At 60.0% G+C, this 223823-nt stretch carries 213 protein-coding genes and 1 pseudogene (2 of these 214 running past the window's edge); 152 read left to right on the forward strand and 62 right to left on the reverse strand.

Translation table 11 applies throughout. The annotated features are described in order from the left end of the window. The 9 genes from AC13Q5_RS19575 to AC13Q5_RS19615 all read left to right on the forward strand — a co-directional run. Positions 1-1355, forward strand: partial view of a hydantoinase B/oxoprolinase family protein gene (locus AC13Q5_RS19575; protein ID WP_488502843.1) — the 3' portion only. It extends 325 nt beyond the left edge of the window; the window shows 1355 of its 1680 coding nt (coding positions 326-1680); its start codon lies off the left edge, out of view; it ends in the stop codon at positions 1353-1355. Further along, the gene (locus AC13Q5_RS19580) at positions 1352-3415 is read left to right on the forward strand and encodes a hydantoinase/oxoprolinase family protein (RefSeq protein ID WP_488502844.1); all 2064 of its coding nucleotides are present in this window, start codon (positions 1352-1354) and stop codon (positions 3413-3415) included. The genes AC13Q5_RS19575 and AC13Q5_RS19580 overlap by 4 nt, the downstream gene beginning before the upstream one ends. Before the next feature lies 1 nt (position 3416). Then, positions 3417-4514: an ABC transporter ATP-binding protein gene (locus AC13Q5_RS19585; RefSeq protein WP_488502845.1), complete on the forward strand. Its 1098-nt coding sequence runs from the start codon at positions 3417-3419 to the stop codon at positions 4512-4514. A gap of 48 nt (positions 4515-4562) precedes the next feature. Beyond that, positions 4563-5735 carry an ABC transporter substrate-binding protein gene (locus AC13Q5_RS19590; RefSeq protein ID WP_457877614.1) on the forward strand — a complete coding sequence of 391 codons (1173 nt, stop codon included), beginning with the start codon at positions 4563-4565 and terminating at the stop codon, positions 5733-5735. 92 nt (positions 5736-5827) lie between these two features. Beyond that, positions 5828-6682 carry an ABC transporter permease gene (locus AC13Q5_RS19595; protein ID WP_488502846.1) on the forward strand — a complete coding sequence of 285 codons (855 nt, stop codon included), beginning with the start codon at positions 5828-5830 and terminating at the stop codon, positions 6680-6682. Next, a complete protein-coding gene (locus AC13Q5_RS19600) occupies positions 6679-7479 on the forward strand; it encodes an ABC transporter permease (protein ID WP_488502847.1) in 801 nt (266 codons plus the stop codon). The genes AC13Q5_RS19595 and AC13Q5_RS19600 overlap by 4 nt, the downstream gene beginning before the upstream one ends. Before the next feature lie 73 nt (positions 7480-7552). After that, positions 7553-7762, forward strand: coding sequence for a hypothetical protein (locus tag AC13Q5_RS19605; protein ID WP_075852875.1), 210 nt, complete (start codon positions 7553-7555; stop codon positions 7760-7762). A gap of 329 nt (positions 7763-8091) precedes the next feature. Next, entirely contained in the window at positions 8092-8514 is a 423-nt protein-coding gene (locus tag AC13Q5_RS19610; RefSeq protein ID WP_075852876.1) for a TadE/TadG family type IV pilus assembly protein, read from the forward strand. Then, positions 8514-10250, forward strand: a complete 1737-nt coding sequence (locus tag AC13Q5_RS19615; RefSeq protein WP_457877512.1) for a pilus assembly protein TadG-related protein — start codon at positions 8514-8516, stop codon at positions 10248-10250. Before AC13Q5_RS19610 ends, AC13Q5_RS19615 begins: the two co-directional genes overlap by 1 nt. 58 nt (positions 10251-10308) lie before the next feature. Here the strand turns inward: AC13Q5_RS19615 and AC13Q5_RS19620 are convergent, their stop codons facing one another. After that, a complete protein-coding gene (locus AC13Q5_RS19620) occupies positions 10309-11217 on the reverse strand; it encodes a LysR family transcriptional regulator (RefSeq protein WP_457877511.1) in 909 nt (302 codons plus the stop codon). Positions 11218-11475: 258 nt separating this feature from the next. Between AC13Q5_RS19620 and AC13Q5_RS19625 the strand changes: the two genes are divergently transcribed. Genes AC13Q5_RS19625 through AC13Q5_RS19645 form a run of 5 tightly spaced genes read left to right on the forward strand, consistent with a single transcriptional unit; the run spans position 11476 to position 15729 of the window. Next, a complete protein-coding gene (locus tag AC13Q5_RS19625) occupies positions 11476-12282 on the forward strand; it encodes a 5-oxoprolinase subunit PxpA (protein ID WP_488502848.1) in 807 nt (268 codons plus the stop codon). Next, positions 12269-12511, forward strand: a complete 243-nt coding sequence (locus AC13Q5_RS19630; RefSeq protein ID WP_047635610.1) for an acetyl-CoA carboxylase — start codon at positions 12269-12271, stop codon at positions 12509-12511. The genes AC13Q5_RS19625 and AC13Q5_RS19630 overlap by 14 nt, the downstream gene beginning before the upstream one ends. Further along, positions 12508-13893: an acetyl-CoA carboxylase biotin carboxylase subunit gene (locus AC13Q5_RS19635; protein ID WP_047635609.1), complete on the forward strand. Its 1386-nt coding sequence runs from the start codon at positions 12508-12510 to the stop codon at positions 13891-13893. Before AC13Q5_RS19630 ends, AC13Q5_RS19635 begins: the two co-directional genes overlap by 4 nt. After that, positions 13893-14768, forward strand: a complete 876-nt coding sequence (locus AC13Q5_RS19640; RefSeq protein WP_488502849.1) for a 5-oxoprolinase subunit B family protein — start codon at positions 13893-13895, stop codon at positions 14766-14768. Before AC13Q5_RS19635 ends, AC13Q5_RS19640 begins: the two co-directional genes overlap by 1 nt. After that, a complete protein-coding gene (locus AC13Q5_RS19645; RefSeq protein ID WP_488502850.1) occupies positions 14758-15729 on the forward strand; it encodes a 5-oxoprolinase subunit C family protein in 972 nt (323 codons plus the stop codon). The genes AC13Q5_RS19640 and AC13Q5_RS19645 overlap by 11 nt, the downstream gene beginning before the upstream one ends. Positions 15730-15804: 75 nt before the next feature. Here the strand turns inward: AC13Q5_RS19645 and AC13Q5_RS19650 are convergent, their stop codons facing one another. After that, positions 15805-16815, reverse strand: a complete 1011-nt coding sequence (locus AC13Q5_RS19650; protein ID WP_075852883.1) for a GntR family transcriptional regulator — start codon at positions 16813-16815, stop codon at positions 15805-15807. A 539-nt stretch (positions 16816-17354) separates the two neighbouring features. Between AC13Q5_RS19650 and AC13Q5_RS19655 the strand changes: the two genes are divergently transcribed. From AC13Q5_RS19655 to AC13Q5_RS19710, 12 genes are all read left to right on the forward strand, one after another. After that, on the forward strand, positions 17355-18428 hold the full coding sequence (locus AC13Q5_RS19655) for an ABC transporter ATP-binding protein (protein ID WP_488502851.1): 1074 nt from the start codon (positions 17355-17357) through the stop codon (positions 18426-18428). Between the two features lie 45 nt (positions 18429-18473). Further along, positions 18474-19373, forward strand: a complete 900-nt coding sequence (locus AC13Q5_RS19660) for an ABC transporter permease (protein ID WP_075852885.1) — start codon at positions 18474-18476, stop codon at positions 19371-19373. Between the two features lie 2 nt (positions 19374-19375). Further along, positions 19376-20221, forward strand: a complete 846-nt coding sequence (locus AC13Q5_RS19665) for an ABC transporter permease (protein ID WP_488502852.1) — start codon at positions 19376-19378, stop codon at positions 20219-20221. Further along, a complete protein-coding gene (locus AC13Q5_RS19670; protein WP_488502853.1) occupies positions 20221-20964 on the forward strand; it encodes an SDR family NAD(P)-dependent oxidoreductase in 744 nt (247 codons plus the stop codon). The genes AC13Q5_RS19665 and AC13Q5_RS19670 overlap by 1 nt, the downstream gene beginning before the upstream one ends. A 13-nt stretch (positions 20965-20977) precedes the next feature. Then, positions 20978-21745, forward strand: a complete 768-nt coding sequence (locus AC13Q5_RS19675) for an SDR family NAD(P)-dependent oxidoreductase (protein ID WP_075852888.1) — start codon at positions 20978-20980, stop codon at positions 21743-21745. 97 nt (positions 21746-21842) lie between these two features. Continuing rightward, a complete protein-coding gene (locus AC13Q5_RS19680; RefSeq protein WP_457879405.1) occupies positions 21843-23075 on the forward strand; it encodes an ABC transporter substrate-binding protein in 1233 nt (410 codons plus the stop codon). Positions 23076-23153: 78 nt separating this feature from the next. After that, complete coding sequence (locus AC13Q5_RS19685; protein WP_488502854.1) at positions 23154-24257, forward strand: ABC transporter ATP-binding protein; 1104 nt, start codon at positions 23154-23156, stop codon at positions 24255-24257. 32 nt (positions 24258-24289) lie between these two features. After that, positions 24290-25171, forward strand: coding sequence for a polysaccharide deacetylase family protein (locus AC13Q5_RS19690; RefSeq protein ID WP_075852891.1), 882 nt, complete (start codon positions 24290-24292; stop codon positions 25169-25171). Between the two features lie 45 nt (positions 25172-25216). Then, positions 25217-25549 carry a hypothetical protein gene (locus tag AC13Q5_RS19695; RefSeq protein ID WP_488502855.1) on the forward strand — a complete coding sequence of 111 codons (333 nt, stop codon included), beginning with the start codon at positions 25217-25219 and terminating at the stop codon, positions 25547-25549. Beyond that, on the forward strand, positions 25539-26603 hold the full coding sequence (locus AC13Q5_RS19700) for a CobW family GTP-binding protein (RefSeq protein ID WP_488502856.1): 1065 nt from the start codon (positions 25539-25541) through the stop codon (positions 26601-26603). The genes AC13Q5_RS19695 and AC13Q5_RS19700 overlap by 11 nt, the downstream gene beginning before the upstream one ends. A 16-nt stretch (positions 26604-26619) precedes the next feature. Beyond that, complete coding sequence (locus tag AC13Q5_RS19705; RefSeq protein WP_075852894.1) at positions 26620-27837, forward strand: ABC transporter substrate-binding protein; 1218 nt, start codon at positions 26620-26622, stop codon at positions 27835-27837. 17 nt (positions 27838-27854) lie between these two features. Next, positions 27855-29219 carry an amidase gene (locus AC13Q5_RS19710; protein WP_488502857.1) on the forward strand — a complete coding sequence of 455 codons (1365 nt, stop codon included), beginning with the start codon at positions 27855-27857 and terminating at the stop codon, positions 29217-29219. 79 nt (positions 29220-29298) lie between these two features. Here AC13Q5_RS19710 and AC13Q5_RS19715 read toward each other — a convergent pair whose 3' ends face one another. From AC13Q5_RS19715 to AC13Q5_RS19730, 4 genes are all read right to left on the reverse strand, one after another. Next, positions 29299-30624: an MFS transporter gene (locus AC13Q5_RS19715; protein WP_488502858.1), complete on the reverse strand. Its 1326-nt coding sequence runs from the start codon at positions 30622-30624 to the stop codon at positions 29299-29301. 339 nt (positions 30625-30963) lie between these two features. Next, complete coding sequence (locus tag AC13Q5_RS19720) at positions 30964-32154, reverse strand: aromatic amino acid transaminase (RefSeq protein WP_488502859.1); 1191 nt, start codon at positions 32152-32154, stop codon at positions 30964-30966. Positions 32155-32171: 17 nt separating this feature from the next. Continuing rightward, positions 32172-33389 (reverse strand): dihydrolipoamide acetyltransferase family protein, encoded by a 1218-nt coding sequence (locus tag AC13Q5_RS19725; RefSeq protein WP_488502860.1) that lies wholly within the window; start codon positions 33387-33389, stop codon positions 32172-32174. 2 nt (positions 33390-33391) lie between these two features. Next, positions 33392-35470 carry an alpha-ketoacid dehydrogenase subunit alpha/beta gene (locus AC13Q5_RS19730; RefSeq protein WP_488502861.1) on the reverse strand — a complete coding sequence of 693 codons (2079 nt, stop codon included), beginning with the start codon at positions 35468-35470 and terminating at the stop codon, positions 33392-33394. A 119-nt stretch (positions 35471-35589) separates the two neighbouring features. On the opposite strand from AC13Q5_RS19730, the gene AC13Q5_RS19735 reads away from it, so the two are divergent. The 11 genes from AC13Q5_RS19735 (at position 35590) to AC13Q5_RS19785 (ending at position 45126) form a co-directional block, all read left to right on the forward strand. Beyond that, positions 35590-36069: an Lrp/AsnC family transcriptional regulator gene (locus AC13Q5_RS19735; protein WP_488502862.1), complete on the forward strand. Its 480-nt coding sequence runs from the start codon at positions 35590-35592 to the stop codon at positions 36067-36069. A gap of 85 nt (positions 36070-36154) precedes the next feature. Continuing rightward, a complete protein-coding gene (locus tag AC13Q5_RS19740; RefSeq protein WP_488502863.1) occupies positions 36155-37045 on the forward strand; it encodes a PaaX family transcriptional regulator C-terminal domain-containing protein in 891 nt (296 codons plus the stop codon). A 299-nt stretch (positions 37046-37344) separates the two neighbouring features. Beyond that, positions 37345-38349 (forward strand): 1,2-phenylacetyl-CoA epoxidase subunit PaaA, encoded by a 1005-nt coding sequence (paaA, locus tag AC13Q5_RS19745; RefSeq protein ID WP_488502864.1) that lies wholly within the window; start codon positions 37345-37347, stop codon positions 38347-38349. 30 nt (positions 38350-38379) lie between these two features. Next, positions 38380-38664 carry a 1,2-phenylacetyl-CoA epoxidase subunit PaaB gene (paaB, locus tag AC13Q5_RS19750; protein WP_069061017.1) on the forward strand — a complete coding sequence of 95 codons (285 nt, stop codon included), beginning with the start codon at positions 38380-38382 and terminating at the stop codon, positions 38662-38664. Continuing rightward, positions 38664-39446, forward strand: a complete 783-nt coding sequence (gene paaC / locus AC13Q5_RS19755; RefSeq protein WP_488502865.1) for a 1,2-phenylacetyl-CoA epoxidase subunit PaaC — start codon at positions 38664-38666, stop codon at positions 39444-39446. The genes paaB and paaC overlap by 1 nt, the downstream gene beginning before the upstream one ends. Before the next feature lie 9 nt (positions 39447-39455). Continuing rightward, positions 39456-39980 (forward strand): 1,2-phenylacetyl-CoA epoxidase subunit PaaD, encoded by a 525-nt coding sequence (paaD, locus tag AC13Q5_RS19760; RefSeq protein ID WP_488502866.1) that lies wholly within the window; start codon positions 39456-39458, stop codon positions 39978-39980. 19 nt (positions 39981-39999) lie between these two features. After that, the gene (paaE, locus tag AC13Q5_RS19765; protein WP_488502867.1) at positions 40000-41076 is read left to right on the forward strand and encodes a 1,2-phenylacetyl-CoA epoxidase subunit PaaE; all 1077 of its coding nucleotides are present in this window, start codon (positions 40000-40002) and stop codon (positions 41074-41076) included. Positions 41077-41104: 28 nt separating this feature from the next. Further along, on the forward strand, positions 41105-41860 hold the full coding sequence (locus AC13Q5_RS19770) for a Phenylacetic acid catabolic protein (RefSeq protein ID WP_488502868.1): 756 nt from the start codon (positions 41105-41107) through the stop codon (positions 41858-41860). Between the two features lie 70 nt (positions 41861-41930). Next, positions 41931-43988, forward strand: coding sequence for a phenylacetic acid degradation bifunctional protein PaaZ (gene paaZ / locus AC13Q5_RS19775; RefSeq protein WP_488502869.1), 2058 nt, complete (start codon positions 41931-41933; stop codon positions 43986-43988). Positions 43989-43992: 4 nt separating this feature from the next. Then, positions 43993-44511, forward strand: coding sequence for an acyl-CoA thioesterase (locus AC13Q5_RS19780; RefSeq protein ID WP_075852908.1), 519 nt, complete (start codon positions 43993-43995; stop codon positions 44509-44511). Further along, positions 44512-45126, forward strand: a complete 615-nt coding sequence (locus tag AC13Q5_RS19785) for a phenylacetic acid degradation protein PaaY (RefSeq protein WP_488502870.1) — start codon at positions 44512-44514, stop codon at positions 45124-45126. A gap of 9 nt (positions 45127-45135) precedes the next feature. Here AC13Q5_RS19785 and AC13Q5_RS19790 read toward each other — a convergent pair whose 3' ends face one another. The 4 genes from AC13Q5_RS19790 to paaG form a co-directional block, all read right to left on the reverse strand. Further along, complete coding sequence (locus tag AC13Q5_RS19790) at positions 45136-45732, reverse strand: TetR/AcrR family transcriptional regulator (protein ID WP_075852910.1); 597 nt, start codon at positions 45730-45732, stop codon at positions 45136-45138. A gap of 104 nt (positions 45733-45836) precedes the next feature. Then, a complete protein-coding gene (gene paaK / locus AC13Q5_RS19795; protein WP_488502871.1) occupies positions 45837-47147 on the reverse strand; it encodes a phenylacetate--CoA ligase PaaK in 1311 nt (436 codons plus the stop codon). A 42-nt stretch (positions 47148-47189) separates the two neighbouring features. After that, a complete protein-coding gene (paaI, locus tag AC13Q5_RS19800) occupies positions 47190-47633 on the reverse strand; it encodes a hydroxyphenylacetyl-CoA thioesterase PaaI (RefSeq protein ID WP_075852912.1) in 444 nt (147 codons plus the stop codon). Then, positions 47630-48418 (reverse strand): 2-(1,2-epoxy-1,2-dihydrophenyl)acetyl-CoA isomerase PaaG, encoded by a 789-nt coding sequence (gene paaG, locus AC13Q5_RS19805; protein ID WP_488502872.1) that lies wholly within the window; start codon positions 48416-48418, stop codon positions 47630-47632. The genes paaI and paaG overlap by 4 nt, the downstream gene beginning before the upstream one ends. A gap of 95 nt (positions 48419-48513) precedes the next feature. Here paaG and AC13Q5_RS19810 point away from each other — a divergent pair, with 95 nt between their 5' ends. Together AC13Q5_RS19810 and AC13Q5_RS19815 are read left to right on the forward strand one after the other, a co-directional pair. Beyond that, positions 48514-50577, forward strand: a complete 2064-nt coding sequence (locus AC13Q5_RS19810) for a 3-hydroxyacyl-CoA dehydrogenase NAD-binding domain-containing protein (protein ID WP_488502873.1) — start codon at positions 48514-48516, stop codon at positions 50575-50577. 181 nt (positions 50578-50758) lie between these two features. Next, the gene (locus AC13Q5_RS19815; protein WP_075852915.1) at positions 50759-51418 is read left to right on the forward strand and encodes an acyl-homoserine-lactone synthase; all 660 of its coding nucleotides are present in this window, start codon (positions 50759-50761) and stop codon (positions 51416-51418) included. Here AC13Q5_RS19815 and AC13Q5_RS19820 read toward each other — a convergent pair. Further along, complete coding sequence (locus AC13Q5_RS19820) at positions 51408-52139, reverse strand: helix-turn-helix transcriptional regulator (protein WP_075852916.1); 732 nt, start codon at positions 52137-52139, stop codon at positions 51408-51410. The genes AC13Q5_RS19815 and AC13Q5_RS19820 overlap by 11 nt on opposite strands. Positions 52140-52763: 624 nt before the next feature. On the opposite strand from AC13Q5_RS19820, the gene AC13Q5_RS19825 reads away from it, so the two are divergent. The 11 genes from AC13Q5_RS19825 (at position 52764) to AC13Q5_RS19875 (ending at position 62082) form a co-directional block, all read left to right on the forward strand. Continuing rightward, positions 52764-53207, forward strand: coding sequence for a hypothetical protein (locus AC13Q5_RS19825; protein ID WP_075852917.1), 444 nt, complete (start codon positions 52764-52766; stop codon positions 53205-53207). Continuing rightward, the gene (locus AC13Q5_RS19830) at positions 53204-53632 is read left to right on the forward strand and encodes a hypothetical protein (RefSeq protein ID WP_488502874.1); all 429 of its coding nucleotides are present in this window, start codon (positions 53204-53206) and stop codon (positions 53630-53632) included. The genes AC13Q5_RS19825 and AC13Q5_RS19830 overlap by 4 nt, the downstream gene beginning before the upstream one ends. A 16-nt stretch (positions 53633-53648) precedes the next feature. Beyond that, complete coding sequence (locus AC13Q5_RS19835) at positions 53649-54248, forward strand: TetR/AcrR family transcriptional regulator (RefSeq protein ID WP_488502875.1); 600 nt, start codon at positions 53649-53651, stop codon at positions 54246-54248. A gap of 280 nt (positions 54249-54528) precedes the next feature. Continuing rightward, positions 54529-55560, forward strand: coding sequence for a 2-aminoethylphosphonate ABC transporter substrate-binding protein (locus tag AC13Q5_RS19840; RefSeq protein ID WP_488502876.1), 1032 nt, complete (start codon positions 54529-54531; stop codon positions 55558-55560). Next, on the forward strand, positions 55560-56702 hold the full coding sequence (locus AC13Q5_RS19845; RefSeq protein WP_488502877.1) for an ABC transporter ATP-binding protein: 1143 nt from the start codon (positions 55560-55562) through the stop codon (positions 56700-56702). The genes AC13Q5_RS19840 and AC13Q5_RS19845 overlap by 1 nt, the downstream gene beginning before the upstream one ends. Then, the gene (locus AC13Q5_RS19850) at positions 56695-57564 is read left to right on the forward strand and encodes a 2-aminoethylphosphonate ABC transporter permease subunit (protein ID WP_488502878.1); all 870 of its coding nucleotides are present in this window, start codon (positions 56695-56697) and stop codon (positions 57562-57564) included. The genes AC13Q5_RS19845 and AC13Q5_RS19850 overlap by 8 nt, the downstream gene beginning before the upstream one ends. Continuing rightward, positions 57548-58345, forward strand: coding sequence for an ABC transporter permease subunit (locus tag AC13Q5_RS19855; RefSeq protein ID WP_488502879.1), 798 nt, complete (start codon positions 57548-57550; stop codon positions 58343-58345). The genes AC13Q5_RS19850 and AC13Q5_RS19855 overlap by 17 nt, the downstream gene beginning before the upstream one ends. Before the next feature lie 105 nt (positions 58346-58450). Next, positions 58451-59353, forward strand: coding sequence for a LysR family transcriptional regulator (locus AC13Q5_RS19860; protein ID WP_457879372.1), 903 nt, complete (start codon positions 58451-58453; stop codon positions 59351-59353). Between the two features lie 123 nt (positions 59354-59476). Beyond that, entirely contained in the window at positions 59477-60622 is a 1146-nt protein-coding gene (locus AC13Q5_RS19865) for a TIGR03364 family FAD-dependent oxidoreductase (protein ID WP_488502880.1), read from the forward strand. Between the two features lie 5 nt (positions 60623-60627). Further along, positions 60628-61431: a phosphonoacetaldehyde hydrolase gene (phnX, locus tag AC13Q5_RS19870; RefSeq protein WP_488502881.1), complete on the forward strand. Its 804-nt coding sequence runs from the start codon at positions 60628-60630 to the stop codon at positions 61429-61431. 168 nt (positions 61432-61599) lie between these two features. Continuing rightward, on the forward strand, positions 61600-62082 hold the full coding sequence (locus AC13Q5_RS19875; protein WP_488502882.1) for an MEKHLA domain-containing protein: 483 nt from the start codon (positions 61600-61602) through the stop codon (positions 62080-62082). 22 nt (positions 62083-62104) lie between these two features. On the opposite strand, the gene AC13Q5_RS19880 is transcribed toward AC13Q5_RS19875, so the two are convergent. Next, complete coding sequence (locus AC13Q5_RS19880) at positions 62105-62920, reverse strand: IclR family transcriptional regulator (protein WP_075852926.1); 816 nt, start codon at positions 62918-62920, stop codon at positions 62105-62107. Positions 62921-63186: 266 nt separating this feature from the next. On the opposite strand from AC13Q5_RS19880, the gene AC13Q5_RS19885 reads away from it, so the two are divergent. The 14 genes from AC13Q5_RS19885 (at position 63187) to AC13Q5_RS19950 (ending at position 76980) form a co-directional block, all read left to right on the forward strand. Continuing rightward, complete coding sequence (locus AC13Q5_RS19885; RefSeq protein ID WP_075852927.1) at positions 63187-64254, forward strand: ABC transporter substrate-binding protein; 1068 nt, start codon at positions 63187-63189, stop codon at positions 64252-64254. 30 nt (positions 64255-64284) lie between these two features. After that, a complete protein-coding gene (locus AC13Q5_RS19890; RefSeq protein ID WP_488502883.1) occupies positions 64285-65793 on the forward strand; it encodes a sugar ABC transporter ATP-binding protein in 1509 nt (502 codons plus the stop codon). Continuing rightward, positions 65790-66755, forward strand: coding sequence for an ABC transporter permease (locus tag AC13Q5_RS19895; RefSeq protein WP_488502884.1), 966 nt, complete (start codon positions 65790-65792; stop codon positions 66753-66755). The genes AC13Q5_RS19890 and AC13Q5_RS19895 overlap by 4 nt, the downstream gene beginning before the upstream one ends. After that, the gene (locus AC13Q5_RS19900) at positions 66752-67705 is read left to right on the forward strand and encodes an ABC transporter permease (protein ID WP_488502885.1); all 954 of its coding nucleotides are present in this window, start codon (positions 66752-66754) and stop codon (positions 67703-67705) included. Before AC13Q5_RS19895 ends, AC13Q5_RS19900 begins: the two co-directional genes overlap by 4 nt. Next, the gene (locus tag AC13Q5_RS19905) at positions 67702-68646 is read left to right on the forward strand and encodes an amidohydrolase family protein (RefSeq protein WP_488502886.1); all 945 of its coding nucleotides are present in this window, start codon (positions 67702-67704) and stop codon (positions 68644-68646) included. Before AC13Q5_RS19900 ends, AC13Q5_RS19905 begins: the two co-directional genes overlap by 4 nt. 1 nt (position 68647) lies before the next feature. Next, positions 68648-69853, forward strand: a complete 1206-nt coding sequence (locus AC13Q5_RS19910) for a hypothetical protein (protein WP_488502887.1) — start codon at positions 68648-68650, stop codon at positions 69851-69853. Positions 69854-70123: 270 nt separating this feature from the next. Next, positions 70124-71383, forward strand: coding sequence for an alanine racemase (locus AC13Q5_RS19915; protein ID WP_488503032.1), 1260 nt, complete (start codon positions 70124-70126; stop codon positions 71381-71383). Between the two features lie 111 nt (positions 71384-71494). Next, the gene (locus AC13Q5_RS19920; RefSeq protein ID WP_457879363.1) at positions 71495-72163 is read left to right on the forward strand and encodes an amino acid ABC transporter permease; all 669 of its coding nucleotides are present in this window, start codon (positions 71495-71497) and stop codon (positions 72161-72163) included. A gap of 9 nt (positions 72164-72172) precedes the next feature. Further along, positions 72173-72823 carry an amino acid ABC transporter permease gene (locus tag AC13Q5_RS19925; protein ID WP_488502888.1) on the forward strand — a complete coding sequence of 217 codons (651 nt, stop codon included), beginning with the start codon at positions 72173-72175 and terminating at the stop codon, positions 72821-72823. Then, positions 72810-73541 (forward strand): amino acid ABC transporter ATP-binding protein, encoded by a 732-nt coding sequence (locus tag AC13Q5_RS19930; protein WP_488502889.1) that lies wholly within the window; start codon positions 72810-72812, stop codon positions 73539-73541. The genes AC13Q5_RS19925 and AC13Q5_RS19930 overlap by 14 nt, the downstream gene beginning before the upstream one ends. 37 nt (positions 73542-73578) lie before the next feature. Then, a complete protein-coding gene (locus AC13Q5_RS19935) occupies positions 73579-74358 on the forward strand; it encodes a transporter substrate-binding domain-containing protein (protein ID WP_488502890.1) in 780 nt (259 codons plus the stop codon). A gap of 99 nt (positions 74359-74457) precedes the next feature. After that, positions 74458-75465: a M14 family metallopeptidase gene (locus AC13Q5_RS19940; RefSeq protein ID WP_488502891.1), complete on the forward strand. Its 1008-nt coding sequence runs from the start codon at positions 74458-74460 to the stop codon at positions 75463-75465. Positions 75466-75490: 25 nt separating this feature from the next. After that, a complete protein-coding gene (locus tag AC13Q5_RS19945; RefSeq protein ID WP_075852936.1) occupies positions 75491-76594 on the forward strand; it encodes a LacI family DNA-binding transcriptional regulator in 1104 nt (367 codons plus the stop codon). A 239-nt stretch (positions 76595-76833) separates the two neighbouring features. After that, complete coding sequence (locus AC13Q5_RS19950; RefSeq protein ID WP_075852937.1) at positions 76834-76980, forward strand: DUF1127 domain-containing protein; 147 nt, start codon at positions 76834-76836, stop codon at positions 76978-76980. Between the two features lie 251 nt (positions 76981-77231). Here AC13Q5_RS19950 and AC13Q5_RS19955 read toward each other — a convergent pair whose 3' ends face one another. Further along, positions 77232-77555, reverse strand: a complete 324-nt coding sequence (locus AC13Q5_RS19955) for a hypothetical protein (RefSeq protein WP_075852938.1) — start codon at positions 77553-77555, stop codon at positions 77232-77234. 393 nt (positions 77556-77948) lie between these two features. On the opposite strand from AC13Q5_RS19955, the gene AC13Q5_RS19960 reads away from it, so the two are divergent. Next, the gene (locus AC13Q5_RS19960) at positions 77949-78449 is read left to right on the forward strand and encodes a hypothetical protein (RefSeq protein WP_457880453.1); all 501 of its coding nucleotides are present in this window, start codon (positions 77949-77951) and stop codon (positions 78447-78449) included. Here AC13Q5_RS19960 and AC13Q5_RS19965 read toward each other — a convergent pair. Together AC13Q5_RS19965 and AC13Q5_RS19970 are read right to left on the reverse strand one after the other, a co-directional pair. Then, positions 78443-79087, reverse strand: coding sequence for a response regulator (locus AC13Q5_RS19965; protein WP_075852940.1), 645 nt, complete (start codon positions 79085-79087; stop codon positions 78443-78445). The genes AC13Q5_RS19960 and AC13Q5_RS19965 overlap by 7 nt on opposite strands. After that, positions 79084-80517 carry a sensor histidine kinase gene (locus tag AC13Q5_RS19970; RefSeq protein ID WP_143525420.1) on the reverse strand — a complete coding sequence of 478 codons (1434 nt, stop codon included), beginning with the start codon at positions 80515-80517 and terminating at the stop codon, positions 79084-79086. Before AC13Q5_RS19970 ends, AC13Q5_RS19965 begins: the two co-directional genes overlap by 4 nt. A 230-nt stretch (positions 80518-80747) precedes the next feature. Here AC13Q5_RS19970 and AC13Q5_RS19975 point away from each other — a divergent pair, with 230 nt between their 5' ends. After that, positions 80748-81461 (forward strand): hypothetical protein, encoded by a 714-nt coding sequence (locus tag AC13Q5_RS19975; RefSeq protein ID WP_457880454.1) that lies wholly within the window; start codon positions 80748-80750, stop codon positions 81459-81461. 389 nt (positions 81462-81850) lie between these two features. Here the strand turns inward: AC13Q5_RS19975 and AC13Q5_RS19980 are convergent, their stop codons facing one another. Further along, positions 81851-82249, reverse strand: coding sequence for a DUF1236 domain-containing protein (locus AC13Q5_RS19980; RefSeq protein WP_075852941.1), 399 nt, complete (start codon positions 82247-82249; stop codon positions 81851-81853). Positions 82250-83352: 1103 nt separating this feature from the next. After that, positions 83353-83862 carry a hypothetical protein gene (locus AC13Q5_RS19985; protein ID WP_488502892.1) on the reverse strand — a complete coding sequence of 170 codons (510 nt, stop codon included), beginning with the start codon at positions 83860-83862 and terminating at the stop codon, positions 83353-83355. Between the two features lie 104 nt (positions 83863-83966). Between AC13Q5_RS19985 and AC13Q5_RS19990 the strand changes: the two genes are divergently transcribed. Genes AC13Q5_RS19990 through AC13Q5_RS20010 form a run of 5 tightly spaced genes read left to right on the forward strand, consistent with a single transcriptional unit; the run spans position 83967 to position 89008 of the window. Continuing rightward, the gene (locus AC13Q5_RS19990) at positions 83967-85553 is read left to right on the forward strand and encodes an ABC transporter substrate-binding protein (protein WP_488502893.1); all 1587 of its coding nucleotides are present in this window, start codon (positions 83967-83969) and stop codon (positions 85551-85553) included. A 33-nt stretch (positions 85554-85586) separates the two neighbouring features. Next, positions 85587-86636, forward strand: coding sequence for an ABC transporter permease (locus AC13Q5_RS19995; RefSeq protein WP_488502894.1), 1050 nt, complete (start codon positions 85587-85589; stop codon positions 86634-86636). Continuing rightward, entirely contained in the window at positions 86633-87490 is an 858-nt protein-coding gene (locus AC13Q5_RS20000) for an ABC transporter permease (protein ID WP_488502895.1), read from the forward strand. The genes AC13Q5_RS19995 and AC13Q5_RS20000 overlap by 4 nt, the downstream gene beginning before the upstream one ends. Continuing rightward, positions 87483-88307, forward strand: coding sequence for an ATP-binding cassette domain-containing protein (locus AC13Q5_RS20005; RefSeq protein ID WP_488502896.1), 825 nt, complete (start codon positions 87483-87485; stop codon positions 88305-88307). The genes AC13Q5_RS20000 and AC13Q5_RS20005 overlap by 8 nt, the downstream gene beginning before the upstream one ends. Continuing rightward, the gene (locus AC13Q5_RS20010) at positions 88304-89008 is read left to right on the forward strand and encodes an ABC transporter ATP-binding protein (protein ID WP_075852946.1); all 705 of its coding nucleotides are present in this window, start codon (positions 88304-88306) and stop codon (positions 89006-89008) included. The genes AC13Q5_RS20005 and AC13Q5_RS20010 overlap by 4 nt, the downstream gene beginning before the upstream one ends. Before the next feature lie 63 nt (positions 89009-89071). Here AC13Q5_RS20010 and AC13Q5_RS20015 read toward each other — a convergent pair whose 3' ends face one another. The 3 genes from AC13Q5_RS20015 to AC13Q5_RS20025 all read right to left on the reverse strand — a co-directional run bounded on the left by AC13Q5_RS20015 (position 89072) and on the right by AC13Q5_RS20025 (position 91704). After that, positions 89072-89437 carry a chemotaxis protein CheW gene (locus AC13Q5_RS20015; protein WP_075852947.1) on the reverse strand — a complete coding sequence of 122 codons (366 nt, stop codon included), beginning with the start codon at positions 89435-89437 and terminating at the stop codon, positions 89072-89074. A gap of 245 nt (positions 89438-89682) precedes the next feature. After that, entirely contained in the window at positions 89683-90504 is an 822-nt protein-coding gene (locus tag AC13Q5_RS20020) for a sterol desaturase family protein (RefSeq protein ID WP_488502897.1), read from the reverse strand. A gap of 156 nt (positions 90505-90660) precedes the next feature. Continuing rightward, positions 90661-91704, reverse strand: coding sequence for a helix-turn-helix domain-containing protein (locus tag AC13Q5_RS20025; RefSeq protein ID WP_488502898.1), 1044 nt, complete (start codon positions 91702-91704; stop codon positions 90661-90663). Between the two features lie 900 nt (positions 91705-92604). Here AC13Q5_RS20025 and AC13Q5_RS20030 point away from each other — a divergent pair. The 3 genes from AC13Q5_RS20030 (at position 92605) to AC13Q5_RS20040 (ending at position 94826) form a co-directional block, all read left to right on the forward strand. Next, entirely contained in the window at positions 92605-93375 is a 771-nt protein-coding gene (locus AC13Q5_RS20030) for a 2-keto-4-pentenoate hydratase (RefSeq protein WP_457880463.1), read from the forward strand. Between the two features lie 186 nt (positions 93376-93561). Next, positions 93562-93801 carry a hypothetical protein gene (locus AC13Q5_RS20035; protein WP_075852950.1) on the forward strand — a complete coding sequence of 80 codons (240 nt, stop codon included), beginning with the start codon at positions 93562-93564 and terminating at the stop codon, positions 93799-93801. A gap of 128 nt (positions 93802-93929) precedes the next feature. Then, the gene (locus tag AC13Q5_RS20040) at positions 93930-94826 is read left to right on the forward strand and encodes a glyoxalase (protein ID WP_488502899.1); all 897 of its coding nucleotides are present in this window, start codon (positions 93930-93932) and stop codon (positions 94824-94826) included. Positions 94827-94862: 36 nt separating this feature from the next. Here the strand turns inward: AC13Q5_RS20040 and AC13Q5_RS20045 are convergent, their stop codons facing one another. After that, positions 94863-95588 (reverse strand): SDR family oxidoreductase, encoded by a 726-nt coding sequence (locus tag AC13Q5_RS20045; RefSeq protein WP_488502900.1) that lies wholly within the window; start codon positions 95586-95588, stop codon positions 94863-94865. Between the two features lie 407 nt (positions 95589-95995). Here AC13Q5_RS20045 and AC13Q5_RS20050 point away from each other — a divergent pair, with 407 nt between their 5' ends. The 5 genes from AC13Q5_RS20050 (at position 95996) to AC13Q5_RS20070 (ending at position 101457) form a co-directional block, all read left to right on the forward strand. Further along, positions 95996-96973, forward strand: coding sequence for a tagatose kinase (locus AC13Q5_RS20050; RefSeq protein WP_488502901.1), 978 nt, complete (start codon positions 95996-95998; stop codon positions 96971-96973). 184 nt (positions 96974-97157) lie between these two features. Continuing rightward, entirely contained in the window at positions 97158-97883 is a 726-nt protein-coding gene (locus AC13Q5_RS20055; RefSeq protein ID WP_488502902.1) for an SDR family oxidoreductase, read from the forward strand. Between the two features lie 11 nt (positions 97884-97894). Further along, on the forward strand, positions 97895-98668 hold the full coding sequence (locus AC13Q5_RS20060; RefSeq protein ID WP_488502903.1) for an SDR family NAD(P)-dependent oxidoreductase: 774 nt from the start codon (positions 97895-97897) through the stop codon (positions 98666-98668). A 315-nt stretch (positions 98669-98983) separates the two neighbouring features. Next, the gene (locus tag AC13Q5_RS20065) at positions 98984-100324 is read left to right on the forward strand and encodes a class I SAM-dependent methyltransferase (RefSeq protein ID WP_488502904.1); all 1341 of its coding nucleotides are present in this window, start codon (positions 98984-98986) and stop codon (positions 100322-100324) included. Between the two features lie 410 nt (positions 100325-100734). Further along, entirely contained in the window at positions 100735-101457 is a 723-nt protein-coding gene (locus tag AC13Q5_RS20070) for a L,D-transpeptidase (protein ID WP_488502905.1), read from the forward strand. A 79-nt stretch (positions 101458-101536) separates the two neighbouring features. On the opposite strand, the gene AC13Q5_RS20075 is transcribed toward AC13Q5_RS20070, so the two are convergent. Then, positions 101537-102433 carry a sugar phosphate isomerase/epimerase family protein gene (locus AC13Q5_RS20075; RefSeq protein ID WP_075852958.1) on the reverse strand — a complete coding sequence of 299 codons (897 nt, stop codon included), beginning with the start codon at positions 102431-102433 and terminating at the stop codon, positions 101537-101539. A 176-nt stretch (positions 102434-102609) separates the two neighbouring features. Between AC13Q5_RS20075 and AC13Q5_RS20080 the strand changes: the two genes are divergently transcribed. The 13 genes from AC13Q5_RS20080 to AC13Q5_RS20140 all read left to right on the forward strand — a co-directional run bounded on the left by AC13Q5_RS20080 (position 102610) and on the right by AC13Q5_RS20140 (position 115208). After that, positions 102610-103680, forward strand: coding sequence for a LacI family DNA-binding transcriptional regulator (locus tag AC13Q5_RS20080; RefSeq protein WP_488502906.1), 1071 nt, complete (start codon positions 102610-102612; stop codon positions 103678-103680). Next, a complete protein-coding gene (locus AC13Q5_RS20085; protein ID WP_075852960.1) occupies positions 103644-104651 on the forward strand; it encodes a substrate-binding domain-containing protein in 1008 nt (335 codons plus the stop codon). Before AC13Q5_RS20080 ends, AC13Q5_RS20085 begins: the two co-directional genes overlap by 37 nt. Positions 104652-104827: 176 nt before the next feature. Beyond that, positions 104828-106321, forward strand: a complete 1494-nt coding sequence (locus AC13Q5_RS20090; protein ID WP_488502907.1) for a sugar ABC transporter ATP-binding protein — start codon at positions 104828-104830, stop codon at positions 106319-106321. Beyond that, the gene (locus AC13Q5_RS20095) at positions 106314-107348 is read left to right on the forward strand and encodes an ABC transporter permease (protein ID WP_488502908.1); all 1035 of its coding nucleotides are present in this window, start codon (positions 106314-106316) and stop codon (positions 107346-107348) included. The genes AC13Q5_RS20090 and AC13Q5_RS20095 overlap by 8 nt, the downstream gene beginning before the upstream one ends. Continuing rightward, complete coding sequence (locus tag AC13Q5_RS20100) at positions 107341-108399, forward strand: ABC transporter permease (RefSeq protein WP_075852962.1); 1059 nt, start codon at positions 107341-107343, stop codon at positions 108397-108399. Before AC13Q5_RS20095 ends, AC13Q5_RS20100 begins: the two co-directional genes overlap by 8 nt. Then, a complete protein-coding gene (locus AC13Q5_RS20105) occupies positions 108396-109775 on the forward strand; it encodes an FGGY-family carbohydrate kinase (protein WP_488502909.1) in 1380 nt (459 codons plus the stop codon). The genes AC13Q5_RS20100 and AC13Q5_RS20105 overlap by 4 nt, the downstream gene beginning before the upstream one ends. Before the next feature lie 40 nt (positions 109776-109815). After that, the gene (locus AC13Q5_RS20110; RefSeq protein WP_075853259.1) at positions 109816-110472 is read left to right on the forward strand and encodes a class II aldolase/adducin family protein; all 657 of its coding nucleotides are present in this window, start codon (positions 109816-109818) and stop codon (positions 110470-110472) included. A gap of 86 nt (positions 110473-110558) precedes the next feature. Then, positions 110559-110834, forward strand: a complete 276-nt coding sequence (locus AC13Q5_RS20115) for a ribbon-helix-helix domain-containing protein (RefSeq protein ID WP_075852964.1) — start codon at positions 110559-110561, stop codon at positions 110832-110834. Next, on the forward strand, positions 110821-111165 hold the full coding sequence (locus AC13Q5_RS20120) for a type II toxin-antitoxin system RelE/ParE family toxin (RefSeq protein WP_075852965.1): 345 nt from the start codon (positions 110821-110823) through the stop codon (positions 111163-111165). The genes AC13Q5_RS20115 and AC13Q5_RS20120 overlap by 14 nt, the downstream gene beginning before the upstream one ends. A 181-nt stretch (positions 111166-111346) precedes the next feature. Further along, on the forward strand, positions 111347-112021 hold the full coding sequence (locus AC13Q5_RS20125; RefSeq protein WP_488502910.1) for a response regulator transcription factor: 675 nt from the start codon (positions 111347-111349) through the stop codon (positions 112019-112021). Further along, positions 112018-113469, forward strand: coding sequence for a sensor histidine kinase (locus AC13Q5_RS20130; RefSeq protein WP_488502911.1), 1452 nt, complete (start codon positions 112018-112020; stop codon positions 113467-113469). The genes AC13Q5_RS20125 and AC13Q5_RS20130 overlap by 4 nt, the downstream gene beginning before the upstream one ends. A 147-nt stretch (positions 113470-113616) precedes the next feature. After that, entirely contained in the window at positions 113617-114282 is a 666-nt protein-coding gene (locus AC13Q5_RS20135) for an ankyrin repeat domain-containing protein (RefSeq protein WP_488502912.1), read from the forward strand. An 89-nt stretch (positions 114283-114371) separates the two neighbouring features. Further along, entirely contained in the window at positions 114372-115208 is an 837-nt protein-coding gene (locus AC13Q5_RS20140) for a bifunctional allantoicase/(S)-ureidoglycine aminohydrolase (protein ID WP_488502913.1), read from the forward strand. Positions 115209-115293: 85 nt separating this feature from the next. On the opposite strand, the gene AC13Q5_RS20145 is transcribed toward AC13Q5_RS20140, so the two are convergent. Continuing rightward, positions 115294-116250, reverse strand: coding sequence for a TadE/TadG family type IV pilus assembly protein (locus tag AC13Q5_RS20145; protein WP_488502914.1), 957 nt, complete (start codon positions 116248-116250; stop codon positions 115294-115296). Positions 116251-116473: 223 nt separating this feature from the next. Next, positions 116474-118207: a tetratricopeptide repeat protein gene (locus AC13Q5_RS20150; protein ID WP_488502915.1), complete on the reverse strand. Its 1734-nt coding sequence runs from the start codon at positions 118205-118207 to the stop codon at positions 116474-116476. Between the two features lie 452 nt (positions 118208-118659). Here AC13Q5_RS20150 and AC13Q5_RS20155 point away from each other — a divergent pair, with 452 nt between their 5' ends. After that, positions 118660-119646, forward strand: a complete 987-nt coding sequence (locus AC13Q5_RS20155) for a hypothetical protein (RefSeq protein WP_488502916.1) — start codon at positions 118660-118662, stop codon at positions 119644-119646. Between the two features lie 65 nt (positions 119647-119711). Here AC13Q5_RS20155 and AC13Q5_RS20160 read toward each other — a convergent pair whose 3' ends face one another. Then, on the reverse strand, positions 119712-120662 hold the full coding sequence (locus AC13Q5_RS20160; protein ID WP_457880482.1) for a LysR family transcriptional regulator: 951 nt from the start codon (positions 120660-120662) through the stop codon (positions 119712-119714). A 97-nt stretch (positions 120663-120759) separates the two neighbouring features. On the opposite strand from AC13Q5_RS20160, the gene AC13Q5_RS20165 reads away from it, so the two are divergent. The 10 genes from AC13Q5_RS20165 (at position 120760) to AC13Q5_RS20210 (ending at position 131851) form a co-directional block, all read left to right on the forward strand. Further along, positions 120760-121632 (forward strand): dioxygenase family protein, encoded by an 873-nt coding sequence (locus AC13Q5_RS20165; protein WP_488502917.1) that lies wholly within the window; start codon positions 120760-120762, stop codon positions 121630-121632. Then, complete coding sequence (locus AC13Q5_RS20170; protein ID WP_488502918.1) at positions 121632-122693, forward strand: maleylacetate reductase; 1062 nt, start codon at positions 121632-121634, stop codon at positions 122691-122693. Before AC13Q5_RS20165 ends, AC13Q5_RS20170 begins: the two co-directional genes overlap by 1 nt. A 56-nt stretch (positions 122694-122749) precedes the next feature. Further along, the gene (locus AC13Q5_RS20175; protein ID WP_488502919.1) at positions 122750-124030 is read left to right on the forward strand and encodes an ABC transporter substrate-binding protein; all 1281 of its coding nucleotides are present in this window, start codon (positions 122750-122752) and stop codon (positions 124028-124030) included. Between the two features lie 51 nt (positions 124031-124081). Further along, positions 124082-124801, forward strand: a complete 720-nt coding sequence (locus AC13Q5_RS20180; RefSeq protein WP_488502920.1) for an ABC transporter ATP-binding protein — start codon at positions 124082-124084, stop codon at positions 124799-124801. After that, complete coding sequence (locus AC13Q5_RS20185; protein ID WP_488502921.1) at positions 124801-125523, forward strand: ABC transporter ATP-binding protein; 723 nt, start codon at positions 124801-124803, stop codon at positions 125521-125523. The genes AC13Q5_RS20180 and AC13Q5_RS20185 overlap by 1 nt, the downstream gene beginning before the upstream one ends. Continuing rightward, entirely contained in the window at positions 125510-126373 is an 864-nt protein-coding gene (locus tag AC13Q5_RS20190) for a branched-chain amino acid ABC transporter permease (protein ID WP_488502922.1), read from the forward strand. The genes AC13Q5_RS20185 and AC13Q5_RS20190 overlap by 14 nt, the downstream gene beginning before the upstream one ends. Positions 126374-126380: 7 nt before the next feature. After that, positions 126381-127496 (forward strand): branched-chain amino acid ABC transporter permease, encoded by a 1116-nt coding sequence (locus AC13Q5_RS20195; RefSeq protein ID WP_488502923.1) that lies wholly within the window; start codon positions 126381-126383, stop codon positions 127494-127496. Next, the gene (locus tag AC13Q5_RS20200; RefSeq protein WP_488502924.1) at positions 127489-129243 is read left to right on the forward strand and encodes an FAD-dependent monooxygenase; all 1755 of its coding nucleotides are present in this window, start codon (positions 127489-127491) and stop codon (positions 129241-129243) included. Before AC13Q5_RS20195 ends, AC13Q5_RS20200 begins: the two co-directional genes overlap by 8 nt. A 7-nt stretch (positions 129244-129250) precedes the next feature. Next, positions 129251-130141, forward strand: a complete 891-nt coding sequence (locus AC13Q5_RS20205) for an intradiol ring-cleavage dioxygenase (protein WP_075852981.1) — start codon at positions 129251-129253, stop codon at positions 130139-130141. Between the two features lie 243 nt (positions 130142-130384). Next, a complete protein-coding gene (locus AC13Q5_RS20210; RefSeq protein ID WP_488502925.1) occupies positions 130385-131851 on the forward strand; it encodes a glucosamine inositolphosphorylceramide transferase family protein in 1467 nt (488 codons plus the stop codon). Here AC13Q5_RS20210 and AC13Q5_RS20215 read toward each other — a convergent pair. Both AC13Q5_RS20215 and AC13Q5_RS20220 read right to left on the reverse strand, forming a co-directional pair. Continuing rightward, on the reverse strand, positions 131804-132946 hold the full coding sequence (locus AC13Q5_RS20215; protein ID WP_488502926.1) for a glycosyltransferase family 4 protein: 1143 nt from the start codon (positions 132944-132946) through the stop codon (positions 131804-131806). The two genes, AC13Q5_RS20210 and AC13Q5_RS20215, sit on opposite strands and share 48 nt — an antisense overlap. Next, positions 132943-134355 carry a lipopolysaccharide biosynthesis protein gene (locus tag AC13Q5_RS20220; protein ID WP_488502927.1) on the reverse strand — a complete coding sequence of 471 codons (1413 nt, stop codon included), beginning with the start codon at positions 134353-134355 and terminating at the stop codon, positions 132943-132945. Before AC13Q5_RS20220 ends, AC13Q5_RS20215 begins: the two co-directional genes overlap by 4 nt. Positions 134356-134598: 243 nt before the next feature. Between AC13Q5_RS20220 and AC13Q5_RS20225 the strand changes: the two genes are divergently transcribed. Genes AC13Q5_RS20225 through AC13Q5_RS20235 form a run of 3 tightly spaced genes read left to right on the forward strand, consistent with a single transcriptional unit; the run spans position 134599 to position 139504 of the window. Further along, positions 134599-136761 (forward strand): GumC family protein, encoded by a 2163-nt coding sequence (locus tag AC13Q5_RS20225; RefSeq protein ID WP_488502928.1) that lies wholly within the window; start codon positions 134599-134601, stop codon positions 136759-136761. Then, entirely contained in the window at positions 136758-137891 is a 1134-nt protein-coding gene (locus AC13Q5_RS20230) for a glycoside hydrolase family 5 protein (RefSeq protein ID WP_488502929.1), read from the forward strand. Before AC13Q5_RS20225 ends, AC13Q5_RS20230 begins: the two co-directional genes overlap by 4 nt. 59 nt (positions 137892-137950) lie before the next feature. Further along, entirely contained in the window at positions 137951-139504 is a 1554-nt protein-coding gene (locus AC13Q5_RS20235; protein ID WP_488502930.1) for a hypothetical protein, read from the forward strand. A gap of 121 nt (positions 139505-139625) precedes the next feature. Here the strand turns inward: AC13Q5_RS20235 and AC13Q5_RS20240 are convergent, their stop codons facing one another. The 3 genes from AC13Q5_RS20240 to AC13Q5_RS20250 all read right to left on the reverse strand — a co-directional run bounded on the left by AC13Q5_RS20240 (position 139626) and on the right by AC13Q5_RS20250 (position 142682). After that, positions 139626-140510, reverse strand: a complete 885-nt coding sequence (locus tag AC13Q5_RS20240; protein ID WP_075852987.1) for a hypothetical protein — start codon at positions 140508-140510, stop codon at positions 139626-139628. A 112-nt stretch (positions 140511-140622) separates the two neighbouring features. Further along, positions 140623-141876, reverse strand: coding sequence for an FAD-dependent oxidoreductase (locus AC13Q5_RS20245; protein WP_488502931.1), 1254 nt, complete (start codon positions 141874-141876; stop codon positions 140623-140625). Beyond that, positions 141873-142682, reverse strand: coding sequence for a WecB/TagA/CpsF family glycosyltransferase (locus AC13Q5_RS20250; protein ID WP_488502932.1), 810 nt, complete (start codon positions 142680-142682; stop codon positions 141873-141875). Before AC13Q5_RS20250 ends, AC13Q5_RS20245 begins: the two co-directional genes overlap by 4 nt. A 639-nt stretch (positions 142683-143321) precedes the next feature. On the opposite strand from AC13Q5_RS20250, the gene AC13Q5_RS20255 reads away from it, so the two are divergent. Both AC13Q5_RS20255 and AC13Q5_RS20260 read left to right on the forward strand, forming a co-directional pair. Further along, positions 143322-143816 carry a MarR family winged helix-turn-helix transcriptional regulator gene (locus tag AC13Q5_RS20255; protein WP_075853263.1) on the forward strand — a complete coding sequence of 165 codons (495 nt, stop codon included), beginning with the start codon at positions 143322-143324 and terminating at the stop codon, positions 143814-143816. Continuing rightward, positions 143813-144496: a GNAT family N-acetyltransferase gene (locus tag AC13Q5_RS20260; RefSeq protein ID WP_075852989.1), complete on the forward strand. Its 684-nt coding sequence runs from the start codon at positions 143813-143815 to the stop codon at positions 144494-144496. The genes AC13Q5_RS20255 and AC13Q5_RS20260 overlap by 4 nt, the downstream gene beginning before the upstream one ends. A 27-nt stretch (positions 144497-144523) precedes the next feature. Here AC13Q5_RS20260 and AC13Q5_RS20265 read toward each other — a convergent pair whose 3' ends face one another. Both AC13Q5_RS20265 and AC13Q5_RS20270 read right to left on the reverse strand, forming a co-directional pair. After that, positions 144524-145150 carry a LysE family translocator gene (locus AC13Q5_RS20265; RefSeq protein ID WP_075852990.1) on the reverse strand — a complete coding sequence of 209 codons (627 nt, stop codon included), beginning with the start codon at positions 145148-145150 and terminating at the stop codon, positions 144524-144526. 205 nt (positions 145151-145355) lie between these two features. Beyond that, positions 145356-147008: an alpha/beta hydrolase gene (locus AC13Q5_RS20270; protein ID WP_488502933.1), complete on the reverse strand. Its 1653-nt coding sequence runs from the start codon at positions 147006-147008 to the stop codon at positions 145356-145358. A gap of 212 nt (positions 147009-147220) precedes the next feature. Here AC13Q5_RS20270 and greA point away from each other — a divergent pair, with 212 nt between their 5' ends. Then, a complete protein-coding gene (gene greA, locus AC13Q5_RS20275) occupies positions 147221-147703 on the forward strand; it encodes a transcription elongation factor GreA (protein ID WP_488502934.1) in 483 nt (160 codons plus the stop codon). A 34-nt stretch (positions 147704-147737) separates the two neighbouring features. Here the strand turns inward: greA and AC13Q5_RS20280 are convergent, their stop codons facing one another. After that, complete coding sequence (locus tag AC13Q5_RS20280) at positions 147738-148757, reverse strand: LacI family DNA-binding transcriptional regulator (RefSeq protein WP_075852992.1); 1020 nt, start codon at positions 148755-148757, stop codon at positions 147738-147740. A gap of 107 nt (positions 148758-148864) precedes the next feature. On the opposite strand from AC13Q5_RS20280, the gene AC13Q5_RS20285 reads away from it, so the two are divergent. Both AC13Q5_RS20285 and AC13Q5_RS20290 read left to right on the forward strand, forming a co-directional pair. Beyond that, positions 148865-150058 carry a phytanoyl-CoA dioxygenase family protein gene (locus AC13Q5_RS20285; RefSeq protein WP_488502935.1) on the forward strand — a complete coding sequence of 398 codons (1194 nt, stop codon included), beginning with the start codon at positions 148865-148867 and terminating at the stop codon, positions 150056-150058. Positions 150059-150064: 6 nt separating this feature from the next. After that, complete coding sequence (locus tag AC13Q5_RS20290; RefSeq protein WP_075852994.1) at positions 150065-150874, forward strand: SDR family oxidoreductase; 810 nt, start codon at positions 150065-150067, stop codon at positions 150872-150874. 92 nt (positions 150875-150966) lie between these two features. On the opposite strand, the gene AC13Q5_RS20295 is transcribed toward AC13Q5_RS20290, so the two are convergent. The 11 genes from AC13Q5_RS20295 to AC13Q5_RS20345 all read right to left on the reverse strand — a co-directional run bounded on the left by AC13Q5_RS20295 (position 150967) and on the right by AC13Q5_RS20345 (position 160635). Next, the gene (locus AC13Q5_RS20295; RefSeq protein WP_488502936.1) at positions 150967-152121 is read right to left on the reverse strand and encodes an alpha-D-ribose 1-methylphosphonate 5-triphosphate diphosphatase; all 1155 of its coding nucleotides are present in this window, start codon (positions 152119-152121) and stop codon (positions 150967-150969) included. Further along, positions 152108-152854, reverse strand: coding sequence for a phosphonate C-P lyase system protein PhnL (locus tag AC13Q5_RS20300; RefSeq protein ID WP_075852996.1), 747 nt, complete (start codon positions 152852-152854; stop codon positions 152108-152110). The genes AC13Q5_RS20295 and AC13Q5_RS20300 overlap by 14 nt, the downstream gene beginning before the upstream one ends. Positions 152855-152868: 14 nt before the next feature. Then, a complete protein-coding gene (locus AC13Q5_RS20305; protein WP_075852997.1) occupies positions 152869-153696 on the reverse strand; it encodes an ATP-binding cassette domain-containing protein in 828 nt (275 codons plus the stop codon). Next, complete coding sequence (locus AC13Q5_RS20310; RefSeq protein WP_075852998.1) at positions 153696-154607, reverse strand: alpha-D-ribose 1-methylphosphonate 5-phosphate C-P-lyase PhnJ; 912 nt, start codon at positions 154605-154607, stop codon at positions 153696-153698. The genes AC13Q5_RS20305 and AC13Q5_RS20310 overlap by 1 nt, the downstream gene beginning before the upstream one ends. Next, a complete protein-coding gene (locus tag AC13Q5_RS20315) occupies positions 154604-155698 on the reverse strand; it encodes a carbon-phosphorus lyase complex subunit PhnI (RefSeq protein ID WP_075852999.1) in 1095 nt (364 codons plus the stop codon). The genes AC13Q5_RS20310 and AC13Q5_RS20315 overlap by 4 nt, the downstream gene beginning before the upstream one ends. After that, the gene (phnH, locus tag AC13Q5_RS20320; RefSeq protein WP_075853000.1) at positions 155698-156243 is read right to left on the reverse strand and encodes a phosphonate C-P lyase system protein PhnH; all 546 of its coding nucleotides are present in this window, start codon (positions 156241-156243) and stop codon (positions 155698-155700) included. The genes AC13Q5_RS20315 and phnH overlap by 1 nt, the downstream gene beginning before the upstream one ends. Before the next feature lie 2 nt (positions 156244-156245). Further along, on the reverse strand, positions 156246-156704 hold the full coding sequence (phnG, locus tag AC13Q5_RS20325) for a phosphonate C-P lyase system protein PhnG (RefSeq protein WP_075853001.1): 459 nt from the start codon (positions 156702-156704) through the stop codon (positions 156246-156248). A 144-nt stretch (positions 156705-156848) separates the two neighbouring features. Beyond that, complete coding sequence (locus tag AC13Q5_RS20330) at positions 156849-157649, reverse strand: PfkB family carbohydrate kinase (RefSeq protein ID WP_488502937.1); 801 nt, start codon at positions 157647-157649, stop codon at positions 156849-156851. A 7-nt stretch (positions 157650-157656) separates the two neighbouring features. Beyond that, positions 157657-158496: a carbohydrate ABC transporter permease gene (locus tag AC13Q5_RS20335; protein WP_457881298.1), complete on the reverse strand. Its 840-nt coding sequence runs from the start codon at positions 158494-158496 to the stop codon at positions 157657-157659. Further along, on the reverse strand, positions 158493-159377 hold the full coding sequence (locus tag AC13Q5_RS20340) for a carbohydrate ABC transporter permease (RefSeq protein WP_488502938.1): 885 nt from the start codon (positions 159375-159377) through the stop codon (positions 158493-158495). Before AC13Q5_RS20340 ends, AC13Q5_RS20335 begins: the two co-directional genes overlap by 4 nt. Positions 159378-159387: 10 nt before the next feature. Next, complete coding sequence (locus tag AC13Q5_RS20345) at positions 159388-160635, reverse strand: extracellular solute-binding protein (protein ID WP_488502939.1); 1248 nt, start codon at positions 160633-160635, stop codon at positions 159388-159390. 222 nt (positions 160636-160857) lie between these two features. On the opposite strand from AC13Q5_RS20345, the gene phnF reads away from it, so the two are divergent. Together phnF and AC13Q5_RS20355 are read left to right on the forward strand one after the other, a co-directional pair. Then, positions 160858-161616 (forward strand): phosphonate metabolism transcriptional regulator PhnF, encoded by a 759-nt coding sequence (gene phnF, locus AC13Q5_RS20350; protein WP_075853006.1) that lies wholly within the window; start codon positions 160858-160860, stop codon positions 161614-161616. A gap of 101 nt (positions 161617-161717) precedes the next feature. Continuing rightward, on the forward strand, positions 161718-162539 hold the full coding sequence (locus AC13Q5_RS20355; RefSeq protein WP_488502940.1) for a class I SAM-dependent methyltransferase: 822 nt from the start codon (positions 161718-161720) through the stop codon (positions 162537-162539). A 17-nt stretch (positions 162540-162556) separates the two neighbouring features. On the opposite strand, the gene AC13Q5_RS20360 is transcribed toward AC13Q5_RS20355, so the two are convergent. Further along, a protein-coding gene (locus tag AC13Q5_RS20360; RefSeq protein WP_488502941.1) for an IS5 family transposase occupies positions 162557-163311 on the reverse strand; the annotation gives its coding sequence in 2 pieces (ribosomal slippage) (positions 162557-162978 and positions 162978-163311; 756 coding nt in all). Positions 163312-163506: 195 nt separating this feature from the next. Here AC13Q5_RS20360 and AC13Q5_RS20365 point away from each other — a divergent pair. Beyond that, positions 163507-164673: an acyltransferase family protein gene (locus tag AC13Q5_RS20365; RefSeq protein ID WP_488502942.1), complete on the forward strand. Its 1167-nt coding sequence runs from the start codon at positions 163507-163509 to the stop codon at positions 164671-164673. A gap of 5 nt (positions 164674-164678) precedes the next feature. On the opposite strand, the gene AC13Q5_RS20370 is transcribed toward AC13Q5_RS20365, so the two are convergent. Next, the gene (locus AC13Q5_RS20370) at positions 164679-166628 is read right to left on the reverse strand and encodes an FUSC family protein (RefSeq protein ID WP_488502943.1); all 1950 of its coding nucleotides are present in this window, start codon (positions 166626-166628) and stop codon (positions 164679-164681) included. A gap of 171 nt (positions 166629-166799) precedes the next feature. Between AC13Q5_RS20370 and AC13Q5_RS20375 the strand changes: the two genes are divergently transcribed. Next, entirely contained in the window at positions 166800-167696 is an 897-nt protein-coding gene (locus AC13Q5_RS20375) for a LysR family transcriptional regulator (RefSeq protein WP_075853267.1), read from the forward strand. Positions 167697-167703: 7 nt separating this feature from the next. On the opposite strand, the gene AC13Q5_RS20380 is transcribed toward AC13Q5_RS20375, so the two are convergent. Together AC13Q5_RS20380 and AC13Q5_RS20385 are read right to left on the reverse strand one after the other, a co-directional pair. Beyond that, positions 167704-168630, reverse strand: a complete 927-nt coding sequence (locus AC13Q5_RS20380; RefSeq protein WP_488502944.1) for a cation diffusion facilitator family transporter — start codon at positions 168628-168630, stop codon at positions 167704-167706. A 141-nt stretch (positions 168631-168771) separates the two neighbouring features. Further along, positions 168772-169653 carry a helix-turn-helix domain-containing protein gene (locus AC13Q5_RS20385; RefSeq protein WP_488502945.1) on the reverse strand — a complete coding sequence of 294 codons (882 nt, stop codon included), beginning with the start codon at positions 169651-169653 and terminating at the stop codon, positions 168772-168774. A gap of 123 nt (positions 169654-169776) precedes the next feature. On the opposite strand from AC13Q5_RS20385, the gene AC13Q5_RS20390 reads away from it, so the two are divergent. The 3 genes from AC13Q5_RS20390 (at position 169777) to AC13Q5_RS20400 (ending at position 173426) form a co-directional block, all read left to right on the forward strand. Next, on the forward strand, positions 169777-171009 hold the full coding sequence (locus tag AC13Q5_RS20390) for a cytochrome P450 (RefSeq protein ID WP_488502946.1): 1233 nt from the start codon (positions 169777-169779) through the stop codon (positions 171007-171009). A gap of 29 nt (positions 171010-171038) precedes the next feature. Beyond that, on the forward strand, positions 171039-171359 hold the full coding sequence (locus AC13Q5_RS20395) for a 2Fe-2S iron-sulfur cluster-binding protein (RefSeq protein ID WP_075853010.1): 321 nt from the start codon (positions 171039-171041) through the stop codon (positions 171357-171359). Positions 171360-171761: 402 nt separating this feature from the next. After that, positions 171762-173426, forward strand: coding sequence for an ABC transporter ATP-binding protein (locus tag AC13Q5_RS20400; protein ID WP_488502947.1), 1665 nt, complete (start codon positions 171762-171764; stop codon positions 173424-173426). 18 nt (positions 173427-173444) lie between these two features. On the opposite strand, the gene AC13Q5_RS20405 is transcribed toward AC13Q5_RS20400, so the two are convergent. From AC13Q5_RS20405 to AC13Q5_RS20415, 3 genes are all read right to left on the reverse strand, one after another. Beyond that, complete coding sequence (locus tag AC13Q5_RS20405; protein ID WP_488502948.1) at positions 173445-174482, reverse strand: isopenicillin N synthase family dioxygenase; 1038 nt, start codon at positions 174480-174482, stop codon at positions 173445-173447. Positions 174483-174710: 228 nt separating this feature from the next. Next, entirely contained in the window at positions 174711-175226 is a 516-nt protein-coding gene (locus tag AC13Q5_RS20410) for a P-loop NTPase family protein (RefSeq protein ID WP_488502949.1), read from the reverse strand. Positions 175227-175331: 105 nt separating this feature from the next. Further along, positions 175332-175835, reverse strand: coding sequence for an NUDIX hydrolase (locus AC13Q5_RS20415; protein ID WP_488502950.1), 504 nt, complete (start codon positions 175833-175835; stop codon positions 175332-175334). Positions 175836-175967: 132 nt separating this feature from the next. Here AC13Q5_RS20415 and AC13Q5_RS20420 point away from each other — a divergent pair, with 132 nt between their 5' ends. Beyond that, the gene (locus tag AC13Q5_RS20420) at positions 175968-176354 is read left to right on the forward strand and encodes a VOC family protein (protein ID WP_075853014.1); all 387 of its coding nucleotides are present in this window, start codon (positions 175968-175970) and stop codon (positions 176352-176354) included. A 57-nt stretch (positions 176355-176411) separates the two neighbouring features. Here the strand turns inward: AC13Q5_RS20420 and AC13Q5_RS20425 are convergent, their stop codons facing one another. After that, positions 176412-177041: a TetR/AcrR family transcriptional regulator gene (locus AC13Q5_RS20425; protein ID WP_075853015.1), complete on the reverse strand. Its 630-nt coding sequence runs from the start codon at positions 177039-177041 to the stop codon at positions 176412-176414. 181 nt (positions 177042-177222) lie between these two features. Between AC13Q5_RS20425 and gap the strand changes: the two genes are divergently transcribed. After that, positions 177223-178230 carry a type I glyceraldehyde-3-phosphate dehydrogenase gene (gene gap / locus AC13Q5_RS20430; RefSeq protein ID WP_488502951.1) on the forward strand — a complete coding sequence of 336 codons (1008 nt, stop codon included), beginning with the start codon at positions 177223-177225 and terminating at the stop codon, positions 178228-178230. Between the two features lie 210 nt (positions 178231-178440). Then, positions 178441-178818: a phosphoheptose isomerase family protein gene (locus AC13Q5_RS20435; protein WP_075853017.1), complete on the forward strand. Its 378-nt coding sequence runs from the start codon at positions 178441-178443 to the stop codon at positions 178816-178818. A gap of 236 nt (positions 178819-179054) precedes the next feature. Here AC13Q5_RS20435 and AC13Q5_RS20440 read toward each other — a convergent pair whose 3' ends face one another. From AC13Q5_RS20440 to AC13Q5_RS20455, 4 genes are all read right to left on the reverse strand, one after another. Further along, the gene (locus AC13Q5_RS20440; protein ID WP_488502952.1) at positions 179055-179711 is read right to left on the reverse strand and encodes a DUF3313 domain-containing protein; all 657 of its coding nucleotides are present in this window, start codon (positions 179709-179711) and stop codon (positions 179055-179057) included. A 68-nt stretch (positions 179712-179779) separates the two neighbouring features. After that, positions 179780-181114, reverse strand: a complete 1335-nt coding sequence (locus AC13Q5_RS20445) for an ATP-binding protein (RefSeq protein WP_488502953.1) — start codon at positions 181112-181114, stop codon at positions 179780-179782. Then, on the reverse strand, positions 181111-181854 hold the full coding sequence (locus AC13Q5_RS20450) for a response regulator (protein WP_075853020.1): 744 nt from the start codon (positions 181852-181854) through the stop codon (positions 181111-181113). Before AC13Q5_RS20450 ends, AC13Q5_RS20445 begins: the two co-directional genes overlap by 4 nt. Before the next feature lie 359 nt (positions 181855-182213). Further along, positions 182214-182735, reverse strand: coding sequence for an SRPBCC family protein (locus AC13Q5_RS20455; protein ID WP_488502954.1), 522 nt, complete (start codon positions 182733-182735; stop codon positions 182214-182216). 116 nt (positions 182736-182851) lie between these two features. Between AC13Q5_RS20455 and AC13Q5_RS20460 the strand changes: the two genes are divergently transcribed. After that, positions 182852-183769 (forward strand): LysR family transcriptional regulator, encoded by a 918-nt coding sequence (locus AC13Q5_RS20460; protein ID WP_488502955.1) that lies wholly within the window; start codon positions 182852-182854, stop codon positions 183767-183769. Between the two features lie 48 nt (positions 183770-183817). Here the strand turns inward: AC13Q5_RS20460 and AC13Q5_RS20465 are convergent, their stop codons facing one another. Together AC13Q5_RS20465 and AC13Q5_RS20470 are read right to left on the reverse strand one after the other, a co-directional pair. Continuing rightward, positions 183818-184378, reverse strand: coding sequence for a cytochrome b (locus AC13Q5_RS20465; protein ID WP_488502956.1), 561 nt, complete (start codon positions 184376-184378; stop codon positions 183818-183820). Positions 184379-184696: 318 nt separating this feature from the next. Further along, positions 184697-184981, reverse strand: a pseudogene (locus tag AC13Q5_RS20470) (helix-turn-helix transcriptional regulator); the annotation flags it as partial. Positions 184982-185058: 77 nt separating this feature from the next. Between AC13Q5_RS20470 and AC13Q5_RS20475 the strand changes: the two are divergent. From AC13Q5_RS20475 to AC13Q5_RS20505, 7 genes are all read left to right on the forward strand, one after another. Beyond that, a complete protein-coding gene (locus tag AC13Q5_RS20475; protein ID WP_488503033.1) occupies positions 185059-187980 on the forward strand; it encodes a monovalent cation/H+ antiporter subunit A in 2922 nt (973 codons plus the stop codon). After that, positions 187980-188318, forward strand: a complete 339-nt coding sequence (locus AC13Q5_RS20480; protein WP_075853026.1) for a Na+/H+ antiporter subunit C — start codon at positions 187980-187982, stop codon at positions 188316-188318. The genes AC13Q5_RS20475 and AC13Q5_RS20480 overlap by 1 nt, the downstream gene beginning before the upstream one ends. Then, on the forward strand, positions 188315-189925 hold the full coding sequence (locus AC13Q5_RS20485; protein ID WP_488502957.1) for a monovalent cation/H+ antiporter subunit D: 1611 nt from the start codon (positions 188315-188317) through the stop codon (positions 189923-189925). The genes AC13Q5_RS20480 and AC13Q5_RS20485 overlap by 4 nt, the downstream gene beginning before the upstream one ends. Then, positions 189925-190401, forward strand: a complete 477-nt coding sequence (locus AC13Q5_RS20490; RefSeq protein WP_488502958.1) for a Na+/H+ antiporter subunit E — start codon at positions 189925-189927, stop codon at positions 190399-190401. The genes AC13Q5_RS20485 and AC13Q5_RS20490 overlap by 1 nt, the downstream gene beginning before the upstream one ends. Continuing rightward, positions 190398-190679 (forward strand): K+/H+ antiporter subunit F, encoded by a 282-nt coding sequence (locus AC13Q5_RS20495; protein ID WP_075853029.1) that lies wholly within the window; start codon positions 190398-190400, stop codon positions 190677-190679. The genes AC13Q5_RS20490 and AC13Q5_RS20495 overlap by 4 nt, the downstream gene beginning before the upstream one ends. After that, positions 190676-191059, forward strand: a complete 384-nt coding sequence (gene mnhG / locus AC13Q5_RS20500) for a monovalent cation/H(+) antiporter subunit G (protein ID WP_457881257.1) — start codon at positions 190676-190678, stop codon at positions 191057-191059. The genes AC13Q5_RS20495 and mnhG overlap by 4 nt, the downstream gene beginning before the upstream one ends. A gap of 568 nt (positions 191060-191627) precedes the next feature. Beyond that, a complete protein-coding gene (locus tag AC13Q5_RS20505) occupies positions 191628-193292 on the forward strand; it encodes a Na/Pi cotransporter family protein (RefSeq protein ID WP_488502959.1) in 1665 nt (554 codons plus the stop codon). Between the two features lie 17 nt (positions 193293-193309). On the opposite strand, the gene AC13Q5_RS20510 is transcribed toward AC13Q5_RS20505, so the two are convergent. Next, on the reverse strand, positions 193310-195664 hold the full coding sequence (locus AC13Q5_RS20510; RefSeq protein WP_488502960.1) for a helix-turn-helix transcriptional regulator: 2355 nt from the start codon (positions 195662-195664) through the stop codon (positions 193310-193312). A 136-nt stretch (positions 195665-195800) separates the two neighbouring features. Between AC13Q5_RS20510 and AC13Q5_RS20515 the strand changes: the two genes are divergently transcribed. The 9 genes from AC13Q5_RS20515 to AC13Q5_RS20555 all read left to right on the forward strand — a co-directional run bounded on the left by AC13Q5_RS20515 (position 195801) and on the right by AC13Q5_RS20555 (position 207411). Further along, positions 195801-196829 carry an ABC transporter permease gene (locus AC13Q5_RS20515; protein WP_075853033.1) on the forward strand — a complete coding sequence of 343 codons (1029 nt, stop codon included), beginning with the start codon at positions 195801-195803 and terminating at the stop codon, positions 196827-196829. Then, positions 196829-197710 carry an ABC transporter permease gene (locus AC13Q5_RS20520; RefSeq protein WP_488502961.1) on the forward strand — a complete coding sequence of 294 codons (882 nt, stop codon included), beginning with the start codon at positions 196829-196831 and terminating at the stop codon, positions 197708-197710. Before AC13Q5_RS20515 ends, AC13Q5_RS20520 begins: the two co-directional genes overlap by 1 nt. 3 nt (positions 197711-197713) lie before the next feature. Further along, positions 197714-199360 carry an ATP-binding cassette domain-containing protein gene (locus AC13Q5_RS20525; protein ID WP_488502962.1) on the forward strand — a complete coding sequence of 549 codons (1647 nt, stop codon included), beginning with the start codon at positions 197714-197716 and terminating at the stop codon, positions 199358-199360. 17 nt (positions 199361-199377) lie between these two features. Then, positions 199378-200934, forward strand: coding sequence for a hydantoinase/oxoprolinase N-terminal domain-containing protein (locus tag AC13Q5_RS20530; protein WP_488502963.1), 1557 nt, complete (start codon positions 199378-199380; stop codon positions 200932-200934). Next, complete coding sequence (locus AC13Q5_RS20535; RefSeq protein WP_075853037.1) at positions 200927-202060, forward strand: S-methyl thiohydantoin desulfurase family protein; 1134 nt, start codon at positions 200927-200929, stop codon at positions 202058-202060. The genes AC13Q5_RS20530 and AC13Q5_RS20535 overlap by 8 nt, the downstream gene beginning before the upstream one ends. Positions 202061-202101: 41 nt before the next feature. Continuing rightward, entirely contained in the window at positions 202102-203697 is a 1596-nt protein-coding gene (locus tag AC13Q5_RS20540) for an ABC transporter substrate-binding protein (RefSeq protein WP_488502964.1), read from the forward strand. A gap of 68 nt (positions 203698-203765) precedes the next feature. Continuing rightward, positions 203766-204842 carry an S-methyl thiohydantoin desulfurase family protein gene (locus AC13Q5_RS20545; RefSeq protein ID WP_457881243.1) on the forward strand — a complete coding sequence of 359 codons (1077 nt, stop codon included), beginning with the start codon at positions 203766-203768 and terminating at the stop codon, positions 204840-204842. Beyond that, on the forward strand, positions 204839-206377 hold the full coding sequence (locus AC13Q5_RS20550) for a hydantoinase/oxoprolinase N-terminal domain-containing protein (protein WP_488502965.1): 1539 nt from the start codon (positions 204839-204841) through the stop codon (positions 206375-206377). Before AC13Q5_RS20545 ends, AC13Q5_RS20550 begins: the two co-directional genes overlap by 4 nt. Positions 206378-206466: 89 nt before the next feature. Then, positions 206467-207411 (forward strand): isoaspartyl peptidase/L-asparaginase family protein, encoded by a 945-nt coding sequence (locus tag AC13Q5_RS20555; protein ID WP_488502966.1) that lies wholly within the window; start codon positions 206467-206469, stop codon positions 207409-207411. Positions 207412-207457: 46 nt separating this feature from the next. Here the strand turns inward: AC13Q5_RS20555 and AC13Q5_RS20560 are convergent, their stop codons facing one another. Together AC13Q5_RS20560 and AC13Q5_RS20565 are read right to left on the reverse strand one after the other, a co-directional pair. Further along, a complete protein-coding gene (locus AC13Q5_RS20560; RefSeq protein ID WP_488502967.1) occupies positions 207458-208003 on the reverse strand; it encodes a GNAT family N-acetyltransferase in 546 nt (181 codons plus the stop codon). A 313-nt stretch (positions 208004-208316) separates the two neighbouring features. Further along, on the reverse strand, positions 208317-209018 hold the full coding sequence (locus AC13Q5_RS20565) for a FadR/GntR family transcriptional regulator (protein WP_488502968.1): 702 nt from the start codon (positions 209016-209018) through the stop codon (positions 208317-208319). Between the two features lie 137 nt (positions 209019-209155). Between AC13Q5_RS20565 and AC13Q5_RS20570 the strand changes: the two genes are divergently transcribed. Both AC13Q5_RS20570 and AC13Q5_RS20575 read left to right on the forward strand, forming a co-directional pair. Continuing rightward, entirely contained in the window at positions 209156-210451 is a 1296-nt protein-coding gene (locus tag AC13Q5_RS20570) for an MFS transporter (protein ID WP_488502969.1), read from the forward strand. A 10-nt stretch (positions 210452-210461) separates the two neighbouring features. Then, entirely contained in the window at positions 210462-211364 is a 903-nt protein-coding gene (locus AC13Q5_RS20575) for a dihydrodipicolinate synthase family protein (protein WP_488502970.1), read from the forward strand. Between the two features lie 7 nt (positions 211365-211371). Here AC13Q5_RS20575 and AC13Q5_RS20580 read toward each other — a convergent pair whose 3' ends face one another. Next, positions 211372-212118 carry a FadR/GntR family transcriptional regulator gene (locus AC13Q5_RS20580; protein ID WP_488502971.1) on the reverse strand — a complete coding sequence of 249 codons (747 nt, stop codon included), beginning with the start codon at positions 212116-212118 and terminating at the stop codon, positions 211372-211374. A gap of 125 nt (positions 212119-212243) precedes the next feature. Here AC13Q5_RS20580 and AC13Q5_RS20585 point away from each other — a divergent pair, with 125 nt between their 5' ends. The 12 genes from AC13Q5_RS20585 to AC13Q5_RS20640 form a co-directional block, all read left to right on the forward strand. Continuing rightward, positions 212244-213965, forward strand: a complete 1722-nt coding sequence (locus AC13Q5_RS20585) for an IlvD/Edd family dehydratase (protein ID WP_488502972.1) — start codon at positions 212244-212246, stop codon at positions 213963-213965. A 355-nt stretch (positions 213966-214320) separates the two neighbouring features. Further along, positions 214321-214509 carry a hypothetical protein gene (locus AC13Q5_RS20590; RefSeq protein ID WP_488502973.1) on the forward strand — a complete coding sequence of 63 codons (189 nt, stop codon included), beginning with the start codon at positions 214321-214323 and terminating at the stop codon, positions 214507-214509. Between the two features lie 11 nt (positions 214510-214520). After that, on the forward strand, positions 214521-214757 hold the full coding sequence (locus AC13Q5_RS20595; RefSeq protein WP_488502974.1) for a hypothetical protein: 237 nt from the start codon (positions 214521-214523) through the stop codon (positions 214755-214757). 204 nt (positions 214758-214961) lie between these two features. Beyond that, the gene (locus tag AC13Q5_RS20600) at positions 214962-215588 is read left to right on the forward strand and encodes a DUF2147 domain-containing protein (protein WP_488502975.1); all 627 of its coding nucleotides are present in this window, start codon (positions 214962-214964) and stop codon (positions 215586-215588) included. 334 nt (positions 215589-215922) lie between these two features. Next, the gene (locus tag AC13Q5_RS20605; RefSeq protein WP_488502976.1) at positions 215923-216753 is read left to right on the forward strand and encodes an oxidoreductase; all 831 of its coding nucleotides are present in this window, start codon (positions 215923-215925) and stop codon (positions 216751-216753) included. 56 nt (positions 216754-216809) lie between these two features. Continuing rightward, positions 216810-217844 (forward strand): AraC family transcriptional regulator, encoded by a 1035-nt coding sequence (locus AC13Q5_RS20610; protein ID WP_488502977.1) that lies wholly within the window; start codon positions 216810-216812, stop codon positions 217842-217844. A 180-nt stretch (positions 217845-218024) separates the two neighbouring features. Beyond that, entirely contained in the window at positions 218025-218471 is a 447-nt protein-coding gene (locus AC13Q5_RS20615; protein ID WP_488502978.1) for an SDR family NAD(P)-dependent oxidoreductase, read from the forward strand. A gap of 946 nt (positions 218472-219417) precedes the next feature. Further along, positions 219418-220230 (forward strand): DUF2189 domain-containing protein, encoded by an 813-nt coding sequence (locus AC13Q5_RS20620; RefSeq protein WP_075857218.1) that lies wholly within the window; start codon positions 219418-219420, stop codon positions 220228-220230. A 104-nt stretch (positions 220231-220334) separates the two neighbouring features. Continuing rightward, a complete protein-coding gene (locus tag AC13Q5_RS20625) occupies positions 220335-220721 on the forward strand; it encodes a c-type cytochrome (RefSeq protein ID WP_075857219.1) in 387 nt (128 codons plus the stop codon). A gap of 235 nt (positions 220722-220956) precedes the next feature. Then, complete coding sequence (locus tag AC13Q5_RS20630; RefSeq protein ID WP_075857220.1) at positions 220957-221760, forward strand: cytochrome c oxidase subunit II; 804 nt, start codon at positions 220957-220959, stop codon at positions 221758-221760. Between the two features lie 56 nt (positions 221761-221816). Then, complete coding sequence (locus AC13Q5_RS20635; protein WP_488502979.1) at positions 221817-223595, forward strand: cytochrome c oxidase subunit I; 1779 nt, start codon at positions 221817-221819, stop codon at positions 223593-223595. Next, positions 223592-223823, forward strand: partial view of a cytochrome c oxidase subunit 3 gene (locus AC13Q5_RS20640; protein WP_075857222.1) — the 5' end (the start) only. The gene runs 473 nt beyond the window's last position; the window shows 232 of its 705 coding nt (coding positions 1-232); its start codon is at positions 223592-223594; its stop codon lies beyond the right edge, outside the window. Before AC13Q5_RS20635 ends, AC13Q5_RS20640 begins: the two co-directional genes overlap by 4 nt.

The following is a 223823-nucleotide window of genomic DNA, read 5'->3' on the forward strand; positions in this document are numbered from 1 at the left end:
TCTTCTTCGATGGCCGGATACTGGCCTATGCCATCAATGTCGCCCACTATCTCGATGTCGGTGGCTCGGTTCCGGGCTCGCTTGCTCCCAACGCCACCTCCGTCTTCCAGGAAGGGTTGAGGTTGCCGGGCGTCAAAGTGGTCCGCAGCGATCGTTTTTCGGGCGAGGTCTTGCGCATCATCCGCGAGAACGTCCGTCTGCCCGAAGTCGCGATCGGCGACCTCACGGCGCAGGTTGCGACCGTGCGCGTTGCTGCTCGCCGCATGGGCGAACTCGCGCGCAAATACGGCACCGATGTCGTCGAGGCCGCATTCGATCACCTCTTGTCGGTCAGCGAGAAGCAGGCCCGCGCCGCCATCGCCGCACTGCCCGACGGAACCTACGAGGCGCAAGATATTATCGACGGGGATGGCGTCACCACCGATCCCATCTCGGTCAAGGTAATTGTCACGATCGCTGGAGATCGCCTGACGGCAGATTTCACCGGTTGCCCGCCGGCTGTTGCAGGCCCGATCAACTGCGCGGCGGGTGCGCTGCAGTCGGCCGTGCGCACCATCTTCAAGGCGCTGGTCGCGCCGCAGGCGCCGTCCAATGAGGGCTGGTTCCGGCCGCTCTCCGTCATCGCGCCAAAGGGATCGGTTTTCACTGCCGAGAAGCCGTCGCCGACAGGCTGGTATTATGAGGGCTCGGTGCATGCTTCCGAACTCGTCTGGAAGGCGCTTGCCAAGCTTATGCCTGAGCGCTTTTCCGCCGGTTCCTATACGAGCCTCTGCGTCGTCTATGTCGCCGGCAAGGATGAGGCTGGACAGCCATTCATCCACATCGAGCCGCAACATGGCGGCTGGGGCGCGAGCAGGGACGGCGATGGCGCCAATGCGCTGATCGCACTTACCGATGGCGATACCTACAATTACTCGGTCGAAGTGATCGAGGCGCGCTTTCCGTTGCTCGTGCGCCGCTATGCGCTGAACGTCGAAGGAGGATCGGGCGCCGGCCGCCGCCGTGGCGGTTTCGGTGTCATCCGTGACTACGAAGTTTTGGGCGACGGCGCGTCGGCCTATTGCAGCTTCGGACGAACGGACACGCCTCCCTGGGGGATCGAAGGCGGTAAATCCGGCAGTATCAATCTTCTGCAGGTGGAAGAGAACGGCGGAAAAGTTCTTAATTTTGGCCGCGAGCCGCATATAGGTCTGAACCGCGGCGATCTCGTGCGGATCATCACCGGCGGCGGCGGTGGCTGGGGCGATCCGCGTGCTCGCGAGCCGGAACAGGTCCGTCGCGATGTTGAAGATGGCTACATCACCAGCGAGGTGGCGCGCAGCCTGTATGGATATGAAGAGGGTATGGCGTCATGATCAGACTGGCGACGGATGTAGGCGGTACCTTTACCGACCTCGTCGGTTATGATGAGCGCACGGGCGAGATCTTTACCGCCAAGAGCCTGACGACCGTCCACGACCAATCCGAAGGCGTGCTAACGGCGATCGAACTTGCCGAAAAGAAGGACGGGCTTTCGACCCGCGATGTGATTTTCTTCGCCCATGGCGGAACGACTGTCATCAATGCGATCACCGAGCGCAAGGGCGTCAAGACGGCGCTGGTGACCACCTTCGGCTTTCGCGACGTGTTGGAAATCGGTCGCGGCAATCGCCCCGATCTCTACAATCTCCAGTTCAAGAGCCCGGAAGCTTTCGTGCCGCGCAGCCTGCGCTTCGAGGTGCGCGAACGTCTGGACGCCAAGGGTCGGGTGCTGACGCCTATCGAGCTTGGCGATCTCGAACCGATCATCCGCGAATGCCGCTCCCGCAAGGTCGAAGCGGTCGCCGTCATCTTCCTCCACAGTTACGCCAATCCCGAACATGAAATCGCCTGCGCCAAGGCGATCGCCGAGGCGCTGCCGGATGTCACGGTCTGCGCCAGCCACGAGGTCTCCCGTCAATGGCGGGAATATGAGCGCTCCAACACGGCGGTGCTCAATGCCTATGTGCAGCCGATCATCAAGCGCTACTTCGCGCGGCTTGAAAGCGCGCTGACCGAGCGCGATCTCACCTGCCCCTACTATGCCATGCAGTCGAACGGCGGAATCTCCACCTTTGATCAGGCGCAGATGAGCCCGCTGACGCTGGTCGAATCCGGACCGGCTGGTGGCGTGGCGGGTGCCGCGCGCATCGGCACCGTGCTTGGCGAATCCGAAGTGCTGTCGCTCGATGTCGGGGGCACGACGGCCAAATGCTCGTTGATCCACGACAGCCGCCCAACGCTCGACAGCGAGTACAAGCTCGAACATACGCGTATCGCCCCCGGCTATCCGGTGCAGGTGCCGGTGGTCGATATCGTGGAAATCGGCGCCGGCGGCGGGTCGATTGCCCGTATCGACGAGCGCGGCGCGCTCTGCGTCGGCCCGGAAAGCGCTGGTTCCACGCCGGGGCCTGCCTGCTATGGTCGTGGTGGTGAGAAGCCTACCCTTTCCGATGCACTGCTGACACTCGGCATCTTCGATCCGGCAAGCTTTGCCGGCGGCCAGATGCAGCTCGACAAGTCCAAGGCGGCCACGGCAATCGCGACGGTTGCCAAGCCGATGGGGTTGTCGGTCGAGGATGCGGCGCTCGCCATCGTCGAGATCGCCCATGCCTCAATGATCAATGCGCTGAAGCTGGTAACCGTCCAGCGCGGGCACGATCCACGCGATGCCGCTTTCGTCATTTCAGGGGGAGCAGGACCCGCTCTTGCTGCGCGCCTTGGGCGCGATCTCGGTGTGAAGATGACGGTCGTGCCGCCGCATCCCGGCATATTTTCGGCCTGGGGAATGCTCGCGGCAGAGCCGCGGGCCGATTTCCGCAGCACGTGGTTCTCTCCTCTCGGTCCGGAAGCCGTCAGCAATCTGAAGCGCCGTTTCGATGAATTGAAGCGTGAGGCGGTCAAATATTTCTCCAAAGGCGATGCCGCCGAGATTCGCTATGTCTGCCGCGTCGAAGCCCGATATCGCGGACAGGAGCACGGCGTCTTTGCCCTCTTCGAAATGGACGACGACGCTGGAAGCTTTGCGAAACGTTTCCATGCCGCTCATGAGCGCGCTTATACCTTCCACCTGCCCAGTTCGCCGGTTGAGATCACGATGATCCATCTGGAGGCCGTGCTTCACGGCACGGTCATCGCCATTCCGAAACTCGATGGCGCCGGCCGTTCGCTGGAGACGGCCTTCAAAGGGCATCGCGAGGTCTATTTTGGTGGGATGATCGGTTGGGAGTCTTGCCCCGTCTACGAGCGCACGCGGCTGCCGTCTTCCGAGAAGATTGCTGGCCCCCTCGTCATCGAGGAGGCGACGGCGACATCGCTGGTTCTTGCCGGACAGGAGCTGGAAGTGAGCGAGGAGGGCTTGTTGCTCATCCGCGAATGTGATGGGGGACGCGTCTAGTATGGCGATAGCGATCGGTCTCGACCATATCGTCAGAAATTACGGGCCGACGCACGCCGTCGATGATGTGACGCTCGACATCAGGGCAGGGGAGTTCTTTACGCTGCTCGGCTCGTCCGGTTGCGGCAAGAGTTCTCTGCTGAAGCTGATCGGCGGTTTCGACAAACCCACCTCGGGCCGTGTGCTTTTTGATGGAAAGGACATGGCTGATGTTCCGGCCAATCGCCGGCCGGTGAATACCGTTTTCCAGTCGCTCGGGCTCTTTCCGCATATGAATGTCGCTCAGAATATCGGCTACGGCCTGAAGTTGCGCGGACTGTCCGGTGCCGCCCTTAAGACCAAGGTCGATGGTGCACTGGACCTCGTCGAACTTTCGGGCTTTGCGGATCGCGACGTCAATCTTCTCTCAGGCGGTCAGCGGCAACGCGTGGCGCTTGCGCGCGCGCTCGTCATGGAACCGGGCATCCTTCTGCTTGACGAACCTTTGACCGGGCTTGATGAGCGGCTGCGTCAGCAGATGCGTGACGAGTTCGGGCGGCTTCACAAACGGACTGGAGCGACCTTCATTCTCGTCACTCACAATCAGGACGAGGCACTCAGCCTTTCGGATCGCATGGCGGTCATGCACAAGGGGCGGATCGAACAGACCGATGCGCCGTCGCGCTTCTTCGAAGCGCCGGCCAATGCCTTCGTTGCCCGTTTCGTCGGCATCGACACGCTCCTGACGCCCGAAAGCATTGTGATTTCAGGCAACAAGGCTGTCGTTACGATTGCTGGACAGCGCATCAGTGCGAGCTTCTCCGGATCGGCGCCGCCGTCCGATGTGCTCGTCGCAATCCGCCCAGACCGCATTGAGCTGGCCCCAGCTGCCGAAGAGGTTGCTGAAATAATTGAACTTAAGGTTGTCGAAAGCATCTATCGCGGACTCAGCCATGACGTTACGCTCGCGTTCGCCGACAGCCAGCGCGTGGTGTTAACGACTAGCGCGGACGCAACTCCGCCCTCGCCGGGCGAAAGCGTGCGCGTCTGTCTGAAGCCAGGCGCTGCGCTCCTGATCGATCGTTCCGGAATACCGGCTCTGGCTGGAGGCGATGAGTAGAACCCGAATAGCTGACACAAGCGAAAAATGAGGGAAGGGAATGACACGATGAATAAGAGCAATAATCTCGTCTCCTCCGCCTTGAGGAGTAATATGCAGCGCCGTGACATGCTCAAGCTGATGGGGGCGGGTGCGGCCGCACTCTCCGTCGGTGGGCTATCTGCAACGCGTGCCATGGCTGATGACGCAACGGTTGCGTTCTGGGGCACTGCGACGCTCGATATCGGCGACAAATGGCAGGAATTTACCCGCCAGAGTGGTGTTTCGCCCGAATTCACCGATAACGGCAACGATGTCGGTCCGGTGGTCGCGCGCCTTGCCGCCGGCAATGCCAATGATCTCTTCGATGTCGGCGGCTTTCAGGGCGGCGCCGAGCGTGAACTCGCCAAGCAGGGCCTGATTGCGCCCTGGGACGTTTCAAAGATCTCGAATTTCGCCGGCATCTGGCAATGGGCCAAGGATATCCCGACCTTGACCTATGAGGGCAAGCAGTACGGCATTCCCACCGTCGTCAACGCCGACTCCATCATCTATCGCCCCGACAAGCTCGGCAAGGTCGACAGCTACGGCGTCATCTTCGATCCCAAGCTCAAGGGCAGGGTTGCGATGGAAGATGCGTGGATCAACAGCGCCATCTTTACCGCCATCTATCTCAAGGAAGCGGAGAACAAGCCGATCAAGGAGCCGGGCAATCTGACGGAATCCGAACTCGGCCTCGTCATGGAGTTCCTGATCAAGCACAAGAAGGACGGCCAGTTCCGCACCTTCTGGAATGGCTGGGAACAGGGCGTCCAACTTGTGGCGAATGAAGAAGTTGACGCCATGACCGGCTGGGAGCCGATCGTCTATGAAGGCCGCAAGCGCGGTCTGCAGGTCGAATATGCTGCTCCCGTCGAAGGCTACGAAGGCTGGGGCAACAACACGGTGCTGCTCAAGGGTGCCACGGAGCGCGGCAAGGCTGACGTCGCCCACAAATTCGTCGATGGACTGCTGGCCGGCCTTTATGGTTGCGAACTCGGCAAGGCACGCGGCTATCTCGTGCCGACCGACAACAACCTCGCCTACGCCAAGGCCCATCCGGACGAATACAAGCCCGACGATGTAGCCAAGCTTGCCGACCATGTGAAGGCCAAGTTCTCCGGAAAGGTCTACTGGCAAAATTGCCGCCCGGACAATTTCCAACTCTACGAAGAGTGGTGGCAGAAGCTGCGCAACGCCTGATTTAACACAATGGACCGGGGCTGGTGCATCTGTCGAAGGACAGGCCGGCCCCGAGCCGATGGGATCAACGCCGAGAGAAGGAGGATTAGATTATGAAGACATCAGTTCTATTGCTGACCGCTCCGCTTGCGGCGATCCTCGCGTTTGGCCTTGCGCCGCTCGTTCTTGTCGTGGTCTGGAGCTTTTGTGCCTGGGACTCTGCCACCTACTGGATCAAGCCGGAATTCAGCCTCGCCGCCTATGGCGCCATTCTGGAAGCCGGGCGCTGGAGCGTGTTTCTATCCACGCTTGGCAAGGCGTTCCTGACATCCGCTATATGCCTCGTCATCGCCTATCCCACTGCCTATGCAATGTATTTTCTGGCTGGTCGCACTCTGTCCGTCGTGCTCGCGGCCCTTCTTACGATCCCGTTTTTCACGTCCTATCTCATTCGCTCCTTCTCCTGGCGGCTGCTGCTTGGCCGCACTGGCGTCATCAACATGCTTCTTCAGCAAGCCGGCATCACGGATGCGCCGCTCGACTGGTTGCTGTTCAGCGATTTTGCCGTCATCGTCGGGCTTGTCGCCTCCTACCTGCCGTTCGCAACCTTCCCTGTCCTGCTCTCCATGCGCCGCGTAGACCCGATCGCGCTGGCGGCATCGCGCGATCTTGGCGCCGGGTTCTGGACGATGGTCCGCACCGTGTTGTTGCCGCTGACCTACTCCGGCGTCTTTGCCGGTTTCCTCTTCGTCTTCGTCATGGTTGCCGGCTCCTCGACCGAGGTGCAGATGCTTGGAGGCGCTGGCGCATCGATCGTCTCGGTGATGATCAATGACGTCATGCGTGTCGCCAATTTTCCGCTCGCCTTTGCAATCTCGACGCTGATGCTCGTCATCGTCTTTGGGCTGGTGCTGATCGGCAATGCCCTGTTCGGCCTTTCTTCGCTATTCGAGGAGCGCGGCCAATGACAGTCAGGGAAGGAACGACCCCGCGCATCGTCATCTGGGCTCTGACCATCTTCGGCCTCATCGTGATCTATGCGCCACCGCTTTATCTGCTTGGTGTCTCGTTCAATCCGGCGCTGCAGCCGGGGTTGCCGCACTTCTCCGACATTACCTTGAAATGGTACCTCGCACTCGGCTCGGAAAGCGCGCTTGTCGCCGCGCTCGGGCAATCGATCATCATTGCGCTTGCAACGGCTGTCATCGCGACGCTGCTGTCGCTCGGCGCGGCGCTGGCCCATCGCGAGCTTCACCGCGGGCGCAGCCTGTGGTTTCTGACCGTGTTGTTGCCGATGTTCATACCTGGAGTCATCCAGGGGCTGGCGCTTTCGACGGTCATCAGTCGCGCTGGCGTTAAGGCATCGGCCTTGACCGTCATTGCCGGCCATCTGCTATGGGCGATGCCCTTCGCCTTCGTCGTCATCCTAACGAGCTTTGCTGCGGTCAAGCGAACCTATCTGATGGCGGCGGACGATCTCGGTGCCGGCCGGTTTCGGCAGTTCTGGGATATTACCCTGCCATTGATCCGGCCGGGCCTCGTCAGCGCCTTCATTTTTTCGTTCCTGCTGTCCCTCAACGAGTTTACGCGCGCCTTTTATCTGGCCGGTCGCCAAAACACGTTGCCGGTAGTGCTGTTCGGCAAAATGAATTCCGGCGCCTCGCCGACGATCTATGCGATGTCGGGCGCAATCTTCCTTGTATCAAGCGTTTGCGTGGTGGCCGTCGCACTGCGTTCGCTGCTCATGCAACGCCGAGTGGGGTGATTCATATGCAAATTGGACTGACGAGTCGCAAGTTCTGCCCGCCCTTAGACCTCCATCAACGGGAGTATAGAGGATGAAACAAGAGTCGAAACTGATGGCGCTGATCCGCGCTGGTAAGAGGCAGGAGGCGCTTGACATGGTCGAGCGGCTGAAGGCGGCGACGCAATCGCTGCCGACGTCTATCAAGGTGGATCGAACGGGCGCCGTCACCTACTACAAAGGGAACCGCCGTTTCGTGAGAAACATCCAGGGCGGCTGGGATCTGGTGCCGAAGAAAAAGTAGATGTCCGTTGTTGATCTGGGCATCGAGCAGACCGGCGCTGTCGAATGCGCGGCGCGGGCGAGAAGCAGCGGTTGGAAAGGAAAGATTTCGATCGACTGCAAATAGAAGGTCGCGGTGCCAATATTCGATGTGGCAAGCTTCTCATGCTCGGGATTTTGCCATGACAGATATTCCCTAGTGGAACGGTGATTTCGTCAAGTATTCGATATCTTTAAGATATAAATAATATTAGAAAATATCTTATTTAGAAATATAAAATTAACGTCCAAAGCCTAAGGTCTCCTCGACCGTCATCGCGCAGATGAAGGTCGATTGAAGGAGACAGGACCATGTATCGTGTTTCTCATTTCAACAGGGAGAAAGAGGGCGCCGCAGCCGTCGAATTCGCTCTCATCGCGCCGCTTTTTTTCCTTCTGCTTCTCACGCTGGTCGCCTTTGCCATCTATCTTACTGCCGCTCATTCGCTGCAGCAATTGACGGCCGATGCCGCCCGCACGGCGATTGCAGGGTTGTCGGCGGACGAACGAAGCCAGCTGGTTCAGAGCTTCGTCACCAGCTCGACGATCAACGACGCTTTCATCGACAAGAGCAAGTTGACGATAACCGTCGCTACCGACCCGACCAATGTCAATCAGTTCACCGTCAGCGCCGCCTATGACGCGTCGAATCTTCCGATCTGGAACCTCTATACATTCGCGATGCCGGATCAAACCATCCGCCGCTATTCGACCATTCGTCTCGGAGGTCTCTGATGGAGTGGCTTCTCGGTCGGCTCGCCTCTCTGCGAGACAGGCGAGGGAACGTTGCCGTCACGACTGCGCTTGTCTCGCCTCTGATCCTTTATTGCCTTGGCCTCGGCATCGATTATGGCATGATGACGCTACAGCAACGGCGCCTCCAGCAACTGAGCGACATCGGCGCGATATCGGCTGCCTCCGATATCGCAAATGCGCAGACTGCGCTTTTGAACAATCTCCAGAGCAATGGCACCACGGCGGCGGTTGCCTCCGGCAGCAGCTATATGACGAGCAACGGGCTCGTCAACACAGCTACCGCCAACTCCGGTCAATATGAGACCGTGGGCAATCTGGTGCTCGGCACCTACACGGCGGACGCGTCGATCCCGCTTGCAAACCGCTTCTCCTCTACAGGAACCTCACCGTATGACTCCGTCAAGGTGACATTGACCCAAAAGGCGGTGATGCCTTTCGCTTCCGCCTTTGCTACGCCGCCGACGCTCAGCGCGACGGGCACCGCATCCAGCGAGCGTCTGGCCGCCTTCTCGGTCGGATCGCGGCTTGCCAGCCTCAACGGCGGTATCCTGAACCAGCTCCTTGGCACGTTGCTGGGAACGCAGATCTCCCTAAAGGTCGCGGACTATCAGTCGCTCATAAGCGCGAATGTCAATCTTCTGAGTTTTCTCAATCTCCTGGCGACGGATCTCAAGCTTACAGGGGTAAGCTATGACCAGCTTCTCGCGACCGATGTCACCTATGACAAGATTCTCGGTGCGCTCGGCAAATCGACCAATCTTTCGAGCGGCGTCGTCACCCTCATCAACAATCTTGGCAAGACGCTCGGCACGACGAAACTGACCGTCAAGCTGCAGGATATCGTGAACCTCGGTCCTTTGGGGAGCAATATCGTCGGCACTTCCCCCAATCTGACGGCCAATATGAATGTGCTGGACCTAATCTCGATGACGGCAATGGCTGCCAACCAGCAAAAGCAGATCGCGCTTGATCTTGGGGCCGCTTTGCCAGGCGTTGCGACAGCAAAGCTGACGCTGGCGATCGGAGAAATGTCTCAGCAGACGCCGGCCCTTGCCGTGGGCGCGCCGGGCACGATTGTTCGCACGCCACAGGTCCGTGCTGCGCTCGAAGTCGCCGTTACCGGTCTGTCCCTGATCGCCGGGCTGAAGCTCAGGGTGCCGCTCTATATCGAGCTTGCTCCCGCGGAAGCCAAGCTTGCCTCGATTACCTGTGTCGGCGGCTCCATGCCGAACGCGGTCGTCGGCATAGATGCCGTGCCCGGTGTTGCCGAGGTAGATCTGGGCGACGTCAACACGTCTGCCTTCGTAAACTTCGGCTCCGAACCGCGGGTGACGCCGGCTGCGATCATCGATTCCCTTCTTCTGAAGGTGATCGCGAGTGCGCAGGTCGATATCGCCAACATGAGCCCGACACGATTGAACTTTCAGCCTTCGGAGATTTCGGCAGGTACGATCAAGACGGTTTCAACGAGTACCGTCCTGACCTCCACGGTCTCGTCGCTCCTGAAAAACGCGACCATCACCATCCAATTGCTCATCTTGACCATTGGAACGCCGTCGGGAGTGCTTTCGGCCGTTGCCGATACGCTATCGGTCGTGACCGCACCACTCGATCAGGTTCTGTACGGCCTGCTCGGCCTGCTCGGTCTCGGTATCGGACAAGCCGACGTGAGCGTTACCGATGCAAGGTGCACGCAGCCTGTGCTGGTACAGTAATGGCCTCCTTGAGATCCCATGTAGTCGAGCGAGAAAGCCGGGTTGCCGACCAATCGGATCAGGAGTTCGTACCCGGCAGGCTGTAGGCCTGCTGGAAATAACGCCTGAAGGCGAGCATGGGCTGACTGAATTCGACATTGGCGCGCCAGGCCAGCCCCACATCCATGGGCGGAACCGGATCCTGAATGTTCACGGTCTCGATGCGCCGCCCCTCGAGTGACCAGGGACGGTGCACCATGTCCGACAAGATTGCGACGCCGAGGCCGTTGGCCACCATCGATCGCACTGCTTCGATCGAACTGGTCCGTAACAGAACTTTCGGCTGATAGGGGCTTCGGCTCCAGTATCGCAGCGAAGAATGGGCTGCTTCATCCACCGTCAACATGATGTAGGGCTCTTCGGCGATTTCGCGCAGGCCTATGCCGTCGCGCCGCTGCAGGTCGTGGCCGGCCGGAAGCCAGAGGCGCCTCACCGAGCTCAGAAGCGTTTCGGTCGTCAGCATCGGATTGAGAATGTTCGATGTCAGCAGCACCGAGATATCATAGCGATTGGTCAGGAGCCCTTCCTCGATCGACTCGCGATTGACCTCGTAAAGCTGGATTCTCAGTTTCGGATAGAGGCGGCGGATGCGCTCTATATGCAGCGGCAGGAAATAGCCGATGACGGTATAGGTGGCGGCAACGACGAGCTCTCCCTCGATATCGCTGCTGACCAGATTGAGATGAGTCGCTTCATCGACCTTTGCCAGGATCTCATAGGCATGCGACAGGAATTGCCGCCCGGCCGTGGTCAGCTCCATGCCCTGCGGCGTGCGGTTGAACAGTGACACGCCGACCGTCAGTTCTAGATCCTTGATTGCCGCGGTGACGGCGGACTGCGAGATCGACAGGTTCACTGCAGCATGTGAGATCTGCCCGTACTCCGCCGTTGCAACGAAATAGCGGAGTTGCCTTAGGCTCAGGCTCATGAGAATTCTCCCATCTATTTATCTGAAAACAGCCGCGATTAATCAGATTTCATGGATCAAAAACGAGCTGACTTCGATAAATCCTTGCGCAATTTTTATATAATACTGATATTATTGAATATTTTCTGGTGCAATTTTGAGCGCCTGTATCAGTTTATCAGATAATCAAACTTTGAAAATTGTATTTTTCAAAGGCCATCTTTGTCTCTAGCGTTTTCGTATCGGTCCTGAGCGGGACGAAAGTGCGAGGGAAGGCATTTGAAGGAAGCGGTCGATATCAATTGCGACATGGGGGAGGCTTTCGGCCGTTGGCGGATCGGCGACGCGCATGACGAGGAACTTATCTCGCTTATCAGCTCGGCCAATATCGCCACCGGCTTTCACGCCGGCGATCCCAATCTCATGGACGAGACCGTGCGGATGGCGGCCGCTCATGGCGTCGGTGTCGGTGCCCATCCCGGCTACAACGATCTCCAGGGTTTCGGGCGGCGCAAGATCAACGGCACCAGTCGGGAGCTGGTCAACGATCTGGTCTACCAGGTCGGCGCGCTGCGGGAATTCGCCAGGCGCTACGGCGTGCCGGTACAGCACGTGAAGCCGCATGGCGCCCTCTACATGGAACTGGCGGCAAACCCGGATCTGTCGCAGATCTTCATACAATACATGCGCACCGCAGCGCCGAACATGTTCGTCTTCTGCATGGATGGTTCCGCCACCTGCCTTGCGGCCGAAGAGGCCGGCCAACCCGTCGTCCGCGAATTCTATGCTGACCGCGATTATGGCGATACCGGCTGGATCGTCTTTACCAGGGATGCCGGTCGTCCCGATCCCAAGGCGATCGCCCGCAAGGTCGTGAGAGCCTGCACGGAAGGTATTGTCCGCACCGTCAACGGCGCGGATATTCCGATCGCGTTCGATTCCATCTGTTTTCATTCCGATACTTTGGGTGCGCTCGATATCGTGCGCCACATGCGCGAGGCCCTCATTGCCGAGGGTATAAGAATTGCACCCGTTTCACAGATTTTGAACAGCGACGCAGCACGGAGGTCCCATGAGCAAGCTTGAGATCAGATCACCCCTTCCGGGAACTTTCTACAGGGCTTCCTCTCCGGACACGCCGCCCTTCAAGGCTGACGGCGATGCGGTTGCCGCAGGCGATACGATCGGCCTGATCGAAGTCATGAAGACCTTTCAGCAGATACCGGCTGGGCTTGATGGCAAGAACATCACCTTCCTTGTCGACAATGAAGAGCCTGTCATGGCCGGCCAGATCATCGCGGAGGTGGACCCATGACCATCCGCTCCGTTCTGGTTGCCAATCGCGGCGAGATCGCCGTCAGGATCATAAAAGCTGCCAAGGCGCTCGGTATTCGCACCGTGCAGGTCCATAGCGCTGCAGACGCCGATATGCTCGCGGTGAAACTGGCAGACGAGGCGATCGATATCGGTTCGCCAGCGCCGAAGAAATCCTATCTGAACATAGAGGCCATTGTTTCGGCCGCGCGAACAGCCGGCGTGGATGCCGTTCACCCTGGATACGGGTTTCTGTCTGAAAACGGCGATTTTGCCGATGCCGTCGAGGCAGCCGGGATGATCTTCATCGGACCGAGCGGCGAGGCCATACGATTGCTCGGTGACAAGGTGGCGGCGCGCGCGATTGCCGCGCGCGCCGGCGTACCGACGGTGCCGGGAAGTGATGGTCGCGTCGCCGACATCGGCGCCGCGGAGGCGATTGCCGAACGGACTGGCTTTCCTGTGATGATCAAGGCGGCCGCTGGTGGTGGCGGCCGCGGCATTCGCATCGTCCAGTCGCTTACCGAACTCAGGGAACAGTTTCCGCTTGCTTCGGCGGAGGCCGCCGCTGCTTTCGGCGATGGTGGCCTCTACATGGAAAAGGTCGTCACCCGCGCCCGGCATGTCGAGGTGCAGATCTTTGGTGACGGACGCAACTTCGTGCATTGCTTCGAGCGCGAATGCTCGTTGCAGCGTCGTCGCCAGAAGGTGTGGGAGGAGGCGCAAGCCTTCCTGCTGCCCGAAGATGTCCGGCAGCGCCTTTGCGCCAGTGCCGTGGCCCTTGCGGCGGAGGTCGGCTATCGCGGCGCGGGGACGGTCGAATATCTCTACGACGAGGATAGTAGGCAGTTCTACTTCATCGAGGTGAACACGCGCATCCAGGTCGAGCATCCGGTGACCGAGATGATTACCGGCATCGATCTGGTGCAGGAGATGTTCAAGGTGGCGGGTGGGGCACCCTTGTCGCTGTCGCAGTCCGATATTCGCGTTCGTGGCCATGCCATCGAGTGCCGGATCAATGCCGAGGACCCGGCCAAGGGCTTTCTTCCGGCGCCGGGCACCGTGACAAGACTGTCCGTTCCGGAAGGCGAGGGCATCCGTTTCGATACGATGCTTTATGCGGGCTATACCGTGCCGCCCTTCTACGATTCACTCCTCGGCAAGCTGATCGTCTGGGCTGAGGATCGCAACGCCTGCCTCGAGAGATTGGCTGGCGCCCTTTCCAATCTTATGATCGAGGGATTGCCGACGACGATCCCTCTGCACCTGGCGCTTGCCCGCGACCCGTCGGTACGCAAGGGGACGTTCCACACCCGTTTTCTCGAATCCTGGCTGGAGACCGATTTTACCGCGGTTAACGGCATATCGGCGGAGGTTGCCTGATGCCCGCTCGCTTTACGTTCGGAGGTGACGAGCATCTCTTCGTCGAATGCAGCGACGAGATGTCCCTCGAAGCGTTCTTCAAGAGCCTGTCGATGGCCAAGGGCGTGCGCGAAAGCGCCATCAGGGGCGTCACCGAAATCTGCCCCGCCAATGCGTCCTTCCAGATCAAGTTCGATCCGGACCTGATCAAGCCGGACGATCTCTTGAAAGAGGTCAGGGCGATCGAGGGCGCCGCCGAGAAGGCAGAGCCCGCGATCACGACCCGCATCGTCGAAATCCCGGTTTTCTACAACGATCCCTGGACGCATGAGACGCTGATGCGCTTCCGCGAGCGGCATCAGGAGCCGACGGGCACGGATCTCGACTATGCCGCCAGGATCAATGGTTATGGAGCTGTCGAGGACTTTATCTCGGCCCATGCCGGCTCGCCGTGGTTCGTCTCCATGGTCGGCTTCGTCGCCGGGCTGCCGTTCATGTATCAGATGGTCGAGCGGCAGCGGCAGATAGAAGTGCCGAAATATCTGCGCCCGCGAACCGATACGCCGCGGTTGACTGTGGGACATGGCGGCTGCTTCGGCTGCATCTATTCGGTGCGCGGGGCAGGCGGCTATCAGATGTTCGGCATCACGCCGATGCCGATCTTCGATCCCACGCAATCGACGAGCTACCTGCGTGATTTCATGGTGTTCTTCCGTCCCGGCGACATCGTGAAATTTCGACCGATCGATCGTGATGGCTATGACCAGGCCGTCGAGGATGTCGACAAGGGACGCTTTGCGCCGCCGATCCGCGAGGTTCGCTTCGACCTTCGGCAGTACCAGGCCGATATCGACGGATACAACGCCAAGCTGGAGGGCGCGCTTCATGGCCATTAAGGTTCTTCATCACGGCCTTTCCACCACCATTCAGGATCTCGGACGGCCCGGTTACTTTCATCTCGGCATTCCCGTCGGCGGCGCCATGGATCGTTACGCCATGCGGGCAGCTAATCTTCTTGTCGGCAATGACGAGGGCGCCGCCGGGCTCGAGGCCGTCTTCATGGGGCCTAAGCTCGAATTTCAGGACGATGCGCTGATTGCCGTCACCGGCGCCGACATGCCGGTCAGGATCGATGGCGAGCTGCAGCCGGGATGGACCGCCCTCAAGATCAAGGCAGGGCAGATCGTAAGCTTCGACTTTCTGAAGTCCGGCGCGCGGGTCTGCATTGCGGTGTCGGGTGGCATCGACGTTCCCGAAGCTTTGGGCAGTCGATCGACTTACGCGATCGGCGCCCTCGGTGGCCTTAACGGCAAGGCCATCGCTGCCGGTGATGAGCTTCCCGTCGGCTCCGGCTCGATGGCAGGTGTTGGTCGTTCGGTTGCAGAAGAGCTGCGCCGCAAGCCCGGTACGCCGGCCGAACTCAGGGTCTTGCCGGGGCTCTATTGGGATCGACTGACGGAAGAGACAAAGAGCAACTTCTTTGCCGATCAGTGGAAGGTGGCGCCGGAGGCCGATCGCATGGGCTATCGCTTCCGCGGCGGCCGCAAGCTCGAATTCGTCGAACGCAAGCAGCCATTCGGCGCGGGCTCCGACCCCTCCGATATCGTCGACAGCTGCTACCCCTATGGTTCGATCCAGGTGCCGGGCGGAACGGAGCCGATCATCCTGCACCGCGACGCCGTTTCCGGCGGCGGCTATTTCATGCTGGGAACGGTGATCTCCGCCGATATGGATCTGATCGGGCAATTGCAGCCACATACGCCGACGCAGTTCGTAGAAGTTACCATGGATCAGGCGCTGGCGGCGCGGGCGGATCGGCAGGCGTTGCTTGCGCGCCTTCGTGCGGCTCTGGCTTAGAGGGTCAAACGCATGGCCGCTTTCATGATCCGACATTTCCCGAACAGATGGAACACGGCCGGGATCGACCGTGCCTCACTCGAGAACGCGGGTCAGATAGGCGGCCGTTACACCGGGGCCGGGGATGATGGCGACGATCTTCATTTGTGCGATCGTCCGGTTAACGGAAGCCTCGAGATGGCTCTCCATCATCGCCGCCGCCGCCTTCACGGCGCCTCGCAGCAGCAGTTCCACGATCAGGCGAAGCTCCGTGATGATGGCGGGGTCGCCGGGCAGGCCAAGCCGCCGCAGCAGTCGTTCCGTCGCCGTGACAGGCAGCAGGTTGTTGCGGATGGATTCTTTCAGCCGCTCGTTCGGCGTCGCGAGGATGCAGATATCGATGAAGTCGGCATGGATGGTTTCCTGCGCTGCCAGATGATCGGCCGCCTCGCGCCGCTCGAGATCGCTAAGGCGCAGAAACAGGTCGTTCAGCCGTTCTCGGTCGACCCGACCGGCGCCGGCGATCAGGGCCTGCGGTTCCAGCATGCCGCGCAGACCGTAATGATCCTTGATCATCTGCGCCGTCAGCGGGCCGGCGATCCAGTGGGACGACTGGTTCTTGCGCACGAGACCGCGTTCGCGCAGACGGGTCAGCACGTCACGCACGACGGTACGGCTGACGTTGAAGTGGTCGGCAAGCTCGATCTCGATGATGCGATACTGGCCGAAGACGACACAGCCGGCGACATCAGCCTCGACGGTATTGTAGATGCGCTCCCAGGAGGAGCGGCTCTGCAAGGCCTCGTCGGCATGGCGCGGGATGGTCAGGCCAAGCGTCTTGATATCGGTGCGGTTCGGCTCGATGCCCCGACCGGCGGGGCCGACGAGATAGCCGCGCCCGTCGAAGCGATGCACCAGGCCTTCGCTTTCCAGCGTCTGCAGTGCCCGCTGCACGGGCGCGCGCGAGATCTGCAGGATATCGGCGATCGGACCTTCGAGCAGCACCACGCCTTGTGGCAGCGTATGGTCTTCGATGTTGCTGCGCAGAACATCCTCGGCGATCTCGTAGCGCTTTTGCGCATTGGGGCGCGCACGGTCTTCGGTCATCTGATGCAATGGACTCACGTCGTTCTGATGCCTCACTCTTACGCGTTTTGTTGCGCTAACATAGCGCAAAAATAAATGAATATTGAATACAAAATATGTTTTTAAATCGCGATTTTGATTGACGCGTTGCGACATCAGTCAGTGCTCGTGGTCGCGAGACGTGCTTTTTGCTGAATGACTATTGAGCGTAAGTGCCGCGATCGGTACTTGCCGTAGGCGTTTTTCTGTCGAATTTACGCAATGGTTGCAGCCTTTATGTCTTTCACCTTTCTTCGGACGCAATTTATCAATTTTAAGATCTGGCTTTTAGAAAAAAGTCTATTGAATACAAAAATCATTTATGCAATGCTCTCAACATCAAGGCGCTCGTCAGAAGCGCCGCAGGTGGAACTCTTTGAAACGCCAAGGAACATCTCTTTGACGCGCATGTGATCATGCGCGAGTGCAGACCAGCGTCTGGTGTCCGGATCGATGCGATCCCGGCGATGGCGATGCTTTGCCTAAAGGATGGTCCTTGCCTGGAAACTGGTGGGAAATCGGTGTCGACCGTTCTTCAACTCAGCCAAGTCACCAAATCCTATGGCGCGTCAGCCGCACTGGACAGGGTGGATTTTTCTTTGCCCGACAACGCCTACATCTCGCTGCTCGGCCCGAGCGGCTCCGGTAAGACGACGCTGCTGCGCGTCATCGCCGGCTTCGAGGAGCCGGATGCCGGCTCGATCCTCTTTCACGGTAAGCGGCTTGATGGCGTGGAGCCACATGACCGCGGCATCGGCTTCGTCTTTCAGAACTTCGCTCTGTTTCCGCATCTTTCCGTCGCCGAAAACGTCGCTTTCGGCTTGCGCAACCGCAAGGTCGATCCTGTGACCGATCCGCGCGTTCTGGCGAACCGGGTTCAGGACATGCTGTCGCTTGTCGGCCTCAAGGGGTTTGACGATCGTGCGGTCACGCAGATTTCCGGCGGCCAGCGCCAGCGCGTCGCCCTGGCACGTACGCTGGTGACGGAGCCGAAGATGGTGCTGCTGGACGAGCCGCTGGGCGCGCTCGATGCCAATCTGCGCGGCCGCATGCGCAATGAGCTCAAGACCATCCGCGAGCGCTGCGGTGTGACCTTCCTCCATGTGACAGGCAGCGAGAGCGAAGCCCTGGCGATGGGGGATCTGGTGCTTGTGCTTGATCGCGGCCGCATCGCCCAGGCCGCCGCTTCCGATGTCGTCTACAATCGTCCAGCGACCGCAGCGGTCGCCCGCTTCCTCAACTGCTACAACCTCTTTGCCGGCGATGTCGTCGAGGATGCTTTCGTCGGACCGGCCGGCCGCTTTCCTTTGAATGGATCGCGCAGGAAGGCGCCGCAGCCGGCATACGCGATCCGCTACGATCGCGTTTCGATCCGTCTTCGCGGCGCAACACTCTCGGATGACCAGGTAGGTATCGAGGCCGATTTCATCGCCAGCGAATATTCAGGCGCGGCGGTCAATTCCTTCTTTGCGCTCGATGGCGGCCACGTCTTCGAAGTCGAATCCCATCTGAGCCACGCCCGTCCGCCGGTCTTTGTCGAGAAGGACCGCTATGCGCTCGTCTGGAAGAAGGAGGACGCCCTTGTCTTCGGTTGATGTGAGCCCTTCGAAACCTTCCGGACCCTCCAAGGAGAGCGAGATATGACCATGGTCGCGACAAGCGAGGAAGCCGCGCAGGAAAGCCCAACCGTGCGCCGGAAATCGAACAAGACGCTCTGGCTCCTGGCCCCGGGCATGATCTGGATGGTCGCTTTCCTCGTCCTGCCCATCCTGATGATGGTCTATGTTTCCTTCTGGACGCAGACGACCTTCAAGATCGAGCCGACGCTGACCTTGCAGAGCTGGATCACCTTCCTGACAAGCGCCACCTATCTCGGGGCGCTCTGGACAACCATCCGCATCTGGCTGCTGGTGCTGGTATCGACGCTCGTCGTCGGCTATCCGGCGGCGCTCTTCGTCGGCCTCCTCATCAAGAACAAGACGCTGCAGACGGTGCTTCTCGTGCTCTGCGTCATCCCATTCTGGACCTCCTTCCTTATCCGCGTGCTTGCCTGGCGGCCGATGCTCGGCACCGAGGGCGCGATCAACATGATCCTGATGAATCTGGGCGTCATTCGGCAGCCGATCGAGGTGCTGTTGTTTTCGGAACTGTCCGTCATCATCGGCATGACGCAGATCTACTGCGTCTTCATGGTGGGGCCGATCGCGTTCATGATGGGTCGCATCGATGGCTCGGTGATCGAGGCGGCCCAGGATCTCGGCGCGAGCTTCTGGCGCATCTTCCGTACGATCATTCTGCCTCTTTCCATGCCGGGCGTGGTGGTCGGCGCGATCTTCGTTTCCGTCATGGTTCTTGGCGAATTCGCAACGTCTGCCGCCCTCTCCGGCCGCAAGGTCAATCTGCTTGGCAATATTATCGTCACCCAGGTCGGCTCGCTGAAATGGGCCTTTGCCGCCGTCGCCGGCGTCGTCCTGACAATCATCATGGGTGCGGTTGTCGCAGCCCTGCTCAAGGTCGTCGACCTCAGAAAGGAGCTTTGATCATGAATGCTGGCGGCATCAAGCCCGGCCTGGGCGTCTATACGACCCTCTTTCTGATCTTCCTCTACGGACCTCTCGTGGTTCTGGCGATCCTGTCGTTTCAGACCGGTCCGGAGGGCGGTCCGCAATTCCCGATCATCGAATGGTCGACCTATTGGTACCGGCATCTCTTCGGTCTGACGCCGCCATCGCGCATCGCGCCCTTGCCGATCGACCAGGCGCTGATCCGCTCGCTTTTACTGGCGCTGATGACGATGATCGTTTCGACCGTGCTCGGCGTCATGTCCGCCCAGGCTTTTCGTCGCAAGTTCCGCGGCTCGGGCGTGGCCTTCTATCTGATCGTTCTTGGCATGATGGTGCCGGGCGTGCTCGTTGGCCTCGGCATGGCTCTCGTCGCCAATGCTTTCGGCATCGATCGTCACTGGTGGAGCACGGCTTTCGTGCTACATGTCGTCTATACCTTCCCCTTCGCCTTCCTGGTGATGCTCGCGATCTTCAACCGGTTCGATCCGAGCATGGAGGAAGCATCCTGGTCGCTCGGCGTCACGCCGGCGCGCACCTTCCGCAAAGTCACGTTCCCGCTCGTCTTCCCGGGCGTGCTCTCGGCCATGCTGTTTGCCTTTACGCTCTCCTATGACGAGTTTTCGCGCACCCTGTTCGCCTCCGGCCGCGAGCTGACGCTGCCGCTCGCCATCTACGGCACCTTTTCTGTCGAGGTGCATCCGAACGTCTTTGCCTTCGGCGTCCTGACCACGCTGTTTTCCTTCGCGCTGCTCGGCACCTACGCGATCCTGATGGGCCTGTCGGTCCGACGCGCCAAGCGCGTCCGCATCCAGGAGGACGCGTGATGGTGCAGGGGGGGTCCGCGATCGTTACAGGTGCTGGCTCCGGTATCGGCCGCGCCATTGCGCTGCGCCTCGGCGCCGATGGCTATGCGGTTCTGGTCAATGACCTCTCGGGCGAGCGTGCCGAGGCTGTCGCCTCGGAGATCCAAAGGGCGGGCGGTGCGGCGACCGCGATCGCCGGCGACGTCGCCCGATCCGAGGACGTGGCGGCTATTCATGTCGCCGCCAAGACCTCGCACGGCGGCGACGTCGCCCTTCTCGTCAACAATGCCGGCATCGCGCATCAGGCGGCATTCGAAAACCTCGAACTTGCGGATTTCGACCGGATGTTTGCGGTGCATGTGCGCGGCACCTTCCTGATGACCAAGGCCGTTCTGCCGTCGATGCTGGCGCGTGGCGAGGGCGTCATCGTCAATGTCGCCTCGCAGCTCGGGCAGATCGGCGGCATCGAGCTGGTTCATTACTCCGGCGCCAAGGCCGCGATCATCGGCATGACCAAAGCGCTGGCCCGCGAGGTTTCCAGCCGCGGGGTCCGCGTCAATGCCGTGGCGCCGGGGCCGATCAACACGCCGCTGGTGCTCGGCCTTTCCGAAGAGTGGCGCGAACGCAAGAAGCGCGAATTGCCGCTCGGCCGCTTCGGCGAGCCAGAAGAGGTGGCCGCGACCGTAGCGTTCCTGGCGTCGCCGGCAGCAAGCCTCTTCGTCGGCCAGACGCTCGGGCCGAATTCCGGCGACGTGATGCTCTGAAGGAGAAAAGCAGATGGATAGTTTAGAGAAGCGGGTTGTCATCGTCACGGGCGCGGGCATCGGCATCGGCCAAGCGGCAGCCAAGGCGTTTGCCGCGCTCGGCGACCATGTCGTCGTCACCGACATCCTCGAGAAGGAAGGCGAACAGACGGTTCGCGATATTCTCGCCGCCGGTGGCTCGGCCGAGTTTCATCTTTACGACGTGCGCTCGACGGAAGCGGCGAACCAATTGGTGGCCCATGTCGAGGCGCGCTTCGGCAAGATCGACATTATCGTCGCCAATGCCGGCATCGCGCATCGCACCCCCCTCGAAAAACTCACCGACGACAAGTGGGACCTGACCATGGATGTCGATCTGAAGGGCATCTTCAAGCTGGTGCGTGCTGCCGTACCCGGTATGCGCGCCCGCAGATCGGGGAGCATCGTCGCCCTCTCTTCGATCATGGGCGTGGCCTATGGCTGGGACGAGCATGTCCATTATTCGGCGGCGAAATCCGGCGTCGTCGGGCTGGTGCGCGGGCTTGCCGTGGAACTGGCAAAGGACGGCATCAGGGTCAACGGTATCGCTCCCGGCTACATCCGCACGGCACAGCTTCTTTCGGAAGAGAATTCGCTCGGCCCCGCCGGCGCGGAAAAGGCGGCGGAGTTCATTCCGATGGGCCGGCTCGGCGAACCGCAAGATATCGCCGACGTGATCGCATTCCTCGCCTCGAACGGCGCGAGATACATGACCGGCCAGGTTCTGGTCGTGGATGGTGGCCTCCTCGTGGGGCGGTACTGATCGCCCCCGGTCCGGCAACAGCCGGGCAACAGGCGATATGGCAATGAAATAGGCCCGCAAAGGGTTCAGGGAACAGCAATCAGCACTGGAGAACAAAATGTCCAAAATGGAAATGAACAGACGCTCTCTATTGAAGCATTCCGCCGGCGTCATGGCGCTCGCGATCGGGGGCGGCACGCCCTTCCTGTCGTCGCGGGCGGCCTACGCACAGGCTGCCAACCTTGCCAAGGAGCAGCTGCGCACCATCGGCCTTTCGGTGACGGTTCAGGAGCGTATCCTCGACGATTTCCGCAAGGTGAGCGGCGTCGGGCAGACTTCTGGCACTGCGGCGACCTTTCCGGACGCGCAGACCAAGATCCTTTCCGGCTCCAAGGATTACGATTGCTGGGAGATCATCGGCGAGCGCCTGCCGTCGATCGTCATGACCAACAATGTCGAGCCGGTGCCGGCAGCCTCCTTGAAGAACTGGGCCAATATCCGCGATACCTTCACCACGCCTTCCGACAAGTGGCAGCCGAAGCAGCAGATCGTCGGCCAGATCTGGGCCGATGATGCGAAGACCACGCTGAACATGGTGCCCGCCGTCTATAACTATGACTCTATCGGCTACAATCCGGACGTTCTCTCGGCTGAAGAAGCCAACACCTGGTCGGCGATCTTCGATCCGAAGTGGAAGGGCAAGTCCGGCCTCAATACCGATCCGCTGATCGCCTTCGGTCAGGCCATCATGGCCATGAACACGCTTGGCCTTCTGAGTGTCAAGAATCCCGGCAATCCGAGCACGGCCGAAATCGACGAAGCAGCGAAATTCCTCGTGTCCAAGAAGAAGGACGGGCAGTTCCGCGCTCTCTGGGGCGATTTCGGCGAGCTGGTCAACCTGATGGCATCCGGCGAAATGGTCGTCTGCGACGCCTGGCAGCCGGCGGTCATGGCGGTCAAGGCCCAGGGCAAGGCGTGCAAATATGCCGTTCCGAAGGAAGGCTATCGTGGCTGGGCGATCGGCCCGTCGATGATTGCAGGCACGCCGAACAAGGACGCCGTGATCGCCTATGCCGATTACTGGCTCTCGGGCGAGCCCGGCATCACGGTTTCCGAGCAGGGCTACTATTCGCCATCGACCAATATCGAGAAGGTCATGGCGCCGGACAAATATGCCTTCTGGTACGAGGGCAAGCCCTGGGTCGGCGCCGCCGAGCGCGGCATCAAGGAAGGCGACCTGCGCGATGGCGGCTCGCTGGCCGAGCGCGCCAAGAACGTCGCCTACTGGCACCAGTGGCCGGATGAATACGACCATCTCGTCCAGAAGTGGGATGAATTCCTCAATGCGTGATGCGGTGGCGTCCGCCATCCATTCTCAGCTCTGCGAGGAGGCGATGTCCGCCTTCTCGTCCACGCCCGGAGATCTCTCGTGATGTATGATTTGGAACTCATCAATGTCGGCAAGGTCTATGACAATGGCACGCCAGCCGTCATCGACTTTAATCTCTCGATCAAGAAGGGTGAATTCATCGCCTTCCTCGGCCCGTCGGGCTGCGGCAAGACGACGACGCTTCGCATGATCGCCGGCTTCGAGAGTATTTCCTCCGGCGACATGATGATCAAGGGCGAGCGCATGAACGATGTCAGGCCGCAGAAGCGCCCGACATCGATGATATTCCAGAACTATGCGCTGTTTCCGCATATGACCGTGCGCCGGAATGTCGGATATGGCCTGGAAGTCAAGGGCATGGCGAAGGCCGAACGGGATGCGCGGGTCGACCGTATCCTCGCCACCCTCGGGCTGGAGGATATTGCCGAGCGGAAGCCGGATAAGCTTTCCGGCGGCCAGCGCCAGCGTATCGCGCTTGCGCGCGGTCTTGTGGTCGAGCCGGACGTGCTGCTTCTCGACGAGCCGCTGGGCGCACTCGATGCCAATCTGCGCAAGGCGATCCAGAATGAACTCAAATTGCTGCAGAAGAAGCTTGGCGTAACCTTCGTATTCGTCACTCATGCGCAGTCGGAGGCGCTGGCGCTGTCCGATCGCATCGTCGTGATGAACCGGGGCAGGGTCGAGCAGATCAGCCCGCCGCATCAACTCTATACGCGGCCGGACACGCCGTTCGTGGCTCAGTTCATCGGCCGCAACACGATCTTCGAGGGTGAGGTCGCCGGCTCGCAGGCCGACAGCACATTCGTCTCGACCTGTTTCGGCACGCTGTCAGGCTGCGCCAATGGCGGCCTCTCCAGCAAGGTCAACATCGTCATCCCTTCGGAGGCGATCGAGGTTCACGCGGCAGGTGGCTCGGCGTTCGAAGATCTCGCCCGGACCTTCGGCGGCAATGTGGTCGGCGCACGCGTCGAGCGTTTCGACGTTGTCGGCCATATCTCGCAGATCGGCATCAGCCTGCCCGACGGCCGTGGCCTCGCGCTCGAGGCGCATGTCGACAAATACCGGCCCAGCGCTTTTCCCGTCGGCGCGGAGGTCATGCTTACCTGGGATCCGGCCGACGCGACCGTCATTCCCGCTCACTGATTAAAGAAAACCCGATCAAAGGAGGTCATCCCATGGCAAAGGAAATCTTGTGCAGTTTTGGTGTCGACGTCGATGCCGTGGCCGGCTGGCTCGGCTCTTATGGCGGCGAGGATTCGCCTGACGATATTTCGCGCGGCCTCTTTGCCGGAGAAGTCGGCAGCCTGCGGCTGGTGAAGCTCTTCGAGCGCTTCGGCATCAAGACGACATGGTTCATTCCCGGCCACTCCATCGAGACCTTCCCGGAGCAGATGCAGGCGGTGGCCGACGCCGGCCATGAAATCGGCATCCATGGCTACAGCCACGAAAATCCGATCGCCATGACGCGCGAGCAGGAGACAGAGATCCTCGACAAGTGCATCGAGCTGGTCACCAAGCTTTCGGGCAAGCGCCCGACCGGCTATGTCGCACCCTGGTGGGAGTTCTCCAATGTAACCAATGAGCTGCTTTTGGAGCGCGGCATCAAGTACGATCACTCGTTGATGCATAACGATTTCACACCCTATTATGTGCGCGTCGGCGACAGCTGGACGAAGATCGACTATTCGCGCAAGCCGTCGGACTGGATGGTGCCGCTGAAGCGCGGTCAGGAAACCGACCTGATCGAAATCCCGGCATCCTGGTATCTCGACGATCTGCCGCCGATGATGTTCATCAAGAAATCCCCGAACAGCCACGGCTTCGTCAATCCGCATCATATCGAGCAGATGTGGCGCGACCAGTTCGACTGGGTCTATCGCGAGATGGATTACGCCGTCTTTCCGATCACCATCCATCCCGATGTCGCCGGGCGGCCACAGGTGCTGATGATGCTGGAGCGGCTCTACGCACACATGATAAAACATCCCGGCGTGAAGTTCGTGACGATGAACGAGATCGCCGACGATTTCGCCGCCCGCTTTCCGCGCAAGAAATAGCCGGTTAGGCTGAAGTACTGAGTGCATCTCAAGGAGGTGATTGCCATGTGTTCACTGTGCGGCGTGCTCGGCGGCAATGAGCACTGGACGGATGCTGCGGCACGGCCAGGAGTGTTCACGCGCAATCACGCCAGCCCCGACCGGCGGCGTGTGCGCGCCGAGCGGGTGCGGGCCGCCAATGCGATGCTCTCGGGTTTCGGTCTCGTCCTCACCGACTGGCAGGGTGCATCCTTCGTCTTGTCGACGCGAACGGGCAGGAGCGAGATCATCGAGGATCTCGGTCACCTCTGGCCGGCGGCCGAAAGGCTTGTCGGCCGGCCCTGCGATCCGCTCGACGATGCCTTCATCGCCAGGATGGAGGCGCGGCATGTCGATTGAGGCGAGCGGCTTTCTGCCGATCAATCTTTTGACGGGGTTCCTTGGTTCCGGCAAGACGACACTGCTCAAGCGCATCCTGGCGGACCCCGCGTTTGCCGATACGGCGGTGCTCATCAACGAATTCGGCGAGATCGGGCTTGACCACGACCTCGTCGAAAGCGTCGATGGAGAAATGGTGCTGCTACGCTCCGGCTGCGTCTGCTGCACGGTGCGGGGCGAGCTCGCAGCCGCGCTCAAGGAGCTTTATTCCCGCCGCGAGCGCGGGTTGCTGCCGTCGTTCCGGCGCGTCGTCATCGAAAGCACGGGTCTTGCTGATCCATTCCCGGTTCTGTCGACCATCAAGGCAGACCCCGTTCTCCGGCATCACTTCTGCGCCGGCAACGTGATCACGACGGTCGATGCCGTGAACGGGGTGCGCCAGTTCGACACCTATATCGAATCCAACCGGCAGGCCGCGGTCGCTGATCGGTTGATCCTCACCAAGACCGATCTCGACACTGGCCACGATAGACAGTCTCTCCAGACTCGTCTTCGCACACTCAATCCCGATGCCCCGATCCTGATCGCGGCCGATCCGGATCTCGATCTCTCCTCGCTGGTCGCCGTACAGAGCAACGTTTCATCCAGTAGCAGCCTGTCGCAAAGCGGTTTTTACTGCGAGGAGCCGGTGCAGCTCGTCTCGTCGGACGGCGTGGCGCATCAGGCGGCCATTTCCTCGATTTCGCTCAGCATCGACAGACCGGTCGACTGGACGGCCTTCGGGCTCTGGCTGACAATGCTGCTCAATCGGCACGGCGAGCGCGTGCTGCGGGTGAAGGGCATACTCAACCTCAGCGGCGAGGAGCGCCCCGTTGCCGTTCACGGCGTCCAGCATCTGGTTCATACACCGGTTCATATGGATCGCTGGCCTTCGGAGGATCGCACCTCGCGGCTGGTCTTCATTCTGGATGGGCTTGACGGCGCTCTCTTGAAACGCTCTTTCGAAGCCTTCACACTGGCGCGCATGTCGCAGACGCCACCCGCTGCATCTGGCCCGATCGCCGCGGCGCGATGAGACAACCGGTATCCACATGAACAAGCATCAATCCGTCGCAAAAAATCTGGCTGCTCCCGCCTTGCATCTGGCCGGCCGGCCGCGTTTGCGTGTTCTCGGCACCGCGATCTCGCTGCTGGAGGAGCTGCGTCTGCAGGCCGAGGACGATCTCGGCATCGACGTGACGTTCGACAACAACGACTTCCTGACGACGCAGTTCAAGGCCGCGCGAGAGCCGGAAACCTACGACATCTACGACCAGTGCTTTCACAATCTCGATATCGTCTGGCACTGGCGCGCGATCCAGCCCATCGACACCCAACGCATCGTGCTTTGGGATGAGGTCAATGATCTCACCAAGACCGGCCATATCGGCCCCAATCCCAGAATGGGGCTGGGCGACGTGCCGGCGCGCAAGCTGTTCGTTCAGCCCAATCTTGCGCTCGGCGACACGCCGTCACGCTTTATCTCCATGCTGCCGACCACGCATAATTTCGACAGCTTTGCCTATCGGACGGATCTGGCGACGAACGGCGTCGGCATGCATTCCTGGGGCGCGCTCTTTGACGAGCGCTGGGCGGGCAGGGTGGCGCTGGTGGACGAACCTGCCATCGGCATCTTCGATGCGGCGCTGGCGGCACAGGCGGCCGGTCTCATGTCGTTCGACGATATCGGCAATATGTCGGTCCAGGAAATCGACCAGCTGATCGATCTGCTGGAGGAGCGCAAGAAGGCCGGATTCTTCCGCGATTTCTGGAAAACCGCCGAGGATGCGGCGCGGCTGATGATCGCCGGCGAGACCAGCGTTCAGAGCATGTGGTCGCCTGGTATCGGCATCCTGAATTCCAAGGGCTCTCCCGTCGAACAGGCCGTGCCGGCGGAAGGTTACCGCGCCTGGCACGGCGGCCTGTGTCTTTCGAAGCATCTGAGCGGCCGCCTGCTCGATGTCGCCTATGACTATCTGAACTGGTGGATCTCGGGCTGGCCGGGCGCGGTGGTCGCACGGCAGGGCTATTATATCTCGACGCCGCAGCGCTCGCGCCAGTTCATGACACAGGCCGAATGGGATTACTGGTACGAAGGTGCCGCGGCAAGCGAGGACCTGCCCGGCCCGGATGGGCAGCTGCGGATCAGAAAGGGTTCGGTGCGCAGCGGCGGATCCTATTGGCAGCGCGCCAATTGCATTGCCGTCTGGAATACGACAATGGATGAGCACAATTATCTCGTGCGCCGCTGGATGCAGCTAGTCGGCTGAAGAGGAGAGCAGGGCCTATGACACAGACACATCTCGGCAAATCGATCGCGCAGCTCTCGGTCCTGATCCAGTCCGGCAGTCTCGATCCGGTCGCGCTGGCCGAAGAGACCCTCGATGCGATCCGGACTTATAAGGATCAGGCGATCTTCACGCGGCTCTTGGAGGCGCGCGCGATGGAAGAGGCGGCGGCTTCGTCCAGGCGGCTGCGCGACGGACGTTCGCGCGGGCTGCTGGATGGTATCCCCGTCGCCTGGAAGGATCTTTTCGCCATCGCCGGTCTGCCGACGACGGCCGGGTCAATCGTGCTTGCCGATGCCGAGCCCGCACAGGATGATGCTGATGTCGTAAAAGCGCTGAAGGCTACAGGCATGATCGCCGTCGGCCGGGTCAATATGAGCGAGTTCGCCTTCTCCGGCCTCGGTCTCAACCCGCACTACGGCACGCCGCTCAATCCGCTTGCAACGGATGTCGCGCGCATTCCTGGCGGTTCGTCTTCCGGTTCTGCAGCTGTCGTCGCCGCGGGTCTCGTGCCGGTGTCGATCGGCACCGATACAGGCGGCTCCGTACGCATACCCTCGTCCTTCAATGGCCTTGTCGGCTATAAGGCAAGTCATGGCCGCTACAGCATGGCCGGGGTCTTTCCGCTGTCGACAAGCCTCGATTCTCTTGGCCCCCTGTGCCGCAGTGTCCAGGATGCCATATGGGTCGATGCCGCAATGCGCGGACGCTTTGTCCCCGAGGTGGAGCGTGCCGAACCCGCCGGGCTTTCCCTCGTCGTGCCGACGAACGTGGTCATGGACGATGCCGAGGATGGTGTCGTTGCCGCGTTCCAGGCGGCGCTTGCGAAGCTTAGCGCCGCAGGCGTCAAGATCCGACGGGCTGCGTTTCCGGCCTTCGAAAGGCTCTTTGAGCTGATGGCCGAGTATGGACCGCTGGTCACCGCTGAGGCCTTCGTGCTGCATCATCGCCGTCTGGCAGGACCGGAAGCCGATGCCATGGACCGGCGCGTCGTTGCCCGGACGCGGATGGGCGAGAAGACGACCCTGGTTGGTTATCTGGAAACGCTTAAGGTGCGCGAACAACTGATCAAGGAGGTTGCCGCAACGCTCGGGCCGAACGAGTTCATCGCCTATCCGACGGTTGCCCATGTCGCGCCGGCGCTTGCACCGCTGGAAGCCGACGACGAACTGTTCGTGAAGATCAATGGCAGGACGCTGCGTAACACCGCGATCGGCAATTTTCTCGATTGGTGCGGCGTGTCGCTGCCTTGTGGCGTGGGGGATGCCGGGATGCCGGTCGGTTTCCTGTTGTCGGCGCCGAAGAACCATGACGAGCGGCTGCTGGGAGCAGCACTAGCGCTCGAAGGGATCGTTGCCGGCTAGAGCAATTCCAGGCGCATCTTGTTGCCGGTTTGATCCCCACCCGCGTCCAGGCGAGTGGGGATCGAATGTTTTTGCTTGTTCAATGTGTGCGGCCGCTACCGGCTGCCGGTTCGGCATCGGCGATCCAATGGCGATGCGAGCCGAGCGCGATCAACAACACGACAGACAGGAAGCAGCAGCCGGCGAGGATATAGAAGCCGATATCGCCATTGCCTGTGGCTGCATCGACATAGGCCTTGATCTGCGGCGAGGCGAAGCTGCCGAGGTTTCCGAGCGAAACGATGAAGGCAATGCCGCTCGCCGCACCGACGCCGCCGAGATAGCGGGTCGGCAGGCTCCAGAAGACCGGCTGGGATGAGGCGAGGCCTGGGACTGCGATGCAGGCGGCAATCACCATCACCCAGGGGTTCATCGTCAGGCCGATTGTTCCAAGCGCAATGGTGCCTGCCGTCAGCATGGCGATGCAGACGATGCGATGATTGTCATGCTTGTCGGCATAGACGGTGAAGAAACGCGTCGCGAAGAGCGCGCAAAGCCAGGGCAGGCCGAGCAGCACGCCGACCCAGGTGTTGACACCGCCGCCAAGAGCTTGAGCCAGCCGCGCCGGCAGATAGAAGGTGATCGGGCCGACACCGACCTGGATGAACAGATAGATGCCGATGAAAGCAAGGACGCGCCAGTCCTTCAGTACGCTGAAGACGGAGTGTTTGACTTCGGAAAGCTTGCTGCGCTCTTCCGCCTCGATCACGGCGTTCAGCGCGTTCTTCTCCTCTGCCGTTAGCCATTTTGCTTCATTGGGGCGGCTTGTCAGGAAGAATAAGGCCAGGATGCCGACAATCGTGGCTGCTATCCCTTCGACTGCGAACATCCATTGCCAGTTGGTGAGGCCAAGGACATCGTGATGGGTGAGCAGCCAGCCGGAAAGCGGGGCGCCGATCACCAGCGACAGGGGAACGCCGAGATAGAAGAGGCCGGTGGCTCGGGCACGCTGCTTGGCCGGGAACCAGTAGGTCAGGTACAGCAAGACGCCCGGATAGAAGCCTGCCTCGCAGACGCCGAGCAGGAAGCGAACGATGTAATAGCTCGTTGGTGTGTGGGCAAAGACCATGCAGGCCGAGACGATACCCCAGGTGATCATGATGCGGCTGAGCCACAGGCGGGCGCCGACGCGCTGCATGATCAGGTTGCTTGGCACTTCGAAGGTGGCGTAGCCCAGATAGAGAATGCCGGCGCCGAAAGCGTAGGCCGCGTCCGAAATGCCGGTATCGGCCTGATAGGCCGTCTTGGCGAAGCCGACATTGGATCGATCGAGAAAGTTCAGAATCAGCATTAAGCCCAGAAAGGGCAGAAGGCGAATGGTTGCCTTGCGCACGGCGCTTTGCAGCGCCGGATTGTCGTTTGTCATATTCACTCCTCCCAAAGGCAGAATGCCACGTAGCGAGACCATCGCGGGCAAGGCTGCCTTCATGCTTGAACCGGATCTTGATCCGGCCATCGTCGTGATGGCTGCCAAAAAGCGTCCACCTGCATGCATATACGCAGATTATATTTATCTATGAAAAGGTCAATAGGCGCAAAGCCGCACATGCTCGCTCCACTTGCGGGGCGAGTGGAGCGAGCACGTGCGGCTGTGTATGAGGGCGGTTTGCCGAGCTGCATGCACCGCATAAGCTTCGGCCGGCAAGCCGATCAGCGTGTTCCGATCAGGCCCTTGCGCGAAACGTCGGGCTATTTTGGCGTATATTCAGGCCAGATATGGACCGATGCGCTGAGCCACCGATGCAACATCCTCGATCCGCATTCCAGCCACGTTGATCCTGCCGGAATCCGGCATGTAGATGCCGTGTTCGGCTTGAAGCTGCCCGACATTTTCCGGAGAGATCGGCAGAAGGGAGAACATGCCTTCCTGCGAAGCAATATTAGCAAGCTCAGGACGGAATTGTGCAAAGGCTTCTGCAACAGCCCGGCGGATTTCGGCTATGCGGTTGCGCATTTCGCTGAGCTCATCGACCCAGGCGTGGCGTCGTGACGGCTCCTGCAGGATCGCCGCAACGATAGCAGCCCCATGCGCTGGCGGCATGGAATAGCTGGCGCGGGCATGGCTCGCCAGATTGCCGATGCCCTTGTTCAACTGTGCGTGCTGATCCCCGAAAAGATAGACTGCACCGGTGCGTTCCCGATAGAGCGAGAAGGACTTGGAGCAGGAGACGGCAACCATCGCTTCGCCGACGGTTTCGATGACGGTCATCATGCCGGCTGCGTCTTCGATCCGGCCGTGACCGAGGCCCTGATAGGCATTGTCGAAGAGCGGCAGCAGTCTCCTGGCAGCGATGATGTCGGCGATGTCTAGCCAGTTCTGCGGTGACAGTCCCGCACCCGTTGGGTTATGGCAGCTCGTCTGCAGCAACACCGCATCGCCGGGTGTGGCGTTCTGCAGGGTCGCCAGCATCTCGTCATCGAGAACGGCCTGCTTGCCGATATCGAAGAAGCGATAGGTTCCGACCTGAAGGCCGACAGCGGCAAAGATTGCCTGATGATTGACCCAGGTCGGCGTGCCAATCCAGATCTTCCGTCGTTTGTCGAGGGCGAGGAGCTCCGCCGCCAGACGCAGGGCGCCTGTGCCGCCAGGGGTCTGAATTCCGGCGAGCAGCCTGCCGCCATGGTGTTCACCGAAGGTTTCGAGCGCCAGCGCGCGCAGGAAGGCAGGATCGCCCTCGGGGCCGATATAGGATTTGGACTCTTGAGTTTCCCAGAGATGGCGCTCGGCCGCCTTGACGGCTCTCATGACAGGGGTGCGGCCGGTCTCATCGCGATAGACGCCGACGCCGAGGTCGATCTTTCCGGATCGCGGATCGGCCGCGAACTTGGCAATCAGTTCAAGCAGCGGATCCGGCTTCTGTTCCGTAAGGCTATCGAAAAACGATGTCTTGTTCATTTGTTCCTCCCTTGCACTCACTGAGGCCAGTTCTGCAGAACCCTTACGAATTCGGTCAGCCAAGCATTCGTTTGATGCCCGTCCAGGGAGCGATGGTCAATCGTCAACGATACATAGGCCATCGGACGGATCTGGATCGTATCGGCACCATCGATCTCCCGCACCGCGACACGCTTCTCCAGCTTGCCGATGCCGAGAATGGCGGATTGTGGCTGGTTGATGATGATGGGGGATGCCACCAGGGAGCCGGAAACCCCATGATTGGAGATGGTGAAGGTTCCGCCCTTCAACTCCTCGCCCTTGAGGGCATTGGAGCGAGCCCTGTTCGTCAGATCCTGGAGCCGGGCGGCGATCGTCTCAAGCGAAAGATCCTGCGCCCGCCGGATGACCGGCGCGACCAGGCCCTTGTCGCCCAAGGCGATCCCGACGCCGATATTGAAGTCTTCGAATATTTCCAGGCTGTCATCGTGCCACCGGCTGTTGACCTCAGGCACGAGCTTCATGGCTGAAACGGATGCCGCCACGAAATAGGCGGTGTAGGAGAGGTTTACGCCTTCGGCCTTCAGACGGTCCTTGTGGCTTTCGCGATGGCGCATGATCGCCGTGAAATCCGCCTCGAAAATGGCCGTGACCTGTGGCGCTGCCGCCAGGGATTGGGCCATGTGCCTTGCGATCGAAAGCCGCATGGCCGAATGCGGGACGTGCCGCGATCTGCCGTCAGCCGAGGCTGATGGAGAGGGCAGCTCGGTTGCCGCCTGCTGTGATACCGGCGCCAATGGACGTGTCTTGCCGGCTTCCAGCGCATGATCCATGTCGGCGCGCGTGATCCGCCCGTCCCTGCCGCTGCCTTTCAAGCTGGCAGGATCGATCCCATATTCCTCGGCAGCCTTGCGAACGGCCGGCGAATAGTAAGCGGCGGCGGAGGCGGTCGCAGGTGAGGCCGGCTCTATCTGCAATGCAGCCTCGGCCGCTTGCGCTGCAACGCCGTTCATAGTCTCGATGCTCATTCGTCCGAGGATCGCGCCGGGCACGGCATCATCGCCATCCGACATGGCGATTTCGCTCAAGATACCGTCGCACGGCGCCGCTATCTCCTGAGTGACCTTGTCGGTTTCCAGCTCGACCAGAGCGTCGCCTTCCCGAACGTGATCGCCGATCTGCTTCAGCCAGTTGCGGACGACCGCCTTGGTGCCTTCCTGTTCGATCGGGGCCGTAATCTCGATGGTATCAGTCATTCCTAGAACTCCAGGATTTCGGCAATGCGCTTGGCGATCCGTTCGGTAGACGGCACGGCCCAGTCGAGAAGCACGGGATTATGCGGGCTCGGAATATCTGGCATGGTCAGACGCGAGACCGGCGCATCGAGGTCCGTGAATGCCTTGTCCGCTATGACAGCGGCAATCTCGGCACCAAACCCCGCGACTTCAAGGTCTTCGTGGACGATGAGGCAGCGATGCGTCTTGGCGACGGAAGCTAGTACGGCCTCCTGATCCCAGGGCATCAACGTGCGGAGATCGATGATATCGGCGGAGATGCCTTCGGCTGCTTCCTCGCAGCGCTGCACCATGGCGCCCCAGGTGACGATGGTGATGTCGCTGCCGGTCCGCGTCAGCTTTGCCTTGCCGAACTGAAGTGCGAAATCATCGCCCGGGTAGGGGCGCCGCGCCCATGCGTGGTCGAGCATGGCCCGGTGTTCGAAGAAGATAACGGGGTCGTTGCCGCGGATCGAGGTGCGCAGCAGGCCGACGGCATCCTCCGCATTCGAGGGAACGGCGACCTTCCAGCCGGGTTGATGGACGAAGGCCACTTCGTTGGTCTGGCTGTGCCAGGGATCGCCGCATTTGAAGAATCCGCCGGGCATGCGCACCACGACCGGGGCGGCAAAGCGGTTGTTGGTGCGCCAGCGAATGGTGCCGCAGTCGTTCAGCTGTTCGGTCGCCGGCTCGGCATATTTCCGGAACTGGATTTCGGGAATGGGGACGAGTCCGGCCAGCGCCATGCCGACCGCACGGCCGATAATGCCCTCTTCGGACAGGGAGGTATCGAAAACGCGCTCGCTGCCGAATTTTTCTTGCAGACCGAGGGTCACGGCATGCACGCCCCCCTTGGGGCCGATATCCTCGCCGAACATGACGACGCGTTCGTTGATCGACATCTCGTGTTCGAGTGTGCGACGGATCGCCGTGACCATGTTGATGCGCGGGCCGGCGGTTTCGGGCACGGCCGTTGTCGCCGGCGTTGCATATCCAAGAGGATGCTGGCCACCCATCGTCTGCATGTCGCCGTCGAAGAACACATGGCGGGTCACGGTAGAGGGATCGGCGACCGGCCTGTCTTCGGCTGCCACGCGGGCGCTTTCGGCCATCTCGCGCGCTTCGCTTTCGCAGGCATCCCATTCTTGGGCCGTCATCACGGCGGGAACGAGAAACTCCTTCAGGCGCGGCAGGGGATCTCGCTCCCACTCGCGCCTCACGGTTTCCTCGCTCTTGTAGGTCTGTGTGTCCTGGAAGCTGTGGCCCTCAAGGCGCGGCACCGTCAGCCGCAGGAGAGCGGGCTTGCGCTCGTCGCGAACAAAGGAGACCGCATCCTGGATCAAATGCGCTGCTTCGGCCGGGTCGCAGCCGTCGCCATCGAAGATTGCGAGATTTCTCCAGCTGGCGAGGTTGGCTGCGATATTGCCTCCGGGCGTCTGCACCGTCGAGGGCACCGAAATGCCAAAGCCGTTGTCCTCGATGTAGAACAGCATCGGCAGTGCTTGCGTCGTTGCGGCGCTCAGAGCTGCCCAGAAGCCATTCGAGGCAACGGAGCCGTCGCCACCAAGCACGACGCCGATATCCCGAGCGTATTCAGCGCGTCCAAGCGTGTTCGCATAGTATTTCATCGCCTGTGCCCAGCCGGCCGTGGGTGTGTACTGTGTTCCGACACCGCCGCACATGGGTAGAGCGGAGGCACCCGAACGGTTCGGATAGTTGAAGACGACGCCAATGTCTCGACCGTCCGAATAGCCGCCGGCGCGGCCCATGGCGGAGCCTAACGCATCGGCCGGGTCGACGCCGAGCGAGAGCAGCAGCGGCCGCGAGCGATAATAGCCGCAGGTGGCGTCATGCAGACCCGTCAGCTGCATTCCGAGGAGGATTTGGGCCATGTCGTGGCCGCGTGCCGAAAACTGATAGAGAACCTTCTTTTCCGGAACGAGACGTTTCTCCTCCATCTCGTCGAGGCTTCTGGAAAGGTGGACGAGATAGGCCACTCGGCGCCAGTCGATACGATCGTCGGGCGAATTTCGCTCATGATTCTTGAAGGCTAAATGGGCCATGTGATTCTCCTCCATATGGCCCAAAGATTCTAATTCAGAATACTCGCGCTATTCCTTTCAATTTTCCAGTTTTCGGAATAGGATTTGAAACATGCGTTTCACAAATGGCGAATTTCTGAATGGAAGTTTTCGATCTTGATCACGTCGACCGAGCGATCCTTCGGGTGCTGCAGGAAGAGGGCGATATCAGCCAGGCAGCGCTCGCCGAAAAGGTCGGCGCGTCGCCCGCGTCCTGCTGGCGCAGGATCAAGGTGCTAGAAAGTGCCGGCGTGCTGGGCAGGACGGTTCGCCTCGTCGATGCCGACAAGATCGGCAAGGGTCTCAACGTCTTCTGCCAGGTCAAGATGAAGACCCATGATCCCGCGACGCGACGCGATTTCGAGCAATTCATCGCCAGCTATCGCGAAGTGCTTGAATGCTATTCCATGTCGGGCGAGTGGGACTATCTCATCCGCGCCGTCGTCGCCGATGTCCGGGAGTATGAAGGGCTTTTGATGCGCGGTATCCTGACGCACGAGGCGGTGCTGAGCTCGTCGTCGCATTTCTCACTGAAATGCGTGAAATACACGACGGCGTTGCCGACGAATGTCACGCGATAAAAGCTTCCGGCTGTGCTCGCCTTGAACATTGCGAGCATCTCACGCTAATAGATTTTCACAATTACAGATGCGGAGCAGAGTTCGATTGTCGGCTGATAACGTCAAACTCGGAGATGATTTGAACGAGGCGGTCACAGCGCTGCTTGTTGATCTGCCCATCAAGGCCGCGAGCTTCATTGTGACGATTTACGGCGACGTCATCGAGCCGCGCGGCGGCGTTGTCTGGATCGGCAACCTCATCGAGACATGCAAAAGTGTCGGGATCACCGAGACGCTGGTGCGGACCGCAGTGTCGCGACTGGTCGCAGCAGGCCAGCTTGCGGGCGAGCGGGAGGGGCGGCGCAGTTTCTATCGGCTGACGGACGCCGCTCAGACCGAATTCGCGGAGGCCGCCAGCTTGTTCTATGGGCCGCAGCCCGCCGTCCGCTGGCAGTTCGTCCTGATCAACGGACCAGCTCCGGAAGAGATCATGCAGGGCCTTGAGCGGGAAGGTTTTGCCAGGCTGAACCCGCGCCTGGCGATGGGGACGCATCCCGCACCGCCTTTGCCTGGGCGCGTCGTCGTCTTCGACGCGCAGCTGGCGACCGAGAACGGTGCCTTGCGGGAATTTGCGGAAGAGGCCTGGAATCTGCCGCGTTTCGCGGAGGCCTATGGCGAATTCACTGCCCGCTTCGGCGCATTTTCCCAAAAGGCTGGAGATTGTGCCGCGCTATCGGCCTTCGATTGCCTGATCGCACGGCTGCTGCTTGTTCATCAGTATCGCCTGATCATGCTGCGCGAGCCGCATCTTCCCAAGTCCGCACTGCCGGATAATTGGCCAGGCGAGGAGGCGTGCCGTCTGTTTGCCGACCTCTATTTGCGCTTGTCAAAAAAGGCAGACGGCTATGTGGGGCGCCGGTTCGTCAACGAGGCTGGCAAGCTTCAAGAGACGACGCCGGCAAGCCAGCACCGTCTCGAGCGTCTCAGGTCCCGCTGAAAACTCAATCCGCTCAATGATATAGCGAAATGCTTGTCGCGTAGTGTTTCTGCGCATTTTCAAATGTCACAAAAAACTCGCAAAATTCATTTGTATTGTGACATATCGCATGTTAATACAATGACCGATCGGTCGGTTAATGCGTTTGCTGTCGGATCGCTGTTTCGTGGAGGAGAGCGAGAAACAGGCTTATACTGGTGGTGTCGTGAAGTGACGGCCTTGCTGATGCGCTTCAAGACAACTGCAGGCCTGAGATCATTCTCGAGCGCGTCGGACGCGCGAAGACGGAGGAAAGATCAATGTATGCACAGATGGTGAAAACCGACGGCGCGCGCATCCGTTCCCTCGACGAGATGGACCCTGAGGAGCGCGCCTTTCAGGAGCGCGTCGATGCCGGCCAGAAGATCGAGCCGAAAGAGTGGATGCCGGAAGGCTATCGCAAGACGCTGATCCGCCAGATCAGCCAGCACGCCCATTCCGAAATCGTCGGCCAGCTTCCGGAGGGTAACTGGATCACCCGCGCCCCGACCCTGGAGCGCAAGGCGATCCTGCTGGCCAAGGTGCAGGACGAAGCCGGTCACGGCCTCTATCTCTACTGCGCCGCCGAGACGCTCGGCATCAGCCGTGACGAGATGTACGAGCAGCTGCATTCCGGCAAGGCCAAGTACTCCTCGATCTTCAACTATCCGACGCTGACCTGGGCTGATATCGGCGCGATCGGCTGGCTGGTCGATGGTGCGGCCATCATGAACCAGGTTCCGTTGCAGCGCTGTTCCTACGGCCCCTATTCGCGGGCCATGGTCCGTATCTGCAAGGAGGAAAGCTTCCATCAGCGCCAGGGTTTCGATGTCCTGATGAAGATGGTGAAGGGCACGCCAGCGCAGAAGGCCATGGTGCAGGACGCGCTGAACCGCTGGTGGTGGCCGTCGCTAATGATGTTCGGTCCGTCTGACGACGCCTCCGTGCATTCGGCTCAGTCGATGGCCTGGAAGATCAAGCAGAACTCCAATGACGAGCTGCGCCAGAAATTCGTCGACCAGACCGTGCCCCAGGCCGAGTATCTCGGCCTGACCGTCCCCGATCCCGACCTGAAGTGGAACGAGGAAAAGGGCGGCTATGATTTCGGCGAGCCGGACTGGGAAGAATTCTTCAATGTGATCGCCGGCAACGGCCCCTGCAATGCGGAGCGGCTGAATGCCCGCAAGCAGGCCTGGGCCGATGGCGCCTGGTTCCGCGACGGCCTGACGGCACATGCCGAGAAGGCGGCCGAGCGCCGCGCCGCCGCAAAGATCGCCGCCGAATAAGACGGCCGGAATAGTCAGGGAGTGAGAAACATGTCCAGCGAATGGCCGCTTTGGGAAGTCTTCATCCGTGGGCAGCACGGTCTCAACCATCGCCATGTCGGCAGCCTGCATGCGCCCGATGCCGAAATGGCGATCAATAATGCGCGCGACGTCTACACGCGCCGCAACGAAGGCGTCAGCATCTGGGTGGTGCGGTCTTCCGAGATCACCGCCAGCGCGCCTTCCGAAAAAGGTCCGCTCTTCGACCCGTCCAATTCAAAGGTCTATCGTCACCCGACCTTCTTCGACATTCCGGATGAAGTGGGGCACATGTGATGGCGGCCGCGACCCTTGAGCCGGCGGTCGATCAGGCCGCTCTCTTCGAATTCCTGGTTCGCATTGGCGACAACACGCTGGTCCTCGGCCATCGTGTCTCCGAATGGTGCGGCCGTGGGCCGGCACTGGAAGAGGATATCGCGCTTGCCAACACGGCGCTTGACCTCATCGGCCAGACACAGCTCTGGCTCGGTCTGGCGGGTGAGGTGGAAGGAAAGGGTCGCTCGGCGGATGATCTCGCCTATCTGCGAGACGGTTTCGAGTTCCGCAACATCCTGCTCGTCGAGCGCCCCAACGGCGATTTCGGCAAGACGCTGATGCGGCAATTTCTCTTTGACGCCTGGCATTATCTGACGCTGAAGGCATTGAAGAACTCGACCGACCGGCGGGTCGCCGAGATCGCGGAAAAGGCCTTCAAGGAAGTCTCCTATCATCTCGATCGCAGCCGCGACCTGATCATCCGCCTCGGCGACGGTACGGCCGAAAGCCATCGCCGCATGCAGGAGGCGCTCGACGAACTCTGGGCCTTTACGGGCGAAATGTTCGTCGGCGATGTGTCCGATGCGGCGCTGGTGCAGGCCGGCGTGATCCCGGAACCGCAAAGCCTGAAAGCCGGCTGGGATGAGATCGTTTCCGACGCGCTCGTGGAAGCGACGCTGAAGCGACCCACGGATGGCTACATGCAGAAGGGAGGCCGGCGCGGCGTTCATACAGAGCATCTCGGCTACATGCTGGCCGAACTGCAATTCCTGCAGCGCGCCTATCCGGGCGCGACCTGGTAGGAGGCGGAGATGACGACCGCGCTCCATCCTTCGGTCGACGACGTCTGGCACTGGCTGTCCGAAGTGCCGGACCCGGAGATACCGGTGATCTCGCTGACCGATCTCGGCATCATCCGCGATGTCGGCTGGCAGGAGGATACGCTTGTCGTCACAGTGACGCCGACCTATTCGGGCTGTCCCGCCACGACGGTGATCAACCTCGATATCGAGCGCGCGCTGGCCGAAAAAGGTCTCGACCGGGTGCGTCTCGAGCGCCGGCTGTCACCCGCCTGGACGACGGACTGGATCAGCGACGAGGGACGCGAAAAGCTGCGCGCTTACGGTATCGCGCCGCCGATCGATGGCACGGCTGCAGACGGCGTTTTGGTGAAACGCATCGATCGGCTTACCGGCCGTTCCAATCTCACCATTGCCTGTCCGCGCTGCGGATCGGCAGCTACGGAAAAGATCAGTCAGTTCGGTTCGACGCCCTGCAAGGCGAGCTATCGCTGTACCGACTGTCTGGAGCCCTTCGATTACTTCAAGTGCATTTGACCCAACGAGGCCCACATCCATGGCACGTTTCCATCCCCTGACCGTCACCGATGTTCGCCGCGAGACGCGCGATGCTGTTGTCGTCACGCTTGCACCATCCGAAGAGGATCGGGCCGCTTTCGATTTCACGCAGGGCCAGTACCTGACCTTTCGCCGCCAGTTCGATGACGAGGAACTGCGCCGCTCCTATTCGATCTGTGCCGGCAAGGATGAAGGCGTCTTGAAGGTTGGCATTAAGCGCGTCGATGGCGGCTGTTTCTCGACCTGGATCAACGAAAACCTGAAGGCAGGCGACACGCTGGAAGCCATGCCGCCGATGGGCGCCTTTTTCACGGCGATCGAGCCTGATATGGCCAGACACTATCTCGGTTTTGCCGGCGGCAGCGGGATCACGCCGGTCTTGTCGATCATCAAGACCGTGTTGGCGCGCGAACCGCGCTCGGTCTTTACGCTCGTCTACGCCAACAGGCAGATCAGCTCGATCATGTTCCGCGAAGAGCTTGACGATCTGAAGAACCTCTATCTCGGCCGCTTGTCGGTGCTGCACGTGCTTGAAAGCGAGGCGCAGGAGATCGACCTTTTCACCGGTCGGATCGATGCGGAAAAATGCAAGGCGCTCTTCAAGAGCTGGATCGACCTGACGTCGGTCGCGACAGCTTTCATCTGCGGTCCCGAGCCAATGATGCTGGCGATCGCTGCGGCTTTGCGCGAGCACGGCATGCGCGATGACCAGATCAAGTTCGAACTCTTCGCCTCGTCGCAGCCTGGCCGTGCCCGCCGCAAGGTGGAGAGCGCGGCCGCAGCCGATCATGGAACGAGCTGCGAGGCGACCGTCACGCTTGATGGCGCAACGCGCGTCTTCAAATTTCCCAAGCAGGGCCAGTGCCTGCTCGATGCCGCGCTCGAAAACGCGATGGATGTGCCCTACGCCTGCAAGGCCGGCGTGTGCTCCACGTGTCGGGCCAAGGTTCTTGAAGGCGAGGTCGAGATGGAGGTCAACCATGCGCTCGAGGATTACGAGGTGCGCCAGGGCTATGTGCTGACCTGTCAGTGCTACCCGCTCACAGACCGCATCGTCGTCAGTTACGACCAATAGGCCGGGCCGCATCGAAGGGAGGAACGACATGTCCGAGACGATGCCGATCGAGCAATATCTGCAGGAGGGCGGTGTGCTGTCCTCGCCGGATAACGTACCTCCGCGCTATCGCGGCGAATTGCTGCGGCTGATGGCGAGCTTCGTCGATAGCGAACTGGCCGGTTCCGCCGGTTTTGCCGATATCATCAACGATGCGCCCGGCATTCAGGAGCGCATTTCCGCAGCGCGGATCGTGCTGGAAAAGACCGACCATGCCGGCCAGGTGCTGAAGATCATGGAGACCTTCGGGGTCGATGGCGGCCGCCATGCCGTCCATCATCCCTGGGCCGTACGGCTCTCCCGCGAGGCCGATATCGGCGCCGTCAGGCAGGGCGGCGACATGCGGCTTGCCGTCTTCCATTATCCGCTTGAAGGCTGGGTGGATGCCGTCGTCATGAACGTGCTGATGGGCGCTGCCAGCGTCGTGCAGCTGAAGGAGCTCGCGCGTGTCTCCTACCAGCCGCTCGCCGAAGTCTTCCGAGCCATCCTGCCGCGTGAAAAGCGGCACGCGGAACTGGGCGTCGCGGGCCTTGCCCACATCGTCGCCGAGAACGAGGGGCGGGCGAAGGCGCGTGTTTCGGTCGCCTATTGGTATCCCCGCGTTGCCGTAAGTTTCGGCCATGCCGGCTCCGCCCGCTTCGAGACATTGTCGCGCTTCGGCCTGCGCCATGCGCCCAACGAAACCCTGCTTGCCGAATGGCAGGCCGATGTCGACGCGCAGCTGTCTGCGCTTGGATTGATTTAAGCAGCCGAGGAAAAGTGCTTGACGGTTTTCCGTTCGGGATTGCTGGAAAAGATGAAGGAAGGAAATTCGGATGAACATCATGGCAAACCAGCCGCGTCGGCTTGAAAGCTATGTCGGCGGCGCGTGGGTCGCCGGTGCCAAGGAGGGCGTGTCGCTGCTCGATGCGTCGACCGGCGCACCCGTCGCATCAATCGATTCCTCCGGCATCGATTTCAAGCAGACACTGGCGCATGGCCGCGACAAGGGTGGCCCGGCGCTGAGAAGCATGTCCTTCCATGAGCGCGCCGCGATGCTGAAGGCGCTTGGCCAGGCGCTGCTCGAGAGGAAGGAAGAATTCTACGCGCTGTCGACGGCGACCGGCGCCACGCGCGCCGATAGCTGGGTCGATATCGAAGGTGGCATCGGAACCTTGCTGTCCTATGCCTCCAAGGGACGGCGCGAGCTGCCGAACGCGCGCGTACTGCTCGATGGCGATGTGGAGCAGTTGTCGAAGGATCAGAGCTTTTCCGCGCAACATATATTGAGCCCGCTGCAGGGCGTCGCCGTTCATATCAACGCTTTTAACTTTCCTTGCTGGGGCATGCTAGAAAAGGTCGCGCCGACCTTGCTGGCCGGCGTTCCCGCCATCGTCAAGCCGGCGAGCCAGACGGCTTATCTCACCGAACTCATGGTCCGCCGTATCATTGAAACCGGCCTCTTGCCGGAGGGGGCGCTGCAGCTCGTCTGCGGCTCGGTCGGCGATCTCCTCGATCATGTCGAAGGTCAGGATGTTGTGACGTTCACCGGCTCTGCCGCAACTGGCCAGCGTCTGAAGACACACAAGGCGATCATCGAAAACTCCGTGCGCTTCACCATGGAGGCCGACAGCCTCAATGCAGCCGTTCTCGGCCTCGATGCTGCGCCCGGCACGGAGGAATTCGACCTCTTCGTCAAGGAAGTCGCCCGCGAGATGACCGTCAAAGCCGGCCAGAAATGCACGGCCATCCGCCGCGTCATCGCGCCCCGAGCCTACAGCGAAGCGCTGATCGGCGCCTTGAAGGATCGCCTCGGCAAGACGGCAATCGGCAATCCGTCTGATGAGACTGTTCGGATGGGGCCGCTCGCAAGCCTTGATCAGCGCGAGGAAGTGCGCGCGCGCATCCGCGATCTCTCTGCGGACGCCGAGATCGTCGGCGGCGATCCCGATAATCCGAGCATCATGTCCGGCGATGCGAGCGCCGGCGCCTTTCTCAATCCGGTTCTGCTTTATTGCGACAAGCCCGGATCGGCACGCGCAGTTCACGATGTCGAGGCCTTTGGCCCGGTCAGCACGGTCATGCCCTACGATACGGCGGAAGAAGCGGTCGATCTGGCACGTCGCGGCAAGGGCAGCCTCGTGGCCTCCGTCTTCACTAACGATTCGCAATTCGCCGAGGAGGTCGTTCTCGGTCTTGCGCCGTTCCATGGCCGCGTGATGATCGGCAACCGCGCCAGCGCCAAGAGCTCCACCGGCCATGGCTCGCCTCTGCCAGGCTTGGTTCATGGCGGTCCTGGCCGTGCCGGCGGCGGCGAGGAGCTGGGCGGCATTCGAGGCGTGAAGCACTATATGCAGCGCACCGCCGTGCAGGGCACTCCACGCCTTCTCTCAGCAATGACGGGTCGCTGGATGGACGGCGCGGATGCCCGTACCGACAGCGAGCATCCCTTCCGCAAATCGCTCGCCGAGCTGAGGATTGGCGACCAGCTCATCACCGCCACCCGCACTGTTACACTGGACGATATCGAGCATTTTGCGAGCTTCACCGGCGATACGTTCTATGCCCATATGGACGAAGAGGCTGCCAAGGCTAACCCGTTCTTCGAGGGCCGCGTTGCGCACGGCTATCTTATCGTCTCGTTCGCGGCCGGTCTCTTCGTCGATCCGGCTCCAGGCCCGGTTCTTGCAAATTACGGTGTGGACAATCTGCGCTTCCTGACACCGGTTAATCCGGGTGATACGCTTGAGGTGCAATTGACCTGCAAGGAGATCAATCCCCGCATCAATGCCGAGCATGGCGAGGTGCGCTGGGATTGCAAGGTAACGAACCAGCTGGATGCCGTCGTCGCGCAGTATGATGTTCTGACGATGGTGGCGAAAACGAGAGAGTGAGCGCATGACGACGATCGAGCAAGACCCGCATCGCCTGGAAATGACCGTGCTGATGACGCCCGACATGGCGAATTTCAGCGGCAAGGTGCACGGCGGCGCTCTTCTGAATCTGCTTGATCGCGTCGCCTTCTCCTGTGCTTCGCGCTATTCCAAGCAATATGCGGTGACGCTGTCGGTCGACCAGGTGCTGTTCAAGGAGCCGATCAATGTCGGCGAGCTCGTCACCTTCCGCGCCTCGATCAACGATACCGGGCGCACGTCCATGGAAGTCGGCATCCGGGTCGAGGCGGAAAACATCCGTTCCGGCCAGCGCCGCCACACCAATTCCTGTTATTTTACCATGGTCGCGGTGGATGAGGCCGGCCGCCCGGTTCGCGTGCCCGAGCTGGTTCCGGTGACGGCAGCCGACATCCGGCGGCACAAGGCCGCCCAGCTTCGCCGGACATTGCGTCGCGAATTCGCGCAGCGGCTTGATGCGGTGGCCGAAACCGGTCGCGATGTCGAAGGTTTGGGAGCCGATTAGATGCCGCAGATCTATTCCTATGACGGTGTGATCCCGGTCATCGATCCCGCGGCCTTCGTGCATCCGGCCGCAACCGTCATCGGCGATGTCATCATCGGGCCGGCTTGCTATGTCGGGCCGGGCGCCGTGCTGCGAGGCGATTTCGGCCGCATTGTGCTGGAGCGCGGCTCGAATGTGCAGGAGACCTGCGTCGTGCATAGTTTCCCGAATCTCGAGGTCGTTATCGGGGAGGCAGGGCATATCGGCCATGGCGCGGTGCTGCATGGCTGCCGGATCGGCGCCAATGCCATGGTCGGCATGAACGCCGTCATCATGGACGAAGCCGTTATCGGCGAGAATGCCATCGTCGCCGCCCTAGCCTTCGTCAAGGCCGGCGCCGAAATCCCGGCCAACAGCCTCGCCGTTGGTTCGCCGGCGCGCGTCGTGCGCGCATTGACGCAAGAAGAGATTGCCTGGAAGCGCCAGGGCACTGCCATCTACCAGCGCCTGGCGCTGGAAGCGAAGGAAAAGCTGGTCGCCGTCGAGCCGCTGACCGCGCCGGAACCGGATCGCCGCCGCATCCGTGCGCCGGAATATGATCCTCTTATTCTCGAACGGATGAAGCTCGGCGGCTGACGTGCGGCATCAGCGGACGGCCTTGACACCTTCGAGGATGAGCGTGGTGGCAATATCGGCATATTCGTCGCGGGTGATCGGCCCGTTGGGGCGGAACCACATGTAGACCCAGTTCATCATGCCGAAGAGCGACATGGTGACCGGCATCAGCAATGGCCTGTTCTTGTTGAGGTCTGGATTGAGGTCTTCGATGATGGCAGAGAAGTGCTTGACGATGCGCCGCTCGATCGTCCGCAGTTCCGATAGCTGCTCCGGCGATAAGGCATGTGTGCCGTTGAGCTGCACCTTGTGCTCGTTGTCGGCACCTTCGTAGTTCTTCAACACGGCTTTTACGAGCAGACGCAACCGCTCCTGCGGCGTTACGTCGGTGCGGTCTGCCGCTTCGATGGCGCTTTCAAGTTCCGTCAGGTGCGTCTGCACGATGTCGAAGATCAGTGCATCCTTGCCTGGATAGTAGTGATAGAGCAGGGCTTTCGAGACATTGCCGTGCGAGGCGATCATCGACATGGAGGCTTTCTCCATGCCTACCTCGGCAAAGACCGCCGCAGCGCTTGCCAGGATACCACGCTGTTTTTCTTCGAAATCAACTGCGCGTGTGCGTGCCATGTGATCCTGCTCTGCTCATTCCCTGTCGATCATGGCCGCTTGGTGCGGCCAGTCTTTTCTATATACAGTCAAATCCTTGCCAGGCTATCCCGCTGGATTCCCAATCATTCCCTTGGGCGGTTGTCGATCACGCGCTTTGCCTTGCCTTCGGAGCGCGCCACGCCGCCCGGAGAATGCACGGTGATCTTCGTCGTCACACCGACGACGCTCTTGATGTGATGGGTAAGTTCCCTTGCCGAAACACCGCGTGCGGTTTCGTCCGCCGCCTCCAGCGTGCACTCCACATGAACGGTCATGTTGTCCATGCGGCCGGAGCGCGTCAGCTCGATCTGGAAGTGCGGCGCAAGCCCGCGGCATTTCAGGATCTGCTCCTCGATCTGCGTTGGAAAGACGTTGACGCCGCGCAGGATCATCATGTCGTCGGAGCGGCCCGTCACCTTCTCCATGCGGCGCATGGAACGTGCGGTGCCGGGCAGCAGCCGCGTCAGGTCGCGCGTGCGATAGCGGACGATCGGCAGGCCTTCCTTGGTCAGTGTGGTGAAGACCAGCTCGCCGATCTCGCCGTCAGGCAAAACTTCGCCGCTAACCGGATCGATGATCTCAGGATAGAAATGATCCTCCCAGATATGCAGCCCGTCTTTGCTCTCGACGCACTCATTGGCGACGCCCGGCCCCATAACCTCGGACAGTCCGTAAATGTCGACGGCATGCATGTCGAAGGCATGCTCGATTTCCTCGCGCATGGCATTGGTCCATGGTTCGGCGCCGAAGATGCCGACGGCGAGCGAGCTTTCGCGCGGGTCGAGGCCCTGGCGGCGGAATTCGTCGAGGATCGAAAGCATGTAGGAAGGCGTGACCATGATGATGCGTGGCTTGAAATCCTGCATCAGTGTGACCTGCCGTTCCGTCATGCCGCCGGAGATCGGCACGACCGTACAGCCGAGCTTTTCCGCGCCGTAATGCGCACCGAGGCCGCCGGTGAACAAGCCGTAACCATAGGCAATATGCACCAGATCACCCGCACGGCCACCGGCGGCGCGGATCGAACGGGCAACGACGGTCGCCCAGGTATCGATGTCCTTGGCGGTATAACCGACGACGGTCGGCTTGCCCGTCGTGCCGGAGGAAGCGTGAATACGGGCGAGCTTCTCGCGCGGCACGGCGAACATGCCGAAGGGATAGGTGTCGCGAAGATCCTTCTTCGTGGTGAAGGGAAACTTGGCGAGATCCGCCAGGGTCTTGAGATCGGAGGGGTGCACGCCGGCTTCATCGAAGCGCTTGGTATAGAAGGGTGAATTCTCATAGGCGTGGGTGAGCGACCATCTCATGCGTTCGAGCTGCAGCGCGGAAATCTCGTCGCGCGAGGCTGTCTCGATCGTCTCAAGCTCGCCGGCCCGCGGGGAAAGGTGTTCCATGAATGTCTCCTCCAGAAATGCTAGACGCTGCCGGTATCAACCCTATCCCGGCAGAAGCGTGCCCTTGACCGTTCGCGAGTGGCCGCGGAATTCCGCGATCTGCTCGCCCTCCTGGTTAGTGATCGCGATATCGTAGATGCCGCCTCGTCCGCGACGGGATACCTCGCGCGCCGTCGCCGTCAGGCGGTCACCCTTGAAAGCCGGCGCGATGTAGGTCACCGAACAGTGCTGGGCGACCGTGCGCTGGTTGTAGCTGTTGCAGGCGAATGCGAAGGCGGAATCGGCGAGCGTGAAGATATAGCCGCCGTGGCAGGTGCCATGACCGTTCGTCATGACCTCGGTGACTGCCATCGAAAGCGTCGCCTCACCCGGTGCTACGGCAAGCAGCTCCATGCCGAGGCGCTGGGTGGCGTTGTCTTCATCCCACATGGCTCTGGCGCAGGCTTCCGCGAGCGCCTGCGGCGAAAGATTTTCTACCAGGCTCATCGTCCCTTGAACTCCGGCTTGCGCTTTTCGAGGAAGGCGGTGACGCCTTCGGCATAGTCGACGCTATGGCCGGCTTCGCGCTGCAGGTCGCGCTCGAGATCGAGCTGCTCGTCGAGTGAGTTGGTCGCTGCCGCCTGAATAGCGCGCTTTGTCAGGCCCAGCCCCTTGGTCGGGCCGGCCGCGAGCCTTGCGGCGAGCGCCGTTGCCTCTTCCATCAGCTTGTCGTCGTCCACGGCGCGCCAGATCAGGCCCCAGCTGGCTGCCGTTTCCGCGTCGAGCGGTTCGGCCGTCAGCGCCAGCGCCTTGGCGCGGGCTTCGCCGACAAGCCGCGGCAGGTTCCACGTGCCGCCGGAATCCGGCACGAGGCCGATTTTCGCGAAGGCTTGGATGAAACGGGCGGAGCGGGCGGCAAGGGTAATGTCGCAGGCAAAGGCGATATTGGCGCCGGCGCCGGCAGCCACGCCGTTGACCGCGCAGATGACAGGCTTTTCCAGGCTACGGATGAGGCGGAGCAACGGATTGTAGAAGGTCTCGATCGTATGGCCGAGATCTGGCGTGCCCTTGCGCGGATCGCGATCGCCAAGATCCTGGCCGGCCGAGAAGCCGCGGCCCGCTCCCGTCAGGAGAACCGCGCGCACGTCGGTGTCCTTATGCGCGCGCTCGAAGCCGGCACGCAGCGCAAGATGCATTTCCTCGTTGAAGGAATTGAGTTTGTCGGGTCGATTGAGCGTGAGGCTCAAGACGCCATCGGCAAGCGCCGACAGAATGGTGTCGGATTCGGACATGTTTCCTCCCCGTCGCCCTTCCAGCAGCGACGACAAAACTCTTGCATAAACCGACCGGTCAGTCAATTATAAAAGCAACGATCGGGAGGAAGATCATGACCGTCACCATCACGCACGAAGGCGTAATCGCCGTCATCACCATCGACAACCCGCCCGTCAACGCACTGTCGCAGGCGTTGCGCCAGGCGTTGGTCGATGCGGTTTCCACCATCGATGCGGATGCGAGCGTGAGTGCTGCCGTCCTTCGCTGTGCCGGCCGGACCTTCATCGCTGGCGCTGACGTCAGTGAGTTCGGCAAGCCGCCGATCTCGCCGCATCTTCCCGATGTTGTCGCGGCCGTTGAAAGTGCGAGAAAGCCCTGGGTGGCGGCGATCCATGGCAGTGCGCTTGGCGGCGGCCTCGAAGTAGCGCTCGGCTGCGCCTATCGCGTTGCGGTCGCCTCGGCAAGTCTCGGCCTGCCGGAGGTGAAGCTCGGCATCATCCCGGGTGCCGGCGGCACGGTTCGCCTGCCAAGGCTGATCGGTGCCGCAGCCGCCGTTGATCTGGTGACAAGCGGCAATCCCCTCGATGCACGAAAGGCGCTGGCATTCGGTCTCGTCGACGCCATCGTCGAAGGTGAACTCCTGTCGGCTGCTATCGCGTTTGCGCGGGGGATTGCCGACAAATCGAGACCGCAGCGGATATCAGAGCGCGCCGTTCCTGCAGTCGAGGATGGTTTCTGGGAGAATGTGGAAAAGGCCGTTGCGGCCAAGGCGAGGCGGGAGGTTGCTCCATGCCGTGCGCTTGCTTGTATCCGCAAGGCGAGCGAGGCGGATTTTTCGGCCGCAATGGCCTTCGAGCGCGAGACGTTTCTGGAGCTACGCGGCTCCGCGCAAGCGGCGGCCTTGCGTCATGTCTTCTTCGCCGAACGGGCCGCATCCCGCCCGCCGGGACTTGCCGGTGCAGTGCCGCGTGACATCCGCTCTGCTGCCGTCGTTGGAGGTGGCACCATGGGTGCCGGCATCGCCGCGGCCCTGAGGGATGCCGGTCTGCCGGTCGTTCTGGTCGAACGCGATCGAGCCGCCGTCGAGCGAGGCGTCGCCAATATCAAGCAGATCTTCGAGGCCTCCGTAAAACGGGGCCGCATTTCGCCTGAGACCTCAGCAGAGCGAATGGCCGGTGTCGTCGGCACGGACGATTATGGCCTGCTCGCCGACACCGATCTTGTCATCGAGGCGGTTTTCGAGGATCTCGCCGTGAAGCGCGCCGTCTTCACCCGCCTGGCTAAGGTTTGCCGTGCCGATGCTGTGCTGGCAACGAACACGTCCTATCTTGATCCGGAGGAGATCAGCGAAGGGCTTGCGCAGCCGGAGCGCTTTCTGGGTCTTCATTTCTTCAGCCCCGCCCATGTCATGAAGCTTCTGGAGATCGTGCCGACTGATAAGACAGCGCCGGCCACGCTGGCGACAGGTTTTGCGCTCGCCCGCCTGCTCGGGAAAATTCCGGTCCGCGCCGGGATCTGCGACGGCTTCATCGGCAACCGCATACTGAAGGTGACGCGTGTGCAGGCGGAGCGTCTTCTGCTTTCAGGTGCTACGCCTACCGCCGTCGATGCCGCCATGCGCGCCTTCGGCCTGCCGATGGGGCCATTCGAGGCGCAGGATCTCGGCGGTCTCGACATTGCAGCCTTCCAGCGCAAGGCCGCGCGCGAACGCGGCGAAGCGCCCTTCGCCCCTGTTGCCGACCGGCTCTGCACCATCAGGCGCTTTGGCCAGAAATCAAGCGGCGGTTGGTACGATTACCCGCCCGGTGAGCGCGCACCGCAGCCGTCGGATGTGGTTGCCGCCGTCATTGAGGAGGAGGCCTCGGGATGGTCGCAGAAGATATGGGACGAGGTGTCGATAGCCGATGCCATCATCCTGCCGATGGTGAACGAGGCGGCACTGATGCTTGACGAGGGTGTTGCCATGCGTACCGTCGACATCGATCTCGTCAAGATCCATGGTTATGGCTTCCCGCGCTGGCGCGGCGGCCCGATGCATTATGCGCAAACTCGCGGTCTCGCCGAAATCGTTGCCGCGCTGGATCGGCTTTCCATATCCCGTCTTGCCGAACCGCCATGCGAGGCCCTGCGTCGGGCGGCGGAAGATGGTAGCTTCAGGCCGCTTGAAAGGCCTTAGCGCACGGAATTGCCCGCAAGCCCCTGCATGCCGACAAGAGAGGCCGCAGGAGTGATTGAATCGTTGCCTTGCTCCGTACCCTTCGATTCTAAAGGGTACTCGCGGCCATGCAATCTGGCGGAATCGATATATTGAAGCCTGGCTCCAAGATGTTTTGTTAAGGCAAAATTTGGAGAGGCTAATGCTACAGATACTGACACGACGAGACCGCAACGCGGCGTCCTCGTATTTCACTCAGATGTTCCGCGCTCGAGCGCTCGTCTTCCGTGATCGAATGGGGTGGGATGTCAACGTCGAAGGTGGTTTGGAAATCGACCGCTTTGACGACGAACACGATCCCATTTACCTAGCCGTGAAGGAAGAAGACGATGAGCTCACAGGCTCGCTGCGGCTGTTGCCGACAACGAGCGAGACCATGCTTTCGAGCGAGTTCCAGCATTTTTTCAACGAGGATCTCGATATCTGCAGCCCGTCTATCTGGGAATGCACGCGATTTTGCGTGCATCCTCCGATCGAGGCCGGGCGCGCATCGTCGCAAACAGCTGCTGTCGAGCTGCTATCCGGTCTTTGCCGCCTGAGCTTGAAGTCGGGTATCGAGCACATCATGGGCGTCTATGATGCGTCTATGATCGGGGTTTATCGGAAGATCGGCTGGTCGCCGACGCCGCTTGCCCGCTCGCGGCCGGAGATCGGCAACCTTTATGTTGGTCTTTGGGAGGTAAACGAGGAGTCCGATCAGCGGCTCGAGCAGCGGCTGAAGGCGATGCGAGGCAAGGATGACAGGACCCCCACCTTGCAATTTGCATCTTCTTTGCCTGGCAATATTCAGTTCAGCTTTTAATGAGCTCGAGCGAGATCGCTTTCGCAATGGCCTGATTTGTGGTGCTGACATGAAGTTTGCGGCGGCCGGAGCTGAGATACAGGCGCACGGCGCTCTCGGAAATTCCAAGAATAGATGTGATCTGCTTCGGAAGCAGGCCGTGCGCCAGCAGTTCGAGGCACTCGGTCTCCCGCTTCGAAAGTTTGCGTCCGATGCTTTGCTCCCGCAGGCCGGACACGATCAATGACTGCTCATGCAGATAATAGGCGATCACTTGCAGATCGCCTATTATGCTGTTTCGCAATTGCTCCCAGTCGCCACTCTTCTGATTTGAGGTAACCGTAAAAAGCGATCGCTCGCCGTGAGGTCCTCGAACGACCAGCGTCAAGCCGTAGCGTCCGACATCAAAGGCTTCAGCTTCGCGAAAAAAGGAGATGCTTTTCGGCGACTTCAGATCGAGGGTCGACCAGTCGAAGGGCAGAAATCCGTTGCGTCCAGCTTGAACCACGGGATCGATCGCAAAGTAATCGTGAGCGATATATGTCTCTACCCATTCCGGCGGGTAGGTCAGCAGGAGAAGTGGGTTCTGCTGCGACAGGGCAGCGATTTGCGTCACGTGAAAGACTGCGTTTGCCAGACCGTATAGGGAGCAGAACTTGAATAAGAACTGGCGCAATTCATCGATATCATTTGCCTGAGCTATCTCAGACAAGCAATGAGATTGGCGTGATCCTGTCAACATAGTCTCACCATAGAATCCGAAGTGAAAGTGGTGCCTGAGCCATGAGCAGCGCGTCTGGGATGTCTTTCAAGGTTTGAAGACCGTCCTGACGCTCCGGCCGCACTCACAACTATTCAAAAGCCAACTTTTCAAGGGCATGATCGGACTCTTAAAATTGTCGAAAACATAGTCACTGCCAATCATATGAGGGTTGTGTTGACGCGTCTTGGGATACACGCGGAGGATATGGGCCGCCGACCCTTTGCTGTGTGTCTATATGCGCCATATAGCATTCCGCCATGCCCTGCTGCTCCTTTCGAGGACACGCCGACGCCGGCATGCCGTATGCGAAATCCGCATTCAAATAGATGGTTGATCCGGCCAGGCAACCGAAACCTCCACCGCGTCAGACAAATCCACATGGGGTGCGATCAAACAGGCCTTAAGGCCGAGCGGAGTGCAGGCCCCATAATGCCGGCTTCAAAAGCCTACTCCCTCTTTACAAATGACCGACGGTCAGTCATATATGTGACTGTCATTGTCAGGTTTTGGGGGCATCCGAATGGTCGTCCGTATTGAGAGGTTGAGAGCTTCACCACAGAGCGACGCCTGCTTCCGACTTGTCGCATCGGGGTATATCCAGTCATGATCCGTCACGATCTCAGCCATTGGCCACTCGTGCTTTCCGCCGCTCACGGCGCGATCTCGCTCGATGAGCAGCTCGCCTTCTTCTCGGACTGGAACGCCTGGCTCGATCGCGGCGAATCCTTTTCGACATTGCGTGTCTTCACGGATGCCGAGGCGCTCACGCGGCCGGAGGGTGGCGCGAAAGATGCAAAGATCTGGTTTCAGGCCAATGGCGAGCGCATCAGGCAGTTCGTCATCGGCATGGCGACCGTTGTGCCGTCGGATGCTCTTGAGGAGATGAGCCGCATGAATGCCGAAAAGCTGTTCGGAATTCCTGCGCAGATGTTCGATGATGTCAATGAAGCCGCGATGTGGCTTGCTTCCCTTTCGGCAATGCAAGGAAGACCCCTGGACGTCGGAAGGGCGTTGCGAGGCCTGGCAGCTTTGCGCGGGCTGTCATGAGCGGGCATATGTCGATGGTGCCTGAGGGTGATGAGACGCATTGGCCGCTCGCGATACTGGTCGCGGAAACGCCACTTGATGCGGACGGCGTGCGCGCGAGCCTCGATATGGTCGAGGCCTGGCTAAGACGCGAACAATCTTTTGCTCTCCTCCTGGTCGCGGCTTGCGGATTCGCGTTTCAAAGCGATGTAGCTGTGCTGCCCATGCTGGCGCAGCGGCTGGACCTTGTTCGCGAGACGCTTTGCCAATCCCTTCTCGGGGTCGCAGTCGTCGCCCCTGCATCGACGGTCGATGGCGTTCGGCGAAGTCTTGCTCGTCTTCCGCTCGATATGCCGTTAGAAGTCTTTGAAAAGGGCTCGCTTGCGGTGCGGTGGTTGTGCGCATCCGCTCTCTCTCCGGCGGGTATCGTCATCGACAGCCTATGAACAGCGAGGAGACCCCGTGACCGTTACAGATCGTCCGCGTCCGCGCACCAAGCCCCCGGAAATTCGCCGTGAGGAATTGATGGATGCCGCGCAGCGCCTGTTTCTGGAGAAGGGGTTTGCCGCGACCAGTGTTGCGGAGATCGTTGATGCCGCAGATGTCGCCAAGGGTACTTTCTATCTTTATTTTCAGACCAAGGACGATGTCCTTAAAGCCCTGCAAGCGCGTTTCATCGAGCTCTTTTGCGAAAGGGTCGATGCAGTCGCCAGAGCGTCTGCCTCTGACAGTTGGGTGCGGCGACTCGACGTTTTGATGGAGACCTGCGTGCTTGGCTATCTAGACGAGGTTGCGCTTCACGATCTGGTATTTCACGAGTTTCAGCCGACGAAGCGGGACATGAAGCGTGCCAATCCCCTTGTCAGCCGCCTGACGTCCTTCCTCATCGAAGGTCATGCCGCCGGCGCGTTCGCCTTTGTCGATGCCCGGCTGACGGCCGTCATGCTGTTCAATTCCATGCACAGCGCGGTGGATGACTGTCTGGCCGATGGGCCTGATGTCGATCGGCGCAAACTCGTTGCAGCTGTGACCGATTTCTGTCGAAGATCCATAGGCGGCTAGGCCGCCGTCGTCCGTACTACTGGCCTTTACGTTCCCGTGAGCTCCCGCATTTTCTCGGAGCCGGGGTGCCATGATCATTGGCCGGTTCACATCAATAAATCATCCAAAGCCGGTCTTGATTGCATTGATCAAGAAAGTTCTGTTCCCTTATCAAAATTATAGACAAAAACTATTGTCATATAAATGAAATAGTTTTTGACTATGAATTTGCTCGCGCCGTCTAACGTTAGCCCATCTCCGAATGCTGGCTGGGGTCAAGTCATTGAGCAAAGGAAAGATCATGAAAACGAAATCCATTTTTGCGCTTGCGGGCCTGCTGGCCGCCGTCGCCCTGCCGGCCATGGCCGCCGACAATGTCGTCACCATCTACAGCGCCGACGGCCTGCATGACGGCACGCCGAGCTGGTATGGAAACGAATTCGACGCCTTCACCAAGGCGACCGGTATCAAGGTTCAGTATGTCGAGGCGGGTTCGAGCGGCGTCGTTGACCGACTGTCGAAGGAAAAGTCCAACACGCAAGCCGACGTTCTCGTCACCCTGCCGCCCTTCGTGCAGAAGGCTGCAAGCGAAGGCCTGCTGGAAGCCTACGCCCCCAAAGCCGCCGACAAGATCGAAGCGCGCGACAAGGACCCGAAGGGCTTCTACGTCGCCATGATCAACAACTATCCGAACTTCATCTACAACAGTTCGGTTCTGAAGACGGCGCCGTCGACCTACCAGGACCTGCTCGACGCCAAGTTCAAGCAGAAGATCCAGTATTCCACGCCCGGCCAGGCTGGTGACGGCACCGCCCTGATGCTGCAGGCATTCCATGCCTTCGGCGGCAAGGATGCCGGCCTCGATTACCTGAAGAAGCTGCAGGTCAACAATCTCGGCCCGTCCGCTTCCACCGGCAAGCTCACCGCGCTCGTCAACAAGGGCGAACTCTATGTCGCCAACGGCGACCTGCAGATGAACCTCGCGCAGCAGGCCGACAATCCGAACATCAAGATCTTCTTCCCCGCCGGCCCGGATGGCAAGAAGACCGCCTTCTCGCTGCCCTATTACGTCGCTCTCGTATCTGCTGCGCCGCATTCGGAAAACGGCAAGAAGCTCATAGACTTCCTTCTGAGCGAGGAGGCCCAGAAGGATGTCAGCGCCGTCGCGCAGGGTCTGCCTGTCCGCACCGACATCCATCCGATGGATGAAAACTTCAAGAAGCTGCATGCCATCATGGAAGGCATCGAAATCTGGACGCCGGACTGGAACAAGGTGCTCGCCGACCTCAAGCAGGACGTCGACGCCTACGGCAAGGCGATCGCGAGCAACTGATGGCGATGGCGAACACCAAGCCATCCGAGAGCGGGCGGCCGACGGAAACGTCGGCCGCATCAGCCAAACGGATCGCCTTCGAGAATGTCTCCGTTGCCTATAACGGCCTCACCGTTCTCGACTCGCTGAACCTGACCGTCAATCCGGGCGAGATCGTCGCCCTGATCGGCCCGTCCGGATCGGGCAAGACGACGGCGCTGCGTGCCGCGGCCGGCTTCGTTCGCCCGTCGAAGGGTCGCATCATGATCGGCGACCGCGATGTTACCAATCTCGCACCCTATGACCGCGATATCGGCATGGTGGTGCAGAATTATGCCCTCTTTCCACACATGCGCGTTGAGGAAAACGTCGCCTTCGGGCTGCGGGCGCGCCACACGCCGGAAGAGGTCATCCGCACTCGCGTCCCGGAAGCGCTCGCCATGGTCGGCATGGCGGCCTATGCGAAGCGTTATCCGCGCGAGCTTTCCGGCGGCCAGCAGCAGCGTGTCGCGATTGCCCGCGCCATCGCCATCCGCCCGCAGGTGCTTTTGCTTGACGAGCCGCTGTCGGCGCTCGACGCACAGATCCGCCGTTCGATGGTCGATGAGCTCGCAAGGCTGCACCGCGAGCTGCCGTCGCTGACCGTGCTCTATGTCACGCACGACCAGTCGGAAGCGCTGACGCTTGCCAACCATATCGGTATCATGCGCGATGGAAAGCTCCGTGCCTTCGGCGATGCCCAGTCGCTGTTTCGTTATCCGCCGAACCGCTTCTCCGCGGAATTTCTCGGCCGCGCCAACCTTCTCGAGGTCAAGGGCGTGCAGCCGCTCGACGATCAGCGGGCGCAGGTCACCTTCGGAGATCAGGTGCTTGTCGCGCGCAACCATCATCAGCTGACGGCGGGAAGCGATTGCCTGCTTTGCGCCCGGCCGCATGATTTTCGCCTCGATGCACCACAGGGCGATAGCAATCGTCTGACTGGCGTCGTGCGCAGCGTGCAATGGCAGGGCGATACCCACAATGTCACCCTCGATATTGCCGGGCAGGAAATCCGCATGTCCTCGGCGCCGATGAGCACGCCGCCCGTTCCCGGCGCGATGCTGACGGTTCATTTCAATCCCACCGACGTCACCCTCGTACCGGAGGATGGCCGTCATGGCTGATGTTGCCGTTGGGATGATCGAATGGAAACCGCGGTGGGATCGCCTCTGGAGCGTGCCGCCGCTGCTTGTTCTGGCGATCCTGTTCTTCTATCCGCTGGGCCTGATTATCAGGCAGTCGCTCGGCGATCCCGGCACGCTCTCGTTTTCCGCATTTGCCGAAGTGCTGTCGTCTCGCGAATTCCATGACGGGCTTCTGCACACCATCGTCATCGCGTTGGGAGCGACAGCAGGGTGCCTCGTGCTCGGCTTCGTCTTCTCACTTGTGATTGCGTTCGTGCCCTTTCCTGGGGCGAAGTTCTGCGGGCGCTTGATCGATACTTTCATCGCGCTGCCGACTTTTCTCGTCACGCTCGCCTTCACCTTCATCTATGGCTCGGCCGGCCTTCTCAATGAGGGCCTGATGCGACTGATGCAGGTGGACCTCCCGCCGGTCGACTTTCTCTATTCGCAGTGGGGCGTCATCCTGGCAGAAACGACCGTCTATACGCCCTTCGTCATGCGGCCGCTGCTCGCCACCTTCTCACAGATCGACCAGGCGCAGATCGAGGTTGCCAGCAGCCTTGGTGCCAAGCCTTGGCGCATCGTCCGGCAGGTCATCCTTCCGGCGGCCATGCCGGCCCTGATCGCCGGCGGCAGCCTGTGTCTGCTGCTGACCGTCAACGAGTTCGGCATCGTTCTCTTCATCGGCGCCAAGGGCGTCATCACGCTGCCCGTGCTCATCTATGCCAAGGCGATCCAGGAATTCGACTATACGACCGCCTGTGTCATCGCTGTCGTCAATGTCGTCCTGTCGCTCGGTCTCTACAGTATCTACCGGGCTGTCGTCGCTCATTTCGGAGGCAATCGTGCTGATATGGTCTAAGTCCGGCCGGCTTCTGGTCTGGGCATTCGTCGTGCCGTTGTTTGCGATCGTCTATGGCCTGCCGATCGCTGTGATCGCACTGGCAAGCATCAGCGGGCAATGGAACGACATTCTGCCCAGCAAACTGACATTGGTTCACTATGCCAACGCCTTCCGCAGCGACTCCTTCGACAGTCTCAAGGCAAGCATCATCACCGGAGCGATCGCAAGCATTGCCGCCCTCATCAGCGGCACCTGGGCGGCCTTGGCTCTTCGCAAGATGAAGCCATTGCGCAAGCGTGCGCTCGATCTGATCTTCTTCGTTCCGAGCGCCGTCCCATCCGTCTCCATCGGCTTGGGCCTGCTGGTTGCCTTCAGCCAGCCGCCGCTGCTTTTGAACGGCACGCGAATGATTGTGTTGATCGCGCATTTCGTGCTGATCTCCGCCTTCACCTACGGCAATGTTTCGGCTGGTCTTGCGCGTCTGCCGATCGAATGCGAGCAAATCGCCGAAAGCCTGGGCGCGCGTCCGTTCTACCGGCTGCGGCGCGTCACGCTGCCGCTGCTGATGCCTTATCTGGTTGCGGCCTTCAGCCTCAGCTTTGCGATGTCCATGGGTGAGCTGGGAGCGACCGTCATGGTCTATCCGCCGGGTTGGGTCACGCTGCCAGTCAATATCTTCGCGCTCTCCGACCGCGGCGCCATCTTCGATGCGGCGACGCTGACGATGATCCTGGGTGCGGCGACATTGATCGTGCTCTGGGGCCTGTCGCGGCTTTCCAACCGGTCCGTGCTGCGTTGATGCCATGTCTCGGAGAGCATCCGGCCGAAAGCCGGTTGCGTCACCAGGATACGCGACTTATTGAAACGGGTAGCTGTGCGATTTCTGAAGGTGGGGCTGTCCGGGATGCCGTCTGTTACGCTTGCGCAAATGAAAGCCGTCGAAGCATTGGCGCGCACGGGAAAATTCTCGCGCGCGGCCGAGGATCTGGGCATCAGCCAGCCCTCGGTTTCGACGCAGATCCAGTCGTTCGAGGAGCTTTGCCGCACCCGCGTCTTCATCCGTGATGGTCACAATGTCAGCATCGCGCCATCGGCCGTCGATCTGATCGCCAAGATCCGGATCACGCTGAAATGCCTGGGCGAGGTCGACCGCGCGATCACCGATACGACATCGTTGAACACCGGCACGATTTCGATCGGCTTTAGCGCGCACCGCCTGATCATGCCGATCCTGACGGCCTTCGTCCGCGAATATCCATCCCTGCGGCTGACGACGCGGGGCGGTCCTTCCCTCGATCTTGCCGATGCGGTCCTGCGCGGCGAACTCGATGTTGCAGCCGTCTCGCAGGTCGCGCCCGACAGCCGCTTTGCATCGCTGCGGCTGCATGAATCCCGTGTGGCGATCTATGGCCGCAAGGGCGATCCGATGCTTGCCAAAGGCCGGCTGACGCTATCCGATCTCGACGGGCGTGACATGGTGCTCTGGAACAAGGCGTCCGGCACCCGCACGCTGCTCGAGGACGCTGCCTCGAAGCAGGGCGTGCGGCTGAAGCCGGTGCTTGAGGTGGCGACCCTCGATGTCGCCTACGCGGCAGCGGCCGCCGGCATAGGGTTGGCAATTTCCATCGAGGGTGAAGTGCCACCCGACGATCATATCGAGGTGGTACCCTTGGTCGAGCCGGAGCTTGCCATAGGCCATTATCTCGTGACCTTGCCGGAATGCCGCGACCACGCTGCCATCCAGGCCTTTTTCGATGTGGCGAAGGAACATGCGCGCGAAGTCGACGGTGGGCTGCCTTCGACATGAATCCAAATTATAGGTAAATCATATAATTTATGAGAATTTATAATTCTGTCATATCGTTTTGCTAGTCTTTGCCCTATAGACTGACGGCCACGGTTCGATGCTGGCCGAGGAAAGGGTGAAGTGATGGCGAATAGGTACGATCTTGCGGTTGTCGGTGCGGGCATTGTCGGCATCGGCGTTGCACTGGCAGCTGCGCGCCAAGGCAAGAAGGTCGTCGTCATCGAGCGCAATGCCAAGGCGGTCGGCGCATCCATCCGCAATTTCGGCTTCGTCACCATCAGCGGACAAAAGGCGGGCGCCCATTGGGAACGGGCCATGCGCACCCGCGATATCTGGGCAGAAGTCGTCGACGAGGCTGGTATTCCCGTCATTCATCGCGGTTTGGTCATGCCCGCGCGTCGCCCGGAGGCCGCCGTCGTGGTCGATGCGTTTTTGAAGATGTCGATGGGCGAAAAATGCCGCCTGATGACGAAGGCTGAAGCGCGCGATCTGGTGCCAAGCCTGCGTCTCGGTGGCGTCGAGACGATCCTTTACAGCCCGCACGAACTGCGCGTCGAATCTTCCGAGGCGCTGCCGAAGCTTGCGGTCTGGCTCGAGGCGCGACACAAGGTCGACTTTCGTTGGAGTACGGCTGTTCGCGCCATCGACGGCACGCGGATCGAAACCAGCCATGGCACGATCGAGGCGGAAGCCGTCGTCGTCTGCCCCGGCGACGATTTCTCGACGCTCTTCCCCGAGGTCATCGCCAAACATCCTCTCACGATCTGCACGCTGCAGATGCTGCGCGTCGCACCTGCCCAGCCGAGCCGGTTCGGAGCTGCGGTGATGTCTGATATGAGTCTTGCCCGTTATGAAGGCTTTGCCGATCTGCCGGAGGCGGAGGCGCTTGGAAGGCGGCTTGATCTCGAAGAGGCCGAAAGCCGAGCCGCCGGCATTCATCTCATCGCCGTCCAGTCGGCCGACGGCTCGCTCGTCGTCGGCGATAGCCACGTCTATGGCAATGCGCAGCAGCCATTTGCCAGCGAGCGCTTCGACCGGCTGATCCTCGACGAATTCGACCGCGTTTTCGACCTTCCAGGTCGTGCCGTCGCCAATCGCTGGATCGGCACCTACGCCTCCTCGAAGGAGCGGACGGTGCTGGTGGAGAGTCCCACCGATCATATCCGCCTCGTCATGGTGACGGGCGGAACGGGCGCATCGACCGGTTTCGCTCTGGGCGAGCAGGTCATCGACGATCTCTATGCTTCAACATCTCGGTCTTGGGAGTAAAACCAGTGAACCAGTTAAAAGCCGTTGTCTTCGATTGGGCCGGGACGGTTATCGATTTCGGGTCCTTCGCGCCCATGGGCGTTTTCGTCGAAGCTTTCAGCCGCTTTGGCATCGAGGTCACCATTGCCGAGGCACGGGAGCCGATGGGCCGGCCGAAGTGGGATCATATCGACGCCATGCTGAAGCAGCCGCGCATCCGCGGGCTTTGGACTGTGCGTCATGGCAAGGCCCCGACATCAGCCGATGTCGACGCGGTCTACGAGGTTTTCGTGCCGATGAACGAAGAGGTCGTTCACAAGTTCGCCGATCTCGTACCCGGTACGGCCGAAGTCGTGGGAGCGCTGCGCCAGCGCGGAATGAAAATCGGTTCCACGACGGGCTACACCCGCTCGATCATGGAGCGCGTCTTGCCGCTTGCGAAAGAGCAGGGCTATGAGGTCGACAACCTTGTCTGTGCCGGCGACCTGCCGCAAGGCCGCCCGACGCCGATGAACATGTATAAATGCTTCCTCGATCTCGACGTCTGGCCGGCGCAGGCGGTGGTCAAGGTTGACGATACCGGTGTCGGCATCGACGAAGGTATTGCTGCGGGTTGCTGGACGGTTGGCGTCGCGCTCAGCGGCAACGAGGCAGGGCTCACCCCGCAGGAGATCGCCGCCATGGCTCCGGAGGCGCTTGCCAAGGTTCGCGAGCGCGCGGCCGGCGTGCTGACGGCGCAGGGTGCGCACTACATCATCGACACGGTTGCCGACCTGGTGTCTGTCATCGACGACATCGAGCGGCGTCTCGCGGCCGGCGAGCGGCCGTAATTTGGTTGATGTTTGTCGCTGCTATCAGTTGTTTGCCTCAGGGGCCGTGGCTTCGCGGCAAGGTTGAGGGTGGATATTCGCGTCTTCCCGCTTGCCCTGCTTTTGATCTTTGCCGCAATTTGATAGGTATCGCTCCCGTCGATGCCCAGAACGGCAGGAAGAGCACAGATGACTGACAGGCCTGAAAGCAACGCCGTCAATTTGTCGGTTGACGGAGCCTTTTTCGAACTTCTGACCGACAGTTTTCAACGCATTGTCGGTATTCCGCTCGCCAATTCGGAAGCAGGGCCTGATTGGCTCTATAATGAGGCGCCTTTCGTGGTCCTTGCTCACAACAGGGATGCCGATCCGCGTTTCGTCTACGCCAACAAAGCCGCCCAGAATTGCTTCGAATATCCTTGGGACGAATTTGTAACGCTGCCCTCGCGGCTTTCGGCCGAGCTCCCCAATCGCGCCGAGCGCCAGCAGTTGCTGGATGCGGTGACACGCAACGGTTTCATCTCCAACTATCGCGGCCTGAGGATTGCGAAATCCGGACGGCGTTTCTGGATCGAGGACGGCATCGTCTGGCAGCTCGTGGACCGAGACGGCAATTTACGCGGGCAGGCTGCAACATTTTCCAAATGGAAAGATGTACAGGCCGCGGGATAGAGACACGCGGCCCTTGCTGCTACTATGAGCCAGGTCTCGGATGGTGGTTTCCGGCGGAGCGACGGCTTGACAATTGCAGCGCGCCGAGGGCTTCGGCATGTTCTTTCAGAACAGCGAGATAATGTGCGCGGTTGCGTATTCCGTCTTCCCTTGGTGCGACAAGGCAGATCGTCGCGGAATGGCGGCCGGTGTCATCCTTGATTGGCACGGCAAAACAGTGTGTGAAGCTGTCGACGATGCTGTTGAAGGTGAATTCACCAGCTGCTTGCGCTTCTCGTACTTCGCGAATGAAAGCCGCCGGCTCCAGCCATTGACCATTCGGCAGCAGGAAATCCTCTTTCGGAATGAAATCGATAATTTCATCATCGCTCATGTGGGCGACGAGCAAGCGCCCGGATGCGGTCCACGGTATCGGAACGCGGTGCCCGACATCCGACGAAATACGGAACGGCCGGGCGCCCTCGCGCATCCGCACGACGGTATATTTATTACCGTCGAGCATGCAGAATTGCGCCGTTTCACGAGTTTCGGTCGCAATCTTCTCAAGAACCTTGTCGCACTCGGCCATGAAATCGAACTGATCCTCGTAAGCTGCGCCCAGAAGATACAGCTTGCGTCCGAGATAGACGCGTTTCTCGTTGTCGGCATATTCCAGAATGCCATTGCGCAGCAGCACATTGACCAACTCGTAGACCGATGATCGCGGCGCGCCGATATGAGTGGCAATCTCATTCGGTTTCATGGGCGCGCGATGCACGCGAAGGAAATCGAGGATCTCGAAGGCCCGGTCAAGACCTCGCGCCCGCCTGGCGATCGCATCATCGTTTATGGCATCCATCCTTGTTCTCCAGTTCTTTCCGCGGGCGGCTGCGGACAGGCGCATGCAATCCATTGTCGAGACCGGCCAAGCGTCGTCAACCGTAAGGTAGGAACGCGCCGGTGCCATGGCGTTACCATCCTGCAAAATGCTTGTCGTCGCTCTTGTCAACTCAACAAAATATCCTAAGCTGTGGCTTGTCCAGTATTATAGCTTAATGTCCGCTATTTTGGACAAAATATAAAGACCTTTAGTGCAAGACCGAACTGCCAAAAAAGGGGAACACAATGAATTTGAATGTCCTGGAAAATTCGAAACCGCATGTGTCGCTTCTCAGCGGTATCGCCGTCGCCGCGCTGCTGCTCGCAACGACCTCGAGCACGGCATTGGCCGCCTCAAACTGCATCAAGGGTGATCGCAAGGCACCCTATACGATCGGCTGGGCCAACATCTACTCCGTCCCGACCTGGATGAAGCAGACCGAAGGCACCATTACCGACGAGGTCGCCGCTCTGAAGAAAGAGGGCCTGGTCAAGGATCTGAAAATTACCGACGCGCAAGGCAATGCCCAAACCCAGATCCAGCAGATCCAGTCGATGATCGACGCCAACGTCGATGCGATCATCGTTGAGGCGGGCTCTTCGACCGCGCTCGATCGTGTCATTTCCGATGCATGCTCGAAGGGGATCGCCGTCGTCAATTTCGACAGTCTCGTCGATACCGATAATCTGACGGCCAAGATCAACACCGATTCCAACGAATGGGGCCAGAAGGCTGCGCAATGGATGGTCGATCAGCTGCACGGCAAGGGCAAGATCATCATCATGAACGGACCTGCCGGCGTTTCCGTCAGCGATGATCGCCGCAAAGGCGCGCAGCCCGTGCTCGATGCCAACAAGGGCCTCCAGGTCATCACAGAGACGAACACCGAATATAACGTCGCACCTGCCCAGGAGGCCATGACCAGCCTTCTGTTTGCCAATCCGGAAATCGACGGTGTGCTTTCCCTGGGCGGCGCTCTTTCCGCTGGCGCCGTGCTTGCCTTCGATCGGCAAGGCCGCGATCCGGTGCCGACGACCGGTGAAAACGCCCGGCAATTCCTGGAGCTGTGGAAACAGAAGGGATTGAAGGGTTGGGCGACGATGCAGCCGAATTGGCTCGGTGCCCTTTCCGTGTACACGGCCGTCCAGGCTCTGCAAGGCAAGACGGTCCCGCACTTCGTCAAGGTGCCGCTGCCGGTCATCGACGATAGCAATATCGGGGGCTATCTTGCTCGGGCGGACAAGTTTCCGGCCGACGGCTATATCTACTCCGACTATGATCAAGCTCTCTTCGACAAGCTGCTGGCGCAGTAAGATCGCCGGCATACATCGAAGGTTCAAAACATGATCGATCGTCCGCCCCTGCTTCAGGCAAAGCAGGTCTTCAAGGGCTTTTTCGGCAATCCCGTGCTCAAGGGCGTGAATATCGCGCTGCAGCCGGGGCGCATCCACGCCTTGCTTGGTGAAAACGGGGCGGGCAAGTCGACGCTGATCAATCTTCTGTCCGGCACGCTGGTGCCGGACAGCGGCCAAGTATTACTGAACGGCCGGGAAGTATCCCGGTTCTCCCCGGCAGACGCGCGCAAGGCCGGAATTGCTGTTGTCCAGCAGGAGCTCAGCCTCATGCAGGAATTGTCGATCGCCGAGAACATAGGGCTGGGTGCCTATCCCCGGCGCTTCGGCTTTGTCGATTATCGCGCGCTTCACGAGCAGGCGCGCGGTGTTTGCGAGCTCGTCGGGTTGGAGGAGGATCTCGACACGCCGGTCGGTGATCTCTCGCTCGGCCGTCGGCAGCTGGTGGAGATCGCCAAGGCGCTGTTTCGCAAGCCGAAGGTGCTGATCCTCGATGAGCCCACATCGTCGCTGTCGGCGCACGAGGCCGGCATCCTGTCATCACTGATGATGCGACTGCGCGATGAAGGCGTCGCTCTTCTGTTCATATCCCATCGCTTGAATGAGGTGCGCGCGCTCTGCTCTCACGTGACGATCCTGAAGGATGGGGTTGTGACCGCAGACCAGCCGCTTGCGGATGTCGATGCGGAGGGCCTCGTGCGGTTGATGGTCGGGCGGGATGCCGGCGATCTTTTTCCGGCATGGGTGCCTGCGCCATCCGGCCGGGAACTCGTCAATGTCAGCGGCTTTTCGGCAGGAATGGTCCGTGGCGTGAATTTCTCCGCGCGGGCCGGGGAGGTTGTCGGCATCGGTGGCCTCGTGGGCCAGGGCCAGGAAGATTTCCTGCTGGGATTATATGGCGCGCTGCCGGCTTCGGCGGGGGAGGCAAGCATTTGCGCGCATCACGGCCTGTTTGCCGACGTCGGATCCGCCAATGCGGCGGGGCTCGCCTATGTTCCGGCGGATCGAAAGCGAGAAGGATTGATCCTGCCGCATTCGATCGCATCGAACCTGGTTTTGCCGAATATAGGTGATCTAGCCCGCAAGTTCCTGCGTGACCGCTCGGCCGAACGCAGTCTTGTTGCCGATCTTGCCGCGCGGTTGACCATTCGCGGCGATACGCAGCGCCCCGTCCAGGCATTGTCGGGCGGAAACCAGCAAAAGGTCGCCCTTGCCAAATGGCTGCCGCGATCGCCGTCCGTCCTGTTGCTGAACGACCCCACCCGCGGCGTCGATATCGAGACGAAGCGGGAAATCTATCTCATGCTGCGTGCCTTCGCGGCCGAGGGAAGGCTGGTCGTCCTGCTCTCCTCGGACACGCCCGAGCTGGTCCATCTCTGTGACCGGGTCCTCGTTTTCAATGAAGGCCGGAATGTCGCCTTGCTGGAGCGGGAGGCGATTTCCGAGGAAGCGATCGTCGGCGCGGCCATGGGCGTTTCTGAAAGAGGAGTTGCCGCATGACGGCTGGATCCATATCTTCGCGGCTCTATTGGGGCATCCAGCGGCAGCGCAACCGCGGTATCGGCGGCCTCTATATCGTCGTTGCGGCCTTCCTGCTCCTGTATGCTTGGCTGTTTCCAGGCATTTTCGGCCTTGGCGGATTTTCGAAATTCACCCAGAACTGGTTTCCGCTCGCTCTCGTCACGATGGCGCAGACGCTTCTGATGCTGAATGGCGGCATCACCCTGGCGATCGGCCCACTAGTCAGCCTGGGGGCGGTCATAGCGGCAACGATGATGGGCGGCGACGCCATCGGTGCGGTCGGCGGCATTGCGATTGTCGCGGCAGCAGGGCTGCTGATCGGTGCGCTGATCGGCATTATCGTCGCCTATCTTAGGCTTCCGGCGATCATCGTCACCTTGGCGGGCTCCTTCATCATCGGCGGCATCGCCCTGTTGATCCTGCCGCGTCCGGGCGGGTTTATCCCGGATTGGTTTTCGGACCTGCTGGCCGGCGACCGGCCCGTTGCGTTCAGCCTGCTCGTCGCCACGCTGATCGGATGGAAGCTTCTTTTGGCGACGCCGGTCGGGCTCGGCATTTATGCGGCAGGCGAAAATCCGGTCGGCGCCTTTCGATCCGGCGTGCCCGTCGAAGTGATGAAAGTGACGGCTTTTGCGATCTCCGGCCTGTTGGCCACGCTCGCCGGCCTGTTTGTCGCAGCTCAGACAGGTTCGGGAGATCCGGTCATCGGCAATCCCTTCACCCTCAATTCGATCGCCGGTGCCGTCCTGGGCGGTGTCGGCTTTCTCGGCGGCAAAGGCACAATGCGCGGAGCGATCTGCGGTAGCCTGCTCTTGTCCGTCATGATCAACGTGATGTTCTTCCTCGGCTTCCCGCCGGTTGCGCAATATGTGGCGCAGGGGCTGATCATCGTCGGAGCCGTCGCCATTCCCGAACTGTCACAGCGCTGGAGGACGAAATGAGCGCTCTCTCCTCCCATCTGAAGTCGCTGCTGCGCCATCCGCCGCTGCTGACTCTGATCCTGGTCGCTATCGTCTGGGTGATCGCGAGCCTTACGCTGCGCGGCTTTGGTGCCTATGGGCACCTGCGATATATTCTCGAACTTTCCGCCGTCATCGGCATTGTCGCCGCCGGCCAAACGCTGGTGATCGTCATGAGCGGCATCGACCTGTCGGTCGGTGCGGTCATTACCGTGACGGCGATCATGCTGCCGTTGATTTCGCCGGGCTGGGATCCGACGGGCCTTGTCGGCATCGTCCTGTCGCTGATGCTTGCGACGGCGATCGGCGTGCTCAACGGCGCCGGTGCTGCCTTCCTGCGCGTGCCGCCGATCATCATGACCCTGGCGATGGCAACCTTTCTGCAGGGGCTTCTGGTGATCGTCGCTGGCGGCAGCGCGGTTTCCGTAACGAACGCCGCCGTCATCTTGCTCGGCTCGGCACGCCCCTTCGGCATTCCGGCGGGCATCATCCTCTGGGTGCTCGTCTCTGCCGCCGTTCTGGTGCTTTTGCATCGAACGCCCATGGGTGCGCGCTTTCTGGCGCTCGGCGCCAATGTGGTTGCGGCACGATTGTCCGGTGTCAGTGTGATCCGCAATACCCTCATCCTCTATGGGCTATCGGGGTTCTTTGCAGGTCTTGCCGGCATGCTGGTCCTGGGGATGAACAGGCAGGGTTACGTCGGGATCGGCGATCCCTATCTCCTGACGTCCATCGCCGCCGTCGTTCTTGGAGGCACTTCCATTCTTGGCGGACGCGGCACCTATGCCGGCACCATTCCAGGCGCAATCCTGCTGGTGACGACGACGGCCCTCATCACAGTCGTCAATGCATCGGCCGGGTGGCGCTCGATCATGTTCGGATCGCTTATCCTGGCGCTGCTGCTGATTTCAGGCCGGGAGGCGCGGCGATGAGCCCGCGTTACGCAGGCCCGGTGATCGACCCTCATCATCACCTCTGGGATTTGTCCCTCGATCGTCATCCCTGGCTCCGCCGAAAAAGCGGTGCCGATGAGGAGATGGTCTTCGGCAGCATCGAACCCATCCGCCGCAACTATGGTACGACGGATTATTTAGCCGATGCCAGGGGGCAGAATATTGTCGCCACCGTTCATGTCGAAGCCGGCTGGTCGCAGGCACATCTGGCTGAGGAAACGGCATGGCTCGATACGCTCGACAAGGCAGGTGGAGTTGCCCGCCGCTACATCGCCCGCGTTCCGCTGGATAGCCCCGACGCCGCATCCCGGATCGAGGCCGAGGCGGCAAATGCTCGCGTCGTCGGATTGCGCGACATCGTGAGTTGGCATGTGGAGCCGGCCAAGAGCTTTGCCAAGACGAAGGGGCTGATGCAGGACGATCGCTGGCGCTTGGGGCTGCGACATGCCGAGCGGCTTGGGCTCGTCTTCGATTTGATGTTGTTTCCCTGGCAGTTCGATGAGGCCGTCCGGCTGGTCGCGGATTTTCCCAACATGATGTTCGTCGTCAATCATTGCGGCAGCCCGGCCGATCGCAGTCTCGAGGGGATGACGGCCTGGCGGGACGGGTTGCGAGAGCTGTCGCGGGCGGACAATGTCCGGATCAAGGTTTCCGATCTTGCCGCCTATGATCCGCAATGGACACTGGAAAGCCTGCGGCCGGTCATCGTGCACTGCCTCGAATGCTTCGGTACCAAGCGGGCGATGTTTGCCAGCGATTTTCCCGTTGCCGGGCTGCATGCCTCCTTTGACGAGGTCTATGATGTTTTCCGAACCGTGGCGGCAGCGTTGAGCAACGAAGAACAAGGTGACCTTTTCTTCACGACGGCCAATCTTACCTACCGTCTCGGGTTAGAGCCGGACGGCACAAGCGGGGACTAAAATGCAGGATATGACGCTTGAGCCCAGACATCTCTCCATGTGGACCTATCCCTGGGATGTTCAGGAACAAGGTATCGCGGGCCTGGTTGCTGATCTGCGCGATCGCGCCGGCCTCAATACGATCAGCCTTGCGACGTCCTACCACGCCGGCCGTTTCCTCCAACCACGCAGCCCTATGAGGAAAGCCTATTTCCCGGAGGATGGCACGGTCTATTTTCGACTGAATGAGGCGCTGTGGCAGGACAAGGAGATCCGTCCGCTGATGGCACAGCATGTCGTCGAACACGGCGACATGCTGCAGGCCCTCATCGACGAGCGATCGAGGGGCGACCTTAGGGTGTCCTGTTGGACCGTCTGCCTGCACAATACACGGCTCGGCATGCTGCATCCCAACCATGTCACCCGTAACGCTTTCGGCAATCCGAACTACTACAATCTTTGCCCTTCGAGCCCGGCGGCGCGCGACTATGTCGTCACCCTCGTCAAGAATGTCACGACGCACTACAAGCCGGATATGCTGGAGCTGGAAAGCCCGAATTTCATGGGCTTTGCACATGAGTTCCATCACGAAAAGGATGGCGTCGGGCTGAATGCCGAGGATGATTTCCTCTTGTCGCTTTGCTTCTGTGATCATTGCATGGCACGCGCAGCAAAGGCAGGGGTGAACGCCGATGCGGCGCGCCGGACGGTTTCCAGTTTTATCGCTGCGATGTGCGAGCGCGAGACCCCCGAAAAGCAGTTTCCGGATTTCCCTTCCGGCGGCATCGATGTCTTCAAGGCCTGGCCCGATCTTCACGCCTATCTGCAATGGCGGACGGAGCCGGTTACCAGTCTCGTCAAGGAAATACGTGACGAGGCCGATCCCGCAACCAAGATCGTGCTTATCGATCTGAAGGATGGCTGGCTCGGCGGCGTCGACCTTGAGGCAGTCGGCGATATCTGCGACGGAGCCATCCTTTGCTGCTACGACATGCAGCCCGATACCGTGGCGGCCGTTATCGACAGCGGGCGCAAGGCATTGGGACCAGAGAAATATCTTGGCTTCGGCTGCCGCCTTTTCTATCCCGAGATCACCTCGGGTGCCGATCTCGCCGCCCGCAGCAGGGCGGCGATCGACGCAGGCGCCGACGGCATCAATTTCTACAATTATGGTCTGGTTCCGGCCAAGCGACTGGACTGGGTCCGGATGGCAGTAGACGGTCTCTAAACGGCGATCGGCATTACATTGGCCCCGATCAGAATGGAGCGTGGCCGACGAGATCGTCATGGCTTGGGTGCCGCTCGCATACGCGGGCGTCGCTTCGCAACCCCTCGGCATGAGGCCTCCGATAGGATGACGAAGCGGGCCTCCTTTGCCCCGCAGGAAAACTCTGCAGAAAAATATCGAGGCATCGCAGATTCAAAATGACAACGTTACCATCGGGTGTTACACGATCATAAATGATAACGTTACCAAATGGGGATCGAGTTGAAATTCATGTCTCAGGAAGTGCGGGGTTCAACGGCCGTCGTCGAGGGAGAGGCAGCACTCTACAAAGACTTGCGCCCAGCCGGCGGCCAGCTTGCCTTGCCGGCGCTGACGGTCGACGAGGATATCTACCGTCACAATCGCGATACGTTTTTTGCTCTCCTCGGTGCCTATGGCGCAAGGATCGCGCCGCATGCCAAGACGCCGATGTGTCCGGAGATCGCGCATGATCTCATCGCAGCCGGTGCTTGGGGCGCGACGGTTGCGAACCTGCAGCAGGCCGAAATCATGTTGGCCGCCGGCGTCAAAACCATATTGATCGCCAACCAGATCGGCGGAACTGCATCGGCTCAGCGGTTGCGTCGCTTGGCGGATACCTTTTCCGGGGCGGAGATCTTCTGCTTTGTCGACTCGACGGAAGCCGCAGGCGCATTGGCCGAGGCATTCCACGGATGGGATAAAACGCCTCTCCCGGTTCTTGTGGAGGTCGGAGCCGGTCGTACCGGCGCGCGCACCACTTCGCAGGCAAGGGAGATCATCGATGTCATCACGTCCGCCCCATCCCTCACGCTTGCCGGGGTCGGTACCTATGAAGGCGCGGTCACCGGCGAGACGCCGGAACGGCTGGATGCCAACATGGCTGCCCTGTTCGCTTTGACGGCGGAGACCTTTGTTCTCGCCCGTCAGGCCAACCCGGATAAAACCCTATTGCTGTCTGCAGGTGGCTCCGCTCATTTCGACCGCGTCATCGACGCCTTGATGCCGGTCGCAAAGGCTGATGGCAACGCGACCTTGCTGCTGCGTTCCGGCGCGATCTTCTTTTCCGATCACGGTATATACAGGCGCGGTTTCGAGGCATTGGATCGTCGTGCCCTGTTGATGCTCGACGGTAAGCCCTTCGTCGCCAATGAGAGGTTCAAGCCTGCCATGCGCCTTTGGGCCGAGGTCATTTCCGTGCCGGAGCCGGGGCTTGCCATCGTCGGCATGGGAATGCGCGACGTCTCCTTCGACCAGGACCAGCCTGTGCCGCTTGTGCTTCACAGGGACGGCGCCGCCTTGGACGGCGATTTGTCATCAAAGGCGAAGGTGACGAAGCTGAACGATCAGCATGCGTTCCTGGCAGTCGCGGGTGATTGCGCCGTGAGGATCGGCGATATCGTCGAGTTCGGCATTTCGCATCCCTGCACCTGTTTCGACCGCTGGCGCTTTTTCTATGTCACCGATGCCGCCGGTCGGATTGCGCATCGCTACCGCACCTATTTTCACTAGAGCAATTCCAGGAAAAGTGCGTAGCGGTTTTCCGTCCGGAATTACGTAGAAACAAAAGGATAGAGCGTTTTCGCTTTTCAAAGAAAAGCGGAAAAGCTCTGGGAGCGGGACATGCCGCAACTGAATTTCAGACCCATCTGGCGCTACGAGGCGCAGCTATATGACGGGGTCATGACGACCTTGCTGCTGACCTTCGTTGCCGCTGCTGCCGGCATCGTCATCGGCATTGCCGGGGCAGTGCTTCTGCGCGGCGGACCGAAGCCTGTCCGATATGCGATCAGGACCTATATCGAGGTCATTCGCAACACACCCGTGCTGCTGCAAATCTTCATCATCTTCTTCGTTCTGCCCGGCCTTGGCCTGAAGTTCTCGCCAATACAGGCGGCAATCGTCGCGCTCTCCACTTATTTCGGTGCCTATGCGATCGAGATCATTCGATCGGGGTTGGACTCCATTCCCCGCAGCCAGGTCGAAGCCGGATTATGTCTAGGCCTCACGCGCTGGCAGGTGCTGTCGCGTATCGTGCTGCCACCCGCCCTGCGCAATATCTATCCTTCCGTAACGGCGCAGTTCGTGCTTCTGTTGCTCGGCACGTCGATCGCCTCGCAGGTATCCGCCGACGAGCTCTTTCATGTCGCTGGCTTCATCGATAGCCGCACCTATCGCAGCTTCGAGGTCTATACGCTCATTTGCGCGATCTATTTCGCGCTCGTCATTCTCTTCAAGATCGCCTTTGCCGTCATCGGCCGGATGGTCTTCCGTTGGCCGACGCGCCGATAGGGTCAGACGATGCGTTCGTTCACATTCTCCGATTTCCTCTTCCTTCTGACGGCGCTGGAATGGACCTTCCTGATGGCGGCCATGGCCTTGGCATTCGGCGCGCCGTTGGCCGTGCTGCTGGCCATTGCCCGCAGCGGCAAAGCCATCCTGCCGCGTTTCACCGCGAGCGCCTTCATCGATCTCGTCCAGGGTATCCCGCTGCTCGGGCTGCTGATGTTCTTCTATTTCGGTGTGCCGGTCTTGCTTGGGACCGACGTGCCGGCGCTTGTGGCGGTCGGTGCCGCCTACACCATCTACACGGCCGCCTTTCTCGGCGACGTGTGGCGTGGCGGCATCCAGGCGGTCAAACAGGCTCAGTGGGAAGCTGGCGCCTGTCTCGGCCTTTCCTGGCGGCAGCAATTCCTCCACATCATCGGTCCACAGGCATTCCGCGTCGCGCTCCCGGCAACCGTCGGCTTTCTGGTGCAGCTCGTCAAGAACACGTCGCTCGCTTCAGTCGTCGGCATTGTCGAGCTGGCGCGTGCGGGGCAGGTGGTCAGCGCCGGAACCTTCCAGCCGCTTTTCGTCTACCTGCTGATCGCCGGCATCTATTTTGCCATTTGTTTTCCCTTGACCACCTGGTCCCGCAAGCTGGAGGCGCAGCTCAATGGCGCTCGTTGAAATCAAGAACGTCCACAAGAACTACGGCCACCTCGAGGTCCTCAAGGGCGTCTCGCTCGACATCGAGAAGGGGGAGATCGTCACCATCATCGGACGCAGCGGCTCCGGCAAAAGCACATTGCTTCGCTGCATCAATGCGCTTGAAACCATCCAGGCGGGCGAGATCCTGCTCGAAGGCCAAGCGGTATCGGCGGATATGCGCGATCTGGGCGCCATGCGCCAGAAGGTCGGCATCGTCTTTCAGGCCTTCAACCTTTTCCCGCACATGACCATCGAGCGCAATGTCACGCTGGCGCCCGTGCTGACGGGCAAGGTTGAAAAACCGGCCGCTCGCGCGCTTGCGCTCTCGGTGCTGGAGCGCGTCGGCCTGGCCGACAAGCTCCGCGCCTATCCCGAGCAGCTTTCGGGCGGGCAACAACAGCGTGTTGCCATTGCCCGCTGCCTCGCCATGTCGCCGCACCTCATGCTGTTCGATGAGGTCACTTCCGCGTTGGACCCCGAACTGGTCGGGGAGGTGCTGAAAGTGATGGAGGAGATGGCCCGACAGGGCATGACGATGGTGCTCGTCACCCATGAAATGAACTTCGCGCGTAACGTCGCGACCAAGCTCGTGTTCATGCATCAAGGCCGCGTTTGGGAGCAGGGAGACCCGAAGAGCCTCTTTGCCAATCCGCAAACGCCCGAGCTGAAAAGTTTCATCGGTCATCACAGTCATTGACCGGCGGAAGGAAGCCATTCGACAAAAGGGGAATGATATGAAATTTCTGAGCAGCATCTTCGCGGCGGTCTTCGCGCTTGCGAGCCTTACCTTGCCAGCCAGTGCCGATACGCTGGCCGACGTCATCTCGAACGGCAAACTGCGCGTCGGCGTGCTCCTCGATGCCGCACCCTGGGGGTACAAGGGTGCGGATGGCAAGGACACCGGTCTTGATGTCGAGCTTGCCCGCATGATGGCGAAGGACCTGAATGCCGAGCTCGAAATCGTGCCGTTGACCGGCCCGAGCCGTATTCCGAGCCTGCTTGCCGACAAGATCGATGTGCTGATCGCCGCAGCCGGCGCCACGCCGGAGCGGGCGCAGCAGGTGATGTTTTCCCAGCCCTATGCCGCGGTCAGCCTGGGCGTCTTCGGTGCCCCCGGTGCTCCGATCACGGATGTCGCCGGCCTCGCCGGCAAGCAGATTGCCGTCGCCAAGGGCTCGACGCTCGACACATGGCTGACGGACAATGCACCGGATGCCAAGCTGATCCGGTTCGAGGATACACCCTCGGCAATCTCGGCATTCCTGGCAGGGCAGGCGCAGTATTTTGCTGAAAACAGCGCGATTGCGGCGAAGGTGACGGAAGACAACCCCGGCAAGCCGGTCTCGCTTGCCTTCCTCATCCGCCAATCGCCGGCTCATGTCGCGGTGAAGCAGGGGGAACAGAATTTCCTCAACTGGATCAATACATTCCTATTCTATCACAGCATGAACGGTGATCTGGCGAAATTGCAGAAGACCTTCTTCAAGGAAGAGCAGACCCTTCCGCACATGTAAGATCAGCGGCAATTCCAGGCCCGCCTTCCGGCGGGCCTTCAAGCCCTTAGACCAATACCGCTCATGCAAATGCCGGGCATCCGGCGCGGAAGGCACCTCATGCATACCGGACTATTCCATTCGATCGACTTCAACGCGGACGGCAAGCATTCCGCCTGGCTTTCGGCCCCGTTCTCCGTCGACCGATCGCCCTATTTCCATGTTCGCACGCCGATATGCGTCGTTCGCAACGGCGAAGGCCCTTCGGTCCTGCTGATGGCCGGCAATCACGGCGACGAATATGAGGGTGAGATCAATCTCGTGCGCCTCATCCGCATTGTGACGGCGCAGGACATTCGCGGCACATTGACGATCCTGCCCTTCGCCAACATGCCGGCAGTGATGAATGCGCGCCGCTGCTCGCCGCTCGACGGCGGCAATCTGAACCGCGCCTTTCCGGGTAGCCTCGAGGGTACGCCGACAAGCCGCATGGCCCATTTCCTCGAGCATGATCTCTTCCCTCGCCACGATATCGTTTTCGATCTGCATTCCGGCGGAACGTCGATGGCTCACCTGCTGACCGGACTGATCGAAGAGAGCGACGATCCAGAGCGCCACAAGCGGGCGACCGAGCTTTTGAAAGCTCTCGGCATGCCCTATGCCTTTATCGCCCGAAACGGCGTGGACGCGCCGACATCGATGGCCGCGGCCGCTCGCGCCGGCGCAATCGGCATCAGTGGCGAATTCGGCGGCGGCGGCACGGTGACGCCTGAAACCATGTCGATTTCGGCGCTCGCCATTAACAGCCTTTTGATCGCAGCCGGCATCACCGACAAATCGCTGCTGCGGACGCGCTCCGCACCCCAGACAACCCGTTTGCTGAAGCTCGACTCGCACGATCAGGCGATCTACGCCAGCCGCACAGGCTGGTTCGAGCCGGCCGTCGATATCGGCGCAGAGGTGAAAGAGGGCGATGTCGCAGGCTGGTACCATGATTTCGAGCGTCTTGGAGAGCTCGAGGAAGAGCTGCACTTCGCCGCAGCCGGCATCGTCATTTCCCGCCGCCTGCACACGCAGTGCCAAGCCGGCGATTGCCTCATTCAGGTCGGACGGATAATCAAGGACTGAGACGGTAGCGTGGGGCCGAATATTCATGGTTGATCATCAAAGGGATGCACATGATGAGACCGTCATTTATGACGATGTCGTCCGCATTCCGGCCTCCGCCGCCGAAGGCACGATGCAGATCGGCGGACAGGTGCCGGATGGGGCCTCCGCCAGTATCGGAGACGTTGCGCGGCTGGCGGATGTCGCGCCGATCACCGTATCGCGCGCCTTGCGCAATCCCGAGCAGGTGAGCGCAGAAAAACGCGAGCGCATTTTTCAGGCGGTGAAGCAGACCGGCTATCGCGTCAATCCCTTTGCCCGCGCGCTGAAAAGCGGGCGATCCAATGTCGTCCTCGCCTTTGCATCGAACATGTTCAGCGAGCAGTTCGCGCTTGCCCTGCATGCCTGCGCGGAGGTTCTGGAGGCCGCCGGTTACCTGTTTCTGGTCGGCCAGACATCCTACTCCTACGAACGCGAAACGGCCGCCATCCGCTCGTTGCAAGCGCTGAAGCCCGCTGCCGTGATGTTCACCGGGGTCATCGAGCTCGAAGCGAACCGCGAGGTCTTGCGGGGCCTCGACATCCCGATCATGGAGACATGGGCGCTGCCCCGTGACCCGATCGACATGCTGGTCGGCTTCTCGAATACCGAGGCTGGCAGGCTTGCAGCATCGAGCCTTGCCAGGCAGGGACACAAGAAGGTCGCCTATATCGGCCGCAAGGGCGGCCGTGGCGCTTTGCGCCTGAAGGGCTTCCGTGAAGGTTGCCATGAGGCGGGGCTCGATTTGGTCGGCGAGTTGCTCGTCGACGATGTGGTTGGCCCCTCCGACGGGCGCCGATGCCTGTCGGACCTTCTGGAAAGGAAGACCGGCGCTCAAGCCCTGTTCTGCGGGAACGATCTGCTTGCGCTTGGCTGCATCATGGAAGCTCGCCGTCGCCGCATTTCGGTTCCCGAGGACCTTGCGGTCGTCGGTTTCGGCGATAGCGATATCGCCGCCGAAATTCCACCCGGTTTGACCACCATCGGCGTCGATAGTGCCGCGCTTGGGCGTTCCGCCGGCGAGATGCTGCTGGCCCGGCTTTCAGGGCGGAAAACAGAAGAGCGCATACGACGTCTCCCCCTTGCTTTGATCCTTCGTGGCAGCCTTTGATGCAGCCAGGTTAATTTGAGCCGCATGACGCTACCTCATCTACAATCGGCTGATTTGACGATCCGGACCTCACGCCAGCGCACTCGGTCAATAGGGCTTCGGAGCCGATGGTAAAGTTCAGCACCCAATCTCGCCGTCATGAGCCCTGCAAAAGTGGCATGGCTATCTTGCAGGCATGTGCATTTTATTTAGGCGGATAAATGCCTATCTCCAGTGCGTCAGCAAAGGAGACCGTAAAAATGAGAGTAATTGAGAAGATTAAGCGCTTTAGCGAACAGCGCAGAGCCATACGCGAGCTTTCCGCCCTCGACGACCATGTTCTTCGTGATCTCGGCATCGCCCGCTCGCATATCCCCTACGCTGTCAGCGGCGCTCGCGGCAACTAAGCCTTGTTTTCGAGCGCATACCCTTAAGGTATGCGCCGCCGCAGGAGGCCTCCGGGGCCAACAGCATCGCCGCGTTTCTTGGACAACCAACAGCCGCTAGAAGCCGCACATCGTACCGTGATGTCTGGTATCGTTGAAGGCGATCGCCCGAGTTCCGACCGGCCTACATTTCTTCTTGATATGCCATTGGCAAATCATACCCATCGCCAACGCTTTTCGCTTTTATCGCGGCGGGTAACATGGCGAAGATTTCAGGCGGCTTGTTCGCAGCTGCCTTTCATGTTCTGTTTTGCGCAATATTCAAGTTCGATCGCGAGCAGCCTTGTTGCACTGGCAAGTGCATCTTCTGCCTCTGCGAATAGCTGTGGCTTGTGACCCATTCTTGCCTCGCCATAGTTTCTGGCTCGCAGCAAAACGAGGTCAGCCAAATCGATACATTCCGGTGTTGGTCGTACTAGGTTCAGGCAATACCGCAAATTGATCGCGACCTCGAGAGCGAACTCGGCTGCCGAGAAATCCAATATTGCACCCGGCGGCGCGGAACGGGCTAGAAATATCCTCCAGTGCTGGGTCATTGCAGTTCCCCTCGTGTCGGATCGATTGCGCAGGCATCGATATATTGAGTGCGATCTTTTGCAGAGGCACTATTGGATTCCCGGCCATAGTATTTTGCATTGGCAAGGCGTCGGTGTGTCCGCAGACATATCGACCCGACGAAGTCGTTTTCAATAACGCAATCATGCAATTGGGCTTCGGTCCAGTTCCTTCTTGGACGTTAGTCTGATGACAGGTTGGCGAAAGGTCTTTGCCATGGTTGCTGAAGTCCAAGTGGAGGTCCATCCGATCGATAAGACTTGACCCATCGCAGTGTTGCGGCGATTTGATATGGATCGGAGATCCTTGCCAATCGGCGCTAGATGATGATGTGTTCGGGCGACGGAGCCAATCGGAGCCTCAGGAGGCTGTAGGTGTTGTTGCGTCGAAAGCTTATTGCTGCTTTGCCGTGCCTGTTGCTGACCATGGTCAGCACAGCACTCCCTTACACTATTAAAATTCACGGTGCTTCCGCGATATTTACGCAGCAAATAGTCGAGGCCAAAGGGGGTAACGGCAATGGCGGCGGCAATGGTAACGGCGGCGGAAACGGCAATGGGGGAGGCAACGGGAATGGCGGTGGCAACAGCGGCAATGGAGGTGGGAACGGCAACAATGGGAACGGAAATGGCAACAATGGCAACGGCAACGCCAATGGCCAATCGTCCGGCACCAAGAGCGCAACGCAAAGCCAGGTCGATTCCGATCAATCCACTGATGATGGCGGCGGCTCGATCACCGTTCATCACAAGGATGGCATGAGCGAAAATATACGGAGCGGACGCTATGTGATGAAGGATTCAAAGGGCCGCACCATCGTCAATCGCAATGCGACGATCGCCGACGAGCAGCGGCTCAAATCATTCCTTCACTGACGGCGCCTTTCGAGTTCATCCCGGAATGCCATCGCAGCTTCCGTTCTATTGCTCACTTCCAGCTTGGCAAAGATCTGCGTCATGTGATGCTTGATGGTTTTTTCGTGCAGATCAAGCTTCAGTCCGATATGTTTGTTGCTCAATCCAGCAGAAGCCAGCTCCAGCACTTCCCGTTCGCGATCCGTCAATGCGCTGAAGGGATTGATCTGCGTACCAGATCCGTTTTCCGAAATCAGACGAGCCGATAGTGTCGGTGCGACATAGCTGTCACCGGCGGCAATGCTGCGAATGATATCGGCGAGGGTCCGTGATCCAACGCCTTTCAGAACATAACCTTTTGCGCCGCTCTTGAGCGCCGCCATCACGTCGTCGCTTGCCTCGGAGACCGTCAGCATCACGATCTTCTGATCGGGTATCTGCGCGAGAATGAGAGAGATGGCATCCAGTCCTCCTCCCGGCATGGAAATGTCGAGCAACAGGATGTCCGGACGGTGTTCTGCTGCTATGCGCAACGCATCCTCCTTGCTGCTGCCCTCGCCAACGATGCTAAACCCATCCATTTCGGTCAGGCTCCGGATAACGCCCTCCCTGAAGAGAGGGTGGTCGTCTACGACCGCCAAACTGATTGAGGCTCTCATGCCTGCTCCATTTCCTCGATGTTCAGGGACATGCGAACGATGGTTCCCCGGTTCGACGATAAAAGTTGAAAGGTACCGCCGAGGCTTTCGACCCGATCCCTGAGGCCGGCAAGGCCAAGCTTCTGCGGGCCGACCTCTTTCGGATCGAATCCCGGCCCTTCATCGGTAACCTCGATCACGATCTGGCCGTCTTCCAAGGCCTGCACGACCTTTTGTCCGATGCCGCCTGCATGACGATAGCCATTGTTCAAGGCTTCCTGGACAAAGCGATAGACGCATATCTTCGCGGAGGTCGAAAGGTCTGTCGGCGTTGTACCGACCAGAAGCGCGACGGCGACGCCAGTGCGCAGTTCGTGGGCACGGATTGCGCGCCTCAGGAGATCGGTCAGGTTGTCCGTCTCGATGTGAGGCAGCATCAGTCCGCTGCAAACACTCCTGATTTCGGTCATGGCGTCGTCGAGACTGGACTTGATAGTGCGTAGCGAGGCCTCGCGCTCGTCCGGCGAGGCCGTGGGGCTGACGAGGGTTTGGCTGTCCAGCCGCAAAGAGGCATAAGCGACCAATTGGGCGGGGCCGTCATGCAGGTCGGCGCCAATACGGCGCAAATAGCTTTCGTTAAGCGCTGCTGCGCGCTGGGTCGCGCGTTGAACACGGGCTCGCAACGCCTCATTCTGTCGAAGAAGCGTCGACAGTTCGCCGATACGGCCATTGAGCGCCTTGCGTTGATTGTCGATGGTGCGGCTGCCTCGCAGGACGATGATCGACAGGAGAGCGAAAAATGTCAGTGTGAACAAGGCAACGACAAGCCAGCTCAACAGGCGGGCCTGAGTGAGGCTCCATTCGAAATCGTTGGCAACCTCGTAAAATTCGGAGACGGCGACGACCTTGCCCGACCAGGGCTGAAGCACGGGATTGTAGATTTCCAGGAGCGGTTTGCCGCTATTGCGTTCGGCAACGCTTTCCACATCGTCAATCCGGTTGAATTTGGCGACCATTCGGCCGGAAAAAGCCGTCTTGAGACTGTCTGAGAGCGGAAATCGCTTGCCGGAAAGATCCTTGTTGTTGGAATAGAGGATCGTCCCGTCGGTACGCCACAATCGGAACGAAAACAGCCGCGTACCAAGCGCGCCCTGACCGAGTGTTTCGTCAAGAGCGCGGGTGACCGTATCATCGAGAGCCTGAGTGGTCTGCATATCTGGCAGAAGCGGGGCGATGACGCTGTCAACATAGAGGGCCGTCGTCGCGGCGGAATTCCGCGTCACTGCATTTTCGATCAGGCTGGCAACGAAAGAGCCGACAACGAGCATCGCACAGAGCGCCACCAAGCCGCCGGCGAGCAGGAACTGTCTGGCCAAGGATTGGGAGTTCCAGCGTTCGATGAGACCTGCCAGAGATAGCTTGTATTTATGGTTTGCTCGCAGAACTGGCATAATCAGCACTGATCTCCCAACCTCGTATAGCTATCCCAGTGGGATGGAGTGTCAACTGTTGCAATGTCGGCACTGGTCGCCTTGTCCCGTGAAGAGAGTATTGCCGTTCGGCGCACACAATCTAAGAGACCATCGGATGAGATCAATCAGACTATGGTCCTAATGCTCAAGGCATAGGTCGGACCCATATAGAAACCTGGGATTTCGGCAATATTCTAGTGCGCATTGATTTGCCGGATGTCGCCGCTGCCGCAGGCAGTGGACGTTTTATGAAGGAACTGCGCATGAAAATCCATTCCATTATTGGTGCAACAAGCCTCGGCCTAGTGCTCGCCCTTGCTCCCCTGGGAGGAGCTAGTGTCGGTTTCATGCATACGGCGTTCGCCAAGGGCGGAAACGGTGGCGGCAATGGCAATGGCAATGGTGGCGGCCATGGCGAAGGAAACTCCGGTCATGAAAAGTCCGGCAGCGACGATGCAAGCAGCACTTCGACGAATACGACGACAGCACAGGGGGCTTCATCGTCATTGCTGGGGCATCATGCGGACAAACACTCCAAAGGCCATAGTGCAAGTTCGAAGACGCACGTCTCAAAGCCCGGTGAAGGTCGTCTTAGCTCGCTCAAGCGAGACTATCATGCCTATTTGAACTCGAAAGATCCTAAGATGGCGGCGCTTTCCGCCTATGTGAAGGCATATGCGGAATTCGAAATGCAATATGGAACGACGGCTGTGCCGACGGATCCGGCCCTCAGCGACAATGCCTTGCGTTCAGCGCTGGAGCAGCTGTCGAACAAGCCGGTGACGAACCAGACGCTTGCGGAAGCAAAGAGCATTCTCGGCGTCGGAACAAATAGCGGAAAAATCGCCGAAGTCCGTGACGCACTGGAAGATAAATCTGAAACTGCGGCGCCGTCCGAGAGCAATACGGCGACTGCCAATTGAAGGCCCTGCATTAGCAGCGCTTGCGATGAACATGCCGATCGTGCGGCGCCTGTGACGGCACGGTTTGCGCAGTCATCGTTCGCGAGTTTGACTTTACGAGTTTGGCGTCAAAGCACGCCAATCCCTAGCCGGTCCGCCCACCGGCTCTATCGCCGGGTCGGGCCTTCCGCCCCAGACGCTGCTTGATCCGGCGATAGGCAATTTGCTTGGTGACGCAGGCGACCACGTATAAAATGCAGTGCGATAACTGCCTGTGGAGGCCATTGCGAGGAAGCACCGGATTTTAAGGGAAGTCGCAGATCGGACGCCTTCTCGTTTCGATCGGAATGGATGCAGCCATGCCGAGTCCGGGAGGGGGATGGAGAGCGGCTTCCCGCTCCCCACAATGGTTAGTTAAGAATCTGGATAACCTTGCGCGAGGAAGGCTCGACAATCACGCGTTCGTGGTTGACGATCGCATAGGCATATCGCGGATTTTCCGGAACGGCTCGTACAACGATCGTATCCGGCAGCGACCGGCCGACGATCACTCGCTCGCGGACAACCGTTCCTTCTTCAGGCAGGGGCTGTTCGCGGACATAGGTGACAACCTTCTGGGGCGGCGGATCGATGGCGGTGCCGACGATGGCGCCAGCTACGCCGCCCACGGCAGCCCCGATCGGGCCACCGACAACGGCTCCGGTAACAGCACCACCTGCGGCGCCGGTGACGGTCGACGATTGGGCAAAGGCACATCCGGCGGTCAGGCCAAGCGCGAGTGCCGCAACGCTAAGTATTTTCGTTTTCATCAGAATCTCCTTTCACCTTCTATTCGTCCGTCATTGACGGATCTGTCGGTAAAACAGAGCGTCGTCCCAGTCTGTTCCTCTTCTTGGGCTTCAGTCGAGTGAGTTGGGGCGTGGGTCTCACGATGCTTTGGACCAAAGCCTCACGCGAATGGCCTTCATCGGGAATATGGGGAATTCGTCGCGCAGAGGACCGATTCCGGCGATGGAACACAGGCCTTAATGCAGCTCTCGCGTTCGCAACTGTCGAATTCGGCTAGTCGATGTAGGCGCACACAAGAGGTCGATCCGACAAGGATTTCCGATCGCTTCGCATCAGCAGCGGAGCGATTTCAATCCGTCAATGTCCGGCGCGGTTCGAAGAAGCCACAGATACGTTTCGCTCCGTGGTCCATGTGCTAGGCAGGTTTGCACATATGATCCCGACCAGCAGGATTACAGAGACCAGGCCAATCAATGTCTCCCATGATTGCCGACGAAACGGCAGCGGCCAGCGCGATCGGGACATGTTTGGATCATACAGCATTCATCAGCTCCATATCCAAGAGAAAGCCGTCAGCATCGACGTGGCCGTTCCGGTTGAGATCAAGACTGTGATCGCTTTCTTGCTCTGGCGCGCGTTCATCTACCAAGTGTATGTCCGTCGAATCCCGATTGTCTAGTACCTTGATCGACAATATCTGGTAACGAAGCCGCTGGCGATTGCCGGGTTTGCCAATTTCGGCGAGTTATGGAGAAAATATTTCCGAGATTGGTTGATGTTGATGCCATATGAGGGCTGTGATGCTTCAATTGTGTTTCATTCTGAAATGAAGTTCCAGAATCGAAGCTTGGCTGGTCATGGCGTACAATAAGGTGAGACGGGTGGTAGCTGTGAAGAGCTGACTTTCGAGCACCGATCGACCTTGCCATATCGATGAATCGAGAGGGCTGGCGATCGTCAGAAAGCTCCGGATCCCGGAAGAAGGCAACGAACAGGCAATCAGTGGAAGGATGACGTCTTCCAAGGCTTGTGGAAGCACATTCTCGGCCGCATTTCCCGATGCACTCGGCGCGGGATTGAAGAGGAATAAGCGGCCGCCAGATCGGCGCTTGCCAATTTTGCGTTAAATTGTCTGGAGCGAAGGAGTGGACGCCGTTGGCTGCGTGGAAGGCCCATGCAGTTTGGCCGAGGCGGCTTCGGGCTGGATAAGCCATGCTCCCAGGGCCGCCAGGGCGGTGCAAACAAAGATGGTCAGAAGCGCCTTTCTGGCATAGCGCTGCCGTTCAAATTTCGAATCTTCATCATGTTCCATCATTATCTCCTTCGTCAGAGCCGCGCCTGACGAATGAAAGGCTGATCTATCGTGGGTGTCGGCCTTTCGTGCGGATCGCTGAGCTGTGTGTTGCCAGCCTATCCATTTCACATGAATGGAATCCGAACGAACCGGTTGGATGGACGTTAGAAAATGGAGATTTTGCCGGAGATATTCTAGGTGCGGGCTGAAATAGAAGATGCCAGATAGCTGGCGGCGGGCGCCTTTAAGCGAATTGATTGATATCGCTCTGGATGCCGAAAGATCTCGGGGAAAACTTTTTGCAAAAATCGCAAAAAGCTGGATCGTTTTTGCCTGCATGCTTCGGAGGAGATTGTTAAATGCTTGCCTGTAGTTGGACCCCGGCGGGGCACGGCGAATAAATAGAACGCTATATGACAAAAGCATTTAAGGGAGTTCACCCCATGTCAATTATTGCTTCTCGTGCGCGGTTGCTCGGCACGGCCTTCAGTCTGGCACTCCTGTTGGGCACATCGGCCGCCCAGGCTGAAACGCCGCCGAACGTGCTCGTGGTCGCGCAGTCGATCGACGATGCCGTCAGCTTCGATCCGGCCGAAGGCTTCGAGCTGACGACGGTCCAGTCCTTCAACAATCTCTATCAGCGTCTCGTTCAATCGAACCGGCAAGACGGCACGAAGATCGAACCGGCGCTCGCTGCGTCTTGGACAGCCGGCAGCGATGGCCGCAGCCTGACGTTCGAGCTCGCTGACAGCAAGTTTTCCTCCGGCAATCCGGTCCGTCCCGAAGACGTGATCTTCTCGCTGACGCGTGCCGTCAAGCTGAACAAATCGCCGGCTTTCATTCTCAATGAGCTCGGTTGGAAAGCTGACAACGTTGATGCCGGCATCATCAAGGTGGACGACAAGCATGTAAAGCTTAGCTGGTCTGCCGATGTCGGTTCGGGCTTTGCGCTTTCGTTGCTGACCGCGCCGATCGCCTCGATCGTTGACGAAAAGACCGTCGAGCCGCAGGCAAAGGACGGCGATTTCGGCAATGCCTGGCTGAAGACGAACTCGGCCGGCAGCGGTGCCTACACGATCGCGACCTATACGCCGCATGAGGCGCTGGTGTTGCAGGCCAACGCCAATTCCGCCGACAAGCCGAAGCTCGATAGCGTCATCATCCGAAATGTTCCCGATGTCGGCGCCCGCCGCCTGCTTGTCGAACAGGGCGATGCCGATATCGCGCGCGGCCTCTCAGCCGACCAGATCGAAGCGCTGAAGACCAAGAGCGGCCTCAAGGTTCTCGCAGTACCCTCTGCGCGCACCGACTATATCCTCCTCAACACCAAGGCCAATCCGACCCTCGGCAATCCGGCCTTCTGGGAAGCCGCCCGCTACCTCGTCGATTATGACGGCATCGCCAAGAACCTGCTTCGAGGCCAGAGCACGGTGCATCAGGCCTTCCTGCCTGTCGGCTTCCCCGGTGCACTGACGGATACGCCCTTCAAGCTCGATGTCGAGAAGGCAAAGAAGACCCTGGCCGATGCCGGCATCAAGACGCCGTTCAAGGTCGAATTCATCGTGTTCAACGACCAGCCGTTCTTGTCGATCGCGCAGTCGCTGCAGTCGACCTTCGCGCAGGCCGGCATCACGCTGGACATCCAGCCAGGTGTTGCAAGCGACATCTATGCCCGCGGCCGTTCCGGCAAGTTCGAGATGACGCTGCGCTACTGGATCCCGGATTATTTCGACCCGCATTCCAACGCCAGTGCCTTTGCCATCAACAAGGACAATTCCTCCAACACGGCTGCAAAATATGCCGGCTGGGTGATCCCCGAGCTGACGGACGAGACGCTGTCCGCCGTCAAGGAGCAGGATGCGGCCAAGCGCGTGGCGCTCTATCAGGATCTGCAGAAGAAGATCCAGGCAAGCTCCCCCTTCATCTTTATGCTTCAGGGCAACGATCAGGTCGTGCTAAGCGACAAGGTGAAGAACTATGCTCAGGGCCTGAATGCAGACCAGGTCTACTATGACAAGGTGGAGAAGTAAGTGCCGCAAGCGGCAAACCAATCCGATGCTGACATGACCAACTCCCGCCAGATGAAAGCCTGGCGGGAGTTGTCTTTCGTGCGGCCCTTTCTTTCGTGGGGATGGTCTTTTGCGCTGACGCTCTTCGGGCTGGCGCTGGTGACTTTTGCCTTGACGCGCCTGTCACCGATCGATCCCGCCTTACAGATGGTCGGTGATCACGCCAGCCAGTCGAGTTATGAGCAGGCGCGCACCGAACTCGGGCTCGATCAGCCGCTGCCGGTTCAGTTCCTTCGCTATATCGAGACGGCCGCCTCGGGGAATTTCGGTCAGTCGGCCTCCACCGGCCAGCCGGTCGCCAAGGATATCGCGCGGACATTTCCGGCGACGATCGAGCTCGCGACCGCGGCGATCGTCATGGGTTCGGTGATCGGCCTCGCGCTCGGCATCACCGCCGCCATGCGGCAGGGAACATGGCTCGACGGCGCGGCGCGGATAATCTCGCTTTTCGGCTATTCGGTGCCGATCTTCTGGCTTGGCCTGCTGATGCTGCTCTTCTTCTATGCGCGGCTGCACTGGGCGCCGGGGCCGGGACGCGCGGATGTCGTCTTTCAATATACGGTCAAATCCGTCACCGGGTTTGCTTTGATCGATACGTGGCTTTCCGGCAAGCAGGGCGCTTTCCGCGACGCGCTGGCGCATCTGGCGCTGCCGGCAACCGTGCTTGCCTTTCATGCACTTGCCGCGATTTCGCGGCTGACGCGCGCGTCGATCCTGACCGAACTCGGCCAGGAATATGTGACGACCGCGCGCGCCAAGGGCGCAAGCCTTTCCCGTATCGTCTTCAGGCATGTCATGCCGAACATCTCAGGGACGCTTCTGATCGTGATTGCCCTTTCCTATGCCAGCCTTCTGGAAGGCGCGGTGCTGACCGAAACTGTCTTTGCCTGGCCCGGCATCGGCCGTTACCTGACGACGGCGATGTTTGCCGGCGACATGCCGGCGATCCTCGGGGCGACACTTGTGATCGGCGCATCCTTCGTGCTCCTGAACGCCTTGACCGATCTCGGCGTTGCGCGGCTTGAAGCGGGGAAGAAGCGGTGAGTGCGATCATACAGCGTCCGCTCGACGGACCATCTTTCCTCAAGCGCCTCCTGCGGTCGCCGTCCGCCGCCGCAGGTAGCATGGTCGTAGTGTTCATTCTGGCCATCGCGCTCCTTGCGCCGCTGATTGCGCCATACGATCCCAATCTGCAGGAGACCGCCAACCGGCTGATGCCGCCGAGTGCGGCACACTGGCTCGGCACGGACGGGTTCGGGCGCGATCTCCTGTCGCGCATGATCTATGGCGCGCGGCCGACCTTGCTGCTCCTGCTGTTCGTCGTGCTTCTCATGGCGCCTCTTGGCATTGTCGTCGGCATCCTCGCCGGCTTCTTCGGCGGTATCACGGAGCGCATCCTGATGCGCGTCACCGATGTCGTCATGTCCTTTCCGCGCCTGCTGCTTGCTTTCGCCTTTGTCGCGATCATGGGGCCGGGTCTGGTCAACGGCGCGCTGGCGCTATCGCTGACGAGCTGGCCCGCCTATGCCCGCCAGGCGCGTGTGGAAACGGCGGCGTTGCGCCGCAGCGACTATCTTGCCGCCGCCGAAATGGTCGGCATCCGGGGTATCAGGCTGCTTTACGGCCATGTGTTGCCCCTAGTCCTGCCCTCGGCGATCATTCGTCTGGCGCTTGATCTCTCCGGCATCATTCTCGCTGCGGCGGGATTGGGCTTCCTGGGTCTCGGCGTTCGTCCGCCGACTGCGGAATGGGGCGCGATGGTTTCGGAAGGCACGCAGGTCATTTTCGATCAATGGTGGGTGGCGGCCGTGCCCGGCTTTGCCATTCTTGTCACCTCGCTCGCCTTCAACCTTCTGGCCGACGGCTTACGTGACATACTGGATCCGCGTCATGGCTGAGCCGCTGCTATCCGCTCAGAACCTTTCGGTCTCCTTTCCCTCCGAAGCTGGCCCGCTGCCCGTAGTCGACGGCATCAGCTTTGCGGTGGATCGCGAAATCGTCGCGCTCGTGGGCGAATCCGGTTCAGGCAAGTCGATGACGGGGCGGGCGATCATGGGTTTGTTGCCGCGCCAGGCGCAGGTGCGGGCGACGCGCCTCTCGTTCGAAGGGCAGGATCTTCTTTCCCTGCCGCCGTCCGGATGGAACGCGCTTCGCGGTAATAGTATCGGCCTCGTCCTTCAGGATCCGAAATATTCGCTCAATCCCGCCCATAAGGTCGGACGGCAGGTCGAGGAGGCTTTGCTCTTGCACACGCGCCTTTCGGCGGCAGAGCGGCGCGAACGGGCGCTCGACATGCTTCACACGGTCGGTCTTCCCGATCCGAAACGGGTTTATGCGAGCTATCCTGCGGCATTGTCAGGCGGCATGGGCCAGCGTGTGATGATCGCGGCGATGCTGATCAACCGACCGAAGCTCTTGATCGCCGACGAGCCGACCTCCGCGCTCGATCGTGAGCTGCAGGGCCAGATCCTGACGCTGCTGCGCTCCCTGACCGAAGAATTCGGCATGGGGCTGCTGCTCATCAGCCACGATCTGCAGCAGGTCTCGCAATTTGCCGATCGGGCAATCGTCATGCGCGGCGGCCGGATCGAGGAGGAGTTAGCCTCAGGCAATCTCGCCAGCGCCCGATCCGCCTATACGCGTGCGCTATGGGCGGCCCGACCATCGGCCGAAACCTACGGCACGCGTCTGCCAGTCTACGGAGCGGGTGCATGAACGCGCTGTCCGTCTCCGATCTATCCATCACCTTTTCCGGTGCCAGCAAGGCGTTCACCGCCGTGCGCGGCGTCGGCTTTGAAGTCGCAAGCGGCGAGACCTTCGGTCTCATCGGCCCGTCCGGCTGCGGCAAAACGACGGTCCTGCGCGCCATCGCCGGGCTGAATATCCATTGGCAGGGATCGATTTCCGTTTTCGATGAGCCGCTCAAGTCGGGGAGAAAGATTTCCGGCTCGTTGCGGGACAACATTCAGATGGTGTTCCAGGATCCTTATTCGTCGCTGCATCCGCGTCACACGATTGCGCGCATTCTCGGCGAGCCCTTGTCCTTGCGGGGCGCCAAGGACGTCGAGACACAGGTACGCACGGCTCTGGATCAGGTCGGCTTGCCGGCGGTGACCAGCCGGCGTTATCCGCATCAACTGTCTGGCGGCCAGCGACAACGCGTGGCGATTGCGCGGGCGCTGTTGCTGCGCCCGAAGCTATTGTTGCTCGACGAGCCGACGTCGGCTCTCGACGTCTCGGTGCAGGCGGGAATCCTCAATCTTCTCAACGATCTGAAGGCGGCACATGGGATGACCTTCATGCTCGTCAGCCACGATCCGGGCGTGGTTGGCCATATGTGCGACCGCGCCGCCGTCATGGGGGGCGGTGTTATCACTGAGATCATGGATCGCGCCGGCCTATCCAAGGCCAGCTAGGTTCGGGTTCAAGGCGATGGTCCGCTGAAGGAGGCTGCCTTCTTTGGCATCGGGAAGGCGATGCTACACGGCTACGCGGTCGCGGCCGAAAATGTCGAGTTGCGAAAGGCGGATGGTTTCGCTCGCCGCCGACGTGCTGCCGATGAATTCGTCGATCAGAAACGCCACGTAGCCGCCAGCCATCTTGATGATGGCGATTTCACAGCTCTTTGAGGGCTTGTTGCCCATCTTCGTCGCCAGATCATAAACCGGCACCAATTCGCCACGATATGAGGTGTGACCGAGCGCTCGGCGCGTATCGTCGCTATTGCAGAGTGGGCGCCAATTATCCGCCCGAGCGACAATCGTCCCGTCAATGAACGTGCACAAGGTGTCGTGCACGCGGACCGCGATCGCTGCGCGGCGGCGAAGAAATGCTGAAAGAGGCATTGAGCACTTTGTCCCTTCAGGGACTCCCCTATCCAAAAGTGCAGCCGTCTGAGGCAAAACCCGGCTTGAGGACGCCTTGGCACCGTCATGGTGCCGCCGAACCTTGTTCGGCCAGACACGCCCATGGTAGAGGCGTGGTCTTGATGACCGCTTTTAGGTTTATCTAAAATTCTAACGAAGGCCTTTTTAGGTCGGCTAGGGGCTGAAAACCTGATGAAAATCTGGGAGTTGAAACGATCGGCGTTCTAGCTATGCCTGCCGCGTCGAAAGGGCCGAACGAGGAACTCGGTGAAGCTCTGCGGCTCCCGGATATTGGATAGGCCAACATCGGGCCACTCTTTGGCCTTCGGATAATAGGCGGTCCCGAACAGAATGTCCCAAATCGCCGAGCCGCTGCCGAAATTCTTGTTGAAGTGTTGTCGTTCGACCGAATGGTGAATGCGGTGAAAGCGGTTGTCAGGAAAGACGTAACGGACCCAACCCAAGTTCAGGCGTGTCGAGCTATGCTCGAAATAACCTTGCCAGCGAACGAAGAACACCCAGATCCAGGGAACATAGTCCTGCTTGAAATCGAAGAGCAGCGAGACGGGAATGATCAAGAACGGAATTCTGAAGATCTCTTCGCTGAAATGGTGGTTGCTGTTGAAGGCGCTCATCTCCTCGAGCGAATGATGCTCGGCATGGAAGCGCCAGAAGAAGCTATTGCTATGCTGCAGCCTGTGGAACCAGTAGTAGAAGAACTCGCTGACCTGTAGAACGAGAAAGGAAGCGGCTATGGCACCTAACAGATGCAGCGGCCATGCATCCGAAAACTTCGAGAGGAACGTCAGGTCTATCGCAAACAGCGGCTTTATACCGATGCCTGCCCAAAGCCAGTAGAAGAGTGTCAGGCTTGCTTTGGTTATGAGGATGTTCGTCATGCAGAAGATGGCACCACGAAGTTTCGATACATAGGTATAGCGAGACTTCGGAAAGATGATTTCCGCGGCGAGCAACAGGAATGCGACCGGAAGAATGCGATCGGTATATTCCTCCACGAAATCAAGCAATTGAAGCAAATTTTCCATTGTCAATTTGCTATCCACGGAACGACGGAGGGGGCGATCTCCCTGCTTTAGCCGAGGATGATTGTCGCTTCAACTTGATGATTAAAAGTTGGTTAAAGGCATGCCGGCCGGATCGGAGAGACCTGAAACACGTTCCGGATCATGCTCGATCGCGACTCAGTCAGCCTTTGGTACTGGTGTGGACTTGGAGGGCCTGCGCGACCTGTCGCGCCATTCGAGCGGCGTCGTATCAGTGACGCGCCGGAATTCACGATTGAAGTTCGACTTGGTCTGAAAGCCGACTTCGAACATGATTTCCGTCACCGGGTCGTCGGTTTCGGCCAGCAGCGTGCAAGCCTCCGCGATCCGGTACTCGTTGACATATTGCGAGACATTCTTGCCGGTCGCGCGGTTGATGGCTGCGGAAATCTGTCGAGCCGGAATCGCGAGCTTGCGCGCCAGCCGGTCGAGATTGAGATCGACATCACGATAGGCGTGCCTGTCTTTCATCAACGCCTGCACGGCAGCGAGCGTCTGGCTGTCCTGAAGGATTTCCGGTGGCCGGACAGCCTCCACGCGATCGAAGGGCGCGTGGCTGCGGCTGGCGGCGGCAGCGGCGGCGGCGAGGACGGCGAGCGCTGCGAGATTTCCGAAAGTAATAACCTTCAAGGCATATTCGCCGCCGGCCCAGGCAAGGTCCAGCCAGATGAAGGTATCCACTGCCGCCGACAAGAGGAGAGCGCTAGCGGCAAAGAGAATGGCCCTATAGGTGGGGCCGGCGTTTTCGAACGGCGCGAGACGAAGCGCGTCGGTGCCTGACCGCATGAGAAGCAGGATTGCCGCGGCATAGCCGACATCGGTAAGGACGATGGCGATATCGATCGCGTCGCGCCACAACGCGATCAGCACGACAATAAGCCCGGCCGGCAGCCCATGCAGGCAGATCTGCTGAATTGGCGAAAGGGAACTCTTGCGTGCTAGCCGGGAGACGCCGAGATAGGCAAGCGGAGGTACCATCGCAGCCGCGACCGGCATGACGTACATGACAGGCTGAACTGCATAGCCCCATCGCAACCCGGAAAGCGTGGACTGAAATGCACCGAGAAGGATCAGCGCCTGGAACGGCAAATTGGGTGGGGCCTCATCGTCGCGGGTTCTGACGACCGCAAGGAGAACGATGAGCAAAATGGCAATGACGAACGGAAATGGAATGAAGAGCATTGATCGGATCATAAGGGATTGGCGGAGATATGTGTCGCCGATCATGCCGAAAGACGTCTCGCTCCGCGACCTCAATCATGTTTTAGGTCGTCAAAATGCGGGGGAGGGACACCGGTCGGAACCGGCTCCATCAATTTTCGCCGATCCGTTCAATCTCGTCAGTACGAGCTAAGACCTTGCTGCGTTGGGCAACACGCCTGGACTGACGATGTTGATCGGATATCCCGCCGCCGCTTCGCGGGAGCATTTCTATCCTCTTCTCCTATTCGCTCCAAATCCCCATGACCTCCTTTCTCGGGCGCACCGAGCAGAGGGGCAAGGCAACTTAGATGCGTTCAAAAATGGACGCAGACACGAGGGCCGGTTCTCTCTAGCGTCAGACTCAATCGTGTATTCGGGGCACTGCCGGCATAGGCTGGTCCCTGGAGCGCGATCCGGCAGAAGCCGCCTGCGCATGTCCGGTTGAGGCAAGCGCAAATGGATTGCCTTCAGGCTGCGCGCAAGAAATCCTGAGCGGACCCTGGTGTCATAGCCAGCAGGATGGTCTGAAACGCGGCGACTGATCAGCTATTCAATACGGCTGTGTCGGCATTGAAGCCATGGCGACTGCAGCTCGATACTCTCGGGCCGCGAACCCATTATGCTGCTCGATTCCATGGCATTCGCGTGCTTGCGGCAGTCCCGTGGCCGGTACGGGATTCCTCTCCGGAGATAGCTTCGTCGTCCGGCGCGTCTCAGCCAAAGCGGTTGCGGCAGGGCACGACCCTGTCCTTCTACCATTCAACGAGAAAAGCGATCACTATGAGATTTTAATTTCTTCGTGCATTGCGCCGAATGGAACGGCTATGCATGTCGGGCCATCTTTGCGTGACAGCCAGTTGTCAAAATTGGAGCGCGAGGATGTATTTCGAATTGAAGGATACCACAGCGGATCTTCTGGCGAAGTGTCGCCGTCATGAAGAGCTTTGTGATCTTCCGCTCGATCTGATTGCCTCTGAACATGAGGCCTATGACATCCAGGCCGCGGCACAGGATGCACTCGGCTTTGAGCGCAAGGGCTATGCGATTGTCGGCACGAGCGATCTGTCGCGTCGCGCGCTCGGTCTCAAGGGGCCGATCTATTCCGAAATCCCGTCCGCCGCGCTGCAAAAGAGGGCGCAAATTTTCCGCCTGCCGCCGGGAACCATCGGAATACAATGCGAGCTCGTTTTCACGATGCTGAGGCCATTTCCGGACGAAGGCGAGCAAATCACTCTCGATAGTGTAGCCGATGCGGTCATGAGCTGCCGCCCTGCAATTGGGGTCATAGGCCGTCGGACGCGGCAGGCGTTTGCCGGTGCGAATGCTGCGATCGCGGATTTCGGCCTGCACGTCGCGACGCTTTGCGGCGACCATGCCGGAAACGTGGACATTGGCGATCTCTCGGAAATCGAGGTCACGGCTTTTCTGTTCCGGCAGACCATGCTTTCCGGCAACTCGTCGGCGATCATGGGCAATCCGCTGAATGCGGTTGCATGGCTTGCCACGGCGCTTGCGGCAAACGGTCGGCGCCTAGAGCCGAGCGATATCGTGGCGACTGGCTCCTGCACTGCAGTCCTCCAGGTTTGTGCCGGCCAACATCTGGCCGTCGACTTCGGGCCGCTCGGCCAGGTCGAATGCGTCTTCAATTAAAATGATTAAAGAGTCGAAAGGACGGATAATGCGGCCGCAGCGGAAGCCATTCGTGGTCGAGATCAAGAAGAACAGACGCCCCCACTCAAAGTCCTCTCCTGCACAAGCGAACCGTGAGAGCCCGAGCGCGCAGAAAGCTGCTGGGGCGAATGTGGGCCTGACCCCTCAGAATAGGGATCGAGGCTGATGGTCAGTCGCAACATTCCTCACGAATATTTCCTGCTCTCAGCAACAAGGCAGGAAGGTCCGGTTGTCGGCTATGTCAACGGTAAACCGATTTCGGCTGCCGTCGTCGACAGCAATGGCAGCCGTTATCGTTTCGCCGGCATTGCCTCCCGGGATCGCCAGGGCAGGCTCGACGTCCTGTCGCTCAGGCAGGGAGAATGGATCGTTGCGCCAGATCTGGTCTATGAGGCGGCAGCCTAGCGCCGAGCCTCCCAAGCGCCCTCCAGCATCGGCTCCATGTCGAATATCTCAGCCTCTTTGGCGACTTCCGTCTGGTGGTCGGGCGTGATCTCGATCAGGATGCGTCGAGAAGAATGGAGGCCCAATACATGTCATCTCGCTACGCTTACGCGATCGGACTGCTGACTGCTCTTGCCCTGGTACCCGCCGGCACCGCGCTTGCTCGCGCCACTCAACTGCAGGTCGGCGTCGGCGCGCAATACGACACCTCCCATGTCTATATCGATGCCGACAAGGTGGATGCTTTCGCCAGCAGCTTCCTGGGGACGTTCGGTGGCACCAGCACGAAGCAGGCGGTCGCCACGGTGACGCCGACGCCGAGCAGCACCACATCGCAACTGCTGCAAACTCCGGTCGGCACCATCTCGCTTTTCGGCTTCAAGACGCCGATTCCCTATCCGTTCGGTGCGGAGCGAACGGGTTACCTCGTCACCGATATGGATCAGGCGCTTGCCGCGGCGCGAGCCGCAGGCGCAGCCCTCATCGTCGGCGTCTTCCCTGATCCGATCGGCCGTGACGCAGTCATTCAATGGCCAGGCGGCGTCAACATGCAGCTCTACTGGCATACGACCAAGCCGAATTACGCGGCTTTGGAAACCATCCCGGAGAACCGTGTCTACGTGTCCCCGGATACTGCGGACAAGTTCGCCAAGTCCTTCCTGGCTTTCTCGAAGGGCAAGGTCGTCTCCGACGACAAGAAGGCTTCTGGTGTCGAAATCGGCCGTCCCAACGACACGTTTCGACGGATCCGTATCGAGTCCATTTACGGCAAGATGACCGTACTTGTTACGGACGGGCATCTGCCATTCCCATACGGCCATGAAACGACCGGCTATGAGGTTATGGATCTCGCCGCGACGCTTGATAAGGCCAAAGCCAATGGTGCAACTGTGCTTGCCGACCCCTACATTTCGGACAGGCGCTTGGCGGCGATGGTTGAATTTCCCGGCGGCTATGTCGCGGAGATCCATGCAGCAGCGAAATAAGCGCTACTGCCTTCCAGCATCGTCTATGGCGCGATCTCAAGCGATCATATAGCCGCCATCGATCGGCATGGAGATGCCGTTCACCATGGCCGCAGCGTCGGAAAGCAGGAATAGGATCACCTCCGCAACCTCTGCCGGTTCGACAAAGCGGCCAGCCGGAATGCGATCGCGCATGGGTGCTGCCTTTGCGGGGTCGCTCCATGCCTTGACGGCCATCGGCGTCAGCGTCACGGTTGGATGCACGCCGTTGACGCGAATGCCCTTGGGCGCCAATTCCCTGGCCATCACGCGCGTCAGACCGTCGAGCCCTCCTTTCGATGCGCAATAGGACGCATGGTCCGGTATGCCGATGAAGGCGGCAATGGAAGAGACATTGACGATTGCGCCGGGAAGGCCTCTGCCGATCAGTGAGCGTGCGAATTCCTGGGCCACGATCATCGGGGCGCGGGTGTTGACCGCATGCAGGTGATCGAAGGCTTCGACCGTGGTCTCGAGGAATGACTGCAGCTCGGTCGTGCCTGCGCAGTTGACAAGATAATCTGCCGGAAGCGCAGCGATTGCTGCCTGCCGGGTTCCATTGGCGTCGGCAAGATCGACCTGAATAGCTTCGCAGCCCAACTCATCACGCAAGGAAGCGACGTCCGCTGCGCTTCTGGTCAGCGCCACGACATGCGCGCCGCGTTTTATCAGCATCTCCGCCGTCACGCGCCCGATGCCCTTGCCTGCGCCGGTGACGATCACTCTCTTGCCTTCGAAACTCATTGGAACTTCCCTTTTCGATCTCCTGCCTGTTCCCCGATCGAAAATGCGAATGCGTCGAGGGTCAACATGAAAATGCGACATTCTATCCGAAGTGAACCGAATTTCTCCACGGGTGAAGGCATCCGCCAGCAGCGCAACTCGCTGAATTTCAAGGTGTTCGTGCTGGCGGTCCATAGTTGCCGCGTCGAAGGGTCGCGCGCGGAAGCCGCTGGAATCATGCTTGAATTCATTGCGACTTGCTGAAATCGCCATGAAGAAAAGAATGCTTCTGGTCGGACGTTCAAGGCAGCATATATGTTTCGCCAGCACTTCTTTTCGCTGGAAAACAATCAGTCTTGCGATGAGGATGGAGCGTAGCGACACGCTGCCGCGGGTTGAGGACAACAGGTATCGAAAGCAGGATTGCAATGAGTTCAGTATTGGCGCCCGATCAGCTTGGCCCGACGGTCTGCGTCGGGGAAATCCTCGTGGAAATCGTCGCCACGACGGTCGGCAATGGCTTCATGGAGGCCCAGCCGCTCATCGGTCCCTTTGCCAGCGGTGCGCCGGCGATCTTCATTTCCCAATGCGGGCGGCTTGGCGGCAGCGCGGCGATGATCGGCGCCGTTGGCGAGGATGATTTCGGCCGTGTGAATCTCGAAAGGCTCAAGGGCGACGGCGTCGATATCTCGGCCATATCCGTCGATCCCGATTATCCGACGGGTAGCGCCTTCGTGCGCTATCGCGAGGATGGTTCCCGTGACTTCGTCTATAATATCGCGACGTCCGCAGCCGCTCGCTTTGGCTGGAGCGAAGACGTCAGCAATCTCATCGGCCGGGCTGGGCACCTGCATGTGATGGGCTCTGCGCTATCGGTTCCAAGCGCATGTGGGGTGATCGACAAGGCAGTTGATATCGTCAAGGCTCGCGGCGGCACACTTTCCGTTGATCCGAACATTCGCAAGGAACTCAAGCTCGACGAGGTGACTGAACGGCGATTTGCCCGGCTTGTCGCCAAGGCCGATCTGTTGCTGCCCTCAGGAGAGGAGCTCGAGCGTGCGGCCGGCGTCGAGGGCGAAGCCAACGCGATCCGCCGTCTGTTCGAAATCGGAGTCAAGGAAATCGTGCTGAAGCGCGGAGCGGATGGCGCGACCTATTACAGCAGGGAAGGCGAGAGCATCGATGCGCCGGCCTTCGTCGTCAGGGAGGTCGATCCGACCGGTGCTGGCGATTGCTTCGGCGGCGCCTACCTCACCTGCCGCCGTCTGGGCATGTCGCCGGCAGACGCCCTAACCTATGCGGCCGCGGCCGGCGCGCGCAATGTCACCGTCGTCGGCCCGATGGAGGGGGCCGGCACCAGAGAGCAACTCGACGCGTTCATAGCAGCCACAGAAAGACGTTCCTGATGTGGACCCGTCCCCGCGAACTGGCGATGCTTGGAGGTGCAGGCCGTTCGCTGGGGACTGCTCCATAGGCCCGATAGACCTGATCGAACTGTGGATGTCGCAGACTATCCCGAGCTTCGCGAAGGATTGCCCGGTCTGCATTGCCGGCAAATGACAACTGTTTCAACCCAAGGAGGAGAAGACGATGGACGAATTGAAGGGGAAGATCGCCGCGGTGACCGGTGCGGCATCGGGGATCGGGCTGGCCTCGACGGAGGCCATGGTTGCGGCTGGGGCGAAGGTCGTTCTCGTCGATCGGGATGAGAGAGCGTTGGCATCGGTGTGCGAGCGCCTGGGCGACCGGGCCGTCCCGCTTGCGGTCGATCTGCTCGATCCAGAGCAATGCGCCGCACTCTTGGATGGCATTCTCGCCAAGGTCGATCACCTGGATATTCTCCACGCCAATGCCGGCACCTATATCGGCGGCGACTTGATTGAGGCCAATCTCGACGCCATAGACAGAATGCTCAACCTCAACGTCAATGTCGTCATCAAGAATGTTCGAACCGTCGCGCCGCACATGATCGAGCGCGGGACGGGCGACATCATCGTCACGAGTTCGGTCGCGGGGCATTCCGCGATCTCTTGGGAACCTGTCTATTCGCCCTCAAAATGGGCGATGACCTGCTTCGTTCAGACCATGCGGCGTCAGCTTCTGAAGAGCGGTGTTCGGGTCGGCTCTGTTTCTCCAGGTCCCGTCATCAGCGCCTTGCTCGCCGACTGGCCCGAAGAAAACCTGCGCAAGGCCAAGGAAGCCGGTGCCTTGATCGAGCCCAAGGAAGTCGCCGATGCCATCATGTTCATGCTGACGCGTCCGCGCAACGTGACCATCCGCGACGTCGTCGTCCTGCCGAGCGCCTTCGATATCTGAGGAGCAAAGCCATGGGCTATCAGGAGAAATTCAAGCTCGATGGCGAGTGCGCCGTAGTTACGGGCGGTGGCCGCGCGATCGGCCTTTGCTGCGTAGAAGCGCTGGCCGAAGCGGGTGCCGCGGTCATCGTCATCGAGCGTAGCGAGGCCGATGCACGGGAAGCCCTCGCCTTGCGGGACAAGGGCTACGACGTCGATCTGAAGATCGGCGACGTCACGGACTCCGCACGAATGGAAGCGATCGCCACGGAACTCGCCGATAGCGGCCATGCCGCGACGATCCTGGTGAATAATGCCGGGATCGGCCAGAGCGGTATTCCCTCGCAGGACGTCACCGACGCCGATTGGCTTCGGATGATGGATGTCAACGTCAACGGCGTGTTCTGGTGTTCGCGCGCCTTCGGCCGTCACATGGTTGCTGCAAGGCGCGGTGCTATCGTCAATCTCGGCTCGATGTCCGGAATCATCTGCAACCGGCCGCAGCCGCAGACGCCATACAACGTTTCGAAAGCGGCGGTCCATCATCTCACGCGGTCGATGGCAGCCGAATGGGCGGAGCATGGCGTCCGGGTGAATGCCGTCGCCCCGACCTATATCGAGACGCCGATGGTGATGGCGGTCGAGGCCAATCGCGAACGCATTCCGGCCTGGCTTGCCGATACGCCGATGGGGAGGATGGGGACGCCGGAGGAGGTCGCCAGCGCCGTTCTCTTCCTTGCATCGGGCGCCGCGAGCCTGATGACGGGCGCGGTCGTCAACGTGGATGGCGGCTTTACCTGCTGGTAAACGCGTTTCGCCGGGGGAGACAGATTCGTTACATGCGTAGCTGGCCGGCGGAGTGGGTGCTCTACGGCCCGCATTCGGCCGGCGCGCACCCTTTGCCGTCGGCTGATGCCTCAAATTCCGAGAGCCGACTGACTATATATAGCTCGATCAATGATCGCGCAGACGGGTCGAGTTTACTCAACCTTGATGTCGCAAATGATCTGGATATTTTACCAGATTAAGTAGTACGCTTTCGATACCAATACCGGTACGGGATTCTTCGCCGCCCTCGGGTCACGGATATTTCCGTAAGGAAACGATAAGCAGGTAGTTGTCATGTTCCTAGAAGCAGCCCTTTCTCGCTTGATCACAATCGGAACGCTTACGGTCATTTTTCCGGACGGTTCCACGCGCAGTTTCGGTACGGGGTCGGAACCGCGCGCAACGATGAAAATAAATACCGCCCGTGCCAAACGCCGTCTGCTCCTGAACCCGGCTCTGGCGCTGGGTGAGGCCTATATGGACGGCGAAATCGAGCCGGCATCCGGCGATCTCTATGAAATGACGGACTTGCTTGTCCTCAACATGATGGAAGGAGGGAGCCATCCTTTCGAAAAGCTGATGGAAAAAGTCCGCTGGCTGCGTCGAAATTTTGATCAATTGAATTTTGCAGGCCGTTCGAAGCGCAATGTTGCTCACCATTACGATCTCGACGCCCGGCTCTATTCGCTGATGCTGGATGACGACAGGCAATATTCCTGTGCCTATTTCCCAGTCGGCGACGAGACGCTGGAGGAGGCGCAGCTCAAGAAGAAGCGGCATATCGCATCGAAGCTGATGCTCGATCGTCCGGGGCTCGAGGTTCTGGATATCGGCTGCGGATGGGGCGGCATGGCGCTCTATCTTGCCAAGGAGTTCGGGGCGAAGGTGACCGGCCTCACTCTTTCGGAAGAGCAATTGCTGGCCGCAAAAGCCCGCGCAAAAGATGCGGGTCTGGAGCATATGGTCACGTTCGAGCTGCTGGATTATCGCTCCTGGACGCGTCCGGTCGACCGCGTCGTCTCGGTCGGCATGTTCGAGCATGTGGGCATCAACCACTACAAGACCTTCTTCGACAAGATCCGCTCCGTACTCAAGGAAGACGGCGTCGCGCTGATCCACGCAATCGGCCGGGCCGATGGTCCCGGCAGCACGAATCCGTGGATTGCGAAATATATCTTCCCCGGCGGCTATTCGCCGGCGGTCTCCGAAGTCCTGTCCGTGGTTGAGAAATCGGGTCTCTGGACGACCGACATCGAAATCCTGCGTCTGCATTATGCCAAGACGCTCGAGCAGTGGCGGGATCGCTTCATGAAGAACAGAAGCACCCTGGCAAAACTTTATGACGAACGGTTCTGTCGGATGTTTGAATTCTACCTCATCGGGTCCGAACTTGCCTTCCGTCGCATGGGTCACATGAACTGGCAATTGCAGCTGACGAAGAACGTCTCCGCCCTGCCTCTGGCACGTGACTACATGGTCGATATCGAGCGGGCGCGGGCCGTTATTGCCGAGCAGGGGAAGGCGGGTCCGATCGAAGCCGCGAGTGCACGCGCAAGACGGGATCTGGCCTTGTATGACGAGCGCAAATCCCGTCAGCAAAATCAGCCTGGTACAGAGTCCTCGCGGAACCTCTAGAAACCGCTTGCGGCTTGGCATGACGGCGTGCTCGAATATCGAGTGTGTCGTCTTGCCGGGCCACTCCTTCGGTGGCTAGCCGGTATATATCGCAGCCTCGGGCGAGTGGATGCCGGCCTACAATCAGAGCGCTTGAACCTCGGTGTCGCCGCGAGCGCTCGATGCGCTCGCTGAAATGCAAGATCTCTGTGGCTTTCCGCCCACACTCGTCGATTGAGTTTCCATGGTCATGGTATTGGTGAACTTGTCATCATAGGTCCCGAGTGGCTATGAGGGCATCACCACTTAATGATTAGACATGTCGCCTCTTTTGGCCTCATCGGTCGAAGACGCGATATCAATTTGCGAGGTTTGTCAGGATAGGAATGCGCTCAACCAAGAATGAAAAGACTCTCTCCCGGCGGGCTTTCATGCTCGGGTCGATTTCTGCGACCGCAGCGCTTGCGGGCTGTGCCACCACGGCCCCGGTTCCAACTCCCATTGCAGCTCCGGTTCGTGTGCCGCCCGTCGTTCCCGTGGCGTCAGAACCTCAGAGCGTCATCGCGCCGGATCCCGAGCTTGAGGCCCGCTATGCCTCCGTGGTCGATGGCGGTCATGTCATTCCGGCGGTTCCCTATCGCAAGCTGGACCCGAAGTTTTATCGGCAGCGCGTCCCCGATCCGACCGGCGAGGCGCCGGGCACTGTCGTCGTGGATACGGTGTCGAGATTTCTCTATGTCGTGGAGCGTGGTGGTACGGCCATGCGCTATGGCGTCGGTATTGGCCGCGACGGTTTTGCATGGCAGGGCGAAGGGACCATCCATTGGCGCCAGCATTGGCCACGCTGGAAGCCGCCGGGAGACATGATCGCTCGCAAGCCGGAACTCGCGAAATATTCAGTTGCCAATGGTGGTATGGACCCGGGTATCAAGAACCCTTTGGGTGCCCGCGCGCTCTATATTTTCCAGAACGGCAAGGATACGCTTTACCGTCTGCATGGCTCGCCGGAATGGCGTTCGATCGGCAAGGCGGCGTCATCAGGCTGCGTTCGCCTGGTCAATCAGGATGTCATCGATCTTTATGAACGCATTCCCTATCATGCGCGGATCGTCGTTCACCAGTCGCCGCTGCAAAGCAAAGGCGTTTCTGCCTGAGTGAGCGGCTCCCCTCGAAAAGGGGAGCCACGTCTTCGGTTGATGGAAGGCGGCGCAGGATATCTGTGCCAATCAGCGATCAGGGCAGCAGGCTGCGCTGCTGGCTTTGACGCTGTGCTTCCTGGGCGGCCTTGAGCTGTGCCTTCGTATACATCAGCGCATGTTCGGCAAGGTCGCGGCCATCGTCCCACAGATTGCGCCAGATGCCGAGAATACCCTCGAGCGGCTGGCCGACGACTCGCGACGAGAAGGATTCGAACGTGATCGGTCCTTTGTAGCCGGAGCGGACGAGGGCTCTGAAGACGCCAGCAAGGTCGATCGTTCCCGAACCCATATAACCGCGATGGGAATCGCCGGTGTGGAAATAGCCGAGATAGTCGCCGGTTTCGAGAATGGCGGCCTGAATATCGGATTCCTCGATGTTCATATGGTAGACGTCGAGATGCACCTTCACGTTCGGCATGCCGATGCGCTTGCACATCTCGACGGCCTGGGCGGCGGTATTCAGCACGTTGGATTCATAGCGATTGACCACTTCCAGAACGAGCGTGATGTCGCTTTTGGCCGCCGTCTCGGCTACCTGGCGCAGGATATCGACGGATTGTGCGACCCCTGCTGCCGTCGTCGGCTCGGTATATTTGCCGAAAGCGGAATGCAGGATGCCGCCGATATATTCGCCGCCGCAATCGCGGCAGACGGCGATCGCCTGCTCCAGCTTCGCCTTGCCACGCCGACCCTTTTCCCTGTCGCCGCTTGAGATGTCGGTGTCGAAATCGAGACCGAGCGAGAAGTTGATGCCGATGCCGTTCTTTTCGAGCTGGCGGCGGGTGAATTCCGGATCGATCAGGCTTGGGTCCAGCGCCGGTGCCTCGATGAAATCATAGCCGACCTCGGCGCTGCTTGCGATTGCGCGGGCGCATTCGTCGCGGCTCCAGCCTGCCTCCCAGACCAGCGCGTGAACTCCCAGCTTGTTCATGATCGTCCTCCCGGTTTCGTGGATGCAAAAATAGTTGCTGCAGTGCAAAAGACATGAATCGTTTTATACTTGTAAACACTCACGTTGACACCGCACATATACAGGTATAGCCTACAATAAAACGTTTCACCAGAATTTTCGTAGTATCAATCTGAGATTGTTGAGGGGAGGGCAAAATGTCGAAATCGCGAACCCCTTCCATCAAGATGGTGGCCGATAGGGCGGGAGTTTCGGTTGCAACCGTCTCGAATGTCCTGAACGGCAAGCCAACGGTCTCTCCGGATTTCGCCAAGCGTGTGAATGACGCGGTGCGCGAGCTCGGCTATGTCGTCGATCTCGGCGCGTCCCGGCTGCGCTCGCGCAAGGCGCAGCTTGCGGGTGTCGTGGTGCCCGATCTCACTAATCCGATGTTCGCCTCCTTTGTTTCCACGCTGGAGCATCTGGCACGTCTCGACGATTACGATCTGGTGGTCGTCTCCGCGCGCAACAATGCCGAGGAGGAGGCAGATCGGCTGCGCAAGATCCGCTCGTGGCGTCCGGCCGGCCTGATTGTCATTCCCTGTGATGGCGCCATTGCCGAGCGCTTGCCGAATGGTTTTTTCGCTCCGGTCGTCCTTGCCGACCGCATACCAGATGCGGCCGGCTTCGATCTGATCGCCGTCGACAATGGCCCGGCCGCCGGCGCGATCGCTGCCCATCTCGACAGGCAGGGCTATGGTGATTGCCTGGTTCTTGGCAGCAGCCTGTCGATCACCAATGTTCGAGAACGCTGGGAAGGCGTGCTAGCTGCGGCCGGGCGCATGCATGTCGAAATGCTGGAAATCGGCATTGATGATGCCAATGGCGCGCAGCGCCTCGAGGAGCGGCTGCGCCACCGCCCGTTGCCGGGCGCGTTGTTTTCGCTTGACCACGGCACCACGCTTCTAACCTACCGCACTATGGCTGAGATCGGGCTTTCCGTGCCCGGCGATCTCGCCTTCGCGAGCTTTGACGAGATGGAATGGATGCGGCTGGTCGCACCCGGCATTACCGCCGTGCGCCAGCCTGTCGAGGAAATGGCCGAGCAGGCCTGGGCGCTGCTGTTGCGACGCATGACTGGCTCCGGAGGAAAGCCGGTTACGCGACGCCTGCGCTGCGCTGTCGAGATCCGTGGTTCGACGCCGCGGAGCCCGCTTGAGGAGGCGGGTAATACGAAACTGGGAGGAGAAAAATGGAAGTTACAAGACGAACCATACTCGCCGGAATAGGCGGCGCTGTCGTCGCCGGAACTCTTGGCGGCACAATCGGTGTGGCGCAGGCGGCCGAACCGCAGGTCGGCGTCGTGGTCAAGATCGGCGGTATTCCATGGTTCAATGCCATGGAAGTCGGCATCAAGAAGGCGGCGCCGGAATATAAGGCCAATGCCTGGATGGTCGGGCCGACGCAGGCCGATGCCGCCCAGCAGGTGCGCGCCATCGAAGACCTGATCGCCCGCAAGGTCGCCGTCATCGGCATCGTGCCGAACGATTCCGCCGCTCTCGATCCCGTTCTTGGCCGGGCTCGTGCCGCGGGCATCAAGGTGCTCGCCCATGAAGGCCCGAACCAGAAGGAGGCCGATTGGGACTTCGAGCTGACGACCATCGAAGGCTACGGTCAGGCCCATATGGACCTGCTCGCCAAGCAGATGGGCGAGGAAGGCAAATACATCGTCTATGTCGGCTCGCTGACGGTGCCGCTGCATAATGCCTGGGCAGATGCGGCGATCGCCTATCAGAAGCAGAAATATCCCAAGATGGAGATGCTCGGCGACCGCTTCGGCGTGGCCGAGAGCCTGGATGACAGCATCAAGACCACGCAGGATCAGCTTCGAGCCCATCCGGATCTCAAGGGTATCCTGACATTCGGATCGCAAGGCCCGATCGGCGCAGCCCGTGTTCTCGATGATCGTGAAAAGGCGAAATCGATCGCACTGGTCGGCGGCTTCTCACCGGGCCAGGGCGCCAAATACGTCAAGTCCGGCACGATCCGCGGCGGCTTCATCTGGAATCCGATGACGGCAGGCGAGATTTTCGTGCAGCTCGCCTCCATCCTGGCGGCGGGCAAGGAGCCGACCGACAATATGGAGCTGACCGGCGTCGGAAAGGTTCGCGTCTATCCGGACAAGAAGCTCATTCAGGCCCAGAAACTGGAGTCGCTCGATAAGGAGAATATCGACCGGCTGGTGGCGCTCGGCCTTTAGAGCATTTCCATGAAAAGTGCGTAGCGGTTTTTCCGTCCGGAATGCGGACGGAACCAAGAGGATAGAGCTTTTCCGCGATTCGAAGAAAAGCGGAAAAGCTCTGACTGTTCCTCCCGAGGGCCGGCGGCAGGCTTGAATGCCGCCGCCGGCCGACCCATGGCAATCGGAGTGGATCGATGAGCGACGACGTTTCGTTTCTGCGTCTGACCGGCTTGTCCAAGCGGTTCGGCGGCGTGCGTGCATTGGAGGAGATCGACTGGGATGTGCGGCCCGGCGAGATCCATTGCCTCGTTGGTGAAAATGGTTGCGGCAAGTCGACCCTTATCAAGACGGTAGCGGGGGTGCACCCGCCGTCGGCCGGTATGATCGAGATCGAGGGTAAGCCGGTCCTTCCGCTTGATCCCGCCCGCGCAAAAGCCCTTGGAATTCAGGTTATTTTCCAGGATCTTTCACTGTTTCCCAACCTGTCCGTAGCCGAAAACATCGCCATCGAAAGCCATCTCGACCGGCTCGTAAAACCGGTTAAGTGGAAGCAGATGCGCGAGAAGGCAAGCGCTGTCCTTGCAAGGCTCGGATTTGCGCTTGATCTCGATCTCGTGGTTTCCGATCTCTCCGTTGCTGAGCGCCAGATTGTGGCGATCGCCCGCGGTCTGGCAGCCGCGGCACGGCTGATTTTCATGGACGAACCGACGGCGTCGCTGACGCGGACCGAAGTCGACCGTCTTTTGGGGATTGTCGGACGATTGAAGGCGGATGGTATCGCCGTCGTCTTCGTCTCCCACCGGCTCGACGAAGTCGTAGAGATCGCCGAGCGCGTCACTGTCATGCGCGACGGCCGCAAGGTCGGCACCTGGCCCGCCGATCAGATGAACGAAAAGAAGATCGCTCATCTGATGACGGGGCTCGACATCGATCACGCGATTGTCGCGCGCGATATGGGTGAGGCGGCACCTGTTCTGGAGGTTCGCGGTCTGTCGCGCCGCGGCGAGTTTGCCGACGTCGACTTCACGCTGCATCGCGGCGAGGTGCTTGGCATCTCCGGCCTGCTGGGATCGGGTCGCACCGAACTCGCCCTGACGCTGTTCGGCATGCACCGCGCCGAGAGCGGCAGCATCCGCCTTGAAGGGCGGCAGCTCAGCCTTCGCTCCAATCGCGATGCCGTGCGCGCCGGCATAGCCTATGTTTCCGAGGATCGCCTGAGCCTTGGCGTCATCCTGCAGCAGTCGATCGGCGACAACATCATGCTCGCTGTCATGAAGGGCATGGCAAACCGTCTCGGGCTCATTCCCGGCAAGACGCGCGGGCAGCTTGCCGATGACTGGATTAAGCGGCTCGCCATCAAGGTTCCCTCAGCCGATCGCGCCGTGCAGACGCTTTCGGGCGGCAATCAGCAGCGTGTCGTGCTGGCGAAATGGCTCGCGACACGGCCGAAGGTGTTGATCCTCGATTCCCCGACCGTCGGCGTCGATATCAAGAACAAGCAGGGCATTTACGATGTGGTGGCCGATCTGGCGCGCCAAGGCGTCGCCATCATCCTCATCTCCGACGAGGTCTCGGAGCTCTTTGCGACCTGCGACCGTATCCTCCACATGCGCGCCGGCCGCATCGTCGGCGAAGCCGTGCCGGGCGCAGTCAGCGAGGCCAATATGAAGGAGCGCATCTATGCGTGAGCACAGCCAAATGGCCGGACCATCCTTTGCCGCGCAATTGAAGCGACGTCCCGAAGCTTGGCTTCTGGCTGTTATTGCCGCGGTCGTAATCTTGTTTTCCCTGACCGCGCGCGATTTCCTGACGCTCGCCAATATCATCGATCTGCTCGAGACCTATTCTGTGCAGGCGATCATGGCGATGGGCCTCTTTGTGGTGCTGGTTTCGGGCGGCATCGACATATCCTTTGCCGCCACCGCTTCCGTCGCGCAATATTGCGCGGCGCTGCTCGCGACGCAGTTCGGCTTTTCGGCGCCAGCCGTCATTGGCTGCGGCCTTGCGATCGGTGTCGGTCTCGGTTGCCTCAATGCACTGCTGGTTCATTATGTGCGCATCACCTCGATCATCGCCACGATCGCCATGATGAGCGTCAGCTTCTCGCTGCTGATGTATTTCTCCGGCGGCAAGTCGATCTACACATTGCCGGATTGGTGGACGAACCGCATCGTCTTCTGGCGCATGGAAACGGCATCGGGCGATATCGTCCGTGTGACGCTGCCTATCGTCGCCATGGTGGTGGTGACGCTGTTCACCTGGGCATGGATGACGCGGTCTTCCGTCGGGCGGCAGCTTTATGCGATGGGCGGCAATGCAGAGGCGGCACGGCGCATCGGCATGAATATTGGCCGTCTGCAATTCGTCGCCTATGGCTATCTTGGGCTGATGGCGGCGATCGCCGGCCTGCTGCAGGCCCACCGGGTCGGCGAGAGCGTGCCCAATGCCATGTACAATACCGAACTTGCGGTACTGTCCGCCGCGGTGCTTGGCGGCGCCAGCCTGACGGGCGGCATCGGCACCGTGCCTGGCGTATTGCTCGGCATCGTGCTTCTGGCGGTCCTGCAGAACGGGCTCAACCTGCTTGGCGTCTCCTCTTATTTCTTCCAGATCGTCATCGGGATCACCATCCTGGTTTCGACCTCGATCACCGTGATCAGCTCGCGACCCGGTCGCCGCCATCGTATTATCGCCGGAGCGTCGTCCAATGGCTGAACCTCCAGTTCTCTATAACATCAATAACAGCCTGGCGGATCTAATGACGCGTATGCGGACAGGCATTCCCGGAGCACATGCCGGGCTTGTCGTCCTGCTGATCCTTCTGGTTGCCGGCTTCTCTCTGTTCATTCCGAATTTTGCCTCGGTTGGCACGCTGCAATCCTTCATGTATCAGCTGCCGCTGCTTGGCCTTCTGTCTCTGGCGATGATGGCGCCGCTGATAACGGGCGGGCTCAATCTGGCGATCATCGCAACGACGAACCAATGCGCGCTGCTGATGGCCTTCATCATGCAGAGTCTGATCACGCCCGACACTGGCGTCGGTACGGCATTCGCCGTCATAGTACTGGCGCTCGTCGCCGGCCTTGCGCTCTGCCTGCTCATCGGCCTCATCACCGGTACGCTCATCGCCTATACCGGCGTCCATCCGATCCTCATCACGCTCGGCACGAAATCGCTGATCGACGGCATCAGCATCTATCTCACGCGTGGCATGGCACTTTCGGGCATACCGGACGGCTTCAGCCGCATCGGGACGACCACCATTGTCGGCGTGCCGCTGATCTTCCTGCTGCTGATTGTGGTGGCCGTCATCGTCAGCCTCATATTGCGTCGCACCGCCTTTGGCGTCGCCTGCGCCATGATTGGCTCGAATATCGAGGCGGCACGCTATTCGGCGATAGATACGCGCCGGGTACTGGTCGGCGTCTATGTCATGTCGAGCCTGATCTGCTTCTTTTCGGCACTGGTCATGCTGGCGACCTTCAACTCGGCGAGCGCGGATTACGCGCAATCCTATCTGCTGGTGACGATCCTTGCGGCTGTTCTCGGCGGTGTCGATCCGTTCGGCGGCTTCGGCACGGCGGGCGGATTGATGCTGGCGCTGGCGATCCTGCAGGTCATCTCCTCGGGCTTCAACCAGTTCGGCCTCAGCAACTATCTGACGGTCGCGATATGGGGCGGCATTCTCATCTTCGTCGCTGCGATACAGACGGCGCGGCCCTACCTGATGTGGCTGCTGCCAGCACGTTTCTTCGGTCCAAAATGAGCATCGTTGCGGTTTTCGATATCGGCAAGACCAATGTGAAGCTGTCGGCGGCCAGCGATGGCGGCCATGTGCTGGAAACGCTGTCGACGCCGAATATCGTCAAGGATGGTCCGCCCTATCGTCATCATGATCTTGCCGAGCTGGAAGCCTGGCTCATCGATAGCCTGACGGCATTGGGCAAGCGACACGATATAGGCGCGATCGTCACCTGCGCGCATGGATCCGGCGGCGTGCTGGTCGACGGACAGGGCGCGACAATGCCGATGATCGACTACGAACAGCCGATTCCCGCCGATGTCGATGCGCGCTACAGGGCAATTGTCGGCCCGTACCGCGAAAGGGCCAGCGCCGTCATGCTGGGTGCAGCGCACCTTGCCAGGCAGATGCTGTGGCAGGAAATGCACTGGCCGGAGACCTTTGCGGCGGCCAGCGCCTATCTGGCCACTCCGCAATATTGGGCTTTGCGCCTGTCCGGCGTGCTGGCGAGCGAAGTGACGAGCCTGGCGGCGCAATCGCATCTATGGGCATCGGCCGACGGCCGGCCTGCCACGCTCGTCGCAAGCCGCGGATGGCAGCGTCTCATGCCGCCGATGCGGCGCGCATGGGAAACGCTTGGTCCGCTGAAGCCGGAGCTTGCCAGGCGGTGCGGTCTGAAGGCGACGACGCGTATCCTGTGCGGCGTGCACGACTCCTCGGCCAATCTCTATCGCTATCAGGCGGCCGATCTCTCCGATTTTACCGTCGTCTCGACAGGGACTTGGATCGTTGCGCTCACCGATCGCAATGGCGTCGATTTCAGCGTCGAACAACCCGGCCATTCCTGCAATGCCGATGTCTTCGGCAATCCGACACCCGGCATGCTGACCATGGGTGGTCGGGAGTTTTCCTCAGTCGCAGCAAAGGCCTCCGGCCCGGCCTCGTTGCAGGCGCTTCGGATGATCGTTGAGTCTGGTACTTTTGCGCTGCCGACATTCGGCTCGGATGATGGGCTCTTTCCCGGCACGGCCCGTCGTGGTCGTCTCGAAGGTCCGCTCGCGGAGGAGGAAAGTGTCCGGTTCACACTTGCGGTACTTTATTCGGCGCTGCTGACTGTCGCCTGCATCCGCGATCTCCCGCCGGCGAGAACGGTGGTGCTGGACGGCAATTTCGTCGTCGATCCCCTTTATGGCGCTATCGTCGCGGCCTTGCTGCCCGACCGACGCGTGCTCGTCAGCCGCAGCACCACCGGAACGGCGACGGGCGCGGCCATGCTGGCCGCCCACGAAAGTCGTGCTTCGCCTGCAGCGCTGGCGGCCGAAGCCCCTGATATCTCTGGCCTTCCCGAGCTTTCATCCTACCAGCAACGCTGGCAAACCCTAATCAAGACAATGGAGTGATATCGTGACGACTTATGACGACAATGCCCTGCGCGAAGACATGGTGGCGATCTGCCGCCGGATGAATGCATCCGGCATCAACCAGGGAACGGCCGGCAACGTGTCGGTGCGAAATCCCAAGGGATTTCTGGTCACGCCAACCTCTCTGCCTTACGACATGATGCAGCCAAAGGACCTGGTGCAGATGTTTTTCGATGGCAGCTACGAGGGGGAGCGCCGGCCATCATCCGAGTGGCGGTTCCATCGCGATATTCTCGCATCCCGCGGGGATATCGATTGCGTGCTCCATTGCCATTCGGTTTATGCGACCACGCTTGCCGTGCATCACAAGACCATCCCGAGCTTTCACTATATGACCGGTGTCGCGGGCGGCACGACGATCCGCTGTGCGCGCTACGCCACCTTCGGCACGCAGGCCCTCTCGGATGCCGCGATCGAAGCCCTGCAGGACAGGCTGGCCTGCCTGCTCGGCCAGCACGGGCAGATCTCGCTTGGGAAGACGCCGGCCGCCGCTCTTGCCCTTGCCATCGAGGTCGAAACTCTCTCGCGTCTCTATGTCCAGGCACTCACCCTCGGCGAGCCGCCCATTCTCGATGATGAGGAGATGGCGCGCGTCATCCAGCAGATGAAGAACATGAGCTACGGACAGGCGCCGGATCTGGATGGGGTCAACGATGTGGCGAAGCGACGGCAATAATCCCTCGCAGCCTTCCGTCGTCCCGCCGCGACGTCTTGACATATGTGCGACTGAGTAGCACTTTAGATATCTGAAGGAGATTGCCCGTGAGCGTCAAGTCGTCGATATCGCTGACCGATCAGCAGGATGCATTTGCTCGCTCGCTTGTCGAGACGGGGCGTTATTCCAGCATGAGTTCGGTTCTCCAGCAGGGCCTGGAGCTGCTGCGGCAAAAGACGGAAGCGGAAGCGGTCGAGACGGAAGGGTTGCGCAGGCTCATGCAACGCCGTGTCGATGGGCCGAAGGTTTCGGCGGCGGACATGGATGAACGCATCGAGGGTATGATCGAACGGAAGCGGCGAGCCCATCGTGTGGAGCCTTGAATATTCCAGGGACGCCGATCTCGATTTCGAACTGATCTTCGATCATCTGTTTACGGCCTACCTCGATCTTGGAGATGCGCCAGAGGACGCTCTAGAGCGTGCGGCGAACCGCATCCGCGAGCTGCGTCTGGAAATCGATCGATTGATCGAGACCCCCTATATTGGAACATTGCGGCCGGATATCTATCCCGGCATCCGCTTTCTGCGGCGCGACAAGGCAGCCGTCTGGTTTTTGCCGATCGAGCAGCGCCGTACGATTGTCGTGGCGGCAATTTTCTTCGGCGGCCAGGATCACATCAGGCGGATGCTGGCGCGCATGCTGGAGCAATAATGTCTCAATTATCTATCCGCCCCGCGGTCGCTCCCGTTCGAAATCGAGCAGCCTCCTCCCTGACGGTTACCCATCAACACTGTTCTGATGCCACAGCGGTAAAGTGCATGTAATGTAGCCGCAATCTTTGGCTGTCAGTGGGGGCGAAGGATGGCGATGGCTGTCCTTTGGGGAAAAGTCATTGCGAATTCTGCTTCTTGAGGATGAGCCCGAAATGGCCCGCGCGCTGCTGGAAGCGCTACGTCGCCGCGATGTGCTTGCCGACCATGTCCGCACGATTGCCGATGCCGATGCCATGGCCCGTGTCGGGACCTATGATGTTCTTGTATTGGATCGCCGCCTGCCTGATGGCGAAGGGCTCGATCTGGTCGCGGCTCTGCGCCAACGCAGACATCCCGTGCCGATCCTCGTGCTGACCGCGCTTGGCAGTGTCGACCATCGCGTCGATGGGCTCGACAGCGGTGCGGACGACTATCTTGCCAAGCCCTTCGCGATCGAGGAATTGCTCGCCCGGTTGAGAGCGCTCCAGAGACGGGGGCCGACGGTTTCCGACAGATATCTGAATTTCGGCAATCTGAGCGTCGATCCCCGAACCAATGAGATCTTCGTTGGCGGCTCGCTCGTCGAATTTCCTCGCCGCGAATATCTGGTGCTGGAGACGCTGATGCGCCGCCCGAACCGCATCGTGACGCGGCCGAACCTGATCGAGGCTGTATATGCCCTCGAGGACGAGATCGGATCGAACGCGCTGGATGCGCACATCTCGCGCATTCGAAAGAAGCTGCTTCAGGCCGAAGCCACGGTCGAGATAAGGGCCGTGCGGAACATCGGCTATCTGATCCGGGCCAAGGCATGAACCCGGAGAGCAGCCGATCGTTACGCTGGGGGCTGATAAAGCGGCTGATTGCCCTGCAGGCCTTCCTTCTCATTCTCTTCTTTGTCCTGCTCGTCGGCTGGATCTGGATCATCAATCCGGAGCTGGAGGATGCCAATGAAGAGGCCGTCCGCGTCGTCGCGCAACAGATAACGCGGGATGATGACGGGCAGCTGCAGGTGGCCGAGACGCAGGAGGTCGTGGAGCTGAAGCAGCGCTACCCGGAACTCTGGTTCATGATCCGCGACCAAAAAGGAATACTCTTTCAATATGGAGAGATACCGACGGCCGCGCTCACGGAGAGCTTTCCGTGGACGATCGACCGGGCGAGAGTGGAGACCGGCAACGGGGCGCATGCCACGGTCGAGAACCGGGAGACATCCATCGGCAAGCTGCAGATCATGGCGGCCACCGAACGCGGCTTCGACAATGACGGCCTGAACGTGTGGATCAATATGCGCGTCGAGGTTCCCAAGGGGCCGCATGGCGAGATCCACTGGCTCAACGTATTGCCGGCCATGGCATTCGTCATCTTCATCGGCGTCGCTCCGATATTGGCGCTCACCGGGGTTGCGACGCTGCTTGTCACGCCGCGCGCCGTCGGACGGTCGTTGAGCGGGCTTGTGGAAACGGCAACGCAGGCGCAGGCGATCGACTTCGATACCCGCTCGGCACGGCTCGAGCGTTCCAAGGTGCCGACCGAGATCATCCCCCTGGTGGATGCCTTCAACCATGCCCTCTCGAAACTGGATGAAGGCTATAACAGGCACAATCGCTTCCTTGCGGATGCTGCACATGAGCTGCGGACGCCGATTGCCATTGCACGGACGCGTGCGGACCTACTGCCCGAAGCCGAAGTCAGTCACCAGCTTCGGGACGATATCGACCGCCTGTCCCGCGTCGCCCATCAGCTGCTGGAAATGCAGGCGATCGGCGTGGTCGAATTGCGCACGGAGAAAAAGGATCTGAATGTGCTGGTCGAAAACATCGCCGCCGATCTCGCGCCGATTGCGATGGATGCCGGCTACGATTTCGATTTCGAGCCGAGCGTCGAGGAAGCAGTCTTCGTAATCCAGGCGTCGACGATCGAAATGGCGGTCGTCAACCTGATCCGGAATGCGATCGATCATGCCGGAGGAAAGGGCGCGATCATCGTTCGCGTCGGCGCGGCCGGTACGATCGATGTCTGCGACGAAGGTCCCGGCATACCACTGGCGGAGCGCGACCGTGTCTTCGAGCCGTTTCGCCGCATCAATGCCAGCTCATCCGGCGCAGGCCTGGGGCTGAATCTGGTCAAGAAGGCTGCCGAACTTCACGGCGGGCGGGTTTCGTTCCTGGACATCGGCCACGGCTTTTGCGTGCGGCTGCAGATTGGTTCCATACCGCCGTCGATCGTGGTGGCAGACATGGGCTGGCAGCAAAAGCGGTAACTGCCGGTCCGAGATCGTGGATGCCGGCTATTGCAATGCAAAATCCTGAAAGTGTTTTCGTTTTCTCAGCGGTCAGGGCTCGGATATTTGATTTTCCGAAGCCGGGTTCCCTGCTAGGTTTGGGCAAAGACACCACCGGGATAAGGCATGTTGAAACTTCTGTTGTCGGCTTCGTTTTTCCTGGCGGCTGTCTGCACTTCTTTTCTTGCCTTCGGCGACACAATGGATCTTCGACTACACAAGGCGGCCGCGACGGGTGATGTCGCCGCCATACGGCAACTGCTTCGTGACGGTGCCCCCATCGAGGCGCGTGACGCAGTCGGAGCGACTGCGCTGCTTGTCGCGACCCATGGCAACAAGGTGGAGGCCGCGCGGGCGCTGATCGAGGCAGGCGCCGACGTCAATGCCAAGGACGATATTCAGGACAGCCCCTATCTCTATGCCGGCGCTCGTGGCTATCTGGATATTCTCAAGATGACGCTCGCCCACGGGGCGGATCTCAAAAGCATCAACCGCTATGGCGGTACGGCGCTTATTCCTGCATCCGAGCGTGGTCACGTCGAAACCGTCGACACCTTGATCAAGGCGGGTGTCGATGTTGATCATGTCAACCGGCTGGGGTGGACGGCCCTGATCGAGGCCGTCATTCTCGGCGATGGCGGCCCGCGCCACGTTCAGATCGTCAAGCTGTTGATAGATGCCGGCGCAAACGTCAATCTGGCCGATAATGATGGCGTGACGCCGCTGCGGCATGCCCGCAGTCGCGGTTATGTCGGGATCGTGACATTACTGGCGGCGGTGGGGGCGACGTAACGCGGCATTCCGACTTCCGACGCTATGCAATACGACGGGGAGGCAAATGCCTTAGCCTCCCGAAACGATGAGAATGAAGGGCTTAGACAATGGAAAGAAAATACTACTCCTCTCTGGGCGGTCATCCGCCGCAGAGCGACCTGTTGACGGGGCGTGCCGTATTCACGGAGGCCTATGCAGTCATTCCCAAGGGAGTGATGCAGGACATCGTTACCAGCTATCTGCCCTTCTGGAACGATACGCGTTGCTGGGTGATCGCCCGGCCGCTTTCGGGCTTTGCCGAGACCTTTTCGCAATATGTCATGGAAGTGGCGCCGGGTGGCGGCAGCGACCGGCCGGAGCAGGATGCCGAGGCCGAGGGCGTATTGTTCGTCGTCGATGGCGAGATCGAGCTGACGCTGCCATCGGGCAAGCATGTCCTGCAGCCGGGCGGCTATGCCTTCCTGCCACCGGGCCTGAAATGGTCGCTGCATAATCGCTCGGGTGCCCATGCCCGCTTCCATTGGGTCCGCAAGGCCTATGAGGCCGTCGAGGGACTGGCGCATCCCGAGCCGCTCATCTTGAACGAGAAGGATATTGCGCCATCCGTAATGCCGGGCACGGAGGGACGTTGGGCAACGACCCGCTTCGTCGATCCATCCGATCTGCGGCACGACATGCATGTTACGATCGTCACTCTCCAGCCCGGCGCCGTCATTCCCTTCGCGGAAACGCATGTCATGGAGCACGGCCTCTATGTGCTTGAGGGCAAGGCCGTCTATCGCTTGAATCAGGATTGGGTCGAAGTGGAGGCCGGCGATTTCATGTGGCTGCGCGCCTTCTGCCCGCAGGCCTGCTATGCCGGAGGCCCAGGACCGTTCCGCTACCTGCTCTACAAGGACGTCAACCGCCACATGGCGCTTCGCCCCTTCGGCTCACGCCGTTAAGCAAGCCGCTTCAAGAAAAACCCGGCGCCACTTGTGGTGCCGGGCTGGTTTTGTACGTCCAGTCGTCTGCCCGATTGCCGCCGCATCAGTTGGTGAGGCGCACGGCATCGCCATCGGCTGAGGAACATTGCGATGAGATCGTATAGAAAAAGTCCTGTCGGTCCCAACCGCCGCCGTCTTCCCAGGCGTGCTTTTGCGCTGCCTGGCAGCCGAAATAATTCTCGATCGGCAAGGTGACGCCCTTGGGGAGTTGGCTACCGTCAACGAAGAGGTAGTTCGACGTATTCGGATCATCCGTCCGCAGGGTCAGATCGTATTTTGTGCTGGCCGAGCTCTTGCTGTTGCAGCTTACGGCGTTGTTGTTCGAGATGGACGCCGTTTTGCCAAGCGGGCAGCCATCGTCCTTGACGTCCATCTGTAGTACGAGCTTGGTGTATTGGCCCAGCGTAATCGGGCCGGACGGGACGGCCGTCATGGTGCCCTGACCATCGTTGTTATGAGTCGTCGGCTGATAGGTCACGGTGCCGACCACGGTTTCAGCTGTGGCGTTGGGTCTAACGACGCGGATCGTGATGACTTTGTAGTACCATCCCTGCGCCTGTGTCGGGGTGATCGTCACGATGTCAGGTTTTGCCGGGGCCGTGGCCTGAGAGTTCACGCCGATGTTGACGCTATTGATGTTGACGATGCGCATCAGGTTCGTGGGCACCGCTCCGGTCAAATTGACCGAAAGGATGCGTCCATTTGCTGTGATGGCATAGCTGAGGTTGGCAGGTGTCGTGTCTGCGTAGGCGGTGATGAAACGTGTTGCTTCTGCCTGCGCGGCAGCCAAGTTGGTGCCATCGAAAATCTTGCCGCCGGCCAGAGCGGCGCCATCGGAGATTTCCTGCAAATTCGTTCGCTGATGCACCGCCGACGCATAATCAACTGCCATGCCGGCAGCCGCAGCCAGCGGGACCGCGATCAGCGCCGTCAGTGTCGCGAAATTGCCAGCGCGATCGTTTGCCAGGCAGCATAGTTGCCGAAAAAAGCGAGTGCCCATTATTCCTACCAGAAAAGACTTAAGCTTTGGCCGGAGAATGGGCAAAACATATAAAGACGTGGTTTAGAAGGTGGCCCAACTTCTAGCCATGAGTTGTATTTTTATGGCTGGCGGCCGACTGGCGGTACCGCACTTATGCTTCGGTATTGCTTCATGCTATGAGTGTTGATCCAGGGTGGATATTGCAGCAATCGCAGATGGGTGTTCGGCAATACTTTCCTTGTTAGTTCCGGTCGTCTGATTTTTGGGCTTCGTCGCCGGCCGGTAGCCCGAGCTCGATCAGCGTTCGGCTAATTTTCTCGCGGGCTTCGAGGTAGATCGGGCTGGTATTGCGAATGGGCAGGGAAATATTCGCAGCTGTCGAGCCTGGCCGCAGTTGCAACCCTTGCGCCAGAGCCTGTTTGGCTTCATCCGACCGACCCAATCTCTGATAGGCGGTTGCCAAAAGCATATGCGCGCGTCCCGTCCCAGGCGTGATTGCGATAGATCGTTGCAGCCATCCGATGGCATCTTCATTGCGATTGAGGACTATATCAGCCCATCCCGCGCCCAGCAGCCAGGTCCAGCGAGACACCGCCGGAGTGTCGAAGCGGTCGGCCCGCTCGAATGTCGCAAGCGCATCCTCGAAACGCCCGAGCTGGATCTGCGTCAGGCCAAGTTGGAATAGTGCCGCGCCATCCCATGGATTGAGGCTCAGCGCTCTTGCACACGCCACAAGGCTTTCTGAGAACTGGTTGGTTGCAGTCAGAAAACGGCAATAGATGTCGAGCACGGGGAGAGAGTTCGGTTTTGTTCGCAGCGCGTGCTCGATCAGGGATCTTGCCTCGTTTTCTGCTGCCTTGGCCTCGGCTGGATCATACCAGGCGAGCTGAATGCCGCGCAGATGCAGCGTGGCAAGCGCGATCTGCAGATCGGTATTATCAGGCTGATCGCTCAGATATTTTTCAAGAATCGATCGCGCCGTCGCGAAGCGCTCCTTCGTCGTCTGATTGATCGACGCGGTCGCCTGTTGGATCGCGACACTGGCGGCGCCGGACCGTGGGGTCGGACTATCGGTCTCTCCAAGTTTGTTGAGGCGGTTGGCGAGCTCATAGCCTGCGCCCGCAGCGAGCCGAGATGCAAGGCGTTGTTTATCAGGCTCGTTGGCATCCAGCGTTATCTCGGCGACGGATTCGATCTCGCGGCTGCTCACCTTTATGAGCCGTGTTTGAAGGATCCAGGATTGCGGACTTTTCTGCAGCTCACTCTGCAAGAGAAAATCGGCTTCGCCGCCAATTCGCGAAATCGGGTTGGCGGCTGCCGCCGGGCTTTGTTCCTGCGAAGCTATCAGACGGATATTGTCGATCGCGGCGAGGCCGTTGATCATCTCCGCGGCGATGCCTTGCGCCAAAACGGCGCTCTGGGAATCGCCGACAGTATCGACAACAGGCAGAACTTCGATGACCGATTGACCCGAACCCAGAACATCGTGGAGCCGAGAGGAAAAGACAGTGGCACCAATGATGGTGGCAATCGCGCAAAGCATTGCCAACGCGGCGAAAGTCAAAACCTTGCGCGATCCGCGAGGATCAGATGTCCCGGCACTATTTGCCATGACGCTTGCATTGGAGACCGGCATATCCCGCCCTGCAGGCTGCAGTGCCACGCTCTCCTGCCTTGCGGTTACCTCGGCGGTGAATAGATAGCCACGGCCAGACACAAGCTTGATCATGCGCCGCTCAGTATCGTTGAGCGCCGTGCGGATTTCGCGAATGCATTGAAACAGGCTGTCTTCCCCGACATAGATCCCGGGCCAGACCGCTTCCATCAGTTCCTGTTTGCCGACAACGCGCTTGTTATTCGCGACGAGAAAATTCAGCAGTTCAAAAGCTTTTGGGCGCAGCCGGATCGCGGAACCGTCAGGCCCGTGAAGCTCTGCACGATCTGGATCGAGAACGAATCCAGCAAAATAAAACACCTGCTCCCAATGATCCCCAACTGTACCATTTAAATTATGTCGCAATATAAGGAGAGGCTGGCTCGACAGTCAACGTGTCGACGCCGCTACCGAGAAAAAGATCACATCGCTTACATTGGTCGAGTGGCAAGCTCAAACGGAGTTGGCTAAGTGCCAATTTTCCAAGCAAAATCACCGATTTCAGAAAAATTTCAGAAAATATCAGAATCTTGACGGGGCTTTATCAAGACCTCACTGCGCTGTTCTGACTATTGTTGAAATAGATAATGAGAAATTACGGCGGTTGTTCATGGGTTGAGGGGATCTGCTCGATATCATCAAGAACAGGTGGGGATATTCTTTAATGCTGCCCGCGCTTCTTCGGATTGTGCATTCTTCACGAGCATGATTGTCCCGGAACGGCATAGCAATTCCTGGACGCCAGCCAGTCGACAATCTTGAGAGAGCTTTCCATGGGAAAGGTGCTTGATTTTCGAGTGCATCGGCCGGCAGGTGGCATGCGTGCCAGCCGGGCATTGCCGACCGACAAGGCAGACGGTCTCTTTGAGCCGGTGGCATTCTCCCGCGCAGTCCTCTTGCTGGCGCGGAGCTTCGTCGAAGTTCATGAGGCTTCGCCGCGAACCGCGGCACTTTTTGCGACACAGCAACGCTGGCTCCTTTGCCATGCCGCGCTGGGAGACTACTTTCGAACAATTCGCGAATCCGGAACAGGACTGACCCGGCGCGGTCTTGGAAATCTCGCTCTGCAATATGCGATCGCCAGCCGCAATACGGCCTATGCTTTCTTTGACGAAGCCTTGCAATACGATGTCATTCGCCCGATCGCGGCCTCCAGTGGTCCGCAATTGGAGCAGGTCGCGCCGGCGCCGTTCACACTGCAGATGCTGGCCCACTGGTATAGCGTACATTTTCAAGCTCTCGATCTCATTGGCGGCGGCGGCAGGGCGGCCAGGTTCCACACCGAGCCGGAAAACCTGCTGGCATTGGTGCAGCCGATTGCGGCGCACGCACTTTTGACGAGTCCCGCAATCCGCAGCCCTGGTCCACTCTATACGATCTTCACCTGGGCCGATGCCGGCGGGCTGCTGATGGACCGGCTGATCGCCGGAATAGAGCCCGAGGTGCTGGCGCGACAAGGCAGGCTTCTGACGGATGTGAGCTCAATTTCCTATCTCGCTCAATCATTCGGTCTGTCGCGAGCTCATACCAGTCGCAAGCTTGCCGCGGCGGAATCGATCGGAGGCATCGGCTGGAGCGGCCGGCGTGGCCACTCCCAACTATGGATCTCGCGCGGCTTTTATGAAGAATATGCGCATGCGCATGCCCGCAAGCTGCTCATCCTCGATGAAGCTTTTACCAATGTCTTGTCGGCTCTGGAGCCACTCGGCGAAAAATCGATGGCGACCGCCGACAGAGGACTGGCGGAAGAGTGGGCCTGAAGAAGACCCTTGTCAGCCGGAGATAGTTCCAAGGTGGCTTCGCCTCGGGCACCCAGCTGTCGTCGTCAAACTCCCCAGATCACCGATTCCTCGTGGCGTTTGATCAGGTGCCTAAGATCCTGGAAGCCCAAACGGACGAATTCTGCAAATTGATCGACGGCAGGCGCGCGCGGAGCATCGATGCGCTTGAGGATCGCAAGAGCGCGTTCCGGATGAGGAATGGTGATCGGCAGCGCGGTGATCGTCTTTTCCTTGCGCTGGGCGAAGACGACGCTATGAGGCATGACAGTCAGCGCATCGGCCGATTTCAGATAGTTGATCACGCTCATCAACGAGCCGCCCGTGTAGCGGATCTTGATCTCGGTCGCGCCGAAGGAGAGCAGCAAGGCCCTCAGATCGGCCAATAGCGGGCTTCCCGGCGGCGGCGCAATCCAGGGATAATCGAGGAGGTGGCTTGGCTGCGGCCGGCGCTTCAGAAGCAGCGGATGCGTCACCCGGCAGGCGACGACGTTGCGTCCCGGCAGGATCTGCTGGAATTCGAGCCCGGAACCTTCATCGAGTATGTCGATCGGGCATATGGCAAGATCGATCTGGTCGGCTTTGAGCGCTGCGCGCAGGTCGGGAAAATAGCCATAGCTCTGGTCGATGCGTACGTCTGGGTGGCTGGCCTGAAATTCGGCGCAGAGCCGGGCAATCAGCGCGTCCATGAAGAAGGGCGTGCCGCCGATCCGCACGACCCCGCTCTTGCCGACCCGGAAGCTTTCGACCAGATCGGAAGCCTTGCGCGAGGTGGCCAGCATGACGAGACCATGCTCAGCCAGCGATAGGCCGAGAGGCGTGGGTTGCAGCGGCCGGCGTCCCTTGATGAAGAGCGGCTCGCCGATGCGTTTTTCCAGCATCGACAATGTGCGCGAAACGGCTGGCTGGGCCAGGCCCAGCAATGCCGCGCCTTCCGTGACGCCGCCTGTCTTCACCACGGCTGCAAGCTGAATGAGGTGACGTTCGTCTAGCTTCATAACGATCTGTTATATTGAATGACAACAAAATCATCAATCCATGCGCGTTCAACTGCTAATGTTCGTTCAAATGCATGGCAGATCCTGGAGGATGAGCATGGTGGAGCGTGCTAAGGCGCTCACATTCAGCGAAGCGATGTCGGCGGAGGCTTTCTCCGAGCGCTTCCCGGCGAATGGTGACGGTAATCTGCCGAGATTGATCGCTGCGGCCGTCACTCATGTTCACGATCTCATCAAGCAGTTCCGCCCGAGCCAGGAGGAATGGCGCAAACTCATCGCCTTCCTGACGGAGGTCGGCCATGCCTCGGACGATCGGCGGCAGGAATGGGTGCTACTGTCCGATCTCATTGGTGCTTCTGCGTTGGTCGAGGAGATCAATTCGCGCCGGCCGCAAGCGGCGACGCCGAATACGATCCGTGGGCCTTTCTTTCGCAATGATGCGCCGGAACGGGCGTCAGGGTCTTCGATCTCGCTCGACGGTATCGGTGAGCCGTTGACGGTTTCCGTCCGGGTGCAGGACCTCGATGGGCTGCCGATTGCCGGCGCCGAGGTTGTCACCTGGCAGGCCAATGGCGAGGGCTTTTATGAAAACCAGCAGCCGGATCTGCAGCCGGAGCACAATCTGCGCGGTCTCTTCCGCACCGATACCGATGGACGGCTCCGGTATCGCTCGGTGATGCCATCCGGTTACGGCGTGCCGGATGATGGACCGGTGGGGCGGCTGCTTACCGGGGCGGGCTATCCGCTACGCCGCCCGGCAAACCTGCATTTCGTCATCAGGGCCAGGGGTTTCGAGACGATTACGACCCACATCTACGATGCAAGCGACCCGCATCTTGGCGAAGATGCTCTTTTTGGGGTTCGGCCCGAACTTGTCGCCTGCTTCGAACCCGTCGAGATTGACGGAAAGCGGGCCAGAGCCGTGAGCCTTACCTTCGTCATGGTTCGAACAAAGCCGGGGAGGGCATGATGTCGCGAGAGTTTTCCTATGCGGGCAGCTCAGCCCAGATCGTCTTCGGCGCCGGCAGCCGCAGCAAGGTGGCGGAATGGGTCGTGAAGGCCGGCTGCAAGCGGGCTCTGGTTCTGTCGACGCCGCACCAGAAGTCGGATGCGGAAGCGCTGGCCCGGGAAATCGGCCAGCTTGCCTGCGGCATCTTCACAGGCGCCACGATGCACACGCCGGTCGAGGTGACCGAGGCAGCGATGACGGTCGTGACCGAGACCGGGGCGGATTGCGTCATCTCCCTTGGCGGCGGATCGACCACTGGGCTCGGCAAGGCGATCGCCTATCGTACCGATCTTCTCCAGATCGTTGTTCCCACGACCTATGCCGGCTCCGAGGTCACGCCGATCCTCGGTCAGACCGAAGGTGGCCGCAAGACCACGGTGCGTGATGCTAAGATTTTGCCTGAAGTCGTTATCTACGACCCCGTGCTGACGCTCGGGCTGCCGGTCGCCATGAGCGTCACGAGTGGGCTCAACGCCATAGCCCATGCCGTCGAGGGGCTTTATGCCCGGGATCGCAATCCGATTTCGAGCCTGATGGCGCTCGAAGGCCTGCGTGCTTTTGCGCGGAGCCTGCCCGTCATCGTCAATGATCCCCAAAATGCGGACGCCCGTGGCGATGCGCTCTATGGGGCCTGGCTCTGCGGTTCGGTGCTCGGCACCGTCGGCATGGCGCTGCATCACAAGATCTGCCACACGCTCGGCGGTTCCTTCGACACACCGCACGCCGAAACCCACGCGGTGATGCTGCCGCATACGGCCGCTTTCAACGCGGCCGCCGCAGCGCCGGAGCTGACAGAAGCAGCCGCTGTCTTCGGCGGCTCGATCGGCGGTGGGCTCTGGGATTTTGCCAAGGCAATCGGCGCGCCGCTGTCGCTCAAGGAATTCGGGCTGAGCGAAGCTGATCTCGATCATGCGGCTTCGATCGCCGTCGAGAATCCTTACTGGAACCCGCGGCCGATCGACCGCGACGCGATCCGCCTGTTGTTGCAGGAGGCATGGGAGGGCCGGCGGCCAAGGGACTGAGACAAAGGCGCCTGCGGGCGCGCTCTTTGGGAGGAGAGACGATGAGGGGAGGAAACATGTTTACAAGACGCGATTTTCTAAAGACGACAGCTGCCGGCGGTGCATTGATTGCGACCTCCGGCCTGGCCATGCCGGCGATTGCCAAGAATGCGGCAATCAAGCTTGGCTATGTCAGCCCGCAGACAGGACCGCTTGCAGGCTTCGGAGAGGCCGACAAGTTCGTCATCGACGCCTTCCTGGCGACGATGAAGGCAAAGGGCCTGAACTACGAAGTCGTGGTCAAGGACAGTCAGTCGAATCCGAACCGTGCTGCGGAAGTGGCAAAGCAGCTGATCGTCGACGATCAGATCAATCTGATGCTGGTGTCCTCGACGCCGGAGACGACCAATCCGGTTTCCACGACCTGCGAGGGCGAGGAGATGCCCTGCATCTCCACCGTCGCGCCCTGGCAGCCCTGGTTCATCGGTCAGCAGGGCAATCCGGGCGATCCCGCCTCGTGGAAGCCGTTCAACTACGCCTATCATTTCTTCTGGGGCCTTGAGGATATCATCGCCGTCTTCACCGGCATGTGGAGCCAGATCGAGACCAACAAGAAGGTTGGCGGCCTGTTTCCGAACGATGGCGACGGCAATGCCTGGGGCGACAAGGTCGTCGGCTTCCCGCCGGTTCTGGAAAAGCTCGGCTACGGGCTGACGGATACCGGTCGCTATCAGAACCTGACGGATGATTTCTCGGCTCAGATCAACGCCTTCAAGCAGGCAGGCACAGATATTCTGACCGGGGTGATGATCCCACCCGATCTTACAACATTCTGGAACCAGGCCAAGCAACAAGGTTTGAAGCCGAAGGTCGCCTCGATCGGCAAAGCGCTTCTCTTCCCGCAGACTGTCGAGGCGTTGGGCAATGCCGGCCACAATCTTTCGACCGAAGTCTGGTGGACTCCGACGCATCCTTTCAAGTCATCGCTGACAGGCGAGACCGCTTCAGCTGTTGCGGATGCCTTCACCAAGGCGACGGGGCGTCCATGGACACAGCCGATCGGCTTTGCCCATGCGCTCTTCGAACTGGCCGTCGATGTCATGAAGCGAGCGGAAGATGCAGGCGATGCCGAGGCGGTCGCCAAGGCCATCGGCGAAACGAAGCTCGATACGCTCGTCGGGCCGATTGCCTGGGGCAACGAGAAGCTGCCGCCATTCGCCCAGAAGAATGTCGCCAAGACGCCGCTGGTCGGCGGGCAGTGGAGACTGAAATCCGGCGGCGGCTACGATCTCGTCGTCGTCGAAAATGGGCTGGCGCCGACCGTGCCGCTTGGCGGCAAGCTCGAGGCCCTGGCGTGAGGGAGAAGGCTGCCCGCGCTCAGTCGGGCAGCCTCCGGAGGAGAGTGATCAATGCCCATGCTTGAACTGAACGGAGTCTCGAAATCCTTCGGCGCGCTCGTCGTCGCCGAGGATATCGGTTTCTCTGTCGAACCCGGCGAGGCGCTCGGCGTGATCGGGCCGAACGGCGCCGGCAAATCGACGCTGTTCAACCTCATCAATGGCAATCTCTCCGTTGCCAGAGGATCGATCGAGTTCGATGGCCGCGATGTGACGCATGCGCCGCCGATGCAGCGGTGCCTTGCCGGCATGGGTAGAACCTTCCAGATCCCGCAGCCGTTCGAACGCCTGACGACGTATGAAAACCTGCTCGTTGCTGGTGCCTTCGGCGCCAAGGCGCGGGAAGGGGAGGTTGCAGCTCTTTGCGCTGATATTCTTGTCGAGACAGGCCTGATCGCCAAGGCCAATGTGCCGGCTGGATCGCTGACCCTGCTTGAGCGCAAGCGGCTTGAGCTTGCCCGCGCGCTTGCGACCCAGCCGAAGCTGCTGCTTCTCGACGAGATTGCCGGCGGGCTGACGGAAGGCGAGTGCCGTCAGCTGGTCGCGACGATCAAGCGAGTTCACCAGCGCGGCGTTGCGATCATCTGGATCGAGCATGTGCTGCATGCCTTGACTGCGGTGGCCGAGCACATCCTCGTGCTGAATTTCGGCCGGGTGATCGGCATCGGCAAGCCCGATGCGATCATGGCCTCGAACGAGGTGCGGGAAATCTATCTGGGGATGGAAGTCTGATGGCAAGCCTTGTCGAAACTCGCGGCCTCATGGCTGGTTATGGCGATTTCCAGGCGGTGCTTGGTGTCGATCTGCATCTGGAGGCCGGCGAGACCATCGCCGTCATCGGTGCGAACGGCGCCGGCAAATCGACGCTGATGCGCGCGATTGCCGGTGTCATCGCCAACAAGCCCGAGATGGTCTTGCATCGCGGCGAGCCGATCGGTGCCCTGGCCGCATCCGACGTGGTTCGGCGCGGCATCGCGCTCGTGCCCGAGGGCCGGAAGCTGTTTCCCTCGCTGACGGTCGAGGAGAATTTGCAGATCGGCCGTTATGGCCGGCGGGTCGCGGGGCCGTGGACGCTCGACAGCATCTATTCGCTATTCCCGGTCCTGAAGGAGAGACGCCGCAATCCGGCGACGGCGCTTTCGGGCGGGCAGCAGCAGATGGTCGCGATCGGAAGGGCGCTGATATCCAATCCGGAAGTCCTTCTCTGCGATGAATTGAGCCTTGGTCTCGCGCCTGTGGTTATCAAGGATATCTATGCCGCCTTTTCCCATATCCGTGCTGCGGGTGCGGCTATCGTCATCGTCGAGCAGGATATCGCCCAGGCATTGAAGGTCGCCGACCGTGTCTATTGCATGATGGAGGGCCGCATCACCCTGACCGGTCGTCCGGCCGAACTCGATCGCGCCGATATCCATGCGGCTTATTTCGGAGCGGATACCCATGAACTGGCTTGATACGCTTCTGCAGGGTGTGCTGCTCGGTGGGCTCTATGCACTGTTTGCCGCAGGCCTCAGCCTTGTCTTCGGCATCATGCGCCTCGTCAATCTCGCCCATGGCGATCTCATTGTTCTGGCCGCGTTCCTGATTTTGGTGCTGGTCTCGCTGCTTGGGCTTGATCCTTTCCTCGCAGCGCTCGTTGCCGCACCGCTGATGTTCGCAGCGGGCTGGCTGCTGCAATATCATTTGCTGAACCGAACCCTCGGCAAGGATATCCTGCCGCCGCTGCTCGTCACTTTCGGCCTGTCGATCGTCATCCAGAACGGTCTTCTGGAAAGCTTCACGGCCGATAGCCGGCGGATCTCCGCCGGCGCTCTGGAGACGGCATCGCTGCAATTTGGCGGCGTCTCTGCCGGGCTGATGCCGCTCTTCACCTTTGCCTCGGCCGTCCTCGTCATCGTCGGCCTGAACCAGCTCATCTACCGCACCGAACTCGGCCGCGCCTTCCGTGCGACGTCGGACGATGTGGTGACGGCGAGCCTGATGGGCATTCGGCCCAATTCCATCTTCGCCATCGCGACCGGGCTTGCGATGATGATCGTCACGGTCGCAGCGCTTTATCTCGGCATGCGGGCGAATTTCGATCCCACGGCAGGGCCGGCGCGGCTGATCTATGCCTTCGAAGCCGTCATCATCGGCGGTCTCGGCTCATTGTGGGGCACGCTCGCCGGTGGCGTCATCCTGGGGGTTGCCCAGACGTTCGGCGCGGCGATCAATCCCGAATGGCAGATCCTGGCCGGGCATATCGCCTTCCTGCTCGTGCTGCTCTTCCGGCCGCGCGGTCTTTTCCCTCGGGCAGTGGATTGAGGCCGTCATGACCACAGGTTTCGAAACAATGCCGACCGAAATCGCAGTGCCGCCGGGCTGGCGGGTGGAAACGCGGACGCGGCTTTCCAGCATCTTCACCATCCTCTCGCTTGTCGCGGTGGTCGCGCTCGCCGCTGCACCCTTCATGGTGTCGCGCGGCGTCGTGCAGGATCTGTTCTTCATCCTGACCATGCTGGCGCTGGCGCAGAGCTGGAACCTGCTTGCCGGCTATGCCGGGCTGATCTCGGTCGGGCAGCAGCTCTTCGTCGGCTGCGGCGCCTATGCGCTCTTCGGCTTCGTCATTCTTGCCGGGGTCGATCCGATCCTCGCCATTCCGCTCGCCGGTCTCTTCGCGATGCTGATCGCAGCACCCGCCGCCTTCTTCTCCTTCCGGCTTTACGGGCCTTATTTCGCGATCGGCACCTGGGTCATCGCCGAAGTTGGGCGGTTGCTGTTCGCCCAGTGGAAGATGCTTGGCGGTGGAACGGGCACCTCGCTGCCGCGCGAAGCCACCAAGGACATGCTCGGCATTTCGCTGCTGCAGAACTGGTTCGGCATGCGCTCGGCAGCCGCGGCCGATGCGCTCACCTATTGGCTGGCGCTGGCTCTGACGGCGCTGACGATCGGTCTCATCTACAAGCTTCTGCGCAGCAAGCAGGGCCTCGGCCTTGCCGCCGTGCGTGACAACGAGACGGCAGCGCGTGCACTCGGCGTCGATGCGCGCCGGCTGAAGATCATCGTCTATCTGGCGACCGCCTTCGTGACCGGCATGGTCGGCGCCCTCATCTATCTGCAGAAGGCGCGGATTTCGCCGGACGCCGCCTTCTCGCTCACCGACTGGACTGCCTATGTCGTGTTCATTGTCGTCATCGGCGGCATCGGTACCATCGAAGGGCCGCTTGTCGGCGTGCTCGTCTTCTTCCTGCTGCAGAATGCCTTTTCGAGCTACGGCTCCTGGTATCTCCTGGCGCTCGGCGCGCTTGCCATCGTCACGATGCTGTTCGCGCCAAGGGGCCTCTGGGGTCTCATATCCAGCCGTACCGGTTGGGAACTCTTTCCGGTCCGCCGCCTGCTGAAAGGCGGATCGACGTTACATGATGAAAAGGGAGGGCCAAATGGCTGACATCACCACCGACGTTCTGATCATCGGTACGGGACCCGCCGGTTCGGCGACATCAGCGCTGCTTGCGACCTACGGTCTCGAGCCGATGGTGGTCAACCGTTATCGCTGGCTGGCGAGCACGCCGCGCGCGCACATCACCAATCAGCGCACGATGGAGGTTCTGCGCGACCTCGGCCGAGACGTAGAGGAGGAGGCCTATCTCTTCGCGGTCGAACAGGATCTGATGGGGCAGAACGTCTTCTGCACGGCGGTTGCCGGCGAGGAGATCGGTCGCATGCAGAGCTGGGGCAACCATCCTCTGTCGCGCGCCGAACACCTTCTTTCATCGCCCGCCCACATGAACGATCTGCCGCAGACCTACATGGAGCCGCTCTTATTCAAGACAGCCTGCTCACGCGGCGCGCAGGCGCGCATGTCGACGGAGTATGTGAGCCACGTGCAGGATGCCGAAGGGGTCACGACGACCTGTCTCGACCGTCTGACCGGCAAGGAGCTGACGATCCGCTCGAAGTTCCTGATCGGTGCCGACGGCGGTAATTCGAAGGTCGCGGAACATGCCGGCCTGACCTTCGAAGGCAAGATGGGCGTCGCCGGCTCGATGAACATCCTCTTCGAGGCTGATCTCTCGCGCTATGTCGCCCATCGTCCGTCGGTGCTTTACTGGGTGCTGCAGCCTGGCGCCGATGTTGGCGGCATCGGCATGGGTCTCGTGCGCATGGTGCGGCCATGGAACGAATGGCTGATCGTCTGGGGCTATGACATCAACCAGCCGGCACCGCAGGTCGACGATGCTTTTGCCACCAAGGTCGTGCGTGAACTGGTCGGCGTTGCCGATCTCAAGCCGAAGATCAAATCCGTCTCGACCTGGACGGTGAACAACATGTACGCGACGAGCATGTCGAATGGTCGTGTCTTCTGCATGGGCGATGCTGCCCATCGCCATCCGCCCTCGAACGGCCTCGGCTCCAACACCTCGATCCAGGATGGCTTCAATCTTGCCTGGAAGCTGGCAATGGTTCTGAGAGGTCAGGCCGGCATGGGCCTGCTTGAGAGCTATCAAGCTGAGCGTGCGCCGGTCGCCAAACAGATCGTCACCCGCGCCAACAAGTCGATCGAGGAATTCGGTCCGATCTTCAAGTCGCTAGGTCTGCTCGATTCCGTCGATCCGGTGAAGATGCAGCAGAACATGGATGCGCGCTGCGATGACAATGCCGATGCTGAGCGCCAGCGTACTGCCATTCGCGAGGCAATTGCCCATAAGGTTTACGAGTTCGACGCCCATGGCGTGGAGATGAACCATCGCTACGCCTCGAATGCCGTCGTCAAGGACGGGCAGCCGGAGCCGGCCTATGCGAGAGATGCGGAACTGCATTTCCAACCGACGACGTGGCCGGGCGCGCGGCTGCCGCATGCCTGGCTGTTCAACGATAGCGGCAAGAAAGTATCGAGCCTCGATCTCACCGGTCATGGCGTCTTCACCATATTGACCGGCATCGGTGGCGACGGCTGGATTGCTGCGGCGAGGGTCTTGTCGAAGGAGTTGGGCTTGCCGATTGCCGTCCACAAGATCGGCCCACGGCAGGAGTGGCAGGACCTGACGGGAGACTGGGCACGCGCCCGCGAAATCCGCGACGCCGGCGTGTTGCTGGTGCGTCCGGACCATCACGTCGCCTGGCGTTCGGATACGGCGGTTGACGAGCCGGAACACGAGCTTCGCTGCGTGCTGAAGACAATTCTGGATCTGTGAGGCAATCATGAGCGTGGAAGAAAAAGGCTATTTCACCGAGGAAAATTCCGTCGAGGTGGTCACGAGCCGTAACGCCAATACCAGCGATGCGCGGCTGAAGCAGGTGATGGAGGTCGTCACCCGCAAGCTGCACGAGGCGGTTAAGGAGCTGGAGCCAACCGAGGAGGAATGGATGAAGGCGATCTTCTTCCTCACCCGCACCGGCCATACTTGCACCGATTGGCGGCAGGAGTTCATTCTGCTGTCGGATGTGCTCGGCGTGTCGATGCTGGTCGATGCGATCAACAACCGCAAGCCGTCGGGCGCTTCGGAAAGCACGGTCCTCGGGCCTTTCCATGTCGCGGACGCGCCGGAGTTGCCGATGGGGGCCAATATCTGCCTCGACCAGAAGGGCGAGGACATGGTGATCGGCGGCCGTATTCTCGATACCGAGGGCAGGCCGATCGAAAACGCAGTGCTCGATGTCTGGCAGGCCAATGACGAAGGCTTCTACGATGTCCAGCAGAAGGGCATCCAGCCCGATTTCAACCTGCGCGGCGTCTTCCGCACCGGCAAGGACGGGCAATACTGGTTCCGAGCGGTGAAGCCGAAATACTATCCAATCCCGGACGATGGTCCTGTCGGGAAGCTGCTCGATGCGCTCGGCCGCCATCCCTATCGGCCCGCCCATCTGCATTACATCATCAAGGCGGATGGCTTCGAGACGTTGACGACCCATATCTTCGATCCCGACGACCCCTATATCCATTCCGATGCGGTCTTCGGGGTCAAGGAAAGCCTGCTTGCCGAATTCAGGCTCACCGAAGATCCCGCCCGCGCCAAGGATCTCGGTTTCCGCGGCCCGTTCTGGCAGGTCGAGCACGATTTCGTGCTGGCGCCGGAGCGCAAGCGAAACTAGAGCGTGATGCCGAAAAGTGTGGGCGGTTTTCGGACGACATCCGGCTCTAGGCGACAAGCGATCGCGGCGCTCCATCATGGGCGCTGCGGACGCTTGAACTTGCTTGTGGAAATTCTTCGTCGCAGGTAGTGACGCGTAATTCTTCAATACAACCTTAGAATAACGTGAAAGTAAGCTTTCCCGAATAAATGTAGTTTCCAAGTCTCAGAAGGCTCGCCGATGCCGCTGGGGATAGGAAGCGCCATGCCATCGATCGATATCATCGTTCCAAAATCTGCTCCACGCCGATGGCAGGAGATCGTTGTCGCGTGTCTGCAAACAGACGGACACGACATCGCCGTCATACATGAATCCGGGTCGGACGCATGGCCGGCAACGGTCAACGCCGCTCTTTCTTTCGAGCGCAAGATCTTTCGCCGACGAGATCCGGCTCTTGCCGCGCCATTGTCGCAAATCCCAGCAAGCGGTCGCAACCGGTCCGCAGCACTTCGGCTGGATCTTACAGGCAATGTCGCGCCATCGGATGTTCCAACCATTGCGCTGAACTTCGACGGCTTCAATTCCGACCTATCGGTTGCGACGGCGGTCGCCGCCGGCACGTTGCCTGTCATCGAAGCTGTTCTGGATGGGAGGACCGTCATAGACCGAGCCTGGCCAATGATCGACAAACGTGAGTCCGTTGCGCTCGGCGTTGAGGATGTCCTGGCGCGCGCCATCACGCTTGCCGTTTCCGTGGTTCGCGCCTTTGTCGAGAACCGGCTCGTCTTGCATGAGCTGATCTCTGTGGCATCCGAGGGCCTGACAGGTGAAACGGCATCTTTTGCGTCGACTTATTTGACGGCAGCGCTGCCGCGGCTGGGCCAAGAGGCATTGCGGCGTGCGCGCTTTCGCCATGCGCATTGGCGTGTCGGCTATCGCTTCACGGACGGGCCGGGTGTGGCGAGCGCCTTTGAGCTTGGCCGCGGTTGGTCGGTGCTCCCGGATACGGGAGATCGCTTTTATGCGGACCCCTTTCCGTTTCAATGGCGGGGTCATTCCTTCCTCTTTGTGGAGGATTATCCGCATGCGACAGGCAAGGCCGTCATCTCCGTCGTGCCGTTCGATGCCGCCGGCGTGCCCGGAAAGCCGCGCTGCGTGCTGGAGGAGCCATACCATCTCTCCTACCCGCAGGTCTTCGAACGTGACGGCGTAATCTGGATGCTGCCGGAGGCGAGTTCTGGCGGAAAACTCGTCCTCTATCGGGCGACAGAGTTTCCGGATCGCTGGGCTCCCGAAGCCGTGCTCGTCGAGGGCGAGATTTCCGATGCGACCCTGCTCGATCATGGCGGACAGCTCTGGCTCTTTGCGACCGATCGCGACGGCTATGGCAGCACGTCCGATACGCTCGTGGTCTTCCATGCGTCGCGGCTCGCCGGCCCTTGGAAGCCGCATGTGTTGAACCCGGTTCTCATCGATCGTCGCATGGCGCGCCCGGGAGGCGCTTTCGTCCGCGAGGGCGGCGGCATCTATCTGCCGGTTCAGGACGGAACGCTCGGTTACGGCGGCGGGCTCGGTATCTCGCAACTGCTGGAGCTGGATGAGAAGGTGGTTCGGCTATCGCCGCCCCGCCCGATCGCGGCGCATGGCGATTGGCCCTATCCGAAAATCCATACGCTCAACCGCTCAGGCCGATTGGAGGTTATCGACGGGATCGCAGCCGTGCGAAAGTGAGCGCGACAGGAGCAGCTCTTCGTAACCGGCGCACATGCGGGCCGGCGAATATTGTTCCTTCAGTTGCCGTCCGGTGGCGGCAAGCCTCGCCGCAAGCGCCGGCTTGGCGATGAGTTCGGCAAGTCCTTCGGCCACTCCCCTTGCATCGGCATCGACAAAGAGCGCGGCGGCCTCGCCATCATCCGTCGTCAGCACTTCCCGCAGCACGTCCAGCTTGCTCGTGACCACCGGCAGCCCGGAAATGGCCGCCTCGACTGCGGCAAGGCCGAAGGTTTCCGTCAATGACGAGAAAGCATAGGCGTCTCCCGCCGCCAGAAACTCGAAGATGCGCGCGGGAGGCACTTCGCCGACGAGATGCAGCCTGTCGGCGACGCCATTGTCCTGAGCAAGAGCGATAATCGCATCCTGCTCGGGGCCGGTGCCAGCGATGGCGAGATGAATGTCGGGCAGATGGGCAAGGGCGCCAACGAGCGCGATCTGGTTCTTCGAATACGCCATGCGGCCGGAAGAAACGGCAAGCCATGCCTGCTGAGGGAGGCCGAAGGCGGCGCGCGCGGCTGCCTTGTCGAAGGCGACCGAAGGTGCGGGGACGCCGTGATCGATGCGTGACATCCGGCGCCGATAGGCTTTCGGGAAGGTGTCGAACTGTGCTTCCGTCCAGCGCGAATTGACGACATTGGCGTGATAGGCGCCGAGCGTGCCCATCAGTTTGTCGATCTGAGTGAGAATTCCCCTGACGCCTCTGGTTTGCGGTGCGCCGCTCTGGTTTGCGATGATGAAGTTCGCGCCGGCGAACCGCGCGCCGATGGTACCGAAAATATTGCCGTAGTGCTGGAAGGTGATGACCGCATCCGGCTGGGCGTTGCGCAAATAACTCCCAAGTCCGACGGCTGCCCGCATTTGGCCGAGCAGACCGCGTGGCGGCTCGGTGAGGATGAAATCCGCATAAGGGTCGCGGTCGTAGACGTCGGTTTTCCTGTACATGAAGACGGTGCGTACGTCATGGCCGCGCGCGCGCAGCCCTTCACCGACCATATCCGAAATCCGCTGCGCTCCACCTGCTTCCGCCTGGGTCTGTACCTGCACGATTTTCATGAGCGGCCTTTCAGGAAGGAGCGGGCGGCCAGGGCGTCTTCACCGGCAAGGAAGCCAAGGATCGATGGGTTGATGCCGATGGTGCGGCGCGCGATGAACACGGCGGTCACGCACCAAACGATGATCGTGCCGGCGATGGCGAGCGCAGCACCGATCGGACCGAGCCAATAGGTAAGCACCGCCGTTGCACAGAGCCCGAACGTGTTGACGATGACCAGCAGCTTGAAGAGTGCGTGCTGAAGGCCTGTCAACTGCATGAGGATTTCGGTCGGTCCGCAGGCGGTGCCGATTGTCGCACCGATGCCGAAGATGATCAGCGTCATCTGCATCGTCGGTGTTGCATAGGCGTGATTGAATATCGACAGGATCAGGTCACCGAAGATCAGGAAGGATACCAGCACGCACAAGGCGATGATGAAGCCGCCGAGTGCGGCCAAGCTGGTGATACGCTGCACATGCGCCTTGTCTCCAGTATAGAAGGCAGCCGAGATTTGCGGCGCGAGTGCCTGGTTGATGCCGTTGAGCGCGAGGACGACCAGCCGCATCGTTCGATCCGCCACGAAAATTGCGCCGGCGGCTTCGGGGCCGAGAATGGCTGCGACAAGCAAGGTGCTCGCCTGGCTGAGTGCCGGCGGGAGCGCCGTGACGCCCCAGAGCCCGAATGTCACGGTCTTGAATTCATCCTTCTGTTCTTTTGTAAGCGGACCGCGCTGGGCGCGGATCGTATCGCGGAACAGGACGAATGTTTGCGGAGCGATCATGAGGAGCAGCAATCCGGCCGTCAGGTAGGTTGCCGTCACCGCGCTCATCTTAATTTGCATGAAATGGGCAAGGACGAAGACCGGGATTGCCACCGCGCGCCACAGGACGTCGCGTGGCAGCAGCGCGAAGATGAGCGCATTCTTGGCGCGAAGGGCGCAAGCGACGAACTCCGACCAGCCAAGTGCGAAGGCCAAGACCATGGTCGCCACGCAGATCGCGAGCCATTCGGGTGTCTGTGTGCCGGCGAATGGCGAGAAGCCGATGATGAGAATGAGCAGGCTGAAGCCAGCGAGCCCGGCAAGCGAGACAAGGATGGAGCGGGCCATCATGCCGTTTGCCGATTTCAGATCATTGTTGCCGGCATATTGCGGCCAGAATCTGAGCACGGCGCTTTGCTGGCCGACGATGGCGAAGAAGGAGACCAGGCTCGCTCCGGCATAGGCGGCGCTATAGAGACCGAACTGCCGCTCATCGGTCGTCATGGCGACCGCGACGAACATCAGGAATGACAGGCCGGCACTGGCGAGCTTTATGGCCCCCGCAACGGCGCCGCTCCTGGCAAGCGCGCCGATCGACAAGCGCAGGTTGCTCGCGAGCGGCGGCGTTTCGGCCGATAAAGTATCGCTGCTGCCAGCTTTCTCACTCAACGCCCTAAATCCTGTGTTGATTGCTATCGACCGAATGGCCTGCAGCGCCTGAAATAGAGTGTATCTCTAATATCGTAAGTACTCATGCTCGCGCTAGAATGAAGTCGCAACATGGTTACTTGCGATGTCTCGAGTCGATCACACGCTCTGGTGTAAATTCAACGGATGATTAACATTATTCACTAATACTGAATTTAGTGATGTGCGATGAGCCGGAGATCCGCAGTCGCGGAGAGGAACTGGATGAAGCCGTTTAACATTGACGAGCGCTCGCTTCCGCCGCTGTTCGATGTCGGTGCCGTGTGGACCATCCTGTGGCAACGCTGGCTGACCGTGTTGGCAAGCACCGTTGTCGTGCTTCTCCTGACGCTGGCCTACCTTGCCGTTGCAAAGCCGAGCTATACCGCGACGGCTTCGGTCATGATCGATCCGCGCGATCCGCGCGCGACGAATCTCAACAATGTTCTACCTGGCATCGGCAGCGACAGCGCGGCGATCGCAAGCCAGGTGTTCGTCATTGAATCGCGCGACCTGCTGATGAAGGTCTTTGAGAGCGAGAACATCGAGAACGATCCGGAATTTGCGGGTGGCGGTCTGCTGTCGCGTATTGGCTTGGCCTCACATCCCACGAAGGATTCGATCTTCAAAAGCTTCCAGCGTGCTGTCACGGTAGAACGTGCCGGGCTTACCTATGTCATCGATGTCAGCTTCGCGTCACGATATTCCGACAAGGCGGCACGGATCGCCAACGCCATCGTCGACCGCTACAAGGCCGGTCTATCGGGTGAGCGGGAGACTGCGAACAGCGACGTGAATTCGCTGCTTGCGAGCCGGATCGGCAATCTCCAAAAGAACGTCAGCGATGCGGAACAGGAAGTCGGGGATTTCAAGGTCTCGCATCAGATTCTCGATGCTTCCGCCGGCGGCACGTTGCAGTCACAGATCGACAAGCTGACGGATCAGTTGATCGGCGCGCGAAGCGACGCCGATCAGGCCAAGGATAAATATGCTCAGGCCGTGGCCGCAGGCACATCGCCCGCCGGGCTCGCCAAGCTTTCGGAAATCCTTTCTTCCGAGGCAACAGTCAAACTCCGCGAGAACTACAATCAACGGGCGGCCGATCTCGCCAATTACGAAGCCATGTACCAGCCGCGTCATCCGATCATCAAAAGACTGCGATCCGAGTTGGACAGGATGCAGGGCCTCATGGCCGTCGAGGCGCAGCGCATTACGCGGGAACTGAAGGCAAAATCCGATCTTGCCACGCAGAATGTCGCGGCACTGCAGAAAAAGCTCGATGACCTCCGCCAAAGGCTGGAAAGCTCGGATGCGGCGCAGGTGCAGTTGCGGCAGCTGGAGGCGAAGACGAAGGCCGCGCGCACGGTGCTTGACGATTTCCTGAAGCGCGCTGAAGAGACGTCGCAGATGCAGGGCCTGCAGTTGCAGGAGGCGCGGGTGATCAGCGCCGCTGCTCCGCCGGTGCAGCCGACCTGGCCGAAACCGCTACTGTTGTTGCCTGTCAGCGCCGTGCTCGGTCTTATCATCGGTTGCGGTCTTGCTCTGGTGCGCGGGCCGAAACACCAGCCGGAACAGGATCCGACAAGCCCCATAAGACGTAGCCTCCTCGACGTCGAGCCCCACAAGGATCCTTTGCCGGAAATCGCAAAGCCGGAACCAGCGCCCGTCAATCTTGGAGAGTATCGGCTTCCGGGCGTTGCTGGTGCCGGCGCCTATCTCAGCATACGCGCGATGCGAAGACGCTTTTTCCAGGCCGGAAACGAAGCCTTTTCGCGCGATGTGCTGCAGCTCATGCGACACATCATTTCGCATCTGACGGAGCATCCGAAACCCTATGTGCTGCTGGTCTCTTCGCTTCATACGCCGCTGGCGGCGAGACTCGCAGGGGCCATGGTCGGCCTCGGTCTCCAACAGGCCGAACAGAATGTGCTGGTGGTCGAGTTCGGCGATCAGCCCGGCATGGCAGCGCCAGCGCGCAGCGGTAACGGCGTTTTCATCAGCGGCGCGAGCGGTCTGCGCACCGTCGTGTACAACAGGTCCACAACGCAGGGCGCGGAGTCGCCGGTGCGCCTTAGCCTGGACGACATATTGGCCGATGCCGGTGCCTTCGATTTCGTCCTTCTGATGGGGTCTTCCATCATTGACGGCAACTGGGACCCGGCGCTTTTTGCCGAAGCGGATCTCATGCTTTTCGCGCTCAGCCCCGGGGAAGAGGCGGGCGAAATCGCCAATATGCTTCGTCAACGCCTCGATGCCGATCAAATCAGGCGCAGCGCCACGCTGACAATTGCGCCGGAGCATATCGATGTGCGCGTTAGCCAGGTGGTACGACCGATCCGATCGGCTGACAACGGAGGGCAGGGCGACCGGATCTCTGCAAGGGGATGATCGTGGGACGTGGCTTGCGATCGACGATGATATCACGCCGAAGTGCTCTCAAGCTGGCAGGAGGCTCCATTCTGGCTGCTCTTCCCGCTGCCGGCGGGACGAGCGCGACGGCCAAGCCCAGAGTACCCTCGCGCGGCATCAATCTGCCCGGATGGTTCGATAAAAGCGATGGGGTGGCACCAAGCGAGGCTATGCTCGAAAAGCTTCGTCAATCGGGTTTTGAAACAATCCGCTTGCCGGTTAATGGCGATCTCTTGTCGGCAGGTGACACGACCACGCTCCGTCGCATCGAGGCTGGCGTGACTGACCTCAATCGGCTGGGTTTTTCCGTCCTTGTGGACATGCATCCCTCTGCAAGTCTGCACACGGCTCTCCGTCAGGATTTCGAGGCTGGTTCGCAAAGGGCGGCCGAGGCATGGATGGCGTTGAGCAGCGTCGTTGCCAACCTCCCGAGTGATAAGGTCTATCCGGAGCTCTTGAATGAGCCGCCCATGCGGAGTGACGCGTGGCTTCAATTGCGGGATAGGCTTGCAGAGGTCGTGCGGTCCAAATGCCCCAGCCACACGCTGATCTGGGGGCCTTCGCCCTCGCAAGGCATCTGGGAAATTGGCGAGACGCCGCCTCTTGCTGACGGCAATCAGATTGCCGCCATTCATTTCTATGCGCCCACGGCCTTCACCCACCAATGCGAGACCTGGGATGCGTCTCCGCTTGCCCGGATTTCGAATTTGCCCTTTCCAGCGACCATCGAAACGCCTCTCGTGCAGGAGGGCATCGACAAGCTGCGCGCCGACGGAGATGAACAGGCCGCAAGCCTCATCGAGGAACAATTGACGACGCCCTGGACCGAAGCGGCGATCGCCTCCGAATTCGTGCGATTGAGGCGCTGGTCGGAGACGCATGACTGTCCGGTGATGATGAATGAGTTCGGCGTATTGAATTTCTGTGTCGATGCCGAAAGCAGAAGATTCTGGGTTCGAGCCGTGAGGCAGGCGGCGGAGGCCAATCAGGTCGGCTGGGCCTATTGGGAGCTCGATCAGGGTTTCGGCATCATCAAAAGCCGGGCCAGCATCGAGGGCTTCGACGGCGCCATGATTGCCGCGCTTCTGGATGGCCATGGCGGAGGTTGAGATGCGAGGAGATACGGCATTGCGGAACGACAACTGATGCGAACGGATGGAGACTGGTGATGAGCGTCACGGAAAGTCGCGTCGGCCTCGGGTCGGGAGGCCGGGGATCGCTGCGCTCGGATGCCATGTTCCATCTCTGCATCGCCATTCTGGCGGTTATCGCTTCTGTTTCGGCATTCGCCGTCTGGACGCCATTCGGGGTTGCCGCGACGTTTGCCATGACGCTCATCCTGTCGATCGCTCAGCCCGGCTGCATCCCGATCGTCATCGCCTGTTCCTTTCTCTATCAGAACCTCGTGGTTGCCTGGTTCACCCCCTTCGTGCCCGATCATAATACATTCGATGCATTGCGTGGCGCCAATTTCGTCATCCTGATGACTGCCTTCGTCGCCTTCGTCATGGCCTCCTTTCAATATCGTGTGCGGGCTCTGGCCGAATTGCGGCCCTGGCTGATATTCAGTTTCGTACTCTGCGGCATAGTTACTTTCTATCTTGCGCTTGGGGCTGTCCACGGCGGACCGAAGGATGCAGTCATCTATTTCCGCAATACGATCACGCCGCTTGCATGTTTCCACATCGCAATTCTCGCAGCCAGTCTATATCCCATTGATCTGCGCAAGAGCATTTTCTGGCTCTGCGCTGTTGCCATCATCTACGGCTATCTGGAGCAGATCTTCCGAATGGATTTCCTCAGCCTGTTCCACGGCGATCTCTATATTCACCGTGGCCTGAAGGCGCAGATCGAGGCCGGTGTTTGGGAAAAGAAGCTGAGGGAAACCGGCTTCGTGCTTCGCGGTATCGAAGACACGATGATGACGACCTTCTTCAACATCAAGCTGTTCAGCGACCTGTTTCCGCCAATCTTCCGCAATGGCGGCCCGAACTTTCACCCGATCAGCTATGCCTACGGCTTGAGCATCATGTCTGCCTGGCTCCTCTTCAGAGGACGTTGGTTGCTACCGATTGCCGCGTTGCCGCTGTTGCTCGTCATTGGCTCCAAGGGTGCGACCTTCATGCTGCTTGTGGCGATCGGCGCTCGGTTGATCTATCGCCCTTCGCGTGCGGACCTGACGCTGCTTGCAGTTGTCACGCTGGCTGTCGTCTGGACGGTTGCCGCTATCCTTTTCGGCGCGACGCACGGCGATTACCATGTTCTGGGCTTGATCGCGGGTGTTCGCGAGTTCCTGCACAATCCGCTCGGGCAGGGCCTGGGGATCGGCGGCAATCTTTCGAGTACAAGTCTCAATCTGGATTGGGACCGGGCGCAGGATGAGGGCGTCGCCTCCGTGCCCGTCGAAAGCGCCGTGGGCATCATGCTCTACCAGATGGGCGTCGGCAGCTTCGTCTTCTTCGGCTTTCTTGCCGCATTGGCGCTATCGGCTCGCAGGCAGCTGATTGCCACCGGTGCCCCGGATTTTCTCTTCGCTTTCGTCGCGGTCGTCACGATCGCGTCCAATGCCGTATTGCAGGAAGAGGCGTTCTTTTCGCCTCTTGCGCTCGGCTTTTGCCTCTTGCTGGTCGGTGTTTCCTTTGGAACGCGATGGCGCTCGCTCGGCATCTCGAGGGGTCTGCTCAGCCAGTCGGGCGAACATAGGCTGTCGCGGCAACTATGACTCGGCCGATATTCAATCGTACCCGCATGGCGCCGTTCGCCCGAGGGAACGAATAGCACGATTGGAACGTGCCTAGGCCTTGCGGAAACTCCAAAAGCTCGGCATCGGCTCTTTGTGAGGATCAGAAACCGAAGATGACGAGCTCGGTGAATGTCAGGTCTCCGAGCGAGGGCGGCTTCGGGCCTTTGAAATACTTGGTCCCGCTTCCGGCAAAGTAGCGGCCGACGAGACCGGGCACCGGCCCGTTCGCGTCGACGACGCAGAGAAATATGCCTTTTCGCAGGAGATGGCGACCAAGCGCGCCTGCGCACCGGCTAAGCTCCGCGGGCGTGCGGCAGTAAATCACCTGGGCACTCGGAACTGTGCCATGGAAGATGCGGCGTGTCTTGAAAACGAAGGGAAAGGCCTCGTCACCGTCGACGCAAATCAACGACAGGCATTCGAGTGCCGCATGCTGGAGAAGAATCTCTCTATCGCCCTCCGAAAGCATCGACATTTCCGGAAGATCAGAGCGGGCTTCGAGCACGCGATAAGGCCGCCTCGCAGCACTCAGCATCGGCAGAAACGCTAGCTGCCCGTCCGCATAGCGGCGAAAGCCGAGCGCTTCATTGACCTTTATCGTCCCCGGGGCCGGAGAGACGTTGATGTAGGTAACGTTTTTTCGTCTGAGCGCCGCGATAACCATCTTGCCGGCAAACGCGCGGTACTCCGGATCCACAGACCAGCTCGATAGATTGCAGCGTAGCTCTTCTCCTTCCAGTCCTTCATGCCGAAAATAAAGCGCCAGCAGGACGCCGACGATGCGCCCGGACATATCCAGAACGAAGCCGTATTTCGGTAGGTCGGGCACGAAAGGCCGTTTTTCCATCCGTGTGACGGCGCGCTTCCAATAGCCTCGATCGCGCGTCGGAAAATTTCTGCGCAGGCAATCGATGATACCGTCCCAATCGTTCTCCTCGATCGGCCGGCAAGTAAGTCCAGGAGGAAATGCGCCTAAAACTGCCATGTTCAACCCCATAATATTAGCGATACAGAACTGTGTTCCTCACATCTTCGGAATGTACAATATTTCTACTGATGCATATTCCCGAAGCAGAATTTCCTGCTTGCCAGTCCGGCTATGCCATCGGTTTCGAGTTCAGCACGGCCGATCGCAGTGCAGACCTGGCGCGTATCGTCTTGAGTTGATGAAGCTTTGCGGCAAGAGCAGGACTGATGCTTTCGATACCGTACAGTACGCGCCGCCGCACGAAATGGAACTGGCGGCGCAGACGCCACCCGACATCGGTTTTGGTCGCCAGATTGAAGTGATGATCGGTCATTCGCGCCGAGTTGATGTCCATATCAAGCTTTTCCGGGTCGTCATAATAGGTGGCGATCCTGGTATGATCGATGGAGGTTTCTGTCATCCATTGTGGAATATACGCGCAACACAGACGCTCTACATCAGTCAGAAGCCGGCTGACACCTAGGCCGCTTGCCGGACAGGAGGTCAGATAGGCATCTCCGATCAGCACGACGCCATCCTGCCGGCAATTGCCGGCCGCTGTTATATCGGTAAGCCAGCTATCGATCCGGCTGCCGATTTCAAAATCACCGAAGGTGTCGACAAGTGACGGGAAAGCATTCGTGAGCGCCTGCTTCGGATCATCATGTAGCGACTTGACCCAGGGATCTCGCGGATCTCGGAACAGGAAGAGATTGGCTCGTGTCGCACCAGGGACCGGAAAGAGATTGAGATGGTCGATTCCATCGCCGTCGCCATGATAGGTCAGGGCGGTGTGGCGAAATCTGTTGGAGCACAGCGGACGAATGTTGAACCCGAATGCGAGCGGGCGCCTATCGCTAATCTGTCGGTGCAGAATACCGAGATCCCGGCGCAAGGTATCGCCCATACCTGTTGCGATCACCAGCAATCGCGTGGTGATTTCGTCCCGGCCAAGGATCGATACCTGCTGTTGAGCAGCTCCGATCCGCAAGCCGCGGACCTGACCGACCACGAAGTTCACCGTTTCGGGCAGTGCGCTCCGCATCGCCGTAACGAGCCTGTTGTAGAAAAATCCATAGTGCTGGCCATATGTCCGGTCCACCACGTGCCCTTTGTGCATATTGACGATTTCGTCAAAAGGTACGGCGGCAGTCGACAGAGGCGCAAGTAATTGAAGTCGCCGAAGTTTTTCGATTGCTTCGCCACCGATTTTTTCAACGCGGAATTCCTGGGGAAAGACGCGATGACGATCGATGAGCGTCACGCGATAGCCAGCTCGACCGAGCAGGCAGGCCGCAAGCGTGCCGGAAAGCCCGCCGCCGACAATGGCGATGTCGGTGTCCGTTTCGCTGGTCTGCAGTTCGGGATATCGCCTATTCATCATTTCGAATACCTCAGGATCGCGTAGATGGCGTAGGGATTGGTCGTCAGGTAGCGCCAGAACAGACGGCGGGGTTCCATCACCATCCGCCAGAACCACTCAAAACCGGCTCTTTGAACCCAGATGGGCGCCCTTTTCGTTCTCTCCGCCAGATGGTCGAAGAGCCCGCCCGATGTCTTGATGATGCCGACATTGGCAAGTCGCGCGGCAAAGTCATGCACGAAGATCTGTTCGCGCGGAACGCCGAGGCCGATCCACAATATATCGGGGGCGAGCGCGTTGATCTCGTCGAGCTTCCGTTCCAAGGCTTCTCCCGCAAGGTAGCCGTGGCAATGGCCTACGATGCGCAGGTCGGGATAGCGTGCTTGCACGGCGGCGACGGCTTGACGATTTGCCGTCTCGGTCGCTCCTAGAAGATAGAAGCTTATGCCGTCTTTTTCGGCCAGTTCGGCAACATCGTGGAAGAGGTCGGTTGTCGCTACGCGCTCGGGAAGTTGCACCCTGCAGAGCAAGCGCGAGGCCATGACGAGCGGCTGGCCGTCGGCCAGGATCTGATCCGCTTCCTGGAAGAGTTTGGCGATATTGGCATCCGCGTGAACGCGTGCAACGACCTCGCCATTGGCCGAGGTAAAGTAATAGGGCCGGCTGTCGCGGCGGCGTCTCCGCGCTACATCGATCATGAAGGAGGCGGCGTTGCGTCGATTGACGACAGTGATGGGTAACCCGCCGATCATTACGCTTGGAAGCGTAAGTGGATAGTCTTGAGCAGGAATGGCGGCTCCATGTTCGGGCGCATCTGCGGACTGCATCTGGCTCTCCTGATTTGAAATCGGCTCTTCGGAAACAAGATGTGCACCGGTGGCGTCCAGGCGCTTGGAGTCGGATTTCTGAGCACCATTTTTGATTGAGTAAGCTCTTCCTGAATATCTTTGAGAGTCTGTACCAATATCTTGCACAACCATTACCTCCACTTGCGTAATGGTTAGCTAATATGACTCGGAAAGTTAAGGCATTTATTAGTATTCAGTTAATATGTAAATTTCTAAATAAATAATATGCGTATAAACTTAACTTAACGCAGGATTGAATCTCCCGAAAAGAGATGAATATTCTTAAATTATTTCAGTGCCTTGGGCGCTTCATGAATAATTCTATTCGCGTGGAGAAATGGGAAGCATCGTGGTGTCGGGCTGATATGAGGAGGCTCCTGTCAGCAATGCGTCTCCCCAAAGCGATCCTTTTGTGCGTTCCAGATTCAAACAGCATACGACCTTAGCGTTAGTTCACTTTTGGATGGCAGCGATCGGCAAAAGGCGGGACTGCTTGGTAAATGCAATCATTGAGATTGTATGTGTGGTGCGCATCCTCCAAATGAGGGATAGCGGCTTGATCACAGTCGCATAACGAATTATATAACTAGTTATGTAATTTGAGAAATGGAGATCGCTTTGACTGAAGATATTGTAAGGGCGATGGGTTTCCTCTGTCTCGGCAGCCGATTTCGCCGGATCGGCGAGCGTCTGCAGGCCGATACGCAGCAGATCATGGAGGAGCTGGACGTCTCTTTGCAGTCTGCCCAGTATCCGTTTCTCGCAGCCATTGATCGCGCTGGTCCGCTGACGATCGGCGAACTTGCCCAGGCTGTCGGCATCACCCAGCCGGGCGCAACGCGCACCGTCTCACAGCTTCTGGAATTGGGTTATGTCGACATGCAGGCCTCGACCGAAGACCAGCGTCGTCGTCTGATCTCGTTGACGTCAAAGGGACAGGAACTCATCGATTATTCGAAAAAATCCGTCTGGCCGCGCATAGAGCAGGCGGTTCGTGAGCTCTGCGGCGATCTATCCGGGCCGATATTGCAACAACTGGCCGCAATCGAGGACGGGCTAGCCGAAGCTCCGCTCAGGCGACGCGGCGACTTTGGCAAGGAGCAGCAGCGATGAGCCACATTCTCGACCGACCGATCTGGCGTGCCCTTGAAACCGCCCACGCCTCGCTGGCGGAGGGCAACGCGCTGGCGCGCCGCTACCCGCCTTCCATCGTGCCCTTTGCGGCGTCTGCGGATAATTCGGTCGAAAGTCTCGACGCCTTGGCAAAGCTGCCTTCGGGAGAAGAGGTCATGGCGATCGTCGAAGCCGAGCCGATCATCGTTCCCAAAGGGTTGATAACCCTTTCGAATGCCAGGCTTGTGCAGATGATGGCTCAGCGCTCTTCCGAGCGTATCTCGGATCCCCGGATCGAGCCGCTGACGGAGGCCGATGCCGCCGATATGTTGGCGCTTGCCACACTCACCAAACCTGGCCCGTTCACGCTGCGCGCGCAGAGCCTCGGCTCCTTCTGGGGTGTGAAAATCGATGGGCGCCTCGTTGCCATGGCAGGCCAGCGCATGCGCCAGACGGGATTTGCCGAGCTTAGTGGCCTTTGCACCCATCCGGATTTTCAGGGGCGCGGCCTTGGCACCCTGCTCTTCCGCTTCGTGGCTGGTGAGATCGCGGCACGGGGCGAAACCGCTTATCTGCATGCCTATATGACGAACGCGCCAGCCATCGCGCTCTATGAAGCAATGGGCTTTCGCATCCGCTCGGAGATGAACTTCTGTGTCGTCAAACGGCAGCCGGTTTGATTTTCCCTTCGGCGCCGTAAAGACGGATCACTGCTGCTGCAGGGCGAGCCTCAGGCCCAATGCCATATAGATCGTGCCGATGACCTTTCCCTGCCATCGGCCGATGGTGCGGTTGCGGCGCAGCCAGCCGCCGATCGAGCCGGCACCGACCGCCAGAAGCGAGGTCACCCCGATGCTGAGGGTCACAAAGATGGCTCCCAGCAGCGCGAATTGCGCGATGACGGAGCCGCTTTCCGGATGGATGAACTGCGGCAGGAAGGCCAGGAAGAAAAGTGCGGTCTTCGGGTTGAGTATCTCGGTGAAAAAACCCTGTCGGAACGCTCGCATGGGGGTTATGGCCTGTGCAGTCGGCAGATCGATGCTGCCGCTTTTCTCGACAAAGGCCTTGAAACCCAGATAGATCAGATAGATGACGCCGGCATATTTGACGATCTCGAAGGCCAGCGCGGATGTGGCGAGCAATGCCGACAATCCGAAAGTCGCCATCATCGTGTGGAAAAGATCGCCGGCGGCGATACCAACGCCAGTTGCCAGCCCTACGCGCTTGCCGCCGCTGACTGCTCTGGCGAGCGTGAGCAAGGTGGCAGGTCCTGGAATGACCATGAGGCCAAGCACCACCAATATATAAGTCGTCAAAACACCGAGGCTGACCATCGATCTCTCTGAAGTTGGGTGCTGCGGCAAAGTCCCCCGCAACATGGAAACTTCGTATCCGCCGTCGTTAGCTGGTTTGAAGACTAATCGATTTGGAGATCGTTGCAACAACCATGTTGGGTTCGCGCCGACAGCTCGCCGAAGTGCAATGAACTGTCGCCGGAGATCAATGGTCCACATTCGCACATGTTCGCCTGTGCACGCCCTAGTTCGTCATCCCGAAACGGGCGGCGAAGAGCGATTTCAGGCGTGTGAGATTCTCCGGGGAGATTTGTGCATCGGTCAGCGATACCCAGCAATCGATATAATGCTGGGGCGCATAGATGTGCCCGTAGCCGATCGGCGATGTCGTTGCGATCATCATATCGAAGAGCAGCTGGAGCATGGTGACGACCGGTATCCAGGTGAGTTCCGGCGAGACGTCAGGCCCGCGAGGCGCTTTCATCCATGCCGGCTCGCGAAAAGCTGAGGTGGCATCGAAGAATACCACCGGGTCGCTCGCATATTGCAGATAGATGACTCTGAGCGGCCCCCAGGGAGCGGCGAACTGATCCGGCGCGTGCTCCTGGTTTGCAAAGCGGATCACGGAACCGTCACGAAATCTCGGCAGCCATTCCGGTGTGCCGGGGCTTCGCGCCGCAGTTGCCGCTTTCCATCTGGTACTGCGGAAGGGTGGGCCGCTCCAGAGTGCGCCGTTCACCGGATCGCCAATAATATTGTAGATATCCAAGGATAGCTGCGAGTTCATCGCGCCAAGGCTCAAGCCATGAAGATAGAGCTTGGGTCGCTTGTCACGAGGCAGTTTCGACCAATAGCCGTAGACGGCATCGAATAGATCAATGGCCGTCTCCTCGCCTTGTTGTGGTTCGAACAGCAACGACATCCAGCTGCTCAGATAGGAATATTGCACGGCGACGCTGGCAACATCGCCATGCTGCAGATATTCGAGCGTGTCCATGGCCGCCGGGTCTACCCAACCTGTTCCGGTCGGCACGATCACGACCAGCATGGAACGATCGAAAGCGCCTTGCCGGATCATCTCCTTTAAGGCTAGCGCTGCACGCTCCTTGCTGGTTTCGGCATTGTTCAAGCCGACATAGATGCGAAGCGGTTGCTTTGCCGGGCCGTTCCAGAAGCCTGAAATATTGCCGGCGCCCGGCCCCGACGTAACGAAATACCGGCCCTGGCGTCCTAGTCCTTGCCAGGCAACCAGCGAGGCGGAGCTGCCGGTCTTCATGTCAGCCTGCGGCATGGGCTGGTCGTCTTCGATCAACGCGTCCGCCTGCTTGAATGAGGCATCGGCGGCATCGAGTGCAAGCCGCAGCAATATGCCCTGGCCGATCGACCAGAACAGTGCAACGGCAAGCAAGGCTCCGACAACCTTTGAAAGCCGGCTCGGCACGACGCGCGAAAGCCATTGTGAAAACAGCAGGCTGGCGATGCGGAAGAGACGCCCGACAATGAGCGTAATGAGAAAGGTCGCCGCTGCCACGACCGCAAGCCAGTAAGGGTCGGCGGTGGCAATCGGCGGCATCTTCCACAAAATGCGGATCGAATTCTGCCAGAAAGTCGCATGCCAGAGCGCCGCCATGCAGAGAAGCAGGCAGGCAATGCCGATCGACCAGCGGGCCAACCTCAGCGACCGCCTGGGAACGGGCAGCTGCAAATAGATCCAGAGCCAGGTCAGTGCCGTGCCTATCATGTAGCCGACTCCCGCGCTGATCCCGGAGAGGGCGCCCTGGACGAGATAGGACCGCGGCATCAGGCTGGGCGTCAGAGATGCGGCGAAGAAGATCAGGCCCAGAACCATGCCGAGGAGAGAGAGGGAGCGGAACATCTCCTGGTCCAAACGGCGCATGGCGATCCTTCATCATAGCTTTGGCACGGGCCAGGATTGCCCGCAGGACGTGTTGCAGCTTCGTGCGATGCTACGCAATGGCGTTCGGAATGCCAAGGCGATCTCCCGGAACATATTCGTAGGATTGCGCTGATCGACCATCTGCATTTCGCCCAGCCTGCCATCTGGTCTATAGTATCGGGCTGATTTGCCGGTAGGAATGGAGTTTGAAATTGAGCACTGCGTTCATGAAGGAAGAAAGCGCTGAAACGGCCGCGGAAACCGTGCTGCCCGACCGGCCCATTTCTCCGCATCCGAACCGTGTGACGGCGGCGGGCCTGAAAGCTCTGGAATTGCAGCTTCATCAGGCGCGTAAAGCCTATGAAGCAGCGATCACAATCGAAGACATCAACGAACGCCGGCGGCAGACAGCCATCCCGTTGCGCGATGCGCGCTATTTCGCCGAGAGGCTTCGCACCGCTGAAGTCGTGCCGGTTCCCGACACGTCCGATGTCGTCGCGTTTGGAAGCACGGTCACCTATAGCCGTGAGGATGGCCGCATACAGAAATATCGCATCGTCGGGGAGGATGAAGCCGATCCCAAGGCGGGTTCGATTTCCTATGTCTCGCCCGTTGCAAGACTGCTGATGGGGAAGGTGGTTGGCGATATCGTAACCCTTGGCAAGGAAGAGCTGGAGATCACCGCGATCGAATAGGTTTCCTGGCGTTTCGATCGACCCCGAAAGCGGATTAATGTGCCGTCTCGAATGGCGTTGCGATGGCAACCCTTGAGGGCGCGATCTGGAAATCGGCCGGTAGCATCCGATGATAGGCAAGCATCAGCTGGCAGGCGCTGCGGGCGTCATGGCGTAGGTCGTGGTGGATGACGAAGGTAATTTCGCCGGCGGCGAGCAGCCTGATATTGTCCTGATCGAGATCGTGGGCGGCAAAGACCGTGCATTCTCGTCGCGCATCGGCAAAGGCCTTCAATATGGCTCGGTTGCCACCGCCCGCCGAATAGACAGCGCGGATTTCCGGCTCGCGTTCCAGCGCATCGCGGACAAGAAGTTCCGTCGCGCGATCGACACCGAAGCCCTCCGAAATCCGGACGACCGCAAGATGTGGGAAGCGATCCGCCAGCACATCGCGAAATCCACGCTCACGCTCGTCCTCACCGGCAAAAAGGCTGCTCGATAGGGTCACCAGCACCTTGCCAGCCCGCTCTCCGGCCATGCGGCCAAGCAGATAGGCTGATGTCGCGCCCGCCACGCGGTTATCCATGCCGACATAGCCGATGCGGGAATTTTCCGGCAAGTCAGTCACCAGCGTGACTACTGGAATCCTTGCCGCCATAAGCTGACCGGCAAGATCGGCAATCGCTGGTGTCGACGGAGCCTTGAGAACAACACCATGGCTGCCGCGGCGGCGTATGGCGCGCAGGATCGATAGAAGCTCCTGTTCGCTCATCGTCTCGGCCACATGAAACCGCGCGGAAAAGGACGCGGGCCGCATGCCGGGCAATTCGGCTTCGAAGGCTTCGCGGACGGCGGCGGAGAAGCGCTGCGGCGTATCCATGACGACATCGATGACGAGGCGCCGGCCGGCCAAACCCGCTTGCACATATTGCCGCTCCAGTTCGGCAATTGCCGCGACGACCCGTGCGCGGGTAACGGCGCGAACGCCTTCGCGCTCATGCATCACCCGATCGACGGTCGCGAGGCTAAGCCCGGCCTGCAGCGCAATGTCTTTCAAGGGGAAACGAGATTTCAATGTGCTCGTCCTGAGGTGTTTTTGAGGGGTTTTCTACCTTTTTCATAAGTCTGCCCGAGACTAGGATCAATCCCATAAGTCCAACGTCACTTTGGGAGGAGATCACCATGGACGCTCAGGCGCTCGCCAGCAGGCGTAGCCAGAAGGTTTGGCTTTCGGCCGATTGCGGCAATTTCGATACCTTCAAGACTTTGGTCAAAAAAACTGCCAATCCGGCGGATTGGCCTTTGGCGGTGGGGATCGAGAAAAATATCCTCATCTATGATGGCGACAAGGTTCGAAGCGCTGCCGAGAATGAAGACGACCGCCGCACGCTGATGGCCGAGTGGGTCGAGGCCTTCACTTCAGGTCCCGGCATCATCGTCATCAAGAACGCCATGCCGGACACGACGGTCGTCGATCGCGCAACCAGCGTGTTCGAAGCGATCGTCCGCGAAGAAAAGGAGAAGGGCAAGGGTGCCGGCGATCACTTTGCCAAGCCCGGCGCCAATGACCGCATCTGGAATGCGCTCGAGAAACACTGCCTGGCGGACCCGGAAAATTTTGCCCGCTATTATGCCTCGACCACCGTCACGCTAGTGTCGGAAGCCTGGCTCGGCGTCGGCTATCAGATGACGGCGCAGATGAACCGGGTCAATCCGGGCGGTACCGCGCAGAAGCCGCATCGTGATTATCACCTCGGCTTCATGTCGCCGCAGCAGATGCAGGCCTATCCCGGCCATATCCATGCGGTTTCGCCTCTTCTGACTCTGCAGGGCGCCGTCGCGCATTGCGATATGCCCCTTGAAAGCGGGCCGACGCTGTTCCTGCCCTATTCGCAGACCTTCTTTGAAGGCTATATCGCCTTCGGCCGGCCGGAGTTCCAAGCTTATTTTGCCGAACACCATGTGCAATTGCCGCTGAAGAAGGGCGATGCCGTCTTCTTCAATCCGGCCGTCATGCACGGTGCCGGCAACAATGTCTCGAAAGACATCTATCGCATGGCCAATCTCCTGCAGGTGTCCTCGGCCTTCGGGCGGGCGATGGAGAGCGTCAACCGCACCCGCATGTCGGTGACAGTCTACCCTGCACTTCTCGCTGCGCTTGATGCCGGCACGCTGAGCCGCGCGGACGTTGCCAATGTGATCGCATCGACGGCCGAGGGCTATGCCTTCCCGACCAATCTCGACAGCGATCCGCCGGTCGGGGGGCTTGCGCCGAAAACGCAGGCGCAGATCATGGCAGAGGCAATCGACGCCAGGACGGATGCCGGGCAGTTTGCCGAGGTTATCGCCGCCCATGCCGCACGCAGGGAGGCTTGAGATCCGATGAGCCGACTGGATGGAAAATTCGCCGTCGTGACTGGCGGCACACAAGGGCTGGGCGCGGAAGTCGCCCGGCTCTTTGCCGAGCGTGGCGCCGCCGGCCTGACGATCTGCGGCCGCAGCATTGCCAAGGGCGAAGCCAAGGCGCGGGAGATTGGCGATCGATATGGAATCCCGGTTGCCTTCGTCAGCGCCGATCTCGGCGAGGTCGAGGACTGCCGCAAGGTCATCGCGACAGCGGCCGAAAAGTTCGGCCGCATCGATGCGCTTGTCAACGTCGCTGCGATCACCGATCGCGGCACCATTCTCGATACCGATCCGGCTCTGTTCGACCGGATGTTCGCCGTCAATGTGCGCGGGCCGTTCTTCCTGATGCAGGACGCGATCAAGAACATGATCGCCAACGGCATCGAGGGCACCATCGTCAACATTTCCTCGATGTCGTCGATGGCCGGTCAGCCCTTCATCAGTGCATACTGTTCTTCCAAGGGCGCTCTCGACACGCTGACCCGGAATACGGCTTTCTCATTGCTTAGGAACCGGATCAGGGTCAACGCCCTCAATATCGGCTGGATGTCGAGCGACGGCGAGGATCGCATCCAGCGCGAATATCATGGAGCCGCGGAAGATTGGTTGGCAAAGGCGGCGGCAGAGCAGCCTTTCGGCCGGCTGGTCGATCCGGCCGAGGTCGCCCGCGCGGTCGCCTTCCTGTCGTCCGAAGAGTCCGGCCTGATGACCGGTGCCACGATCAATTTCGATCAGTCGATCTGGGGCGCCTATGAGGGCACGCCGCATCCGCAGAAAGCGATGTGAGCCATGGAGCTTGGCGGGAGGGAAGTTCCCTCCCGCTGGCTGAGCAACTTTGTTTACGAGCTCCGTGCGCGAGCAGGCCGTCCCTCAGTGGCTCAGAAACTCTTGATCGTGCCGTCGGACCAGACCATTTTGCCGCCACGGATCGTACCGCGCACGCGCGGCACGCGGCCGCGTTCTGCGATCACGAGATCGGCGCGCAGTCCCTCGGCGATGCGGCCGCGGTCGGTGAGGCCAAGTGCCTTTGCCGGGTTGGCGCTTGCCAATGCGGCTGAGGGGGGAAGCCCGCCCTTGCCGATTTCCGCAAGTGCGATCACAGCGGGCAGAATGGCCGATGGGTGATAGTCGCTGGCAAGAATATCGAGAACGCCGGCTTCATAGGCTTCCCGGGCGGAAAGATTGCCGGAATAGGAAAGGCCGCGCAGCGCATTTGGTGCGCCCATCGCCGTTGCCAACCCCAAACGCCTCGCTTCGGTCGCCGTCGCGATATTGATCGGAAACTCGCTGATTGCGGCGCCGAGGCTGTGCAGCAGCGCTGCCTTCTCGGCCGTGTCATCATCATGAGACGCGAGCACGACGCCGTGCTCGCGCGCCAATTGCGATAAGCCGTTGATGATGCCCATACTGTCGCCGTGCTCGCTGCGTGCAGCCATGCGCTGCTTGACCATCTCCGCTGCCTGGGTCTCGCTGATCTTCTTGGCTTTCGCAGTGTTGGCGATATGGAGTTCGATATCGCGATACTGTCCCTGGCCTGGTGTGTGATCCATCAGTGAAATGAGGTGAAGCGCGCCGGCATTGATCAGCGTCTTCGCTTCGTTGACGGCCGGCAGGAAGGTCACCTCGAAGCGGCCGTGGACGCGGTGGTCGATCAAAAGCTCGTCCCGCATCGATGCGAGCTTTTCGATCATCGCATGGGTATGCTCGATAGAGCGCACATGGCCATAGGTGGCGGGCGTGAAGGCAACCGCCGCATAGGCAGTCGTCACACCATTGGCGGCAAGCATCTTGTCGAGATCGTAGACGCCAAGTTCGAGCGGCATGCGGACATTGACCCGCGGCTCGACGCATTTCTCGATCATATCGCCGTGCATGTCGACGAAACCGGGCAGGAGAAACCGACCGTGGCCGTCTATCTCCGCACCTTCGACCGGTTGCTCGCTGATATCGGCGATCAATCCATCTTCAATTTTGACGGCACCGCGTTCGATCACACGGTCCTGCAGCACAATTTCAAAATTACTCAGCCACATCGTCTTGCTCGTCCTCGATCTTGATGGCTTCGAGATGAAGTTCCCGGTCGATCAGCGCCCGGACGTCTTCTGGATGGTGGAAAACACCGATCATTGCAACACCTGACGTTTTGAGCTGCGCCAGTCTTTCGACGAGTGCCTTGCGTGCAGCATGATCGAGCGATGCCGTCGGCTCGTCGAGCAGCAGCAGGCGCTGCGGCAGGATGAGCGCGCGGGCCAGATTGACCTTCTGCTGTTCGCCGCCGGAGAAGGTCGAGGGGTAGGCCGACCAGAGCTGTTTCTTGACGCCGAAGGCATCGAGCCAGCGCCGCGCTTCGGCGAGGGCTTCGGAATGCGACCTGCCGGCAAGCCTCAGCGGTTCGGCAACAATCTCTTCGGCCGGAACACGCGGGCGGGCATTGAGGAACTGCGTGACGAAGCCGATTTCCCGGCGGCGCAGCACGGCGATGTCGACGTCGGCGGCGGTCGCCAGATCGATGATCCCTTCCTGCGTGTGATAATAGACGTGGCCGGCGCGGGGCAGGTAGGAGCGGTAGAGCGTGCGCAGCAGGGTCGACTTACCCGCACCGTTTTCGCCCTTCAGCAGGATGAACTCACCTACATTCAGGTCGAACTCGATATTCTCAAAGGCAAACAGCGTGCGCTTGAGGTGGTGCATCTCGAATTGCTTCGAAAGTCCCTGCACGCGCAAAACCGGAGCCGCGTTCGGCCGCGCGGAAACCTGAATATTCATCTCTCTTGTTTCCCTCAAAGCTTGGCGTGAACGAGCTGCTGCGTGTAGGCATGCTGCGGGTCCTGGAAGATCTGGTCGGCGAGACCCTGTTCCACGACCTTGCCGCGCCGCATGACCATAACCCGGTCTGCCATCGTGCGGATGACGCCGAGATCGTGCGAGACCAGAACCATGGTGATGGAACGCTCGCGCTGCAGCCGCTTCAGTGTGTCGAGCACCAGGGCCTGAACGCTGACGTCGAGGCCCGTCGTCGGTTCATCGAGCAGCAGGACGGCGGGCTCGAGCGCGATCGCCTTGGCAAGCTGCACGCGCTGCTGCATACCGCCGGAAAGCTCGTTCGGGCGGGCGTCCATGCGCTCGATCGGAAATTCCGATGCGTCGAGCGACTGACGTGCCCGTTCGCGCAGCTCGGCGAAATTGCGGTTGCCGGCAATCAGCAGGCGTTCGGCGACGTTGCCGCTGCTGGTGTGGTTCATCAACAGGCCGAGATGCGGATTCTGGTAGACGATGCCGATATGATGCGCCCTCAGCATCCGCCGCTCGAAGCGGTCGAGCGTAAAGAGGTTGCGGCCCTCATGCCCGGGAAGCGCAAGACTGTAGGTGCCGATATCCGGCGTATCCTCAAGGTTCATCATCCGGAGAAGCGTCGATTTGCCGGAGCCGGATTCGCCGACGATGCCGAGGACTTCGCCAGGATAGACTGTTACGTCGACGCCACCAAGAGCAGTGACGTCGCCATAGTTGCGCGCAATGTCGCGCATGGTCAGGATCGGTTCCGCCATCATCAGCCGCGGCGGCTGGCGGGTCAGCTCCGCCGATTGAGTGGGATCAAGCGCGGCCATCAGTCCATCCTTCCATTCTTGTACCAGGTCTCGCCGATCTCGACCGCCTCTGCTTCCGACTTGCGGATGTGCTTCACGCCGAAATGGCTGTCGGACAGTTCGTATTGCGAGGAGCCATCCTCCTGCGGCAGCTCGTTCATGAAGAAACCGGTGACGTTGCTGCGGTAGCAGGTCTTGTCGTGATGATCCTCGACCCGGTAGGGCACATCGTCGAAGACGAGCGGTTCGACGCGCGTGTAGGGCGGCACGGCGAAGATGCGCTTCTCGCGGCCGGCGGACAGGATTGTCAGGTGATCGGCCTGATTGAGCTTCGGCACGTCCCAGCGCGGGATCGGCGAGGGCGTCATCACGTGGCGGCCGTTGACCATGCTCGGATAGCTCGATCCCTGCATGATCCGTCCCGATTTGACGAGCTGCTCGTAGAGCACGAGCCACAGCTGACCGTAATCGGCATCGCCGTGCATTTCGCGTGCGACGGACATATCCGGCTGGACAGGACGCAGCGGCTCGGGGTTCGGAACTTGGAGCACCAGGACTTGGTCCTCGCGCAGCTTTTCCTCCGGAATGCGGTGGCGGGACTGGATGATGGTCGCGGCCATCGTGTCTTCAGTTTCCACCGCGCCGCCGACGCGAGCGACGAATTTGCGGATGCTGCTGGCGTTGACGGAATCATCCGATCCCTGGTCGATGACCTTTACGACGGATGTGGGCTTCAGCAGCGTCAGCGTCACCTGCAGACCACCCGTTCCCCAGCCGCGGGCGATCGGCACTTCGCGGCTGGCATAGGGCACCTGGTAGCCGGGAACGGCGATCGCCTTCAGAATGCGACGGCGCATTTCGCGCTTGGCGGATTCGTCGAGAAAGCCGTAGTTGAAAGCCATCCAGGGCTTGGTCAATTCCTGCAGTTTCATAGCGCGACCTCTTCCTGTTGCGGGGCAAGCTTCTCGGCATCGGCAGGTTTTGCAGCGGCCTCGCTCTTATCCGCCTTGACGCGGCGCAGCGCATCGAGGCTCGACTGGAACGTGACGTAATGCGGAAGCTTGAAGTGGATGCAGAAGCCGGAGCTTTCGACCGGTTCGGTGTGATAGAGAACGAATTCCTCATTGGCGGCCGGATGCGGATTCGGTTGACTGGAGGCGAGATCGAGCGTTGCCGCCGCGATCACCTTCACCTCGTTCCAGCCAAAGGTCGCCGAGAAGCCCAGTTGCAATTCCTTGGCCTTGGAGATGACTTCGGTCTGGCTGACACGGACGCGACCGGCGCTGAAGATCGTGCCGGAGGGATGGCGCAGGCGAACCGGGGCGTAGGCCAGACGCAGTTCGTTGACCGTCGGATGCACGGCGCTATAGCCGCGCATCGTCGCATATCCGAGCGCCAGTGTGCCGCCGGTGTCGGCGCGGGCTAGGCTCTGCAGCTTGTGGGCGCGCGCGGCTGGAAAGAGCAGCGGCTCGCGCGTCAGATCGGGGATTTCCTCTGGTGCGACCGTCTCGACCGGGTGATCCGGAATAAGCCCCTGCGCCTTCTGCCAGCTGGTCAGCGACGGTTGCATCGCCGGTGCGGGCTTGGCGGCCGGGATGACCGGCTCTGGCACATAATCCTCGCCTTGCAGGACATCGACCTGGAGCAAACGATGGGAGTAATCGAGTGTCGGCCCCAGTATCTGGCCGCCCGGAATGTCCTTGAAGGCGGCGGAGATGCGGCGAACGGTGAAAAGATCCGGTTGGTCGACGGGTTCAGCGACGGCAATGCGGGGCTGGGTCGTGCGGTAGGCGCGCAGTAGGAGGATCGCCTCATAGAGATCGCCACCGGCCTGGGCGAGCGCCAGGGCGGCAAGATCCGGCTCGTAAAGCGATGCCTCGCCCATCAGCCGGTCGATGAGATAGGGAAGACCGGTCCGCACGGCCTCGACGCGTTCACGTGTGATCGGGCCGAGATCGGCGCGGAACAGCCGTTCCGCCTGTTCGATAGCGTATTCGCCGCCGCGGGTTGCCACATAGGCCATCAGAGCACCTCGATTTTCGTGGAACGGGGAATGCCGAGCAGGCGCTTGCCGTCGACGAGATAGAGATCCCAGCCGAGCGGATAGCGGATTGCCCTGGCGCGCATGTGCCAGAAGGCAGGATCGATGCAGCCGATGGAGATCGTCACGCTGTCCTTGATGCCGGGGCCGGTGAGGCGCAATTGCTGCCCGGAACCAAACTGTGCGGAAGCAAACAGCGTCGCGGCGTCATCCGGGTAAAGGAGGCTGCCGATGCGCAGTCTCGACAAGGCCTCGACGTTTTCGGCGGCATTGATGGCGGCAAAGACATAGTCCGCATCGGCAAGCGGCATCCGCCTTGCCCCGGTTGTGGCCATCTTCAGGTCCAGGGACGGATCGTTTGCCACATGGAAGCTGCATTCGCGATCGAGCAGGCTTTCGGCAAGCGGCCAGAAGCCTTCGACAGGCAGTTCACGCGGCTCTCCGGGGCGGCTCAGCGCCCACATGAGTTCCTCGAACGTGGCGTTGGTGCGGGTGTCGTCCGGAGTGGGCAAGAGATTGTTGGCCATGGTCAGAATGTCTCCATCTGCACGCGGGTCGCTTCGACTTTCTGCAGAAGCTTTCGATCCTCTTCCTCCTGATGACGCCGTTCGGCATTCAGGAGTTCAAGGATCAGATCGGCCTGATGACCGGCGGCGATAGCCGCATCGATAACAGCCATTCCCATGGCATGTTCGAGATCCCGGCCGACGACCGCGCCATAGCCTTCAACGGCACGGTCCGGTACGCGGATATGGGCTTCGGACACCAGGACTTCGCCGAGATGGAACGCGGTACCGCGAACGGTGTCGACGAGCGGCAGCATGGCAAGGCCGGTGCGGTTGACGACCACGTCGACCTCACCGAGTGTGTCGAGCACTTTCTCGGCGACCGCCTTGATGTTCGCCGGCCGGCCGGCGGCAAGAATTTCCAGCGCTTGGGCATGGGTATGGGATGCGCTGACCGGACTGCCAGTCTTCTCCTCAGTCATCATCTTTTCCTCGGGCATTTGGGGATCGTCAAACAAAGGCGAGGGCTCGCCGGAAACATTCGAATAATTACTATAATCATCCGAATGAATTGTCTACGACGTTTTATCTTCCAAGGTGAGATTTCTGAGGCTGTGCGAGACCTTTTAGTCGCCGCGCCGGCGCAGCCAATCCGCCGTTATCCGGCTGGCGTCCTGCGCGGCTGCCGCGGGAGCCTTTCCTTCCAGCAATGCAAACAGGAAGGAGCCAGCAAAGCGATCGCCAGCGCCAATCGTGTTTGTCGTATCGACACGATCCGCTGGCGCGACCTCAACGGTCTGCGAACCGTCAAACAGCGTGATCGGGCGCGTGCCGTCGGTAAGCACGAGCATCTTCAGGCGCGGACCGGCGATCTGGCCGGCGCGTTGCCAGGCAAGAGCGAGGTCGTCCGGAACATCGTCGCGCGAGGAGATGACGTAATCCGACGGGCGAGGCGTTGCCGGCCGCAGCGGAAATTGCGTGAGGACGAGCGGCTGGGCGCCAATCTGTTCGACGAGGTTCTCTTCGAGGGCGAGCGCATTGATATAGACGCCCGCGCCGGCAAGCTTGCCAGCGGCCACCAGCGGTTGCGATCGGCCGGCAGGCGCGATGATCGTCCGTTCGCCGTTCGGCTCCAGGAAAATTTCGAGCGGCGCCGTCTCTCCCGGTAACATTGCGATGTGTTCGACATCGAAGTCGTTGGCGGCGAGCGATTTGAGCGCCGCTTGTCCCTGTTCGTCCTGCATCAGCCACGAGACGATGGCGACATCGGCGCCGAGTTCCAGCAGCTGCTGCCCGGTGTAGAAAGCACCGCCGCCGAGCCGGGTTGTTTGGGATGAAAACTGTATCCGCCCACCCGGGATGAGCGGAGCGTCCAATTGCCATATGCGATCGTGATTGACCGATCCGATTACGATAATGCGGGGCATGCTTTGCCTATCTGTCGTCAATGCCTGGTGCGAGCGCGTCCACGATGAAACGCTGTGCCAGCAGGAAGATCAAGAGAACGGGAATGATCGACAACAGGCTTGTCGCCATCAACGGCCCCCAGGCTCGTTCGGCGCCTTCGAGATCGGCAAAGACGGCAATGCCGGTCGTGAGCGTCTTCTTGAATGCGTCGTCCAGCACGAGTTGGCCCCAGAGATAGATGTTCCAAGCGCCCATGAAGGAAATCACAGAAAGGGCCGCGATCGCAGGAATGACGTTCGGAACACCGATCTCGATGAATTGCCGCCACAACCCGCTTCCGTCCATGCGCGCTGCCTCGAATATCGAAGCGGGAAGCGACCGGAAGGCCTGGCGCATATAGAAGACGTAGAAGCCGATATAGGGGATCGACGGGATGATCATCGCGCCGTAGGTGTCGACGGCCTGGAGCTTTACGACCGCGATATAGGTGGGGATGATCGCAAGCACATTCGGGAACGACATGGTGGCGATGACGAACCAGAAGAGCACCTGCTTTCCCTTGAACTCCAGCCGCCCGAAGGCAAAGCCCGCCGGGACCGAAAGAGCAAGCTTTCCAACCGTGATGAGAGTTGCGGTCAGCATGGAATTCCACAGCCACATCCAGATCGGATGCCGGCTTGCGGCGATGGTGAAATTCGACAGCGTCGGATGATCTGGCCAAAGGCGCACGGCCTTGGCCATGATCATGTCATTGGGCGTGAAGGCCGCGGACACCATCCAGACCAGTGGAAAAACGGTGACGATGCAGATTGCCATGAGCACGATATGAAGCAGCAATCTGTGCAGTCTGTGGACGATGCCGCTCATCTATAGTGTACCCGCTTCTCGCTGACGCGGAACTGCAGCCATGTGATGGCGAGCACCAGCACAATGATGATGACGGCAACGGCGCTGGCCGGACCGAACTGGAAGAACAGCAGGCCCTGCTGCCACAGGAAATAGAGGAGGCTCGAGCTTCTGCCGGCGGGTCCGCCGTGTGTCAGCACGTCGATGACGCCGACGATGTCGTCAAGTACATGGAAGAAGGTCGTGACGCTGATGAAGAAGGCAGTCGGCGTCATCAGCGGCAGGCTGATGTTGAAGAAATGCCGTGTCGAGCCCGCGCCATCGAGTTGTGACGCTTCACGCAGTTGATGCGGCAGGTTTGCGAGCGCCGCCAGCCAGAGCAGCATGTTGAGGCCGAAGGTCTTCCAGAAGGTGACGAGGCTGACGCAGAGAAGCGCAAGGTTCGGATCCGTATGCCAGCGCGACGGCGGGAAGCCCAAATGGCCGAGCACCTCGTTGAAGAGGCCGTTGACCGGATTGAACAGCCAGGACCAGGCAACACCCGCAACCGAATAGGCGACGATCGTCGGCAGGAACAGGCTGCCGCGATAAAGTCCCCGCAGCGGATTCTTGCGCACCGCGTGCAGCATGACGGCAAAGATCAGCGGAATGACGATCTCGGCGGGGATCAGGACGGCACAGTAAAGCAGCGTATTCCATGCCGCCATGCGGAAATCAGGATTGTCGAAGACGGACGCGTAGTTGTCGACGCCGACGAAGCGGATGTCGGCCGACAGCAAATTCCAGTCGACCACCGATAGCAGCATCGACGCGATCAGCGGGCCGTATAGGAATATCGCAACGGAAAGAACGGCTGGCCCCACGAATAGATAGGGGGCCAGCGATCGAAAACGAAATGGCATGATGCGGAGCCTATGCCGAAATCAGTCCGGTAAGCTCGTCATGAGCGCCCTTGATGCCGTCGGCAACCGTCGTTTCCTTGAGCAGCATGCGCGAAACCCACTTGCGCCACACGGCTTGGCCTTCGAGGCCACGCTTGCCCGGCCAGATCGTTTCCGCGGTCAGGCCATCGGTCAGCTGGGCAGCGGCCGGCTTCATGAACTCGTTGATGAGCGGGATGTCATGCTTCGAGGTGTTGAGGTACCCGGTCTGAGACCAGAGCGCCTGGCCTTCCTTCGATGCACAGAATTCAAGGAAGGCAAGCGAAGCTTCCGCCTGTTCCTTGTTGCGCGTGTAGACGGCGAGGAAATTGCCGCCGCTGTTCATCTTGCGCGGATGTCCCGACAGGCCTGGGAACTTGGTCGTGACGGCCTTTGCCGCGCCGAAGGGGAAGGTGACGGCGGCAGTCGAGCTGGTCGTGCAGATGGCAAGGGCGCCGGCCTGGAACGCGGCGGTCTGCTCCTTGTCGCTGACGGGCAGCCAGAGGCCTTCATGGGCCGGTGCGCAATATTCGGTCATGCCGGCGATTGCTTCGGGGCTGTTGAGCGCCAGCTTGCCATCGGGATCGATGATGAAGCCGCCGGCATTCTGGATGAAGGACTGGCTCGTCCATTCGTTGTTGGAAAGAGAGATCGGGGAGCGGTAGGTGGGGTGCTTGCCCTTGAGGGATGCATCGAGCTTGCGCGCGGTCTCGTAAAGCCACTTCGTATCAGGTGTCTCCGGCAGATTTGGATCGAGGCCGGCAGCTTTCCACATGTCGCTGTTGATATAGGTGATCGGGGTCGACATGGCCCAGGGAAGGCCGATGACGGCGCCGTCGATGGTGACCAGCGGCAGAACCGACGAACGGAAATTGGCAAGGATCGCTTCGGCTTTCGCCGCATTGATCTCGCGCAGGTCGCGCGCGCCGAGCGTGCGTTTGGCGAAATAGCCGAACTTCCAGCCGGTGACCATCATGGCCGGCGGGCGGCCCGCGGCAACGCTTGCGACGGCCTTGGCCGTCACCGCCTCATAGTCGCCGTCGAAACGATTGGTGACCGTGACGCCCAGCTGCTTGGCGTTGAATGCATCGACGACCTTCTGGAAGGGCTTGTCGGAGCCCCAGGTGCTCGAAATTTCGATGGCCGCATCGGCGGACCGGGCCTTGCCGATCATAGCCATTGATGTGCCGATGACTGCGGTCGTACCCGCGATAAATTGACGACGATTAAGCCCTACCATCTTATCCTCAATATCCGAATGATTAATAAAACATTCGGATATTTACCTAACGATAGCGAGTGACATCCATATGAAGGGGAATGTGGCTAAGCACCAAGGTCCGATGGCGAAATTGACTTAAGTCGTTGTTTACTAGATTTCCGATATTCGGCAGAGATTGAAAATCGATGCTGTAGCCGATATATGACATTCGAATGACATGGTTGAATTCGGAAGGCAGGCATGGAGAAGAAATTGCTGCACGGGCAATGGCAACAGGTCGAAAGCGATATTGCTGAAGATATCCTGACCGGCCGCCTGTCACCAAAGACACAGCTTCCGACGGAATCCGACCTGATGGAACGTTTTGGTGTCGGACGGCACACCATACGGCGGGCCATTTCCCGCCTCGAAAGCCGAGGACTCGTGCTGGTCGAGCAGGGGCGCGGAACCTTTGTGCGGGATAGTCGCCTCGATTACCGCTTGTCCGAACGTACGCGCTTCTCGCAAAATCTGCTCGATCAGGGCAGGGAACCGCTCGGCCAAGCCATCCACGAAGAAGTTGTTCCGGCCTCGGAACTGATCGCCGAAGCTTTGCGGCTTCCCCTAGGCGAGCCGGTCTACCATATCGTGAGGCGAGGCTTCGCCGACGAGGAGCCGATCAACTATTCGCATGCCTATTACCCCGTGCGTCGTTTTCCGGGCTTCGACGAGGCGCGGCGCAGCGGGAGAAGCGTGACCGTCATTCTGGCCGAATACGGCATCCCCGACTATATCCGCCTGCGCACCGATATCATCGTTCGTCTGCCGACGAGTGAGGAGGCGAAGCAACTCTGCCAGTCCATGTCTCAGCCGGTGGCTGTGTCGAGAAAGGTGGACGTCGATCTCAAGGGCACCCCGATCTCCTATTCGGAATCTGTATGGCCGGGTGAGCGCATACAATTCTCGATCGACAATACCAGCCAGCTTCTGGACGTGCTTGCGCGCGGCGAAGTGGGCTGACCAGATCGGTTCTGCGCGATTGGCCTCTTCAGAGCCCGAATGACGCGTCTGCTGCGATATGCTAATGTTGCGGTCTATCAGGCGTGCAGCGGGTGATGGTGATGTTGGAGGCAGACAAGGTATTCGCTGGCTCAATCCCGGAAAACTACGACCGCCACATGGTGCCGTTGATTTTCGAGCCTTACGCAGCAGATATTGCACGGCGAGCCGCGTCCTTGCGGCCTGGCGCGGTGTTGGAAATTGCCGCGGGGACCGGCGTTGTCACCCGAGCCTTGGCGCCGAAACTAACCGCCGATGCAAGCTATGTCGTCACCGACCTCAACCAGCCGATGCTCGATTACGCCGCTTCGCGGCAAGCTCCGGACAGCCGCATCACTTGGCAGCAAGCGGATGCCATGGCGCTGCCGTTCGAAAATTCATCCTTTGACCTCGTCTTTTGCCAGTTCGGCGCGATGTTCTTTCCTGATCGCATCTCGGCCTATCGCGAAGCAAAGCGCGTTCTGAAGCGCGGCGGACATTTCCTGTTCAACGTCTGGGACCGCATCGAAGAGAATATATTCGCGGATGATGTGACGAACGCACTTGCCAGGATTTTTCCGAACGATCCGCCGCGCTTTCTCGCGCGCACTCCGCATGGTTACCACGATGTGGACCGGATTCGCGGCGACCTCGAAGCTGCAGGTTTCTCCGAAATTGTGATCGAAACGAGAGCCGAACAAAGCCGGGCATCCTCACCGCGCCTTCCAGCCGTCGCCTATTGTCAGGGAACTCTGCTTCGCACCGAAATCGAGGCCAGAGAAGCGGGGAAGCTTGAGGCGGCAACCGACCATGCCGCCGCCGCGATCGAAGCCAGGCATGGTACCGGCGAAGTTGCTGCCAAAATTCAGGCGCATATCATACTGGCGACGGCTTATCCTGCCTAGGCTCAGGACTCGTTAACTCATAGCCAGAAGATGACGGCTGCTGCGATGCATATGGCTGAAAAGAAGGTATGGGCACACCGATCGTAACGGGTTGCGATGCGTCGCCAGTCCTTGAGTTTGGCGAAGAGATTCTCGACCTTGTGCCGTTTCTTGTATAGCCCCTTGTTGTAGGGATACGGGACCTTCCTGCTTCGGCTGGATGGAATGCAGGGTTCGATGCCCTTTGCCTGTAAGGCCTCCCGGAACGCGTTGCTGTCATAGCCTCGGTCAGCAATCAGTGTTTTGGCAGGTGGCAAGGCTTCCAGGACAAGGCGAGCACCCTTATGGTCGCTCATCTGGCCTTCGCTGAGCAGCATGATGATGGGGCGTCCTTCGCCATCGCAGACGGTGTGCAGTTTGGAGTTCAGTCCGCCTTTGGTTCGCCCGATACGACGGGGAACATCCCCCTTTTGAGCAGGCTTGCGGCCGTGCGATGTGCCTTCAGATGTGTGGCGTCGATCATGATGCGCTCGGGCCTTGGCCCTTCACCGGAAAGCGCCGCGAAAATGCGATCGAACACACCAAGACGGCTCCAACGGATGAAGCGGTTATAGAGTGTTTTGTGCGGCCCGTACTCCTTTGGCGCATCCTTCCATTGCAGCCCATGCTTGATGACGTAGACAATGCCGCTGATGACACGGCGATCATCGACACGTGGAACACCATGGGCCAAGGGAAAACACGGCTCGATCCGAGACATCTGGCGCTCGCTCAGCAGAAACAAATCACTCATCACGGTCTCCTTCTGGAAACCGTGAGAATCATATCTCAATCCAATTTAATAGGTCCTGACCCTAGTGCATGAAAGATTAACTGAAGAATAACTATAATTTAAAGCAGGGCTGCCAACTTATGCCCGGGGCGACGAGTTGTTATATTGTGTTGGATACCAAATGGAAATCCAAGGCAATATTTACTGAGCTTTCCGGTGAGGTTTTATAGGGAAATACTTGAGGGGCGAGATGCGGGCAGCGATGCCGGCAAATCCACTCATATGCTCCTGAACCTGCAGGTGCTGCGCGCGCTCGCAGCCTCGTCCGTGGTCATCGCCCACGCCTTGCATGAAACAGAGATGCTGGCTGCAGCGACAGGACGTGCGGCGGTCGATGGCTCCGCTTGGAATCTCGGTTTCGGCGTCGACATATTCTTCGTTCTTTCCGGCTTCATCATGACCCATACGGCGGCGTCTGAGTTCGGCAAGAGCGGCGCTTCGCTCCGCTTCTTCCTGCGGCGCTGCGCCCGCGTCGTCCCGCTTTACTGGCTGTTGACGAGCATCATGCTGCTTGGCGCGCTCGCGGCACCCTCGCTGCTCGCCGTTCCCGTCGGCTCCATATCCCATGTTCTCGCATCTTATTTCTTCATTCCGTCCGGGCGTGGTGTGGATGAGGTCAGGCCGGTGCTCGCGCTCGGCTGGACACTGAACTACGAGATGCTGTTCTACGTGTTCTTCGCACTGGCGCTCCTTTTGCCGATAAGGCTGGGGATCGTCTGGCTGTCTGTGCTTATGGTCGGCATGGCACTCGTCGGAAATCTCGTCGATCAGAGCCATGTCCAGATAGCCTTCTGGACGAGCCCGATCATTCTGGAGTTCCTGTTCGGCGTCTATGTCGCGCTGATCTTCCGCAGCGGTGTAAGGATCGGCAAGGGAATTGCGTTCGGGCTCGTGGCCATAGGGCTTCTTGGCTTCGTTCATATCTCTACACCTTGGAACGATGCAGCCTTACCGCGATTTCTGCGGAGCGGTTTGCCTGCGGCTCTCTTCGTTCTTGCGGCCGCAATCGGTCCCGTCTTGCCGCACAGGAGGCCCATCCTCTGGGGTGCGGCCTTGGGCGATGCCTCCTATAGCCTCTACCTCGCCCATCCTTTTATCCTGCGGCCCATGCGAGCCCTCTGGGCGAAAGTGATCGGCGGAGCTCTTCCGCTCGGCCTGTTCGTTGTCTTCTCGACGCTTGCTGCTGCCCTGCTCGCCCTGGCGCTCTTCAGAGGTGTCGAGAAGCCGCTTACGCGCCGCGTACAGGGTGTCGTGCTCGGTTCGGCACGACGGAAGCGGAGATCGGCCGGGGTGCTCCCGGCGGCGGATACCGAGAGTGCCTGACGCCTTCAGACGGCTCGTTTCTCGCGGAGATAATCGGCATGGTTCAACGCGGCCGAGGCGATCGCGTCGAGCTGGCTCGCGGCGCGGATCAATGTGTGGCGGGTCGAGATGTCGGACCTGTTGATCCGGTAGGAAAGATGGCGGGCGGCTGCGCGCGAGACTTTTGCGAGGCGCGCCGGATCACCGCGGCCAAGCTGACGCAGCACGACTTTCAGCGGTTTGGCGAGACGAGGATGTTCCCTTGCCAATTCGGACAGCGTGATCGCAGCTTCGCCGATCGTGAGCGCAGCAAGCATTCCCCTTAGGTCGTCTTCCGCCTGTTTCTCGGGAACGCCGGCGTTGGTTGCGGCCTGTCCACCCAGGCGGTCGACGGTTTTGCTCAGCCAGTGTTCTCTCGTCCAGCGGGCAGGCGTCTTACCGATATCTGCGAGATCGCGCCGTGTTGCGCGCTGCAGGCGCAACCTCTTTGCCTTGGGGTTGGAGGGAAAGAGCAGCGTGAAGACAAGCACGCCCGCACCGACACCCAGCAGCAACGCCAGGGCGCCGTTCAGGAAGGATGCGGCATCGACGCGGCTCGTATTATCCGGGCTGATCAGATCGAGAAACAGGAAGGCAAAGCTCGTTGCCAGGGCCGCGGTGCGGGCATTGCGCATGGCAAGCCCCGTTGCAAACATGATGATGCCGATGACGACGGCCAGTTCGGTAAAGTCCGACAGCATCGGCAGGATGGCGAAATTACAGATCGCTGCCGCAAGTACTGCGACAAGGCCGCCCTTGAGGAAACCCATCCCGCCGATCACCGGATTGGGTCGAGTGGCAAACAGCGCGCAGATGACACCGAGGATGACAATAAAGCTCGGGCCGGCCGGCCAGGCGGTTGCGATCCAGAACCACGATCCGACGATGATCGCGACGAAGGTACGAAGACCGTTTTGAACAGCGTCGCGATGATCGACATGGAAGGAGAGTTTGAGCCGTGAGGATGGCGCCTTCTCGTCCGAAAACAGAGCCTGGCGCATCAGCGCGTCGTGTGCAGCTTCGAGCAGCCTGTCGAGATGGTCGAGGATCGGAAGCCGGGGCGGGATGTTATGGCCGCGGTCGGCGGCTGTCGTAGACAATGCAGCCCGAACATCTACCCGCAATGCAGCAATGGCGGTGGGGTCGACGGGTGACGCGGAGCCGATGGCGTCGAGCGCGACGGCTGTTTTCTCGACGAGAGGTTCATCGAGATCCGGCCGCGCTGCGAGATGCTCGCGCAGAGATTGGGCAACCGCCATCTGGGTGAGCATTGCGACTGAGGCACCGCGCAAATGACCAAAACCGCTGCGCACGGAACTTGAGCTTGCCGCCGCATATTCGGCGGCGACATCCAGTTCCAGCGCGCCTGTCAAAAGTCGCTGGAACCCAGAAGTGTTGGCTTGACCGCGCAATGCGCGGGCGCAGAGATCGGCGACCTGGCGGAGATATGTCGCCAGACGGTTCCGGGTCTCCTGCAGCGGAGCGCCGGGTGCGAAGATGGTGGTGAAAACAGCTTCCGTCATGATCCCGAGGGCGATGTAGATCACCCGCGCCACCGCAATGTCGAAGACCTCCACTGGCGAGCTGATGGAATCGAAGGCGATGATGGCGGCGGTGTATCCGGCAAGCACGGCACCGTAAGAGCGAAAATTGCGCAAGCCTGTGGCAAGCGCCGTGCAGAGCCCAAGCCATAGGGCGAGTATGAGAATGAACAGTTCCGGCACCTGCGCGAAGAGCGCCACCATCGTTACTGCGGCGACAGCGCCGATGATCGTTCCCAATATTCTGTATTGGCCTTTTGAAAGGCTCATGCCGCGGCTTGATTGAGCAACGATCCAGACCGTCATCGGTGCCCATTTCGGATCGTCGAGATTGAGCAGGAAGGCTATATAGAGCGCCACGAGCGACGCCGCCGTCGTCCGCAGTGCGAAACCCATTGCCGACCACGTCAACCACGGCGGCAGCGCAAGCCTACGCGCCATCGGGCCGAATAGTCTTGCTGAGTTAAGAGATGCCTCGGTCATGCGCGTAGCGATAACTGTATGGACGAATAAAGATAATGGCGTAAATTCGAGACATATTATTGCTGGAAACGGTAGAATATGGTCATGGACCTCGAGAGCATTCGGATTTTTCTGCGGGTTGCGGAACGCGGCAGTTTCACGGCCGCCGCCACACAATTGCGGCTGCCTTTGACGAGCGTCAGCCGCCGTCTAAAACAGCTCGAGGATGATCTCGGCGTTCAATTGCTCTACCGTACGACCCGACGCGTATCGGTCACGGATGCCGGGCGCGACTATTACGAGCGCTGCATCAGGGCCGAAGAGATCCTGGAGGAGGCGGACCAGACAGCACGCGCGGTGCGCATCGAGCCGCAGGGAATGCTACGCGTCCTTATGCCTTATACGCTTGGTCTGAGCGTGGTGGAGCCGAGGCTGGGCGAGTTCCGTCGGAATTATCAGAAGGTGCAGCTGGCTCTCACCTACGACAATTATCCTCTTGATCTGATCGAGCACGGTTTCGACGTTGCGCTGCGAACGGGACCGCTTTCCGATTCCGGCTATTCTGCGCGCATACTTGGACGGTCTCGCGCCCATCTTGCCGCAAGCCCCGCCTATCTCGACAGATTCGGTCGACCGGAGCGTCCAGAGGATCTGAGAGACCATGCCATCATGATCATGGGCGCCGGCACATCTTTGGCGACGGTGCGATTGCTCGACGAGGCAAGCAATGTAGCCGAGGTCGTCGTCAAGCCGATCCTGATGTCGAACGAGGTAACGACCATCATCCGTCAGGCCGTGGCCGGTGCAGGCATAGCGTTGATATCGCCCCAGCTCGCTGCGCAGCACTTTGCGCGCGGCGAGCTCGAGGCGGTTCTTCCGCAATGGCAGCGTGCCGATGATATCGAGCTCAATGCGCTCTTTCCACGACGCGCCACCACGGATCGCAAGGTGCGCAGCTTTGTCGATTTCCTCGCCGAAGTATTCAGGGACTGGCGGGTATAGTGGCTGCTCAATCGGCCCATTCCGGATCGGTCGTAAACGCGATCGTCAGCCACCGGTCCGGGCCTTCGCCGCCGATCGCTTCGCCGATCTCGTCACGGATATGATCCCATTCCTCCAGCTTCTTCGCCGGCCCGTCCGGCGGAACAATGAAGTAGAGCTCGATCTGCTTGCCGCGGCCGACCCGTGCGACATAGGAGCGGTAGGACAAGAAATTGTAACGACGAACGATGTCCGTCGCGACGCGATCGACATGTTCTCGGAGATCCGCAGGTGTCACGAGCAGGATATCGGCGAATGCCCGCTTGATCGTTCCGATCGGCATGGGAATGACGATGAGGCAGACCAGAGCCAGCGCGACCGGATCGACATAGGGCGATATCCATTGCAGGTTCGTTCCCTGAATGAAAAAGCCGAAGATAAAGGCGAGTAGCAGCGCCCCACTCAGGCAGCCCGTCATCACCCAGGCCTTGGCATCCAGCGCAATGAAACTGGATTTCAGCGTCTCGTTCGCCCGCCTGCCATAGGCCGCCATCAGGAAGGCGATAACCATGGTCAGCACTGCGTAGATGATGGCCTGGTCGAAAGAGAGATGCCGGCCGCCGGCCATGATGCTGCCGATGGCGTTGATCAGGGCATAGATCGCAGCGCCCGTCAGAAGCACGCCATTGAGGCCAAGCACCATGGGCTCCAGGTGCCAGAAGCCCATTGTGAAATGCTTGGCGAATTTGCCGGCGGGTGTGGTATTCGTCGCGGAGGATATGATCAGATTGGAGACGATCAGCGCAACGATCGTCATGCTCGCATCCGTGAGTGCGTAGACGCCGTCGAAGACGATCGCATAGGAGCCGGAGAGAAGGCCGAAGGCAATGCCGGCGACGGCGAGAACGAACGTCACGATGATGGAAATGCGCAGGACGCTTTGTTCGGTCGTCATTTTTCAATCCCCGGCTAGAGACGTGGCATACGCTTCGGATGGCTGCCCACACCTCTTAACGCGTCGCGTGCACTGAGCCAATCGGTGCGAACCATGTCAGTTGGGCCGATATACTGGGGGAAGCCGAAGGGTATCGACCCGTCAGACTCCTGTGAGCCTCGCGTTCTGCCCCTGTCGCCTGAACTCGCTTGGCGGGACACCGACCAGCTTCTTGAAGTCGCGGGCAAAGTGAAAGGGGTCGGGATAGCCGCATCTGGCGGCTATCCGGCCGATCTGTTCGTCCGTCACGACCAGCAGCGGCTTTGCGGCGTTTACGCGCTCATGACGCAGCCAATCGAGAGGTGTCGTTCCCATTCTCTGGCGGAAGCGGCGGAACAATTGCGCCTGGCTCAGATTGGCGGTAACGGCGAGCTCCCCCACCGTCCAGGGGTGTGTCAGGTCGGTGCGGACAAGTTCCATGACCCGCTGTAATCGCTGGAGGGCGCCGCCAAGCTCGCCGTTTTCTGCACGCTCGGATACCAGGGCTGAAATCAGCTGCGCCAGCAGGGCAAAGCATCTGTTGTCTGCAAGGAAGCTGCCCGTTTCGACCTCCCGCAGGATGCCTTCGAACAGCGTCCCCACATCGCGCGGGCTTGCCGTGTCGAAGACCGGGTTTCCAATCACGCCGAGGCTGTCGAACAGGGTATCGAGCCCATATCCGACGAATCCCAACCATAGATAGGACCAATGTGAATGGCGCGGCTCGCAGCGATGCGAATAGAGCATCGAGGAATCCAGCCAGGCGATCGTTCCTTCGCGCAGAATGCTCGAAAGTCCGTTGACCTGCAGCAGGCCTTGTCCGCCAAGGGTCAGGATCAGGGTGTGCTGGTTGAAACGATGGGCAATCGGCGGTTCCGCAGGCGAGCAGACCCGCCGGCCCGCAGCGAGCAGCGAGTAGGGGAAGGCGCGGGACAACCGACCCGGGGTCTGGAAGAAGACCTCGTCGAGGGGGCGGGTTTCATGTGAAGTCATATCGTCGGTCATGGCGGACCGATCCTATTTAAGTATGAGAGTTTTATCCATATGGCTGCGGTTCGCATCCATGTCTTTTCATCCCGCGTCGCTGTATCCTAAGGCGATAAACCAGAATGGACAAAGGTCCTGATCATGCCGACTGCAACCCCAGCATTTGATCCGCTCTCGCAAGCGTTCACGGACGATCCCTATGCCTCTTACCGTGAGCTGCGCGCCAGCCCCGGTCCGGTCTATTACAAGCATTTCGACATATGGCTGCTGTCGCGTTATCAGGATGTGGCCGCCGCCGCCGCCGACAAGACGCTCGTGCGCTCGCTCGAATTCTTTCTTTCTCCGGAGGAGATCCAGGAGCAGAAGGTTCGGCAGAACTGGCACGATATGCCGAACCATTCGCGCTTCGTGCAATTCAGCCTCCTGGATTCCGATGGCGAGACGCATGACCGGCTGCGGCGCAAGGTCTTTCGTGAATTTACGCCAGCCCTCGTCGCGCGCCAACGTGGCATGATCCAGGATTTCGTCGACCGTCTGCTCGACCGTCTCCTTCAAGCAGGCACGATCGACTTCGTCGAGGATCTTGCCTCGCAGGTTCCGGGCCACATCATCGGCTCGGTTCTGGGTGTGCCGGAAGAATATGCGGGACAGCTGCGCAAGTGGTCGGAAGAGGTCGTGCAATATTTTGATGTCGATCGCAGCGAGGAGCGCAAGGCGACCGCCGAACGCGCAACGACCGAATTCTACGAACTCCTTAAGGAGCTCATCGCCGAGCGCATGCGCACTCCGCGCGACGATCTTCTCTGTCGGCTGACTGAAGCGCATATCGCCGGTGAGCTGACGGAAGACGAACTCGTTTCCACTTGCATGCTGATCCTGATGGCCGGACACGGCTCGACGATCGATGTGCTGGGCAGCGGAATGCATGCTCTGTTGCAACATCCTGGCGCCCTGAACAAGCTGCGCAAAACGCCGGCCGTGATGTCCACCGCCATCCAGGAGATGTTCCGCTTCGAATCGCCCTTGCCATTCTTCCATCGCTATCTGACGGAGGACAAGACGATTGCCGGCGAGCCGCTGCCAAGAGGCACGAAGGTCGGCCTGCTCTATGGTGCGGCCAATCGCGATCCCGAGCAATTCGAGGCGCCGGATGAGTTTAATGTCGAGCGCACTCCCAACCGCCATCTGGCCTTCGGCGGCGGTGCGCATTTCTGTCTTGGCAATCACCTTGCCCGGCTGGACATGGAGATCATTTTTTCGACGCTCCTGCAGCGCACCCGCGCGATCGAGCTGTTGGACGACAATCCGGCCTATAAGCGCGGGCTCTCCGTGCGCGGTCCGAAACGCCTCGATATCCGTCTCGTTGCTGCCTGAGCGGGTCTGCTGAAAATATGGAGAATATCATGTGTGAAATCGTGTTCATCGATTCCGCCGGTCGCGAGACCCGCGTTAAGGCGCAGGAAGGCGAGACCCTGATGGCCGTCGCCGTCCGCTGTGGAATCGATGGCATCGTGGCACAATGCGGCGGCGCCTTGGCCTGCGGCACCTGTCATTGCTATATCGAGCAACCCCATCTCGATCTTCTGCCGCCGCCTTCAGAAGAAGAGGCTACGATGATCGAATTCGTGATGGAGCCGACGCCGAACAGCCGCTTGAGCTGTCAGATCCTCGCGAGCGGCGTCACCAACGGCATGCGCGTCGTCGTGCCGGATAGTCAGCACTAGAGCATGTCGGCGAGATGCGTCGCAGCTTTGCGATGATCATATGAATAAAATCAATGTTTTAAAGCGCATGGAGCGGAACTGAAGATCGCGACATGTGCTAGCGCCTAAGGAATCCGACAACGGGCCGCTGGATCGCGTGGACCGATCTCGATTTACTGTCGGCATATCATCCCATATTTCCGGGTTTCAGCCGCCCCGATGAAAAGGAGGCGGCTTTTTGTGGCCCCGCAAGATGGGGAGGCGCCGGACCTGATATATTATTCATGAGTATTGCGGTATAGATTTTTAGCGCTTATAGGTTGCGCCCCGCGATTCCGAGCAGTTTCCAGTTTCCGTCAGTCCGCCGCACCATACGTTGGTGCGAGCCGTAGTTTTGTTACCTCACAACTCAGGTTGCTTTCGATGGCTGAAAAAACCAGCGTTCTTGTGCCCATCAACGAGGCTTTACGCGCCTATTGGAAATCTGATCGATGGATGATTCTCACCTGCGTCCTTGTTGTGCTTCTGTCCAGCGTCAGCAGCGTCGCTGCGCCCTATCTCTTTTCCCGAATTGTTGATCGCTTACCGCAAGACGGTGCTGTCAGGGGAGTGGTGTTGGGATTGGTGATCTATGCCGCCTTGATGGGTTTGGCTTCGGCGCTCCAGCACATGGTGCAGTATCTTTCGCTGATGACGTCGCAAAATCTCGGCTTCATCACGAGAACACGCTTCTTCGAGCTTATCTTGAGGAAGACCACTACCTTCTTCATCGAACACAATCCAAGCGAAATCCAATCCGCGGCCGCAAGCGGCGCTAGCGCACTGACGATGCTGGTCCAGCTTGGTCTCGTCGTCTTCATTCCCGGTGTTACCCAGATCCTGCTCACGATTCTGACGCTCGGCGCGCTCATCAATATGCAAGTGACCTTGGTCGTCATCATGTATGGTGCAGTGACCATCGTGCTCACGATGGTCTCCGTTCGCCGAGCCCGTGTTTTCCTGGACAGGGCGATAGAAGCCGGTCAGGAAAATGCCCGCTTTGTCGGCAACGCCATGAACGCGATGGAAACGCTCCGTCAATTCGGGAGCCATGAGTGGATGCAGCGGCGTTTCACCGCCAAGGCCGCGGAGGTGAGGGATGCCTGGCGAGACTATGTGCTGCAGCGTGTCGGCTATCTCGCCATACTCGGGCTGGGGCTCTCCGTTCAGTTCGCCGTAACCTTCCTGCTGCTGTTGCCGCGCTACAATGCCGGCGAAGTAACCGTCGGCGATATCGTTCTGTTCAACACATTGCTGATGCAGCTCAACATGCCGTTCGACATGATCGCACACACGATCGACGATATCGCCCGTTCGCGTTCGACGCTCGCGCCGTTGGCAAGAATGTGGCAGGCGCCAGAAGAACGTCAGGTCTCGCAGGCGGCATCCTTCGTGGCGCGGGAGGGTCGACTTGCATTCGATCGTGTCAGCCACATCTATGATAATGGCCGCGGCGTGACCGATGTCAGTTTCGAGGCGGAGCGCGGCGCAATAACATTTCTCGTCGGCGAAACCGGTTCGGGCAAATCGACAATCTTCAAGCTGGCGCTAAAGTCGATCGAGCCGGATTCAGGGCGCATTCTCGTCGACTGCATCGATCTTGCCTTGATCGATCGAGCTGATTGGTATTCTGCCATCGCCGTCGTGCCGCAGGATGCCATCCTGCTAAACGAGAGCCTCGCCGAGAATATTCTCCTCGGCCGTCCGAAGGATGAAGGACGACTGCGCCTTGCGGCTGAGAAGGCGGCAATTCTTTCCTTCATCGATGCTTTGCCCGAAGGTTTCGAAACGACCGTCGGTGAGCGAGGCCTGAAGCTTTCCGGAGGCGAGCGCCAACGCATCGCCATTGCCCGCGCCCTTTACGGCAACCCTGCCATCCTGTTTCTGGACGAGGCGAGCTCGGCGCTGGATGAGGCGACGGAACAGGATATCATGAAGCATATTCGTGCGCTCGCCCGCGATGTCACCGTGCTCGCGATCACGCACCGGCGCTCTGTCATCGCCGAGGCAGACAAGGTGGTCAATATGCGCCACCTTGTCGAAGCATGACGTTCAAGCCGCCGCCGATTATTCGGAGACGAGGAGATCGCCATAGTGAGCGCGGGCGACATCCGGGTGGGAGCGCAACCGGCTCTTCAGCTGATTCTGGCCGACTTCGCGGAAGATCGGGTTCAAGGGATCGACCGAGATGCCGCGTTCCGATCGCTTCAGCTCATCCGGCAGCTCGATGACGGGGATCGTCGCATCCGGACGGGAGCCCAGGAAGAAGGCAACAGAGAAGCGTTCGACGCCCGCGGGCGGCGCGATGACGTCATGCACGTCCGCGCGCACGAACCCGTTCGTCGCAAGCTCGAGCAATTCGCCGGTGTTGATGACGAAGGTGCCCGGAACCGGCGGCGCGTCGATCCAGACGCCATCTTCAGTGCGCACGCGCAGGCCGGGCGTGGTGTCCTGCAGCAATACGGTGACGAAGCCGCCATCCTTATGGGCGCCGACGCCCTGGTCCGTTTCGGCCACATCACGGCCTGGATAGCGGATGATCTTCAGGAGCTGCGAGGCTTGCGGCTCGTAAATGTCGGCAAAGACGTTTTCCGATTGGTCGAGAGCGGCGGCGATCGCCTTCAGCACATCGATGCCGATGCGCGTCACCTCGGCCTGATAGGCGAGCAGGAGGGGCTTGAGCTCGGGCAAGGCCTCCGGCCACTGGTTCGGGCCTTGCAGGCGCCGCCAGGCCGGCGTATCCGGGCCGATTTCGAAGGGTGTGCTTTCGGTGTTGATGTCGAGCTGCTCGCGCCAATCCTGTTCGCCGCGGGTGCGCTCCTGACCGGCGCGATTGTAGCCGCGGAAATGCGGTGACTTCACCATCTCGATCTTGAGCTTTTCTTCCATCGGCAGTGCGAAGAAACGTTTGGCCGTCGCCACGACATCGGCAATCAGCTTGGGATCGACGCCGTGTCCTGTGAGATAGAAGAAGCCGTGATCGTAAAGCACCGTGCGAAGCTCTGCGATAAAAGCCTGATGCTCTGCCGGTGAAGCATAGAGGCGCGACAGATCAAGCGTTGGAAGCGATGTGCCGGAGCCGGTCGGCGTGGTATGGGAGGTCAATGGGGTTTCCTCTTTCAAGCTCGTCTTTGTTCTCGGGCAGTGATGCCATCGCCTGCTTTGTCCGAGCAGTGGTGACGCAAATCGCCCTTAAGGGTTGAGACGAGGCTAGAAGCCCGTCGTCACTAAGGCAAAGAAGATAATCTCAAAGATTGCTGATCTTTTGGAATGGTTTTTACGGTCAGCATTCTCGCGACAGCAGCTTACATGAATAGTCATTGAGCCCGCAATTCACTTCAATTTCTGCGCAAACGCATCCAGCTCATCAACACTGCCTATCCGTGTCAGCGTCTTGCCTGCGTCATGGGCTTCGGCACACAGGCGGCGAATGCCGGGCATCCAGTCCTGCTCGATGTCCCATATGGTCCGGAACAGATCCCGCGTCGGCGGCATGGCCGAGAGGCCACCGGGCGCGTGTTCGAGCTTGCCCGACTGCCAGGCAATCTGCCGCTCTGCGGCAAGCCAGAAATGCATCCAGAGCGGCATGTCGATGAGGATGATCTCGGTTGCGCGATCTATCCGTGCCGGGATTGAATCTTTGTGCCCGAGGCCGTCGATAACCCAATTCTCACCGGATAGGATCAGTTCATGTTGCTCGATGTAAGTCTCGATCGGTGTGGGAATCCAGCCTTCCCGCCAGAGCAGCCCATCAATCTCGAAATGCGGGATTGCGCGTCTTTCGCCCAATTTGCGGGCGAGGGTGGATTTGCCACCGCCTGCATTTCCCAAGATGGCGATGCGCGACATTGGATGATGACCTGACGATTCGAGCCTATCGGAAACCTGGCAAAGATGCCGAAGCGTTTATGGAGTTATTCCATTGCTGTTGCAATTGATGCAGAGAGGCGGGGGTCAGGCCGCATCGCGCCGCACGATGTGCTGAATGCCAGCGGGATCGGTGGCGATGAGATTGCGTATGGGAGTGGGCACCAGGTCGAACCGATCAAGCCCGAACAGCGTGGAAGGTGCCCAGCGAAATTCGAGTTCGGCACTGCCGTCCATCACTCGATGCACGATGTCCGTTTCGTGAAACGGAAATGGCTGCAGCAGTTCCGCCTCATAGTAAAAGCCGAGTTCGTGAACTCGTCGTCCGGCAAACTCGAAGAAATTCTCAATGATGAAGCGCAGGGGGCCAACCGTGGCCTTGCAGCCGATTTCCTCTTCGATCTCGCGGGCAAGCGTTTCGGCGCCTGCCTCATGAAACTCCACACGGCCACCGGGCAAAGACCAGAAGCTGTCTGCGAGCGCACGGTGGATGAGGATATGATCGCCGTGGCGGATCAATGCGCCCGCGCGCAATTGAAAGCGGGAATTTTCGGAATCCATGACGATCATGGTTCGTACGGCTTCAGCCATGAAAGGCCCTCCGATTGCAAGACGAGATGGAAGTTATCTGCCAGATGTCGACATCTGGTTCCGAGATATAGTGCGCTAGTTTAAAGGTTGTTCTTCTCTTGGTTCTTTTTTCCAATCGGAGAGGTCCTGGCAATGCGTTTCGTAAATCCAATCCCTTTCGTCAGCGATATCGCTCGCTCGAAAGTATTTTATAGCGATCTGCTAGGCCTCAAGATCCTGAATGATTTCGGCAACTTCGTGCTGTTTGAAACCGGCTTTGCGATCCACGATGGGAAATCGCTGGAGCAAACAGTCTGGCGGAAAAGCAGCGAAACAACAGAGCCATATGGACGAGGAAACATCCTTCTCTATTTTGAACATGAGGACGTGGATGCAGCGTTCATGGCGATAGCGCCGCATGTAAACCTCATTCATCCCGTCGAAAAGCAGGAATGGGGGCAGCGGGTATTCCGCTTCTATGATCCTGATGGCCATGCAGTGGAGATCGGTGAGCCACAGCGGGACATGATGGCCGATTGATCCTTGCCGCCGTTAACTTGAGCGATTTCATCGCTTAAGGCTGAAATAGACTAGCCCCTATGGCGCCGTGCCGGCGCCTGCGGCCTTGAGGATCAGTGCGACGCTATTGCGCGCGATGCGCTCAAGTTCGGGACGGGCTGTGCCGGCGCGAGCGCGTTGCGCAAGGCTGTGCTGCAGGGCGGAGAGCATTTCGGCGACGGCATCGATGTCGGTCGTAGGCGGCAACTGGGCCTCATCGCGCGCCACCGCAATCCGATCACGGAACCGCGCGTCCGTGCGTCCGAGCGCAGCAAACAATTCCGCGCCGATCACCGGGTCGGCTGTCGCCTCGCCGGTGATGACACTGAGCATGGGGCAGCCGAGCGGGCGATCGTCACCTTCCGAATAGATGGCGACGAGCGCCAGGAAATAGCCATCAAGCGCCGCTGCGAGCGATGGCTCGTCGAAGAGGGCACCGTCCCGGCGTTCGGCACTATCCTCGACATATTGTGCGACCGCCCTGAGATAGATGGCGCGCTTGTTGCCGAAGGCGGCATAAAGGCTCGGCCGAGCCATTTTCGTCGCCTCCGAGAGGTGGTCGAGCGATGTGCCAGTGTAGCCACGGCGCCGGAATTCGAGCAATGCGGCGCCAAGCGCAGTCTTGGTATCATATTGGCGTGGGCGCCCCCGGGCGGACTTCTCTTTCATTTTTGTACCGTATCGCAATAAATTCGTTGCGGATTATTTTTGTGCGAAGTAGTCTAAAAATCAGCGGCGCGGAAAGCAATCCCTCTCCAAATAATGGGTAATGGATGGGCGTGCGCGTCCTGCAGCGCTCTGAGGCGAGCGGAAGAGCGCCATTTCTCCATCTCGATAAAAGGGACCATCGATGACTGACAAGATCCGCGTGGGCATTAACGGCTTCGGCCGCATTGGTCGGACCGTTCTGCGGGCTGCGATGGTGCGCGACGATGTCGAGATCGTGGCGATCAACGACCTGTTGCCAATCGATCACCTCGCTTATCTCCTCAAATACGACAGCGTGCATGGCGGTTTCGGAGGCAGCATAGTTGCTGCGGACCGTGCGCTTCGTATCGACGACGCCAGGATCAGGGCTTTCAGCGAAAGGGAGCCGGGCGCGATCGATTGGGGCGAGGTGGGCGTTGATGTCGTCATCGAGTCGACCGGCCTGTTCCTGACAAAGAAGGTCGTTGAAGGCCATCTCGCTGCCGGCGCCGGCAAGGTGCTGCTCTCGGCGCCGCCCGAGGATGACACGCCGGTCTTCGTGATGGGCGTCAACGCGAGTAGCTATGCCGGCGAAAGCATCGTTTCCAACGCCTCTTGCACGACCAACTGCGTCGCGCCGCTCGCCAAGGCTTTGAACGACGCTTTCGGCCTCGAGGAAGCGCTGATGCTGACGGTTCATGCCACGACATCGAGCCAGAATACGGTCGATGGTGTGGCGCGCAAGGATTGGCGTTTCGGGCGTGGCATTCTCGAAAACATCATCCCGGCAACGACGGGTGCGGCGCGCATGGTCGGCAAGGTGGTGCCCGAACTGAACGGGCGGATCAACGGCATGGCGGTGCGCGTGCCGGTGTCGGACGTATCGATGATCGATCTCACCTGCCGGCTCAGAGAAAACGCCTCCTACAAGGACATATGTGCCATGATCCGGGAGCAGGCGACGAGTGCGATGGAGGGCATCCTCGCCTATTGCGACGAGCCCGTCGTCTCGACCGACATGCGCGGCAATCCTCATTCTTCGGTCGTCGACGGGCTGGCCGGCATGCAAATCGAGGGTGGGCTGACGAAACTCGTTGCCTGGTATGACAACGAATGGGGTTACGCCCGCCGTTGCCTTGACCTGGCAGCACATATCTCGCGCGGCAGGTAGACACTGGTCATATCATGCGTGTTCCGATGATCTTCGTGCCTGATCTTCCAAGCACCGAACCTTACTACGGTTGATCTCATCTTCCCCGGCCGTAATATTTCTCAACAAAAAAATACATCGCTGAAAACGGAACTGGCCATACTGGCGAGGTCGCTCGCAGGAAGCTTGCATTGCCTTGCGCTTGCGGGGGTGAAGCAAGAGGATCAAGCAATGAAGATCTATTACGCGGCATTGACAATGATGGTGGCAACGACGGTCACCATTGGAACTGTCAGCTCCTGTTATGCCCAGGTCGTATTCTATGAGGACCAATCGCCAACCTATTCTCCGGGAGAAGGGCAGCCGGAAGCCGATTTTCTTCAGCGATGGAATCGCCGCCACGAAGAACGTCGCGAATGGGGTCAAAACTCCGACGATTTCGGTCCGTCCGATGTCATTCGTCTCCTGGTGCGTCGGGGATATCGGGTCAAGGATGTGCAAGACGTCGGACCACGTTACCTGGTGCGAGCATGGAGAGACGGAGACGACCTGTTGGTAAGCGTTTCCCGTTCTGGCGAGATCGTCGGCGTGGTCCACGACCGCGGCTGACGATGTCTGCGAAGGGTGAAAGGCAGTGCAGAGACATTGCCTTTCGCTCGTATTCCATGCGTGCGTGTCATGGGTAATTTGCGCGCAAGCCATCGGGCTGGTGTGCCTGAATGGATGTTCTGACATCTGTATGGGTAATCTTGCCGAGGTCGTTGTTGTACCCAGTATTCTTGGCTTTCGATGCGTTCGGATACGCAGCCAATCTCCTTGTTCACATCACGCGACCCGGCAGCCATCTACCTCGTTCGGGTCAGGAGATCGGCGGCGCCCTTGTCTATTGCGACATAAGAGGCCTTCAGACTTCCGAATGATGCTCCGAGATTGAGCGCACCCGGATATTGCTTGGCGACATAGGCAAGCAGCAGGCGGTTGGATGTTGAATCATAGATCTCGACCGCATAGGTTGCCGAGCCGGTCATCGATCCTTGTTTTCCGCGCGCCGCCTGGACGGTATTGTAGACACCACCGGCGATGTCGACATGCGAGACCGGACCGAGCACGGGATTGGTTGTTTCCGCACCGGCAAGCGTCAAGCGCAGGCGCAGCGTAGTGGGGCCGGGGGCGGCGGCCATCGAATAGCGTTGGGTGAGCACACTGCTGAACTTGTCATGCATATAGCGCGCGAGTGTCTGCTTGTCCTCTTCGGGCATGTCTGCGAATTGGCTGTCCTTGCCTCTATAGATGCTGGCAGGCTCGACGATGATCTTGTTATACTGGCTCCAGTTCACGCTCACCTTGTAGCTGAACGGTGCCCGCCCGGAACTGTCGCTCGGATCGGGTCTTAGTTGCGCCGCGGATGCAAGGCCCTGATAGACCATGGGTTCGGAAGTGGCGCAGCCTGCTGCAGCAAGGGAAATGGCTGCCAATGCAAGGCATGCGGGAAGGGACTTCATGAAGAGCTCCTGGAGTGTTTTTGCGATCTCCTTGTAAAATTTGCCCTTGTTGCGTTGTGTTCGGATTTTTATGAAAATGTTGCGGCATTGCCGATGCCGGAATTGGCGGGCAGGCGTATTACGACGACCAAGCCGCTCGGCTTGCGGTCAAGCAATTCGAAGCTGCCTCGATGACCGACCGTAATGATTCCATGTGCAATGGAAAGCCCGAGGCCGAAACCGCCATTCTTGCTCGGCGAACGTGCCTTGTCGGCCTTGAAGAAGGGCTCCATGACCTTCGGCTTCAATTCGTCTGTTATCCCGGGACCATCATCGGCAACCGTGATGACGATTGAACCATCTTCTTCCCGGGCAAGTGTCAGATCGATGCGGCCGGCATGGCGGGAGGCGTTGTCGATCAGGTTTGATATGGCTCTTGATAGCGCCCGCGGACGACAAACGTAGGGTAAGCGACGCGGTCCGGTGAAAGTGACCTCAATGCCGGTATCGGCAAAATCATCGGTCACGGTTTGCAGAAGGCTGGACAGCTCCACCTTCTTCAAAGCCTCGACCTCACCGCCGAGATAGGCAAGGCTTTCATTGATCATGCCGGACAGCACATCAATGTCCCTCAACATTTGTTGCCGCAACTCCGCCTGTTCGCAACGCTCTGTACGCATTCTGAGCCGCGTCAAGGGTGTGCGCAGGTCGTGGCTGATAGATGTCAGCATGCGGGTGCGTCCGGCCACCAGCTCGCGGATGCGTTTGCGCATGAGGTTGAGCGATGTCGCAAGGCTCCGCAGCTCGGCTGAGCCACGAACGTCGAAAGGCTCGTCAAGCTCGTCATCGGAGCGGACAGATTCGGCTGCCTTTGCCAGATTGACGATCGGTCTTCCGATCAGCCATGCGGTCAGGATTGCCAGAATGGCTGCAGGAACGATGATCAGCACAAGACTGCCGACCATAGCGGGGAGGACCCACCGTGTCGTGGAAAATTCGGGCAAGGCAAATACCAGGCTGCCGTCTCCGGCTTTGACCGTCAAAGTCGTCGGATTGTTCCAGCCCATGAAGCCTTGAGGGTCGAGAAAGAGATTGTAATCGAGCAGCCGGCGCACGGTGGTGGGAATGTCCTGTGTCGCAATCGGCGAACCCTCGGCCCGTTCACCGGTTGACCTCCAGACATCGACGCCTTGTGCCCTGAACCTTGAAAGGATTGCGTCCCCTTGCGCTTTGTCTGTCGAAAGTGCGAATTCCTTGGCGATGGTCTCGATGCGGCCGGCAAAAAGTCCGACTTCGACGCCCTTGTCGAACCGGCTGCGCACGAATGGCTCCGTCCCGGCCGTTATGGTTGTGACGACAGTAGCAAGCAAAGTTGTGAGAATGGCGATCTGGGTGCGGACGGATGATTGGGACAGCCACTTCACGGCAGGTACTCGACATTCGCGGCGAAAAGATAGCCCCCAAGCCGCACCGTCTTGATGAAGATCGGCTCCTTCAGATTTGGCTCTATCTTCTGCCGAAGGCGGCTGATTTGAGCGTCAACGCTACGTTCGACCGGCCCGGCCGTGCCGGCATGTGTCATCGACAGCAGCTGCTCACGGGTCAGGATCTGGTTCGGATTGTGACAGAAGGCGAGCAACAGATCGAATTCGGATGTCGTCATCAGCACTTCGGCGCCTTCCGGGTCCACGATCCGCCTGCTTCTCGGATCGAGCACCCAGCCGGCAAAAGTCATCTTCGTCAGCGGCTTTCGCTCCGATGTCTCCGTACCATACGAAGCTCTGCGAAGAAGCGCCTTGATCCTGGCGACAAGCTCCCGTGGGTTGAACGGCTTGGTGACATAGTCGTCCGCTCCAAGCTCAAGGCCGATGATGCGATCGATATCCTCCGTGAGTGCGGTCAACATCAGGATCGGGATCGTTCCGGCCGACCTCAGGCGCCGGCAGATGCTGAAACCATCCTCTCCGGGAAGCATGGCGTCGAGGATCACGAGATCGAATGGGTGCCTTTGCAATATCTTGTCCATCTCCGCGCCGCTTCGCACAGGCAAGGCGCGCAAGCCATGGTCCTTGATCAGTTCGACCAGCATAGTTGCAATCTCGTCATCGTCTTCGACAACAAGAATATGATGTGAAGGCTCAACCGTCCTCATGCGTGCAACCATGTTTGTAGATCCTGATCCTTCGCCCGTTATCTGCGTGCCGGAGCAAGCCTTACGCCGCCTAAAAGGGCTGGGAGATGGGCCGAGAGCAACCAGCGATCGATGACTTTCGAAGGAATATCTCGCAGATCTTATCCTCGGCCGTCCATAGCAGAAGAAATTATAGCGACGTGTTAGAAAATATTACAATATGTTGCAGGCGGTCGCCGTCGCCATCAAGCTGAAGCGAGGAAACGGTCGCCGTCGCCGTCGCCGATGCCGGTACCTCTTAAGCTGAATGGCAGGTCATGCAAGCATCGGCCTTCGGAATGCCATCACTGGCAACCCGAAGGCCGTGGAAATTGGATGAGATATGGCCCTCATCACTTCTGTTCTTTTGCATCACGCGCAGCGTCAACCAGGCCATCCAGCCAATCCTGATGGCCGTTGATCATCGGATTGGGCTTGGTGCGAGCGAGTTCGGCAGCTGGCTTACCCTTCTGAGTTTCCTGGGTCAGGATGCGCACCCGGCCCTCGGACAAATCTTCAATCAGCCAGGCGTGGTGGACATCCAGCCGGCTTTCGCTACCTTCTTCGCCGGCCCAGCCATGCCAGGCGACGCGGCCGGGCTGTCCATTGGCAGGCGGGATATACTCGGTGCACTGTGCTTCGACCGGGAAGCCGAAGGTCTCGAAGTAGAAGCGGACGCCTTCCTCAAGTTCCGGTCCTCTGTCACCATGGAAGCGGATGTTGGCGGAGTTGGCATAGTAGCTCGGCCACCGCGGAGCATAGCCGAGAAACGGCCAGATTTCTTCTGCGGAAAAGCCCGCCACGATGACTTCATTCGATACGAAGTTCTCCGTAAAGCCTGGAATATAGCCCTTCGGCCAGATGATTTCGTTCATGGTGCTCTCCTGATTATGGGCCGGCACATGCCGGGAAATTGCAGTTTTCAACTTGCATGATGATGGGAAATCTGCAGACATAACGCAAATAGCGATACGTGATCACACCTATAACGATGAAAGATATCAGAGCTCTCGACCTCAATCTCCTGCGCACGCTCGATGCGCTGCTCGATGAACGCAGCGTCACGCGTGCGGCCGAGCGCCTCGGCTTCACGCAGCCTGCGGTGAGTGGGATGCTGACGCGCCTGCGCGAGAGCTTCAACGACCCGCTGTTCGTCCGTACTCGGCGCGGGATTGTGCCCACACTGCGTGCAACGGAGCTCGCAGGACCGCTCAAGCAGATCCTTGCCGATGTCGGGGCGCTTCTGCAGCCTGCGGCGTTCGACCCGACCACTGCCAAGTTCACGCTCTCGATTGCCGCGACCGATTATGCCCTTCAAGCCGTCGTCGTGCCGTTCCTGGCGAAGATGAGACCGTTAGCGCCCGGCATTCGCATTGCCATTCGTCCGGTCGAGGACGATCGTGTGCAGATGCAGTTCGAAAGCGGTGATCTCGATCTCGCATTGATGACCCCAGAGACCGCACTGCCGGAGCTTCATGCGCGGCGGTTGTTCGATGAGACCTATGTTTGCGCACTTCGGAGCAACCATCCCGATGCGCGGAAGCAGCAGCTTTCCATTGACCGCTTCTGTGCCCTTGATCACGTGCTGGTCTCCTATTCCGGCGAGCGCTTTTGGGGCGTGACGGATGATGCCCTCGCCAAGATCGGCCGTCGGCGGCATGTTGCGCTGACGGTTACGAGCTTTCTTGTTCTTGCCGAGATTTTACGCACGACCGATCTGCTGGCCGCCGTTCCCAGACGGCTGGCGCAAAGCGCAAAAGGTCTTGTTCTGCGTGAGCCTCCCGTCGAAATACCGGGCTTCACCAAACTCGCCGTCTGGCACGAGCGCACCCATCGCGATCCGGGCCATCGTTGGGTGCGCATGCTGTTGTTCGAGACATGCGGCAATCTGGAAACGGCAAAGACCTGAGCCGTCTTCTGCAAAGGTGGCGCGTTGTTTGACTCACAAGGAATTGAATCAGAACATCATTCTCTTCAGGACCTCATCCTTGCGGACGAAATGGTGCCAGAGGGCTGCCAGGATATGCAGGCTGACGACGGCATATAGGCAGTAGGCGCCATATTCGTGAATTTCGGCAGCCGTTCTCTCTAGGCCCTTATCGAGCGGCAGCAGATTGGGCCATTGGAAGAGACCGAACCATGGCAGGTCGTGGCCCCCGGCGGCGGACGTGGTGTAGCCTGCAAGGGGCATCAGGATCATCAAGACATAGAGCAGGATATGTGCGCCACGGGCGGCAAGGTGATTGAAGACGTCAAGCGGCCGTTGATATGCAGGTTCACCCAGCGAAAGCCTGAGCGGCAGACGTATGGCGATAAGGAAGAACGCCGTCATGCCCAGGGACTTGTGTACATCGAGGAGCGCGCGACGCAGCGGTATGCCCGGTGTGAGGTAGGAACAATAAAGGCCGATGACGAGCGCTGAAATGATGACGATGGCCATGAGCCAATGCAGGAGCCGTTGCGACGATCGATAGCGGGAGGCGGGCGTTTCTGCTGTGGTCGCTGTAGTATCGGACATCGGTTTCTCCGGTCGTCTGGGGCACGGCGCGGATGCGGTAATCGGTCGGAATCTGGCTGAATTGAGGGCTTTTCCGTTCACCTTCTCGCGAGCGGACGTCTATCGGCCGCCGGCGATCTGACGCCGGCGCGGGCCAAAGGCTTCATTCCGGTTCGCAAAAGTGGCTTCATGGTCGGAAGCTGCATCGAGCGCGCCCAGTTCTATTCGGCGCTATTGCTCCGATTTAGGAGGTGTCCGGTTTCTTTCGCCGGTGCCGGAAAGGATCTCGCAGCTTTCTGTATGTGTCGGCGCTGGTGCTTCCGCGACAATAGCCTTCGTACAAATGCCGATCTCATGTCCTTCGATCCGGAAGAAGGCGATTCCTCCTGCCTCGAGCGCCAGACGCAACTGCGCCTCCGTTGCCCGATGCAGGCTATGGCGGTTGCCTTCATAGTCGCGGATCGTACTGCGCGATACGCCGGAGCGGTCGGCAAGGTCCATCTGCGTCCAATCGAGGAAGCCGCGGGCTGCCCGGCAGAGCGCTGGTGTCAAAATCATCGCCATCTTACCTTGACGCAGGGTTCGAAGCTGCCCATATTGGGCGATATCTATCATATAGGACATAATATACCGGATTTCTAGGGGTTTTGCGGACGGGTAGTCTGGCGTGATCCGGCCAAGCGAAGGAACAACGTTTTGGGATAACGAGCGAGCCTGTTTTCATTCTGGCACTTTTGGCTCTGCCGTTTATCGGAAGTCTTCTTTCCGTATGCCTGTTGCGCACGCAGTCGCGGCGCGGTCCGGCCTGGATTGCCGGGACTGTCACATTTCTGGCGCTGTTGCTGTCCGTAAGCTTCTATCCCGCCGTCAAGGACGGTGGCGTCGTCCGTTATAGCATAGAATGGCTGCCGCAGCTCGGGCTCGATTTCAGCCTCAGGCTGGATGGTTTTGCCTGGCTGTTTTCGCTCGTCATCACCGCGATCGGCTTTCTCGTCATCGTCTATGCCCGCTACTACATGTCGGAGGAGGACCCGGTTCCGCGCTTCTTCTCCTTCCTGCTCGCGTTCATGGGTGCGATGCTCGGCATCGTGCTGTCGGGCAATGTCATCCTGCTCTCGATATTCTGGGAGCTGACCAGCATTTTCTCCTTCCTGCTGATCAGCTATTGGCACAACACAGCTGCCGCGCGTGACGGTGCCCGCATGGCGCTGACGATCACGGGGATCGGCGGCTTCTGCCTGTTAATCGGGCTGATCTTGCTCGGCCATATCGTTGGCAGCTACGATCTCGACAAGATCCTGGCCTCTGGCGACATCATCCGCAATCATCCGCTCTACCTGCCTGCGCTGATACTCATCCTGCTCGGCGCGCTGACGAAGAGCGCGCAGTTTCCCTTCCATTTCTGGCTCCCGAATGCGATGGCGGCGCCGACGCCCGTTTCCGCCTATCTGCATTCCGCGACACTGGTGAAGGCAGGCGTGTTTCTGCTTGCCCGCTTCTGGCCGGTTCTCGCTGGCACCAACGAGTGGTTCTACATCGTCGGGGCCGCCGGCATCATCACGCTGCTGCTCGGCGCCTATTTTGCGATGTTCCAGCAGGACCTGAAGGGGTTGCTCGCCTATTCGACGATCAGCCATCTCGGCCTCATTACCACGTTGCTCAGCCTCGGCAGCCCGCTTGCGACGGTTGCTGCCATCTTCCACATGCTGAACCACGCGACCTTCAAGGCGTCGCTGTTCATGGCAGCCGGCATCATCGATCACGAGACCGGCACGCGCGACATGCGCCGCCTCAGCGGCCTGTTCCGCTATATGCCGTTCACCGGATCGCTTGCGATCGTCGCGAGTGCCGCCATGGCCGGCGTACCGCTGCTCAACGGCTTCCTGTCGAAGGAAATGTTCTTCGCGGAAGCGATCGAAACCCATGCAGATTCCATTCTCGATCGCATGCTGCCCTATGTGGCGACGCTCGCAAGCGCCTTCAGCGTCGCCTATTCGCTGCGCTTCATCCAGACGGTCTTTTTCGGGCCGGCCCCGACCGATCTGCCTATCGCCAAGCCGCATGAGCCGCCGCGCTGGATGCGTTTTCCGATCGAGCTTCTGGTCGTGGTGTGCCTGGTCGTCGGCATCGTTCCGGCGCTTTCGGTCGCGCCTTTCCTGCATGCCGCCGTCGTCAGCGTTCTCAATGCCGATACGCCGCAATACAGCCTCTTGCTTTGGCACGGCTTCAATCTGCCGCTCGTCATGAGCATCATCGCATTGGTCGGCGGAACGGTGTTCTATTTCGCCTGCAAGGATTACCTGTCGCGATGCGACGACGGCCCGCCCATCTTCCGTCGTCTGAAGGGGCAGCGCATTTTCGAGCGAGTGCTGGTCGAGGTCTCCTGGCACTGGGCGAGAACCGCCGAAAAGCGGATCGGCACGCGCAAGCTGCAGCCGCAGCTTCGCTGGGTCGTCGTGACAGGGTTTGCCGCCGGCTTGCTACCGCTTTATCTATCCGGTTTTGAAGCGAAGCATTTTTCCTTCCTGGGTGCAGACCCGGTCTTCGCCGCGGTCTGGGCAATTGGTATTTGCCTTGCGATTGGCACCGCCTTCTTTGCCAAATATCACCGGCTTGCTGCTTTGGTGATGCTGGGCGGGGTCGGGTTGATCGTCTGCATGACGTTCATCTGGTTGTCCGCGCCGGATCTCGCGATTACCCAGCTCCTCGTCGAGATCGTCACGACCGTTCTCATCCTGCTGGGCTTGCGCTGGCTGCCGAAGCGAACCGAAGGCATCGACGATACGGTCGACCTGCGTGCCCGTTTCCGTCGCTTCCGCGACCTGGCGCTGGCCGTCATCTGCGGCGTCGGCATGATGTTCGTCTCCTATGCCGTCATGACCATGCCGGTGCCCGACGCCATCGCGAATTACTTCCTCGAAAACGCCTATTCGAAGGGCGGCGGCCGCAATGTCGTCAACGTCATTCTGGTCGATTTCCGTGGCTTCGACACCTTGGGCGAAATCGCCGTTCTCGGTGTCGTCGCCTTGACCGTCTATGCGCTGCTGCGTCGTTTCCGTCCTGCACCGGACAGCATGGAGATGCCGGAACAGCAGCGGATACAGAACCGTTTCGACGAGGAACGGCCAGAGCGTTCGGCCGGTGACACGGTGCGCGACTATCTGCTCGTGCCATCCGTCATCATGCAGTGGATGTTCCCCTTCGTGATCGCCCTGTCGGTCTATATCTTCATGCGGGGGCATGATGCGCCGGGTGGCGGCTTCTCGGCTGGCTTGACGCTCTCGATCGCCTTCCTGCTGCAATATCTGGCCGGTGGTACGCGTTGGGCGGAGGATCGCATCCGCATCCTGCCGCTGCGGTGGATGGGCGCCGGGCTCTTGATCGCGACGGCGACGGGTATCGGTGCCTGGTTCTTCGGCTATCCATTCCTCACCTCGCATTTCCAGTATCTGGACCTGCCGTTGATCGGCAAGGTGCCGGCGGCAAGCGCGTTGCTCTTCGACCTCGGTGTTTTCCTGCTCGTCGTGGGATCCACGGTACTGATCCTCGTGGCGCTCGCGCACCAGTCGATCCGCATCAATCGCCTGCGCGCGCTTGATGTCGACAAGGCAAAGGGGGATTGATGGAACTCATCTTGTCCATAGCGATTGGCGTGATGACGGCTTGCGGCGTCTGGCTGATCCTGCGTCCGCGCACCTATCAGGTCATCATCGGACTGTCGCTGCTCTCCTATTCCGTCAACCTCTTCATCTTTGGCGTCGGCGGTGTGAAGACGAATGTGCCGCCGCTGCTTGGCGAAGGCACTGCGACGCGCGCTCTGGCGGACCCCGTACCGCAAGCGCTGGTGCTGACGGCGATCGTCATCGGCTTTGCAACGACGGCCCTGTTCCTCGTCGTGCTGCTTGCCTCGCGCGGCCTGACCGGCACCGACCATGTCGATGGAAGGAGTGATCGGAAATGACGGGCTGGTCGCACCATCTCATCATCGCGCCGATCCTCGTTCCGCTGATTGCGGGTGCGCTGCTCGTGTTCATTGACGAGCGTTCGCGCACGTTGAAGGCGCTCATCAGCCTTGCCGCGACGCTGTTGCTGGCCGGCATTGCACTTGCGCTTTTCCGTGCGGAGGGCGGATCACCGGGGCTGGAACGCGCCTATCTGCTTGGAAACTGGAGCGCACCCTTCGGCATCGTGCTCGTGCTCGACGGCTTGTCGGCACTCATGCTGCTGCTGACATCCATCGTCGCCATTGCTGCGCTGATATTCTCTCTGGCCCGCTGGCACGCGGTCGGTGCGCATTTCCACACCATGTTCCAGCTGCTGTTGATGGGCGTCAACGGCGCTTTCCTGACGGGTGACCTCTTCAACCTCTTCGTCTTCTTCGAGGTTATGCTGGCTGCATCCTACGGCCTTCTGTTGCATGGCTCGGGGCCGCTGCGCGTCAAGGCGGGCATGCATTACATTGCCGTCAATCTGGCAGCGGCATTGCTCTTCCTCATCGGTGTCAGCCTGATCTATGGCACGGCGGGAACGCTGAACATGGCGGATCTTGCCGTGCGCATCCCGGAAATGTCGGCCGATCGTCGCATGTTGATGCAGGCGGGTGCGGGCGTGCTCGGCATTGCCTTTCTCATCAAGGCTGGGATGTGGCCGCTCTGCTTCTGGCTGCCGACGGCCTATAGTGCGGCTTCGGCGCCGGTCGCGGGCATATTCGCCATTCTCAGCAAGCTCGGCATCTATGTTATCCTGCGGCTGACAATGCTTCTGTTCAATACCGGCCCTTCGGCGGGCTTCGGTGCGACCGTGCTTCTCTACGGCGGCATGGCAACGCTGATCTTCGGAACGGTCGGTGTGCTGGCATCACAGGCGCTTGGCCGGCTTGCAGGTTTTTCGGTGCTGGTCTCATCCGGTACGTTGCTGATGGTGATCGGTATCAATGACGGCTCCATCTCGTCCGGCGCGTTGATGTATCTTGTTAGTTCGACGCTGACGATTAGCGCCTTCTTCATGCTGATCGAGCTCGTCGAGCGTGGGCAGGATGCCGGCGCCAGCGTTCTCGCCGTCACGATGGAGGCATATGGCGATGCCGAGGAGAAGGAGCCGGCAGAAGGCGATGGCGTCACCATGCCCGGCACTATGGCCATGCTCGGCATCTGCTTTGCCGCTTGCGGCATCCTGCTTGCCGGCCTGCCGCCTCTTTCCGGCTTCGTTGCCAAGTTCGCCATGCTCTCGGCCATGATGGGAACCGGCGCGATCGGCATACCGCCGAGCGCCGCCGTCTGGACGTTGATCCTGCTTGTCATTCTCTCCGGCATCGCCGCCCTGATCGCCATGACGCGTGCCGGCATACGCACGTTCTGGAGCTCGCTGGAGGGCACCGTTCCCCGCGTGCTTGTCATCGAGATATTCCCGGTCATGGGCCTGCTCGCATTGACGCTGGCATTGACCATCTGGGCCGGCCCCGTCATGCAGTACATGGATGCGACCATCCGTACGCTCAGCGACCCCAATGTCTATGTCGATGCTGTCCGTAATGCCGTGGTTGCGTCAGCAAAAGCGGGAGGTCTGTGATGTTGCCTTATCCGCTCCTGGCGCTGAGTCTTATCCTGATGTGGCTGTTGCTGAACGGCTTCACGCTCGGCCAGCTCATCCTTGGCATCATCGTCGCGGTTTTCGCTTCCTGGGGCATGGCCTCGCTGCGCCCCGAGAAGCCGCGGCTACGAAAATGGTATTTGCTACCCAAGCTCTTCTTTCGCGTCGTTTTCGACGTCTTGAAATCGAATGCTCAGGTGGCCTGGATCATCCTGAGGGGACGCACGCGCAAGACGACGCCGGGATTCGTGGTCCTTGAGCTGAAGGTGCGGGATCAGATTCCGCTGGCGCTGCTTGCGGTTATCCTGACCAGTACGCCGGGCTCTGCGTGGCTGGAATATGATTCCAACGACAATACCGTGCTGCTGCATGTCCTTGATCTCGAAAATGAAGCGCAATGGCGCAGGACGGTCACCGATCGCTATGAAAGCCTGCTGATGGAGATATTCGCATGAGTGCCATGATCCTCCAGATATCTGTCGCGGCTGCGCAGCTGATGATCGTGGCGGCGATGGCGATCGCCTCCATTCGCATGTTCCGCGGCCCGCGTGCGCAGGATCGCATCATCGCGCTAGATACGCTCTATGTGAATGCCATGCTGCTCTTATTGACCTTTGGCATCGGCACCGGTCGTGTCGTCTATTTCGAGGCAGCGCTCGTCATCGGCATGCTGGGCTTCGTCGCAACCGTTGCTTTGGCGAAGTTCCTGATGCGCGGGGAGGTGATCGAATGAGCTCGCCGTTTGAAAACATACCGCTGTGGGCTGCGATCCCCGTTGGCGGACTTCTCGTGGTCGGCGCCTTCCTGACGCTCGTCGGTGCGATCGGCTTCCTGAGGCTTGGAACGTTCTACGAGCGCATCCACGCGCCGACATTGGGAACGAGCGGCGGCATCGGTGCGATCATGATCGCATCGATGATCTTCTTTTCGATCTCGACACAGACACTCGTCATTCATGAACTGTTGATTGGCATCTTCGTAACGGTCACCACGCCGGTCACCTTCATGCTGCTCGCGCGCGCGGCGCTGCATCGGGATCGTGCCGAGCAGAACGGCAACGTCCCGCCAAAGCAGGCCTCGAGCCAGCCAGAGGCTGAGCAGTCAATGCCATAGAGCAGTGGTTGCACGGGTACGGGCTCATTCCGAGCCCAGCCGATTATACCATGGTATCGATTGATCCCGTTACGCAGTGGCGTATAGAGCAACTCATCCTGAATTCTTGCATTTCGGAAAGCCTGATTCCGGTCGGGCGCGCAGTATCACAGAGGATCACATGAATCCGCGATCTAGTCGCCAGCACACGGAAGCCGACAGTCGACGCTCGTCGGATGCGTTCGTCGTGCTGACCCAACGCCCGGGCAGACCATGTGACCGCAAAGGCCAACGCCAAAGGCGTTGATCCGCGGCGTGGCCTCCCGGCTTCGAACAACCATCGAACCAGGAGGTCGTTATCATGGTCACTATCTTCGAATTGGCTGCGATGAACGACGCGCCGCGCGCCGTAACGCGGTTATCTCGCTGTCACAATTGGCATGATACTTTTGCGTGTGGTCGATTGCCAACTGCGTGGGCGGAGCCCGGCCATAATGGAAATGGCTCGCGTCGAAAATGACGATCCCCGGCGGCATGAGCCGTCTGCATTCAATCAGCATTGCTTTCATTTTCAACCGGATAATGTGTCATGACCGGTAGTCTCGTCATCCTGGAACTTATGGGGCATGTCGCACTTTTCCTCTGGGGAATGCGCATGGTGCAAGGCGGCATTGAAAAGGCCTTTGGCTCCGACCTGAGACGCGTTCTTGGCCGTGCGCTGCGCAATCGCCTGGTGGCCGTTGCCGCTGGCGCCGGCGTGACGATGCTGCTCCAGAGCAGCACCGCAACCGTCATGATGGTCACCTCGTTTGCCGCCCGTGGCGCGGTCGCGCTCGTGCCGGCTCTCGCGGTCATGCTGGGCGCCAATGTTGGTACCGCACTGATCGTCAAGGCGCTCTCCTTCGACGTCTCCTTCATCTCTCCTCTGCTGCTGCTGATTGGCTATGTCGCGTTCAAGCGAGGGCCGAAGGGGCGCGTGCGCCACCTAGGGCGCGTCGGCATTGGGCTTGGCTTGATGCTGCTCGCCCTGCATGAACTCGTGCAGACGATCCAGCCGGTCAGCACCGCTCCTGCGCTGCGGAGCATCCTTGACGCGATAACCGGCGATCCCGTGCTCGACATATTGCTGGCTGCGGCGCTCACCTTTGCGGCGCATTCCAGCGTCGCCGTGATGCTGTTGCTGGTGGGGCTTGCCGCCGGCAATGTCGTGACGCCGACCGCCGGCCTCGCATTGGTTCTCGGCGCCAATCTAGGTGGAGCACTCCCGCCGGTTTTCGAAACGAACGCGGCCAATCCCGCCAACCGTCGCGTGCCGATGGGTAATCTCGTGTTCCGCGCGATCGGCTGCATCGTCGTGCTCCCCTTTCTGCAGCCGCTCGCGGATATCCTGCAGAAGCATATGGCCGACCCCGCATCCATGCTGACCAATTTCCATCTGGTCTTCAATGTCATGCTTGCAGTCGCTGGTGTTGGACTGCTCGGCCCGACGCAGGCGCTGTTGGTCAAGCTGTTTCCTGAAAAGATCAAACCGGTGGGGGATGCGGCACGCCCACTCTTTCTCGACAAGTCGGTACTGGAAACGCCCTATCTCGCCCTTGCCAGCGCCGCGCGCGAGATCCTGCGCATGGGCGATCTAGTGGAGGCGCTTCTCCGTCTGGTTCCGGCCGATCTCGCTCGTCCCGACAAGCAGGCGACGTCGCAGGCCATGCGGCTGGGCAGGGAACTCGATGTGCTGCATGAGGCGGTCAAGGCCTATCTTGCCCGGCTGGAGCCGTCGGAATTGACGGATCGCGACGCCAGCCGCCTGTCCGACGTCATCGAATTCGCCGTCAATCTCGGGCACTCCGGTGATATTCTCGAGCGCTGCCTAGAGCAGATCACGCGGCGCGCCGAAGGGACGATCAATGCGGCCGACCATGCAGCCCTGCAGACGATCCAGGCCGAGGTCGCCGCGGACCTGCGGCTGGCGCTATCGACATTGACGACGGAAGATCCTCGTTCGGCCCAGGAACTGGTGGATGCCAAGCGGCATCTCAACGAAGCCGAGCGGGGTGCGGCAAGAGACCATCTCGCCCGTCTGGGTGGTGCCAATCCGGCGCTGCTCGGTTCAAGCAGCCTGTTTCTGGCGACGTTACGCGATCTCAAGCTCGTCAACTCCCATTTTGCCAGTATCGGCTATGCTGTGCTGGGCGCGGAAGATACGGGTGCCAGCCGCGCCTTGCGGGAGGATGCCGACAAGGCCAGTCTGGTCTGATCCAGCAGTTGCTGCGATCACAGCCAGCCGAGCGCAGTTGCTGCCCGGATCGCTTCGGCGCGGCGATGACAGCCCAGCTTGCGAAACAGATTTCCGAGGTGAAATTTCACCGTCACCTCGGAAACATTGAGAGTATGGGCAATGCGCTTGTTCGACATGCCGCTTGCGATCAGCTGGATCATCTGCACCTCGCGCTGCGAGAGACCGCCTTGCAGGGCTTTCGCCTGCGGCGAATTCATCGAAGCGGTAAAAAGCGAAAGCGCGGTGCGGACATCGGACGAGGTCTCTATGAAGCTGCGGATACGCTGGTTCTTGAGCAACGGCGAAAGGAAGATCCGCTCCTCGGAGAGGACGCCGTTGCAGCCGAGGCGTGTCGCGCTTTCAAGCGCAGACAGCAGATGCGCGCGCGTCGCGGCATTGTCACGGCGTTGATAGGCGGCATAGCTTTGCCAGAGCTGCAGGGCAACTTTCTCTCGGTTGGTGACTTTCGGGTTGGCGATCAGCGCATCGATCTGGCGCGAGAGATAGGGGCGCGGCGTCGACAGACGCACGCTGTCGCGCAGCCATGCCATAGCGTAGGAAATCTCGTCCCGTCTCGTCAGGCGGGTCAGTTCTTCGTTGGCGCTTTCGACCCAGTTGCGGCCGATGCGCATGCGGACGGCGGAAAGCGTTAGTGCTGCATCGCTCCAGCGATTGGCATTCTGATACGCAATCGCGGTGCGGATCTCCATCATCGCGTGGAATTGCAGGCCCTCTGACAGATGGATCCAGAGCCCGTCGAGAAAACCGGGCCGGATCACCATCGGAAAATGATCGGCCAGGACCTGTGACGCATAGTGAAGCGCGAACTGCATCAAGCTGGGCCAGATTTCCGCGGCGGCGAAACTATCGAACTCATTCTGAACGAACTGCAGGAGATCGCGAGGGTGACCTGCCTCATAGGCGATGGAGGCTTCGGCGAGCCGCAGCATCCGGAATTCCGCCTCTGCCGCGTGCGGCACCTGTTCGAGTTTCTGCCGTGCCTCCTGGGCAGCCCGACGTGCAAAAAGGGCATCGCCGCTCATAAGGCGCAACACCGTCTGATGCAGATGGATGAAGAATTCCAGCAGCGGCTGGCCGCCCATATGGCCGAGGTAGATCAAGGCGCGGGCGGCAGCCGCCTCCGCCTCGCGAAAATTCCGGCGGCGAATTTCGAATTCCAGCAGCGCGTTGTAATAGGCAGCCCATTTGCCGTAATCCCCCATCGGATAATCCGCCATGAACTCGCCGAGCCGGGTGATCATGGCGTCGGTCGGCATCAGGTCTTCGGAGATCATGAGATTGAGCCGGAAGGTTCGTGCCGCAAAGGAAAAGCGCGACCCGCGCAGCAAGACCTTGAGCGGATCGAGATAGTCCGAACCCAGATGCTTGCCGACCAGATGGCGCACGCGCTGCAGTTCTCCGAGCTTCAGGAGCGTGCGGGCCATGGCAAAGAGCACGACCTCGTTGGTTGCGATCATCTCGTGGGAAAACCGCATGATGATGTCGCGAAAGGTCTGGAGGCTGTTGCGGTAGATCAGTTCCAGGCCGCGGGCACGCTCCAGAATTTGTGCTGCGTGGGCCTCATGTCCATGCTCCAGGAGCAGGGCCATGGCAGCAAGCGCTCGTCCCGCCCGTTCGAGGGCGGAAGCGACCTCAATCACCGCGACTGCTGTCTCGAAGGTCGCCAGCCGTTCGCCGACGGCGATGGTCAGAAGTTTCAACAGCTCTGGGTGTTCATCTGGAGCCTCGACAAGCAGAGGCGGCAATAGGCCAGCCCATTCATCGGACGGGAGCGAGGCGGGCGCTTCGAGCCAGATCGATAGCGAAGCCGTCTGTCCCGGTGAAAGGTGAGCGAGGAAATTTTCGCGCAGGTAGTCGATGCTCAGGCGTGTGTCCTGCAGGTGCGTCAGCGGCAGAAATGCCGGCCAACCGGCGTAATCCCTGAGGAGCCGCTCGGCTTCTTCGGTATGAAGATCACGCAATTCCTCTTTCGAAAATGTGAGATCCCCACCGTCGAGCGTGACTGCACCGCGATGCAGGATAAGCCGCGCCAGTCCGCTGATGCGCTGATCGGGGCGGCAGGCGACCACCAGCACGCCGATGGTCTCGACGAGTTGGGCAGAAACGCGAGCCGACCGCACTGACACTGGCACGTCCCAGAAGAGCCAACCATCCTCAACATCGCTCATTCGCGGCTGCTGCAGGCTGCAGACCTTCCGGCCCATCGCCTTTGCTACCATGGACAGAACAGTGGTCTTTCCGGCGCCCGTAGGGGCGCGCAGGAAGATCACGCCCGCTCGCTCTGCGGCGATGCGGCGGCAAAGATTGGGCCGGGGGATCAATCTGTTCATGCAGGGTTTGTAAGCATATAGCGAAAAATAACCTATACCATAAAGCTAAAAAACTATACCTTTGTCCCGTTGTTCATCGCCGGAAGATGCGGATTGTTGTTGCCAGGTTAGCTGGCGAACAAGGAACCTCCCGTCGATGCAGCAACATCCGTTGGTCGCGATTCTGACGCGGCTCAGCACTTTCGTGCTGGTCATGATCGCGCTCTCCATCATGATTTTTGCGCTGGCGCGCGTTGTGCCCGGAGATCCCGCGCGCATGGCGCTCGGCCCTGCGGCAACGCAGGAACAGGTCGATGCGCTCCGTGTTCAGATGGGCCTGGATAAGCCGCTTCTGGTGCAATATGTCGACTATGTCGGCAAGGCGCTGCGGGGTGATCTCGGCATGTCGCTGGTCTCGCAGCGTCCGGTCACGACCGATTTGGAGCAGACGGTGCCGGCGACCGTCGAACTGGTGCTCGTCTCCGTCATCTTCATGTTCGTGGTGGCCATTCCGCTCGGGGTCATCACCGCGCATTTCCGCGATCGTGCGCTGGACCATATCGGCCGAATCCTGTCCTTGACCGGGGTGACCATTCCGAGCTTCCTGTTTGCGATCAGCCTGCAATTGCTGGCCGCGCGCTGTCTGCCGAACTGGCCGATCATCGGCCGTCTCGATCATTCCTTAAGTTTTCAGCCTGGGCCGACCGGATTCCTGTTGATCGATGGGCTGCTAGCGGGACGTCTGGATGTGTTTGTCGATGCGCTCCAGCATCTCGTGCTGCCTGCCTTTGCGCTTGCCATGGCCGGTATCGGCCAGATTACCCGCATCACCCGTTCCTCCATGCTGGAGAACCAGCGCAAGGACCATGTCTTGACCTTGCAGAGCTTCGGCGTACCGGAGCGGGTCATCATCTTCCGTTATCTCCTCAAGCTGTCTTCGATCGCGCCATTGACGATCATGGGCCTCGAATTTGCATCGCTGATCGGCAATGCCTTCGTCATCGAGATGGTGTTCGCTTGGGGCGGCTTTGCGTCCTACGGGCTCAACGCCATCTTGCAAAAGGATCTCAATGCCGTGACGGCCGTCGTGCTGGTCGCCGGCCTGTTTTTCATCGTTGCGAACCTGGTCGTTGACGTCCTGATCTCGATCATCGACCCGCGCCTGCGCCGCAAGGAGGCACGCTGATGGCCGATATGAAGATGCTTGATGCCTCCGACCGCGGACTGAGCACGGGTTACATGATGTGGTATCGCTTCAGCCGTAATCCGGCTGCGGTGATCGGTACGCTGATTCTGACATCGGTCGTCGTGCTTGCAGTCTTTGCACCCTGGCTCACGCCTTATCCGAAGCATGTCGGTGCCGTCGTCGATTTCCGCGCACGGCATGTAGCGCCCGATGTCACTCATTGGTTCGGCACGGACAAGGTCGGTCGCGATATTTTCTCCCGCACGGTCTTCGGTCTGCGTGTTTCACTGCTGCTGGTCATCGGCGTCCTCGGCATTTCCGTGCCGATCGGCACGGTGCTCGGCCTGGTCGCAGGTTATTTTGGCGGCTGGGTCGAGAAGCTCATCACGGGTCTGACGAATGTCATGCTGGCGATGCCGCCGCTCGTCATGGCGCTTGCAGTGTCGAACTTGCTCGAGCCGAACCTGATGAACGCGATGATCGCGATTACCTTGTTGTGGTGGACCTGGCATGCGCGGCTGATCTATTCCGTCTCGAAGTCGATTGCCTCCGAAGACTATATCGAGGCGGCGCGACTTGCCGGCGCCGGGCCGATGCACATCCTCTTTCGCGAAATCCTGCCGAATTGCGTGGCGGTCATCTCCGTCAAGACGACGCTGGATGCAGCCTTCGTCATCCTGTTCGGCGCCACTCTCAGCTTCCTCGGCTTCGGGGTGAAGCCGCCCATCCCTGACCTCGGCTCCATGGTTGCCGATGGCCGCCAGTTCATGCCCGGTTATTGGTGGGAAGTCGTTTGCCCCGGTGCTGCAGTCTTTTACGCAACGCTCGGCTTCAATCTCCTGGGCGATGGCTTGCGCGACATGTTCGATGTGGAGAGCTAAGCCATGACCGAGCCACTTCTCAAGATCGAGGCTTTGAATGTCTCCTTCACCACCTACGGCCGAACCCGGCAAGTGCTGCGTGATATCGCCTTCACCGTTGCCGCCGGTGAGCGCGTCGCGCTGATCGGGGAGACCGGATCGGGCAAATCCGTCACGGCGAAAGCGATCATCGGCACCCTGCCGAAGAATGCCTCCATCAGCTCAGGCACAATTTCGGTGTCGGGTCGCGATGTCCTGAAGATGCAGCGGAGGGAGCGCGAGGCGCTGAAAGGCACCGCTTTTTCGCTGATCATGCAGGACCCGCTTTCCTCCTTCAATCCGGTCTTCAAGATCGGCACACATCTCGACGACGTCATGCGTTTTGCCGACAAGCGTGATGGTGTCCGTTCGTCGAAGGCCGAGCGTCGGACGCGGATCGCCGCCGTCTTGCGCCGCGTGCAGCTTGCCGATGCCGAGCGGGTTATGAATGCCTATCCGTCCGAGCTTTCGGGCGGCATGCGCCAGCGCGTCCTGATCGGGCTTGCACTGCTGCACCAGCCGAAGCTCTTGATCGCGGACGAACCCGGTACCGCGCTCGACGTGACGACGCAGGACGAGATCCTGAACCTGATCAATCAGCTGGTGGTCGAGGAGAACATGGCTCTCCTGATGATCACCCACAATCTCGGCGTTGTACGCAAGGTCGCGGACCGGGTGGTGGTCATGCATCACGGCGATATCGTCGAGGCCGGCCCTTGCGGTGAGATTCTGACCAAGCCGCACCAGCCCTATACGAAGGCGCTCCTGGAGGCCGTGCCGCCGCTTTACGGCGAACGCGTCACCGACCTGCCGCAAAGCGAGCGCGCACCGATTGTGAAAGTCGAAGGGCTGAACAAGATTTATGGCAGGAAGCCGGGTTTCCATGCCGTTCGTGACGTGAACCTGACATTGCGCCAGGGCGAAATCTTCGGATTGGCCGGCGAATCCGGTTCCGGCAAGACCTCGGTCGCGCGCATCATCATGGATCTGTCGCGACCGACGTCCGGCAGCGTCACCATCGATGCGCGGGCACCGGGGCGCGGCAAGCGGCTGACGCAGATCGTCTATCAGAACCCCGGCACGTCGCTCAATCCGAAGCGCAACGTCCAGCAGACGCTGTCGCTGCCGCTGAAATCGATTGGCATGGATGGGCCGACCTGCGAGGCGCGGATGAAACAGCTCATGGAGCTCGTGCGCCTGCCGCAATCCTATTTGGCAAAGTACCCTCATGAGCTTTCCGGCGGCCAGAAGCAGCGCGTGGCGATCGCCCGCGCGCTGGCGGCTGAGCCGAAGATCCTGATCCTCGACGAGCCGACCGCAGCGCTTGATGTGTCCGTTCAGAAGACCGTCATCGAACTGCTTTTGCAGCTGCGCGAGGAGCTCGGCCTCACCTATCTGATGATCTCGCATGACCTGTCGCTGATGCGCAATTTCTGCTCGCGTATTGCCATCATGCTGCGCGGCGAGATCGTCGAGGAAGGGCCGACGCCAGAGGTCTTCGCCGCACCCAATCACCCCTATACACGTGCGCTGATCGCTGCGATCCCCGTCGTCACCGACGAGGAAGAGCGCCAGAAGCCCGCGGTAACCGAGGAAGAGCGCAAGCGCTTTCTCGTCAAAACCACAGACTGATCGAAGAGGAGCCTGACGTGTATCGCGTTGGAATTGACGTCGGCGGCACCAATACGGATGCTGTCGTCCTGGAGGAAAAGACCGTTCTGGCCGGGGTCAAGGCCTCGACCACCGAGGACGTGACTTCGGGCGTGATCGAGGCGCTGGAGAAGGTCATCGAGGCCTCCGGCATCGATCGTACCCGCATTGCTGCCGTCATGATCGGTACCACGCATTTTACCAATGCGGTGATCGAGCGCCGACACATGGACGAGGTTGCAGCCATCCGCCTGAGCCTGCCGTCCGGTGCCGGTCTGCCGCCCATGGTCGACTGGCCGGACGATCTGCGTGAGATCGTCGGCAATCACGGCTACCAGGTCAAGGGCGGCTACGAATTCGACGGGCGCGAGCTTTCGCCGCTCGATGAGGATGCCATCGTGCGCATCGCCGGCGAAATCCGCGCGAAAGGGCTGAAGGCTGCCGCCGTGACCTGCGTCTTCAGCGGCATCAACGATGCGATGGAAGTGCGGGCCAAGGAAATCCTGCAGCAGCATTGCCCCGGCCTGCCCGTCGTCATGTCGAAGGATATCGGCCGTCACGGTCTCCTGGCGCGCGAAAGTGCTGCGATCATGAATGCGAGCCTGCTGTCGCTTGCCGATCGTACGGTTGCGGCTTTCGGCAAGGCGCTTGCGGCCGCCGGCATCCCGTGCCCGTTCTACATCACGCAGAACGACGGAACGCTGATGGCGGCCGACGTCGTGCGTGCCTTTCCGGTGCTGACCTTTGCCTCCGGCCCGACCAATTCCATGCGCGGTGCCGCGTTCCTGACCGGTCTGAAGGACGCTGTCGTCGTCGATGTCGGCGGCACGACCTCGGATGTCGGCGCTCTCTCGCACGGCTTTCCGCGACAGGCCTCGACGACTGTCGATATCGGCGGGGTTCGCACGAATTTCCGGATGCCCGACGTCTTTTCGATCGGGCTCGGCGGCGGGTCGCTCGTTGTCAGGAATGAAGCGGGAATCATCGTCGGACCGAAGTCCGTCGGTTATCGCGTGCGCAAGGAAGCACTCTGCTTCGGCGGGTCGACGCTGACCGCCACCGACGTCGCTGTAGCCGCCGGTAAGGCTGAAGTTGGCGATGCCGCGTTGGTTGCCAATCTCGACAAGGGTCTGGTCGATGCGGCGGTTGCAAAAATCAACTCCATGTTGGAGGCCTGCGTCGAGCGCAGCCGCATTTCCTCGACGCCGGTGCCGGTCATCGCAGTCGGCGGCGGTTCGATCCTGATGCCCGATCGCATCGGCGATCTCGAGGTGATCTTGCCTGAGAATTTTGCCGTAGCCAATGCTGTCGGCGCTGCCATTGCCCAGATCAGCGGCGAGACGGATCGCGTCTTCTCGCTCGTCGACGGCCGCACGCGCGAGAGCGCGCTTGCCGAAGCCGAAGCCGAGGCGCGCGAAAAGGCAATCGCCGCCGGCGCGCTTGCAGAAACCCTTGAAGTTATCGAGCGCGAGGACACGCCGCTTGCCTATCTGCCCGGCAACGCCACGCGCATTCACGTCAAAGTCGTCGGTGAAATGGGAGGGCATCATGCCTGAGGCGCGCAAGCAGAAATACGATGATGCCGCTCTGCGCCGGCTGACGCCGGAGGATCTCGATGCCCTGGAAATCGGTGCGGGCATTCTTGGTACTGGCGGCGGTGGCAACCCCTACCAGGGCAAGCTTCTCGTTCTCGAAGCCATGAAGGCCGGCTACGAGATGAAGGTGCTCGCGACCGACGCCATCGAACCCGATGCACTTTGTATGTCGATCGGCGGCATCGGTGCGCCGGTTGTCGGCGTCGAACGCATCCGCGAGGGGCGCGAGGGCTTGCGCTGCCTGCGCGCCATGGAAGAGCTCATCCGCACGCCGATCGATGCCATTGTTTGCGAAGAGATCGGCGGCGCGAATGCGATGAACCCCCTCGTTACCGCCGCTCTCGGTGGCCTGCCTATCCTCGATTGCGACGGCATGGGCCGGGCCTTCCCCGAAATGCAGATGACGACCTTCTCGATCTATGGCCACAGCTCCACGCCCTCGGTCATGTGCGACCTGCATGGCAATGCCGTGATCTTCAGCCATGCCGTATCGGAAGTTTGGCACGAACGCATGGCGCGTGCCTGCGTGGTCGCTCAGGGCGGCGGGGCCATGCTGGCGACCGCGCCGATGCAGGCCCATTATGTCCATCAGTACGGCATCCCGAAGAGCTTCACCAAGGCGATCGCGCTTGGAGAAGCGGTGATCCGCGCGCGCAAGGCGCAGGAAGATCCGATCGCCGCCGTTTGTGCGCTGGAAGGCGGAAGGCGGGTGTTCAACGGCAAGATCACCGACCTGAAGCGCCATCTGCGCGGCGGCTTCGTCATCGGCGATATGGAACTTGCCGGCTTTGACGATTGCAACGGCCAGACGGCAAACGTGGCGATCCAGAACGAATTCCTGGTCTTCCGCCGCGATGGCGTGATCGAGGTCTGCGTGCCGGATCTGATCGTGCTGCTCGATGTCGATACCGGCTATCCGATCACCACCGAAATGCTGCGCTACGGCCAGCGCGTCGCCGTCGTCGCCATTCCCTGTCACGAGCTGCTGCGCAGCGCGCGTGCGCTCGACGTCGTCGGTCCGGCCGCCTTCGGCTATCCGGACATCATCTATTCGCCGCTGCCGGCCCCAGGCCGAAAGGCAGCCTAACCATAAGCGGGGCAGTTCCCGCATCAAAGAGGAGAACTAGAATGAAGATGGGTTTCAGAAATCTGCGTCTGACGGCGCTGCTGCTTGCCAGTGCCATGGCCTTGCCGCTGACCTCGGTCGCAGCGTCGGCGACCGACAAGGTGTCGATCGCCGTCAACACGATGCAGATCTTCAGCTCGCTCGATCCGGCCAAGGTCACCGACTACACGGGCTACATGGCCATCGTGAACATGTATGACGCGCTGACGACCGTCAGCCCTTCGGGCGAGATCGTGCCCCATCTGGCAAAATCCTGGGGCATTTCGCAGGACGGCCTGACCTATACGTTCCATCTTCGCGACGACGCCAAGTTCCAGGACGGCACGCCGGTCAAGGCATCCGACTTCGTCTGGTCGATCCGGCGCCTGATCGGCATCAACAAGGGTCCCTCGAACCTCGTCGTCGGCCTCGTGCAGCCCGACAACGTTACCGCGCCTGATGACAAGACCGTCGTCGTCAAGCTCGATCGCCAGTTCTCGCCGTTCATGGCTGTCACGCCGCTGATGATGGCGCTGAACGAGAAGCTGATCGAGGCCAACACCAAACCGGACGACAAATGGGGCGAAGCCTATGTTGGCGAGCACTCCGCCGGTTCCGGCCCCTATAAGCTCGTCAGCTACAATCGTTCCGCCGATATGGTGATCGCGCGCAATCCCGATTACTTCCTCGGCTGGACCAAGGGAACGCCGATCGATGAAGTGCGTTTCGTCCAGACAAGTGACGATGCTACCGTCAAGGCGCTTGCCGAAAAGGGCGAGCTCGGCCTTTCCTCGCATGGCCTCGGCAACGATACCTATGAAACGATCGGCAAGATGCCGGGCTACAAGCTGCTGCAGTCGACGACGGCCGGCGGTTTCGTCATCAAGCTGAACAGCAAGGTCTATCCGACCGACGACGTGCATGTCCGGCGCGCGATCGCCTATGCGACCGACTACAAGACCATCCAGGAAGCGATCTATCCGGGCTTCGACATGACCGGCCCGCTTTCGACCGTCTTCAAGGATGCTCACAACGACGATATCCAGCCCGGCGTCTTCGACCTCGAAAAGGCGAAGGAAGAGCTCGCCAAGTCGAAATATGCGGGCCAGAAAATCACGCTGGTCAACAGCTATGTCGCCTCGCTCGCCTTCGAATCCGAAGTTGCGCTGCTGATGCAGGCCAATCTCGAACAGATCGGTATCACGCTCGATATCAAGCCCGAGCCCTGGAACCGCATCGTCGAGCTTTCGTCGAAGCCGGAAACCACTCCCGCATCGACACAGGTCAATATCTCGCCCAACTATCCGTCGCCTGACGCGATCTTCTACAATCAGTATCACTCCAAGGCTTCCGGCACCTGGATGTCGATGGAATGGCTGCAGGATCCTGAGGTCGACGCGCTGATCGACAAGGTAAGGGCAACCACCGACATCAAGGAGCAGAATGCAACCTACAAGGAGCTGCAAACAAAGCTCGCCGAACTGCAGCCCGACGTATGGGCGGTGTCGCCGAACCGGCGCTATGCGGCGAACAAGTGCCTTCAAGGCTACGAGTTCATCCCGATGCAGAGCTGGGATCTGAACTTCTCGAACTTCCATTGGGACTGCAAGGCGAACTGATCTTCGCCTGCACAAGACGTAGACCCGGCCCCATTCGGGGTCGGGAGAGCTATTGCCGAAGGTGAAACATGCTTCAGGAATTTTCCGAAGACAATATCGAGCCGCTCGCAACGGGAGCCTGGATTCTGGGGACCGGAGGCGGTGGCAATCCCTATATTTCGACGCTCAATCTTCGCAGGCTCTATGCCGAAGGTCGTCGCGTGCAGGTGATGGACCCGATGGCGCTCGACGACGACGATATGGTTGCCGTCGTCTCGAAGATGGGCGCGCCCCTGGTGGGGCAGGAGCGCCTCAGCGATCCCGTGCATCTGGCGCGTGCGGTCGAGGTCATGGAGGATTATCTCGGGAAACCTTTCCGCGCGATCATGAGCGTCGAGATCGGCGGCTCGAATGCGTTGTCCTCATTCCTCGCTGCCGCAATGCTCGGCCGACCTGTTGTCAACGCCGATGCCATGGGGCGTGCCTATCCCGAGGCGCAGATGACCTCGTTCGCGATCGGCAACCTGCCGATGTATCCGCTTTCCCTCGTCGACGTCCGCGACAACGAGGTCATCGTCACCAAGGCGGCTTCCTGGAAGTGGATGGAGCGGATTTCACGCAAGGTCTGCACCGAAGTCGGTTCGACCGCCGCCACCTGCAAGGCCCCGCGCACGGGCCGCGAAGTCAAAGACTGGGGCATTCACTACACGATCACCAAGGCGACGGAACTCGGCCGCGCCGTCATCGAGGCGCGCGCACGTCACGACGATCCGGTGAAGGCGGTTCTCGATCACGAGGGCGGCAAGCAATTATTCCGCGGCAAGGTGATCGATGTGGCGCGCGAAACAACCGGCGGCTTCCTGCGGGGGCGGACCGTGATCGAGGGGATTGACGCCGACAAGGGCTCCCGGATGGAGCTCGCCTTCCAGAACGAGTGGGCGGTCGCCTTCCGTGACGGCGAGCCGGTAGCGATGACACCCGATCTCCTTTGCCTGCTCGACACGATTTCCGGCAGCGCGGTCGGCACGGAATCCGTGCGCTACGGCCAGCGCGTGACTGTTGTCGCTCTGCCGGCACCGGAGCTTTTGACCACGCCCGCGGGGATCGCTGCCGTCGGCCCGCGTGCTTTCGGCTATGACATTGATTTCAGATCGGTATTCGCATGAAACGCATCGGTATTGACGTTGGCGGCACCAATACGGATGCCGTTCTGATCGACGGTGAGAAGATCATCGCTTCCATCAAGGTCCCCACGACACAGGACGTGATGTCGGGTGTGAAGGCGGCTCTCAGCCATGTGGCCGGCCATGCCGGCCCATCCGGCCGGCCGATCGACGCCGTGATGATCGGCACCACGCATTTTACCAACGCTGTCGTCGAGCGGGCGCGGCTGGAAAGGGTGGCCGCGATCCGTATTGCGCTGCCGACCGGTGCTTCTTTGCCGCCCATGTGCGACTGGCCCAGTGATTTGCGCGCGGCCGTCGATCCGCTCATCTTCATGGTTCATGGCGGCCACGAATATGACGGCAGCCCGCTGGTGCCGATGATCCCGGACGAGATCCGCGAAGCGGCGATGAAGATCCGCGATGCCGGCATCACGTCGATCGCGATATCGGCAACCTTCTCGCCGCTGACCACCGAATGTGAGGTCAAGGCTGGCGAGATTGTCCGGTCGGTGATCCCGGATGCGAGGATCACGCTGTCACATACGCTTGGGCGGATCGGTCTGCTGGAGCGCGAGAATGTCGCGCTTCTCAATGCGGCGCTGCAGTCGCTCGGCAGGACCACGGTGCAGGCTTTCTCGGATGCGTTGCGCGAAGCAGGCGTGACCGCACCATTCTACCTGACGCAGAATGACGGCACGGTGGCGCTAGCGGATGTTGCAGCAGTCAATCCGGTCCACAGCTTTGCATCCGGCCCGACGAATTCGATGCGGGGTGCCGCCTTCCTGACGGGCTTGAGCGACGCCATGGTGGTTGATGTCGGCGGCACGACATCGGATATCGGGTGCCTCGTCGGCGGCTTCCCGCGCGAGGCCAACAATATCGTCCATATCGGTGGCGTACGCACGCTGTTCCGCATGCCCGATCTGTTGCCGATCGCGCTTGGCGGCGGAACGATCATCGATCCGGAAACGGGCAAGATCGGTCCGCGTTCGGTCGGCTATCGCATTCTGACGGAGGCGCGCGTCTTTGGTGGCAATACGCTGACGACGTCGGACATCGCCGTTGCCGCCGGTCTGATCGAGATGGGGGACAAGGATCGCGTTCGGGATCTCGATCCAGCTTTTGTCAAGGCAAGCCTCGAGCGCATCCGCGACATGGTGACGGATAGCTTCGATCAGATGAAGACTTCGGCCGAGGACGTGCCGCTGATTGCTGTCGGTGGTGGCGCCTTCCTGATCCCGGAAAGGATCGCAGGGGCGTCGGAGGTTCTTCGCGTCGAGAATGCCGGTGTTGCCAATGCGCTCGGCGCCGCCATGGCGCAGGTGTCTGGCGAGGTCGACCAGGTATTTTCGGGGTTGAGCCGCGATGAAGCCATCGCCAAGGCGGAAGCCGAGGCGCAGGATGCCGCCGTTGCTTCCGGCGCGAGCCGCGAAAGCCTGAATACGCTCGAAGTCGAAGATATCCCGATCGCTTATCTGCCTGGCGGTGCGCGCCGTGTAAGAGTAAGGGTCATCGGCGATATCGCCTTCAGCTGAAATGGTGTGTCCGGTCAAACCGATCGGGCGTTGTTGAGGTGAGCGGTGTTTGGCAGACAGGTTGCGCCGACACCGGATCGGAGCAAGAAATGACGAAAATCGCGCTGGCTATTCACGGTGGCTGCGGTGTCATGCCGGAAGACAGCATGACACCGGAGGAATGGGAGGGTGCGCGCCGTGACCTGGCCGCCGCCTTGCGGGCTGGCTATGCTCGGCTGAGGGCCGGTGATAGCGCGATCGATGCCGTCGAGGCGGCCGTCGTGGTCATGGAAGACAGCCCGCATTTCAACGCCGGACATGGTGCAGCGCTCAACGAGAACGGCGTGCACGAGCTTGATGCGTCGATCATGGATGGAACGACGCTGGAGGCAGGCGCCATCAGCGCCTCGCGGGCGATCCGCAATCCGATCAAGGCTGCCCGCGCGTTGATGGAGGATGGTCGTGCCGTCTACATGACCGGCCCCGCTGCTGATCGTTTTGCCGCGGCGAAGGGGCTGCAGGTCGAGCCGCAATCCTATTTTACCACGGAGAAGCGGGTCGAGGCGCTGGAGGCGATGAAGCGCCATGCTGCAGCCGGTACCGAGGGGACGGAGAACGAAAAGCACGGCACTGTCGGGGCCGTGGCACTCGATGCTGCCGGCCATCTTGCCGCAGCCACCTCGACGGGCGGCTACAACAACAAGCCTGACGGGCGCGTGGGCGACAGCCCGGTCATCGGTGCGGGCACCTATGCGCGCGACGGCGTCTGCGCGGTTTCGGGAACGGGCAAGGGTGAGTTCTTCATCCGCTATGTCGTCGGGCACGAGATCGCATCCCGCATGGCCTATCTGAAGCAGGATATCGCGACCGCGACGGATGGGCTTATCAACCATGATCTGGCGCCGCATCAGATCGGCGCCGGGCTGGTGGCTATCGATGCTCAAGGCACTGCCGTCGCGCCCTATAATACGCCAGGGATGTTCCGCGGCTGGGTGACGCCGGAAGGCAAGGGTTTCGTCGCGACGCATGAGCGGGTCTACGAAATTGAGTTGTAGCGGGACTACGGTTGCGCGAAGTACGGCTCCGCTCGACGCTCTGGGTTCACGGCGCCTGGCGCTCAAGCACATAGCAGCACTGGATGATGGTTTCGCGGCGCGCCCGCGAAAAAAGCTCCCTGTTGCCGACCTGGCGGAAGCCTAGCCTGCTCAGTACCCGCCCCGAGACCGGGTTGTCGGATGCGTGGCCGGATTCCAGCCTTGAGAGGCCAGCTTCGTTGAAGACGAAGCCGATCAGCGCCTGTGCCGCCTCGAAAGCATAGCCTTTTCCCCAGGACTCTCTCTCCAGCCAATAGCCAAGACTGCCCGTGCTGCCGACAATGCCATCGACGTCGACGATGCCGATCGTTCTTTCTCCTTGTTCGATGGCGAAGCGATAGGCGGAGCCTTCGGCCCATTCGTGCTCATGGCTGGAAAACCAGTTCTCGACATCCTTCTGGTGAGGCGGATAGGTGGCGTTGCTCAGCATCCGCGTCACTGTCCAATCACTCTGAATTTCGAATGCGCGTTTCGCATCCGCCGCCGACGTCGGGCGCAGGCGGAGACGCGCTGTTACGATGGACGAGCGAGGGATCGATCTTGCAGTCATCATAGAGTGCCTTGCGGATTGAAAAATGCCGACAGAAGTGGTGAGGGAGTATATTCGACACCACTATCCAGGCGCGAGGCGGCAATGAAAAGCTAGTATCTAGCGATTTTATTTGCTGCCTATTTTTTAGCGTTAGACAATATATTGCCGCAATGGGCGCGCAAAAGCGCCGCCTCTTGCGGGCCTGGCCTGCAGGAAATTGGGACCGGCCGTGAGAGCGTTCCGTTTACGAGGGGCGAACCCCCTTTCGCGGTCCGGTCCTTCCCCGCCAATCCATATCTTTACAATCCTTGCTTTGGCGAGCAAGTCCTGACGGCTATGGTCTCGCCTGCTCCCGCGCGTGTCCAAGAAAGCCCGACGTCCGGTCGAGAACGGCCTCCATGGCGTGTCTGGCAGCGATACTGTCACCCGCGGCAATCGCCTCTGCAACGGCAGCGTGGTTTTCGAGGTTGGCGGTGAACGCGCCGACCGTATGCGGGAAAACGGCATCGAGAATGGATTCGATCGCCTGGCGGAGGCTCTGCAGCACCGGATTATGCGTCGCGGCCAGGATCGACATGTGAAAGGCCTTGTCGGCGGCGACGGCTGCTATCGCGTCTCTCTGATCCCGCTCCATGCGGCGATAGGTGTCGAGGATCGTCTGACGTTCCATGTCGGTTGCCCGCAATGCTGCCAGTGCGGCGGCCCCGGGCTCGATGATCTGGCGAGCTTCGGCAAAAGCCATAAGCTCATCATGCGAGATCCGTCCGCGCGATAGCCATGCGATCAATTCTCCGTCGAGCCACTGCCATCGCTCCCGCGGCTCCACTCGCGTGCCGGTGCGCTGTCTGACGGTCACCAGACCCTTGGCCGACAATATCTTCGCTGCTTCGCGCACGACCGTACGGCTGACGCCGAATTCCTGCTCCAGCTCACCTTCCGAGGGGAGATAGGTGCCGGGTGCTATCTGCCCGGATGCGATACGGATGCCGAGCGCCTCCACGAGAGCCGTCGTCCTGTTCGGCTTTGTCTTCGTCATGCGTCGGTCCTTCACCTCCATCGCCACCGAGACCAATCAGAATGCGCGGATAAAAGCAAATGGCTTGTTGCCTTACAAACATCATATGTTAAAGGTATGATGTTTGTAAGGTGCCGATGAGTGCCATGGAGGGGGAAATGAATTTCGAAATCAATGAAGAGGCCGTTCGCCGCATCAATCTGCGCATCCTGCCTTTCCTGATGCTGCTCTATCTCGTCGCCTATATCGATCGATCCAACATCTCGGTTGCCGCGCTCGGAATGAACGAGGAACTGGGCCTGACGAGCCGGATGTATGGGCTGGCGGCCGGCATATTCTTTGCGACCTATATCGTCTTCGAAATACCGAGCAACATGCTGCTGGTCCGGTTCGGCGCGCGCCGCTGGATTGCCCGCATCATGATCAGCTGGGGCATCATTGCTGCCGGCATGGCGTTCATATCCAACGCCTATCAGCTTTATGGAATGCGCCTCCTTCTCGGAGCGGCCGAGGCCGGCTTCACGCCCGGCATCATCTTCTATCTTGCGAAATGGTATCCATCACGCGACAGGGCAAACGCCATGTCTTTCTTCTATATCGGCGCAGCGCTCGCATCGGTCATCGGCTTGCCGCTCTCCGGTCTGCTGCTCAATGCGCACGGCATTCTCGGCCTGTCGGGGTGGCGCTGGGTGTTTCTGATCGAAGGCATTCCCGCCATCGTCCTGGGCTTTGTCGTATTGAACTTTCTGCCCGACCGCCCGCGAGACGCGACATGGCTGACCGTCGAGCAGCAGGCTGGCCTCGAGCGAACCATCGCGGCCGAAGAGGAGAAGGCGCCTGTCTCGCATCATGCAGGCTGGAGTGCGGCGTTTTCCAACGCTCGCGTCTGGATGCTTGCCTTCTTCTGGCTGCTTCAGGCCTTCGGCACGATCGGCATCACGCTCTTCATGCCGCTGATCGTCAAGAACCTGTCCGGCAGCGGCAATCTGGCGGTAAGCCTGCTTTCGGCGGTGCCGTTTCTTGCCGCCTGCATCTTGATGTTCTTCAATGGCAGGCATTCGGATCGAACCGGCGAGCGCGCGCTTCATCTCGGGCTTCCGCTCACCCTTGCCGGCATCTGCCTTCTCGGTGCGACCTATGCCGGGGATCCGCACCTCGCCTATCTGCTGCTTGTCCTTTCGGTGGCGCTCAACTGGGCGGTCATTCCGATCTTCTGGGCTGTCACCACTGAATTCGTCTCGGGGATTGCGGCCGCCGTATCGATCGCGCTCATCAATGCGCTGGCAAACGTCGCCGGCCTTGCCCTGCCGCCAGTGATCGGCTGGCTCAAGGATTCGACCGGGAACTATGATGTGGCGCTGACGTTGGTGGCTGCCGCGCTGATCACAGGCGGCCTTCTCGGTATCGCAATTGTCCGCACGGGTGCGCCGGCCCTTCGACTTTCAAAACAATAAGGCATTCAAGATGGCATTCGAACCTGAGAAACTGCATGGCATCCACGCGATCCTCTACGCTCTTTTCGACAGAGAGGAGAAGCTCGACAGGTCGGGGATGAAGCGGCAGGTGGAAATCTGCATGGCGGCAGGCGTGCATGGGCTTGCGGCGCTCGGCCTTGCCACGGAGGTTTCCAAATTGACGGCGGCCGAGCGCCGGACGGTGATGGACTGGCTTGCCGAAGACAATGCCGGCCGGCTGCCGCTTGCCTTCACCATCTTCGGCACCTCGGTCGCCGAGCAGGTGGAGCAGGTGCGGCACGCCGAAGCGGTTGGTGCCGACTGGGTGATACTCCAGCCGCCGCCGGTCGGTTCTTTCGGAGCAAAGGAATATATCGACTTTTTCGGTCGTGTCGCGGATGCGACGAATCTGCCGGTGGCAATCCAGAACGCGCCCGCCTTTCTCGGGCGCGGACTGACAGGCCCGGATCTCGCGGCGCTACGCGCCGCCCATCCCAATGTGAGGGTACTCAAGGCGGAGGGATCGGCCGTCGAGGTCAAGGCGCTGATGCAGGCGATCGGCGACGGCGTGCCGGTCTTCAACGGTCGGGGCGGCCTGGAATTGCTTGACGGGCTGCGGGCAGGCTGCGCCGGCTATATTCTAGCCCCCGATCTCATCGACTATGCAGTCAAGGCATACAACGCCTTTCGCGCCGGAGACGAGATCGGCGCCGAGGAGATCTATCGAACCATGCTTCCGTCTGCAGTCGCCGTCATGCAGGGGATCGAACATCTTATGTGCTACGGCAAGCGGCTGTTCGCGGAGCGAGCAGGGCTCACGATCCAGGATCGGGCGCCTGCCATGCGTCCGACGCCGTTCGGCGAGGAGCTCGTCACCTCGCATGTGAAGAGGCTCGGATCTTTCCGAAGCTGATTTGCCTTTAGATTTCGGACTGCGGTGGCTCGAGCTTCTGGACCTCCAGCGCTTCGCGCAGGAGGTTCTTCATCTGCTCTGCCGCGCCGGAACCGTCGGCACCGGCAATCGCCTCATAGACATTCTGGTGGCGGCGTATCCAGCGCTCGTCTTCCTTCGCCGTCCGCTCCAGCCCTGCCTTGAAGACATGTTTCAGCCCCGCCGAGATCAGCGACCCCAAGGCAAGATAGAAGGCGTTGCCCGTCGCGGCCAAAATGGCGGTGTGAAATGCGAGATCATGCTCGATCTTTTCTTCCGCCGTCGAAGCGAGGGTCATGCCAAGCAGGGCATGTTTCATTTTCTGCAACGCCTGCGGTGTCGCACGCGCAGCCGCAAGTTCTGCCGCCGCCGGTTCGAAGGATTGCCTGAGTTCATAGAGGTCGATGCGAGCTCGTTCGCTGCCGCTCTCCGCGCCAAGCCTCCACCCGAGGACCTGCGGGTCAAGCAGCAGCCATTCGGAGTGATCTGTCACCCTCGTCCCGCTTCTCGGGCGGCTTTCGAGGAGGCCCTTGGCCGACAAGATCTTGATGGCTTCCCGGATGACGGTGCGCGATGTCCCGAAATGATCGCAGAGCTCCTGCTCCGTTCCGATGGAGGCTCCCGCCGCAAGCGCGCCACCGACGATCCGCTCGCCCAAAGTGTGCACGATCGCATCGTGGTATCTCTTGCTCGCGCCAAGGCTCGCATCATCGGCGTCCGAATTCATCCCGGCCATCTGCTTTTCCCAAAAATCGAGACATGTCTAGCGTCTTCGGTCTGTGGTCACAAGCGCAACTCCGCTTGACCGCTTTTGTCTATTTGTATAACAAAAATATAAATTATAATACAAAAGAGGCAATCATGACCAAGGATTCAAAGCGACGGTCGCAGGCGTGGTTCGGCGGCGTGGACAAGGATGGCTTCATCCATCGCTCGTGGATGAAAAATGGCGGCCTACCGGACGACGTATTCGACGGTCGCCCCGTCATCGGCATCTGCAACACCTTTTCGGAATTCACGCCCTGCAACGCACATTTTCGGGAACTCGTCACGCATATCAAGGCGGGCGTTCTGGAAGCCGGCGGATTGCCGCTCGAATTTCCGGTCTTCTCCTGCGGCGAATCCAACTTGCGGCCGACCGCGATGCTCTTCAGGAACCTCGCTTCCATGGATGTCGAAGAGGCGATCCGGGGCAATCCCATGGACGGCGTCATCCTGATGGCCGGCTGCGACAAGACCACACCGTCGCTGTTGATGGGTGCGGCAAGCTGCGATCTGCCGACGATCGTCATTTCCGGCGGGCCGATGCTGAACGGCAATTTTCGCGGCAAGCCGATCGGCTCCGGCACGGATGTCTGGAAATTCTCCGAGGAGGTGAGGGCAGGCACCATGAGCCGGCAGGAATTCATGGATGCCGAAAGCGCCATGTCGCGCTCGCCCGGCCACTGCATGACGATGGGAACGGCATCGACCATGGCGTCGATGGTGGAAGCTCTTGGCGTTGCCCTGCCGACCAATGCGGCATGGCCAGCCGTTGACGCCCGGCGCGCGCGCCTTGCCCGCATGACGGGTCGCCGCGCCGTGGCGATGGTCAAGGAGGATATGCGCCTGTCGAAGGTTCTCACGCGGCAGGCGTTCGAAAATGCCATCAAGATCAACGGCGCGATCGGCGGGTCGACCAATGCCGTCGTTCATCTGCTTGCCATCGCCGGGCGTATCGGCGTCGACCTGTCGCTGGAGGATTGGGACAAGCTCGGCCGCGACGTGCCGACGATCGTCGACCTCATGCCGTCGGGAAAATACCTCATGGAGGATTTCTGTTATGCCGGCGGCATCCCCGCCGTGATGAAGGAGATCGCCGATCTTCTGCATCTCGACGCGCTCACCGTGTCGGGGGGAAGCGTCGGCGAGAATATTGCCGATGTCGTCAATCACAATCCCGAAGTCATCCGCAGCCGGTCAAATCCGCTCGTCGACAGCGGTGGAATTGCCGTCCTCAAGGGCAATCTGGCGCCGAATGGCGCTGTGCTCAAACCTTCAGCGGCATCGCCCCATCTGATGCGCCATCGTGGCCGCGCCGTCGTCTTCGAGAATATCGAGGACTTCCACGCAAGGATCGACGATCCGAACCTCGATGTCGATGAGGATTCCGTTCTCGTTCTGAAGGGTGCCGGCCCGCGCGGCTACCCCGGCATGGCCGAGGTCGGCAACATGGCGTTGCCAAGCAAACTGCTGGAGAAGGGCGTGCGTGACATGGTGCGCGTTTCCGACGGCCGCATGAGCGGCACGGCCTATGGAACTGTCGTGCTACATATCTCGCCCGAAGCCGCCGCCGGTGGTCCGCTGGCGCTCGTCGAGCAAGGGGATTTCATCACACTCGATGTCGAGGCCCGCACATTGGTTCTCGACGTTCCGGACGAGGAGCTAGCAAGACGGCGCGCAGCCTGGAGCGAGCCGTTGCCGCCGATGATGTCGGGATATCAGGGTCTTTACGTGCGAACGGTCATGCAGGCCGATACCGGTGCAGACCTTGACTTTCTGGTCGGAGGACGCGGCGCCAAGGTCCCGCGCGAGAGCCATTAGTTCATTTCATTCAGAGCCAGGAAAGGGGAAGGCCTCTCAACCCCCGAGATTCTTGTGAGAGTGCCGCGGAAGCGGTTGCGCCGGCGCTGAAAAGAAGACTGACGATTGCCACGTCGACTGCTCGCGAGATGACGTTGCGCGGCAGAATCTGCCACTCGATTGGCATATCCCGTCGCTGTAAACCCTGCAGCCAATCAATACCCTTTCCGCACCCACGGTGATGATTGATCTATCTTGGATTGCTTGACTGCCATCGAGGCTTTGTCGAACGAATTTGGAAGCGGCAGTAGGTGGGTACGTAGCGGCATACTCATTCGAACCGCATTCCGTTTCCGCCACATTCGCAGGAGGCGAGATGCAGAGCGACAGCTTGATTTTCTTTCCGGCTTGGGTTGCCCGACCGTTTCAGATAGCCGCCATCGGATCGTCAGGACGAGCGCTTGCCGAGATCATCACGCGGGAGATCATGCCGCAAACGGGACACGTCATCGAACTCGGGCCGGGCACCGGCGTATTTACGACCAGGATGATCGAGCGCGCGTGAGGCCCGAAGACATGACTTTGGTTGAATACAGCCAGGAGTTCGCCGGGTGGCTGAACAGCCGCTTTCCGGGTGCCCGCGTACTGTCTATGGACGCTGCGCGCCTGCAAGATCTTGAATTCCCACCAGAGACATCGGTGGGTGCCATCGTCAGCGGCCTTCAGCTACTGACCATGCCAGCACGCAAGGTGATGAATATCCTTGAAGGAGTTTTCCGGCACTTGCAGCCCGGGGCGCATTTTACCAGTTGACCTATATTAACAAGTGTCCTGTCCCCCAGTCAGTTCTTGACCATCTCGATCTGAGCACAGCGCGGCCGAACGTTTCGGAATCTCCCGCCGGTCGCGGTCTATCGTATCACCGCCGGCCGGTAGAACTAGCTCGTTGGCGGACGTTGCAACTGGATTGACGTGTTCGGTCACTGCTGAATACCCGGCAGGCCATTAGTCTTCTCAGTGTTCGGCAACAACAAACAGCATCGGACATACTCCAGGGCCGGTGAAAATCGGCCGGTACTGTCGTCGCGAGAGAGATGGCAAGCCGGAGCGAAGGTCCTCGTCTTTCCTGTGCGGAAGCATCAACATCGGCTTATTGAAAAGGTTTCATCTATGAACGTGTCAAAAGTCTCAAGGCGATCTGCCATATTTCTGGCAGCGGCAACAATCGGACTGGCCGCTGTGCCGCCGGCTCATGCGCAGCAGGCTTCACCGGCTGACGCAATCGTCGGAACATGGCAGGCCGACGATGGCAGTGTAAAGCTCGATATGTTCAAGGCGGGAACAGAGTTCCGCGCGCGCCTGCTGTATGGCAATCAACTGATGGAGGCGGACAACGTCACGTTCAAGAAGGATGCCAAAAACCCTGATCCGGCCTTGCGCTCCCGATCCATGAAGAATGTCGTCTTCGTCACCGGTCTTCATTGGAATGATGGCAGCTGGACCGGCGGCTCACTTTACGATGGCTCATCGGGCCGCACCTATAACTGCCAGATTACCATGCAGGGCGGCAAAATGAATCTCCGAGGTTATATCGGTATCTCCGCTCTCGGGCAGACGCGGGCCTTTCACCGCGTTGGCGCATAACTCCGCGATTGCGGGCATGAGTTCAGCCGACGGGTTTCCAACATAAGTAGCGCCCCCGCGCATGGAGGGAGCTCGCCGGTTCGGCGTCGGGCGGATGCCGCATGAGGCGGCATCCGGCCGATTTGTTGAGTATAACCAACCTGCCTTCCCAGGATGAGACGGAACCGCTGCTGGCTTGTCTCTCGACTGCGCACGGCGCTGTTCCTTCGAACGGCCATTTTCTTGGCGCCGTCGAGATCCTCATTGGCGCAATATGCAACAGTGATGGCATGTTCCGTCAATGACCTGACTCTGGCGAGGCTCTATCTGTGATCTCACAAACAGAGAGGCAAACATGATCGACAACCGCAAGAAAACAGCGCTTGTAACCGGCGCATCCTCCGGCATGGGCAAAGAAATTGCCAAGCGCCTCATCGCCGATGGTTTCAGGGTCTACGTGGCCGCACGAAGTGTCGACAAAATGATGGATCTTGAGAAAATCGGCGCGCGTGCCCTGCAGATGGATGTTTCCGACGACGATGAGATCCAGGCCGCCGCTAACACAATCCTGATGGAAAGCGGCGGCGTCGATGTCCTGGTCAACAATGCCGGCTTCGGACTTTACGGACCGGTCGAAGACATTCCGCTGGATGAGGCCAGATACCAGTTCGAAGTCAACGTTTTCGGCCCGGCTCGTCTGACGCAGCTTCTCTTGCCGGCGATGCGTCAAAGGGGTTCGGGCACGATTGTCAACATTACGTCGATGGGCGGAAAGATCTATACGCTGCTCGGTGCATGGTATCACGCCACCAAGCACGCGCTCGAAGGCTGGTCGGATAGTCTACGGCTGGAATTGGCACCCTTCGGTATCAATGTCGTGATCGTGGAGCCGGGCCTGATCGAGACCGGATTCGGCGATGTGGTCGCCGACGGCCTCGTCAAGCGCTCGGGTGCGGGCGCCTATGCCAAGGTCTCGCAGGCCGTCGCCAAGACCACAAGGGCGACGTACGGTCATGGCCGCGGTACGGATCCAAAGGTAATCGCGGATGTCGTCTCCACAGCAGCCAGCGCAAGAAGGCCGCGCACGCGCTATGTTGCCGGCAAATATGCCAAGCCGATGATCGCTATTCGCAAGTGGTTCGGCGACCGCATGTTCGATCGTATCATCATGAGCCAGATGCGATAGAGTTTCGGCAACAGAACTCGGCATCCCTTAAGAGCGTTTCCAGGAACCTAACTCGCATGACGGCTATAGCGGCGGATAAATGCAAAGTTCCTCTGGCGTTCTGGCGCGCGGTCGAAAGGATCGGTGTGCCGCCGTCTGCTGTTCTGCGGCAGGCGCGGCTTCCTGGCACGCTGCACCTGAGTGACAGCGGCATGGTCACGACAGCGCAGTATTTCGCTATATTCCGGGCGCTCGAGGAATTGATGCCGGAGCCTGCCCTTGGGCTTCGACTGGTCCACGAAGCCGATACCGCCGTTCATCCACCGTCGACGCTTGCGGCCTTTCATGCCAGGGATTATCGCGATGGTCTCTACCGTGTCGCGCGCTTCAAGCGGCTCTGCACCCCCGAGCAGTTGAGTTTCAACGAGGAGAAAGACGAAGTCTCGATCACGAGCAACTGGATATATGCCTGCGAGCCGGAGCCGTCTATCGCCACGGATGTCGCCTTTGCTTTCTTAATTGAACTCGGACGCCGAGGAACTGGCGCGCCAATTACACCTGTCCGCGTCGAATTCATGCGTGCGGGGCCGAAAAGCGATTTCTATCAAACCTTCTTCGGATGCCCGATCAAATACAGTGCTTCCCGGAATAAGCTTGTTCTGAAATCCTCCGATCTCGACCGGCCATTTCCCGGGCACAACCCCGAGCTCCTGGAGATCCTGACGCCCGCGTTTGCAGCGGCCATGGGCGAATTGCAGGCCCGCAGCTCCATCGGCGACCAGGTCAAGGTCGTGCTGAAGCGAAGTTTGGCAAGCGGGCGCCCCGAGCTGTCGCAGGTCGCCCAGGACCTCAACATGAGCGAACGAACGCTCCAGCGCCGCATCACCGACGAAGGGAAGACGTTCCGTGAACTTCTGTCGGAAGCGCGTCAGGAACTCGGACGCCAGCTCTTGTCCAATCCGACCACCGACATCGACGAGGTCGCATGTCTACTGGGCTATCAGGATCGTAGCTCCTTCTATCGTGCGTTTCGCGACTGGGAAGGGCTGACGCCGCTGCAATGGCGCGAATTGAACGGGCGGGACGCGCCAGTGATCCCTTCATTGCATTGACGCCGATCGGAGTGGACACGCTCCGTTCCTGGCGCCGAACCGCGAAGCCAACCTCCAGTATCGAACGACAAGAATCCTTTGGCGCGTGTCGCAATCCGATTGGCGCCGTCGGCGACTGCGCCGGCACGCCCTCGCCGGTACCAAAAGGTGCTGGGGCATCCGAAGCAAGCAATCATTAGAATGTCTGGCAAGTCTGGTTCATCACCGGCACCTCACGAGGGTTCGGTCGTATCTGGGCGGAAGCTGCCCTCAACCGCGGTGACGGCACGCTCGCTCGAAAGTGTCGCCGATCTCGTCCTTCGGTATGGCAATGTGGTTCTGCCGCTCGCCCTTGATGTCGCCGATGCCGATCAAGTTCGTGGCGTCGTGGAGCGCACACATGGCCATTTCGGCAGACTGGATGTCATCCTGAACAATGCCGGCTACGCGCTGGTCGGTGCAGTCGAGGAAACCGCGGAAGCCGACATAAAGGCGGAATTTGAAACCAACTTCTTCGGTACACTACGCGTGATCCAGGCCGCTCTGCCGCTGCTCGCGCAGCGTGGTGCAGATGATTTCCTAGACTTTTTCCGGCAGTCGCTTGCGCCGGTTGCCGGTTGCCGGTGGTGCGGTGCAGCGGTGCTGTGACTGGCACGCTCCGTGCAATAGCGAGCGTGGAGATTGTAGCCTTGCGGGGTCGTGAAATGCAGTTCGGCCGCCGCGTGTGCAACGGGGGTCTGTCTCGGCTCGCTGCCGTCTAGTATTTTGTCCAGCTCACGCGCCACCCGGTGCGCCATCGACCATTTCTCCCGCGATCGAGCGAGCCGCCGTTGATGTTCGATCTTGAAATCCTTCTTGCAAAGAGGATGTTCACTGAAATCGTTAGCGGAAAATCGTCCTTGATTTATAGGCTAAAGCTAACGGGCATATGACGTTTTCCCGTTTGAAATGGCAAAGTAAAATCGACAACGAGTGCCTGTTCAATTCCAGATTGCATTGAAGCATTAAGCGAAACGTCGGCAACGAGCTTTGACCAAACGGTTCACGCTGCGCAGAGGGAGTATCGGGCTTTGCGTGCAGCTGCGTGCCATCCGCATCTTCGCGAATGGTTCAGCTGTCGACCTATACCTTGCCGTGGGGCGCACGCGTGAGCGAATTGCTCGGGTAATAATCGGAAAGTAGCGATGGCGTTTTTGGCATGGGGACCAAGCGCCTCAACGCACTTTGCCAACAGGACCCAGGGCTTCAGCGTTTAGTGGCGCGCGTTGGCCGAGGCGTACTGTGAAGCGCCTGCTTTGCTCAACAGGTTGCTTACCCGGTTATGTCGATGAATAGGGGGAGCCGATTGCCGGACGGACAATGGGCAAGATCTCACTACCGCAGGCGAATATTGTCTTCCATGTACCGGCGTTCAAACTCGTCGATCATTTGGCATCATGAATGAGTAGTATCTAATTTCATAATTTAAAGAATAGGCGACAAAAGCGATAAGATTTGATAAATTTACGCTAGCCGGTTGCGGTTTGATTGTAGATAAAATTCGCCGGACGTCTTTGCAGCGCCAGCCGGTATATGGTGCAGGAGGAGGGATGTTATGGTGGCATTCCACGTCATGGCCGGTGCGAGCGGCGAATTTGCGCGCCCGGAAGTGCGGAAGATAAGGATCGGGGATCTTATCGATGCGCTGAGATTGGGGCTTAATGATTTCGGAGCGAAGCCCTCACATTACGTTTTTCTCTGTCTTATATATCCGATCACAGGCGTTTTCCTGATCATGTGGAGTTCCGGCGCTAACCTGATGCCGTTGCTTTATCCCTTGATGTCCGGCTTTGCGCTGGTTGGCCCGATTGCGGCCCTTGGCCTTTATGAAATCAGTCGACGCCGCGAACAGGGACTGGATAGCTCATGGTATCACGCGCTGGAGGTCTGCCGCTCTCCGGCACTGCCATCGATCATTGCGGTGGGCTTCATGCTGTTCGCGCTTTTCGTCGCTTGGTTATTTGTCGCGCAGCACATCTACACCCTGACCTTCGGCAAGGCCGGTCTGACCTCGGTCTCCACCTTCCTGTTGGATGTACTGACCACTTCTCGAGGTCTCTCCCTTATACTTTGGGGGAACTTGGCCGGTTTCGTTTTCGCAATAATTGTGTTGGCGACGACCGTAGTGACCTTCCCGTTGCTGCTCGACCGGGATGTCGGCGCAACCGCGGCCGTAAATGCGAGCATACGCGCCACGCTTGCCAATCCAGGACCTGTTGCACTTTGGGGATTGATCGTCGCGGCGCTGCTCGTCGTCGGCACAATCCCGATTTTTGTCGGTCTTGCGATCGTCATGCCCATCCTCGGGCATTCGACTTGGCACCTGTATCGGAAATTGATTGCCGCCTATCCGAACCGCATGTCTTGAATTCACAAAGGAAACTTACCCCCGGGATCATCCTCCAAGCCATTACGACCTATCCGATGGGAGTCGCGTCGTTTGGAATAGCGATGAAGAGAATGAGGATTACCATGTCTTGCCGTTTTCTTCCGATCTGTCTGCTTCTCGCCATTGCCGCCCCGCATGACGCTCTCGCGCAGGAGGGCGATGCGACCGCGGGAGCCATTGTTTTCAAGAAATGTGCCATTTGCCATATAGCCGAAACGGACCAGAACAAGATCGGACCTTCGCTGAACGGTCTGTTCGGCAGAACGGCTGGAACACATCCGAATTTCGCCTATTCGCCGGCAATGCAGCAGGCAGGCAAAGACGGCCTCGTCTGGAGCGAGACATCGCTCCGCGACTATTTGCACGATCCCAAGGCGAAGGTGAAAGGCACGAAAATGACCTTCATCGGGCTGAAGGACGACACCGAGATTACCAATCTGATCGCCTATCTGAAGCAATACTCCAAATAGCCGGATGGCAAATGGCGATGAGCTGTCTTCCGTGCCGCCGGTTGGATCGGCGGAATTCCGCTCGGCGATTTGACACCGCCGATGTGTTCGCGCGGTGTCTTCGCGCCCCGTATGGCTTGTCAGGATGAGCCGCTGTCGTTGTCGCAATTGCTCGCCTGACCTCTTCATGAGATAATGCTAAAATCTCTCGCGATGGGATTGTGGAAATATTCGCGGCCGGGTCAGGGAGGCGACAATGGCTGTCGTCATAGTTCTCGTTCTGCTGGTGGTGGGATCGATCACATTCCATCTGCTTAGCCCTTGGTGGTGGACGCCGATTGCGTCGAACTGGAGCTATATCGACAACACGATTGTCATCACATTCTGGATCACCGGCATTGTTTTCACGACCGTCGTCTTGTTCATAGCCTATTGCGTCCTGCGCTTCAGGCATCGCGCCGGAAACCAGGCGGCATACCAGCCTGAAAACAAGCGGTTGGAATGGTGGCTTGCCGGCGGAACCGCAATTGGTGTGGCTGCGATGCTCACGCCGGGCCTCTTCGTATGGAAACAGTTCGTAACGGTCCCGACTGACGCCAGCGAGGTCGAAGTCGTCGCTCAGCAGTGGCAATGGAGTTTCCGGCTGCCGGGGGCGGACGGAAAGCTGGGTCGGGCGGACACGCGCAATGTTGCTCCGGATAATCCGCTCGGCCTGAACAAGAACGATCCCGCCGGAATGGACGATGTCATCGTCGAAGGCGGCGAACTGCACATACCTGCCGGCAAGCCGGTGAAGATGCTTCTGCGCTCGATCGATGTCGTTCACGATTTCTACGTGCCGGAATTCCGGGCCAAGATGGACATGATCCCCGGCACGGTCACCTATTATTGGTTCACGCCGACGCGAACGGGAACCTTCGAGGTTCTCTGCGCAGAGTTGTGCGGCGTCGGTCATCCGCAGATGCGCGGCACAGTCGTCGTCGATACCGACACCGCCTATCAAGCCTGGCTGCAGCAACAGCCGACTTTTTCGAAATCGCTGGCGTCGGCGCAAAAATAAGTGCCATGCGCACCTGAGGAGGAAGGCTGCATCGCAGGGAACAGGGAGGATGGAATATGGTCGAGATTGGATCCGGCACCGAGCAGGTCATCCAGCCCGCTGAAGTCGAGGATATGGAGCTTTATCACCCCAGAAGCTGGTGGACGAAATATGTCTTCAGCCAGGATGCCAAGATCATTGCTATTCAGTATTCTCTGACCGCTATCTCGATCGGCATGGTGGCGCTGGTGCTGTCCTGGCTGATGCGCCTGCAGCTCGGGTTTCCCGGCTATTTTTCCTTCATCGACACGGAACATTATTATCAGTTCATCACCATGCACGGTATGATCATGGTGATCTATCTGCTGACGGCGCTGTTTCTCGGCGGCTTCGGCAACTATCTGATCCCCTTGATGCTCGGCGCCCGCGACATGGTGTTCCCCTATGCGAACATGCTGAGCTACTGGCTCTATCTGCTCGCGGTCATCGTGCTGGTCATCGGCTTCTTCGCGCCCGGTGGGCCGACGGGTGCCGGCTGGACGCTGTATCCACCGCAGGCACTTCTATCCGGGACGCCGGGAGGACGTGACTGGGGCATCATCCTGATGTTGTCGTCGCTGATCCTGTTCATCATCGGCTTTACCATGGGTGGGCTCAACTATGTCGTCACGGTGCTGCAGGGTCGCACCCGTGGCATGACGCTGATGCGAATGCCCTTGACGGTATGGGGTATATTCACCGCCACCGTCATGGCATTGCTTGCTTTCCCGGCGCTCTTCGTCGCCGCCGTCATGATGCTGTTCGACCGCTTGCTCGGCACGAGCTTCTTCATGCCCGCGATCGTCGAGATGGGTGAGCAGTTGAAGCAAGGCGGCGGCAGCCCGATCCTGTTCCAGCATCTGTTCTGGTTCTTCGGTCACCCCGAAGTCTATATCGTCGCGCTTCCAGCCTTCGGTATCGTCTCGGACCTGATCAGCACGCATGCGCGCAAGAACATTTTCGGCTACAGGATGATGGTCTGGGCGATCGTCATCATCGCAGCGCTGAGCTTCGTCGTGTGGGCGCATCACATGTATGTCAGCGGCATGAACCCGAACTTCGGGTTCTTTTTCGCGACCACGACGTTGATCATCGCCATTCCGACGGCCATCAAGGTTTATAACTGGGTGCTGACGCTTTGGCGCGGCGATATCCATCTGACATTGCCGATGCTGTTTGCCCTGGCGTTTATCGTCACATTCATCAATGGCGGGTTGACCGGCCTTTTTCTTGGCAATGTCGTCGTCGACGTGCCGCTGTCCGATACCATGTTCGTCGTTGCCCATTTCCATATGGTAATGGGGGTCGCGCCGATTCTGGTGATCTTCGGTGCAATCCACCATTGGTATCCGAAAGTCACGGGGCGCATGCTCAACGTGACGATGGCGCATATCCACTTCTGGATCACCTTTCTCGGCGCCTATGCGATCTTCTTCCCGATGCACTATCTCGGCCTGATGGGTGTGCCGCGGCGTTATTACGAGCTTGGCGAAACGGCTTTCATTCCGCCGTCGGCGCATACGCTGAACATGTTCATCACCGTTGCCGCTTTGATCGTGGGGGCTGCTCAGCTTGTGTTCCTGTTCAATCTCGCCTGGAGTCTTCGCTGGGGCAGGCAAGCGGGCGGCAATCCATGGCGCGCGACGACGTTGGAATGGCAGACACCGCAAACGCCGCCCGTTCACGGCAATTGGGGCAAGGAGCTGCCGATCGTCTACCGCTGGCCATATGATTACAGCGTCCCAGGAGCGGATCAGGACTTTCTGCCGCAAAACCAGCCGACCTCGGGCGAGCTGTCCGAGAGGGGATCGTCATGAGCGCCATTCTCATCTTCATGGCCGGGATCGCCGGCATCATCATCTGGTGGATGGCAGGACAGCGGCTGACCTCAAAACCCTGGCTGGAAGCCGGGCCGGCGGGAGATGCGCCGGAGATGCAAGGGTCACCGGCGACCGCGGCGAAAGTCGGTCTAGGCATCTTTCTCGCCGTCGTCGGTGCCCTGTTCACGCTCCTCATCAGCGCCTATCTTACCCGCCTCAGCGGCT

It is taken from the genome of Martinezella sp. CNPSo 3964 (assembly GCF_057784375.1).

Excerpts from the sequence above, each read along its gene's own strand:
- AC13Q5_RS19580 (WP_488502844.1), top strand. The coding sequence starts at position 1,352 with ATGATCAGACTGGCGACGGATGTAGGCGGTACCTTTACCGACCTCGTC.
- AC13Q5_RS19585 (WP_488502845.1), top strand. The coding sequence starts at position 3,417 with ATGGCGATAGCGATCGGTCTCGACCATATCGTCAGAAATTACGGGCCG.
- AC13Q5_RS19590 (WP_457877614.1), top strand. The coding sequence starts at position 4,563 with ATGAATAAGAGCAATAATCTCGTCTCCTCCGCCTTGAGGAGTAATATG.
- AC13Q5_RS19595 (WP_488502846.1), top strand. The coding sequence starts at position 5,828 with ATGAAGACATCAGTTCTATTGCTGACCGCTCCGCTTGCGGCGATCCTC.
- AC13Q5_RS19600 (WP_488502847.1), top strand. The coding sequence starts at position 6,679 with ATGACAGTCAGGGAAGGAACGACCCCGCGCATCGTCATCTGGGCTCTG.
- AC13Q5_RS19605 (WP_075852875.1), top strand. The coding sequence starts at position 7,553 with ATGAAACAAGAGTCGAAACTGATGGCGCTGATCCGCGCTGGTAAGAGG.
- AC13Q5_RS19610 (WP_075852876.1), top strand. The coding sequence starts at position 8,092 with ATGTATCGTGTTTCTCATTTCAACAGGGAGAAAGAGGGCGCCGCAGCC.
- AC13Q5_RS19615 (WP_457877512.1), top strand. The coding sequence starts at position 8,514 with ATGGAGTGGCTTCTCGGTCGGCTCGCCTCTCTGCGAGACAGGCGAGGG.
- AC13Q5_RS19620 (WP_457877511.1), bottom strand. The coding sequence starts at position 11,217 with ATGAGCCTGAGCCTAAGGCAACTCCGCTATTTCGTTGCAACGGCGGAG.
- AC13Q5_RS19630 (WP_047635610.1), top strand. The coding sequence starts at position 12,269 with ATGAGCAAGCTTGAGATCAGATCACCCCTTCCGGGAACTTTCTACAGG.
- AC13Q5_RS19635 (WP_047635609.1), top strand. The coding sequence starts at position 12,508 with ATGACCATCCGCTCCGTTCTGGTTGCCAATCGCGGCGAGATCGCCGTC.
- AC13Q5_RS19640 (WP_488502849.1), top strand. The coding sequence starts at position 13,893 with ATGCCCGCTCGCTTTACGTTCGGAGGTGACGAGCATCTCTTCGTCGAA.
- AC13Q5_RS19645 (WP_488502850.1), top strand. The coding sequence starts at position 14,758 with ATGGCCATTAAGGTTCTTCATCACGGCCTTTCCACCACCATTCAGGAT.
- AC13Q5_RS19650 (WP_075852883.1), bottom strand. The coding sequence starts at position 16,815 with ATGACCGAAGACCGTGCGCGCCCCAATGCGCAAAAGCGCTACGAGATC.
- AC13Q5_RS19660 (WP_075852885.1), top strand. The coding sequence starts at position 18,474 with ATGACCATGGTCGCGACAAGCGAGGAAGCCGCGCAGGAAAGCCCAACC.
- AC13Q5_RS19665 (WP_488502852.1), top strand. The coding sequence starts at position 19,376 with ATGAATGCTGGCGGCATCAAGCCCGGCCTGGGCGTCTATACGACCCTC.
- AC13Q5_RS19670 (WP_488502853.1), top strand. The coding sequence starts at position 20,221 with ATGGTGCAGGGGGGGTCCGCGATCGTTACAGGTGCTGGCTCCGGTATC.
- AC13Q5_RS19675 (WP_075852888.1), top strand. The coding sequence starts at position 20,978 with ATGGATAGTTTAGAGAAGCGGGTTGTCATCGTCACGGGCGCGGGCATC.
- AC13Q5_RS19680 (WP_457879405.1), top strand. The coding sequence starts at position 21,843 with ATGTCCAAAATGGAAATGAACAGACGCTCTCTATTGAAGCATTCCGCC.
- AC13Q5_RS19690 (WP_075852891.1), top strand. The coding sequence starts at position 24,290 with ATGGCAAAGGAAATCTTGTGCAGTTTTGGTGTCGACGTCGATGCCGTG.
- AC13Q5_RS19695 (WP_488502855.1), top strand. The coding sequence starts at position 25,217 with ATGTGTTCACTGTGCGGCGTGCTCGGCGGCAATGAGCACTGGACGGAT.
- AC13Q5_RS19700 (WP_488502856.1), top strand. The coding sequence starts at position 25,539 with ATGTCGATTGAGGCGAGCGGCTTTCTGCCGATCAATCTTTTGACGGGG.
- AC13Q5_RS19705 (WP_075852894.1), top strand. The coding sequence starts at position 26,620 with ATGAACAAGCATCAATCCGTCGCAAAAAATCTGGCTGCTCCCGCCTTG.
- AC13Q5_RS19710 (WP_488502857.1), top strand. The coding sequence starts at position 27,855 with ATGACACAGACACATCTCGGCAAATCGATCGCGCAGCTCTCGGTCCTG.
- AC13Q5_RS19715 (WP_488502858.1), bottom strand. The coding sequence starts at position 30,624 with ATGACAAACGACAATCCGGCGCTGCAAAGCGCCGTGCGCAAGGCAACC.
- AC13Q5_RS19720 (WP_488502859.1), bottom strand. The coding sequence starts at position 32,154 with ATGAACAAGACATCGTTTTTCGATAGCCTTACGGAACAGAAGCCGGAT.
- AC13Q5_RS19725 (WP_488502860.1), bottom strand. The coding sequence starts at position 33,389 with ATGACTGATACCATCGAGATTACGGCCCCGATCGAACAGGAAGGCACC.
- AC13Q5_RS19730 (WP_488502861.1), bottom strand. The coding sequence starts at position 35,470 with ATGGCCCATTTAGCCTTCAAGAATCATGAGCGAAATTCGCCCGACGAT.
- AC13Q5_RS19735 (WP_488502862.1), top strand. The coding sequence starts at position 35,590 with ATGGAAGTTTTCGATCTTGATCACGTCGACCGAGCGATCCTTCGGGTG.
- paaA (WP_488502864.1), top strand. The coding sequence starts at position 37,345 with ATGTATGCACAGATGGTGAAAACCGACGGCGCGCGCATCCGTTCCCTC.
- paaB (WP_069061017.1), top strand. The coding sequence starts at position 38,380 with ATGTCCAGCGAATGGCCGCTTTGGGAAGTCTTCATCCGTGGGCAGCAC.
- paaC (WP_488502865.1), top strand. The coding sequence starts at position 38,664 with ATGGCGGCCGCGACCCTTGAGCCGGCGGTCGATCAGGCCGCTCTCTTC.
- paaD (WP_488502866.1), top strand. The coding sequence starts at position 39,456 with ATGACGACCGCGCTCCATCCTTCGGTCGACGACGTCTGGCACTGGCTG.
- paaE (WP_488502867.1), top strand. The coding sequence starts at position 40,000 with ATGGCACGTTTCCATCCCCTGACCGTCACCGATGTTCGCCGCGAGACG.
- AC13Q5_RS19770 (WP_488502868.1), top strand. The coding sequence starts at position 41,105 with ATGTCCGAGACGATGCCGATCGAGCAATATCTGCAGGAGGGCGGTGTG.
- paaZ (WP_488502869.1), top strand. The coding sequence starts at position 41,931 with ATGAACATCATGGCAAACCAGCCGCGTCGGCTTGAAAGCTATGTCGGC.
- AC13Q5_RS19780 (WP_075852908.1), top strand. The coding sequence starts at position 43,993 with ATGACGACGATCGAGCAAGACCCGCATCGCCTGGAAATGACCGTGCTG.
- AC13Q5_RS19785 (WP_488502870.1), top strand. The coding sequence starts at position 44,512 with ATGCCGCAGATCTATTCCTATGACGGTGTGATCCCGGTCATCGATCCC.
- AC13Q5_RS19790 (WP_075852910.1), bottom strand. The coding sequence starts at position 45,732 with ATGGCACGCACACGCGCAGTTGATTTCGAAGAAAAACAGCGTGGTATC.
- paaK (WP_488502871.1), bottom strand. The coding sequence starts at position 47,147 with ATGGAACACCTTTCCCCGCGGGCCGGCGAGCTTGAGACGATCGAGACA.
- paaI (WP_075852912.1), bottom strand. The coding sequence starts at position 47,633 with ATGAGCCTGGTAGAAAATCTTTCGCCGCAGGCGCTCGCGGAAGCCTGC.
- paaG (WP_488502872.1), bottom strand. The coding sequence starts at position 48,418 with ATGTCCGAATCCGACACCATTCTGTCGGCGCTTGCCGATGGCGTCTTG.
- AC13Q5_RS19810 (WP_488502873.1), top strand. The coding sequence starts at position 48,514 with ATGACCGTCACCATCACGCACGAAGGCGTAATCGCCGTCATCACCATC.
- AC13Q5_RS19815 (WP_075852915.1), top strand. The coding sequence starts at position 50,759 with ATGCTACAGATACTGACACGACGAGACCGCAACGCGGCGTCCTCGTAT.
- AC13Q5_RS19820 (WP_075852916.1), bottom strand. The coding sequence starts at position 52,139 with ATGTTGACAGGATCACGCCAATCTCATTGCTTGTCTGAGATAGCTCAG.
- AC13Q5_RS19825 (WP_075852917.1), top strand. The coding sequence starts at position 52,764 with ATGATCCGTCACGATCTCAGCCATTGGCCACTCGTGCTTTCCGCCGCT.
- AC13Q5_RS19830 (WP_488502874.1), top strand. The coding sequence starts at position 53,204 with ATGAGCGGGCATATGTCGATGGTGCCTGAGGGTGATGAGACGCATTGG.
- AC13Q5_RS19840 (WP_488502876.1), top strand. The coding sequence starts at position 54,529 with ATGAAAACGAAATCCATTTTTGCGCTTGCGGGCCTGCTGGCCGCCGTC.
- AC13Q5_RS19845 (WP_488502877.1), top strand. The coding sequence starts at position 55,560 with ATGGCGATGGCGAACACCAAGCCATCCGAGAGCGGGCGGCCGACGGAA.
- AC13Q5_RS19850 (WP_488502878.1), top strand. The coding sequence starts at position 56,695 with ATGGCTGATGTTGCCGTTGGGATGATCGAATGGAAACCGCGGTGGGAT.
- AC13Q5_RS19860 (WP_457879372.1), top strand. The coding sequence starts at position 58,451 with ATGCCGTCTGTTACGCTTGCGCAAATGAAAGCCGTCGAAGCATTGGCG.
- AC13Q5_RS19865 (WP_488502880.1), top strand. The coding sequence starts at position 59,477 with ATGGCGAATAGGTACGATCTTGCGGTTGTCGGTGCGGGCATTGTCGGC.
- AC13Q5_RS19875 (WP_488502882.1), top strand. The coding sequence starts at position 61,600 with ATGACTGACAGGCCTGAAAGCAACGCCGTCAATTTGTCGGTTGACGGA.
- AC13Q5_RS19880 (WP_075852926.1), bottom strand. The coding sequence starts at position 62,920 with ATGGATGCCATAAACGATGATGCGATCGCCAGGCGGGCGCGAGGTCTT.
- AC13Q5_RS19885 (WP_075852927.1), top strand. The coding sequence starts at position 63,187 with ATGAATTTGAATGTCCTGGAAAATTCGAAACCGCATGTGTCGCTTCTC.
- AC13Q5_RS19890 (WP_488502883.1), top strand. The coding sequence starts at position 64,285 with ATGATCGATCGTCCGCCCCTGCTTCAGGCAAAGCAGGTCTTCAAGGGC.
- AC13Q5_RS19895 (WP_488502884.1), top strand. The coding sequence starts at position 65,790 with ATGACGGCTGGATCCATATCTTCGCGGCTCTATTGGGGCATCCAGCGG.
- AC13Q5_RS19900 (WP_488502885.1), top strand. The coding sequence starts at position 66,752 with ATGAGCGCTCTCTCCTCCCATCTGAAGTCGCTGCTGCGCCATCCGCCG.
- AC13Q5_RS19905 (WP_488502886.1), top strand. The coding sequence starts at position 67,702 with ATGAGCCCGCGTTACGCAGGCCCGGTGATCGACCCTCATCATCACCTC.
- AC13Q5_RS19910 (WP_488502887.1), top strand. The coding sequence starts at position 68,648 with ATGCAGGATATGACGCTTGAGCCCAGACATCTCTCCATGTGGACCTAT.
- AC13Q5_RS19915 (WP_488503032.1), top strand. The coding sequence starts at position 70,124 with ATGTCTCAGGAAGTGCGGGGTTCAACGGCCGTCGTCGAGGGAGAGGCA.
- AC13Q5_RS19920 (WP_457879363.1), top strand. The coding sequence starts at position 71,495 with ATGCCGCAACTGAATTTCAGACCCATCTGGCGCTACGAGGCGCAGCTA.
- AC13Q5_RS19925 (WP_488502888.1), top strand. The coding sequence starts at position 72,173 with ATGCGTTCGTTCACATTCTCCGATTTCCTCTTCCTTCTGACGGCGCTG.
- AC13Q5_RS19930 (WP_488502889.1), top strand. The coding sequence starts at position 72,810 with ATGGCGCTCGTTGAAATCAAGAACGTCCACAAGAACTACGGCCACCTC.
- AC13Q5_RS19935 (WP_488502890.1), top strand. The coding sequence starts at position 73,579 with ATGAAATTTCTGAGCAGCATCTTCGCGGCGGTCTTCGCGCTTGCGAGC.
- AC13Q5_RS19940 (WP_488502891.1), top strand. The coding sequence starts at position 74,458 with ATGCATACCGGACTATTCCATTCGATCGACTTCAACGCGGACGGCAAG.
- AC13Q5_RS19945 (WP_075852936.1), top strand. The coding sequence starts at position 75,491 with ATGGTTGATCATCAAAGGGATGCACATGATGAGACCGTCATTTATGAC.
- AC13Q5_RS19950 (WP_075852937.1), top strand. The coding sequence starts at position 76,834 with ATGAGAGTAATTGAGAAGATTAAGCGCTTTAGCGAACAGCGCAGAGCC.
- AC13Q5_RS19955 (WP_075852938.1), bottom strand. The coding sequence starts at position 77,555 with ATGACCCAGCACTGGAGGATATTTCTAGCCCGTTCCGCGCCGCCGGGT.
- AC13Q5_RS19965 (WP_075852940.1), bottom strand. The coding sequence starts at position 79,087 with ATGAGAGCCTCAATCAGTTTGGCGGTCGTAGACGACCACCCTCTCTTC.
- AC13Q5_RS19970 (WP_143525420.1), bottom strand. The coding sequence starts at position 80,517 with ATGCCAGTTCTGCGAGCAAACCATAAATACAAGCTATCTCTGGCAGGT.
- AC13Q5_RS19980 (WP_075852941.1), bottom strand. The coding sequence starts at position 82,249 with ATGAAAACGAAAATACTTAGCGTTGCGGCACTCGCGCTTGGCCTGACC.
- AC13Q5_RS19985 (WP_488502892.1), bottom strand. The coding sequence starts at position 83,862 with ATGCAGGCAAAAACGATCCAGCTTTTTGCGATTTTTGCAAAAAGTTTT.
- AC13Q5_RS19990 (WP_488502893.1), top strand. The coding sequence starts at position 83,967 with ATGTCAATTATTGCTTCTCGTGCGCGGTTGCTCGGCACGGCCTTCAGT.
- AC13Q5_RS19995 (WP_488502894.1), top strand. The coding sequence starts at position 85,587 with ATGACCAACTCCCGCCAGATGAAAGCCTGGCGGGAGTTGTCTTTCGTG.
- AC13Q5_RS20005 (WP_488502896.1), top strand. The coding sequence starts at position 87,483 with ATGGCTGAGCCGCTGCTATCCGCTCAGAACCTTTCGGTCTCCTTTCCC.
- AC13Q5_RS20010 (WP_075852946.1), top strand. The coding sequence starts at position 88,304 with ATGAACGCGCTGTCCGTCTCCGATCTATCCATCACCTTTTCCGGTGCC.
- AC13Q5_RS20015 (WP_075852947.1), bottom strand. The coding sequence starts at position 89,437 with ATGCCTCTTTCAGCATTTCTTCGCCGCCGCGCAGCGATCGCGGTCCGC.
- AC13Q5_RS20020 (WP_488502897.1), bottom strand. The coding sequence starts at position 90,504 with ATGGAAAATTTGCTTCAATTGCTTGATTTCGTGGAGGAATATACCGAT.
- AC13Q5_RS20025 (WP_488502898.1), bottom strand. The coding sequence starts at position 91,704 with ATGCTCTTCATTCCATTTCCGTTCGTCATTGCCATTTTGCTCATCGTT.
- AC13Q5_RS20030 (WP_457880463.1), top strand. The coding sequence starts at position 92,605 with ATGTATTTCGAATTGAAGGATACCACAGCGGATCTTCTGGCGAAGTGT.
- AC13Q5_RS20035 (WP_075852950.1), top strand. The coding sequence starts at position 93,562 with ATGGTCAGTCGCAACATTCCTCACGAATATTTCCTGCTCTCAGCAACA.
- AC13Q5_RS20040 (WP_488502899.1), top strand. The coding sequence starts at position 93,930 with ATGTCATCTCGCTACGCTTACGCGATCGGACTGCTGACTGCTCTTGCC.
- AC13Q5_RS20045 (WP_488502900.1), bottom strand. The coding sequence starts at position 95,588 with ATGAGTTTCGAAGGCAAGAGAGTGATCGTCACCGGCGCAGGCAAGGGC.
- AC13Q5_RS20050 (WP_488502901.1), top strand. The coding sequence starts at position 95,996 with ATGAGTTCAGTATTGGCGCCCGATCAGCTTGGCCCGACGGTCTGCGTC.
- AC13Q5_RS20055 (WP_488502902.1), top strand. The coding sequence starts at position 97,158 with ATGGACGAATTGAAGGGGAAGATCGCCGCGGTGACCGGTGCGGCATCG.
- AC13Q5_RS20060 (WP_488502903.1), top strand. The coding sequence starts at position 97,895 with ATGGGCTATCAGGAGAAATTCAAGCTCGATGGCGAGTGCGCCGTAGTT.
- AC13Q5_RS20065 (WP_488502904.1), top strand. The coding sequence starts at position 98,984 with ATGTTCCTAGAAGCAGCCCTTTCTCGCTTGATCACAATCGGAACGCTT.
- AC13Q5_RS20070 (WP_488502905.1), top strand. The coding sequence starts at position 100,735 with ATGCTCGGGTCGATTTCTGCGACCGCAGCGCTTGCGGGCTGTGCCACC.
- AC13Q5_RS20075 (WP_075852958.1), bottom strand. The coding sequence starts at position 102,433 with ATGAACAAGCTGGGAGTTCACGCGCTGGTCTGGGAGGCAGGCTGGAGC.
- AC13Q5_RS20080 (WP_488502906.1), top strand. The coding sequence starts at position 102,610 with ATGTCGAAATCGCGAACCCCTTCCATCAAGATGGTGGCCGATAGGGCG.
- AC13Q5_RS20085 (WP_075852960.1), top strand. The coding sequence starts at position 103,644 with ATGGAAGTTACAAGACGAACCATACTCGCCGGAATAGGCGGCGCTGTC.
- AC13Q5_RS20090 (WP_488502907.1), top strand. The coding sequence starts at position 104,828 with ATGAGCGACGACGTTTCGTTTCTGCGTCTGACCGGCTTGTCCAAGCGG.
- AC13Q5_RS20095 (WP_488502908.1), top strand. The coding sequence starts at position 106,314 with ATGCGTGAGCACAGCCAAATGGCCGGACCATCCTTTGCCGCGCAATTG.
- AC13Q5_RS20100 (WP_075852962.1), top strand. The coding sequence starts at position 107,341 with ATGGCTGAACCTCCAGTTCTCTATAACATCAATAACAGCCTGGCGGAT.
- AC13Q5_RS20105 (WP_488502909.1), top strand. The coding sequence starts at position 108,396 with ATGAGCATCGTTGCGGTTTTCGATATCGGCAAGACCAATGTGAAGCTG.
- AC13Q5_RS20110 (WP_075853259.1), top strand. The coding sequence starts at position 109,816 with ATGGTGGCGATCTGCCGCCGGATGAATGCATCCGGCATCAACCAGGGA.
- AC13Q5_RS20130 (WP_488502911.1), top strand. The coding sequence starts at position 112,018 with ATGAACCCGGAGAGCAGCCGATCGTTACGCTGGGGGCTGATAAAGCGG.
- AC13Q5_RS20135 (WP_488502912.1), top strand. The coding sequence starts at position 113,617 with ATGTTGAAACTTCTGTTGTCGGCTTCGTTTTTCCTGGCGGCTGTCTGC.
- AC13Q5_RS20140 (WP_488502913.1), top strand. The coding sequence starts at position 114,372 with ATGGAAAGAAAATACTACTCCTCTCTGGGCGGTCATCCGCCGCAGAGC.
- AC13Q5_RS20145 (WP_488502914.1), bottom strand. The coding sequence starts at position 116,250 with ATGGGCACTCGCTTTTTTCGGCAACTATGCTGCCTGGCAAACGATCGC.
- AC13Q5_RS20155 (WP_488502916.1), top strand. The coding sequence starts at position 118,660 with ATGGGAAAGGTGCTTGATTTTCGAGTGCATCGGCCGGCAGGTGGCATG.
- AC13Q5_RS20160 (WP_457880482.1), bottom strand. The coding sequence starts at position 120,662 with ATGAAGCTAGACGAACGTCACCTCATTCAGCTTGCAGCCGTGGTGAAG.
- AC13Q5_RS20165 (WP_488502917.1), top strand. The coding sequence starts at position 120,760 with ATGGTGGAGCGTGCTAAGGCGCTCACATTCAGCGAAGCGATGTCGGCG.
- AC13Q5_RS20170 (WP_488502918.1), top strand. The coding sequence starts at position 121,632 with ATGTCGCGAGAGTTTTCCTATGCGGGCAGCTCAGCCCAGATCGTCTTC.
- AC13Q5_RS20175 (WP_488502919.1), top strand. The coding sequence starts at position 122,750 with ATGTTTACAAGACGCGATTTTCTAAAGACGACAGCTGCCGGCGGTGCA.
- AC13Q5_RS20180 (WP_488502920.1), top strand. The coding sequence starts at position 124,082 with ATGCCCATGCTTGAACTGAACGGAGTCTCGAAATCCTTCGGCGCGCTC.
- AC13Q5_RS20185 (WP_488502921.1), top strand. The coding sequence starts at position 124,801 with ATGGCAAGCCTTGTCGAAACTCGCGGCCTCATGGCTGGTTATGGCGAT.
- AC13Q5_RS20190 (WP_488502922.1), top strand. The coding sequence starts at position 125,510 with ATGAACTGGCTTGATACGCTTCTGCAGGGTGTGCTGCTCGGTGGGCTC.
- AC13Q5_RS20195 (WP_488502923.1), top strand. The coding sequence starts at position 126,381 with ATGACCACAGGTTTCGAAACAATGCCGACCGAAATCGCAGTGCCGCCG.
- AC13Q5_RS20200 (WP_488502924.1), top strand. The coding sequence starts at position 127,489 with ATGGCTGACATCACCACCGACGTTCTGATCATCGGTACGGGACCCGCC.
- AC13Q5_RS20205 (WP_075852981.1), top strand. The coding sequence starts at position 129,251 with ATGAGCGTGGAAGAAAAAGGCTATTTCACCGAGGAAAATTCCGTCGAG.
- AC13Q5_RS20210 (WP_488502925.1), top strand. The coding sequence starts at position 130,385 with ATGCCATCGATCGATATCATCGTTCCAAAATCTGCTCCACGCCGATGG.
- AC13Q5_RS20215 (WP_488502926.1), bottom strand. The coding sequence starts at position 132,946 with ATGAAAATCGTGCAGGTACAGACCCAGGCGGAAGCAGGTGGAGCGCAG.
- AC13Q5_RS20225 (WP_488502928.1), top strand. The coding sequence starts at position 134,599 with ATGAAGCCGTTTAACATTGACGAGCGCTCGCTTCCGCCGCTGTTCGAT.
- AC13Q5_RS20230 (WP_488502929.1), top strand. The coding sequence starts at position 136,758 with ATGATCGTGGGACGTGGCTTGCGATCGACGATGATATCACGCCGAAGT.
- AC13Q5_RS20235 (WP_488502930.1), top strand. The coding sequence starts at position 137,951 with ATGAGCGTCACGGAAAGTCGCGTCGGCCTCGGGTCGGGAGGCCGGGGA.
- AC13Q5_RS20240 (WP_075852987.1), bottom strand. The coding sequence starts at position 140,510 with ATGGCAGTTTTAGGCGCATTTCCTCCTGGACTTACTTGCCGGCCGATC.
- AC13Q5_RS20245 (WP_488502931.1), bottom strand. The coding sequence starts at position 141,876 with ATGATGAATAGGCGATATCCCGAACTGCAGACCAGCGAAACGGACACC.
- AC13Q5_RS20250 (WP_488502932.1), bottom strand. The coding sequence starts at position 142,682 with ATGCAGTCCGCAGATGCGCCCGAACATGGAGCCGCCATTCCTGCTCAA.
- AC13Q5_RS20260 (WP_075852989.1), top strand. The coding sequence starts at position 143,813 with ATGAGCCACATTCTCGACCGACCGATCTGGCGTGCCCTTGAAACCGCC.
- AC13Q5_RS20265 (WP_075852990.1), bottom strand. The coding sequence starts at position 145,150 with ATGGTCAGCCTCGGTGTTTTGACGACTTATATATTGGTGGTGCTTGGC.
- AC13Q5_RS20270 (WP_488502933.1), bottom strand. The coding sequence starts at position 147,008 with ATGCGCCGTTTGGACCAGGAGATGTTCCGCTCCCTCTCTCTCCTCGGC.
- AC13Q5_RS20285 (WP_488502935.1), top strand. The coding sequence starts at position 148,865 with ATGGACGCTCAGGCGCTCGCCAGCAGGCGTAGCCAGAAGGTTTGGCTT.
- AC13Q5_RS20290 (WP_075852994.1), top strand. The coding sequence starts at position 150,065 with ATGAGCCGACTGGATGGAAAATTCGCCGTCGTGACTGGCGGCACACAA.
- AC13Q5_RS20295 (WP_488502936.1), bottom strand. The coding sequence starts at position 152,121 with ATGTGGCTGAGTAATTTTGAAATTGTGCTGCAGGACCGTGTGATCGAA.
- AC13Q5_RS20300 (WP_075852996.1), bottom strand. The coding sequence starts at position 152,854 with ATGAATATTCAGGTTTCCGCGCGGCCGAACGCGGCTCCGGTTTTGCGC.
- AC13Q5_RS20305 (WP_075852997.1), bottom strand. The coding sequence starts at position 153,696 with ATGGCCGCGCTTGATCCCACTCAATCGGCGGAGCTGACCCGCCAGCCG.
- AC13Q5_RS20310 (WP_075852998.1), bottom strand. The coding sequence starts at position 154,607 with ATGAAACTGCAGGAATTGACCAAGCCCTGGATGGCTTTCAACTACGGC.
- AC13Q5_RS20315 (WP_075852999.1), bottom strand. The coding sequence starts at position 155,698 with ATGGCCTATGTGGCAACCCGCGGCGGCGAATACGCTATCGAACAGGCG.
- phnH (WP_075853000.1), bottom strand. The coding sequence starts at position 156,243 with ATGGCCAACAATCTCTTGCCCACTCCGGACGACACCCGCACCAACGCC.
- phnG (WP_075853001.1), bottom strand. The coding sequence starts at position 156,704 with ATGACTGAGGAGAAGACTGGCAGTCCGGTCAGCGCATCCCATACCCAT.
- AC13Q5_RS20330 (WP_488502937.1), bottom strand. The coding sequence starts at position 157,649 with ATGCCCCGCATTATCGTAATCGGATCGGTCAATCACGATCGCATATGG.
- AC13Q5_RS20335 (WP_457881298.1), bottom strand. The coding sequence starts at position 158,496 with ATGAGCGGCATCGTCCACAGACTGCACAGATTGCTGCTTCATATCGTG.
- AC13Q5_RS20340 (WP_488502938.1), bottom strand. The coding sequence starts at position 159,377 with ATGCCATTTCGTTTTCGATCGCTGGCCCCCTATCTATTCGTGGGGCCA.
- AC13Q5_RS20345 (WP_488502939.1), bottom strand. The coding sequence starts at position 160,635 with ATGGTAGGGCTTAATCGTCGTCAATTTATCGCGGGTACGACCGCAGTC.
- phnF (WP_075853006.1), top strand. The coding sequence starts at position 160,858 with ATGGAGAAGAAATTGCTGCACGGGCAATGGCAACAGGTCGAAAGCGAT.
- AC13Q5_RS20355 (WP_488502940.1), top strand. The coding sequence starts at position 161,718 with ATGTTGGAGGCAGACAAGGTATTCGCTGGCTCAATCCCGGAAAACTAC.
- AC13Q5_RS20370 (WP_488502943.1), bottom strand. The coding sequence starts at position 166,628 with ATGGGTTTCGCACTGCGGACGACGGCGGCGTCGCTCGTGGCGCTCTAT.
- AC13Q5_RS20375 (WP_075853267.1), top strand. The coding sequence starts at position 166,800 with ATGGACCTCGAGAGCATTCGGATTTTTCTGCGGGTTGCGGAACGCGGC.
- AC13Q5_RS20380 (WP_488502944.1), bottom strand. The coding sequence starts at position 168,630 with ATGACGACCGAACAAAGCGTCCTGCGCATTTCCATCATCGTGACGTTC.
- AC13Q5_RS20385 (WP_488502945.1), bottom strand. The coding sequence starts at position 169,653 with ATGACCGACGATATGACTTCACATGAAACCCGCCCCCTCGACGAGGTC.
- AC13Q5_RS20390 (WP_488502946.1), top strand. The coding sequence starts at position 169,777 with ATGCCGACTGCAACCCCAGCATTTGATCCGCTCTCGCAAGCGTTCACG.
- AC13Q5_RS20395 (WP_075853010.1), top strand. The coding sequence starts at position 171,039 with ATGTGTGAAATCGTGTTCATCGATTCCGCCGGTCGCGAGACCCGCGTT.
- AC13Q5_RS20400 (WP_488502947.1), top strand. The coding sequence starts at position 171,762 with ATGGCTGAAAAAACCAGCGTTCTTGTGCCCATCAACGAGGCTTTACGC.
- AC13Q5_RS20410 (WP_488502949.1), bottom strand. The coding sequence starts at position 175,226 with ATGTCGCGCATCGCCATCTTGGGAAATGCAGGCGGTGGCAAATCCACC.
- AC13Q5_RS20415 (WP_488502950.1), bottom strand. The coding sequence starts at position 175,835 with ATGGCTGAAGCCGTACGAACCATGATCGTCATGGATTCCGAAAATTCC.
- AC13Q5_RS20420 (WP_075853014.1), top strand. The coding sequence starts at position 175,968 with ATGCGTTTCGTAAATCCAATCCCTTTCGTCAGCGATATCGCTCGCTCG.
- AC13Q5_RS20425 (WP_075853015.1), bottom strand. The coding sequence starts at position 177,041 with ATGAAAGAGAAGTCCGCCCGGGGGCGCCCACGCCAATATGATACCAAG.
- gap (WP_488502951.1), top strand. The coding sequence starts at position 177,223 with ATGACTGACAAGATCCGCGTGGGCATTAACGGCTTCGGCCGCATTGGT.
- AC13Q5_RS20435 (WP_075853017.1), top strand. The coding sequence starts at position 178,441 with ATGAAGATCTATTACGCGGCATTGACAATGATGGTGGCAACGACGGTC.
- AC13Q5_RS20440 (WP_488502952.1), bottom strand. The coding sequence starts at position 179,711 with ATGAAGTCCCTTCCCGCATGCCTTGCATTGGCAGCCATTTCCCTTGCT.
- AC13Q5_RS20450 (WP_075853020.1), bottom strand. The coding sequence starts at position 181,854 with ATGGTTGCACGCATGAGGACGGTTGAGCCTTCACATCATATTCTTGTT.
- AC13Q5_RS20455 (WP_488502954.1), bottom strand. The coding sequence starts at position 182,735 with ATGAACGAAATCATCTGGCCGAAGGGCTATATTCCAGGCTTTACGGAG.
- AC13Q5_RS20460 (WP_488502955.1), top strand. The coding sequence starts at position 182,852 with ATGAAAGATATCAGAGCTCTCGACCTCAATCTCCTGCGCACGCTCGAT.
- AC13Q5_RS20465 (WP_488502956.1), bottom strand. The coding sequence starts at position 184,378 with ATGTCCGATACTACAGCGACCACAGCAGAAACGCCCGCCTCCCGCTAT.
- AC13Q5_RS20480 (WP_075853026.1), top strand. The coding sequence starts at position 187,980 with ATGGAACTCATCTTGTCCATAGCGATTGGCGTGATGACGGCTTGCGGC.
- AC13Q5_RS20485 (WP_488502957.1), top strand. The coding sequence starts at position 188,315 with ATGACGGGCTGGTCGCACCATCTCATCATCGCGCCGATCCTCGTTCCG.
- AC13Q5_RS20490 (WP_488502958.1), top strand. The coding sequence starts at position 189,925 with ATGTTGCCTTATCCGCTCCTGGCGCTGAGTCTTATCCTGATGTGGCTG.
- AC13Q5_RS20495 (WP_075853029.1), top strand. The coding sequence starts at position 190,398 with ATGAGTGCCATGATCCTCCAGATATCTGTCGCGGCTGCGCAGCTGATG.
- mnhG (WP_457881257.1), top strand. The coding sequence starts at position 190,676 with ATGAGCTCGCCGTTTGAAAACATACCGCTGTGGGCTGCGATCCCCGTT.
- AC13Q5_RS20505 (WP_488502959.1), top strand. The coding sequence starts at position 191,628 with ATGACCGGTAGTCTCGTCATCCTGGAACTTATGGGGCATGTCGCACTT.
- AC13Q5_RS20510 (WP_488502960.1), bottom strand. The coding sequence starts at position 195,664 with ATGAACAGATTGATCCCCCGGCCCAATCTTTGCCGCCGCATCGCCGCA.
- AC13Q5_RS20515 (WP_075853033.1), top strand. The coding sequence starts at position 195,801 with ATGCAGCAACATCCGTTGGTCGCGATTCTGACGCGGCTCAGCACTTTC.
- AC13Q5_RS20520 (WP_488502961.1), top strand. The coding sequence starts at position 196,829 with ATGGCCGATATGAAGATGCTTGATGCCTCCGACCGCGGACTGAGCACG.
- AC13Q5_RS20525 (WP_488502962.1), top strand. The coding sequence starts at position 197,714 with ATGACCGAGCCACTTCTCAAGATCGAGGCTTTGAATGTCTCCTTCACC.
- AC13Q5_RS20535 (WP_075853037.1), top strand. The coding sequence starts at position 200,927 with ATGCCTGAGGCGCGCAAGCAGAAATACGATGATGCCGCTCTGCGCCGG.
- AC13Q5_RS20540 (WP_488502964.1), top strand. The coding sequence starts at position 202,102 with ATGAAGATGGGTTTCAGAAATCTGCGTCTGACGGCGCTGCTGCTTGCC.
- AC13Q5_RS20545 (WP_457881243.1), top strand. The coding sequence starts at position 203,766 with ATGCTTCAGGAATTTTCCGAAGACAATATCGAGCCGCTCGCAACGGGA.
- AC13Q5_RS20550 (WP_488502965.1), top strand. The coding sequence starts at position 204,839 with ATGAAACGCATCGGTATTGACGTTGGCGGCACCAATACGGATGCCGTT.
- AC13Q5_RS20555 (WP_488502966.1), top strand. The coding sequence starts at position 206,467 with ATGACGAAAATCGCGCTGGCTATTCACGGTGGCTGCGGTGTCATGCCG.
- AC13Q5_RS20560 (WP_488502967.1), bottom strand. The coding sequence starts at position 208,003 with ATGATGACTGCAAGATCGATCCCTCGCTCGTCCATCGTAACAGCGCGT.
- AC13Q5_RS20565 (WP_488502968.1), bottom strand. The coding sequence starts at position 209,018 with ATGACGAAGACAAAGCCGAACAGGACGACGGCTCTCGTGGAGGCGCTC.
- AC13Q5_RS20570 (WP_488502969.1), top strand. The coding sequence starts at position 209,156 with ATGAATTTCGAAATCAATGAAGAGGCCGTTCGCCGCATCAATCTGCGC.
- AC13Q5_RS20575 (WP_488502970.1), top strand. The coding sequence starts at position 210,462 with ATGGCATTCGAACCTGAGAAACTGCATGGCATCCACGCGATCCTCTAC.
- AC13Q5_RS20580 (WP_488502971.1), bottom strand. The coding sequence starts at position 212,118 with ATGGCCGGGATGAATTCGGACGCCGATGATGCGAGCCTTGGCGCGAGC.
- AC13Q5_RS20585 (WP_488502972.1), top strand. The coding sequence starts at position 212,244 with ATGACCAAGGATTCAAAGCGACGGTCGCAGGCGTGGTTCGGCGGCGTG.
- AC13Q5_RS20590 (WP_488502973.1), top strand. The coding sequence starts at position 214,321 with ATGCAGAGCGACAGCTTGATTTTCTTTCCGGCTTGGGTTGCCCGACCG.
- AC13Q5_RS20595 (WP_488502974.1), top strand. The coding sequence starts at position 214,521 with ATGACTTTGGTTGAATACAGCCAGGAGTTCGCCGGGTGGCTGAACAGC.
- AC13Q5_RS20605 (WP_488502976.1), top strand. The coding sequence starts at position 215,923 with ATGATCGACAACCGCAAGAAAACAGCGCTTGTAACCGGCGCATCCTCC.
- AC13Q5_RS20610 (WP_488502977.1), top strand. The coding sequence starts at position 216,810 with ATGACGGCTATAGCGGCGGATAAATGCAAAGTTCCTCTGGCGTTCTGG.
- AC13Q5_RS20615 (WP_488502978.1), top strand. The coding sequence starts at position 218,025 with ATGTCTGGCAAGTCTGGTTCATCACCGGCACCTCACGAGGGTTCGGTC.
- AC13Q5_RS20620 (WP_075857218.1), top strand. The coding sequence starts at position 219,418 with ATGGTGGCATTCCACGTCATGGCCGGTGCGAGCGGCGAATTTGCGCGC.
- AC13Q5_RS20625 (WP_075857219.1), top strand. The coding sequence starts at position 220,335 with ATGTCTTGCCGTTTTCTTCCGATCTGTCTGCTTCTCGCCATTGCCGCC.
- AC13Q5_RS20630 (WP_075857220.1), top strand. The coding sequence starts at position 220,957 with ATGGCTGTCGTCATAGTTCTCGTTCTGCTGGTGGTGGGATCGATCACA.
- AC13Q5_RS20635 (WP_488502979.1), top strand. The coding sequence starts at position 221,817 with ATGGTCGAGATTGGATCCGGCACCGAGCAGGTCATCCAGCCCGCTGAA.